The organism is Pseudomonas sp. B21-028 (assembly GCF_024749045.1).
Taxonomy (GTDB): Bacteria; Pseudomonadota; Gammaproteobacteria; order Pseudomonadales; family Pseudomonadaceae; genus Aquipseudomonas.
This window is the reverse complement of the sequence record NZ_CP087184.1, coordinates 2,578,861-2,809,546: the sequence shown is the minus strand read 5'-3', so window position 1 is coordinate 2,809,546 and position 230,686 is coordinate 2,578,861. Positions and strand designations below refer to the sequence as shown.

Sequence of the window (230,686 nt, the reverse complement as noted above, 5' to 3'; positions counted from 1 at the left end):
ACAACGGGGTCAAACCGGACTCCCGCGTGGCGATCTGCGTCGAACGCGGGCCTGAAATGATCGTCGGTCTGCTCGCGATCCTGAAAGCCGGGGGCGCCTATGTGCCGCTGGATCCGGCTTACCCTGCGGAACGAATTGCCTACATGCTTGAAGACAGTGCTCCGGCGGCGGTGTTGGCCCAGGACGCTACGGTCGAGCTGTTGGCCGATGCTGCGAGGGTGGTGATCAATCTCGATAATGAGCAGTGGCAGGACGAATCCGTCCTGAATCCGCTGGTGCCTGAGCTGACTTCTGCGCATCTGGCGTATGTGATCTACACCTCGGGTTCGACTGGTTTGCCGAAAGGCGTGATGATCGAGCACCGCAACACGGTGAATTTCCTGACCTGGGCTCATCGCACCTTTGACGCTCAAACTTTATCGAAAACCCTGTTCTCGACTTCGCTGAACTTCGACCTCGCGGTTTACGAGTGCTTCGCGCCGCTGACTTCAGGCGGCAGCATTGAAGTGGTCGCTAATGTGCTGGAACTGCAAGACGGCGAGCACGACGTCACCCTGATCAACACCGTGCCGTCGGCGCTCAAGGCGTTGCTGGAATCTGGTGGGTTGGGTGAAGGTGTCGACACGGTCAACGTGGCCGGTGAAGCTTTGAAGCGCAGCTTGGTGGAAACGCTGTTCGAGCAGACTTCGGTCAAGCGCCTGTGCAATCTCTACGGTCCCTCGGAAACCACCACTTATTCGAGTTGGGTCTCGATGGCCCGCGAAGACGGCTTTGCCGCGCACATCGGCAAGCCGGTGGCGAACACCCAGTTCTATCTGCTGGATGAACATAAACAACCCGTGCCGTTGGGCGTACCGGGGGAACTCTACATCGGTGGTGCCGGGGTTGCTCGCGGCTATTTGAACCGTGATGACCTGACGGCTGAACGCTTCCTCAAGGATCCGTTCAGCAGCGCTGCAAACGCCCGGATGTACAAGACCGGCGACCTGGGCCGCTGGCTGGCCGATGGCAATATCGAGTTCCTGGGACGAAACGACGATCAGGTCAAGATCCGTGGCTTCCGCATCGAACTGGGGGAGATCGAAGCCAAGCTTGCCCAGGCTTCCAACATCAAGGAAACCGTGGTCCTGGCCCGTGAAGACGTACCGGGTGACAAGCGTCTGGTGGCGTACTTCACCGCTGATGCCAAAGAAGTAAACCTCGACGGATTGCGCGAGCATTTGCTGGCCTGGATGCCCAGTCACATGGTCCCCGCCGCTTACGTTCAGCTCGACGCCCTGCCGCTGACGCCTAACGGCAAATTGGACCGCAAGGCCCTGCCGGCACCGGATCTTTCGTCAGTGATCAGTCGCGAATACGAAGCCCCCGTCGGTGAAACCGAAACAGTTCTGGCGCAGATCTGGACCGACCTGCTCCAGGTCGAGCGTGTGGGACGTCAAGACCATTTCTTCGAACTGGGTGGGCATTCGCTGCTGGCCGTGAAGTTGATCGAGCGTATGCGCCAGATCGGCCTGAGTGCCGACGTGCGCGTGCTGTTCAGCCAGCCGACTTTGACGGCCCTGGCCGCGGCCGTGGGCGGCGGCACGGAGATCGTGGTACCGACCAATCTGATCCCCGAGCACTGCGAACGCATCACCCCGGACATGCTGCCGCTGGTGAATCTGGACCAGGACGCCATAGACCGTATCGTCTCCAACGTGCCGGGCGGTGTCGGTAACGTGCAGGACATCTACGCCCTGGCACCGTTGCAGGAAGGCATTCTTTACCACCACCTTGCCGCTGAACGGGGCGATCCCTATGTCCTGAAATCGGTGTTTGCCTTGCAGGATCAAGCGTATCTGGAGGCTTTCAGCCAGGCGCTGCAACAGCTGATCCAGCGCCATGACATTCTTCGTACCGCCCTGCTCTGGGAGGGCCTGGAGGAACCTGTTCAGGTGGTTTGGCGCCAAGCCGCCCTGAGCGTGGAAACCCTCGACCTTGACCCGATGCAGGGCGATATTTCCCTGCAATTGCAGCAACGCCATGACCCTCGGCACTCTCGCCTGGACCTGACCCAAGCACCGTTGATGCGGCTGATCAGCGCCTACGATGCCGCCCACCAGCGCATCGTCTCACTGCTGCTGTGCCATCACCTGGTGCTCGACCACACGGCCCTGCAAGTGATGCGCGACGAAATGCAGGCCCTTATGTCGGGCAAAGGCAAGGAGCTGCCGGCCTCGGTGCCGTACCGCAACTACGTGGCCCAGGCCCGCCTGGGCGTCAGCCGCGAAGACCATGAAGCCTTCTTCCGCGACATGCTCGGCGACATCGACGAGCCCACCCTGCCCTTCGACCTGCACGATGTACAGGGCGACGGCGGTGAGATCGAAGAGGTGCATCAACGCGTCGATTCCGAACTGGCCCGACGTCTGCGCTATCAGGCTCGCAGCCTGGGGGTCAGTGCAGCCAGCCTCTGCCACCTGGCCTGGGCCCAGGTGCTGGGCAAGGTCACCGGCCAGGATACCGTTGTCTTCGGCACCGTATTGATGGGGCGCATGCAAGGCGGTGACGGTGCCGACCGTGCCTTGGGCATGTTCATCAATACCCTGCCGCTGCGGGTCGACCTGGGCAGCCAGGGTGTCCGCAACGGCGTGCAGGCAACCCACGCTCGCCTGACCGCGCTGCTCGGGCATGAACATGCGTCCCTGGTACTGGCTCAGCGTTGCAGCGGTGTATCGGGCGAACTGCCGCTGTTCAGCGCCTTGCTCAACTACCGACACAGTGGCAGCGAAACCCCGAATCCGGAAACCGATGCCGTATGGAGCGGCATTCAAACCCTGGGCGGGGAGGAGCGCAGCAACTATCCATTGACGTTGAACGTGGACGACCTGGGCGAGGACTTCATGCTCAACGTCCAAGCCGTGGTCGACATCGGCGCGCAACGTGTCTGCGACTACGTACAGACAGCGCTGGAGAGTCTGATCACGGCCCTGGAAGACGCACCGTCATCCGCGCTCAACGCCTTGCCGATCCTGCCGGCGGCGGAGCGCGAGCAGCTGCTGGTGGCGTTCAACGCCACCGCACTGGATTACCCGCAGGAACAGACCCTCCATGGGTTGTTCGAAGCGCAGGTCGAGCACGCCCCGGAAGCGGTTGCGGTGGTGCATGGCGACGTCCGCCTGAGCTACCGTGAGCTGAACCAGCGCGCTAACCAGCTGGCGCATCACTTGCGTGACAGCGGGGTCAAACCGGACTCCCGCGTGGCGATCTGCGTCGAACGCGGGCCCGAAATGATCATCGGTCTGCTCGCCATTCTGAAGGCGGGTGCCGGCTACGTGCCGCTCGATCCGGCCTACCCCGCCGAGCGCCTGGCGTTTCTGTTGGACGACAGCGAACCGGTGGCCGTGTTGGTTCAAGAAGCCACCCGTGAGCGGTTGGCGGACGCGTCGGTACCAATCATCAACCTCGACGACGCGATGCTGCAGCGGTATCCCGTCCTCAATCCACAGGTGCCGGAGCTGACCCCGGCGCACCTGGCCTACGTGATTTATACCTCCGGTTCCACCGGCCTGCCCAAGGGCGTGCAAGTCGAACACCGTAACGTGGCACGCCTGTTTTCAGCCACCCAGGCGTGGTTCGACTTCAACCCGACCGATGTCTGGGCATTGTTCCATTCCTTCGCCTTCGATTTCTCGGTCTGGGAAATATGGGGCGCTCTGGTCCACGGCGGACAATTGTTGATCGTGCCGCAGCCAGTCACCCGTTCGCCACAGGCTTGCTACACCCTGATCTGCGATGCCGGTGTCACAGTGCTCAATCAGACCCCAAGTGCGTTCCGCCAACTGATCGCCGCGCAAGGCGAGAGCCAGCAGGCGCATTCGCTGCGCCAGGTGATTTTCGGCGGCGAAGCCCTGGACCCCGGGATGCTCAAGCCGTGGTACGCAAAACCGGCCAACGCCGCCACGCAACTGGTCAACATGTATGGCATTACCGAAACCACGGTGCACGTGACCTATTACCCCTTGCAGGCCGAGGATGCGCAGCAGACGGGTATCAGTCCGATTGGTGTGCGCATTCCGGATTTGCAGACCTATGTGCTGGACGCCCAGCGCCAGCCCGTACCTATGGGCGTGGTCGGTGAGTTGTATGTCGGGGGTGCGGGCGTGGCCCGAGGCTACTTGAATCGCCCAGAGCTGAATGAAGAACGCTTTATTGCCGACCCGTTCAGCCCGAATCAGGGTGCACGGCTGTACCGAACCGGCGACCTGGTGCGCTGGTCTGCCGATGGCAGCCTCGAATATCGGGGACGTAATGACGATCAGGTGAAGATCCGTGGCTTCCGCATCGAGCTGGGCGAGATCGAGGCACAACTGGCAGCCTGTACCGGCGTGCGCGAAGCCGTGGCCGTCGCCCGCGAAGACGTGCCCGGCGACAAGCGCCTGGTGGCCTATATCATTCCGCAGGACGACACGGTCCCGAGCGCTTCGGACCTGCGTGCCCAATTGCAGCAGAACCTGGCCGAGCACATGCTGCCCGGCGCCTTTGTCACGATCAGCGCCTGGCCATTGACCTCCAACGGAAAACTGGACCGCAAGGCCCTGCCGGTACCGGGCCTGTCGTCGGTGATCAACCGCGAATACGAAGCCCCCGTCGGTGAAACCGAAACAGCTCTGGCGCAGATCTGGACCGACCTGCTCCAGCTCGAGCGTGTGGGACGTCATGACCATTTCTTCGAATTGGGCGGTCATTCGTTGTTGGCCGTGAAGTTGATCGAGCGCATGCGCCAGATTGGTCTGAGTGCCGATGTGCGCGTGCTGTTCAGTCAGCCAACTTTGAAGGCCCTGGCCGCTGCCGTGGGTGGCGGCACGGAGATCGTGGTACCAACCAACCTGATCCCCGAGCACTGTGAACGCATCACCCCGGACATGCTGCCACTGGCGGACCTGGACCAGGACGCCATCGACCGTATCGTGTCCAAGGTGCCGGGCGGCGTGGCCAACGTGCAGGATATCTACGCCCTGGCACCGTTGCAGGAAGGCATTTTTTACCACCACCTTGCCGCTGAACGGGGCGATCCCTATGTTCTGAAATCGGTGTTTGCCCTGCAGGATCAAGCCTGTCTGGAGGCTTTCAGCCAGGCGCTGCAACAGTTGATCCAGCGCCATGACATTCTTCGCACCGCCCTGCTCTGGGAAGGCCTGGACGAACCCGTGCAAGTGGTTTGGCGCCAAGCCGCCCTGAGCATGGAAACCCTCGACCTTGATCCGATGCAGGGCGATATTTCCCTGCAATTGCAGCAACGCCATGACCCTCGGCACTCTCGACTGGACCTGACCCAAGCACCGTTGATGCGGCTGGTCAGCGCCTACGATGCCCCCCACCAGCGCATCGTCTCGCTGCTGTTGTGCCATCACCTGGTGCTCGACCACACGGCCCTGCAAGTGATGCGTGACGAAATGCAGGCCCTTATGTCGGGCAAAGGCAAGGAGCTGCCGGCCTCGGTGCCGTACCGAAACTACGTGGCCCAGGCCCGCCTGGGCGTCAGCCGCGAAGACCATGAAGCCTTCTTCCGCGACATGCTCGGCGACATCGACGAGCCCACCCTGCCCTTCGACTTGCACGATGTGCAGGGCGATGGCGGTGAGATCGAGGAAGTCCATCAACGCATTGACAGCGCCTTGAGCCGCCGCTTGCGCGTCCAGGCCCGACAGTCCGGCGTCAGCGCGGCCAGCCTGGTGCATCTGGCCTGGGCCCAGGTACTGGGCAAGATCACCGGCAAGGGCGATGTTGTCTTTGGCACCGTATTGATGGGGCGGATGCAAGGCGGCGAAGGCACCGACCGTGCCATCGGCATGTTCATCAATACTTTGCCATTGCGCGTCAACCTGGCGGCTCAAAGCGTACGCACCGGCGTCAAGAGCACGCATGGAAAACTGACTGCATTGCTGGCTCACGAACACGCATCACTGGCCCTGGCCCAGCGCTGCAGCGGCGTATCTGGCGAACTGCCGCTGTTCAGTTCCTTGCTCAACTACCGACACAATGGCAGCGAAGCCTCGAATCCGGAAGCCGATGCCGTATGGGCTGGCATTCAACCCCTGGGCGGGGAGGAACGCAGCAACTACCCGTTGACGTTGAACGTGGACGACCTGGGCGAGGACTTCATGCTCAACGCTCAGGTCGTGGTCGACATCGGCGCGCAGCGTGTCTGCAATTACATGCTGACGGCACTGGCAAGCCTGGTGGAAGCACTTGAACACTCACCCCTGGCGCCCTTGCACAGCCTGTCGATCCTGCCGGAGCAGGAGCGTCATCAGCTCATTGTCGGCTTCAACGCCACTGAAGACCTGTACCCTCAAGATGCACTCATCCACACACTCTTCGAGCAACAGGCAGAACGCCAACCTGACGCCTGCGCTGTCAGCGATCATAACGGCAAGATCCTCACTTACGCCGAACTGAACCATAAAGCCAACCAACTGGCGCACCAGTTGATCGAACAGGGCATCGGCCCGGATGATCGGGTGGCGATCTGTGTCGAACGCGGGCCCGAAATGATCATAGGTCTGCTCGCCATTCTGAAGGCGGGTGCCGGCTACGTGCCGCTCGATCCGGCCTACCCCGCCGAGCGCCTGGCGTTTCTGTTGGACGACAGCGAACCGGTGGCCGTGTTAGTTCAAGAAGCCACGCGGAAGGTGCTGATCACCGATGCGGTACCAATCATCAACCTCGACGACGCGATGCTGCAGCACTATCCCGTCCTCAATCCACAGCTGCCGGAGCTGACCCCGGCGCACCTGGCCTACGTGATCTACACCTCCGGTTCCACCGGCCTGCCCAAGGGCGTGCAAGTCGAACACCGTAACGTGGCACGCCTGTTTTCAGCCACCCAGGCGTGGTTCGATTTCAACCCGACCGATGTCTGGGCATTGTTCCATTCCTTTGCCTTCGACTTCTCGGTCTGGGAAATCTGGGGTGCTCTGGTCCATGGCGGACAGTTGTTGATCGTGCCGCAGCCAGTCACCCGTTCGCCACAGGCTTGCTATGCCCTGATCTGCGATGCCGGTGTTACGGTGCTCAATCAGACCCCAAGTGCGTTTCGCCAGTTGATCGCCGCGCAAGGCGAGAGCCAGCAGGTGCATTCGCTGCGTCAGGTGATTTTCGGCGGCGAAGCCCTGGACCCAGGGATGCTCAAGCCGTGGTACGCAAAGCCGGCCAACGCCGGCACGCAACTGGTGAACATGTATGGCATTACCGAAACCACGGTGCACGTGACCTATTACCCCTTACAGGTCGAGGATGCGCAGCAGACGGGTGTCAGCCCCATCGGTGTGCGCATCCCGGATTTGCAGACCTATGTGCTGGACGCCCAACGCCAGCCTGTGCCCATGGGCGTGGTCGGTGAGTTGTATGTCGGGGGTGCAGGCGTGGCGCGGGGGTATTTGAATCGCCCCGAACTGAATGAAGAACGCTTCATTGCTGACCCGTTCAGCGACAACAAGAGTGCACGGCTGTACCGAACCGGCGACCTGACGCGCTGGTCTGCCGATGGCAGCCTCGAATATCGGGGGCGTAATGACGATCAGGTCAAGATCCGTGGCTTCCGCATCGAACTGGGAGAGATCGAAGCCGAACTCGCCCGACACGAGGCAGTAGAAGACGCGGCAGTGATGGCCCGTGAAGACGTACCGGGTGACAAGCGTCTGGTGGCCTATTTCACCGCAGATACCGAAGTCAGCCTCGACGAACTGCGCGAACATTTGCTGGCCCGGATGCCCAGTTACATGGTGCCCGCCGCTTACGTACAGCTTGACGCTCTACCACTGACGCCTAACGGCAAGCTGGACCGCAAAGCGTTGCCGGCCCCCGACCAGTCAGCCTTGATCAGTCGCGAATACCAAGCGCCCCAAGGTAGCACCGAACAGGCCATCGCCGAGATCTGGCAAGACCTGTTGGGACTGCAACAGGTTGGCCGCCATGACCATTTCTTCGAACTGGGCGGTCACTCGCTGCTGGCCGTGAAGTTGATCGAGCGTATGCGCCAGATCGGCCTGAGTGCCGACGTGCGCGTGCTGTTCAGCCAACCAACCCTGGCGGCCCTGGCCGCGGCCGTGGGCAGTGGAAGTGAGATCAAGGTTCCGGCCAACCTGATTCCCGAGCATTGCGCACGCATTACCCCGGACATGCTGCCGCTGGCGGACCTGGACCAGGACGCCATCGACCGTATCGTGTCCAAGGTGCCGGGCGGCGTGTCCAACGTGCAGGACATCTACGCCCTGGCACCGTTGCAGCAAGGCATCTTGTACCACCACATCTCGGCGCACGAAGGCGACCCCTACGTGCTCCAGGCGCAATTCAACATCGCCGGTCCAGAGCGCCTGGACGCCTTCGTGACCGCGCTGCAAAGTGTGATCGACCGCCATGACATCCTCAGGACTGCCTTGTTCTGGGAAGGTCTGAGCGAACCGGCGCAGGTGGTGATGCGCAAGGCAGCGTTGCACCTTGAAGAAGTCATGCTCGACCCGGCCTCAGGTGCGATCGCAGAACAACTGCAGCAGCAGTTTGATCCGCGTCATTATCGCCTCGACCTGGGTCAGGCTCCGCTGATGCGCCTGGTCTACGCACAAGACGTGCTCAACCAATGCCTGGTAGCCACGCTGCTGTTCCATCACATGGCACTGGACCATACCGCCATGGAAGTGGTTCGGCACGATATGCAGGCACACTTGCTCGGCGAAACCGACGGTCTGGCCGTTCCCATGCCGTATCGCAACTACGTGGCCCAGGCACGTTTGGGAGGCAGTGACGCAGAGCACGAAGCCTTCTTCCGCGCCATGCTTGGCGACATCGACGAGCCCACCCTGCCCTTCGACCTGCACGATGTGCAGGGCAACGGCAGCGGTGTTGAAGAGGTTCATCTGCCGCTGGATGCGTCCCTGAGCAAGCGCTTGCGGACCCAGGCCCGACTGTTGGGCGTCAGCGCAGCCAGCCTGCATCATCTGGCCTGGGCCCAGGTGCTGGGCAAGGTCACCGGCAAGGATGATGTGGTCTTCGGCACCGTACTGATGGGCCGCATGAATGGCGGCGAAGGTGCTGACCGTGCCTTGGGCATGTTCATCAACACCTTGCCGCTGCGGGTCAACCTGGGACCTCACGATGTACGCTCGGGGGTCAGCCTGACTCATGCGCGGCTGACCGCCTTGCTGGGGCATGAGCATGCGTCACTGGCACTGGCCCAACGTTGCAGCAGCGTGCCCGCACCGACGCCCCTGTTCAGCGCATTGCTCAACTATCGCCATAGCGCCGTGGGATCGGTCTCCGCCGAAACCCTTGAAGCGTGGCGCGGGATCGAAACGGTGCACGCCGAAGAACGCACCAACTATCCGTTGACCTTGTCTCTGGACGACCTGGGCGAAGGGTTCGGCATCACCGTGCAAGCGGTCCACGGTATCGATGCCGGACGCGTCTGCGGCTACATGCACGCCGCAATCGAGAGCCTGATCAAGGCCCTGGAAGATGCACCGTCATCCGCGCTCAACACCTTGCCAATCCTGCCACAGCAGGAAATGCACAAGCTGCTGGTGGAATTCAACGCCACCGCACTGGATTACCCGCAGGAACAGACCCTCCATGGGTTGTTCCAAGCGCAGGTCGAACGCACGCCTGAAGCCGTCGCGGTGGTGCATGACGACGTCAGCCTGAGCTACCGCGAGCTGAACCAGCGCGCTAACCAGTTGGCGCATCACTTGCGTGGCAACGGGGTCGGGCCGGATTCTTGTGTGGCGATCTGCGTCGAACGCGGGCCTGAAATGATCGTCGGTCTGCTCGCGATCCTGAAAGCCGGCGGCGCCTATGTGCCGTTGGATCCAGCTTACCCTGCAGATCGGATTGCCTACATGCTGCGGGACAGCGCACCGGCTGCGGTCCTGGCGCAAGGCGCGACATTGGGCTTGCTGGCAGGCGTCTCGGTGCCGCTGATCGATCTGGACAGTCAGCCGCTGCAAGGTCAATCCGTCGACAATCCGCGGGTGCCGGACCTGACTTCGGCCCACCTGGCCTACGTGATCTACACCTCCGGTTCCACCGGATTGCCTAAAGGCGTGATGATCGAACACCGCAACACCGTGAACTTCCTGACCTGGGCCCATCAATCGTTCGATTCGACGGTGCTGGCAAGAACCCTGTTCTCCACCTCGCTGAACTTCGATCTGGCGGTCTACGAATGCTTCGCGCCACTGACCTCTGGCGGCAGTATCGAAGTGGTCACCAATGTGCTGGAGCTTCAGCAAAAAGACCACGATGTCACGCTGATCAATACCGTGCCGTCGGCGCTCCAGGCGCTGCTGGAGTCCGGTGGTCTGAATGAAAACGTGCACACGGTCAACGTCGCCGGTGAAGCGCTCAAGCGCAACCTGGTGGAACGTCTGTTCGAGCAGACCAGCGTCAAGCGCCTGTGCAACCTCTACGGCCCTTCGGAAACCACGACGTATTCAAGCTGGGTCTCCATGGACCGTAAAGACGGTTTCGTCGCGCACATCGGCAAGCCTGTCGCGAATACCCGGTTCTATCTGCTGGATGCGCACAAGCAACCGGTGCCGCTGGGTGTTCCGGGAGAAATCCATATCGGCGGTGCCGGCGTGGCGCGGGGTTACCTGAACCGTGACGACCTGACCGCCGAGCGTTTTCTGGATGATCCATTCAGCCAGGCTCCGGGGGCCCGGATGTACAAGACCGGCGACCTGGGCCGCTGGCTGGCTGATGGCAACATCGAGTTCCTGGGACGAAACGACGATCAGGTGAAGATCCGTGGCTTCCGTATCGAGCTGGGCGAGATCGAAGCCAAGCTCGCCCAACACGAGGCCGTGAAGGAAGCGGTGGTGATGGCCCGTGAAGACGTACCGGGCGACAAGCGTCTGGTGGCCTATTTCACTCAATCGGAAGCGGTGGGCATCGAAACCCTGCGCAATCATCTGCTAGCGCAATTGCCGGAGTACATGGTCCCGGCCGCCTACGTACAGCTCGACGCCCTGCCGCTGACGCCTAACAGCAAGCTGGATCGCAAGGCCCTGCCGGCACCGGACCTATCGTCGGTGAGCCGCCGCAACTACGCGGCACCTCAAGGTGAGGTCGAGATCGCCATCGCCCGGATCTGGCAGGAGCTACTGGGTGTTGAGCAGGTGGGTCGTCATGACCATTTCTTCGAACTGGGCGGTCACTCATTGCTGGCTGTCACCCTGATCGAGCGCATGCGCCAACAAAACATGAGTGCCGACGTGCGCGTGTTGTTCAGCCAGCCAACCCTCGCGACCCTGGCCGCTGCCGTGGGCGGCGGCACCGAGATCGTGGTGCCGGCCAACCTGATCTCCGAGCACTGTGAACGCATCACCCCGGACATGCTGCCGCTGGTGGACCTGGTCCAGGACGCCATCGACCGTATCGTGGCCAGCGTGCCGGGCGGTGTCGCTAACGTGCAGGACATCTATGCACTGGCCCCGTTGCAACAAGGCATCCTCTATCACCACATTTCGGCACAGCAGGGAGATCCCTACGTGTTGCAGGCACAGTTCCGGATAGAGGATTACCAGCGCCTGGGGGCGTTTACCGACGCACTGCAAAGTGTGATCGATCGGCATGACATCCTCAGGACCGCCGTGCTCTGGGAAAGCCTGAGTGAACCTGTACAAGTAGTCTGGCGCCATGCCGCGCTGCACCTTGAAGAGGTTCATCTGGACCCTGCGGCCGGCGCCATCACCGAGCAACTGATGCAGCGTTTCGACCCGTGTCACCATCGCCTCGACGTGACTCAAGCCCCATTGATGCGCCTGGCTTACGCACAGGACGTCCTCAATCGGCGTCTGGTGGCGGTACTGTCATTCCATCACATGGCGCTGGACCATACCGCCCTTGATGTGGTGCGGCACGAGATGCAGGCACACCTGATGGGGCGCAACGATCAGTTGACGCCGGCAGTGCCGTATCGCAACTACGTGGCGCAGGTCCGCCTGGGTGCCAGCCGGGAAAAGCACGAGGCATTTTTCACCGACATGCTGGGTGATGTTGACGAGCCGACGCTACCGTTCGGCTTGCACGATGTACAAGGTGACGGGACGCACATCGAAGAAGCGGAACAGGTCATTGCCCATGACCTGAACCGCCGGTTACGTTTGCAGGCCCGACAACTGGGCGTCAGCGCCGCCAGTCTTTATCACTTGGCATGGGCACAGGTCCTGGCCCAGGTGTCCGGCAAGGATGACGTGGTGTTCGGCACCGTGTTGATGGGTCGCCTGCAAGGCGGTGACGGCGCCGACCGCGCGCTGGGCATGTTCATCAACACTCTGCCGTTGCGGGTCGACCTGGTTGATCAAGGTGCTCACGCCGGGGTCAAGTTGACCCATGCACGGTTGACCGCCTTGCTGGAGCATGAACATGCTTCTCTGGCACTGGCCCAGCGCTGCAGTAGAGTAGCGACCTCGACACCGTTGTTCAGCGCCTTGCTTAACTACCGGCACAGCACGGCTGGTACCGCATCGGCTGAAGTGCCCGATCCCTGGCACGGTATTGACGTGCTGGGCGGGACAGAACGCACCAACTACCCCTTGACCCTGAACGTCGATGACTTGGGTGACGGCTTCAAGCTCACCGTTCTGGTCGCCGGGCAGGTGGAGGCGCATCGGGTCTGCATCTACCTGCAGACGGCGCTGGAAAACCTGGTGGAAGCACTTGAGCACTCATCCCGAGTGCCTTTGCACAGCCTGTCGATCCTGCCGGAGCAGGAGCGCAATCAGCTGATTGTCGACTTCAATGCCACCGCACTGGATTACCCGCAGGAACAGACCCTCCATGGGTTGTTCGAAGCGCAGGTCGAACGCACGCCGGAAGCCGTCGCGGTGGTGCATGACGACGCACGCCTGAGCTACCGCGAGCTGAACCGCCGCGCTAACCAGTTGGCGCATCACTTGCGTGACTGCGGGGTCGGGCCGGATGCCCGCGTGGCGATCTGTGTCGAACGCGGACCTGAAATGATCGTCGGTCTGCTCGCGATCCTGAAAGCCGGCGGCGCCTATGTGCCGTTGGATCCGGTTTACCCTGCAGAACGAATTGCCTACATGCTGCAGGACAGCGCTCCAACTGCGGTCCTGGCACAAGGCACAACATTGGGCTTGCTGGCAGGCGTTTCGGTGCCGTTGATCGATCTGGACAGTCAGTCGTTGCAGGATCAATCCGTCGTCAACCCGCTGATTCCAGACCTGACCTCGTCGCACCTGGCCTACGTGATCTACACCTCCGGTTCGACCGGCCTGCCGAAAGGCGTGATGATCGAACACCGCAACACGGTGAACTTCCTGATTTGGGCGCATCAATCGTTCGATTCATCGGTGCTGGCGAAAACCCTGTTCTCGACCTCGCTGAACTTCGACTTGGCCGTGTACGAATGCTTCGCACCGCTGACGTCGGGCGGCAGCATTGAAGTGGTCACTAATGTACTGGAACTGCAACACGGTGAGCACGACATCACCTTGATCAACACCGTGCCGTCAGCGCTCAAGGCTCTGCTGGAGTCCGGTGGGCTGGGTGATGGCGTCGATACGGTGAACGTGGCCGGTGAAGCGCTCAAGCGCAGTCTGGTGGAAACGCTGTTCGAACAGACTTCGGTCAAGCGCCTATGCAATCTCTATGGGCCTTCGGAAACCACGACCTATTCCAGTTGGGTGTCCATGGCTCGCGAGGACGGGTTTGCCGCACACATCGGTAAGCCGGTGGCGAACACCCAGTTCTATTTGCTGGATGAACATAAACAACCCGTGCCATTGGGTGTTCCAGGGGAAATCTACATCGGTGGCGCCGGGGTCGCTCGCGGTTATCTCAATCGTGATGATCTGACCGCAGAGCGTTTCCTCAAGGATCCGTTCAGTAGCGCTGCAAACGCCCGGATGTACAAGACCGGCGACCTCGGCCGCTACCTGCCGGACGGCAACATCGAATACCTCGGCCGTAACGACGATCAGGTGAAGATCCGCGGTTTCCGCATCGAGCTGGGAGAGATCGAAGTCAAGCTCGCCCAACACGAGGCGGTGAACGAAGCGGTGGTGCTGGCTCGTGAGGATGTACCGGGCGACAAACGCCTGGTCGCCTATTTCACCCAGTCAGAAGCGGTGGACATCGAGGCTCTGCGCATTCATCTGCAGGGGCAGCTACCGGAATACATGGTCCCCGTGGCCTACGTATACCTCGACGAACTGCCTCTGACCCCCAACGGCAAACTTGACCGCAAGGCCCTGCCGGTGCCGGACCTGTCGTCGGTGATCAGCCGCGAATACGAGGCACCTCAAGGTGAGGTCGAGATCGCCATTGCCAGGATCTGGCAGGAGTTGTTGGACATCGACCAGGTGGGTCGTCATGACCATTTCTTCGAACTGGGCGGCCACTCATTGCTGGCGGTCACCCTGATCGAACGCATGCGCCAGGTCGGCCTGAGTGCCGATGTGCGCGTGCTGTTCAGCCAACCAACCCTGGCGGCCCTGGCCGCGGCCGTGGGCAGTGGAAGTGAGATCGTGGTACCGACCAACCTGATCCCCGAGCACTGTGAACGCATCACCCCGGACATGCTGCCGCTGGCGGACCTGGACCAGGACGCCATCGACCGTATCGTGTCCAAGGTGCCGGGCGGCGTGGCCAACGTGCAGGATATCTACGCCTTGGCGCCACTGCAGGAGGGTATTCTTTATCACCACCTTGCCGCTGAGCGGGGCGACCCCTATGTCCTGAAATCGGTGTTTGCCTTGCAGGATCAAGCCTGTCTGGAGGCTTTCAGCCAGGCGCTGCAACAGTTGATCCAGCGCCATGACATTCTTCGCACCGCCTTGCTCTGGGAGGGTCTGGAGGAACCTGTTCAGGTGGTTTGGCACCAAGCCGCCCTGAGCATGGAAACCCTCGACCTTGACCCGATGCAGGGCGATATTTCCCTGCAATTGCAGCAACGCCATGACCCTCGGCACTCTCGACTGGACCTGACCCAAGCACCGTTGATGCGGCTGATCAGCGCCTACGATGCCCCCCACCGGCGCATCGTCTCGCTGCTGCTGTGTCATCACCTGGTGCTCGACCACACGGCCCTGCAAGTGATGCGTGACGACATGCGGGCCCTTATGTCGGGCAAAGGCAAGGAGCTGCCGGCCTCGGTGCCGTACCGCAACTACGTGGCCCAAGCCCGCCTGGGCGTCAGCCGCGAAGACCATGAAGCCTTCTTCCGCGACATGCTCGGCGACATCGACGAGCCCACCCTGCCCTTCGACCTGCACGATGTACAGGGCGATGGCGGTGAGATCGACGAGGTGCACCAGCACGTCGATACCGAACTGGCCCGACGTCTGCGCTATCAGGCTCGCAGCCTGGGGGTCAGTGCAGCCAGCCTCTGCCACCTGGCCTGGGCCCAGGTGCTGGGCAAGGTCACCGGCCAGGATACCGTTGTCTTCGGCACCGTGTTGATGGGGCGCATGCAAGGCGGTGACGGTGCCGACCGTGCCTTGGGCATGTTCATCAATACCCTGCCGCTGCGGGTCGACCTGGGCAGCCAAGGTGTCCGCAACGGCGTGCAGAAAACCCACGCCCGCCTGACCGCGCTGCTCGGACATGAACATGCGTCCCTGGTACTGGCTCAACGTTGCAGCGGCGTATCTGGCGAACTGCCGCTGTTCAGCGTCTTGCTCAACTACCGACACAGTGGCGGCGAAGCCTCGAACCCGGAAGCCAATGCCGCATGGACCGGCATTCAAACCCTGGGCGGAGAGGAGCGCAGCAATTACCCGTTGATGTTGAACGTGGACGACCTGGGCGAGGACTTCATGCTCAACGTCCAAGCCGTGGTCGACATCGACGCGCAACGCGTCTGCGCCTACATGCAGACGGCACTGACCAGCCTGGTGGAAGCCCTTGAGCATTCACCCCTGGCGCCTTTGCACAGCCTGCCGATCCTGCCGGAGCAGGAGCGCAATCAGCTGATTGTCGACTTCAACGCCACCGAGCGCTTATACCCTCAAGAAGCACTCATCCACACACTCTTCGAGCAACAGGCAGAACGCCAACCTGACGCCTGTGCCGTCAGCGATCACAACGGCAAGGTGCTCACTTACGCCGAACTGAACCATAAAGCCAACCAGCTGGCGCACCAGTTGATTGAACGGGCATCGGCCCGGATGATCGGGTGGCCGTGCGTCTGCACCGCAGCACGGACATGGTTGTCGCACTGCTGGCCATCCTGAAGGCCGGCGGCGCTTATATGCCCATCGATCCAGACCTGCCCGCTTCCCGTCAGTACTACATGCTCGATGACAGTGCTCCCGTGGCCCTGCTCACGGCGCAGGTACTGCTCGACTTCGTGGCACCATCGCATTTGCCGGTGCTGCTGCTCGACAACCACGATGCCCAACGGGCGCACTATCCAACCGGCAACCCACGGCCCACGACCCTGGGCCTTGAGCCAACCCACTTGGCCTACGTGCTCTACACCTCCGGCTCGACAGGCCTGCCGAAAGGCGTGATGAACGAACACCGTGGCGTGGTCAACCGCCTTCTTTGGGCGCAAAACCACTACGCGGTGAACGAAACCGACCGGGTCCTGCAAAAGACCCCGTATGGCTTCGACGTGTCGGTGTGGGAGTTTTTCCTGCCGCTGCTGGCCGGTGCGCAGTTGCACCTGGCGCGACCGGGTGGCCATCAGGATCCGGCCTACCTGGCTCACGTAATGCGCGAGCAACGCATTACCTTGCTGCACTTCGTGCCCTCGATGCTTGAGGTCTTCCTGGAACATGGCGACAGCCAGGGCTTCGCTGACCTGCGGCGCGTGCTGTGCAGCGGTGAGGCGTTGCCGGGCCATCTGGTTCGCCGTTTCAAGGCGCAATTGCCCGACACCGCGCTGCACAACCTGTACGGCCCGACCGAAGCGGCCGTCGATGTCACCGCATGGGACTGCTCAGGCCCCGACACGCCAGACAGTACGCCGATCGGCAAACCGATCGCCAATACCCGTCTCTACCTGCTCGATGCCTATCAACAGCCGGTCCCCTTGGGGGTGGCGGGAGAGGTTTACATCGCTGGCGTTCAAGTCGCACGGGGGTACTTGAACCTGACGCAACTGACCGCCGAGCGCTTCCTGGACGATCCATTCAGCCAAGCCCCCGGAGCCCGGATGTACAAGACCGGCGACCTGGGCCGCTACCTGCCCGATGGCAATATCGAGTTCCTGGGACGAAACGACGACCAAGTGAAGATCCGTGGCTTGCGGATCGAACTGGGCGAAATCGAAGCCAGACTCGTCCAACACGAAACGGTGAAAGAAGCCCTCGTCATGGCACGCGAAGACGTACCGGGTGACAAACGCCTGGTGGCTTATTACACGCGAGCAGTGGAAAGCGAGGTCGCGGACATCGAAACCCTGCGTGTCCATTTACAGGCGCAACTGCCGGAATACATGATCCCGGCCGCCTACGTACAGCTTGCCGCCCTACCGCTGACCCCTAATGGCAAGCTGGATCGCAAGGCCCTGCCCGCGCCGGGTCAATCGTCGTCGGTCAGCCGCGTTTACGAAGCACCGCAGCATGACGTCGAGATCGCCCTGGCTCGGATCTGGGAAGATTTATTGGGTATCGACTCAGTAGGTCGTCATGACCATTTCTTCGAACTGGGTGGGCATTCGCTGCTGGCCGTGAAATTGATCGAGCGTATGCGCCAGATCGGCCTGAGTGCCGACGTGCGTGTACTGTTCAGCCAGCCAACCCTGGCCGCCCTGGCCGGAGCCGTGGGCAGTGGCACGGAAATCGTGGTACCAGCCAACCTGATTACCCTGAACTGCGAACGCATCACTCCGGACATGCTGCCACTGGCGGACCTGGACCAGGACGCCATCGACCGTATCGTGTCCAGCGTGCCGGGCGGTGTCGGCAATGTGCAGGACATCTACGCCCTGGCCCCGTTGCAGGAGGGCATTCTGTACCACTATCTTGCTGCACAGCAGCGTGATCCCTATGTGCAACAGGCCCTGTTCGCCTTCGAGGACCGCCAGCGACTCGACGCCTTCGCGCAGGCTCTGCAAGGCGTGATCGGCCGGCATGACATTTTGCGCACGGCTGTTCTCTGGGAAGGTCTGGATGGGCCGGTACAAGTGGTCTGGCGTGAAGCGCAGCTTGTGCTGGAAGAGGTTGCCCTGGCGTCGCAGGACGATATTGCCGAGCAGCTGCGCGCCCGTTTCGATACTCGTCATTATCGCCTGGACATCACCCAGGCACCGCTGATGCGCCTGGCATTTATGCAAGATGTGGCCAATCAGCGTTGGGTGGCGATCCTGCTGTTTCACCACATTGCCCTCGACCATACGGCGTTGGAGGTGGTACAGCACGAAATGCAGGCCTACTTGCTGGGCAACACGCAGCAACTGCGCGAGGCGGTACCGTATCGCGACTATGTGGCGCAGGCACGTCTGGGGATGCGCGCTGAAGCGCACGCTGCCTTTTTCAGCGAGATGCTGGCCGACATCGATGAACCGACGCTGCCGTTCGGTCTGCACGATGTGCGGGGCGACGGGCAAGGTATCGAAGAAGCCATGCTGGCGCTGGACCCGGGTTTGAGCCAGCGTTTGCGCAGGTTGGCGCGTGAACTGGGTGTCAGTACCGCCAGCCTCTTTCATTTGGCCTGGGCGCAGGTGCTGAGCAAGGTCACCGGCAAGGACGACGTCGTGTTTGGCACGGTACTGATGGGGCGGATGCAGGGCGGCAAAGGCGCCGACCGTGCCGTCGGCATGTTCATCAATACCCTGCCCTTACGCGTCAACCTGGCGACCCAAGGCGTTCGCGCTGGGGTCCAGGCCACGCACAGGCAACTGACGGCATTGCTGGGTCACGAACATGCCTCACTGGCCCTGGCCCAACGCTGCAGCGGGGTCGCTGCGCCTGCGCCGTTGTTCAGTGCCTTGCTCAACTACCGGCACAGTTGGGCCAGCGTAGCAACCAACGAAGCCCTCCAGGCGTGGCGCGGCATCGAAACCCTCAATGGCGACCAGCGCACCAACTACCCGCTGACCCTGAACATCAACGACCAGGGCGACGGCTTTACTCTGAGTGTTCTGGTGGCAGAGCACATTGGCGCTCAACGTGTGTGCGGCTACACGCAGACAGCATTGAGCAGCCTGGCCGACGCGCTGGAACAGGCCCCACAGACTGCCCTCGACGCGCTGGAGATTCTGCCTCATATCGAGCGTCAACAACTGCTGGTGAACTTCAACGTCACACAACGTCGTTACCCCCACGACAAGACCGTCCATGGCCTGTTCGAAACGCAAGCCGAGGCTCAGCCAGACGCCGTGGCCGCAATTGACGATGACCAGGCCGTGACTTATCGCGAGCTGAATCAACGCGCCAATCGTCTCGCCCATCATCTGATTGGCCTGGGCGTACAGCCGGGCGATCGGGTGGCGATCCTGCTGGAGCGCTCCCTGGGGCTGGTGATCAGCCAATTGGCGATACTCAAGTGCGCGGCGATCTATGTACCGCTGGACGTCAACGCGCCCGCCGAACGCCTGCATTTCATGGTTCAGGACAGCCAGGCGGCTATCGTCCTGACCCACAGCACTGCAATGGACATATCCGGAGCCCGGCGTGTCGATCTTGACATCCTGGCCCTTGATGGATCGAACAGCGAGCCGCACCTGCCGCTATCTGGCGAAGCCATCGCTTACATCATGTACACCTCGGGCTCCACCGGTACGCCGAAAGGTGTGCTGGTGCCACACCGGGCGATCACCCGCCTGGTGATCAACAACGGTTACGCCGACTTCAACGCCCTGGATCGCGTGGCGTTTGCGTCCAACCCTGCGTTCGACGCCAGCACCCTGGAGGTCTGGGCTCCGTTGCTCAACGGCGGGTGCGTGGTGGTGGTCGAGCAGGATGTGCTGCTGTCGCAAGAGCGATTCTGCAACCTGCTGCGCGAACAAGCGGTCAGCATGCTGTGGATGACAGCGGGGTTGTTCCATCAATACGCCGATGGTTTGACTGAAGTATTCCAGCAGTTGCGTTACCTGATCGTGGGTGGCGATGTACTGGACCCGGCCGTGATCAGGCGCGTGCTGAAAAGCGGTGCACCCCGGCATTTGCTCAATGGCTACGGCCCAACCGAAGCCACGACCTTCACCACGACATATGAAATCACTTCTGTGAACGAGGGCAGCGTCCCGATTGGTCGACCTGTCGGCAACACTCGCGTCTATGTGCTGGACCGTCATCAGCAACCAGTAGCGGTCGGTGTGGCGGGTGAGCTGTACATCGGTGGCGATGGCGTGGCCAAGGGTTACCTGAACCAGCCTGAACTGACGGCTGAAAAATTCATCGCCGACCCGTTCAGCGACAACCAGGATGCACGTCTGTACCGCACCGGCGACCTGGTGCGCTGGTCGTCGCAGGGCACGATCGAATTCCTGGGCCGAAACGACGATCAAGTCAAGATCCGAGGTTTCCGTGTCGAACCGGGGGAAATCGAAACGCGTCTGGGGGGGCATGACAGCGTGCGTGAAGCAGCGGTGTTGGTGGTCAAAGACGACACCGGTAACCCGCAACTGGTGGGCTATTACACCCTGCAAGCAGACCAGACGGTGGATACCCAGAGCTTGCGCGCCCACTTGTCGGCGCAACTACCGGACTACATGGTTCCTGCGGCCTACGTGCAACTCGACAGGCTGCCATTGACCGCCAACGGCAAGTTGGACCGTCGTGCGCTGCCCGCACCGGATCACCGCGCGTTCAGTCGCTGCGAATACGTTGCGCCAATCGGCGAGACCGAAGAAACCCTGGCCCGCTTGTGGGCCGAGGTACTCAAGGTCGATCAGGTGGGTCGTCACGACCACTTCTTCGAACTGGGCGGTCACTCGCTGTTGGCCGTGAAGTTGATTGAGCATATGCGCCAGATCGGCCTGAGTGCCGACGTACGCGTACTGTTCAGCCAGCCAACCCTCGCGGCCCTGGCCGCTGCCGTCGGTGGCGGCACGGAAGTCCTGGTGCCAGCCAACTTGATCCCCGAGCACTGCGCACGCATCACCCCGGACATGCTGCCACTGGCGGACCTGGACCAGAACGCCATCGACCGTATCGTCTCCAGCGTCCCGGGCGGCGTGGCCAATGTGCAGGACATCTACGCCCTGGCGCCGCTGCAGGAAGGCATCCTCTATCACCATCTCATGGCCCCCGAGGATGACCCATACCGGCGAAATGTGCTGTTCAGCTTTGACAGCCGGGAACGCGTGCAACATTTTGCCGAGGCCTTGCAGGCGGTGATTGCTCGCCACGACATCTTGCGCACCAGCCTCTTCTGGGAAGGCCTGGACCAACCTGTCCAGGTGGTCTGGCGCCAGGCCGGGCTGATTGTGGAGGAGTTCCGTCTCGACCCCGCCACCCCCGATATCATCGCGCAGCTGCATAGTCATGATCGGGTGGACATTCGCCAGGCGCCAATGCTGCATATCGCCTATGCCCATGATCCACTCGCTGACCGCTGGGTAGCGCTGCTGGTGTTCCATCACCTGATCCACGATGCCACTTCGTTGCCTGTGCTTGCCCACGAGATCGACGCCTGCATGCTCGGCCAGGAACATTGCCTGCCAGCCTCGGTGCCGTACCGCAACTATGTGGCCCAGGCCCGCCTGGGCGTCAGCCGCGAAGACCATGAAGCCTTCTTCCGCGACATGCTCGGCGACATCAACGAACCCACCCTGCCCTTCGACCTGCATGATGTGCAGGGCGATGGCGGTGAGATCGAGGAAGCCCATCAACGCGTTGACAGCGCCTTGAGCCGCCGCTTGCGCGTCCAGGCCCGACAGTCCGGCGTCAGTGCGGCCAGCCTGGTGCATCTGGCCTGGGCCCAGGTGCTGGGCAAGGTCACCGGCCAGGATACCGTTGTCTTCGGCACCGTATTGATGGGGCGCATGCAAGGCGGTGACGGTGCCGACCGTGCCTTGGGCATGTTCATCAATACCTTGCCAATGCGGGTCGACCTGGGCAGCCAGGATGTCCGCAACGGCGTGCAGACAACCCACGCTCGCCTGACCGCGCTGCTCGGGCATGAACATGCGTCCCTGGTACTGGCTCAGCGTTGCAGCGGCGTCGCGGCACCGGCACCGCTGTTCAGCGCCTTGCTCAATTACCGCCACACCGACGCATCGGGTACCGCCGAGGGGCTCGGTGCCTGGATCGATATCGAGCGGTTCAAAGCCACGGAACGGACCAATTATCCGCTGGCGTTGAACGTGGACGATGAGGGCCAGGGCTTTACCTTCACCCTCACCTGCCCGGCCAATACCGGGGCGGAACGGATCGCCGGCTACGTGCAGACTGCGCTGGAAAGCCTGGTCACGGCCCTGGAAGACGCACCGTCATCCGCGCTCAACGCCTTGCCGATCCTGCCGGCGGCGGAGCGCGAGCAACTGCTGGTGGCGTTCAACGCCACCGACGCCGGGTATCCGCTGGAGCAGACCATTCACGGGTTGTTCGAGGAACAGGTGCAGCGCACGCCGGAAGCGATGGCAGTGCTGCATGGCGACGTCCGCCTGAGCTACCGTGAGCTGAACCAGCGCGCTAACCAGCTGGCGCATCACTTGCGTGACAGCGGGGTCAAACCGGACTCCCGCGTGGCGATCTGCGTCGAACGCGGGCCCGAAATGATCATCGGTCTGCTCGCCATTTTGAAGGCGGGTGCCGGCTACGTGCCGCTTGATCCGGCCTACCCCGCCGAGCGCCTGGCGCTTCTGTTGGAAGACAGCGAACCGGTGGCCGTGTTGGTTCAAGAAGCCACCCGTGAGCGGTTGGCGGACGCGTCGGTACCAATCATCAACCTCGACGACACGATGCCGCAGCAGCATTCCGTCTTCAATCCCCAGGTACCGGAGCTGACCCCAGCCCACCTGGCCTACGTGATCTACACCTCCGGCTCCACCGGCCTGCCCAAGGGCGTGCAAGTCGAACACCGCAACGTGGCACGCCTGTTTTCGGCCACCCAGGCGTGGTTCGATTTCAACCCGACCGATGTCTGGGCATTGTTCCATTCCTTCGCCTTCGACTTCTCGGTCTGGGAAATCTGGGGCGCTCTGGTCCATGGCGGACAGCTGTTGATCGTGCCGCAGACAGTCACCCGTTCACCACAGGCCTGCTACGCCCTGATCTGCGATGCCGGTGTTACGGTGCTCAACCAGACCCCTAGCGCCTTCCGCCAACTGATCGCCGCGCAAGACGAAAGCCAGCAGACGCACTCCCTGCGCCAGGTGATTTTCGGCGGCGAAGCCCTGGACCCAGGGATGCTCAAGCCGTGGTACGCAAAACCGGCCAACGCCGGCACGCAACTGGTCAACATGTATGGCATCACCGAAACCACGGTGCACGTGACCTATTATCCCTTGCAGGTCGAGGATGCGCAGCAGACGGGTGTCAGCCCCATCGGCGTACGCATTCCGGATTTGCAGACCTATGTGCTGGACGCCCGGCGCCAGCCTGTGCCCATGGGCGTGGTCGGTGAGTTGTATGTCGGGGGTGCGGGCGTGGCGCGGGGGTATTTGAATCGCCCCGAGCTGAATGAAGAACGCTTCATTGCCGACCCGTTCAGCCCGAATCAGGGTGCCCGCCTGTACCGTACCGGCGACTTGGTGCGCTGGTCTGTCGACGGTAGCCTCGAATACCGGGGGCGTAATGACGATCAGGTGAAGATCCGGGGCTTCCGCATCGAGCTGGGGGAGATCGAAGCCGAACTCGCCCGACACGAGGCAGTAGAAGAAGCGGCAGTGATGCCCCGGGAAGACGTACCGGGCGACAAGCGTCTGGTGGCCTATTTCACCGCAGATGCCGAAGTCAGCCTCGACGAGCTGCGCGAGCATTTGCTGGCCCGGATGCCCAGTTACATGGTGCCCGCCGCTTACGTCCGTCTCGCGTCTCTACCGCTGACCTCCAACGGCAAACTGGACCGCAAAGCGTTGCCGGCTCCCGACCAGTCGGCCCTGATCAGTCGCGAATACCAAGCGCCCCTAAATGGCACCGAACAGGCCATCGCCGAGATCTGGCAGGAACTGCTGGGTGTTGAGCTGGTGGGTCGTCATGACCACTTTTTCGAGCTTGGAGGGCACTCGCTGTTGGCGGTGCAGATGATATCGAGGCTGCAAAAGGTACTGGACAAGACCATCGCCCTGCGAGATTTGTTCGTGGAACCTACCGTTGCTGGATTTGCGCAAGCACTGGCGCCGCAATCGCGCACGGCTACCCGAAGTAACGTGGTACCGATCCGCCGCAACGGTAGCCAGCGCCCCTTGTTCCTGGTGCATCCGGCAGGTGGTGAAGTGCAATATGCAAGGGACTTGGCGCCCTGGCTGAATGCCGAGATACCGGTCTACGGTATTGCGGCCAATGGTTTCTTCGCTGGAGAGAAAACGCTGAACACCATACCGGACATTGCGGCCAACTACCTGACGGCTATCCGCGAAGTGCAACCGCAAGGACCTTATCGAATCGCCGGTTGGTCGGCAGGCGGTTTGATTGCCCACGAAATGGCTCATCAGGCCATCGCCCTCGGAGAAACGATAGAGTTCCTTGGCATCATCGACTCCAACATACAAGAGACAGCGCCCAATAGGCCCATCAGCGAAGCACAATTCTTGCTGGTGTTGGTGAAAGGACGGATGGAACCCGCCCTGGAAGCGTCCCTTCAAGAACTGGCCGCCACCCACGAAATCGAACCCATGCTGATATCGGTCTTGAGCAATAACCTGCTGCCGGAGTTGGGAAAGGATATCGACACCGCGCTGCTGCGAACTCACCTGGCGGTGGCCTACTCGATCTATCAAGCCATGGATACCCATGTCAGCCCGAGCACGGCGGTCAAAGTCTCGCTGTTCATCGCCCAGGACGAACCGCGCCCCGACACCACCCTGGGCTGGCGCGCCTTCCATGGTGAGCACTTACACGTCACCCTGGTACCCGGAGAACACCACACGATGATGAGAGCACCCTACGTCAGCGAGTTGGGCGAGGCGATTTCCCAGGCCTTGAAATGTAAATAATCCACGGGAAAAACTGCAGACCGCGCCAGCCTTCGCTCCGGCGCGGCATTGCATCCTATCCCGTTGAACGCTCATCCCTGACCATGATGCCGCTCACTTAAGCAAGTAGATGAACCCGTGGCGAGGGGATTCATCCCCGCTGGGCTGCAAAGCAGCCCCAACACAGGCAACTCAATCCGCCTGATATACCGAGTCGCGGGGCTTTGGGGCTGCTGCGCAGCCCAGCGGGGATGAATCCCCTCGCCACAGTGGACCGGGCAAGTTTTAAGTGAATGATTACAACCCACTCCGGGAAACGTTCTCACAAGCCTTCAATCCGGCGCGGCATCGCATCCCTATCCCGTTGAACGCTCGCCCCTGACCATGATGCTGCTCACTTAAGCAAGTAGATGAACCCGTGGCGAGGGGATTCATCCCCGCTGGGCTGCAAAGCAGCCCCAACACAGGCGACTCAATCCGCCTGATATACCGAGTCGCGGGGCTTTGGGGCTGCTGCGCAGCCCAGCGGGGATGAATCCCCTCGCCACAGTGGACCGGGCAAGTTTTAAGTGAATGATTACAACACACTCCGGGAAACGTTCGCACAAGCCTTCAATCCGGCGCGGCATCGCATCCCTATCCCGTTGAACGCTCGTCCCTGACCATGATGCTGCTCACTTAAGCAAGTAGATGAACCTGTGGCGAGGGGATTCATCCCCGCTGGGCTGCAAAGCAGCCCCAACACAGGCAACTCAATCCGCCTGATATACCGAGTCGCGGGGCTTTGGGGCTGCTTCGCAGCCCAGCGGGGATGAATCCCCTCGCCACAGTGGACCGGGCAAGTTTTAAGTGAATGATTACAACCCACTCCGGGAAACGTTCGCACAAGCCTTCAATCCGACGCGGCATCGCATCCCTATCCCGTTGAACACTCATCCCTGATCATAATGCTGCTCACTTAAGCAAGTAGATGAACCTGTGGCGAGGGGATTCATCCCCGCTGGGCTGCGTAGCAGCCCCAACACAGGCAACTCAATCCGCCTGATATACCGAGTCGCGGGGCTTTGGGGCTGCTGTGCAGCCCAGCGGGGATGAATCCCCTCGCCACAGTGGACCGGGTAAGTTTTAAGTGAATGATTACAACCCACTCCGGGAAACGTTCTCACAAGCCTTCAATCCGGCGCGGCATCGCATCCATATCCCGCTGAACGCTCGCCCCTGACCATGATGCTGCTCACTTAAGCAAGTAGATGAACCCGTGGCGAGGGGATTCATCCCCGCTGGGCTGCAAAGCAGCCCCAACACAGGCAACTCAATCCGCCTGGTATACCGAGTCGCGGGGCTTTGGGGCTGCTGCGCAGCCCAGCGGGGATGAATCCCCTCGCCACAATGGATTTCCAGCTCGCGGACGTTGCCTGGCCAGTGGTAGGCCCGTCAGGTACAGACCAGACGTCGGGGACCGCTTGATGATAGATAACTTTCAGCAAATGAATTTGGTGCCGATATCCCTCTAAAGAAAACGGACAAGTATCCAGGTGCGCTCGATGAACTGGACGAGTCGTATCGGGGCAGGCAGTCACGAGTGCCCTCTACGACACTGTTCGACGTGCCATTGAACGATGCGGCCTCCCATGCACGACCTGGCGGCGGGCTCGATCTGGTCAAATGCCGCTGTCTGAGAGACGGGGCAAAGGAAATCGGTAGATGACACAAGACACCCCCGGAGTCGCATCTCATAGAAGCTCACTCGCTACGCGAGCCCTGCGTCTCGCCACATTGCGTGTCGGCCTGGTGTCGCTGAGCGCGGGGGTGATTTCCTACTATGTCAACTCCACGATGATCGAGCGGGACGTGACCGAGCAATTGCTCCTGGCTACCGAGCAGACTTTGCAACGCGAATCCTTGCCGTTCCGGGAGATCAAGGATCTGCAACGCAACTTCCTGAAGGAGTTCAAGGCAACCCTGGTTCTACCCGGCATGAAATCCAAACTGGTGGACGACTTTCAACAGATTTTCTATCGCCACGAAGACGGCTCCTATACACAGCGTCCGCTGTTGTTCGAAGGCCAGCCGTTGCCTGACGGGCGTCGCTTTGCCGGAATGTCAGCGACCTACGCACCGGACATCACGCCCGACGACGATACCCGGGCGCGGTTTGCCCTGTCTTATCTTCTGTCCTACAAATACGGCTCCAGCAGTCAGGGCCGACTTTTCAATTTTTACGGTGTGGTGCCTGAAAAAGGTTTCCCCATCTATCAAGACGCCGATATCGCCAAGGTATTCAGCTACGCGGGGCCGGATGCGCTCAAGCTCGAAACCTATGAATTCTATGAGCGCGGGTTTTCTTCACCGGGAAGCGACACGCTGTTTACGCGGATGTACTGGGATTATTCCAACAAGGCCTGGATGACGACCATCGCCACGCCCGATGTCGTCGATAGCTTCGGCAAGCACCAGATCCTGGCCTGCGTCGATGTACTGTTGGGTGACCTGATGGTGCGCACTGCCAAGCCTGCGATGCAGGGCGCGTACAGCACGCTGTTCATCGCCGACGACGAAGGCACGCTGATCTACCATCCAAGCACCATGGAGCAAGTTGAACGTAGCGCGGGCCATGCTTCCATCCGGTCCCTCAAGATGACTGAGTATTACCCGTTGATCGAGGCCGTTCCTGCGCTGGTGCCCGGGCACGCCCGGATAATCCAGACACCGGATGACATCGTCGCCGTGGGCCTCATTCCCGATACCCCCTGGGCGCTCGCGGTCCATTACCCACGGACCCTGATGACACCGGCCATTACCGATAACCTGATCATCGTGGTAGTGCTTGGGTTGCTGACTCTGCTGGTCGAGATACTGATTCTGCGCTCCATACTGCAAAAGCAGGTCGCCCTTCCGCTGTTCCGGTTGGTCCAGGCGACTCAACTGCTCGGTACGGGCAAGGAGCGCCTGCGCCCTGAGCAGCTACCGGCCCAATCGTCGGATGAAATAGGCGAGCTGGCCCGCGCCTTTGCCACCATGGCCGATAGGGTGCAGGACGCCCATGAGCACCTCCAGCTCAAGGTACGCGACAGTACCCGCCAGGCCCGTCATCTGGCTGTCCTGGCCATCGCGCGCGAACGGGCCGAAAAGCGACTGCTGGAGAGTGAGCAACGTTACCGGGACATTTTCGACAACTCCCTGGATCCGATATTTCTACTCGAGATAACAGATACAGGCTTGCGTTACATCGAGGTCAACCCTGCCTTTGAGCACGCCGTCGGGGTAGGCCGGGCCGAGCTGCTCGGAAGTATGGTCGAGCAAACGTTGCCGCCACAGGCAGTCGCCGCCGCTATCGCAAAGTTTCAACGCTGTGTCGAGAAGGACGCTCCGCTCGATGAGGAGGATGAGGTTGATTTGCCCACCGGGCGTCGGACCTTTCATACCACATTGATTCCTGTGCGCGCCGCGTGTGGGCGCCTCCAGAGAGTTGTCGGTATCGCCCGAGACATCACCGAGCGCAAGCACGCGGAACGTGTCATCCATGCCCGGGAGCAGGAATTTCGCGCGTTGGTTGAAAACACACCGGATGTGATTGCCCGCTTCGATCTGCAATGCCGGTTCCAATATGCCAACCCGGCGACGCAAGCAGTGCTTGGCCGTTCTCTGGATGTGTTGCTTGGCAAGACCCCTTGCGAAGTATCGTCTGGTTTGGAGCCGGCGAAGTATCTTCAAGACAGGCTTGAAGCGATCATTCGTGCCGACAGAGCAACCGAAGAAGAGCTGTCGCTGGATGTCCCGATCAAACAAGGCGCCCAGACGGCCTGCTATCAGGTTCGCCTGGTGCCTGAACGTGATAAACATGGCGTACTCGTCACTGTTCTCGCTGTCGGGCGTGACGTCAGTGCCATGCGCGCGACAGAGGAACGACTCAAACAGTCCCACGCGCAACTGCGTCAACTGTCCAGCTATCGCGAGACCACGCGAGAGGAGGAGCGCAAGCGCATTGCCAGGGAAATTCACGATGAACTTGGGCAGCAACTCACGGCCCTGCGCATGGGTGTTTCGTTGCTACGCCTGCAATTCGGCAACGAGCAGCCGCAGTTGGTGGAACGAGTCCAAACGCTAATGAACCGAATCGACGACATCATTCAGGTCGTACGCAACGTTGCGACCAGCCTGCGTCCTTCTGCGCTGGACATGGGACTGACTTCGGCGCTCGAATGGCTCGTCTCCGAGTTTTCACGCAACACGGGCATTCACTGTCAGCTCAGTGCTTCGGATGTTCGATTGGAGCTGGATGACGAACGCGCCACCGCGGTTTTCCGAGTGATTCAGGAGTCTTTGACCAATGTCGCTCGTCATGCGCAAGCGAGCCGGGTGGATCTCCACCTGCAAAACAACGTCGAATGCCTCCTGATCGAGGTGAGAGACAACGGCATGGGCTTCGATCCGGATCGACTGTCCAAGCGCACGCTTGGAATACTGGGCATGCGCGAGCGAGGACACATGCTCGGTGGAACGCTCACTATCGACAGTGCGCCCGGACAGGGGGTATGTGTACGTGTGAACATTCCCTTTAGAACGGCCTCGGAGATTCTGTAACGGCTGTCCTGTTTGGAACAGTCATGGGAATGTAGCCGCATGTCCCTGGAGCCGACGCTGGCACAAACGATATCCCTCCCGTCACCGCTCGGCCTGTCCAGCATCCATAATTCGACGCGCCTCGAAGTGACAGCCCTGTCGAGAACATAATCTCGAGGGCCAACACGGAGGAATGGCGATGAAACACACCCGTTTTTTTGGAAAAACCGTACTGGCCTGCACGTTCATCTTGGCGATGATCGGTTGGGGAGTCGGCTTTTATGGACCGCCGATCTATATGCAGGCGGTCATGGAGCGCACAGGCTGGCCCATCGCCCAGGTGTCGACGGCCGTCACCCTGCACTTTCTCAGCGGCACGATCATCATCGCCAACTTGCCTAGGTTCTACGCCCGCTTCGGCATTCCAACCATCATCCTGCTGGGCAGCATTGTCCTGGGTATCGGCGTGAATATCTGGGCCCAGGCCAGCCAGCTATGGGTGCTGTATGCCGGTGCCGTGTGCTCGGGTGTCGGCTGGGTGACCTTGGGGGCGGCAGCCGTCAATACCCTCATCGCGCCGTGGTACGTCAAGGAAAGACCCAAGGCCCTGGGCAAGGCCTACAACGGCGCAAGCATGGGCGGCGTGGTCTTTTCGCCGCTGTGGGTATGGCTGATCGAGGGTTTTGGCTTCGCCACGGCGGCGCTGCTGATCAGCCTCGCGGCCGTGCTGATCATCGGGACCTTCGCCTTTCTGGTGTTCAACAAGAGCCCGCGAAGCCTGGGACAGCATCCTGACGATGCCGACCAACCCGACCCCGTGATACCTGCCACCGGCGCCGCGCCGTGGACCGCCATGCAGACGCTCAAGGTGGCAAATTTCCGCACACTGGCAACTGGCATGTCCCTGGGACTGTTCGCCCAGATCGGCCTGATTGCGCACCTATACTCGATCCTGGCGGGACGCATGGGAGCCCACGACGCCTCGCTTGCCATGGGCCTGGCCACCGCCAGTGCCATGGGTGGACGCTACATCGCCGCGCGCCTGATGACCCAAGGCATCAACCGCAGGCTGCTGGCCTGCCTCGGTTATGCCATCCAGATGGTTGGGACTCTGATGCTCCTCGGCCTGGACCGGCACCCGTCCGTGGCCTGGACGGCGATGGTGCTGATCGGCTCGGGCATCGGCAACGCTACTTCCTTGCCGCCGCTGATCGCACAGACCGAGTTCAGCCGTGAACACACCGCCAGGGTCATCGCGCTGATGGTCGCGATCAGCCAGGGCTCCTACGCCTTCGCCCCTGCGTTCTTCGGCCTCGTGCGCGCTGCCTTCAGCCATCCGAATCAAGCCATCGCCGCCGTCGTGACCGCCGTCGTCGCCGTGCAGGCGCTCGCCATCCTGTCGTTCTACCGAGGCGCATCCGCTCGCCCCATCAGGGTCAGACCAGTCGAACACCGCCATCAACGTTGAGCACGGCACCGTTCATGAACGTGTTGGTCATCAAGAACACCGTTGCAGCACCGGCTTCCTCCGGTGTGCCAAGGCGATGCAACGGCAAAGCCTGTTCCAGGACGGCCACGTAGGCGTCGCGGCCTTCGCCCAATGCCTTGCTGAAGATCGGGGTGTCGATCGGGCCGGGTGACAGGGTGTTCACCCGAATCGGCGCCAACTCCAGGGCCAGGCCACGGGCCAGCGACTCCATGGCGGCCGATGCCGCCCCGATGACGGCAGTGCCATGGGCATTGGGTCGATCAGCGAGCGCACCCGAGATGAAGGTGATCGATCCTGCCTTGGATAACCTGTCACCCAGGGTACGGATCGTGTTGATGGACGCCCAGATACGCTCGTCGAACGCCCGGCGCAGATGATCGACGTCAGCGGTCAGGATGGTTCCGGTGACGAACGTACCGGCGAGCAGCACCAGGTGATCGACCACAGGAATGTCCGCCAATGCAGCTTCGACCGCCTCACGGCGGGTCACGTCGGCCGCGCGCCATCCATCCAGGTCGTGTTCCTTCGCCGCCTGCTCGGCACGGGCCGCATTCGAGCCGATGACCACGACCTTGGCGCCGGCCGCCTTCGCCTGTATCGCGGCGGCCAGGCCGATGCCCGACGTACCGCCGAAGAGGACGACCGTACGGCCCGTGAGATTGGATGCAAGGACAGGGGTGATGGTCATATCGAGTCTCCAGTGAGCGCCAGGATGGCGTGTGATGGAGCAAGCGTAAGGTCGTGAGCGAGGATTGATAATTGGGGCGGAAGTCGCTTTACTAGTGCCATGAAGGCACAAATTGGTTTAGACCGTCTTACCGGGCTTATCGCATTCGCGCGCGCCGCTTCCCTGGGCAGCTATACCGCTGCGGCGCGGGCGCTCTCGGTGTCCCCCTCCGCCGTCAGCAAGAGCGTGCAGCGGCTCGAGGAGCACTTCGGACTGATGTTGTTCACCCGCACGACGCGCTCCCTGACCCTCACGCCGGAAGGACGGGATCTTTACGAACGGGCGTTGCGAATCCTGCGAGAGGTCGAAGAAATCGACCAGGCCGCCGTCGCGTCCCGCGCCGAGCCTTCTGGTGTCTTGAAAGTCACGGCGTCCCTCCCCATCGGCGTGAACATCCTGGCGCCTGCGTTGCCCAGGTTCCGTGAGCAATACCCCAAACTGGCAATCGACCTGCGGCTCGGCGATCAGTATTCCGACATCATCGAGCAAGGAATCGACGTCGCCATTCGCGTGGGGAACCTCACCGATTCACGCCTGGTTTCGCGCCCCCTGGGACCTCATCGAATCGGCGCGTTTGCCTCGCCCCGGTACCTCCAACGCAAAGGCATGCCGACAACCGCTGAAGAACTTGCGGAACACGAGTGCGTGAACTTTCGCTACCAGAGTACCGGGCAAAGTCTGCGCTGGCCCTTTCAGGCCGGCGACAAACAACTTGAGTGGAATCCCGACGCTGCATTCACCGTGGATGTCAGCGACGCGGTCGCGGCCATCATGGCGGCCGGAGGAGGCATCGGTATCACGCCGCACTACGTGGCTGCGCCCTATGTGCGCCGCGGAGAACTGATTCCAATCCTCCCCCAGTTCACCGCGGAACGCTTCTCCATCACCGCCTTGTGGCCGGAAAGCCGTCGCGGTAGCCCTAACGTGAAAGCCTTCATTGCCTTTCTGCTTGAGCTGTTTCCCGCAACGCCGGCGTGGGATGAGGTGGTGAATGAAGCGGCCGCAGCAAGACAGGGTTGACCGGTCGGTGGGTGAACAACCCCACCGATCCCGCTAGCCTCTCAAGAGGCCTGTATCACCCCAGGCGCATCGACACTTCAATGTCATCCGCAAAAGGCACTGAGAGGTAACCACTCTGCGGCGAACGCACGTAAGCCAGGTATCCAGGGCAGTAATCGGTGTTGTCCGCCACCACCAGGGCGCCTGGGCGCAGGTGCTTTTCAACCAGGCCCAACACGTCGCCGTAGAGCGCCTTGGCGCCATCGAGCAGGAGCAGGTCGACCGCCTCCGGGAGGTTGGTGGCCAGGGTAACCAGTGCATCGCCTTCGCGGATGTCCACCAGGTCGTCGACCCCGCCTTCAACGAAGTGGCGACGCGCCAGGGCGACTTTCGAGGGTTCGAATTCACTGCCGATCAGCACACCGCCGCCATTGTCCCGCAGCGCCGCCGCCAGGTGCAGGGTAGACAAGCCGAACGAAGTGCCGAATTCGACGATGGCCCTGGCCTTTGCGCTGCGTGCAAGCATGTACAGCAGCTTGCCGGTGTCGCGGGAGACCGGCAGCCACAAGTCCTTGAGCATCCCGTAGAGTTCGAGGTATTCGGTCTTGCTGCGCATCAGGCGCTCGCGTTCTTCGCTTGGCACCGTGTCCAGCACCGGGCTGGTGGCCGCGCTGGCCTGGGTGTAGAGGCGTTCGATCAGGGTTGCCAGGGGTTTTGTGGTCAAGGTGATCATGATTGTTTCCGTCGGTAGAGGATCAAAATGCGATTGATTCGTCGCATTTAAATGATGCGAGTGATTCGCCCCATTCGCTATTCGCGTTTCCCCAAGACGCCCAAGCCGCCCATGCTCCAGCGCCAGAGCGCCCGTATTGCCTCACGCAAGCAGCCGCTGCGGGCACGCCGCACTGAGTGGGTGGGGGTTGTTCTTGAAACCACTGTTCAGGTTTTGGCCGACAACGCTGTGTGTCAAACAGACACTCTCCACCGATGCAGCCCCCCTTCAGAGACCAATCCATCACATAGCGTACAATGATCGTTTGGTGCAGCATTCCACCGCTTCACCCTTCGCCTGGTCGAGGCGAACATCCGATGTGTGCGGCGTCAGGTCGTCGCTTTATCAAGAGAAGTCCCATGACAACGCCATCACAGTTGAATAAAACCGCCTCGCACCTGGAGTTCGGCGTCGTCGGGATTGGCGCGTCCGCGGGCGGTTTGCAGGCGATTAAGCTGTTCTTCGAGAACATGCCACAGGAAACCGGCATGGCCTTCGTGATTGTCCTGCACCTGTCGCCTGATCATCAAAGCATTGCCGACCAAATCATCCAGCAATCGACCAGGATGCCGGTTGTGCAGGTCACGCAGACCGTGCCCATTGAAAAGAACCACGTTTATGTCATTTCGCCAGCGCAGCAATTGGCGATGAACGACGGCTACCTGAATATCAGTCCCGCGATTTCCACCCTCGATCGGCACTGCGCCATTGACCTGTTCTTCCGCGACCTCGCCGACGTTCACCGCGAGCGAGCCTTTTGTGTGGTGCTGTCGGGCAGCGGCTCGGACGGCGCCGTGGGGCTGTCACGGATCAAGGAACAGGGTGGCGTTACCCTGGCTCAGTCGCCGGAAGACGCCGAGTTCGACGGTATGCCTCGCGCCGCCATCGATACGCGCATGGTCGACCTGGTGCTGCCGGTGGTGGACATGCCACAGAAAATCCTCGAACTGTGGCGTAATTCTCAAGCGATCACGCTCCCCATCGCCAATGATCCTGAGCTGAAGAGCCTGGCACCCGCCACAGAGCAGGAAGCGGTCATCGCCGAGCAACGTCTGCACGACATCCTGACCCATCTGCGCACCAGCACCGGTCATGATTTCAAGCACTATAAGCGCGCTACGGTGCTGCGTCGGATCGAACGGCGGATGCAAGTCACCGCCCAACCCGACCTGGCGGCCTACCTCCAGTATCTGCAAAGCAACCCGGAGGAGCCGAAGGCACTGCTGGGCGACATGCTGATTGGCGTCACCAACTTTTTTCGCGACCGTGAGGCCTTCGAAGCGCTGGAACGCGACGTGCTGCCGCAATTGGTCGCGGCCTTGAACACGCCGCGCCCGGAACATGAGGAGCTGCGCGTCTGGTCGGCGGGCTGTTCCACCGGAGAGGAAGTCTACAGCCTGGCGATGCTGCTCGATGATCAGTTGCAGATCAAAGGCAGCAAAGCCCAGTTGCAGCTGTTCGCCACCGATATCGACGAGCGCGCAATCAGCCTGGGGCGGGCGGGTCGTTATTCCCAGGCCATTGTCACCGACGTGCCACCGACACGCCTGCGCCAGTACTTCGTGAAGGAGGACGATCACTATCGAATTCGCAAGGAAATCCGTGAGAAGGTGCTGTTTGCCAAGCACAGCTTGCTGGCGGACCCACCGTTCTCGCAGATCGACCTGATTGTCTGCCGCAACTTGCTGATCTATCTGGATCGGGAAGTGCAGCGCGAAATCCTGCAGATGTTCCACTTCGCGCTTCGCCCCGGTGGCTTCCTCTTTCTCGGTTCTTCCGAGAGCGCCGATGCCTGCCACGAGTTGTTCACCCCGGTGGACAAGCGCAACCGGATTTTCCGTGCCAAGAGCGGAAGCCCGAACAGCCGGCGCATCCCCACCATGCCCCGGGGTGGCTACATCCGCAGCAGCAGCCACGGCAACACGCTTCCCGAGTTGAAGAACCACGTGCAGCCCAAGCTATCGTTCGCGGACATCCACCGGCGCGCCATCGAGCGCGCCGCGCCACCGAGCATGATCGTCGACACCAATGCCGACATCCTGCACATGAGTGAAGGCGCCGGACGCTTCCTGCGGCACGTCGGCGGCGAATTGTCGCGTAACTTGCTGACATTGATCCTGCCGGTGCTGCGCCTGGAAATCCGGACCACCTTGTTCCAGGTGCAGCAGAGCGGCCTGGCGGTCAAGTCTCGGGATGTGTCGATCAAGCGGGAAGATCGGCTGCTACGGATCGATATGATCGTCCAGCCCTACAAGGACGAGCAGTCAGAGAGCGATTACCTGTTGGTGATCTTCGAGGAAAGTGACATTGACTCCGCAGAAGCGGCCATGGCCCAGGTGCAGACTGAAAGCCAGGTGTTATCCAATCTCGAACGCGAACTGCAACGCACCAAGCTGCACCTGCAGGATACGATCGAGCAGTCGGAGGTCTCCAACGAAGAACTCAAGGCCTCCAACGAGGAAATGCAGGCCATCAACGAAGAACTGCGTTCGGCCACCGAAGAGCTGGAGACCAGCAAGGAGGAGTTGCAGTCGATCAATGAGGAATTGCTGACGGTCAATTTCGAGCTCAAGACCAAAGTAGAAGAAACCGACAAGGTCAACGACTACCTGACCAACCTGATCGCCTCGACCGACATCGCCACGGTGTTTGTCGACCGGAGCATGCGTATCCGCTGGTTCACGCCCCGCGCCACGGAGATCTTCAACATGCTGCCGGTGGACACCGGCCGGTCACTGCTCGACATCACCCATCGCCTGGACTACGCCGACCTGGCCGACGATGCGGCGCAAGTGTTCGAGACCCTGAACATGATCGAGCGCGAAGTCAGCAGCAACAGTGACAAGCGCTGGTATATCGCCCGGTTGCTGCCCTATCGCTCCAGCGAAGACCATATCGACGGCACGGTACTGACCTTCATCGACATCACCACCCGCCGCGCCGCCGAAGAGGAGCTGCGCCTGGGCGAAGAGCGCATGCGCCTGGTAGCGGAAAGTACCCATGACTACGCGATCATCATCCTAGACGAAGAAGGCGTGATCACCCACTGGAACAAAGGCGCCGAGCTGATTTTCGGCTACAGGAAAGCGGAAGCCGAGGGCGCTTCCTACGAGTTCATTTTCTCCGAAGACGATCGCGCCAAAGGTGCGCCAGAAGCTGAGTTGAGGACCGCCCGTGCCCACGGTCGCGCAGAAGATGAGCGCTGGCACAAGCGCAAGGACGGTAGCCTTTTCTATTGCAGCGGCGAGGTCACCCTGCTCAGCGGTGACCACCTGCAAGGCTACGTGAAAATCGCCCGCGACTTGACGGGGCACCAGCAGGAACACGAGAAACAGACCCAGGAACTGAAACAATCGCGCAACACCATTTCCCTGAAGGACGAGTTCTTTGCGGTCATGTCCCATGAGCTCAAGCATCCGCTGAACCTGATCCAGCTCAACGCCGAAATGCTGCGTCGTTTACCGATCACCCGCACCTCCAGCTCGGCGGCCAAAGCCGTGGAGACCATTCGCGATGCGGTCAACAGCCAGGCCCGTATCATCGATGACCTGCTGGACGTCGCCCGTGTACGCACCGGAAAACTCAAGCTGCAACCGACCCGGATCGACCTGGTCGAGGTCCTGCGGGACATCTACACCGTGGTGGTCAACGAACAACACCAGACCCAGGTCGACCTGCAACTGCCAGACGCACCGCTGATCGTCCACGCCGACCCGACCCGGGTTGACCAGATTATCTGGAACCTGGTCAATAACGCGCTGAAATTCACCCCACCCACGGGACATATTCAACTGATCGCCCGTCGCCAGGATCAGATGGCGCGGATCGATATCAAGGACACCGGCGCCGGTATTGCCGTGGAAAACCTCGAACACGTCTTTGACATGTTCGGCCAGGCGGAAAAGCAACAGGTCCACCATCAGCGCGAAGGCCTGGGCATCGGGCTGTCCCTGGTGCGACAGCTGACCGAGGCGCAGCACGGCACCGTCCAGGTGACATCCGCAGGGCTCGGCGCCGGCTGCACCTTCAGCATCTGCCTGCCCCTGGCCGCCCCGGAGAGCAAAACCGTTCCGATAGCGGCGGTTGAATCAGCATCAGGCAAACTCGATGGTTTGAACATCCTGTTGGTGGATGATTCGCCGCAAGTGCTGGAAACCATGAAGATGCTGCTGGAGATGGAAGATGCCCAGGTCCTGGCCTTCGACCAGCCGCTGGAGGCACTGAAGGCGGCGGAATCCCAGCGTTTCGACCTGATCATTTCCGACCTCGGCATGCCGGTCATGAACGGCCATCAACTGATCAGTGCATTGCGCCAGCTACCGCTGGCGAAAAACGTACCGGCCATCGCCCTCACCGGCTACGGCACCCATGACGATATTCAGAAGTCCCACGCGGCGGGGTTCGATCAACACCTCGGCAAGCCGGTGTCCTATGACGCCCTGATCGAGACCATCGAGACGTTGCGGCGTTCGTGATTCGGGTACGGTCATGGCCTCGCGTTGATGGAGTCCATGACCCGAGTGTCGGACACAGGTATCGTGTTCAACGCGGACAAGGTGGGAGCGAGCCTGCTCGCGATGGCGGCGGCACATTCAATCTCCATTCAAGCTGACCCACCGCTATCGCGAGCAGGCTCGCTCCCACAAGGGATTGGCGCAGTTTCGGACGCTGAATCATGCCCATCCCTCAAGTCGCAACGTAGCACGCACCAGGCGTTGCTCTTCGCTTTCGATTTCCTTGAGGTTGTCGCAGATGCTCTGGATATGCGCAACGGCGGCCTTGCGCGCCTGCTCGGGAAGCCGTCCGGTCACGGCGTTATAGAGCCGTGCATGCTGGCGATCGATTTGACGCTTCTGCGGTTCACGGTGATAGAGGTTGTTGACCGAGGCGAACACTGTGGTGAGCAGCAGGTCCGTCAGCGAGCGCAAGGTCTGCACCAGTACCGGGTTATGCGATGCCTCGCAGATTGCCAGGTGAAACGCATGATCGAGCCGGGCGTGTTCGCTGGGCTCCAACGAGCGTGCATGGGCATCGAGCAACGCTTCGTAGCTGCGGGCGATCAAGACAAAATCGGCCTCCGTGCCGCGCAGGGCCGCCAACCGTGCGGACTCGCCTTCGAGCAGGCTGCGGACCTCGAACAGATCGTAAAGCGTGCGGGGTTGTGAGCTGAACAGGTGCATCAACGGTGAGGCGGCGCCATTGCCCGACAGGTCGGCGACAAACGAGCCCTTGCCCTGCTCGGTCTTGATGATCCCGCGGGCGTGCAGCAGCTTCAGCCCCTCGCGCAGCGCCGTGCGTGAAACACCGAGTTTTTCCGTCAGCCGACGCTCCGACGGCAACAACTGCCCGGTTTTGAGTACACCGTCCACGATCAGGCGCTCGATGCGCTCGCACACCACATCGGCCACTTGCAGGTTGCGACGGTTCTGGGTGTCGGCCATTGAAACCTCCAACTGGTATGACCAGCCAAGCCATGCGCCTCAAGCATGCTTACCGATCATCCCAATTCATTGTTTTTAGAAGGATTATTAAGAGCTTCAGAAAAACAGCCCGTTACAAACTGGTTCGACCACCTCAACAATGCGTAGACAGTAGATCGCCTCGGACCAATGATGCAAGTCAGCTGCATGGGAAACCTGACCTCAAATAAAAACAACCGAGTGTCGCCGGCCAACTATGAACATTCTCTACGATGAACGCGTTGATGGTGTCCTGCCTGCCGTGGATAAAGCCACGCTGCTGCAAGCCTTGCAGGCGCGATTACCGGAGCTCGAGATCCTGCACCAGCGCGAAGAACTCATGCCCTACGAGTGCGATGGGCTTTCCGCCTATCGAACCACCCCCCTGCTGGTGGTGCTGCCCCGTCATCTCGACGAGGTCCAGGGCGTGCTGGCGCTGTGTCACGAACTGCAAGTGCCTGTTGTCGCCCGGGGGGCCGGGACTGGTTTGTCCGGCGGTGCGCTGCCGCTGGAGAAGGGTGTGCTGCTGGTGATGGCGCGCTTCAACAACATTTTGCAGATCGACCCGGCCGCCCGCACCGCACGGGTCCAGCCCGGGGTGCGCAACCTGGCGATCTCCCAGGCGGCCGCGCCGTTTGGCTTGTACTACGCGCCGGATCCGTCCTCGCAAATCGCCTGCTCCATCGGCGGCAACGTTGCGGAAAATGCCGGCGGCGTGCATTGCCTCAAATATGGTCTGACCGTGCACAACCTGCTCAAGGTCGACATCCTCACCGTCGAAGGCGAGCACCTGACCCTGGGCAGCAATGCGCTCGATTCACCGGGCCTGGACCTGCTGGCATTGTTCACCGGCTCCGAGGGTATGCTCGGGGTGATTACCGAAGTCACGGTCAAGCTGCTTCCCAAACCCCAGACCGCGAAGGTGTTGCTGGCGGCGTTCGACTCGGTCGAAAAGGCCGGCCGCGCGGTGGGTGACATCATCGCGGCGGGCATCATTCCCGGCGGTTTGGAGATGATGGACAACCTGGCCATCCGCGCCGCCGAAGACTTCATCCACGCCGGTTACCCGGTGGAGGCCGAGGCCATTCTGTTGTGTGAGCTCGATGGTGTGGAAGCCGACGTCCATGATGACTGCGACCGGGTGCGCCAGGTGCTGGAGCAGGCCGGCGCCACCGAAGTGCGCCAGGCCCGTGACGAGGCCGAACGCGTGCGGTTCTGGGCCGGGCGCAAGAATGCGTTTCCTGCGGTGGGCCGCCTCTCGCCGGACTATTACTGCATGGACGGGACCATCCCGCGCCGGGAGTTGCCCGGCGTGTTGCAGGCCATCGCCGCCTTGTCGGCCGAGTACGGCCTGCGGGTCGCCAACGTATTCCATGCCGGCGACGGCAACATGCACCCGCTGATCCTGTTCGATGCCAACCAACCGGGCGAACTCGATCGCGCCGAAGCCCTGGGGGGCAAGATCCTCGAGCTGTGCGTGAAAGTCGGCGGCAGCATCACCGGTGAACACGGGGTGGGCCGCGAGAAAATCAATCAGATGTGCGCGCAATTCAACAGCGACGAATTGACCGTGTTCCATGCCGTCAAAGCCGCCTTCGATCCGAGCGGCCTGCTCAACCCCGGCAAGAACATTCCGACGCTGCACCGCTGCGCCGAGTTTGGCGCCATGCACGTGCACCTGGGGCAGTTGCCCTTCCCTGAACTGGAGCGCTTCTGATGAACAGCGCACTCGATAGGGACGCTGGCGACGCATTGCTCGAACAGGTCAACCAGGCCCTGAAGAACGCCACGCCGCTGTGGATCCACGGTGGTAACAGCAAAGCCTTCCTGGGTCGTTCAGTCACCGGCGAGCGCCTCGACACCCGCGCCCACCGGGGCATCGTCAGCTACGACCCGACGGAACTGGTGGTGACCGTGCGTTGCGGTACGCCCCTGCAGGAACTGTCCGATGTGCTGAGCGCCTCGCAGCAGATGCTGCCTTGCGAACCGCCCTCCTTCGGCGACGCGACGGTGGGCGGCATGATTGCCAGCGGACTCTCCGGCCCGCGCCGCCCGTGGGTAGGTTCCGTACGGGACTTCGTCCTCGGTGCGCGGGTCATCACCGGCCAGGGCAAGCGCCTGCGCTTCGGTGGCGAAGTCATGAAGAATGTTGCCGGTTACGACCTGTCGCGCCTGATGGCCGGTAGCTTCGGCACCCTTGGGCTGATCACCGACGTGTCGCTCAAAGTCCTGCCCAAACCTCGGCAAGCCTTGAGCATCAGCCTGGAAATGGACAGCGATCGCGCCTTGCTGCGCCTGGCGGAATGGGGCCAACAGCCGCTGCCGATCAGTGCTGCCTGCCACGATGGTCAACGCCTGCATCTGCGGCTCGAAGGTGGCGAAGGTTCGGTGGCGGCGGCCCACGATCGACTGGGCGGTGAAATGCTGGACGCTTCGTATTGGGAGGATCTCAACGAACATCGCTTGAGTTTCTTCGACGAGAACCTGCCGCTGTGGCGCCTGTCCGTGCCGCACAACACACCGTGGCTGCCCTTGCCCGGCAGGCAACTGATCGACTGGGGCGGGGCCCAGCGCTGGCTCAAGTCCGGCGCCGAAGCCGCGTTCATTCGCCGGATCGTCGCAGGCGTCGGCGGCCATGTGACCTGTTACAGCCATGGTCTGATCGACAGCCCGTTCCAACCGCTGCCCGACGCACTGATGCGTTACCACCGGAACCTGAAGCAACGACTCGACCCACAGGGCATCTTCAACCCCGGTCGCCTCTACGCGGAGCTTTGAACCATGCAGACCACCTTGAGTGAAGAGGCCCGCCAACTGCCCCGCGCCGAAGAAGCCGAAAGCATCCTGCGCACCTGCGTGCACTGTGGCTTCTGCAACGCCACCTGCCCGACCTACCAATTGCTCGGCGACGAACTGGATGGCCCGCGGGGGCGCATCTACCTGATCAAGCAAGTACTTGAAGGCAACCCGGCCACGGCGAAGACCCAGCAGCATCTGGATCGATGCCTGTCGTGCCGCAATTGCGAAACCACCTGCCCTTCGGGGGTTGACTACCACAACTTGCTGGACATTGGCCGCGCCGTGGTCGATGCGACGGTCGAACGGCCTCTCGGCCAGCGCCTGTTGCGCGAAGGGTTGCGGGCGGTCGTGCCCAACCCGGGCGTGTTCAAGGGACTGCTCCGCGGCGGCCGGATGTTTCGCCCGTGGTTGCCCGACACCCTGCGCGGCAAGGTGCCTCGCCAGGTGCCTGCCGCCAAACCGCGACCGGTGACCCGCCATGCCCGACAGGTGCTCATGCTCGAAGGTTGCGTGCAACCGAGCCTGTCGCCCAATACCAACGCGGCCGCCGCCCGGGTCCTGGATCGATTGGGGATCAGCGTGACGCCCGTTGTCGAAGCCGGCTGCTGCGGCGCCGTGGACTATCACCTGGACGCCCAGGCGGTGGGCCTGGAACGTGCGCGTCGCAACATTGATGCGTGGTGGCCGGGCATCGAAAGCGGTGCCGAAGCCATCGTGCAGACCGCCAGCGGTTGCGGCGCGTTCATCAAGGACTACGGGCACTTGCTGGGCAGCGACCCGGCCTACGCCGAGAAGGCAAAAAAGGTCAGCGCCCTGGCCAAGGACCTGGTTGAAGTGCTGCGCGAAGAACCGCTGGAAAAACTGAGCATCCATAGCGACCAGCGCCTGGCCTTCCACTGCCCCTGCACCTTGCAGCACGCGCAGAAATTGGGCGGTGCCGTTGAGGCGGTGCTGACGAAACTGGGCTTCAACCTCACGCCGGTACCCGACGGCCACCTGTGCTGCGGCTCGGCGGGCACCTATTCGATCACCCAACCCGAACTGTCCCGACAACTGCGCGACAACAGACTCAACGCCCTGGAAAGCGGGCGTCCCGACGTGATTGTCACCGCCAATATCGGCTGCCAGTCCCATCTCGACGGTGCGGGCCGGACCCCGGTCCGGCACTGGATCGAGTGGGTCGAAGCCGCATTGCCTTAACCGTCCCCTGGAGTCGCCCATGAGAAGCAAAGCCGTACTCGGCCAGAACGAAGTCAGCCAGATCCTCTCGGCCGCCCGCGATGAAGCGATCAGCAACCAGTGGGCCGTCGCCATCGTGGTGGTCGATGATGGCGGTCACCCACTGGCCCTGGAACGCCTCGATGGCTGCGCGCCCATCGGGGCCTACATCGCCACTGAAAAAGCCCGCACATCGGCCCTCGGCCGGCGCGATTCAAAAGGTTATGAAGAGATGGTCAACGGTGGACGCCAGGCCTTCCTGTCCGCGCCGCTGCTGACGTCCCTGGAGGGTGGCGTGCCGATCATTGTCGACGGCCAGGTGATTGGCGCCGTGGGCGTGTCCGGGGTCAAGGCCGAGCAGGACGCGCAAGTCGCCAGAGCCGGCGCGCATTGCCTGAACTGAAGTGGGCGGTCTGCGCTCGTTGGAAACCCGAGTGATGGAGAGATCCCAGTGACTGATTTCGTCAACTGCCAAGGCCTGAAGGTGGGCCCCGTTCTGCAACGCTTCGTTGATTACGACGTGCTGCCCGGAACCGGCCTGGCCCCGCAAGCGTTCTGGACCGGCTTCGCCGCACTGGTGCATGAACTGGCACCGATCAACCGCGCACTACTGGCTATTGGCCGAGGGAGACGTTGCAGCAATCGAGCAGGAGCCTTGGTTGCCTTGTTATATTAAAGTGCGTGCCCAATAGGCGCCGCCCGCCGACACGCGCGAAGGGCAGCTTAGGCCGAAGGCTGAAGATCTAAAAGCCCTGAATCGGCCAATCGAAGGATAGATTAGATAAACGTACCCCTCGCTTAGGTCTCCATTGCATGCATTTGATCTGCGAAGTTGAAGAAATTTTTGAAGTCAATGGTGTCGGTTGCGTGATTTGCCCTGGCATCCCTCATGACTTTCCGCACCCGGTACGTTCGAGCGTGGCACTCGTTATTGAAACACCGACGGGGGGCAGAATCGAAACCACCTTACAAAATCTGATGTGTATTCGTGGAGGCAGGCAACGTCTGCACGATCCGTTTACCGTAGCGGATGACATTCAGAAGACAGATATACCTTTGGGCAGCCTCGTTTTTCTTCTTCACAACTCCGAAACCTGAGAAGCAAAACAGGGGACAGATTCATAGTTTCCGCTGCCTCGGTAAATAAATTCGTCCTCTTTACCTCGCCTAATTTCGTAGTCACTCGATGACTGCTTTTGGTCGAAAGTGGTAATTCATAAGCGACTGATTTCGGCCACGTGACTATGCTACCAAGCCGGCCTTCAGAAAAAGCTGGCAGAGTTTGGTCGGGAGAATGGCACCACCATCAAAGCCGCCATTGTTCATTCCTAGACCGGCGTTCACAAATACAAGCAGAACAGACTCATCCATTTCGACCGCATCTTCGATTTTCGCCCTGGAAAATTTGCCTATTTTGTCGATGTCAAAGGACGGAATGCGCTCAAGAGCAAATAAGATGCGGCTAAGCTCTTCAAACGAAATGTCTTCACTGGCATAAGCCGCAAAACATTTTGCTGCCAGCTCCGGCTTTTTCACGCTCTCCATCCTTTCCAGGATTTCGATTATCGTCTCACCTACTCTCCCAGCGAATTTGTCGTTTTCTCCAAGCTTGCGCAGCATCTCGTTTCGCTTGCTTTCTGAAATTTCGGAAAGCTGGCTAAGAAAACGGAGAAGCTTGCCGCCAAAAACGTGATCCCTGATAGACAATGTCGCGCTGAAGATACCCGCTATGCTGCTGACGACCGGGATTGATTTGGCAGCATCAGAGGCGAGCAAGGCATCTATCCCGAGCTCGACATATTCCTTGGCTGCGTCTCCTATGGAGCCGGAGCGTATTACTTTCGCGAGTTCTGCACCACGTGGTGAATCGTTCTTGTCCATGAGTTTCCCCCTGTTTTTTGTGTTTTCTTCCGACATCAATACACTCTTGGAGTGAGTCGTACACTATTTGAACGTCTGCTTGTGGCCCAGAGTGTGTAAAAACGCACTGATGCACTGTCGGCGCGCAGCGCTGACGGTTGTTAGCTGAGTAATTGCTCACAACAAGTCCTGCGGATCATCACGAGGGTCTGGGAGCCCCTCGCGCCGCTTCTACCTTGCTGGGTGGCCAAAATACAGACCTCTTCAGGCCGACAGCGCCTTCATTAAACTGCTGGTACCGAGAATTTTCATTGCTCGTTTCAAGTTGTAGGCGAGGACATTCAAGCTCATCTCCGCACTTACTCCGTTCAGCTTTCGTGTCAGGAAATGTGTGGCGCCCATCCATTGTTTGAGTGTCCCGAAGGGATGCTCGACCGTACGCTTGCGGACTCGCATCATGTCCGGCGCGTTGCTCAGCCTGTTCTGCATTTCCTCCAATACGGCTTCATGCTCCCATCGCCGAACTCGCCATTGCTTGCTCGGTGTGCACTTCGATTTCAGCACGCATCCCTGGCAATTAGAACTCCAGTAACGGTGCAGCGTCAGGCCTTTTTCAACGCTGGAAAAGCGCCAGATCAACGCCTCTCCAGCGGGACAAATGTATTCGCTTTTTGCCGCGTCATAGATGAAGGCATCGTTATTGAAACGCCCGTCAGCCTTGGCTCCAGAGGTCATCGGCTTGGGCACATAGGCGGTGATGCCTGCATCGTGACAAGCCAGGATTTGTTCGCTTTTGAAGTAACCTCGGTCAGCCACTACCGACAACGTATCTGACGCCATCGCCTCGCGGGCCTGCTTGGCCATCGAGCTGAGTAGATCGCGGTCGGAACCGACGTTGGTTACCTCATGCGCAACGATCAAATGGTGCTGGGTATCGACCGCTGTCTGCACGTTGTAACCGACGATTCCAGTGCCGCGCGTCATCATGGAACGGGCGTCTGGATCGGTCAGTGAGACCTGTTTATCCGGTGATTCGTTGAGCTGAGTTTCAATGACCTGCAACTCTTTCATCTGAGCTTTGAGTTTGTCGATTTTCTCTTGCAGACGAGCAGCCTTGGGCTGAGCGACCGAGGGTTCTTGCCGATCGGTTTCGTCGAGCGCAGTCAGGTACCGATTGATACTTGATTCAATTTCTTCCATCCGCCGTTTCAGCTTGGCGCTGGTGAAATTGCGGTCGCGGTTATTGACGGCCTTGAATTTACTGCCGTCGATGGCGACCAGATTTTCTTCGAACAGTCCTAGCTGCTGGCACAGCACCACGAACTGGCGGCAGACACCTCGGATGGCCTTGCTGTTGTCTTTTCGGAAGTTGGCGATGGTCTTGAAATCGGGCATCAAACGTCCAGTCAGCCACATCAGCTCGACGTTGCGTTGGGCTTCTCGTTCAAGACGCCGACTCGATGGAATGCGGTTCAGATAGCCGTAGATGTAGATTTTCAGCAGGATCGCGGGATGGTAAGCCGGCCGGCCAGTATCAGCCGGTATGGCGCCTTCGAAACCCAGTTTGACCAGGTCGAGTTCGTCGACAAAGGCGTCGACTACGCGCACCGGATTGGCATCCGTGACGTAATCGTCGAGGCTCGCGGGAAGGAAGGTTTCTTGGCCTCGATGTTCACCTTGGATAAAGCGCTTCATGGGCGATCCCTGCGATGAAACCCTCAGAAATCATAGCAGGGCTAGAGCGGTGTTCTGTTCAGATATTGATGCGTTTTTCAACCGCCTGTAGTTGCCTTACCGGGTCCCAACCACTCGGCGACGCTTGAGCTTTGCTCCACCAAAGCATTCCTTTAGAGATCCATAATTTCCGCAAATCAGCATGAGCAGATGTTGCGTCATCATAGCCAAACTGCGTACCGCAGGACGGGCACATGCCAAAAGAAGAGCAGCCAACCTCATCGTATGGAGGCTCTTCAAGCCCGGGGTATCCACAAACCGGACAAAGATATGAAACGTTGCTTGCAATCATCCAACCCCCAGATTTCTAGCATCTAGCCCACGTTGTCGGCGTACCTGCTGATTTCCGAAATCTTATACTGAATCTGAGCAACTGATGTCTGACCTGGGCTGAGTAGGAAAAAACACTAGAGTAGAAGCCGCTAACAAGCGGTTTTGACACACTCTGGGCCGATTGCTGCCAATCGCATGGCCCAAAGCTGACAAGAGAGCACGCGGTCGCGGTAAGGCATCGACTTTTCAGTCTTCGACGTCGACCAGCCACGTTTTTTGAAGGACCACTGGCGACCATCAAGCAACTTTGGCAGGAAGCTCAGATCCACCGCCTGAGCTGGTTACGCGAGCGTCATCGAGACGAGGTGGTCTCAGCACGACCAACGACCTCACGACCGAACGATCAGGAGAGCTGCTGGATTACGTTCAGGCCATTCGTGCTCGGCCGGTTGCGCCCGATTTCCCCCATTCCACGACCATCGACCTGTGCCACCGTGACGGGTGGCTGGCAAGACTCAATCAACAAGGGGGTGTCCCTGGTTCTAATGACGGTAGGCATCGCGTCCTACAACATACACACCCCGTAACACCGAGCCCTAGTCCCGAGGCTACGTCGCCTTGCGCCTTTGCCTACAACTAAGCCAGAATCCGCCCGCTTGTGCGCCATGGGCCCGGGTTCTATTGTCTCCGAGTCGCTGAAAATCAGCGATCGGGTTTAGCAGCCCAGAACCTTTGACGCACAGTGCCACACATATGCCGGCAGGCTCAGTGCCCGCTCATTATGTAATGGTGGTTGTGCGCGGGAGACCTTCGGGTCTGCCGGTTAAGAGGTCCGGTCTGCTAACCCGCGTACAGCCGCCACCCTTTTTCGTTTAGCAGCGAGACAAGGCGGCTCCACTACCTCTTAGAGTCACAACTATGTTCAAAGTAACTCCCAAGCCTCCGCAAGCAGACCCCAGCGCCAACGGCCTCGATCCAAAGAAAGTCCAAGAGGCGACCGATCGGGCGCTGGATTTCTATCTGAACCCGAAAGAAACCGACGCCAAAACCGACCCACCACCGGGTCAGCTCTTCACCGTCATCGACGGCATCGACACCGAAAGTCTGCTCGCCAACCTCAGCGAGAGCCTGGCCTCGGCCAACGCCATGATCAACGACCTGGCGTTCGACCTTGAGGGGTCGCGGCGGCATGTTGCGCTGGGTATTCAGCAAGTCATCGAGTTGAGCGAGCTGTTGGCAAATCGGGCGTTGGATAACGTCGATCCGCGCTAGCACCCAGCCTGTAATGTAAGCCCGAGTCGGATCTTGTAGCCCCCCAGCCTACAGAGCCGCCGACTCGCCCAACCGGCACGGGCGAAGCAGCCTGTGCAGAGTCCTTTCAAACACTGCACAGGCAACCTATGGCCGACTATCTTCATGGTGTGCGGGTCATCGAACTCAACGACAATACCTATCCATGGCATAAGCACAGTCATATCCCGAACAGACCCCGAGGGAATCCGGTTTCATCAGTAAAACCCAGCGCCGCAAACGAGCAGCCAGGCAACGTGGGTTTAACGTCGATGACATCCGCCACCTGATGGATCCATTTCGAGTTGACGCCGATGTTTTTGACCAGATACCAGAGTACCGCGATCAGACCATAAAGACGGCTCGTCGCATTCGAGTCGAGGCCGAGCCCCTGGAAGTAGGGATCGTTTGGCACAGTGGGTACAGGATTGGCTGAAACCTGGTTCCAGATGCGGCTATGGTGCGCACACCGGTTGCGTAGGATGCTGATCTCCTGAAGCCATTCTTTAAGAATTCTTGCGTGAGTGAGGCCAAACCGTTTGCAGATTCTGTTCCGATGGCCATCTTTGAGTATCTCGTAGTACTTGGATGCTATTCCAAAGTCCCATGCTTCGACGATCACCCAAAAGGGCATTGCTTTACGCTGCTGTCGATGCCACTCGATACTGTCCTCGCGGCTACGAGCAATTTGCTCTTCTTGACGCTTTGACCAGTCGTTCCAAATGTTGCGCGGCTTACCCTGTTTGGTTGTGAAGTTCCTGGTTTGCGAAGGATTGATATAGCGGATGTCTTGATAGGCCAGCGGGTCGTGAAAACCCACCTCGTGAGCGATTGCCGAGCGTAGGTGCACCTCAACGCGCTCAATGGCATCCAGCATCAGTTGGCGCAATTTTTTGTCGAACAGATAGAGTTCAATAACGGAATCGAAATGGGTGCCTGGGGTAAACGCGTTTTGACGTCGTGGTTTTTTACCAGCGGCGCACAGCACCACGTCCCCCCTGGCATTACGAAGGAATTCACGGCACGGATACCAGAATCCGCTCAAGCGGTAGTAGCCAATCTGACTGAGTTTACGTTTGGCGCGGGGCACATCGAGGATCTGCATACCACGACTGGTGAGCAGAGTGCACAGATCGCTATAGGATCGAAACGGCTTTGGCGGAGCTAATGGCTGCGACATCCTTTGTCCAGAAAAAAGAAGGCCCGAACATAGTGCTGGACTGAGCCAGCACCAGAGGTTCGGGCGCTATTGGGTTAAGTATCTGCGCCCATCACCGCGGCGTCAATGCGGCGTGTGCTCCTCTGGACCGTCATGGTTTCGCCCCGTACAGGGCCAGCCCGGATTTGGGCGTAACGCTCATCACCACGCCCTTGATGCCGCCTTGCCCATCACCGTGAAATGATGCGCAGCCCAGACGTGTGCCGGTCGGTATCACGTATGAACGCTGCGTCTTCGGCAGACTCATCGGGTACCAATCCCGGTCGCTGAATTTTCAGCCACCTGAGGAAAATATCCCGGTGAAGAACTGGCCATCAAGGCAGTTACGATTAAAAAACACCGTAAAGGGCTCCTCCTACGCAACTATCGGAGCTTGCCTACAACCCCGGAAAAGGACATCCATTTTATCCGGCGGGTCGAGTCCTCTAGCCATACACTTCCGTAACACCGAGCCCTAGTCCCGAGGCTACGTCGCCTTGCGCCTTTGCCTACAACTAAGCCAGAATCCGCCCGATTGTGTGCCCCGGGCCGTACCGGTAGCTTGGTTTCCGTCACTGCTCATCAGTGATCGGGTTTAGCGACCCGAACCGTAGGCACATAAGCGTCCATGCTTCGTTGCGGGATCTAACTGCAATTACGTTATGGCGGCTGTATGTAGGAGACCTTCGGGTCTACCGGGTGCCTATGTCCGGTTCGCTAACCTGCGTGCAGTCGCCACCATTCTGTTTAGCGACAGGTCTTGGCGGCTCCCATTCCCCATAGGAGCGTCATCATGTTCAAAGTAACTCCCAACCCTCCGCAAACAGACCCCAGCACCAACGGCCTCGATCCAAAGAAAGTCCAAGAGGCCACCGATCGGGCGCTGGATTTCTATCTGAACCCGAAAGACACCGATGCCAAAACCGCCCCACCACCGGGTCAGCTCTTCACCGTCATCGACGGCATCGACACTGAAAGTCTGCTCGCCAACCTCAGCGAAAGCCTGGCCTCGGCCAACGCCATGATCAACGACCTGGCGTTCGACCTTGAGGGGTCGCGGCGGCATGTTGCGCTGGGTATTCAGCAAGTCATCGAGTTGAGCGAGCTATTGGCAAATCGGGCGTTGGATAACGTCGATCCGCGCTAGCACCCAGCCTGTAACGTGAGGCCGAGTCGGACCTTGTAACCCTTCTGCCTACAGAGCCGCCGATTCAGCACGAACGAGGTGGCCTGTGCATGTTCTTCAAACACAGCGCAGGCAACCCATGGCCGATTATCTTCACGGTGTGCGGGTCGTCGAACTCAACGACGACCCGGCGCGGCTCGAAGGCTGCAAACGTAAACGCCGCACCTTCGAAACCCTGCTCCATTCGCAGAGGCGCTCCACCCTTCGCGATTCAGAACTTATAAGTAATGGAAGTACCGAAACCACTGGCGCTGTTCTTGTACTTGGAGCTGTAGGCGCCCCGGCTGGCTGAAGCGTCGTTGACCTTCACACTCTCTTCCCACAGGTAGGAGTAAGCGAGGTCGACGGTGACATTGTCCACGGGCGTCCACCCGGCACCCAAGCTGACCACTGTGCGGTCACCTGTTGGAATACGTGGCGAACGGTTGGTGTTGTTGGTGGGGGACTGATCCACCGAAAAACCAGTGCGCAGCACCCATTGCTTATTGAGCTGGTACGAAGCGCCAATCGCGTGCGCCCAGGTGTCGTGCCAGTTCTCTTCTTCAGTGACACTGCTCAACGTGCCGCTCAGCGCCGGAGGCAATCCGCTGTTCTCAATGGTGATGTCTTTGAAGCGGCTCCAACGTGTCCAGGTGCTGCCCAGGTACAGGGTCCAATCGTCATTGAGTTGATGGGTCACTGAGAAGTCCACGGACTCGGGCGTGTCCACGTCTAGCGAAGCATCGTAACTTTCGCCGCTGACTCCCAGCAGGGAAAAGACACCTCCGGTGACTTTGGTCTTGGCATTATCCAGGTGATAACTGACCTTGGAATGGTAGGTGACGCCCACCCGGGTGCTGTCCGTGGCCTGCACCAGAATACCGGCGTTGAAACCCAGGGCGGTATCGTCGCCCTTGCTGGTGAGTTTGCCGTCATTGGTACCGGGACTGAAGGGGTTCAGGACCATTGCCGACAACTCACCGCTGATGCGGTTGATCGTCGGACCAAAACCGATCGAAACCTTGTCATTGAAGGCGTAGCTGACCGTCGGTTGGAAGGTCAGCGTCTTGACCTCGCTTTTGTTCGTGAAGTAACGACCGGCGAACCCACTGCCATAGTCCGTTATCAGGCCGAACGGCGCATAGAAGCCGACACCGAACGCCCAATGCTCATCGATGGGATTGACGTAATAACCCATGGGCACCGTAACCACGGGCACCATGTCGCCGTCTTGCTGGCCGCCGAACGTGCTGCGCGTCTGGCTGATGTCTGATTTGGCGAACAGCGTTGCAGCACCCACGCTGACTTGTTCTCTCTTCAAACGAGACATGCCCGCCGGGTTACCGAAAACGGTGCTCGCGTCATCGGCGGAAGAGGAACGACCGGCAAAACCGGTGCCCATCCCACTGATGCTTTGTTCATTGAGCGCAAAGCCGCTGGCGAACAGTTGCGAAGAGGCCAGAGCGACAGCAAGGCCAAGCGGAGTCTTGAAGATCATTTTTTTCATTATTGGATCTCTAGGGTGGTCGCAGATAGGTGTTGCAGGGAAAACAGGGGCCTCGGCTCTTTTGGCCTCAAGCAAAAATCGCCACGGTCTGGCGCGCCCAAAGCACGCGCAGACCACGGCGGGTTGCGGGTCGATGGGAATCGATACTCACGACGAAAACCTACGCAGACATTCCCCTCGCGATCACGACGCCGACTCCCAGCGACGGAACAGGACGCTGGCATTGACGCCGCCGAAGCCAAATCCATTCGAGAGCGCATAGGTGATCGTTGCCTTGCGTGCCGCCAGGCCCACCAGGTCGAGACCGTCAGCGGCCTCGTCGGGATTGAGGAGATTCAACGTCGGGGGAATGATCTGGTCCCGCAAAGCCAGCACCGTGAAGAGCGCTTCAATGCCCCCCGCCGCTCCCAGCAAATGCCCCGTGGCCGACTTGGTCGAGCTGATCGCCACGCCTGAGTGGCCGCCGAACACGGACCTGATTGCCGCCAGTTCGCCCTTGTCGCCGACCTGCGTCGAAGTCGCATGGGCGTTGATGTGCTGTACCTCGCCAGCACTGACACCCGCCTGGCGCAACGCTTGCTCCATGGCGCGCCGGGCCCCACTCCCATCTTCCGGCCCTGCGGTCAGGTGATAGGCATCCGCGCTGGTGCCGTAGCCCACCAGCTCCGCCAGCGGCGTCGCGCCACGGGCGAGTGCGTGCTCCAGCGACTCGATCACCAGCAAACCTGCACCTTCGGCCATGACAAACCCGTCGCGCTCGCGATCGAACGGACGCGATGCCTCCTGCGGTCGGTCAGCGAACCCGGTGGACAGCGCGCGGGCGGCAGCGAAGCAACCGAGCGTCACCCGATCGATCGCCGCTTCGGTGCCGCCGCAAATGGCGATATCGGCCTCACCGCTCCTGATCAGTCGCGCCGCATCGCCAATCGCTTGTACGCCGGCGGCACAGGCCGTCACCGGTGCGCCGAGCGGGCCCTTGAAACCGTTCAGGATAGAGACATGACCCGCGGCCATGTTGGCGAGAAATGCCGGCGCGGTGAACGGCGATAACCTGCGTGGCCCACGGGCATCCGTGGTCCGTACGGCTTCGGCAATCGCACCGAAACCGCCGACCCCGGAAGCGATGATGGTCGCGGTCCGCTGTTGTTGCGCTTCATCCGTGGGATGCCAGCCTGCCTGTTCCAGCGCTTCATGGGCGGCCATGAGCGCGAATTCGATGAAGCGGTCCATCTTCTTGCGCTCTTTGGGCGCAATGATTCGCTCGGGCGCATAACCGGCGACGGGATCTTCTTCCAGGGTCGGCACTTGCCCCGCCACTGCGACGCCCGTGCCCTCACCGATTTCATCTGGCAGTCTGCGGATACCCGAATGGCCTTCCAGCAACCTGCGCCAGACCTCTTCCATGCCGCATCCCAGGGGGCCGACAATACCGCCGCCTGTGACTACGATTCGCGTTTGATCATTGGAATTCATCATGAAACCCTCTTGATTCTGAGTCGACGTTCAGTTGGCTGCCAATGCTTCGGTTCTTGCTGCTTTTTCGGGACGGATCTTGAACCAGATGGCATACATTGCCGGCAGGAACACCAGCGTCATGACCGTTCCACCGAACGTCCCGCCGATCAGTGTGTAAGCCAGGGTTCCCCAGAACACCGAATGAGTCAGCGGGATAAAGGCCAGGATGGCGGCCATTGCCGTGAGCAGTACTGGCCTGGCGCGTTGCACCGTCGCCTCTACAACCGCATGGAATGGATCGAGTCCTTCTTTCTGGTTGTGGTCGATTTGCCCGATCAGGATCAGCGTGTTGCGCATCAGGATGCCCGACAGCGCGATCAGGCCCACCAGGGCGTTGATGCCAAACGGCTGATGGAAGATCAGCAGGGTCGGTACCACACCAATCAATCCCAGCGGCGCGGTGAGGAACACCATCACCATCGCCGACATTGAGCGGACCTGCAGAATGATGATCAGCAGCGTCAGGGCGATCATGATCGGGAACAGTGGCAACATCGCCCTTGAGGCTTTTCCCGACTCTTCGATCGAACCGGCCTGTTCGATGCGGTATCCGGCCGGCAGCGTGCTGATGATCGGCTGCAGCTCGTCCAGGATTTTCGTGGAAACATCCGGCGGCTGCAGATCCTCGGCAATGTCTCCGCGTACCGTGATGGTGGGTGTACGGTCACGACGGCGCAGAATCGGATCTTCCATGCGCACCTCGACGCTGCCAATCTGCGACAGCGGAACACGTTGTCCGGCCGCGCCCACCAGCGTGAAGCCCTGGATTTTTGCCGGATCGAGGCGGATATCCCCCGCTGCGCGCCCCACCACTTGCACGGAACGAATGTCTTCACGCACAAACGTGATCGGGATCCCCGACAGCAGGAACTGCAATTGCTGGCCGACCGCACTGGACGTCAGCCCAACCGCCTGCAAGCGGTTCTGGTCCAATGAGAAATGCAGTGTCGGTATGCGTGTGTCCCAGTCGGTGTTGACGGTCCTCATCAGGGGACTTGCGCGCATGACAGCCTCGACCCGGCCGGCAATCTCACGCAACCTGGCGGGATCCGGGCCCATCACCCGGTAAGCGACAGGAAAGGGTGAATACGGACCGAACACCAGTTGGGTAACCCGCACACGGGCTTCAGGCGCAAGTCCATCAGCCACCGCCTGGCGAAGACGGTGCTTGAGGGTTTCGCGCTCCTCCTGGCTGCCTGTCAGCACTACCATCTTGGCGAACGACGGATCGGGTAGCTCCGGCGCCATCGCCAGGTAGAAACGCGGTGAACCCTGTCCGATATAGGAGGTGACGATTTTCGCTTCGTCCTGCTTTTGCAGCCAGGCTTCAATGCTGGCCGTCGTCGCGCTGGTCTGTTCGATAGAGGTGCCGTAAGGCATCTGCACTTCGATCAGTACTTCGGGACGATCAGAGGCGGGGAAAAACTGCTTCTTGACCAGGCCCATGCCGAGGATGGCTATGACAAAAAAGCCAATCACCGCTCCGGCCACCAGCCATTTGCGAGCGATGACCCGTGTCAGCAACCGGCGAAAACGATTGTAGTGAGGTGTGTCATAGATGGCCGCGTGGCCACCCTCGACTTTCTTGACGTGCGGCAACAGCTTCACACCCAGATAAGGCGTGAACACCACCGCGACCACCCAGGAGGCGATCAGGGCAATGCCGACGATCCAGAACATATTGCTGGTGTACTCGCCCGCGGTTGAATGCGCGAAGCCGTTGGGCATGAAGCCGACGGCCGTCACCAGCGTACCGGCGAGCATGGGGGCGGCGGTATGGCTCCAGGCATAGGCCGAGGCCTTGATCCGGTCGTAACCCTCCTCCATTTTGACCATCATCATTTCGATGGCGATGATGGCGTCGTCCACCAGCAGGCCCAACGCCAGGATCAGTGACCCAAGGGTGATGCGGTCGAAGTTCTTGCCGGTGGCGGCCATCACCATGAACACCACAGCGAGGGTCAACGGCACAGCCGCGGCCACCACTACACCCACATGCCAGCCCATGCTGAGGAAGCAGACCAGCATCACCACCAGCAGCGCGACGAAGAACTTGATCATGAACTCGTCGACGGCCGAACTGATATTCACCGACTGATCGGTGACCTTGGTGAACGTCATGCCCAGCGGCATGCCTTCGTTGATACTGGCCGTCTCGGCATCCAGCGCCTTGCCCAGATCCAGGCCGTTCCAGCCTTCTCGCATCACGACACCCAGCAACAGGGCAGGCTCGCCTTTGTTGCGGACCAGGAAAGTCGCCGGGTCTTCGTAGCCACGTTCCACCGTTGCAACATCCGAGAGCTTCAGCGCCCGCCCCTGCACCACAATCGGCGTATCGCGAATTTTCTCGAGCTTGTCGAACGCGCCATCCAGGCGCACGAATACCTGCGGTCCCTTGGTGTCGATCGAGCCGGCGGGCGTCAGCACGTTCTGACTGTTCAGCGCGGCAAAAATATCCTGGGGGGAAAGCCCAAGGGTCGCCAGCCGATCATGGGAGAACGACACGAAGATGCGCTCGGACTGCTCGCCGATGATGTTGACCTTTTTCACGCCCGGCACATGCAGGAGGCGCTGGCGCAACGACTCGGCATCGCGTGCGAGCAAGCGCTGCGGCTCGCCCTCGGCCTTCAATGCAAACAGCGCAAAGGTCACGTCCGAGAACTCATCGTTGACCATCGGTCCGATGACACCGGCCGGCAGGGTCTTCGCTTCATCCGCGATTTTCTTGCGGGCCTGGTAGAACTCTTCCTGTACTTCTGCAGGCGGCGTGGTGTCCAGCAGCGACACCATGGTGAACGCCAACCCAGGCCGCGTGTAGGTTTCAGTGCGGTCGTACCACTTCAATTCCTGCAAGCGCTTTTCCAGCGGCTCGGCGACCTGGTCCTGCATCTCCTGCGCGGTAGCCCCCGGCCAGGCAGAGATGATCGTCATCTGCTTGACGGTGAAGGGAGGATCCTCCGCACGCCCCAAACCGAAGAACGCCAGGACACCGGCAACCGTAATCAGAACGATCAGGAAAAGTGTGATCGATCGCTCATGAACCGCAAGCGCCGAGAGATTGAAACGCCCCTCGCTCATGGCTGGTTCCCCTTGGCGACAACCTGTTCCTGTTGCGCCACCCGAACCTCATCGCCGTCGTGTAGCAAATGCGCGCCCAATGCCACGATCTGTTCGCCCTGCTTGAGGTTGCCAACGACCGTGGCCGTGTCATCGCCCAGACCGAGGACCTGAACCGGACGCCACGAGACTTTCGCCGGCTCGCCGGAAATCGCCCATACACCCGGGCCTTTACCCGCGTCGAAAACAGCCGCGACAGGCACTCGCAGCGCCTGCCCCGGCAACTTGTCCTGGGCGATATTGAGTGTGACGGTGGAACCGAGCGGCGCGTTGGCCAGCGCGCCTCCCAGCACGTACCTGGCCTCGAAGGTGCGCGTTACCGGATCGGCGGCATCGGAAAGCAGCCGCAGCTTCGCAACAGTGGTTGCCTTGTCGTTGCCGTACAACGTCGCCTGGGCCACTGAGCCCACGACCGGGCGCAGCGTTTCGGGCAGATTCACGCTGGCTTCGCGTTGACCGGCGCGTGCCAGCTTGACCACCAGCTGTCCCGCACTGACGACCTGGCCAGGTTCGGCCAGGGTGTCCATCACGACGCCATCGGCGTCGGCCAGCAGGGTCGCATAGCCCATGGCATTGCTGGCCACATCGGCCTGCGCCTGCGCAGCGCTGAGCTGTGCCTTTGCCGTGTCAGCCGCGGCCTTTGCCTGGTCGTATGCAGAGGCCGAGATCGCCCCCGCCGTCACCAGTTCCCGATTACGAGCCTCGTCATCCGCCGTCTGCTTGGCTTGCGCCCGGGCAGCGGCCACGGCCTGTTGCTGCGCACGCGCCTGCAGGCCAAGGTCGACCGGGTCCAGGCGCATGAGTGGCTGACCACGCTTGACCGTCTGGCCGGCATCCACCAGACGCTCCTGTACTTTCCCCGACACTCGAAAGCCGAGATCGCTCTGGACCCGAGCGACCACAACGCCAGTGAACGAACGGGCGATGTCGACCGAGTCCTCGACGCCAGCGACCCTTACCAGAGGGGGCTGGGTGCGTGCGTCGACGGCGGTCGATGAATTACCGCACGCCGCCAGGACGAGAGGCATTAAGCAGACGGCAACAGGTTTTAGCCGAAGCATGATTCTCTACTCAATTTACAGAACAGGAACGCATCTTCGGTCTAGTGACCAATAATGTCAATAGTCACAAATATCAGGATGAATGGGTTGATAAACTCCGCAACAACAGCGTCGACAGAAGCGCTGCGGCCGATGACGCCGTGTCGAGGTTGTATTGCAATTGCACGGGATTGGCATAAGGCCTCATGACCAGATAGATCGCCTGGACGGCTTCATCCAATGGGGTTTTTCTCTCGAATTCCCCCGACTCACGCCCCTCCAGGAGGATTTGTTGGATCAGCTGGCGCAAGCGTTCGTCATGCGCCTGCGCGGGAAGCCACTGCTCGCGAGCGGCAGTGGCGGCAATGTCGTAGAGCTTGCGATCATGAAAGAACAAGTCGCTGCCCGCCTCCGCCAACGCCCGGAACAGACGCTCCAGCTTCTCAGAAGCCGTCGGCGCATCCGCGATCGCTGAATCCATAATCCCCATGAGCATGACGAGACGATTCGTACAGATCACCTCTCCGATTGCCTGCTTGGAATCGAAAAATTTATAGATATAGGCCTTGGAGAAGCCAATGGCCTTGGCGATGTCAGACACGGTCGTCTTTTCATATCCATAGTGGCCAAAGTGCAGGGTGGCGGCCTCCACGACTTGATCACGGACACTATGGTCTGACGGCCCACGTATCTGGGGTGCATGTATGTGTCTGGTCATTTTTCCAGCTTAGCCCCCGGAACCTGGATTGACAACGAGTGACCAATTGGTAATATGGTCACGCATTGTATTGGCTAAATCAGGAGTCGCCATGCCTTCCCTCCGTACGCTTGCTCTGCTTGTGAACTCCGGCCTGATGGCGGGATGCGCGGTGGGCCCTGACTATCAGCGTCCGGACGCTCCGCTGGCGGACCGTTATCAGGCTCAATCCGCCGTTCAACAAAGAACGGCAGCCCGCCCGGCGAACTTTGCCGGCTGGTGGGAAGGCTTCGGTGATCCTTTGCTGAGTGACTTCATCGCCAAGGCGCTTGCGCAGAATCTCGACCTGGCCCAAGCGTCCGCACGGGTCACCCAGGCACGTGCGGGACTTGGCGCGGCGACCGCAGCCCTGTTGCCGTCGGGCAACGTCAGCGGACAAGCCGCACGCGCTTATCAGTCAGTCGAAACGCCACTGGGCCAAGTGCTCAACTCGACGCCTGGCTATGATCGCCATGGCAATCTCTATGAACTGAACCTCGGCGCAAGCTGGGAGGTGGATGTGTTCGGCGGCCTGCGTCGAGGCCGCGAGGCGGAGCTGGCTGAATACCAGGCGTCCGAAGCAGGTTTCACCGCAACGCGCCTGGCCGTCGCCGCGCAGACAGCGGATATCTATATCACCCTGCGCGGCTTACAGGCCCGACTGGTCATTGCCAATCGACAGGTCAAAACGCAACAGGACTTGCTGGAGAAAGTACAGCTGCTCCACAGCAAAGGACTTGCCGCCGAATTTCAGGTTCGCCAGACCGAGGGGGCGCTTGCCCAGGTTCAAGCGACAGTGCCGGTCCTCAACACCGGTCTGGATGCGGCAATGAACGCACTGGACGTCATCCTCGGCACCCCGCCCGGCACCCACCGAGCTCAATTGACCGCGTCGGGGGCGATTCCTCAGGCGCCACAGATTACCTCGGCTGGAACGCCGGCCGATCTGCTGCGCCGCCGGCCGGACCTCATCGTGGCCGAGCGTAGACTGGCGGCATCCAATGCACGCATCGGGGTGGCGATCAGCGAGTACTATCCAAAGTTTTCACTCAGCGCCTTGATTGGCAGCGCGACAGCCGTTTCCAGCGGCAACCTGTTCTCCAGTGGGGCCAGCCAGGCCTCGGGGATCCTGGGGTTGCGCTGGAGGCTTTTCGATTTCGGCCGTATCAACGCGCAGATCGACCAGGCGAAAGGACAGGAAGCCGAAGCGCTGGCTGCCTATCGCCAGTCAGTGCTGAGAGCCACCGAAGACGTCGAGAACGCATTTTCCGCGCTGGTCAATCGCGAGGCACAGGCATCGGCGTTGACCGGAGGTGAAATCGCCTTGACCAGTGCCCGGCAGTCGTCCTTCATCGCCTACCAGAAAGGCTCGGCCAGCCTGATCGATGTGCTGCACGCCGATGAAACAATGTTGCAGGCCTCCGACGCCAGGGCTCAGGCCCAGACAGAGTCGGCACGCGCAGCAGTCGCGGCGTTCCGGGCGCTCGGTGGCGGTTGGCAGCCTGTTGAAACCCAACCCGTGGCTACACGCTGATTGCATGTCCCTGCAAATGAGACCGTCATGGCTAAGCACGGTCTCAAGCGGCACAACCAGAACCTGGCTACGCCTGGGTTTTCACCAACCAATCCTTCCCTACGGTCGTCACTGCTCGCAGGCATGCGTTCAACTCAGGCCAAATGTTTTTCTCAAGCTGGAGTCGACAGGGCCCGCCGGCATGAAACGGCGCAGTTTGCGCAGAAGAGAGGCCTCGCCTTTAGGCGTGCGGCGCATTTTCCACGCGCCCAAGGCAGCCTCGACAATCGTCGCCGCCACACCATCGGGGCCTGGTGCGCCCTGGACACTTTTAATGATCGCGCGAGTCACTGTATCGCGGTCTTTTTCATAGGCCGGAATTCTGCCAGTCGTTTGCGGCGCATTGAGATCCAGGTTGGTCCTGGTGAATGACGGCTCGACCAACACCACGCGGACGCCAAACTTGCGCACCTCATGATCCAGCGTCTCGGACATCCCCTCTATAGCGTGCTTGGATGCCGAGTAGAGGCCCATGTACGGCGCAGGAAGAAAACCCAGTACCGAGCTGACGTTGACGATTCTTCCCGAACGCTGCTCACGCATATGCGGCAGTACCGCTTGTGCCGTACGCAGGGCACCCCACACGTTGGTATCGAACAACGATTGGGCTTCGGCGATCGAGGTTTCTTCTACCGAGCCTACCAACGATCCGCCCGCGTTATTGATCAGCACATCAATGCGCTTGGCCTGAACGATCACCGTCTCGATTGCGCGCTGAACAGAAGCGTCGTCGCGAACGTCCATCTCGACAAGTTCGACACCTGGCAACGGGGCCGATTGGGTAATGCTGCGTACGCTGCCAAACACCTGGCAACCTTGCCTGACAAACAATTGCGCAGTGGCGCGTCCAATGCCCGATGACACACCGGTGACAAGGACAACTTTAGCGTTCGACATAGCGGTTCCTCTGGTAGGGATTATCGAGAGACACACTCTCTACCGAGTAACCAATTTAGTCAATGGTCACAATCCATGATGACGATTCCTCGCAGGGGAACACGGCGTTTATCCTGCTTTTATCAAATGGACGCGAAATATGTCGTGATGGGACGCGGCAGCAAGAGTCACTGGCCGCTACTCAAGGCATGAGGCTACGCAGGATCAGATTGGCGATGCTCGTGGACGCGTCTTCGACGCCATCGAGGCTGTATTGCAACAGCAGCGGGTTGATGTACGGGCGCAACGCCAGATAGATTGCATTGACCGTTTCATCCAGGGGGGTCTTGCGTTCGAACTCACCCAGCTCACGCCCATCAGAAACGATCTGCCGCACGAATGCCTGAATGCTGGCTTCGTAGAACTGGGCGCAAGGCCAGCTCTCTGACGCCGCGGATGCCGCAAGGTCATAGAGCTTTCGGTCGTTGAAGAACAGGCTGACACCGGTGACGACCGCGGTCTTCACCAAGCGGCGAAAGCGCTCGGTAGGGGTGATGGACTCTACGCTGACAGCTTCATCCACCGCCGCGACGATCGTCTCCAGGCAATTGCTGCAAATGGCTTCGCCGATCGCCTGTTTCGAATCGAAGAACTTGTAGATGTAGGCCTTGGAAAAACCAATGGCCTTGGCCAGATCCGAGACCGTGGTTTTGCCATAGCCATAGCGACTGAAATGCTCATTCGCCGCTGCGACAATCTGGGCTCGGATTTCATGGTCGACAGGACCACGGACATTGCGCGAAGGGAAAGATGATTGATTCATGGCGCCAGCTTACCTGTCCCCCCATGGGGTGACAAGCAATGACCAAAATACAATTCAGTCACAAAACTGCGCCTTCATATACGGTTCTCATGACCCCGGATTGAAGGAACCCCCCAGGCGTGCTCAGGCCATTCTATGGCTGGCCAGCGCGGAGGCCTCCTTTGTTACCGGTACATTCCTCGACGTGGCTGAGGGAAATGAGCGGTTGGCCAGAACACGGTGGGAACGGCAGTTGTCTGCGCTCCGCATAAATTCAGGACGCACCGGTACCGAATGATCGGCTTCGCCCGCCATTCTTGAGAATCGACGGGTTGATCCCGAATTGCTTACGAAACGCCGTGGCGAAATGACTGGCATTGGCATAACCCAAGTCCGAGGCGATACGCATCACTGACTCATTACCGGTCAATAACCGGTTGCGGGCCTGGGTCATGCGCGCCTGCTGGAACACGCCATAGACACTGTTCAAGAACAATTGACGGAACCCCCGGGTCAGTTTGGGTTGACTCATCCCCGCTTCCCGGGCCAGCTCCGACAGGCTGGGGGCTTTGCCCAAGTCTTCGAGCAAGCGGTCTCGCGCCCGTACCAGACGTCGACGGTCGGTGTGGCTGATGCGACAGGTACAGCCCACATCCCTGCGCGCCTCCAGAAACAGGCTGACCAAGGTCACGCTCTGCCCGTACAGCCAAAGGCTGCTGCGAGCTGGCAAAGCGGACGCATTGGAGCCCTGCTCCATCGCGCTGCCAAGCATATGCGCCGTCGCACTCATTTCGACGCTGCGATGACCTTCGAGAAAACAGTGGTCGCAGTTCAGCGCCTTGTGCAACGTCGGATCGATCTCCAGCTCCCACTGCGACAACAGCTCGGGACGAATCATGACAGTGACGTTATCGATCTCACCGTGCTGGTGATAAAAGCCGTGATGGCAGCGACCGAAACTGATATTGCCCGAGCCTTCGTCGATGGCGTAGCGCCGCTGGCGGCGTCCGTCATGAAAACTACAGGTCGCCTTGCCCTTGAGCACGTTGGTAAAGCTGAAATGAATGCGCTCGCTATCATCGTGCAGAGGCATTTCCATCGGCTGTTCGAACGTGCTTTGCCAGCGCACGACGTCCAGCCCCTCCTGCAACATCACTCGGATCACGCGGCATTGAGTGCCCGGACCGAACTCGTCCCCGAACCCATTTGCGGTAATGCGCGAGATCGGCATTGAGTCCCTTGCCCCCTCATAAACGGCTGACATCTTGAATCTCCTTGATGACCGGATCCGGTTCGAATCAGATCACATTGGGGTGGTTACACGCAATTGATAATCACTATCATTTGTTCGGATGCAGTTGCTCCGCCAGACGGCCGTTGCCACCCCGCAACGCGCGATAAACGAGAATTCCTCAGTCAAGGTTCCATCATGTCCACTCGGCATCATCCGACGGCGATCCGTCGAACCTCCAACAAGCGTTATACTATAACAACAATGATCGGTTGGACATTGGCCAATCCGGTGTTCGCCGCCACCAGTGAGCCCATGCAGCTGCCGGCCTCGATGGTGACTGCCCGGATGGAGCAGGAAGATCCCAAGGAAGTGCCCATCAGCCTGAATGTCATCGAGGGCGAACAACTGCGGACCCAGCGTCTCGACACGCTGGAAAGCGCGCTGCGCAATACGTCCGGCGTCAGTGTCAATTCATCCGGCGGCCCGAATGATTTCAATGTGATGATCCGGGGCGTCGGGTCGCTGTACCAGATGTCGATGGACGACAGTTCGGTGGCCTTCAACGTCGACGGTGCGCCGGTTTCATCCCGCAGCCTGGGTTTCGAAACCCTAGACATCGACCGCATCGAAGTGCTCAAGGGACCGCAAGGCACGCTGTCCGGTGCCATTGGCCAGGCCGGCGCGGTCAACATCACCACCCGCCAACCGACGCGAGAATTGGCAGGCTATGTGCGCGCTGAAGTCGGTCAACAAGGCCAGTTCCTCACTGAAGGTGCGGTGGGCGGTCCCATCAGTGAACAGCTCAGCGGCCGCCTGGCGGTACGCCGCGCCGGCTACGACAGCTGGATCGACAATGAGCAGACCAACCGCCCCATCACCAGGCCGCGCAACGAAGCCTACCGGGCCAGCGTGCTCTGGGACCTCAACGATGACACCCAGGCGCTGTTCAGTGCCGAGCGGCAACAAACCGAACGTGCCGCCAACGTTCTGATGTTGCGTCCATACGGCAGCGACCCCGAGCTGGACTTGACCTCCGGTTTGTTTGATGACAACTACAAGACCACCGAGCGCTACGCGATCAAGGTCGATCATGACTTCGCAAACAGCCGACTGACCTCCACCACGGCCACCTCCATCGTCGACTTCGAAGGCCTGGTTGCCTACGACAGCAAGCTGATGGGCGCGCTCTATGGCACCCCGAGCGAATACTGGGCGGTGGATAAATCTTTCGAACGCAGCTGGAGCCAGGACTTGCACCTGGGTTCATTGCCCGACGCCGATGTATTCTGGGTCACGGGCCTGACTGCCAGCCGCAACGAGCGCAGCTACGACACCCCACGCGATACCTACGGCACTTCCAGCGCCAAGCTGCGGGACTTCACGACCAACACCTACGCCGGTTACGGCGAGATTACCTTCCCGCTGACTGAACGTTTGAAATTGACCACCGGCTACCGCCATTCCTGGGACCGCAAGACCTACAATGGCCAATACTTTACCGGGGCCAGTGCCATCGAGGATTCGCGCAAGCTGACGGACAATTACGGCACCGGCCGCGTGGCCCTGAGTTACGCCGTGACCTCGCAAACCAATCTCTACGTGCAACTGGCCCGAGGCTACAAGTCCGGTGGTTTCAACGACTATGCCGCGCAAACCACTGACAGCGTGCCCTACAAGGCCGCGTCCAGCAGAACCGTCGAACTGGGCTTCAAAAGCGAAGCCGATGACCGCAGTCGCAGTCTCAACGGCGCATTGTTCTATACCCGCGTCCACGATGATCACTTGTTGGGCTACAACGCCGCGACCTTCGCCACCAATGCCTTCAACGCCGACACCCGTACCCGTGGCGCCGAACTGGAAGGCACCTGGCACTTCGACGAGACGCTGACGTTGTCCGCCAGCGTCACCTACCTGGATGCGAAGATCACCAGCTCGGTCAGTGGCATTCAGGCAGGCGATGTCGCAGCCGGTAACAGCACCCCGGATGTACCGCGCTGGAGCGGCAACTTCAGCGCCACCTGGAAACACCCGTTGGGCAGCGTCGCCAGCCTGGGGGATACCACCCTCAACACCAGCCTCAATTACCGTCTGGTGGGGGAACGGGCCGCCGACCCGCAGAACCATTTCAACCTGGACAACTACGAGAAGCTCGACCTGCGCACGGGCCTGGAAGGCAAGTTCGGCGAAATCTACGCCTTTGCCGACAACCTGCTGAACCAGACCTACGACACCTACGGTTTCTACAGTGCCCCAGTTGCCTACGGTGCACCGGCACGACGCCGCACCCTGGGCGTCGGCTACACCTATCAATTCTGAGCTTCGCAGGGGGCAGCTTGACCCTGCCCTCTCCTAGCGTCTTCAGAATGAATAGCTGTACCCCACTCCCGCCGACCGGCCTCTGCCGGGCATCCCGGTCAGCACCTGATCAGTGGAATACGAGCCATACAGGTCATAGCGCGCATCCAGCAAGTTATCGCCCCACAGGTACACCTCAGAATCACCGCTCTGCAGACCCAGATGCAGATCAAGCTTGGCGTAGCCTTTGAGGTCATAGTGGTTCTGGGCGTCAGCCGGGCGATTTTTCTGCACCCTATAGTTGAGCAACGTATTGAGCCGCGGCGCCGGCAACCCCAGGAACTCACCTATCTCCTTCTGCCAGGCAACGCTGAAATTCCCACTCCATAATGGGACATCCGGTACCCGACTGCCGGCGGCCACATCACCACCGGACACACCCGGCGCATCGGACGTCACCACCGCATTGGTGTAGCTCACCGCGCTGCCCAGGGTCAGCTCGTCGGTCACGTGCCAGGTGCTCGACAACTCGGCGCCCTTGCTGCGCGTGTCGGCATTCACCGCGCTGACGGCCAGGGTGTTGAAGTCGTACCCCAGCAAATGGTCATCCTGGACGCGGGTGATGAACAACGCCCCTTCCAGGTTGAAGCCCCCCTCGTCACTTTCATGCTTGAAGCCCACCTCGGCGGCGTTCACCTTGGCCGCCTTGTACGCTTCACTGTCTTTGACTGACGTGGCGTAATCGTTGAAACCGGCGGATTTATAGCCCCGCGACAGAACCGCGTACAGGTTGGTCTGCGGCGTCAGCGCATAGGACAGCGCCACCCGTCCGGTGCTGTAGTTGTCCCGCAGGCTGCGGTTGTCGCCGACCTGGCTACCCGCGCTGGAATAATTCGCGCCATAGGTCTTGCGATCCCAAGTGTGGCGCAGGCCGGTGGTGAGTTTCCAATCTTCGGCAATCGGAAAAGTGATCTCTCCATAGCCGGCATAACTGTTGGTGCTGAAGTCGCGCCGCTGCTGTGCGCCGTTGGTAAAGTTGTCGGAATCGAAACTGCGTTCGGACCGCGATAGGTTGACGCCGGTCACCCAGAACACCTCGTCATCTGCCAGCGAGCCCAGGCGCAGGTCCTGGCTCCACACCTGCTCGCGGGCCGAGTCTTCGATCAGGTATTCGAACGGGGTGCCGTACAGCTCGCGGGTAATGTTGCGATCGTAGCCCTTGACCGCGTTGAAGTCGGTGCTGGTATACGCACTGATGGAGGTGATCCGCGCCTGCGCCAGGTCGTGGTTGAGTTCAAGGGAATAGCGCTCGTTGGTCTTGCGGTTGTCATCGAACACCCCAGGGGTGTAATCCAGGGTCGGGCGATCGCCAAAGGGCCGGAGCATCTCCAGGCCAGCGTATTGGTCGGCACGTTGGCGTTCGGCGGTCAGCAGCCCGGTGGTGTCCTGGTCGTTGTCCCAAAGCAGGCTGCCCCGCCAGGCAAGGTCCCGAGGCCTGGTCATCGGGTCGCCGTCCTGTTGATCATCGACCCAATTGTCAAAACCGCTGCGCCTCACCGCGATGCGCCCGGCCAGAGTGGCTGTCAATGGACCTCCCACCGCGCCCTCGGTCATGAACTGGCCCTGATTGCCGACTTCGCCGCGTACGTAACCTTCCACCTCGCGAGTGGGTTTGCGGGTGGTGACGTTGATCGCCCCCGCCTCGCTGTTACGTCCGAACAACGTGCCTTGGGGTCCCTTGAGGACTTCGACTTGCTGTACGTCCAGGGTCGCCATCGCGGCATTGCGCACCGACATCGGCACACCGTCGACATTCAGCACCACGGAACCGTCGTCCATGCTCATCTGGTTGAGAGAACCGACACCACGGATACGCACGTTGGCATCGTTGGCGCCGCCCCAGGAGTTGACATCCACCCCTGGCGTGGCACGCAGCGCGTCTTCAAGGGATCGCAGCCGACGCGTTTCCAGTGCTTGCCCATCGATCACCGAAAGGCCAAAGGGAATGTCCAAGGCACTTTCCTGAGTGAGCCGGGCGCTGACGGTCAGCGGCGCCAACTCGATGGTTTGCGGCGCTACAGTGGCCGGCTGGTAGTCTGTGGCATAAGCGGTGCACATTTGGCTGGACAGGGTCAGAGCCATGGTTTGAGTCAGTACATTGACCTGCCAGCCGACGGGACGACGTAACGGCTTGAGAGAAGATTCAGGCGGCATGAGACAGTTCCAGGAATAAGGGATGGATAGAATTCATTGCGGCTTCCCCCAGCGCTCGAGCGCTCCGGTGACCGCTTGATCGGAAGGCGGGCCCAGCAGGCCGCGTATCGCAGAGGGCCATCCCTGGCCGGCTCGGATCCCGGCGGTCAACGCCGTCAGCTGTTCGGGGCTCTGGCCGGCCACCCATTCCAGGCTGACCAAGGGCGCATAAGACGCCGCCCAGCTCTGTTCACGGGCCTCGGCCAGGGTGCCGATGGGCTCACCGTCGCCACCCAATGCCCGGGTCAAGTCTTCGGCCTTGAGCTTGACCAGCGTCGACCGGGCTTGCGGACCATCGACGTCACCCACGCATAGCAAGCCGATGGCTCCGGCGATGCCCTGGCTGAGCAACAGGTAGCCCGGCGCCTGGCGCAGGTCACTTGCATCGATCAACACTTGGCGCGCCAGCAGCTCGGCGATATGGCTGCGCCGCGTCCAACGTCCGACGCCCGTCTCTGCCACATCCCAATCGGGCGTCTGCCCCAGCAGCAGATGACCATTGCTCAAGCGACTCGGGCCCATGCCGGTCGGCCACTGACTCACCTGGTCGACCTTGGGGCAGCTGCCCAGGCGCCTTGCCACACAAGCGGCCATGGCATCCAGGTCTTCGCGCACCTCGCCAGCGGTGTGCAAACGGCCAGCATCTGTCAGCACCTGCATGCCCCGAAGGGCTTGCACGGACGCTTTCGTTGTCCACGTATAGGCAAAGTCCAGGGGACCCTGGCTGCTGGCACTGATGGACTGAGTGTCGGTCTCGATCAGCCAGTGCCAGGTGCCCGCAGGAGCCATGGCGTACGCCGCAACGGCCGAACCGGCTGGCAGCATCGGCGCCTCGGACGATAACCCGGCTTCGCTGCGTTGTACCGGTGCCCGCAACCCGCGTTCACTGTCGACGCCCAGGCGTGGCATGACTCGGCGTGCCTCCAGCCAGACACCGTGGGGGCCTAGCCAGAAGCCTTCGCCTTCGCCAGGCCATCCGATGGCGTCCAGGGTCCAGTTCAGCTCCACGCTGCAGCCAGCCACCGCACACTCGTTCAACGGCACTCGCAGGTGATCCGTTGCCTGTTCAAAGGTCACCGGACGGCCCATGACACTGACGGTGGTGACCTGTGTGCCGGGAGGCAATTCTGCATCCAGATGCCCCTTGGCAGCGGTCACCCCGTCCAGGGCCCAATGCCCCTCGATCCGTCGGTTCGAACGATCGACCCTCAATCGCAGACGGCCGCCCGCTACCTGCCAGGCTCCGGCGCCGGCCAGCCAGCGCTGTTCCCAGGCCGCGCGCTCGGCACGCGCCTGCACGGCGGACTGGTAATCGCCACGCTCCACCAACTGACGGTGCAACATCACGCCGCTGCCGAGCATGCCTGTGGCCCCCAACGCCAGCAGGACTCCGGGCACCCCCATCAGGTGTTGACGCATATCCATCAAACGCCGCCGTTGCGGCCCGCGAGGCAAGAACAATGCAGCGATCGCCACCATCACCAGGCATCCGGCCAGTTTCCAGCTCGCCAAGGTCGTGAGAAAGGGCAACCAGGGCGCCCAGCCCGTGAGGCCAGACAGGGCCACATGGCCGGGGATCGCCATTTCATACGGCGGATAGCTGACCAGGCCGAGCTCGTGGTTGAGCACCAGGAAAAACGTCAGCAGCATCGAAGTGGCGTACGCCAGGCCGGCGCGACGAATCAGTGCATGAACCAGCACCGTCAACATCGCCAACTCCAAGAGGGGCGGCGCGAAGACCAACCCCTGATAGATCAGCACAAAACCCGGCGCCATGCTGCCAGGCGCGGTGATGGCGCTGATCAGCAGGCTGGCCAGGCCGGGCACCAGGGCCAGCATCAACGTGGTGATTGTTACGCAGGCCGCACGCCCCAGCAGGCGCAACCACACCGGTGCGGGGGTCGCCTGCAACATCGCATCCAGCCCTTCCACGTCATCACGCCGGCTCACCAGCCCCACCAGCGCCGCGATGATGAACGCAATCACCAGGAACAAGGCACTGGACAGCAGCGGCAGGATCAGATCCGCACGGGGCACCATCGCTCCCCGGGCATGCCAGACCACGTGAACAAAGCCACTGAGCATCCCCATTACCAGCAACAAGCCAAGCGCCACCCACCAGATCTTGCGGGCGGCTATCTGCCGCAATTGCCAGCGGGTCTCACGCCACAAAGCCACCGACCAATGAGAGGCTGCTAACGCCCCCGGCAAACGAACGGTGGGGGCCAGACGCATTGGCGGTTCCGCCAGCAACGCACCGCCGCGACGCCCCATCAGACCCTGACGACTGATTCGGGCCAGCACCCCGGCGAGCAGCAGCAACGGCACTGCGCACCACAGGCCCCTGTTGAGCCAGAATCCCGGTGTCAATGCCAGTAAGGACTGGGATTTTTGAGCAGCGGTCCAGGTTTCCACCTGGGCCTGGGCAAAGGTGAACAACGACGGATCGAGGCTCGCGGCCAACAGCGGGTTGATATGCCCACCCTTGAGCACCACCACGGCGAACATCCACAACAGCATCAATACCGTGGCCAGGCCAAAGGGCGCGGCCAGGCCTCGACTGCGCAAGGCCAGCAGGTAATACAGGGCACCGATACCGGTGCTCACCGGCAACAGCAAGGCCACCCAGGCAAAACCCAGGGCCGGCCACGCCGGCGCCCCGATGCTCGCCATCGGCACCCAACCCAGCCAGCCCAGTACAGGGCTGACCAGAAACCCGACAATCAACGAACTGGCAAGCAACCCGCCGACCACGGCAGCGCCGATGAACCGGCCCCATAACAGGGTCGGTAATGACAGCGGCAAGGCCAGCAGGACCTCCTCCAGTTGCGCCTTGCGATCCCTGAGCGCCGGCTGGGCAAAGACCCAGGCCCAGGCAAAAAACAGGAAGAACATGCACCCGCACGACATCAGGTAGATCAGGCTCGGCGCATTGCGGGCGATGTCGCTGGCGCCCATTTTCTGTACGTAATCCGCGTTGGTCAGCGACATCAGCAGATAGCCGGTCAGACCGAGAAACACCAGCAAAGGGATGCCGCTGCGCAGCCCGGCGCGCACTTCCACCCAGGCCTCGCGCATCAGCAGAGCGAACGTACTCATGCGTCGAGCGCCTCACCGGCCTGGGCCAGGGCCAGGTAATAGATGTCTTCCAGGCGCGGCGCCCGGGGCGTGAAACGCGGGTCGACAGGGCGTTCGCCATGCACGATGACACGACTGCCGTCAGGGCTGGCCGCCACATGCAGCGCCTCGGGCAAGGTTTCGCCTCGGCCAAACGAAGCCTCCCACAGCCGACCCTGCTCGGCCGCGAGCAGATCCGCCGGACGGCCTTCGACAATGATCCGCCCGCCGGCCAGTACCGCCAAGCGGCTGCACAGGTTCTCGACGTCCTCGACGATATGGGTCGACAGCAAGACAATGGACTGGGCGGCGACATCCGCCAGCACCCGATGAAAGCGATTGCGCTCCGCCGGGTCCAATCCCGCCGTGGGTTCGTCGACAATCAATAGCCGCGGCGAACCCACCAGGGCCATGGCGATTCCGAACCGGCGCAACATGCCGCCTGAATACGTGGCCACGGCTCGGTGCGCTGCTTCTTGCAGGTTGACCTTGTCCAGCAGAGCCTCGACTTCCTCCCGACGCTGGCGTGCCTGGGTACGGCCCTTCAGCCAGGCAAAACGATCCAGCAGATCCCGCGCGCTGACGCCCGGATACGCGCCCAACTGCTGCGGCAGATAGCCCAGGCGTCGACGCAGATGATTGGAGTCGGTCAGCACGTCCACGCCATCCAGGTGAATACTGCCGGCGTCCGGCTGCTGCAGGGTCGCCAGTGTGCGCATCAGGCTGCTCTTGCCGGCCCCGTTGGGGCCCAGCAACCCATACATCCCGGGACCGACCCTCAGGTCCACACCGTCCAGCGCCTGGACACCATTGCTGTAGCGCTTGCGTAACCCGCGCACTTGTAAACCCGAATCGACTGGCATCTGCAACTCCGTGGACGGCGCGCCAGTACCGGGATCGCGGGGTGAGCCGAGTCTGACCGGACGACGCTTATGTGGGAGGGGAAACCTGCGCCCTGGAAAGCGCAGCGAGCGACGGTAGTCAGGCCGTCGATCGGGCTCTACCCGATTCAAGTCATTTTCCAACCGTATCGCGCCGCTCTCTGCCGCCCGCCCCCGCGCCGGCATTGTTCAAGCATGCAGGGGGTAAATGGATCCGGGGCTAAAACGATTCGATCCGGGTAGTCGCGAAAATGAGAATGACTAGCATCTCGGCCATGCACTTGCTGCCCCCACGCCTGGGCCAACCCCGGCCCGGACAATAGCTATGAGAAGACGTTGAGCCATGGCCACTCCCAGCACCTCAACCGCAACACTGCTACGTCAGTCCCTGTCCCAGGCCCTGGGCCTGCCCGCTGAACAGATCCCGCTCGAAGCCAACCTGATCGAATGGGGGCTGGATTCGGTCACGCTGATCCGCCTGGCCGGTCAATGGCAACGCCAGGGCCTGCCGGCGCGTTTCGCCGACCTGGTCGCCGATCCCCGGCTGTCCGCATGGTTGGCCAGGCTCGACACCGCCCAGCCGGAATCCATCGACGACACTCCGCCCGGCGTGGACGAACACCTGCCCTTCGAACTGGCACCGATGCAGCACGCTTATTGGATCGGTCGCGCTCCCGGTCAACAGTTGGGCGACGTGGCCGCGCACTTCTATAACGAATTCGATGGCAACGACGTCGATCCGGTCCGGTTGCAAGCCGCCGTTCGCGCACTGTTTGAACGTCACGCCATGCTGCGTGCCCAGTTCGGCGAAGATGGCCGCCAGCAGATCCTCGCGCAGAGCCCCTGGCCAGGCCTCAAGGTCCATGACCTGCGCCAGACCGATGTCGAACAGGCGCAACAACGGCTGCTGGCCTTGCGCGCGGAACTGTCCCACCGCCGGTTGGCCGTCGAGCAGGGCGAGGTGCTGGACATCCAATTGTCGCTGCTGCCCGATGCCCTGCGCCCAGCTGGTACCCGCTTGCACCTGAACCTCGACATGCTCGCCGCCGACGCCCTGAGCCTGCGCACCTTGCTGGGCGACCTGGTGCTTTTGTATCGCCAGCAACCCTTGCCACCGCTCGACTACAGCTTTGCTCGCTACCTGGCCCAGCGTCGCCAGGAACATGCACAGCCTGAGCAGCGAGCGCGCCATCAACAGGACCGCGACTACTGGCTGCAACGCCTGGAACAGCTTCCCGGCGCCCCGCGCCTGCCGATCAAGGCTCACTGCAGCGACGATTGCCAGGTAAGGCGTCGTCACCATTGGCTGTCGCCTTCGCAGCGCCAGGCCTTCGAACGTCATGCCCGGGAAAATACCCTGACCCCCGCCATGGCCCTGGCAGCCGTATTCTGCGAAGCCCTGGGCGCCTGGTGCGAAACGCCCGAACTGTTGCTGAACCTGCCGCTGTTCAACCGTGCCCCCCTGCATGCCGATGTCGACCGTCTGGTGGGCGACTTCACTTCATCGATCCTGCTGGCCTGGGATGGTACGCAAGCCGGTACTTTTGCCGTGCGGGCCCGGGCCCTGCAACAGCGCTTTCATGAAGATGCCGCCCACAGCGCGTTTTCCGGCCTGGAAGTGCTGCGCGAGCTGTCCCGACAACAGGGCGAACCCGTCCTGGCGCCCGTGGTGTACACCAGTGCCCTGGGCCTGGGGGAACTGTTCGCCGAAGGCGTGCAGGACAGTTTCGGCCGACCGGCCTGGATCATCTCCCAGGGCCCGCAAGTGTGGCTCGACGCGCAGGTCACCGAGCTGGACGGCGGCATACTGGTCAACCTCGACGCCCGGGAAGGGCTATTCGCCGATGGTGTACTGGATGGTTTGTTCGACGCCTACACCGGGCTGCTGCAACGTCTTTGCGTTGAGCCTTCGGCCTGGCAGCAGTTGCCCCCGGCGCTGACGCCGCCCAGCCATCTCGCCGTGCGACAACAGTCACAAGGCCGGCCCGCGCCCCTGCCGGTGAAACGCCTGCACGATGACTTTTTCCAACTGGCCCAAACGGCTCCCGAGGCGCCCGCCTTGCTTTATGGCAACCAGGCCATGAGCTACGGCACCCTGGCCGAGCGTGCCCTGCAACTGGCGGGCTATCTCGAGCGCCAGGGGGTCAAGCGGGGGGACGTCGTCGCCATCCAGCTGCCCAAAGGACCGGAACAGGTCATCGCGGTATTGGGCGTCCTGGCGTGCAGCGCCACGTACCTGCCCATCGGCTTCGATCAACCCCCGGCCCGTCGGCAGAAGATCGTCGACTCGTCCGACGCCCGGTTGCTGCTCAGCGCATTGCCCGATGATGGCGAAGCCCTGCGCGCACCGCGCCCCGGTAAAATCAGTGACCTGGCCTACATCCTCTACACCTCCGGCTCCACGGGGGAGCCAAAAGGCGTGGAAATCAGCCATCTCGCGGCGGCCAATACCCTGCAAGACCTGCAGCGACGCTTGGACCTGAACCCCCATGATCGGATCCTCGCGCTGTCGGCGCTGGAGTTCGACTTGTCAGTATTCGACCTGTTTGCGGCCCTCTCCACGGGCGCCGCGGTGATCTGCGTCGAATCCCAGGCCCAGCGCGATGCCGAACGCTGGCGCGAACTGGCGTTGCAGCACCGCGCCAGCGTGCTCAATTGCGTGCCGGCGCTGTTGGACATGCTGCTCAGTTGTGCACCCAGCCACGCCGCCGACCTGCCCCTGCGCGCCGTGCTATTGGGTGGCGACAAAGTGGCCCCGGACCTGGCGCCGCGGCTGTGGGCCCAGGCCCCGGGCTGTCGCTTCATGGCCCTGGGCGGCGCCACCGAAACCGCCATCCACTCGACGCTCTACGAAGTGGTGCCCGGCCAGCCGCTGCACTGGCACTGCCTGCCATATGGCAAGCCCCTGGATAACGTCAGCCTGCGGATTGTCGACCGTCATGGCCACGACTGCCCGGATTGGGTCGCTGGCGAACTCTGGATCGGTGGCGCCGGTGTTGCCCTGGGCTACCGTGGCGACCCGCTGCGCACCGCCGAGCGTTTCGTCGAGTATCAAGGCCTGCGCTGGTACCGTACCGGCGACAGCGCACGCTACCATCCGGACGGCAACGTCGAATTCCTCGGACGCAGCGACTTCCAGCTCAAGCTGCGAGGCTATCGCATCGAAGCCGGGGAAATCGAGAACGCGCTGGTGGCCTGGCCTGGGATCGAGCAAGCCACGGTTATGCTCGACGGCCAACGCCTGGCGGCCGTGGTGCGCTTGCATGACGGCCCTGCGGAGCCGGCCTCCGTCGATCTGCCAGGCTTGCCGGGGCACCTGGCCGAGCGTCTGCCCGCCTATATGATTCCGGAGCGGATACTGGGTTGCGCGCAATGGCCCTTGACGGCCAATGGCAAGGTCGACCGCAAAGCCTTGCTCGAGTGGCTGGCCGCGCAAGATCCGAGTCCCCGCCGTGACCTGTCGCCCCCCTGCGGTCCCATTGAACGACAGGTGGCGCGGGCTTGGCAGGCCTTGCTGGGCTGCGGTGAGGTCTGTCGGGAACACAACTTCTTTTCCCTGGGCGGCGACTCCCTGAGCGCTACCCGCCTGGTGCGCCTGCTGGCCGAACAAGGCCTGGGGGGCGCCCGGGTGGCAGAGATCTTCGCCAACCCGGTGCTGGCCCGGTTCTGCGCCAGCCTGCATCAAGATGCCGAGGCCGTGACCCGGCGCAACATCGTGGCGGACCTGTCGCAGCGCTACGAACCCTTCCCCACGACCGAAGTGCAGCAGGCCTATTGGTTGGGCCGCGACCCAAGCCTGGTACTGGGAGGCGTGAGTTGCCACTTCTACCGCGAGTATGAGGTCGAGGACCTGGACCTGCCCCGCCTGCAATGTGCACTGGAGCGGCTGATCGAGCGCCATGAAATGCTTCGCGCCGTGTTCGACCGGCACGGCCAGGCACGCATCCTCGAAGAAGTGCCGAGGTTCACAATCGGCCAGGCCTACAGCCGCCTTGACGAGCTGCGCGAGCACTGTGCCCACCGGGTATTCGATCCGGCACAGTGGCCGTTGTTCGACGTGCAGGCCCTGGTCCATGGCCGGCATACACGCTTGGCCATCAGCCTGGACAACCTGATCCTCGATGCCCTGAGCATCCTGAGTCTCTACGCCGAACTCGACGCCTTGTACCGCGACCCGACGCTGCAACTGGCGCCGCTGCAACTGTCGTTTCGCGACTACCAACTGCAATCCGCCCCGGAGCCGGCCGAACTGGAAGCGGCACAACGTTTCTGGCAGGAACGCTTGCCCGAACTGCCGCCGCACCCGCAACTGCCGCTCGCAGTCGACCCAGCCAGCCTTGGTCGTCCCCGTTTCGAACGCCTGCAAGGACAGATCGATGCCCAGGCTTGGGGAGCGATACTGACCAAGGCCCAGCAGCATGGCCTGACAGCCTCGGCCGTGCTGCTCTGCGCCTTCGCCGAAACGCTCAGTCGCTGGAGCGCCCGTCCGGATCTGAGCCTGAACCTGACGCTGTTCGACCGCCGCCCGCTGCATCCTCAAATCGATCAGGTGATGGGCGACTTCACCTCCCTGACCCTGCTTGGCTACACCCCTCGAACGGGCGAGCGTTGGCTCGACCGGGCGCGCCGTACCCAACAGACCCTGGGCGAAGCCCTGGAGCATCGCAGCCTGGGCTCCGTGGGCCTGCTGCGCCAACTGGCCCGGGGCAACGGCGAGCAACAAGCGAGCATGCCAGTGGTATTCACCAGCGCCCTGGGCGTGCCCGACGGCACCGCCGCGCCACAGGACGGCCCCTTTGCCCATCAGGTGTTCGGCCTGACCCAGACACCGCAGGTGTGGCTCGACCATCAGGTGGTGGAAGCCGATGGCGGCATCGCGCTGAACTGGGACCGGGTGGTTGGCCTGTTTCCCGAAGGCATGGTCGAAGCCATGTTCGATGCCTACCTGTACAGCTTGAACTGGCTGGCCGAACAACCATGGGACAGTGCGCCACCGGACCTGCTGCCGCTGGCCCAGGCTGAGCGAAGGGCGCGGATCAACGCGCCGGGCGCCGGCGTACCTGGCGACCCGACCCTGCATCAGGGCTTCTTCCAGCAGGCCCGCCAGGCGCCACGGAATACTGCCCTGCTGTGGGACGAGGACGGCACGCTGAGTTATGGCGAACTGGCCGACCGCGCCCTGCGGATTGCCCGCAGTCTGGTGGACGCTGGCGTCATGCCCGGAGATTTGGTGGGAGTGTCCCTGGTCAAGGGCGCGCATCAGGTCGCCAGTGTCCTGGGCGTCCTGGCGGCGGGCGCGGCCTACTTGCCGATAGGGGTCGATCAACCGTTGCAACGCTGCCAGCGCATCGTGCAACAGGCCGGGGTGATGCTGATAATCGCCGAACACGACCCGCTGCTGCCGGAGGTCAGGTATCTCAAGCCCGCCCGGGCGCTGGAAGCCGAACCGCTTCCGGCCCCGCTACCGGTAGCGCCCGACGCCCTGGCCTATGTGATCTATACCTCAGGCTCCACCGGCCAACCCAAGGGCGTGGAAATCACCCACCGGGCAGCGATGAACACCGTGGCCGACATCAATCGTCGCTACGGCGTCCAGGCAACGGATCGTGGCCTGGCCTTGTCGGCGCTGGACTTCGATCTCTCGGTATACGACCTGTTCGGCCTGCTGTCGGTGGGGGCCGCCCTGGTGTTGATCGACGAACATCAACGCCGTGATGCGCGAGCCTGGCTCAAGGCGCTCCAGCACCATGGCGTAACCCTGTGGAACAGCGTGCCGGCCTTGCTCGACATGCTGCTCGAAGCCAACGTCCATGACCGCCGGCCGCTGGCGCTGCGGGTGGCCTTGCTGTCGGGGGACTGGATCGGACTCGACCTCCCCGCCCGCCTGGCACAACAGGCGCCGGCATGCCGTTTCATCGCCCTGGGCGGCGCTACCGAGGCGGCCATCTGGTCCAACCATTTCGAAGTGCGCGAGGCCTTGCCCGGCTGGCGCTCGATTCCCTACGGCCTGCCCCTGGGCAACCAGGCCTATCGGGTGGTTGATGTCCTGGGCCGGGATTGCCCGGACTGGGTCACGGGGGAGCTGTGGATCGGCGGCGCAGGGGTTGCACGCGGGTATCGCCACGCGCCGCAGCTCAGTGCCGAACGCTTTGTCGATGGCTGGTACCGCACCGGCGACCTGGGGCGTTATCACCCCGATGGCCTGCTGGAATTCCTGGGCCGCGCAGACAGCCAGGTCAAGATCCGCGGACACCGCATCGAGCTGGGGGAGATCGAAGCCGCCCTGGTCCGCCATCCCGCCGTCAGCATGGCCGTGGCGTTGGTCACGGGGCAGAACCGGTTGATGGCTGCCGTCACGGCCACCGTCCCCGCGCAGGCACTGGCGGCACACCTCGAACAATGCCTGCCAGCCTACATGCGCCCGGAACAACTGCAGGTGCTGGATCGCCTGCCCTTGAGCAGCAATGGCAAGGTCGATCGCCGCGCCCTGCTGGCCGCCCTGGAGGCCATCGCCCAGCCAACCCCGGACCTGGACGAGCAGCCCCTGAGCGAAGGCGAACAGCTGATCGCCGAGCTCTGGCAACAGCTACTCAACGTGCCCAGCGTATCGCGCCACGACAACTTTTTCCGTCTGGGCGGCGACAGCCTGTTGGCCACGCGCTTCCTCGAAATGCTGCGCACCCGCCTCGGCGTGGAAATCCCCATGGGCCAGTTGTTCGGTGCCGCCACATTGCTGGAAGTGGCGCAAACCCTCGAATGCCAACCCAACCCAGACACCGTTGAAGAAGGCGTCATCTGATGCCTTCAGGACCTCGCTATTTTCCAGGAGCCGTACCCATGCCCGCCGCCAAACTGTTAAGCGAACTCAAGTCCCTGGGCGTCGAACTCTGGCCCCAGGACGGACAATTGAAATTCCGCGCGCCCCAAGGCCTGCTCGATGCCACCCGCCTGGAGCAATTGCGCACCCACAAGCAACAGATCCTGGAGCTGCTGCACACCCAGGAACGCGCCCAGGTCGTCGCCGATGCAGGCAGCCGCCACGTGCCCTTCCCTCTGACCGACGTGCAAAATGCCTATTTGCTGGGCCGCCAATCATCTTTCGGCTACGGCAATGTCGCTTGTCACGGTTACCTGGAACTGAGCTGGCCGCGGCTTGACCCGCAGCGGGTGGAGCAGGCCTGGAACCGCCTGATCGCCCGCCACGACATGCTCCGCGCGGTGATCGCCAGCGAAGGCTCGCAACGGGTGCTGGCCGATGTTCCTCCCTACCGGGTGGCGGTGCAGGATTTGCGAGCCGCCACCGACGATGCGCGGCAACAGACCGTACGGCAGATCCGTCAGGCCATGGAGCAGAAGCTCTACCCCACCGAGCAATGGCCCCTGTTCGAGCTGCGCCTGAGTCGCAGCGACAGCGGTGACACCCTGCATTTCTCCATGGACTCGCTGATCGCCGACTGGGCCAGCGCGCAATTGCTGTTCAACGAACTGGAGCAACTGCTGCAAGACCCCGACACGCCTTTGCCGCCGCTGGACATCAGCTTTCGTGACTACCTGCTGGCCGAGCGCCGGTTGCTGGAAGGAAGTCGCCACCAGCGCGACCGTGCGTATTGGCTGAACCGGGTCGACGAATTGCCCGCCGCGCCACAATTGCCCGCGCCCCTGGCGACCGAGGACAGCACCACACCGTGTTTCCGCCGACACCGGGCGCGGCTCGACCGTCAGCAATGGACAGCTTTAAAAAGTGCCGCCAGCGACCACGGCCTGACGCCTTCGATCGTGGTACTCGCCGCCTACGTCGGCGTCCTGCAGCGCTGGAGCCAACAACCGGCTTTCAGCCTCAACCTGACCCTGCTCAACCGCCTGCCCCTGCACCCGCAGGTCGACCGGCTGGTGGGGGATTTCACCTCAGTCAGCCTGTTGCAGGTCAATGACCCGACCGGCCTGGATTTCACGGCGCAGGCGCGCCAGTTGGGAAGCCAACTGTTCGCCGACCTCGAACATCGGCTGTTCTCCGGGATTCAAGTGATGCGCGAAATCGGCCGTCGGCGTGGCCGGGAAGCGGCGGCCATGCCGGTGGTCTTCACCAGTGCCATTGGCCTGGCCATCGAGCTGCCCGCCGCCAGCCAGCGCCAAGTGGGCCATGGCATTACCCAGACCCCGCAAGTCACGCTGGACTGCCAAGTGATGGATGACAGCCACGGCCTGCACATTCATTGGGACGTGCGCCAGGGTGTGTTCCCCGACGGTTTGATCGACGACATGCTGCTGGCGTTCTCGACAGAGCTGCAACACCTGGCCAGCGATCCCGCCGCCTGGATACATCCGGTGCAGGTGCCCCTGCCGGCCTGGCAACAGCGCGAGCGCCTGGCGGCCAATGCCACGGCCGCGCCTATTCCCGAAGGTCGATTGCACGACAACCTGCTGGTCATGGCACGACAACGTCCAGACGCACTCGCCGTGATCGATGCCGAAGGGAGCCTGACTTACGCCGAGCTCGCCCGCCGCGCACTGGACGTCGCGGCCACCCTGCGCGAAGCCGGCTGCCGTTCGCAAGAACCGGTGGCGATTCTCATGCCCAAGGGCGCCGGGCAGGTGGTAGCGGCCTACGGTGTGTTGCTGGCGGGCGCCGCCTACCTGCCACTCGACAGCAGCGCCCCGGCCGCCCGCCGCGACCGGGTGTTGGCCAACGCCCAGGTGCGTCATGTGCTGGGCCTGTCCCATGCGCTGCCCCACACCGGGTTGCCCGAAGCGCTGCGCTGGCACTCGGTGGACCGGCTTCCACCCGCGGCGGCCACCTTCGAACCGGTCACCGGCAACCCCGACGACCTCGCCTACGTGATCTACACCTCAGGTTCCACCGGCGACCCCAAGGGGGTGATGATCAGTCACCGCGCGGCACTCAATACCGTGCAAGACATCAATCGACGCTTCCAGGTCGGCGCCGGCGACCGGGCACTGGGCCTGGCACAGCTGAGTTTCGACCTGTCGGTGTATGACCTGTTCGGTCCCCTGGCTGTCGGCGGCACCCTGGTATTGCCCGACCCGGCACGCGGTGCCGACCCGTCCCACTGGGCCGAACAGGTGCAGCGTCACCAAGTGACCCTGTGGAACTCCGTTCCCGCGCAACTGCACATGCTCGCCCACTACCTGCAAGCCGAGCCCCGGCCACTGGACAGCTTGCGTCTGGCCCTGCTGTCCGGCGACTGGATCCCGCTCAACCTGCCGCCACAACTGGGCCGGTTGCTTCCCGACCTGGCGCTGGTGAGCCTGGGTGGGGCCACGGAGGCGTCGATCTGGTCCAACGTGCATCCTATCGGCGCCATCGATCCGGCCTGGCGCAGCATTCCCTATGGCTTGCCCCTGGCCAACCAGGGTTTCCGCGTGCTCGACAGCCAGTGGCGCGATGTCCCGACCTGGGTACCGGGCGACCTGTACATCACGGGCATGGGCCTGGCTCTCGGCTACCTGGGCGACCAGGTCCTGAGCGACCAGCGTTTCTTCGCTCATCCACTCGACGGTCAGCGCCTGTATCGCACCGGCGATCGGGGCCGCTACCTGCCGGGGGGCGAGCTTGAATTCCTCGGTCGTGAAGACGGCCAGGTGAAAATTCGTGGGCATCGGATCGAGCTGGGGGAAATCGACGCGGCAATGCTCGCCCTTCCGGGAGTCGACAGCGCTGTCAGCCTGGTGGCGGGTGACGCCCAGGGAGAGCGTAGCCTGATAGCCTTCGTCACGGCGGCGCAAGGCGGCGAGTCCCGGCCAGTGGACGACACAGCCTTGCTCAAGGCAGTGAACCGCTACGCGGACAGCCAGGCCGGCACCTTCGAGGCCGAGCAGGTGCGCCAATACCAGTCCGATCTCGGCACGGCGGCATTGAGCGCCATGCTGGAGGTGATGCTCAAGGCCGGATTGTTCAGCGCCGATCAGGCTGAAGCCGATGCATCGACGATTCTTCAGGCCTTGCAGGTGGATCCGCGTCATCATTGGCTGCTGCGCCGCTGGCTGGGCGCCTTGTGTGACGCCGGGTGGCTGCAACAGGATCAATCGCGCTATCGCCTGTCGACCACGCCGGTGGAACCGGTGCTGGTATGGGGGCGTGTCGAACAGGCCGTTGCCGCGGGACTCTGCAGCCAGGCGCTGCTCGACTACCAGCTCGAGCATGTCCGTCAGTTGCCGCAACTGCTCAAGGGCGAAATCAATCCGTTCGACCTGCTGTTCCCCCGTGGCCAGCAGGATCTGGCGCTGCAGCTGTACGGCGGCGATGCCATCTCGCGCTACAACAACCACAGCATCGCGGCGCTGATCAATCGCCTGGCCACTCATTTCGACGGTGACGGCCCCCTGCGCATCCTGGAGATCGGTGCCGGTACCGGCGCCACCAGCGCACCGGTGATCGGGCTGCTCGACGGGCTGGACGTGGATTACCTGTTCACCGACATCACCGCGTTTTTCCTGCCGGCGGCGCGGCAGCGCTTCGCCAGACAACCCTGGGTCCGTTATGGATTGCTGGACATCGACCAGCCGATTCGCCCCCAGGGACTGGCCAGCAACAGCGTCGATATCGTCTTGTGCGCGGGCATGCTCAACAGCGTCAAGGACATCGACAAGGCCTTGGGCCAGATCATCGAATTGCTGAGTCCCGGCGGCTGGCTGGTGTTCAGCGAACCCACCGGCGAGTGGCCGCCGATCCTGTTGACCCAGGGCTTCATGATGACACCGGTGGGCAACGACCACGATCACGGCCACAGCGGCCTGAGTAGCGCGCAAACCTGGCAGGCACGGGTCAAGGCGCATGGCGGACAATGCCCGCTTGCCCTGCCCCAGGCCGATCATCCACTGGCCAACCTCGGCATGCAGGTCTTCGCCGCGCGCTTCAAGGGCGGTATGCAGCGCCTGAGTGTCGATGGCCTGCGCCGTACCCTGGCGCAACGCCTGCCGGAATACATGCTGCCGGCGCACCTGCAGGTGCTCGACCGGTTGCCATTGACCGCCAACGGCAAGGTCGACCGCAAGACCCTGGCCCAATGGCGCCCGACCGACGATGCCCTGTCCAACGGCGCCGATGACGAAGTCCCGACAGATCCGATGACCGCCGAACTGTGTCGGCTCTGGGCCGACGCCCTGGGGTTGGCGCGGATTGGCGCCGAGGACAATTTCTACGAGAAGGGCGCCGACTCGCTGATCCTGGCTCGGGTGGCGGGCCAACTGCGCGAGCAACTGCCCCAGGCTCAAGGCCTCGCCTACGACACCCTGCTACGTCAGATGTTCAACGAACCCAACGTCGCGGCGCTGGTGCGCCTGCTCGACCATGGCGAAGCGGCGTCCACCGCCACGAGCAACCCCGGCCAGTCCCAACGCTCGACCACCAGCAACGCCCTGGTCGTGCCGTTCGGTGGTGGCGACACGGGCCCGATACGGGTGATGTTCCATGCCGCCCTGGGCACCCTGGACTACTTCCAGCACCTGGGCCGCTCCCTGGCCGCGCAGCAGGCCGGCCCGGTGATCGGGTTTGCCGTGGCCGATACCGCGCAATACCTGGCGCTGGAACCCAAGCAACTGATCGAGCGCGTGGCCCAGGATTACACCGAACGCCTCATCGCCGACGGGCACCAGCGCTTTCAGCTGATCGGCTATTGCCTGGGTGGCCTGCTCGCCACAGAAGTTGCCCGACGCTTGCTCGAGCGCGGCCTCGAGGTGGTGGACCTGAGCCTGATCGACAGCATTCCGATGTTCATCGATACCGACGAAGAGCTGGCTTATGAGGCGATCTTCGTGCCCAACCTCAACCTCGATCCGGTGAAGACCGTGTTCGGCGAACACATCGAGGATTACGACGTGTACCGCGCCATCGAACTGCTGATGGCCCGTGACAATCGTCGTGTCCCCGCCGGCGCCATGGCGACCCTGGGCGGCGACCCGGGGTTGGAGGCGTTGGCGCTGGCCGTGCAGAAGCAGTCGGCCCGCAGCCAGGAAGAACGCCTGGCCGAATACGCGCGCCAGGCCGCCGGTCAGGCCGGGGTGCCCATCGGCCCCGAGCTGGTCCCGACCCTGTTCCGCGTATGCCGCCACAGCATGCGAGCGGCGCGGTTCGACCCAGCACCGTTCCTCGGCAACATGACCTACCTGCGTTGCCTGGAACAGCAGTCGTTCGGCATCACCGGCGGCGTCGGCCATCTGGCCGCGCCGTTCTGGGAGGACGCGTGCCTGGGGCAGTTCACCTTGATCGACGTGCCGGGCAACCACTTCAGCGTGATCGAACCACCCCACGTGCACACCGTTACCGCGCACCTGCTTGAGGCCCTACGGAAAAACTCATGACTAGTGCGCTGGAAACTCTCAAACGCCCGGTCAAGCGCCTGATCCGCCTCGGTGTACTGTTTGCCGCTGTCGGCGCGCTGGTCAACCTGGTGCCCTTTATCGGGCTGACCGAGCTGAGCCGGCTGCTGCTGGCGGGTACGACCGACAGCCAGGCGCTATGGCGCTGGGCGACGCTGGTGGTGCTGGCGCTGAGCCTGGGCTGGATGGCCAGCGGCGTGGCCCTTTGGCTGACCCACCTGGCGGATCACCGGTTGCAGGCCAGCCTGCGGGAGGCCATGGTCCGCAAACTGGGGCGCGTGCCTCTGGGCTGGTACACCGACACGACCTCCGGTGCCGTGCGCAAGATGGTGCAGGACGACCTGGAGGATCTGCACCACCTGGTCGCTCACCATGCCGTGGAGCAGACCGCCGCCATCGTCACGCCCCTGGCCGGGCTGATGTGGCTGGCCTGCCTGAACTGGCGTCTGGCGCTGCTGGCGGTGCTGACCCTGCCGATCTATGCGCTGGCGTACACCCTGATGATGCGCGGTTTCGGCGACAAGATGCAGTTGCTGGACAAGAGCATGACCCGGGTCAGCGCCGCCATCGTGGAATTCGTGCATGGCATCGCCGTGGTCAAGGCATTCGGCCGGGTCGGCCAGGCCCATCGCAGCTATCGACAGGCCGTCGACCAGTTCAGCGAGCAGTACGCTGGCTGGGTGCGTCCGTTGCTGCGCCTGGAAGCCTTTTCCTCCATGGCCCTGAGCGTGCCGGTGATTCTGCTGGTCAGCCTGGCGGTGGGCAGCCTGCTGCTGGAGCGAGGCTGGATCACGCCATTGCAGTTGTTCGCCGAAACCTTGGTGGCGGTGGTGATTCCGCAGTCGCTGCTGGTCATCAACCAGAGCCTCACCGCCCAACGCACCGCCATGGCCGCTGCCGGGCGGATCGAAGCCCTGCTCAACGTGCCCGAGCTCCCTGCGCCCGGGGTCTGCGCTCAGCCCGAAGGCAGCGACGTGACCTTCGAGCACGTTCAGTTCGGCTACGACCCCGCCCACCGGATTCTCGACGACATCTCGCTGCATTGCCCCGCCGGGACGGTCACGGCCCTGGTCGGGGCTTCCGGCGCCGGCAAATCGACCCTGGCCAAGCTGGTGCCGCGCTTTCACGACGTCGATGCCGGCCGCGTACTCGTGGGGGGTGTCGATGTGCGCCAGATCGAGCCGAGCCAGCTGTACCGACACGTTGGGTTCGTGCTGCAGGATGCCCAGCTCGTCCACGCAACGGTGGCCGACAACCTGCGCCTGGGTCGTCCCCAGGCCAGCGAAGAAGCCCTGCATGCCGCGGCCCGGTCGGCACAGATCCATCAACGCATCCTGGCCCTGCCCCGTGGCTATCAGTCGGTCATCGGTGAGGATGCGATGTTTTCCGGCGGTGAAGCGCAACGGCTGTCCATCGCCCGCACCCTGCTGGCCGACACACCGGTGCTGATCCTCGACGAAGCGACCGCCCACGCCGACCCCGAGTCCGAAGCGCTGATCCAGGACGCCCTGTCGGCCGTGGCCCAGGGCCGCACGGTGCTGGTGATTGCCCATCGTCTGGCAAGCATCAGTGGGGCCGACCGGATTGTCGTCCTCGACCAGGGCCGGGTCCTGGAAAGCGGCCACCATGAACACCTGCTGCAGGCCAATGGCGCCTATGCCCGACTGTGGCGCGCCAGCACCGAGACCACCGCCCCCGACCTGGAGATGTCCCTGTGATCCGTAGCCTCGTCACCTTACTGGGCCCGGCCCACGCCGCACGCCTGTACCGCTATCTGGTCTGGCTCGTGACCAGCGCCGTGCTGCAAGGCCTGGCCGTGGCGCTGCTGGTGCCGATCCTGCATGCGCTGTTCGTCGCGGACCTGCCCACTGCCTTGGCCTGGCTGGCGGGCCTGGCGGTCATGGCGGCCCTGGCCTGCTTCGCCCATTACCATCAGGCAATGAAGGGTTTTGCCCTGGCGCTGGTGGTGCTGACCACCCTGCATGATCGTCTCGGTCAGCACCTGGCGCGCCTGCCCCTGGGCTGGTTCAATTCGGAAAAAGTCGGCCGTCTGTCCCGCAGCGCCACCAGCGGCACCTTGATGGTCACCGGACTGTTTGCCCATTACCTGGGGCCGGTGGTGTCCGGCGTGGTCGTGCCGGCCACGGTGGCACTGACCCTGTTTGTCTTCGACTGGCGCCTTGGCCTGACGGCGGTGCTTTGCGCGCCGCTCATCTACATCACGCATCACTGGTCGGCCACCGCTATCGGCAACAACGACGAGCGCGTGGAGGCCGCCGCCACCCTGGCCGGTAACCGGGTCGTGGAGTTCGCTCGCTACCAGCAGGTGCTGCGGGCCTTTGGCCGGACCCAGAATGGATACGAACCGTTGCAGGCGGCCAATCGCATGCAGCAGCAGGCCGGCGGTTCGATGCTGTCCCAAACGTTTCCCCGGTTGCTGGCCGGTGGCTTGAGCGTGCAGATGGCGTTCGCGCTGCTGGTAGGCGTCGGCATTACCCTGGCAGTGCGTGGTGAGCTCGACCCGCTCCAGTTGGTGGCGCTGCTGGCCCTGGCGGCCAGGTTCGTCGGCCCGCTCGCCGAAGCCGCGGCCCGTAGCGGCTTGCTGCGCATGGCCGGCAACGACCTGCGGCAACTGGTGGATATCCTGCGGGAGTCGCCATTGCCGGAACCGGCCGCCAGCCAACCCCTGGTGGCCCACGGCAGCCTGGCCTTCGACCGGGTGAGCTTCGCCTACCCCGGCGGCCCGTCGGTTCTACAAGACCTGAGCTTTCACGTACCGGCCCGTTCGATGACCGCCATTGTCGGAGCTTCGGGTTCGGGCAAGACCACCGTGACCCGGTTGCTGATGCGCTTCTTCGATGTCACCGGCGGCAGCGTCAAGGTCGGTGGCGTGGATGTGCGCGAACTGTCCAACGAAGCGTTGATGGCCCAGATGGCGCTGGTGATGCAGGACGTCTACCTGTTCGACGACAGCCTCGAGGCCAACATCCGCGTAGGCAACCCGGACGCCAGCGCCCCGCAAATGGCGCACGCGGCCCGCCTGGCCGGTGTCGACGAAATTGTCGCGCGCCTGCCTCAGGGCTGGGCGACCCCGGTGGGTGAAGGTGGCGCGGCATTGTCCGGTGGCGAACGCCAGCGCGTGTCCCTGGCCAGGGCGCTGCTCAAGCGCGCGCCCATCGTCGTGCTCGACGAGGCGACCGCCGCCCTCGATCCACAGAACGAAGCCTATGTACAGACGGCCATTCGCACCCTGATGCACAGCTCGACGGTGCTGGTGATCGCTCATCGCTTACCCACCATCATGGCCGCCGATCAGATCCTGGTCCTGGATGAGGGGCGCCTGGTGGAGTCCGGCACCCATCGCCAGTTGCTGGATGCAAACGGTCGCTATGCCGGGTTCTGGCGCGATCGTCAGCGCGCCGGCGGCTGGCGGCTTAAGCCGCAGGTCCAACCATGCTGACCGCCGTGTTGGGCGCCAGTGGCGACGTCGGGTTGGCCAGCGTTCAAGCGCTGCTGGGCCTGGGCCTGGATACGTTGCGCCTGGGCGGCCGCGACGCCGCCAAGGGTGCCCGTTGCCTGGCAACCCTCCAGCAGCGATGGCCCGCCGCGCGCCTGCAATGGATGACGGTGGACTTCAACGATAGCCAGGCCATGACGCGGTTCACCGATGGCAGCGACGTGCTGCTCAATTGCGCCGGGCCATCCTGGCAGATGGGCGATCGGTGCGCGAAAGCGGCTCTGGTGGCCGACGCCCATTACGTCGATGCCGCCGGTGACCTCAGCCTCGACCCAGCGCCCTGGCGGACGCGTTGCGCCGTGCTCGGGGCCGGCCTGCAACCCGGTCTCACGGGCCTGTTGCCACGCTGGCTGGCCAAACGCGGGTTCACCCGCGTCCAATGCCTGCACAGCTACTTCGGGCTGCGGGATCAGTTCACCCTGGTGGCCGCCGATGACTTCCTGCAAGGCGCGATGGACGGTTCCAGTGAACCGCTGGCGGCGTGGCACAACGGACGACGCAGCCGAGCCCTGACCCGGCGCCGGGATGTGGTCATGCCAGGTTTCCCCGGCCTGGTGCAATTGCTGCCTTATCTCAATCGGGAAGGCGAGTGCCTGGCCAGGGATCTGCATCTGGAAACCGGCCAGTGGTTCAACGTGATCAACGAGGGCTACGTGCTCAAGGCGCTCGACCTCGCCCACGGGCTTCCCCGCGCCGAAGCGGCCCGGCGGCTACGGCAAGCCAGTCTGTTGGACCTCAGCGGCCAGGCCCCCTTCGTCACTCTGCTGCTGCAGCTCGACGGCTGGCGCGACGACCAGGCGACCACCCGCAGTGTGATGCTCGGCGGCTCGGGCAACGCCGCGCTGACCGGTGCGATGGCGGCCGCCACGGTGATCAGCGTGGCGCACGGCGAGATCGGCCCTGGCTGCCATTACGCCGCCGAAGCGCTGCCGCCCGTCATCAGTTTCGAACGCTTGCAATGCACCGGGGCCATCAGCGCCCTGAACGTGGTGCACGCCCCAATCGAACATTTGCTCCGTGCCGAGGAAGGCAGCCTATGAACACCGCGCTCGTGGAACTCGAACACCTGAGCCTGGGGGTCATGGCCCAGGTGCTGCTGGATGCCCAGGCCCTGCCGTTGCAGGCCAGGCGCGGTCACGCAGACGTCAACCAGGCCCTGGGTACCGCACCACGCCACGCATGGATTGTACGGCGCTGGCTGGCTGCGTTGTCCCGCGCCGGTCTGCTCGTTCAAGATGGCGAGGACCTGGCCTGGCACGGCACCCCGCCCCGAGCGGCGCTTGGCGAACTGCCACGGCTGTATGCCGCCCTCGGTTTTCCCGCCTGCATGGCTCCCCTGCACACAACGGTGATCGCCAACCTGCCCGGGCTGCTGCGCGATGAAATGGCCCTGGCGCCCTTGTTGTTCCAGGCTGCGGAACCGGTGGCGGTGCTAGGCGCCTATCAGCGCAACCATTTCACGGCGGCGATCAATGAAGCGTTGGCCGCACGGGTCTGCGAGGTCCGTGCCAGCGGTGGTGCGTTGCGAATACTGGAGCTCGGAGGCGGCGCCGGTTGCACCACGGACGCGGTATTGAAAGCGCTGGATGGCCAAGCGGCGGAGTATCGCTTCACGGACATCAGTCCGTTGTTCACTGTCGCTGCCCAGCGCCGGTTCCGGCTGGAACCGGGGATGACATTCGCCCTCCTCGACCTGGACCACCCTTTCGACGAACAAGGCATCGACGCCCACCGTTTCGATCTGGTGATCGCCGGCAACGTGTTGCACAACGCCCGGGATCTGCCCGGCAGCCTGACAAACATCCGGGCCTGCCTGCGGGACGGTGGGTCCTTGCTGTTCAGTGAATCCATCGCCGACAACCCGGCCATGCTGACCTTCATGCACCTGTTGCTGTCACCCGCTGCCCATGCGCCGCCACGCCCGACGGATGAGGTGTTTATCAGCCAGGAACAATGGCGAGGCGCCTTGAATGCCAGCGGTTTCGACTGGCTTCCGGCATGGCCCGCCGATCACCACCCCGTTGCAGCCGCCGGGCAACGCCTGTTTCACGCCGTAGGAACATCACGATGAAGCTGAAAATCGACACCTTGCTGGTCGACCTTCCCGACGATCAGGACCTCTGGCTGCTGCCGCCCTTCACCGACCTGGGCAATCACGCCCTGGCTCCGGCACGCCTGTTGGCCGTGCTGGAACGCCAACAGCCCCGGACCGTGCTGATGGCCGTCGAACAGCTCGAGCGATTGCTGGATTTCCCGGCACTGCCCTTGAGCGACCTGAGCCATCTGGAACAGTTGGTCTTTGTCACGCCCGCCGCAAAACCCGAGCATGGCTCGCTCGCCCGTCGAGCCTCGGCCCAGTTGGACTGCATCGTCCTGGGCTACACCCGGCAACGGGGTCAATGGCGGGACCTGCACAGCGTGGAGGTCGACAACGGACATCTGCGCCAACGCGCCCTCGACCATCACGCCGTCAGCGCCGTCGCGCTCCATGGCCAGACGCTGTTTGCGGTGCCACATCCCCCAGCAACGACACACGTGGTGGAGGATCACCTGGAGGCCACCGAAAAGGCCCTCGACCGGCACTTTGAAGCCCAACGGTTGACCGAGGCCGTGCGCCTGAGCAATGAGCTGGGCCAGGCCGCCCTGTTATCGATGCTTAACGGGCTGGACAGTTGCGGTCTGCTACCCATGCCCCTGGGCGATGTCGATCATGTCCTGGCCAGGGCCGGTATCGCTCCGGGCCATCGACCGTTGATCGTGCGCTGGCTCGACGTGCTCAAGCAGCAGGCCCTGTTGCGCAGCGACGCCACGCACCTGCATCCGACGCGCGACGCCAGTGCCTGGAGCCAGGAAACCCTGGACGGCATCTGGACGCGATTGGCCCGGGACTGGGTCTTCAACACCGGAGGCAGCGCAACCCTCGACTATGCCCGGGACAACGCTCGTCAACTGCGCGCGTTGATGCGCGGCGAATGCGCGGCCGTGCACCTGCTGTTTCCCGAGGGGCGTACCGAGCGTGCGGCGGCGCTGTACCGGGAAAGCCTTGCCGCGCAGTACCAGCATCGAGCCGTTGCACAGTGGGTGGGCGCCTGGGCCAGGCGCCAACCCACTGACGTGCCGTTGCGGATCCTTGAGGTGGGCGCCGGCACCGGCTCCACCACCCAGGCCGTATTACCGGCGTTGACCCATGCCTCGGTGGATTACCTGTGCACCGACGTCTCCCGCTACTTCAGCGAACAGGCCACCGAACGCTTGAAGAACTGGCCGTGGGTCCGCCACGGATTGTTCGACATCGACCGCCCGGCCTTGGCCCAGGGCTATCGCAGCCAGACCTGGGACCTGATCGTCGCCGGTGGTGTACTCAATGCCGCTCGCGACACAGAGCGCTCCCTCGCGACCCTGCTGGCGCTGCTCAAACCCGGTGGCTGGCTGGTGTTCAGCGAGCCGACGCAAGAGGAGTTCTGGGTCATGGCGTCCCAGGCTTTCATGCTCAACCAGGCCAGCGACGAGCGTCAGCTCAGCAGCAGCACCTTCCTCGACCTGGCGCAATGGCAAGCCGTGTTGAACCGGACCGGGTTCCTGGGCAACCGCAGCCTGCCCGCCGCCGGGCATCCACTGGCCAGCCTGGGTCACCGGGTGTTCGTCGCACAAGTGCCGGAACAACGCCTGAACCGCGAAGCGCTGGCGGCCCACCTCGAATACCCCGCCCAGGACATCGAACTCCCCGACCGTTTGCCCGACAGCGAATCGCTGACCCTCTGGACCCAACATTGTGCTGCCAAGGACCTGACATGATATTGCCCCTGCATGGAACCCACTCCCTCCGCGGCCTGCCGGTGATCCATCCATGAACCGGCTCGATGGACGTAAACGGGTGATCGTCGCCGGTACCGCGTTCGGCCGGATCTACCTGCAAGCCCTGGCCCGCGCCCAGGACCGCTATGAACTGGCGGGCATTCTGTCCCGGGGTAACGCGTACTCCCGGGCCTGCGCCCGACATTACGGCGTAGCCCTCTATGAAGATGCTGACCAGGTACCCGATGACATCGACATCGCCTGTGTAGTAGTACGTTCCGGGGCCACCGGGGGCGCGGGCTGCGAGCTGGCCCAAAGCCTGTTGCGCCGGGGCATCCACGTGTTGCAGGAACACCCGGTGCACTATCGGGAAATCGCCACGTGCATGCAGGCCGCGCGTCAGGGGCAGGCAGCGTATGCAGTCAATACGTTGTACCCGAACATCCTGGCGATCCGCCGATTCCTCGCCGTGGCCCAGTACCTGCGCGAACAGCAGGGATTGGTCTACATCGACGCCAGCTGTAACAGCCAGGTGGCGTATCCGTTGCTGGATATCCTCGGGCGCCTGGCGGGCGGCCTGCGGCCCTGGACGTTCGCGGCGCCGGCGGCCCCGGTCGGCGCACAGCCCTTCACCCGGCTGAACGCCAGCTTCAACGGAGTGCCCATCAGCCTGCGCATCCAGAACCAGGTGCACCCCCATGACCCGGACAACCATTCCTTCCTCCTGCACCGGATCGAAGTGGGTTGCGAAGCCGGCGTACTCAGCCTGGGCGACACCCACGGGCCGCTGCTGTGGAACCCACGCCTGCATGCACCACGAGACAGCACCGACCGGCTGATCATGGCCGGCCCCGGCAGCGAACGGCTGGCCGGACCGCCAATGACAATCCTCGATGGGCAGGTGCCAGGCAGCTATCACCAGGTGTTCAACCAGGTCTGGCCCGATGCGGTGATCGTCGGCCTCGATGCGCTGTGCAGCGATATCGAGCAACCCTCGCGACGCCCGCTTAGCGGCATGTGGGCTACCGAAGTGTCGATGGCCTGGCGCGAGATGAACACTGTCATCGGCATGCCCGAACTGATCCAGCCACCGATCCCTCGCGCCTTGCCCCTGGCCGAACTCCAGGCCTGCGTCGACGCCGTGCAACCTCCTCGCGGTGACGACACCGCCCAACTGTTGGGAGCCTTGTCCTTTTGAACGCTCAGTCTCCTTCGACCTGCAGCCACGTGCTGATCTGGGTCCGTGACTTGCACCAGGCGGTGACGAATTTCCGCGCCGCCGGATTCCAGGTCGACTACGCCACCGCCCAGGCCCGTGCGCAACACGCACATATCTGGTTCAGCCAGGGGCCGATCATCGAACTGCTGACAACGCCGCGCCACGCCTGGCTGTTCAAATGGCCGATCGACTGCCTGGCCGGCCGGGGCTCGGGGCGCCGTATGCTGCGTTGGGCCTCCAGTGGCGAAGGCTTTTGCGACCTGGCGCTGCTGTGCGACGACCAGGCCCTGGTGCCCAGGCTCAAGGGCCTGACGGCCTGCGGCGTGCAAATGGGCCGCACGGTGAACTGGCGTCGCACGTGTGAAAACGGCAGCCATACCCGTTTTCGTTTTGTGTACCCGCGTCACGATCACTTGCCATTCCTAGTGACGCCCTATCGCCCCAACCAGCATCCCGCGCAGAGGGTCCACCCCAATGGGGCCACGGGCCTGGCCTCGATTCACCTCGGCGTACACCCCGCCGATCACACCGCCATCAACCTGTTGGCCGGCGACGATCCGTTGTTGCGCATCCAGCCTGCCGAACAAACCGGCATACAAGCGGTTGAGATCGCCGGCCTCGCTCATCCACTGAATCTGCACGGCGCCCGCTTGCTGGGCTGCCCCGCCGCCCAAGGAGAATCCCATGCTTGAAGGATGCATCGACTGGCCCGAAGACTTCATCCGCCGCTATCGCGACCGCGGCTACTGGCAAGGCATGCCCCTGGGGCACCTGCTGCGACAGCAAGCGGAGCTGATCCCGGACAAGGAAGCGTTGGTGGACGGGCGCCGGCGCTGGAGCTACGCCGAACTCGACCGACGCGCCGACCAGCTCGCGGCGGGCCTGGCCGGGATGGGCATCGTTGCCGGTGAGCGGGTCCTGGTGCAGTTGCCCAATATCGCCGAGTTCTTCAGCCTGACATTCGCCCTGCTACGCCTGGGGGCCATTCCGGTATTCGCCTTGCCGGCGCACCGGGAACACGAACTGCTGCACCTGGCGCAATTGAGCGAGGCGGTCGCCTACGTCATTGTCGACCAACACCTGGGGTTTGATTACCGGCCACTGGCGCGCACCTTGCGCCAGCAGGCGCGTAGCCTGCGGCATGTCTGGGTAGTGGGCGCGGCGCAGGAGTTCGTCGCCCTGGACGATTGCATCGCCGTCCCGCGCCTGCTGCCTGCGCCGAGTGCTCGGGAGGTCGCGGTGCTGTTGTTGTCCGGCGGCACCACCGGCCTGCCGAAGCTGATTCCGCGCACCCACGACGACTATGCCTGCAATGCCCGGCTGGCTGCCCGCGCCTGTGGCTTCGATGACCAGACCCGCTACCTGGCGGCGCTGCCCGTGGCCCACAACTTCCCCCTGGCCTCTCCTGGCGCGCTGGGTGTGTTCAGCGTTGGCGGGACACTGGTGCTCTCACCGGAGCCCAGCCCGGATACAGCGTTCGAATTGATCGAACGCGAGCGGATCACCCATACCGCATTGATTCCGCCACTGGTGTTGCTGTGGCTGGAAATGGCGCAGTGGACCGCCAGCGACTTGAGCAGCCTGCAATGGCTACAGGTCGGCGGTGCCCGGCTCAAGGCCGAGATCGCCGCGCGCATTCGCCCGATGCTGGGTTGCGGTCTGCAACAGGTCTACGGAATGGCCGAAGGTTTGTTGTGCTTTACACCGCTGGACGATCCGCAAGACCGAGTCTTCCAGACTCAGGGTGTACCGATGACCGCCGACGATGAGATCCGCATCGTCGATGCCGATGACGTGCCGGTGGCCCCCGGTGAAATCGGCGAATTGCTGGTGCGCGGCCCCTACACCATCCGCGGCTACTACAACGCCGCCGAACAGAACTTGCGGGCCTTCACCGCCGACGGTTTCTACCGCAGCGGCGACCTGGTGCGACGCCTGCCCCAAGGCCACTTGATTGTCGAAGGGCGGACCAAGGACGTGATCAATCGGGGCGGCGAGAAAATCCCGGTAGAGGAAATCGAGAACCTGCTGCTGGGCCATCCGCAGATTCGCGATGTCGCCCTGGTGGCGCTGAGCGATGAACTGTTGGGCGAGCGCAGTTGCGCCTGTGTGCTGGTGCGGGACGAAGCCATCGAACTGGGTTCGGTCAACGCCTGGCTGCGAGCGCGCGGCCTGGCCGCCTTCAAGCTGCCGGATCGCTTGCAGGTCCTGAGCGAGTTCCCGCTGACCCGCCTGGGCAAAGTCAATCGCAAGGCCCTGGCCGAGCAGGTCATGGCGTCATGAGTGGCGAAGCCGATCTGTGGCTGCGCGCCCTTCGCCAGGGCACCCAGGCCAGGGTACGCCTGGTCTGCCTGCCGCATGCCGGTGGCAGCGCGAGCTTCTTTCGCCCCTGGCTGGCGCACCTGCCCGGCGATATAGACCTGTTGGCGGTGCAGTATCCCGGCCGTGAAGAGCGCTTCAAGGAGCCGCACATCACCTGTCTCAGTGCCCTGGCCGACGCTGTCGCTCAAGCGCTGATGGCGCTGCCCGCCAGGCCATCGCTGCTGTTCGGCCACAGCATGGGCGCGGCCATCGCCTATGAAGTGGCCCTGCGCCTGGAAACCGCCGGGCGCCGCGCCGCCCATGTCTTCGTATCGGCGCACCCACCGCCCCACCGGCAACCCGCCAGCGACCTGCACCGACAGGACGACGCCACGCTGATCGCCGACATCCTGCGCCAGGACGCGGATGCCGCCGGCCTGTGGGCCGATCCACAACTGCGCACGCTGTTCCTGCCCACCTTGCGCAGCGACTACCAAGCCATCGAAACCTGGCGCCCCAAGCGGCTGCAACCGCTGGCGTCACCCATCGACGTGTTGCTGGCAGAGGGTGACGAGGAAGTCAGTCTCGGGCAGGCGCAGGCCTGGGCGGACCTGACCTGCCACACGCCGAATATCCGCCTGTTCGACGGCGACCATTTCTATCTCAAGCAACAGCCGCGACACGTCATCAGCCACCTGTTGCAACGCTTCGCCCACCATCATGGAGCTTCGGCATGAAAACCCCGGAAAACTGCAGCGGCCTGGAAGACATCCGCCAGGCCATCGATACCCTTGACCAACGGATCGTCGACGCGTTGGGCTTGCGCATGCGGTACGTCAAGGCGGCTTCGGCCTTCAAGCCCGACCAGGCCAGTATCGCAGCTCCAGAGCGTGTCGCAGCGATGTTGCCCCAGCGCCGTCAATGGGCAGAAAACGTCGGGCTGGACGGCGAGTTCGTTGAAGGTTTGTTCAACCAGGTCATTCACTGGTACATCGCCGAACAAACTGCGTATTGGCTGCAGAAAAAGAGCAAGGTCCTATGAAAACGCCAGATTTCTCCAGCCTGGTTGCGTTGTTCCAGGAGGCTCGACGACTGGCGGAAATGAATCAGCGGCCAATCGTGGCGGTGAGTTCCAGCCCAGCGCCGACGCTGGATCCCTTGCGGCTCTATACGGCTCATCGCCAAGGCTTTTTCTGGTGTTCACGACAGCCGGACCTGACGCTGTTCGGCCTCGGTTGCGAGTGGCAAGCCGAGGCCTCGGGGAGCCAACGCATGGTCGAGATCAACCGGCAATGGACGACGCTCTGTGCCGACGCATTGATCGAAGGGCCGAACCCACCGCTGCTCCTCGGCGGCATGCGCTTCGATGAGCAACAGCCCACCGCGCCGCACTGGACCGCGTTCGCCGATGCCAGTTTTCACCTCGCTCACTGGCTGGTGAGCGAAGATGCCGGAGGTCGTTGGCTGCGCTGTCAACGGCGGGTCGAACCCGGCAGCGATCCCGTCGCGCTGGCACATGACAGTCTGGCCGCATACCAACAACTGGTCCGAGCCCTGCCCTCCCTTGTATCGACACCCGGGGTGATCGAACGCAATGCACTCCCGGCATCGCAGTGGCAGGCCAAGGTCGACAACGCCTTGCACGCCATCGATGGCGGCGAGCTGAGTAAAGTCGTATTGGCCCGGCATGTTGAATACCAGCTGGATGCGGCCTTCGACAGCGGTGCCGTGATGCTCAGGCTGCATGAGCAGCGCAGTCAATCGCATCTGTTCGCGGTGCACCGCGGCGACAGTTGTTTCATGGGGGCGACTCCGGAAAGGCTGCTCAGTAGCCAGGACGGCTGCCTGAGCACCCATGCACTGGCCGGTAGCACTCGCCGGGGGCTCACGCCCGATGAGGATCAAGCCTTAGGCGAGCGTCTGTTGGCAGACAAAAAGGAACGACTCGAACACCACCTGGTAGTACAAACCATCGCCCAAGGGTTAAACGCGCTAGTCACCGACCTGCAAGCCGCAGCCCACCCATGCCTGCTCAAATTGCCCACCGTGCAACACTTGAGCACGCCAATGAAGGCCCGGCTCAAAGAAGAGTACAGCCTGTTGGATGGCATCCAGGCCCTGCATCCCACCCCAGCCGTGGGAGGGTTGCCGAGGACGACAGCCTTGGACTTCATCCGCCGCAACGAAGGTTTCGACCGAGGCTGGTACGCAGCTCCCGTGGGTTGGCTGGACTCACAGGGTAATGGCGACTTCCTGGTGGCCCTGCGCTCCGCACTGCTCACCCCCAAACATTGTCACTTGTTCGCTGGCTGCGGAATCGTCCAAGGGTCCAGATCATCCGACGAGTACCAGGAAACCGAAATCAAGCTAGCCAGCATCGGGCGGGCGCTGCGACTCGCGAAGTGATGCGAGGTTTGTGACGACGCCTGTGGAGGCAAAAAAAAGCGAACCGATGAAGGCTCGCCAAAGAGGAAGACGTTTTCTTGATCGGAAAATTGAGTGAGGCGCACATCAATAGCGATGAACTGCTGGATCACCGCTGCGTTGGTTCGGATGCTCTGTTGTCAGTTTGACCGGACCCGATATCAGCGTGAAATGGACTGATGATCAAAACGTCCAGGCCAGCAGCAACTGGGCATACACGTTCCTCTGTGCTCCTCCCAACTGACTGCCGTTTTCCTCGGCACTGCGTTCGGGCTTGTACATCCCTACCAGGGGCAAGAGTGCCCAATGCGCGTCGATTGCCCATTCGGCGTAGAGGTCCAGCTCTCTGCCGTCCCGGTTGCCCAACCGGGTATCGAGTGTGTCAAAGCTATAGAGCAAGGCGCCGATATTCAGCGTATCGCTCACGGCAGCCTTGATGCCGATATGTTGCACGGCCACATTACTGTTGAAAGGGCCCGCATAATTGCCGGCCACCTCACCCTGGAACCAGGTACCCAATGCACGGCCGTTGCCGTAGAACAGCGGGTCGTAGCCTTCGGAAAATCGACTGTACCGGTAGTTGATGACGGGTTTTGCGGGGAGTTCGGCAAAGCTCCAGCCGGCTTCCATGTACCAGGCACTTTCATCCCCGGACGCTTTGTCTTCCCAGGCATGCTCGCCAGCAAGAAACAAGTTGGAAACACCCGCGTTACCCTGGGCCCTCAGGCTGGAGAGCTTCATACCCCGACGCTCGGGGTACAACTGCTCAGCCAGCCTGTCATCGGTATCGATAACCTTGATATGGGTCAGCCCGACCGTACCGGGGTCGCTCACATGCTCCAGGGTTGTGACCGCCAACTCGGGCTTGGCCTGCGCTGGATTATCCGACTTGAGCCACATCAGATCCCCACGCCAGCCTCGATCACCGCCCCAACGCACGATGGCTGTCTGGTCGAATGCTTTGCGACCGGTCAGGTAATACGCCCCGCCCCGATTGACTTCGCCATCCAGCAAGCCTTTTCCAAGGTTCAGCGCATCGCCGGACATCAGGAAACCGTCACCGATCACGACAGTCTGGCGTCCAAGGGACAGATCGAGGCCATCCTGGCCAAGCAACGGAAACAACGCCGCTGACTTCCAACCCAGATAGGCGTTTTCAAGCTTGGTGGTGCGTTCGTCGCCGAGGGTCCAGCCTGCTGCATCGCCATCGCCGAACGTGGCGGAACTGACCCAGTCGAGCCCGCCATAAAGCTGGCCGTAATTGTGGGTCGAATGCTTGAAATCCATCCCGTACTGCAAAACGGCTTCCTGCCAGTCGCTGCCGCCCGGTTTCCTGACGCCGGTTTGCCCGTAACTTTCGTCGCTATGGAATACCCCCACAGCGCCTTGCAGCTTGGCGTTGATCTGTGAGTCCGCGCTTTGGTACAGCGTTGCAGCTCCTGCCCAGGGAGACAGTACCCACAACAGGGACAGAGATGCCTTGAGTTGTTGTTTTCGCATCTGGTCGATCGCTCGCAAAAGTTGGAAGCGGCCCGCATGCGGGCCGAGAATCACGCCGGGATTTCACCCTCGGCATACATGTCAGCCACTATTCGCCATCCCTTGCCGGTCAGTTCCCAGACAAACAGACTCTTCATCAGGAACGGTTCACCATCGAACACCTGGACGGTCCAGGTGACCCAGGTGTAGGCCGCGAGCTCTCCCAGGGCGTGCAGCCGATCAATGCGGATCTGGACGCTCTCGGAGCCTGAAACAAGCCCTCGCAGCAGCTCGGTCAATGCCTCGTTACCGGTGTAGAGCGCGTCGGTTCCGGCACCGGTGATTTCGGTCGCATCGGTGTACAGCTCGTGCGTGATGCCCTCGGCGTCATCACGCCGCCATAGGTCTTCGAGCAGGTCCAGGCGCAATCGCAGCGCCGAATTCAAGGCAGCAGTCGTCATTGTCGAGTCCTTTTCAAGGTCGATTGGGTAGAGAAAGGCCCTTGAGGGGCCAGGGAAACAGGCCGTGCTTTAGCGTCGGCCGTTGGTGTAGCCGGCCAACTGGTGGCTGACCTTGCCCAGGGTGCAGATCAGGTTGCGCCAGTTGTCCTTGCCGACAATACGTGTGCGTGGAATCGCGCTCATGACATCCCAGTGCCTCGATCCCTGAGTCATGCCATCAGCCACCACCTGGCTGACCACATGGCTGGGGGTGACGCCAAAGCCGGAATAGCCCTGGACGAAGTAGGCATTGGGACGCCCCGCAAGCGTGCCGATCTGTGGAAACAGATTGGCCGTGCACTCCATGGGTCCACCCCAGGCAAGGTCGATCTTTACTTGCTCCAGATAAGGAAACACCTTGAGCATCAACCCGCGGTTCCAGGCCTTCAGGTCATTGGGGATGTATTCCAGCACCCGGGTCGCCGACCCGAACAGCAAGCGATTCTCGTTGGTCACCCGGTAATATTCGATCACCGGGCGAATATCGCTGAAGGCCCCCCGGATAGGGCTGATTTGCTCGATCACCGAGGTCGGCAAAGGCTCTGTCACCAGTTGAAAGGCATAGGTGCTGATCATGGTCTTGTGCAGCTGCGGTTCCAGGCGATCCAGGAAAGCACCACAAGACCAGAGGATCTTCCTGGCCCGGACCGAACCCTTGGCGGTACGCACGGTAATGGTGTCGCCGTAGGTCACCTCCAGCACCGGGGTGTTCTCGTATATTTTCCCACCCAGCCCAACCAACGCCTTGGCCGAACCCAGCAGCATGTTCAGCGAGTGGATGTGACCGTTGCCCATGTGCTTGAGAGCGCAGCTGTAGACGTCCGAACCCACGATATCCCTGACCGCCCTACCTTCCAGATATTCGATATCCTGATTCGGGCTCAGTTGCTTGAACTCCTTCTCCCAGGTCCGCAGCAGCTTGCCTTGGCGCTTGTTGAAACCCAGGTAGCCGTAACCGTGGCGAAAATCCGCATCGATAGCGTATTTCTCGATACGTGACTTGATGATCGTCGCACCCAGGTCGCTGATTTCAAAGATGGCTTGAAGTCCGGACTCACCGACGTCTTTGCGGATTTTTTCCAGGTCGTGACCGATACCGGCCATGACATGCCCACCGTTACGCCCGGAACCACCGAACCCCAGGTAACGGGCCTCCAGCAGCACGATGTCGGTCACTCCCCGCTCCGCCAGTTCCAGCGCGGTGTTCACGCCAGAGAATCCTCCGCCGATGACTAGCACTTCTGCTTCCAGGTCCTGCTCCAGGTCTGGAAACTTGAGGTCATACTTGCGCGTGGCGGTGTAATAGGTCGTAGGATTTTCAACGGACAGCATGAGCCTTCACCTTATTGTTATGCGGGCGATCATTGTGAAACGACGTTGCGATTGGCAGCGCGATCCTGCAGTTGGCGAATGGCATAGAGCACCAGGGACAGCAGCAAGATGCCGATTCCGCTGAGCACCTCCTTCAGCCCGCCATAACCGGCCAATTCCGCCGAGGCCGTTCCGACCAACACCACTGCGCCGGTGAAGAGGGTCAGTAGCCAGGCAATAGGCACCCAGCCCTTGCCCAATCTGACCGGGCGAGGCATCTCGGGCGCATCCCGACGCAAGAGCAGGAACCCCGAGAGCGCGAAGAAAATAGCGACCAGATAGCCAATGTTGGCGGTTACCAGCATGGCCAGCGGAGAAGACAGCAGGAAGATCATGCCCAGATTCAGCACGACGGCCACGGTCATGCACCGCCCAGGCACCTGATGTTTGTTGAGCACGCCCAGCTGACGAACAGTCAGGCCCTCCAGCGCCATGCCGTAGAGCGCCCGTGAACCGTCCGCCAAGGCCGCGTTCAGCCCCATGAACAACCCCACCAGCAGCGTGGCGACGAAGAAGCTGCTATAGCCAGTACCCAGCATCGCGTTGAACGCATCAATGTAGAAGCCACTGGGATTGCTCATCGCGGCCTCGCTGTCGACCATGCCACCCAGGCCGAATGCGACCGCAGCGAAGACGGCAACGGTATAGCCACCCGAGGTGAGCAGGGCCAGACGCATGTCACGTTGGCTGCGATATTCGGGGCCGAAGGCCGCGCACATCTCGGTGCCGTAGGCGCTCCAACTGACCAGGAACAACCAGACCATGGCCGTGCGCAGACCACCCCAACCAAAATCCCCAGGCTCGACCAGCGCATTGCGAAAGTGCTCGAAACTCCAGCTATCTCCCAACAGCGGAGCCACTGCCAACACCAGAATCGGGATCAACAGCAGCAAGCCCATGTATTTGGAGGCGCTGGCGGCCATATGGACGCCCAGTCGATTGAACTGCCAGAAGATCAACAACAGGCCGGCGCCTATCAGCTGAGGCAATCCCACAGTAAGAGGCCCGGCAGAGAATGACCAATCCTGCCCGGCGAACCATTGCGCCTGGATCAGCGAGCCCGCACTGACACTGACGATCGACAGCACGGCTGACCAGCCCAGCCAGTAGCCGAATGAGGCCAAGGGGCCGACAAGCTTGCAGCGCTGGCGCCAGCCTTCGGTGGCGATCATTGCGATGCCGCCCGGCTTGTCGGGAAACATCGACGAGACTTCGAGAAAAATCCAGTTCTGACAGGCGCCGATGGCCGCCGAGCCCACCCACAGTAGTAGCGCGTACACAGGCCCCAGCACGCCCAGTGCGAAACCGAAGGAGGCGAAAATTGAGCCGGAGACGGCCATTGATAACGCGAAGGCATCTGTCCAGCGCAAGGTCTTTTGCAGATGCTGATTGTTATTGTTGTTGTCCACGAAAGGACTCCGCACGTTTGAGTGTTGAGCCTTCATTAAACGCCTGTCGCCGGCCAACCGGCCATGACCCAGAATGCAAGCAGATGGTCATGAGCGCCACCGCTGGTCCAAGACAGATTGAAATTTAGTTAATATGTTATGAATATCGAAGTTCGTTGCCCCATCCAGAATAATAACGCCAGCGTGACTGGCAAGAGGTAGCCGATGAATACCGCCTGTCACCCGACCAATCTGTTCCTGGGTCACCAAGGCTTCGAGGCCTGGCATGGAGACCTCTCGGCCAACTGCGGGACATTTCATGTAGAGCCGCCCCTGCAAAGCGGTATCGAAGAGTTCCGCGGTGCCGTAACCCCCGTGGATGATGAACACAGCTTGGTCAAAGGCGCGCGGATCATCAGCAATTGCCGCCAGGTACATCGATCACAGCGCGACATTCGCCAGGACGACAAGGATTTTTTCTTCCTGGTCATGCAGCTGGATGGGCAGGCGATCGCCTGCCAGCCCGGTACGCAAACCGTCCTGCGCCGTGGTGACCTGGTACTGCTGGATGTAAGCCAGCCCTGCGACTTTCGATTCGAGGGCTGGAGCGACCAGGTTTCGGTGATCCTGCCACGTAAATCCGTGCTCCAGCGCTTCCGGGAACATCAGTTGCAGATCAACCATCGTATCGACGCAGCGTCGCCGATAGGACGCATGAGCGGCCTGCTGTTGCAACAACTGATCGGCAATCCCGGCATGTCAGAACCAGAGACCCGGGCAACGCTGGAGGCGATCATCACCCTGCTGCGTCCAGCCATAGGCAATGCCGGCGGCCAACCCACCTCACCCCGGGCCGACACCGCTACATTGCTCAAGGCCAAGGCCCTCATCGACCGCCATCTGATGCAAGAGAACCTGACGCCCGAGTACCTTGCCTCGATGCTGGGGGTTTCGCTACGCAACCTGCATCGCACATTTTCACAAGGTGATATGACGGTGAGCCGCTACATCCTCGAACGACGCCTGCAGCATTGCGCAGAGCAGATCAAGCAAAGCGATACCAAGATCATGAGCATCGCTTTATCGAGCGGCTTCAAGGATTTCAGTCATTTCTCCCGAGCGTTCAAACGGCATTTTGGCTCATCTCCCAGTGATTATCGTCACCAGCCATACGCTTAGCCTCCATTGCTGTCATGTCCTGACAATTGGCGAGCATGAAGCTCAACAACAACGTTTCCTTGAGCGGAAAGTTGAGTGAGGCGCACATCAATAGCGATGAACTGCTGGATCACCGCTGCGTTCGTTCGGATGTGATTGCTCAAACGCTCCGTTGTCAGTTTTCCAGCGCCGGCAATGGCCATCGGCAACATCAACTGATCCGCCAGGCGATTGCCAACCGCTGTGTTTGACTGGGCCCACGCCGTGAACTCGTCTATCGCCACGTCAGCGACTTGCTCTGCGCGTACGCGCTCTTGCCCAATGCTCGCGAACACCTCGGTAACGCCGGCTCTGGTGGCAGTGATCGATACCACATTGCCGGGGCCCGCCTGGTCACCCAGATCAGTAACCGACAGGTCGCGTCGTTCAATCTTCAACCTTGCCGAGAGTCGATCGAGTTCGCGATTCCCGATCGAGACAGGAATGCCCGAAACCAGCGCTTCAGCCGAAACGATGGTGACGGGTTCCCGCTCGCCGTCCAGCACCAATGGTTCAAGCGTCGATGGTCGAATGGTCGCTTCGATCACGCCACCTCCGCAGGGGACAAAACCATGACGCAGCAGCGACAATTCCAGCTGTGCCCCCATACGCCGTATCAATGGCAGCCACGCCTGTTCTATGAAATCGAAAGGCGGAGCCGCCGGATTATGAGTTCCGCCGGTAATCCGGACGGTACTCGGTCCCGTTGCCTGCAACAGCGCCGGCAACAGGGTCTGCAATACCAGTATCGTGCTGCCCGCCGTGCCGATCGCGAATGAATAATCCCCTGCCTTTACGGTCCCGGGACGGAATTCGATAGCGGTCGAATTGAGTTCCGCTCCAAGGATTCTAGCGCCGCAAATCTCAGCCGCCGCTCGTACTGCGGTCAGGTGCTGGCGCAACAGACCGGGACGGGAGCGCTTGCCGCGTATACCTGTCATCCGGAATGCCCGGCCGGTGATCATGGAAAGGCTGAGGGCAGTACGAAGCACCTGCCCTCCTCCGTCGGTGCCGTCGATGAGAATCAGATCCTGGCCCATCCACTCACCCCTTCACGCATACGACTTGGCGCAAGGTATGGACCACTTCAACCAGATCGCGCTGGGCCGCCATGACCGCATCAATGTCCTTGTAGGCCATCGGGATCTCGTCGATGACCGCCGCATCCTTCCGGCACTCGACATGGGCGGTCGCCCGCACCTGGTCCTCAACGGTAAACACCGCCTTCGCCTTGGTACGGCTCATCACCCGACCCGCACCGTGTGAACAACTGCAAAAGGCTTCCTCGTTCCCCAGGCCTCGCACGATGAAACTCTTTGCGCCCATCGACCCGGGAATAATCCCCATCTGCCCCTTCTGCGCAGAGACGGCGCCTTTACGGGTGAGAAGAATATCCTCCCCAAAGTAGGTGCCCCGCTCCACGTAGTTGTGGTGACAGTCGACGGCGATCAGCCGCGACTCAAAGGGCTTGGTGATGACCGACCGCACGGCGTCCAGCACTGCCAACATCATGACCGCGCGGTTCTGCTTGGCGAAATCCTGGGCCCACTCGACAGCCTCAACGTAGTCATCGAAGCTGGACGTTCCTTCCCGCAGGTAGGCCAGGTCCCGGTCAGGCAGGTTCACCATATGCTTGCGCATTTCCTCACGGGCCTTCTCGATGAAATAGCTACCGATCGCGTTGCCTACGCCGCGGGAACCGGTGTGCAACATCACCCATACATGGTCGGCTTCGTCCAGGCACACCTCGACGAAGTGGTTGCCTGTGCCCAGAGTCCCGAGGTGTTTGTGGTTGTTGGACTTTTCAAGGCTGGGGTGCTTTTGGGTAATGAGGTCGAAACGCCCCTCAAGCGCCGACCAGGCCTGGTCGACAATCGCCGGTGCGGTTTCCCAGGCCCCTTTGTCCCGGCCGCTACGCCCCGAGGTGCGCCCGTGCGGGACAGCCTTCTCGATTGCAGAGCGCAGGCCGAACAGATGATCGGGAAGGTCGCTGGCGCGCAGCGAGGTGCGGACCGCCGACATCCCGCAACCGAGGTCGACCCCGACGGCAGCGGGAATGACCGCACCCTTGGTGGGAATCACGCTCCCGATCGTCGAGCCCTTTCCCAAATGAACGTCGGGCATGACCGCCATGTGCTTGAACACGAACGGCATCTGCGCAGTGTTCATCAGTTGCTGCCTGGCCTCTGGCTCAACCGGGACACCCCGGGTCCACATCTTGATGGGCTTGCCGTTTTCGACTTCAAGCAGCTCGAAGGTTTGAGTGGTCATTGTTTTTTCGCTCCTGTGATTTCTGTTTGGGAGCTCTATAGCGAGCGGCATGCCAATTCTACGGTTGGCGGGTCATATTTTTACTATCCAATTGATATTAAATGACTTTAAGCGTAATGCCGTTAGTCCTCACAGGTCGGCACTGTTCACTGACAGGCCGAAAAACTATACTCAATTATCGTTCGCTATCTTTTGAGATATTCAGCAATGCAGGACAAAAAGACAGTCGCCATCGGGATTCTTGGGTCAAAGCTCGACCGCGTCGGCAAGGGGGAGCAGCGCTGGAACAAATGGCGCCCTACCCTTTCGCTGTGCCAGCAGCCCGACCTGGTGATCGATCGCCTGGAACTGATTCACGGCGAAGCGCGCTGGGACATCGATCTCGCTCTGAAAATAGCGGCTGATATCGCCCAAGTCTCGCCGGAGACCGAGGTTCGCCTGCATACCATGGCGATGCGAAACCCCTGGGACTTCGAAGAGGTCTACGCCGCACTGCATGACTTCGCGGCTGACTACCCGTTTGATACGGAGGATGAGGATTATCTCGTTCACATCACGACGGGCACCCATGTCCAGCAAATCGTCTGGTTCCTGCTGGCCGAGTCCCGGCACATCCCTGCCAGGCTGATCCAGACGCAGCCAACTGGCTTGCGGGATGCTGATGCGGGCCCGTCTGGCAAACACGTCATCACCGACCTCGATCTCCAGCGCTACGACCAGATCGCCAAGCGATTCCAAGCCGAGCGCCTGGAAGGCACCGAACTGCTCAAGTCCGGTATTGCGACCCGCAACGCGGCGTTCAACCGGACGATAGAACAGCTCGAACGGGTCGCCGTGCGATCCCGGGCACCGATCCTGATCAGCGGCCCTACCGGGGCAGGCAAGTCCTTTCTCGCGCGGCAGATCTACGAGCTGAAACGGGGTCGTCATCAGGTCGAAGGTCCGTTCGTCGAGGTGAACTGCGCCACGTTGCGCGGCGATACCGCCATGTCGACGTTGTTCGGACATACGAAAGGCGCCTTCACCGGCGCCCAACAGGCGCGCGACGGCTTGCTGCGCTCGGCCCACAAGGGCGTCCTGTTCCTCGACGAGATCGGAGAACTGCCGCTCGACGAGCAAGCGATGCTCCTGAAAGCGATCGAGGAAAAGAAGTTCTTGCCGATGGGCTCCGACAAGCAGGTCGAGTCTGACTTCACGCTGATCGCGGGCACCAATCGGGACCTGCACGCGCGCGTTGTTGAAGGTCTGTTCCGCGAAGACCTGCTGGCCAGGATCAACATCTGGACTTTTGTGCTACCCGGACTGGCCAATCGGAGCGAGGACATCGAGCCAAACATCGATTTCGAATTGCAGCGCCATGCCCGGGATAACGGCCATATGGTTCGCTTCAACACCGAAGCCCGGCGTCGATACCTGGCATTCGCCACCGCCAGGGATGCCGCCTGGCCAGGCAACTTCCGGCAACTCTCTGCGTCGATCACTCGCATGGCCACACTGGCCGACAGCGGCCGCATCGACATGACGCTGGTGGAGGACGAGCTGGAACGACTGCGCGCGGATTGGCGGATACCGACCGCCTTGGCCCCATTGTCCGAACACTTGGCAAAAGCCGGCCTTGAGATCGACCTGTTTGATCGCCTTCAACTGGAATCGGTCCTGAAGGTCTGCAGCACAGCGGCAAGCCAGGCGGATGCCGGTCGCAAACTCTTTTCACAGAGCCGATCAGCCAAGGCATCAAGCAACGATTCCGATCGAATTCGAAAGTATCTGGCGCGATTCAATATCACCTGGAGCCAAGTCCCTGGGCTACTGGCACATCGTCATGGGGGAAGTTGATACGTCACTCTTTTTTCGACGCCGCATGGATGCCTGGTGCCTTCAAAGGAAGGCCCTGATCGTAGCGCAACGTTTCAGGCTTAGATCCCTGCCCGCAATTCACGTGGCGACAGACCATAGTGTGAGCGAAAGCGCACCGCAAAACGTGAGGCCGAGGCGTAACCGCAGGCCGCGGCAATTTCTCCAATAGGGCGAGACGTTGTTTGCAGTCCTTGCAACGCCGTCGCCAGTCGAACGCTCTCCAGGATATTCCTGAAACTGTCTCCCTCATTCGCCAGCTGGCGACGCAACGTCGACTCACCCAGGTTCAGGCGTTGTGCAATGCCCGCGACCGTCCAGTCTTTCTCCGGGCTGCCCATCACGATCTGCTGCACACGTTCGCGAATTGGATCGTTGCGCCCCATCAGCAGAGGTCCGACCTGGCCACCAAGGCACAGACTCAGAAGAACCGCTTCCCCATAGAGAGCACGTAATGCCTCCGGGGAGTTCGCATGGATAGAGGCCAACAATTGATCCCACGCCTGTGTGGTATGCCTGTCCGGAGGGACGCATAGATCAGTCTTTAGTGCACCATGACGACTCGTGATCTGCTGGCTATACCGGGCGCTGAAGTTACGCAGTATCGAGACGGGAAAGGTTACCGCATCGGCAATGTAGTGACCGTGAAGTCCGGGAAAGTTCGAGAAACCCAGCTCGCGTCCGGCCGGCATCAGAATCAGATGTTGCGGCCCGGCGCGCATCTCCCGATCATCCCATTGCAACAGTTTTTCCCCTTGCCTCACTCGACACAAGGTGGTCACGAACACCGACACCCTTGGCAAGGTCAGCGGCTGTCGCGCCCGGATGACGCACGCATCGATAATGTTTTCCCGGTGCTGTATGCCGTCACAAGGGCGCATCGTTCTTAACGTCCGTAAGTTGGAGTAATGGTCGCTTTGGCAAGGGCGTTGGCATTGAGCATGTAGCCAACCAAGGCACCACTGGCCTCACTGTCGAGTGGTAGCTTATCTACTTTCAATGCCCATACGGTGAATTGATATCGATGGGGTTTATCTCCTACAGGTGGGCAAGCCCCACCAAATCCCGGCCGGCCATAATCGGTTCGCCCTTGTACTGCACCTGCAGGCAGGTTCGCTCCCACTCCTCTTGGCAAGCTATTGGTAGAAGTCGGCAGGTTAACCACCGTCCAATGCCACCAACCGCTACCGGTCGGTGCATCGGGATCATAGACCGTGATCGCATAGCTTCTGGTACCTGCGGGAGCGTTTGCCCAGGAAAGCTCAGGAGAAGTGTTGCCACCTTCGCAGCCGAAACCTTGGAATACCTCGCGCTTGGTCAGCGGGCGGTTGTCAGCAATATCCTGGCTGGTGAGCGAGAAGTCGGCGGCATATCCACTGAATGCTACTGCCATGGAAAGTGCAGGCAGGACTGATCTGATGTTCATCGCGGCTCCATCTGAGTTTTAGAATGAAGCTCGAGTCTAGGTTGAACAAAGCGTGGCTACTGTGCCGAAACGCTCGATAAGAGTGCCGAAATGCTCTTCTTCACCGGCACCAGTTTCGGTTATGCGACTTTCTGTTCTGCTCACTTTCTTGATGAGACATGACAATAGGACCTAGGATCGCAAAGGCAAGAACAGACATGAAGAGGAGAATCAGCCCCATGAGCCCGAACCTTGCCGATCTTTATAGCGACTACATCGCCTGCCTGAATGCACAGGACTGGGAAAACCTAGGCCATTTTGTGCACCCGGATGTGGTTCACAACGCAAGGCCATTAGGGTTGCACGGCTATCGAAGCATGCTGGAAGCAGATTATCGCGCTATCCCCGACTTGCGCTTTGCAATTGCACTCCTGGTGGTCGATCCACCCAAGTTGGCAGCTCGCCTGGCCTTCAATTGCACGCCGGCAGGGGAATTCCTGGGCCTTGCGGTGAATGGGGCACCCATCTCCTTCGCCGAAAATGTCTTCTACGCGTTCGAGGACGGCAGGATCCGCGAGGTCTGGTCGGTCATCGATAAGGGAGCGATCGAAGCTCAGCTCCGATCAGCGTAGCATCAGCTCTTCACCCAGGCCCTGGTGCAATCCCATCAGGCTCGCAGCAGTTCTGATGGTCGTGATCAGCCAGCGCTACTCGTCGACATTCTTCATATGAAAAATCGTGTACGGCAGGATCAGCGTATCGGCGACGAAACTGAACGGCAGGTCAATGACCGCAAACGGAGCCAGGGCACTCATGGCCCCAGCGTTGTCGTCCGTCGCGCCTTTGATGATCTCCATATCGACAGTAACGCCGCAGTAAGGATGGAGGCCGCACATGTGCCCATAGCTGGAGCTTTCGTTGACAGTCGCGCACCCTGTCAGCAGCGCCATGGTCAAAACCGTTAGCATCAACCGCATGATGTACCCTCACCCTGGAAGGGCGAGACTCTAGCACTGAAACCGGCCCACTCCTCCCTGTTGTTACGGAAGATTTTGCAGCCCAGGTTCCTGCGGCAGGTGAGACCTCCATGTTCCAGCGCCAGTACAGACAGCCGTGCCAATAGCCATTGCGCCCTTGGTCGAGAAGACGTCCGGAAGCTTGACCAGCCACTCGCCTTTTGCGCGGGCCTTCTGAGAAAATCCGCCGTGATGGGTCTGGCTCAGCCCCTAAGCTCCGAATCAAGGCATGCCTTACCCAACGCGAACTGAAACTTCTCTACCAGCAGATCAATCTCTGCAGCCTGGATTGTTAACGGCGGCAAGAACCGTACGACAGCCCCGTGGCGCCCACCCAGTTCAATAATGACGCCCTCTCGCAGGCATTGCTGTTGAATGGCCTTTGCCATCACGCCGTCGGCCGGTGCCACGCGCGCGCCTTGAGCTGCCGTCGAGACGACTTCGACACCCACCATCAGGCCACGTCCGCGAACCTGCCCGATGCACGGGTAATCACGCTGAATCTGCCGAAGCTGAGTCATCAAGCGCTCGCCCATGGCCTCGGCGTGGGACGCGAGGCCTTGTTCCTGGATATAGCGCAATGTTGCCGTACCCGCGGCCATGGCCATCTGGTTGCCGCGGAAAGTACCTGCGTGGGCCCCCGGTTTCCAGAGGTCCAAGGCTTCACGGTAAACCATGACCGACAACGGAAGACCACCGCCGATGGCTTTGGAGAGGACCAGGATGTCGGGTTCGATCCCGGCATGTTCAAACGCGAACATGCGTCCGGTACGGCCTAATCCGGTCTGGACTTCATCGATGATCAACGCGACACCATGCTGCTGGGTCAGCTTGCGCACCCCTTGAAGCCAGCGAGCCGGCGCTGGAATCACGCCGCCTTCCCCTTGTACCACCTCCACCACAACCGCAGCGGGTGGAAGGACTCCGGATTCGGGGTCCGTCAACAATTGCTCGATGTAACTCAGCCCTACATCGATACTCGCCTCGCCGCCAATATTGAATGGGCAGCGGTAGTCATAGGGATAGGGCAACACTTGCACGTCGGCCATCAGCGAGCCGGGCAATTGCTTGGGCCCCAGATTGCCCATCAGGCTCAATGCACCTTGGGTCATACCGTGATAACCACCGGAGAAGCAGAAGATGCCCTTGCGACCCGTCGCGATCTTCGCGAGCTTGAGGGCCGCTTCAATCCCGTCAGCCCCCGTCGGCCCACAGAATTGAATGCGTGCTTGCGCAGCGAACGCCGGCGGCAATGCCGCGAACAGGGCCTCGACAAACGCATCCTTGACGGGGGTGGTCAGGTCGAGTGTGTGTAAGGGCAAGCCGGAATCGAGCGTTGCTCGCATTGCATCGATGGTCACCGGATGGTTGTGACCGAGCGCCAGCGTTCCGGCCCCGGCCAGACAATCCATGAACACCTGGCCGCGCGTGTCGAGCACATAGAGTCCATGGGCTTCTTTAAGGGCCAACGGAATACGTCTTGGATAAGAGCGGGCATTGGATTCGCGAACGGCCTGGCGTTCAAGCAGGTCGTCCGGCTTGAACTCACGCGGTGGCTGCTGGCGGAAATGTTCGAGGGTAAAAATCGAGCCGGAGTCAGTCCAGCGGTGAAGACTTTCCATACGAATGTCCTTATAGGCGAGCGTTCAGCGCTGTGGGGTGGCTTGCAGGGCCATACGCAAACTGAGCGGACGCATGTCCGTCCATTGCTCCTCGATCCAGGCCAGGCATTGCGCCTTGTTGCCTTGCTGGCCGGCCGCACGCCAGCCCTCGGGTAGCGCCTTGTAATCCGGCCAGATCGAATACTGCTCCTCGTGATTGACCACCACGATAAAACCGCTTTCAGCATTGTCCCAACTCATTCCCAGTTCCTTGTATGAGGGTTATCCAGTGAAACCTGACGACTGCGAGAGCGGATGATTCTGGCAGCCAAAAAACAATAATGCGAATGTTAATAAATATTATTAACAACTGTCAGTAGTATCGGATAGTATTTCTCGCCTCAAGAAAACGCACTGCAAAGTGGCGTTTTGACACATGACCGAATAGAAGGAGCAAGCGCATGGGACGGGAAGTCGAGCACGCAACAGGGTTATCCGTGCGCCCACTTCTGGTGCACAAAACGTTGCCACTGCTGGTTGAACCGCTCGAGCGCACACGCCCGTGCCTGGGCGAGCTTCACGCGTTGGTTGAGGATCAATTGCACAAGGCCGGCGCCCTGCTTCTGCGCGGGTTCGACGTTCTCGGGGAACATGCCTTTCAAGATCTGGCTCGCGGTTTTGGCCATGAGTTACTCAATTACGAATTCGGCTCGACACCTCGTAAAGCGATCAAGCAAGGTGTCTACACTTCTACCGAATACCCCGCCCATCAAACCATCCCCCTGCACAATGAGCAGTCCTACACCCTGCAATGGCCTCTGAAGATCTGGTTCCATTGCGTCCAGCCCAGTGTCGAGGGTGGCGAAACACCTATTGCCGACAGTCGTCGCATCTTCCAGCAGCTCGATCCCGCCTTACGCCAGCGCTTCAGTGATAAACGCCTGATGTACGTGCGCAATTATGGCAACGGCCTGGACTTGTCCTGGGAGCAGGCCTTCAACACTGAGGACCCTGCGGTGGCCGAGGCCTACTGCCGGGCCAATCGCATTGCATTCGAATGGAAAGACGATGGCGAACTGCGCACCCGCCAGATATGCCAGGCCGTTGCCCGTCATCCGAAAACCCAGGCGTGGGTCTGGTTCAACCAGGCGCACTTGTTCCACGTCTCCAATCTTGCGCCGGCGATTCGTGAAAGCCTCATGGCGGTTGTCGATGATGACCCGCTCGATCTGCCCCGCAATGTCTATTACGGCGACGGTACTGAGCTGGAAGAAAGTGCACTGGAGGAAATTCGTGGGGTGTTGGCCGAAAACAGCGTTTATTTCCCTTGGGAAAAAGGCGACGTCCTGATGCTCGACAACATGCTGGTCGCCCATGGGCGCGCCAGCTTCAAAGGGCCCCGACAAGTGATCGTCGCCATGGCCGAACCTGCCCAGGAGCAAAACTGACATGACGTCCACCCCCTTACACCTGGCCAGTCCCGGTCAGCAGGCTCTATGGCAGTTTCACCAACTCAACCCGGCCAGTCATGCCTACAACATGGTTGCCGCTCGCGAGCTGCGGGCGGACCTGGACGCCGCAACACTGTGCGCGGCCTTCACACGCGTCGTCGAACACTGCGAAACGTTGCATTGCGGCTATCGGGAAGTGGATGGGCAACTGTGGATGTTGCGTCCCGAACAGATCCGGGTCAGTGCAACCTGGGAGCACCTCGACGACCTCGATGCGGCAGGGGTCAAGGCGTGGATCGAGCATCATGCCGACCAGCCGTTCGACCTCGCATCGGCAAACATCTGTCGCTTGCGGCTGCTGCGCAATCAAGGTCGACTTTATTTATGCATGGCGGCGCACCACATCAGCGGCGACTTCCTGAGCGTTGAATGGATGCTCAAGCTGACCTTCGCCGCCTACCATGCCCAAGTCACTGGCGAACCGCTGGTCTTGCCAGAACCAGGCCTGTATTTCGAATGGTTGAACGATCACCGTGAGTTGCTGGAAGACAGCAAGCTCGCGTCCTTGGCCAGTTACTGGCAGGCGCAACTCAGCGGGTTCCCTGCAGCCCTGGAGTTGACACCGGACCGCCCTCGCCCGCGCACCCCAGACTACGAAGGCGACGAATTCGAATTACTGCTCAGTAAGTCCCAGAGCAGCCATCTGCGAACAATGGCCGATACTCACAATGTCAGCCTGTTTGTGTTACTGGCCGGGCTGTTTCAGGTGTTCATGCATCGCTGCAGCGATCAGGACGACTTCCTGATCGGTACGCCGACCATGGACCGGCACAAAGCCAAATACAAAAACCTGATGGGCTTTACGCTCAACAGCCTGCCGCTACGCGCCCGTTTCGAGCACAACCCGACCCTGACCGATTGTTTGCGCGACATCGCGCAGCAAATGCGTGAAGGCTTGCGTCATCGCCGTTATCCAGCGGTGCGTATGCAGGAAGACGTCGGCAACGGCCCGTTGTTTCGCTGCATGCTGACGTACATGCCCAGCCGTCGCGACGAGCAGTTCGGCGAATACAGCGTGCAAGAGCATCTGTTCACCCAACGCGGCGCGGCCAATGACCTCAATCTGCGCTGGCAGGACGACGGTGTCCAATTGCTGGCGCAATGGCGCTATCGCACCGATCTGTTCGACGTGCAGCGTATCACCCGTCTGGCCGAAGATTTCGTCTGGTTTGCCGGCGAGGCTCAGCAGATGCCCGAGGCGCGGGTCAGCGACCTGCCGGCCTGTCCGCCCTCAACAGCATCGCGCTGTCTGGGGTTGAACAGCCAGCCTGCCTTTGCAACCGCTGTCGAAGCGTTCGAACACCAGGTTCGCACGCATTGTGATCGAACCGCCCTGAGCGATGCCAACGGCTCGCTCACTTACGCCCAGCTCGACCAAGCGGCCGAAGCATTGGCACAACAGCTGCGTAGCGCCGGAACAGGCCCAGGCCAAATCGTCGCCTTGGTCCTGCCCCGGGGCCGCACACTGATGACGGCCATGCTGGCCAGCTGGAAACTGGGCGCGGCGTATCTGTGTCTGGACCCGGCATTGCCTGAGTCACGACGTCAGCAGTTGCTCGATAACAGCGCTGCCAGCGTACTGATCGGCCCCGATCAAACCGTGCGCTGCCTGGCCCAAGGCACAGGCGTCGCACCCATGAATGCCGCGCCTGCCCACCCTCAACAACTGGCCTACCTGATTTACACCTCAGGCTCCACAGGCACGCCAAAAGCCGTGCGCGTGACCCAGGGCAACCTGATTCACTACGTCGACGGGGTGATGCAAAGTCTGGCACTGAGCGAAGACGCCAGCCTGACAGCCTTGGCCAGCGTGGCCGCGGACCTGGGCTACACCGCCTGGTTTGGCGCGCTGTTGACCGGACGAACCCTGCGCCTGATCGATGAGCAACTGGCCGCTGACCCCGAAGAGTTGGCGCAAAGCCTGGCCGCCGCGCCAGTTGATTGCCTGAAGATCGTACCTTCGCACCTCAACGCCCTGCTCGCGGTCGCCGACCCACAGCGCCTGCTACCGCGCCAATGCCTGGTGCTGGGCGGCGAAGGCCTGGACCTGACGCTGGTAAAGCGCCTCCAAGCGTTGTCGCCGGGCTGCCGGATCGTCAACCACTACGGCCCCACGGAAACCACCGTCGGTTGCCTGACCCAACCAGTGAACGAGTCCGACGATACCTTTTCAGGTTTTGCGCCGATTGGCGCGCCACTGGCCAATGTCAACGTTCACGTGCTCGATCGCTACCTGGACCCGATGCCACTGGGCTGCGCCGGCGAGCTCTATATCGGTGGCGCGGGTGTTGCCGATGGTTACCTGGGGCAACCCGGTCTCACCGCCGAGCGGTTCATCCCCAATCCGCTCAGTGGTTCGGGTCAACGCCTTTATCGCACCGGTGACCGCGCGCGACTGCTGCCTTCAGGCGTCGTAGAGTTCCTTGGACGTATTGATGATCAAGTGAAGATCCGTGGCTTTCGCGTTGAGCCAGGGGAAATCGAAGCATGCCTCAGGGCCTGTGATGGCGTGCGCGAGGCGGTCGTGGTGGCCCGGACATTGGGCGACAACGATGCCACAAAACTGATCGCCTACTTGGTGCCGGACACCGGGATGGATCGCGAACAGTTGCGCCGGCAACTGGTGGCGCAATTGCCTGAGCCGATGTTACCGAGCCTGTATGTCGAACTGGCCGAACTGCCACGCCTGGCAAACGGTAAAGTCGATCGACACAACCTGCCCACCCCGGAGCAGAGTCAGCGACAAAACACCCTGGACATCGGCCCCCGCGATCCGGTCGAGGCGTTGTTGATGGAACTGTGGTGCGCCCTGCTCGGCAAGTCCTCGCTGTCGATCCACGATGACTTCTTCGCCTTGGGCGGCGACTCGATCCTGGCCCTGCAATTGATCGCTGGCGCGCGCAAGGCACAACTCAAGTTCACCCCCAGACATTTCTTCGCGCACCCCACCATTGCCCAACTGGCTGCCACGCTGGATTCACCCCTCAAGCAGTTGGAAGCGCAATTAACTGCCCTGTGGCGTGACGTCCTGCAATGCACCGACCTTGGCCGCGAGGATGATTTCTTCGCCGTTGGCGGGGACTCGATCATTGCCCTGCAGTTGATTGCAAAGGCACGCAAGCAAGGCCTGCGATTCAGTCCAAAAGAGCTTTTCGCCCACCCGCGCATCGAAGCGCTGGCCAGCCTGCTCAGTCGCCGCGAACCGGCGGTGGCACCTGCGGCGCCTCAAGCACCGGCAAATCCACCGGCGGTTTTCTCCCTTAGCTCTATCGAACGCGAGGCGCTCGACGCCCTGGCCGGTACCGAACTGGAGGATGCCTATCCGCTTTCGCCGCTGCAAAAAGGGCTGTTGTTCCACAGCCTGCTGGAGGGCGGCAATGGCGTTTATGTCAACCAGCTGCAAGCCGAATTGCAAGGCCCGCTGGAGCCTGCGCGATATCTGGCCGCGTGGCGCGATACCTTCGCCGCGCATCCATTGATGCGCACCGGGATCCTCTGGCAGGGCCTGGAGGAACCCCTGCAAGGGATCTATCGCGACCTGCACTTGCCGGTACAACTACTGGACTGGAGCACACTCGATGAGACCCAACGCCAGCAAGCCATGGCCGATTACTGCCAGGCTGACCGTGCGCTGGGTTTCGATCCGCAGCGCCCGCCCTTGCAACGCATCGCGCTGATCCACCTCGACGAGCAACGTACATGGCTGGTCTGGAGCCGCCATCACCTGATCGCCGATGGCTGGAGTTCGGTGATGTTGATGGAAGAGATACTTGCCCGTTACAACGGCATTGCGGTCAACACCCGGCCACCCTACCGCGACTATATCGACTGGCTCGCTGCGCAACCGCAAGCCCAGAGCCAGAACTACTGGCAGCAGCGCCTGGCAAGCTTCGAAGGCGCAGGGTCCCTGCCCGTCCTGAACGCTACGGAAAGCGCGGCAACGGCGGTTTACTACACCCGCAATCTGCAACTGAGCGAAGCGCAAACCACAGCGTTGAACAACCTCGGGAAAAACACCCGAGTCACCCTCAACACGCTGGTACAGGCAGCCTGGGGTTTGCTGCTGGCGCGTTATAACAACCAGCCTGACGTCATGTTCGGTGTCACCAGCAGCGGGCGGCCGGGTGACCTGCCAGATGCCGGGCAGATGCTCGGCGTCTTCATCAACACACTGCCGTTGCGTTTGCAGGTTGACTCCGGGTTGACCTTGGGCGACTACCTGCATCAGGTCCAGGCAATCAGCGTCGCAATGCGCGAACATGAGCAAACGCCGCTGGCCGAAATCCTCCAGCAGCACTCACGAGGCGCCGGACTGTTCGACACGCTGCTGGTATTCCAGAATCTGCCGGCCCTCAGTGAGCGGCAACTGCAATCCGGTGAACTGACGCTCAAGGTCATGGATAACCTTGAGCAGACCAGCTACGGCCTTACGGTCGAAGCCCTGCCCGGACGCCGCCTGGAGGTGCTTTTCAGCGCCGACAACCGACGCATGCCGGTCGAATCGCTACAGACACTGATCGATCATTTGCACCGGCTCCTGATCGCCATGGATACCGCGCCCGACACCCGTCTCGAACAGCTGTCGATCATGACCGCCGACGAACGCGCGCACCTGCTTGACTGGGGAACCCATCGGGCCGATTACAGCCTCGAAGACAGTTGGGAGCAACGGGTGGCCGCCCAGGTGGCCGCCCACCCTCAGCGATTGGTCGCACGTTGTGCCGATCAGTCCCTGACGTATGCCCAACTCTGGCAACGCTCGGAAGTCATGGCCCGTGGTCTCCAGGCATTGGGTGCGCAACCCGACCAGCCGATCGCCTTGCTCGCCGACCGGGGCATCGACTGGTTATGCCTGATGGTCGCGACCTTGCGCGCAGGCTGTGCCTGGCTGGCGCTGGAACCCTCTCAACCCCCGGCGCGCTGGCAACAGGTGCTGGCGCGGCTTGAGCAGCCGATGGTGATCTGCACACCCGAGTACGCAGAGCGCCTGGCTTCGGTCTATCAGGGCAAACACGCCCTGCCGCACGACCTGGTGGAAATGAGTACCGTTGGACGTCTGCCGCAACAACCGGCACGTCAGGATCAACTGGCCTACGTGCTGTTCACCTCCGGCTCCACCGGTCAGCCCAAGGGCGTGATGGTCACTCGCGCCGGCATGCTCAACAATATGTTGGCCAAGCTGGAACCGCTGGGTCTGAACCAGAACGATGTGATCGCCCAGACCGCACCGGCCTGTTTTGATATTTCTGTCTGGCAAGCCCTCACCGCACCGCTGTTCGGCGCTTGCGTGGAGATCATCAGTGACAGCGTCGTACGTGATCCCCAGGCACTGCTCCAGGTCCTGCGCACGCGCCACGTCAGCCTGTTTGAGCCGGTACCGGCGTTGTTACAGGCGATGCTGGAAAGCCAGGCCGACCAGCCGGTGTCATTGCCGGATCTGCGCTGGGTGCTGCCCACCGGTGAAGCGCTGCCGGTGGCAACCACCCAGCAATGGTTCAGCCATTACCCACACATTCCATTGATGAACGCCTATGGTCCAGCCGAGTGTTCGGATGACGTGGCCTTCCAGCCATTGCGCAATGCGCCCGATCAGGGCACCAGTGTGGCGATCGGCCGGCCCACCGCCAATGCCGAACTGTACGTTCTGGGCCACGACCTTCAACCGCTGCCCAAAGGCGTGGTCGGCGAACTGGCCATCGGCGGCATCGGCGTCAGTCGCGGCTATTTGGCGGACCCCTCGCGCACCGCCGCCAGCTTCATTCCCAACCCGTTCGGCAAGGCAGGCAGTCGTCTTTACCTGAGCGGCGATCTGGCGCGCTGGGGTGACGACGGCGTGTTGCAGTATTTCGGACGCAAGGATTTCCAGCTCAAACTGCGAGGCTTCCGCATCGAACCGGGAGAAATCGAAGCGCATCTGGAGCGTCACCCAGACATCCTTCGCGCCATGGTGAGCCTGCAACGATTGGGCAGCAGCGAGATGCTGGTGGGCTATTGGCAGGGTCGTCACGGGCACGCACTCACTGATGCCGCGCTGGCCCAGTTCGTCCGCGACGGTTTACCCGCTTACATGGTGCCCTCCCTGTGGGTGCAGATGGACAGCTGGCCACAGAACGCCAACGGCAAAATCGATCGCAAGGCCCTGCCGCCCCCCACACTGGACAGCATCGAGGTCGATCCCCCGAGCAGCGCCAACGAACACTTGCTGGCCGAACTATGGGCGGCGCTGCTGCCGCCCCAGACACTGGGACGCAACAGTCATTTCTTTGAAGCCGGTGGGCACTCACTCCTGGCTACCCGCCTGATCGCCCGCATTCGCCAACGTTGTGGCCTGGAGCTGGCGCTGCGCAGTGTTTTCGACGCGCCGTTGCTGTGGCAACAGGCGCAGTGCCTGGACGTCCTGTCGGCACAACCGGTCAACGCCGCCGCCAGCGCGCCAGTGTTGCGCCCCGTCGAGCGCCAGATGCACATGCCTCTGTCCCTGAGCCAACATCGTCTGTGGATGATCGATCGCCTGCACGGGCCATCAGCGGCCTACAACATGGCCGCCACCCTCAGCCTGCAAGGTGCGCTGGACATGAACGTCCTGCGCGCTACTTTCAATGCCCTGCTAAATCGTCATGAGGTCCTGCGGACGGCCTATTCGGACATCGACGGCGAACCGGTGTCCTTGATCGCGACGCACCTTGGAATGGACGTGCCACTGCGCGATGTCTCGCATCTCGATGCCGGGCAGCGCCCGGCCGTGGCCGATCAGGAAAGCCTGGACAATCTGCGACGCCCCTTCGACCTGGCACAGGCGCCCTTAATCCGCGCGCGGGTACTCAAGCTCGACGAGCATCAGCACCTGTTGTTCCTGGGCTTGCATCATATGGTCGCTGACGGCTGGTCGGTCGGCGTACTGATCAATGAGCTCAGTCATGTCTATACCGCGCTCCAGGCCGGCAAAGCCCCGCAACTGGCTTCATTGCCGGTGCAATACGCAGACTATGCGCACTGGCAGCGTGAGTGCCTGCAAGGTCCAAGCCTCGATAACGAAGTGACCTTCTGGCAGGAACAGCTACGCGGTGCACCACACGTACTCGCGCTACCCACAGATTGGCCGCGCCCGGCCCAGGCCGATGCACGGGGCGCAGCCAAAGCCCTGGAAATACCCGCGCCACTGCTGGCACGCCTCGATGCACTGGCCCTGGCTGAAGGGGTCACCCTGTATATGGTCCTGCTCAGCACCTTCGAATTGCTGCTGCATCACTTGACTGGCAACGATGAGCTGTTACTGGGCACTGACGTCGCCGGTCGCGACGACGCCAGCCTTGAAGGTTTGATCGGCTTCTTCGTCAACGTCCTGCCGCTGCGCTCGCGTCGAATGAGCAACGAGCGCTTCAGCGATTTCCTGGGCCGTACCCGCGACACCTGCCTGCAAGCCTTCGAGCATCAGGCGCTGCCGTTCGATCGTATTGTCGAAGCTTTGCAAGTGCCCCGCGAACGCAGCCGCAACCCCTTGGTGCAAGCCCTGTTCGTCCTGCAGAACACGCCCCAGGCTGAATTTTCCATCCCCGGTCTGGAAGTGCACCAGCAACCCCCGGCGGAACGCACCAGCAAGTTCGACATGGCGCTGTTCCTTGAGCGCCAGGGCGATGTCATGCGCGGCGACTGGGTCTACGCCCGCGCACTGTTCAAGGGCGAACGTATCGAGACCTTGATCCGTGCCTGGCTGAGTCTGCTGCAACAAGTCGTCGAGCAGCCCCTTGCCCCCCTCACTCATTTCACCATTACATTGCCCTCTGTGGAGTCATCTGCCTTGGCTAATTCGCCCTCGCCATCGAGCAAACTCGACAAGTTGAAAAAGATGCCGGCCCGCGCCACAACGCCCAAGCCGCTGATCCGGACCGCCGCGCTGCTGCCGGGACGGGAATTCCCCTTGATGATCGAACCCTGTGTGCCGGACCTGGATCCGGTGGGATGGGCGCAAAGCTCCCGGGACCTGATCGATACGCTGCTGTGCCAGCACGCCGGCCTGCTGTTTCGCGGCTTTGCCCTGGACGACGCCAAGGCCTTCGAAGCCTTCGCCGAGGCCATCCATCCCGGTCTGTTCGGTGGCTATGGCGACCTGCCGAAGAAGGAAGGTGGACGTAATATCTACCGTTCCACGCCTTATCCCGAGCGGGAGATGATCCTGTTCCACAACGAGAGCTCGCACCTGCCCCGCTCTCCACGCAAACAATGGTTCTTCTGTGAACAACCTTCGCCTGTGGGTGGTGCGACGCCCATCGTTGACTGTCGCGAATTGTTCCGTCGCTTGCCGACAGCCCTGGCCGAAAGGTTCGAAAGCAAAGGGTTGCTTTATGTGCGTACGTTCACCGAGCGCCTTGATGTCAACTGGCGGGAATTCTTCAAGACCGAAGATCGCGACGAGGTTGAGGCCCAGTGCCGGTCCAGCGGTACCGAGTTCCACTGGCTGGCCAATGATGAGCTGCAAACCCGCACCCGTTGCCCGGCGGTGATCCACCACCCGCTGAGTGGCGAGCGCAGCTTCTTCAATCAGATTCAACTGCACCACACCTTTTGCCTGGACCCTCAGGTACGCGAAGACTTGCTGCGAATGGTCGGTCAGGAACGTATGCCGCGCCAGGTGTATTTCGGTGATGGCAGCCCCATCGACCACGAAACGATGTCGCTGATAGGTCGGCTCTACGAAGAATGCGCGGTGCGTTTCGACTGGCAACAGGGCGATGTGATCATGCTCGATAACTTGCTGGCCGCTCACGCCCGTGACCCCTTTGAGGGGCCGCGAAAAATTGTCGTCGCCATGGGGGATCTGCATGAGCCGGCTCGCCTGGCCAATTACAACAACGCAATGGAACTGCAGGATTGAGCCCTACCATGAGCAATAACCAGGAAGCGAACCACGATCTGCCCCTCAGTGCGGAGCAGTCCGTCGCCTTGCAAAGCAACCGCCCGTCCGTGCATCTGGGCATGACCCTTGAAGGCCCGCTGCACCCAGGGCAGCTGCATGAAACGTTGCTGCAAGTGATCGAGCGCCATACCAGCCTGCGCACGGCGCTGCGTCCTTCGAGCCTGTATCGAAGCCTGCGCCAGCACGTCGTGGCGCCTGCGCTGCAATGGCACGTTCTGGAGGCTGGTTTGTCCGACACCGAGCAGCAACAGCAAAGCGCTGCGCTGCTTGAAGCGCCGTTTGCCATTGAAAGCGGTTGCCTGGTTCGCGGCATCTTGCGTCAGTTGGCACCGGCCCAATGGCGCCTGGACCTGCTGGTCGCTGCCTGTGCCTGCGACCGGCTCAGCCTGCAAAATCTGTTCAGTGAATTGGCCGAACTCTACGCACGCCCCGCTACCGTGCAGGAGGAAGCGTTCCAGTACTCGCAGTACGTGGAATGGCGCAACGACCTTGATGCCGATGACGAAGCCCTGAATGGTCGCGCCTACTGGGCCGCGCTGAAACTTGCGGACACGCCACCGATGCACCTGGGGTCGCGTCACGAGCCGATGGGGCAGCGTAGCCTCCCGATGGTGAGTCAACGCCTGCCCGTCGAATTGCATCACGCGCTGCAGCAACTCGCCGATCAATGCCAGCAACCGCTGGGGACCGTGCTGCAAGCGGCGTGGTGGTTACTGTTGGCACGTGTTGGCGGGCATTCGGTGTACACCGCCGGCTGGCAACAAGATTGCCGCGTCGACTACGACACCCTGGCCAACGGAATCGGTGTCTATGAAAAAATCCTGCCGCTGGTGCTCAAACCCGACCTGAACGGCACGTTCGACCAGTGGCTGCAAAGCCTGGCCAGTCAACTCAACGAACACACTCAACAACAGGAATACTGGAGCGTCGCCGACCCGGCCCATACCCGCCATCGCAAAGTCGGTTTCAACCTGGCAAGCCACTGCCAGGACATCGACAACGCAGGCCTGCGCTGGCATGTCGATACGCTGCCCGGTGTCGACTCATGCTTCGAGCTGGCGCTGCAAGTCGTGCTGGATGAGCACGGTCCGGGGCTGACAGTCAGCGTCCAGGCGCCCGGCGCGCACTATGGCGACGAAGCGCTGCAATGCTTGTTGGAGCAATACAGCTGCCTGCTACGTGCCTTGCCCGAAGGGCTGAACACCCGCGCCATGCTCGAGTTGCCGCTGAGCAACGCCGAGCATCGGGCCCGCCAACTCCAGTTGTGCGGCCCCAGCCGCGACTTCGGTTCCCGGACACTGCCTCAGCGACTGCTCCACTGGGCGCACAACACGCCGGATGCACCGGCCTTGCAGGTCGACAGCCAAACCTTGAGCTATCGACAACTGCACGAACAAGTCGAGCAGTTGGCCGGCGCCTTGTGCGCACGAGGTATTGGCCGTGAGTCGAAAGTGGCCTTGCTGCTGCCACGCTCGGCGGACTTGCTGCTGGGTCTGTTCGCGGTGCTGCGAGCCGGTGCTGCCTACATCCCTCTGGACCCGACCTGGCCGGCCGCTCGCCTGGAAAAAATCCTCGGCGATGCGCAGCCGCAACTGCTCATCGGCTCTGCCCAGGGAGTGAGCATCTGCGAACTGCAAGATTCGGCGATTGTCGCTGTGCCTTCGACAGATAACATCTCGCTCAACGACGCGGCTTATCTGCTCTATACCTCTGGCACCAGCGGTGAACCCAAGGGCGTGATCATCGAACACGGTCATTTGCTCAACTACACCGCGGCGGTCAGCGAAGCACTGGACCTGGCCCATTGCAAACGCTTCGCGCTGATTTCCTCGGTGGCTGCGGACCTGGGCAATACCACGCTGTACGGCGCGCTATGGAACGGTGCCTGCATGGTGCTGGCCAGTGACGAAGCCAGCCGCGATGCCAGCGCATTCGCGCGTTATGTTCGCGATCAACGTATCGACTGCCTGAAAATCGTTCCGTCACACCTGGCGGCTCTGCTCGAAGACCAGGCCAGTGTCTTGCCGGATGTCGTGATATTGGGTGGCGAACCTTGCCCGGGCTCACTGCGCCAACGCATCCAGCAAGTGGCCCCCAATAGCCGGGTACACAATCACTACGGCCCGACCGAAACCACGGTCGGCGTACTGTTCAGTCTCAGCCAGGAGTTCGAAAGCACTGCACCGCTGGCCCTGGAACAGGCACTGGCAAACACCCGCGCCTATGTCCTCGAGCAGACCCCGGCAGGTCTGCAACCCGCGCCGCTGGGTGCCCTGGGTGAGGTGTATCTGGGTGGCGCGCAAGTCAGCCGTGGTTATCTGAATCGAGCGTCTGATGCGTTTATCGACGATCCATTCAACCCCGGCCAACGCCTGTATCGCACGGGAGACCTGGCACGGCTGTCGCCCAACGGGCGCTTGCACCTGGCGGGCCGCAGCGACCAGCAGATCAAGGTTCGCGGCTTTCGCGTCGAACCCGGTGAATTGGAGGCGGCCCTCCTGAAGCTGGCCGGCGTCAGTCAGGCAGTGGTGCATTTCACGGGCGGCAAGTTACTGGCCTACGCCGTCAGCAACCGTGAAAGCGCTGACTTGCTCGCCGAGTTGCGCACGTCGTTGCCCGACTACCTGACCCCTTCGCAAGTGCTGCGCGTGCAGGCGTTGCCGCGCCTGGCCAACGGTAAGGTCAATTACGCCGCACTGCCCACACCCGATAGCCTGACTGAGCGCCGAGTCGAGCTCGCGCCAAGGGATGCGCTCGAAGCCCTGCTGGCAGATCTTTACCAGGAACTGCTGGAGCGCGACAGCCTGAGCATCACCGACAGCCTGTTCGATCTGGGCGGCCATTCCTTGATGGTCATCAAACTCTGCACGCGCCTGCGCAGCCTGTTGCAACTGGAAGTACCGCCGGGGCTGGTGTTCGACAACCCGAGCATCGCGACATTGGCGCAGGCGTTGCGCACCCAGGAAAGCCATCCGGGGCGACTGCTGAAAATCGCCGAGCTGCGCCGCACCCTGGCCGCGATGTCGCCCGAGGAACGCGCCGCCTTGCAGGCACGCGCCAAGTCCGCCAGCCCTTCTGTCTGATGACCCCAGGACGCAATCACGCTATGGAAATCAACCCGAATCAACTGGCAGAACGCATCGCCAGGCTCACGCCCCACAAACGCGAAGCGTTTGCCGCGGCACTGGCGGCACAAGGCATACAACTCAATCGCTTGCCGATTGTCCCGTCTCCTGACGAGGGGCCGCGCCCGCTGTCCTGGGCCCAGCAGCGCCTGTGGTTTCTCCACCGTCTCGACCCCGACAGCAGCGCCTACAACATGCCAGCCGCATTGCGCTTGCGTGGTGCACTCAACTTCGGCGCCTTGCAACACGGCTTCGATCAACTGGTGGCACGGCATGGGATTTTGCGCAGCACGTTTCACGAAGCCGAGGGCAAGGCGCATCAGATCATTCACGAGCAGTTGCCATTGGCGCTGCCGCTGATCGATCTTTCAGATGAACCCGACAGCGATCGCGAATCACGCCTGCAACACCTGATCGATAGCGAAACCAACCGCACCTTCGACCTGCAACAGGCGCCACTGCGCTGCCTGCTGGTAAAACTCGGCGACGACGAGCATGTGCTGATCCTGACCGCACAACATATCGTCGCTGACGGCTGGTCCCTGGGGATCCTGGTCAAGGAACTGAGCGCGTTCTACAGCGCCGCCCTGGAAGGCATTGAGGCGCAACTGCCCGCGTTGCCGGTCCAATATGCCGACTATGCGTTGTGGCAACAGACCTGCCTGAGTGACAGCGCACTGGCTTCGGAACTGAACTATTGGCGCGAACATCTGGCGGGGGAACAACCCCTGCTGGAACTGCCGACCGACCGTCCTCGCCAGAAACATTCAAGCGGTCGTGGCGCCCGCCATTATCTCAGCGTCGACCCGACATTGACCGAAGGTTTGCGAGAGCTTGCGAAAGCGCGCGGCACCACATTGTTCACGGTTTTGTTGAGCGCCTTCAACGTTCTGCTGTATCGCCTAAGCGGCCAGACCGACCTGCGTGTCGGCGTGCCAGTGGCCAACCGCACACGTGTGGAAACCGAAGGGTTGATCGGCTGCTTCATCAACACCCTGGTCATGCGCTGCGAACTCAACGGCCGACGCACCTTCAATGAGGTGATGGACGACGTCAACAACGTGCGACGCAGTGCCCTGGAACATCAGCAGCTGCCCTTCGAGCGACTGGTCCAGGCACTCGAACCTGAACGCCATCTTTCCCACCCCCCCTTGTTTCAGGTGATGTTCAACCTGCTCGACGATCACGCGCCGCGTCGCCTGCAACTGCCAGGACTTGAGATCGAGGAAATCGAACGCCAGCAGATGACCGCGCAACTGGACCTGGTGCTCAACGTGTCGGAGCGCAGCGACCGGCTTGAGGTGTGCTTCACCTACAATGGCGATCTATTCGAACATGACAGCATCGTCAACCATGGTCGGGCTTACAGCGCCCTTTTGCAGGGCTTGGTACAGGCTCCCGACGGCATGATCGGTCATCTGCCGATACGCGATGCCGAAGCCGAGCAGCGTCTGTTGGCTCAGTGCCAGGCTTCATTGCCGCTTTCGCCACTGCCCGAAATGGTCCATCTGCGACTGGCGGCGCAAGCGTCGAAAACCCCGGACAGCCTGGCGCTGATCCACGATGACCAGACTTGGACCTACGCCGAACTGCAACGTCGGGCTGACCATATTGCCCAACATCTGCTGGCGCTCGACCTGCCACCGGAAGCGCGCATCGGGCTGTGCCTGCCCCGGGGGCTGGACATCATCGCGGCAGTGTTCGGCACATTGAAAGCAGGGCTTGCCTTTGTGCCGCTGGACCCACAATTTCCAGCCGAACGCCTGGCTCACATGATCGACGATGCCGACATTCGCCTGGTGTTGGTCGACGCGTCCACAGCGCCGGCGGTCAAGCCTTATCAACGGCCGTGCCTGGACGTCCGCGCACTCCCGCCAATGCCTGGACTTCAACCCGTCATGGCGGGCCGGACCGTGCATCGCGAACAACTGGCCTATGTCATCTACACCTCCGGCTCCACGGGCAAGCCCAAGGGCGTCGCGGTCACTCACCGTTCCCTGGCCGGTTATACCGAAGTCGCTCGCACCTATTACGGTGTCAGCGCCGAAGATCGGGTGTTGCAGTTCTCCACGTTCAACTTCGATGGTTTCGTCGATCAGCTGTTTCCTCCACTGGTATGCGGCGCCAGCCTGGTCGTGCGCGGCCCCGAGTTATGGGACAGCCGCGAATTCCTCGCCCGACTGTATCGCCATGGCATCACCGTGGCAGCCTGCCTGACCACCGCCTATTGGTACCAACTGGCCCAGGATTTCGCCCTGGATCCGGCCACCGCCTACGGTACCCTGCGTCTGGTCAGCGTCGGTGGCGAAGCCATGCCTCCCGAAGGGCTCAACGCCTGGCGCAAGGCCGGGCTGAGTCATGTCCGGCTGCTGAACATCTACGGCCCCACGGAGATCACCGTGGTGTCGAGTATTCAGGACTGCACCGAACTGCTGGCCAGTGAACACTTGCCACTGCAAATGCCGATCGGCGCCCCCTTGCACGGCCGCGCCTATTACCTGCTCGACCGCGATGACAACCTCGCGCCTGCCGGTGTGCCCGGGGAGCTGTGCATTGGCGGCTCATTGTTGTCCCGCGGTTATCACGACGTTCCGGGGCTGACTGCCGAACGCTTCTGCCCCGACCCGTTCGGCCCGCCGGGCAGCCGCCTGTACCGCACCGGTGATCGGGTGCGGCGCTTGCCCAACGGCACCTACGAATACCTCGGCCGGATCGACCAACAGGTCAAGCTGCGGGGCTTTCGTATTGAATTGGGCGAGATCGAATCACGCTTGCAGAGTCATCCAGAGGTACGCCAGGCCTTGGTGATCGTGCGTGAGGACCGGCCTGGCGATCGTCGCCTGGTCGCCTATGTGGTTTACCAGGCAGAACCCTTGGCACCCACCGCCTTGCGCGAACACATTGCCGAACACTTGCCTGACTACATGGTGCCGTCCGCCTTCGTCTCCCTTGAGCACATACCGTTGACCCCGGGTGGCAAGCTCAACAGAGCGGCGCTGCCGGCCCCCGATTATTCGCTGCAAGCCACACAGGTGCGAGGGCCCGATACCCCGCAGGAGAAGCAGTTGCTGATGCTCTGGCAAGAAGTACTCGGGCTGGAATCCATAGACCTGCACGACAACTTTTTCGCCCTGGGTGGGCACTCGTTGCTGGCCGCTCAACTGGTCACGCGAATTCGCCTGACGCTGAACATCGAACTGCCCCTGCGGGCGCTTTTCGAAGCACCGACCATCGCGCAACTGGCGCTTGCGCTGTCCAGGGCCGAGGCCAGCAGCGAGCAACCAATAGGGCCCGCCCCTGTCCCGTCTCATGGCCGGCAGTTGCTGTCCCATGCACAACAGGGAATGTGGCTGGTGCAGGCCATGCAACCCGAGAGCGCGGCGTACCACATTCCCAGCGCGGCGCGCTTGCGCGGTCACCTGGAGATCGACGCGTTGCATCAGGCATTCCGGGGGTTGGTGCAGCGCCATGAAGCATTGCGCAGCAGCTTCCACGAACGGGACGCGGAACTCTTCGTTCAAGTGCAGGCAGATATCGATCTGCCGATGCCATTGCATGACCTCAGTGCCCTGCCTGTCGAAGCATCCGAAAACGCGGCACGACGGTTGTTAATCGACCTGGCGACACGCCCTATCGATCTGCGCCAGGCTCCGTTGCTGCGTTTGCATGTGATCAAGCTGCGGGACAATGAGCACCTGCTGTTGCTGGTGCTGCACCATATCGTTTCCGACGGTTGGTCCATGGGCCTGCTGGTGAGCGAATTGACTCACCTCTATCGCACCGCCCTGAGTGGTGAAACTCCAACGCTGGCGCCATTGCCCATCCAGTACTGCGACTATGCAGCCTGGCAACAGCGATACCTGGATGAGCCGATGCTTGAGCGTCAGCTTGGCTACTGGAAGCAGGCGCTTGGCGAACCTCAGCCGCCGCTGGACCTGCTCAGTGACAGGCCGCGCCCGGCGGCCATGAGCGGACAAGGTGCACGCTGGTCGTTCCAGATTGGCGAGCCCACCACCCAAGCCCTGAAACAGCTTTGCCTGACCAACGGGGCGACCTTGTTCATCGGCTTGCTGGGGGCTTTGCAGGTGTGCCTGTATGCCCAAAGCGGTCGCCAGTATCCGGTGATCGGCACCGACGTAGCCAACCGCAACCGCGCGGAAACCGAAGGGCTTATCGGCTTTTTCATCAATCAGTTGGCCCTGCGTGGCGATCTGACCGGCAACCCGACGTTCAGCGGGCTGATCCAGCGCCTGCGCCCCCAGGTACTGGACGCCTTCAAACATCAGGAGTTGCCTTTCAACAAGCTGGTTGAAGCGCTCAACCCGCCGCGCAGCCTCGCTTACAACCCGTTGTTCCAGGTCAAGCTGGTGCTGCAGAACCAACCGGCAAGCGTGCTGCAAATGCCGGGGCTGGAAGTTCTGCCCGAGCGCATCGAGCACGGCCAGTCACAACTGGACCTGCACCTCACCGTGGAAGAAGACCGGGGCGCCCTGGCCTGCACCCTCAAATACAGCACCGACTTGTTCGACGCGACAACGGCCGAGGCTTTCGCCAATGCCTTCAGCACGCTGCTGGAGCACGTCGTCACGGACCCGGAGCGACTGATCGACGACCTCGCCCAGGACCTGAAACGGCAAACACATGAACAACGCATGAAGCATCTGAGCGCACGCAACGAGCAGAGCCTGGCACGGTTGGGCAGCGCACGTCGGCGTACTCGATTTACCACTGACTCTATGGAGGGATAAGACATGAATGGTCCCGCGACACCTACCTTGGGCGGCATGCGCCGCAAGCCGATTCGCCTGGATGAAGACGCACTGGTCACATTCAAGCCGCTCAATGACGGTCAGAACTACACATTGCTGTGCGAACCCGCCAGCCCCGGTGTCAACCTGATCGCCTGGGCGCAGCGGCAACGGGAACTGATCGAGCGCAAACTCCTGGAACACGGCGCATTGCTGTTTCGTAATTTCCAGGTCGACAATGCCACGGCCTTCGACCAATGCATCAGCTCGTTGTCGGGCGGTGCGCTGGAGTACAAATTCAGGGCCTCGCCGAGGACGCAGGTCGATCCACGCCTGAACATCTACACCTCCACCGACTACCCGCAAGACCAGCGCATTTTCCCGCACAATGAACACTCTTACTCACCGGTGTTCCCGTTGAAGATTTTCCTGTGGTGCGACGTCGCCCCGCAATGGCGTGGTGAAACGCCGATCGGCGATACCCGCGCCATTACCCGTGGCATCGATCCGCAGGTACGCGAACGCTTCGCCCGCCTGGGCATCATGTACGTGCGCAACTACGGAGACGGCTTTGGCCTGCCCTGGCAAACCGTGTTTCAGACCGAGGACCGGGCGCAGGTCGAGGCCTACTGCGCCAGTGTCGGCATCCAGACGCAATGGAAAGACAACAATCGCCTGCGCACGCGCCAGGTCGGCCCGGCGTTGGTCCGTCATCCGCGCACCGACGAAATCCTCTGGTTCAACCATGCCACGTTTTTCCACGTCAGCACGCTGCCGGCCAGCGTCGGTAACGCACTGCAGGCTGACTTCGCCGATGCCGACGATCTTCCGCAGAACACTTTTTATGGCGACGGCAGCCCGATCGAGCCCGAGGTGCTGGAGCATCTGCGCGCCGTGTACCTGCAAAACATGATCGAGTTCAGTTGGCAACGCGGCGATGTGTTGTTGCTCGACAACATGCTCTCGGTGCATGCGCGCAACGAATACAACGGCCCCAGACGCATCCTGGTCTCCATGGCCGAAGCACTGAACAGCACAGACGTGGCGCTCAAGCCCTGAACCGCTCGCCCGTTCGACGTCCCTGACTTGCCCCTTATTTTTCAAGGCCTCAATCCTATGTCCAGCAATGCCTTAGAGGGTTTTCGCCCCGCCCTGCAACAAAACCTGTACTGGTCGCGCGCCACTGATCGCAGCGCTGTCCTGTTCCTGACCCTGGCCTTGCCTGACGCTATCGACAGCGCACGCCTGCGCTCGGCCCTGGAGCAAGTGCTGGAGCGCCACGAAATTCTGCGCACCCGTCTGGTGGCCGCGCCCGGCATGGAATTGCCGGTGCAGGTGATCGCCGAACACATCGACATTGACTGGCAGGAAATCACTGCGCCCGAGTCTTCTGTCGGCGACTTGAAACCGGCACTGCGTGACGTCTTGAGCCAGGCCACGCCACCGGTCCTGGCCATTGCCCTGCTGCCATCCACCCTGCTGGTCGCGCTGCCTGCCGCTAATGCTGACGTCACCACACTGGAACGCCTGCTGTTGGAGTGGCAAGCGCTTTATCTGGGCAGTGAGCTGGCGGAAGACGCCGTCCAGTTTGCCGACTTCGCCGAGTGGCAGTTCGAATACACCAGCGGCAGCGACAGCGACGCCGGGCGCGCCTTCTGGCAGCGCCAACAGGCGCCGGAACTGCTAACGGTACTGCATCCGTTCCAGCGCGCCACGACCTCTGGCGAACGGCAAATGACCCAGGTCGAACAGACTCTGGACGCGGACTTTCAAGACCGACTCAGCAGCGCCCTCGCCGGCCTTGATACCCCGGCGCAGAATCTGTTCGGCGTGTGCTGGGCGGTGCTGCTCAGACGTCATCTGGGTCAGCCTCAGGTTCTGCTCGGCTGGGAACATCAAGGCCGCAACAGCGCCACGGCAACGGCGATGGGCCCCTACGTCAAGCGCCTGCCGCTGCTGCTGACCTTCGACGACAATCAGTCGCTGGCCGGCCTGCTCGGTGAGTTTTCCTCGTTGTTGACCGAGGCCAACACCTGGCAAGAATCGTGGCCCGCTCAATCGGTAGAAACGCCGTTCGGCTTTCGCTTGCGCAAACCCGCGCCCTCGGCCTGGACGGTACAGGCACTGGAAGGCGAAGAATGCCCGCACGCACTGCTGCTGGACGTCACCGAACACGCGCAAGGGTTTGATTTTCGCCTGCACTTCGACGCCTCGGCGCTGGACATCGACGCCGCCCGTTTGTTGCTCGATCAGTACCTGACCCTGTGCGTGCAGGCCAGCGCTGCCAGTTCGCAACCGTTGAGCGATGCCAACGGTATCAGTCGTGCTCATCAGGATTGGCTGGCGGCCTTGAACCAGACCGCTACGCAGATGGCGGCCCCGACCTTGTTGCACCATCTGTTCGAGCAACAGGTCGACGCACAACCTGACGCCATCGCCGTTACACACGGTGATGTTCACCTGAGTTATCAAACGCTGGAGCGCCAGGCCAACCAGGTGGCACATCAACTGCGCCAAGCGGGCTTGACGGCCGGGCAGCCGGTGGGGTTGTTCATCGAGCGTTGCAGTGAAGCCCTCGTCGGCATCCTGGGCATTCTCAAAGCGGGCGGCGCTTACTTGCCACTGGACCCGACGTATCCCGCCGAACGCCTGAGCGACATGCTCGAGCAGACCGCGGCGCCACTGCTGCTGAGCCTGACTCGCCTGAAAACGCGCTTGCCCAGGGGCAACTACGAAATGGTGTGGCTCGACCTGCCGGGTAGCGACAGCGCCTTCGATCAGCGTCCCGACCCCATCAATGATGCCGACACCTTGGCCTACCTGATTTTCACCTCGGGCTCCACGGGGCGCCCGAAAGGGGTCATGGTGACTCATCGCAATGCCGTGCATTCGACATCGGCGCGCCAGCTGGCCTACGAAGAGCCCCTGGAGTCTTTCCTGCTGGTGTCCGGATTGGCGTTCGACAGTTCGGTGGCTGGTCTTTTCTGGACCCTTGGCCGTGGCGGTCGACTGTGCCTGCCGCAGGACGACCAGGTACAGGATGCATTGGCCTTGGGCCGCTTGATCGCAACCCAGCGCATCAGCCACACTTTGATGTTGCCATCGCTCTACGCCCAGGTACTGGAGCAGGCAGCCGACCAGTTAGGCAGCCTGCGCTGCGCCATCGTCGCCGGCGAAGCCTGTCCGGCCGCCCTCGCCCGATATCATCGCGAGCAATGCAAGCACGCCCAGCTATACAACGAGTACGGTCCGACCGAAGGCACCGTATGGTGCAGTTACTATCGCGCCCGGGGCGACGAACACGGTGTGCTGCCGATCGGCAAGGCCATCGCCAATATGCAGGTGTTCGTACTCGACGAGCAGATGCGCCCGGTGGCGGCCGGCGTGGCAGGTGAAATCTACCTCAGTGGCGCAGGCATTACCCAGGGCTATCTGGGACGACCTGACCTGACCGCCGAGCGCTTCTTGAGCAACCCGCTCGATCCCCAAGGTAGCAGTTGGTATCGCAGCGGCGATATCGGCAGGGTCAATCCCCATGGCGACATCGAGTTCCTCGGACGTGTCGACGACCAGGTGAAAATTCGCGGCTTCCGGATTGAACTGGGGGAAATCGAAGCCCTCCTGCTGAGCCATCCCGGGATCCGGGAAGCCGTCGTCATCGCCCGCCCGAACGAAGTGGGCGATACGGAGCTGGTCGCTTATTTGGTGGCGCGCGAGGTATGCCCTGGCGCCACCGCGTTGCGCGAGTACCTGGGCACGCAATTGCCGGACTACATGCTGCCAAACGCCTATGTGATGCTGTCGGCATTTCCCTTGACCCCTAACGGCAAGCTGGACCGCAAGGCATTACCGGCCCCCGCTCGCGATCGCCAGCTCAGCTACCGGGCGCCACGCAACGAACGCGAGCAATTGCTGGCCGCACTGTGGACGCAAGTGCTGGGGGTGGAGCGTGTCGGCCTGGACGATAACTTTTTCGAACTGGGCGGCCATTCCCTGACCGCGACCCGACTGGTGTCGCGACTGCGCAGCAGCCTGGGGCTGGAAGTGCCGGTACGTGCCCTCTTCCAGCATCCGACGTTGGGTGAATTCATTGACCAGGCGCTGCCAAAGGCCGATGCCTCGACGTTGCCGCCCATCACGGCCCAACACCGCCAGCCTTCAACGGCGATGTCGTACGCCCAGGAACGGCTCTGGCTGTTCGATCGCCTGCACCCGGGAAGTACCACTTACAACGTGCCCGAATCGGTGCGCCTGCACGGCGACCTGGACGTGTTGGCACTGGAGCGCAGTTTTGCGCTACTGCTGCAACGCCATGATGCTCTGCGCACCACTTTCACACTGGAAAACAATCAACCGGTGCAGCGCATCAGCGTAGCGCAGGGTTTCACGCTGCCATTGATTGACCTGAGTCATCTGGGCGAAAGTGATCGGCATCAACACCTGCACTCCGAACTCCGGGCCCAGGCCGCCCACCCGTTCGATCTGGCGCAGGGGCCTTTGATCCGCGCAGGCCTGGTTCGGCTGTCTGCCCAGGAGCATGTACTTTGGCTGACCTTGCACCACATCGTCTTCGATGGCTGGTCGATGCGTGTGTTCACCCGTGAATTGACCCAGCTCTACACCGCATTGAGCAAAGGACAGCCTTCGCCCTTGACCGGGCAAACCTTGCAGTACGCGGACTTCGCCCAATGGCAACGCCGTGAACTCAATCACGACGTGCTCAAGCCACAACTGGATTTCTGGCTGCAACACCTGGGCACCGACCGAACACTCTTGCAACTGCCTTGCATGTTGCCGCGTCCGGCGCTGCCCAGTCATCGGGGTGCTGAATACACTTTCGAACTGGGCCTGGAGATCACGCAAGCACTGCACGCCTACAGCCGGGAACAGGGCGCGACCCTGTTCATGACGCTGCTGGCCGTGTTCAACGTGCTGCTGGCCGGCCATAGCGCGCAGCAGGCCATACGGATCGGCATTCCTATCGCCAATCGCCATCGCCAGGAGCTGGAGGGCTTGATCGGTTTCTTCGTCAATACCCTGGCCTTGCGTACGGACCTGGCGGGCAACCCGGGATTCGACAATGTCCTCAAACAGGTCCGGGACAACCTGCTGACGGCTCACGCCAATCAGGACCTACCGTTCGAACAACTGCTGCAAGCACTGCCCAGTGCTCAACAACACAGCGCGCCGTTGGTCCAGGTAATGTTCGATCTGCATCGCGAACGCATTCTTACCTCCTCCGAGTTTGGCGATTTGAGGATCGAGCCGGTCAGGGAAGACAATGGCAAGCGCAGTACCCTCTTTGACCTGATGCTGGACATCAGCGAGCGTGAGCAAGGGCTGATCGCGACGTTCACCTACAGCACCGATCTGTTCGAGCACGACAGCATCGTGGCGTTGAGCGAAGATTTCCGCGCCTTGCTCGATACCGTCCTGGGCCAGACATCGCCGTCCTTCGAAACGCTATTGCAGCAGCTAAAACCGATGAACCGGCCACAGGTCGAGCCTCTGGCGGACGCCCGAACGCAGGTTTTCGACGCCTTGCAGGAGGTGCTTGAACACACCGATCTGGACGAGCAGGCAAACTTCTTCGAAGCCGGTGGCAGCTCGCTCAAGGCAGTGTTGTTGTGCGCTCGGCTACAGGAACTGTGGGGCACAAACATCCCCGCTCACCTGGTGTTCCTGAACCCGATACTGGCTGATCTGGCCAATATCTTGAGCCGTTACGCCAAAGCGGTGGCTGGCTGAATAGCAGGCCCCGGGGATGACCCGGGGCCTGCCAACTTGCGCAAGGCCTCAAGCCCTGAACAAGCGCCCCAACCCGCGTAGCCACGAACCACGCCAGCACAGCAGCAGCGTCACGACCATGCTGCAAGGCACCAGCGCCAAAAACCAGAAGACAGTGCCCATGGCGACACCCATAACGGCCTGGCTCAACACCAACCCCAGGGTCAACGCCAGTAGCGCAGCCCAGCGCAATGCTCGGGGTCCGGGGAATGGTTCACCCACCATGACCTTGCGCCAATGAACGATCTGACTCAGCGCTAGCGTGCCAAGCCCCACCCCCTGCAAGATCAACACCATCAGGCTCGACAATCCATCAGCCATTCTTCACCTCACCGAGCGCAACCACTACGCCGGCGCGACTACGCAAACGCCAGCCAATGCTTGCCGCAAGCAGCGCAACCGCTAATAACGTCAGGTCCACCCCCGCCACTGCCGTGAAGCCCTGCTTGATGGCTTGCCATGGATGATCACCGGTGCTCCAGGCATTGGAGATCACCGCCAGCACCGCCAACACACTGATCGCCAGACAGTGCATAGCCCACGGCGCACGCCGTTGCGGCGAGCGCCAGACAGCCTGCGCGGCATGCGCGATCGCCAACAGCCAGGCTCCGTAGAACACCTGAATTTCCCAATCGGCTCGCGCGCTCAGTTCGACCGGCAGCCAGCGATTGGCGACAAGCATGGCCAAGGTGGCCAGCGGCATCCCGGTGATCAGTGCGCTGGTAAACAGCGTCATCGACGCCACGCCCCACTGCCCATTGGCGCTTTGCAGGCGGCGCTTCTCCAGCCAGTACAGCAGACCGCTGCCCAGCATCACGCAACCACTCAAACCGGCGAGAAAATACAAGGCGCGCAACCATGGCTGCTGAAAGTGTGTGACATGCAAACCCGCCAGAAACTTGAAGGTCCCGGCGGCGGCAGGCAATCGAGATTCGTGCAGCAGGCTGGCGCTGGCACCGTCGAAATACAAGGTCTGCTCATCCTTGCTTAGACGGTCACCGGCAGAGCGACTGATCTCAACGTAGGCATTGGCGTCCCCCGGGTGCCAGACCCTGACGAACGTAGGCTCGCCGTTACCCCAGCGCAATCGGGCTTGCTCCATCATCTGATCGAGCGACGCCAGAAGCCCCGACTTGCCTGAAGCTTCCCGGCGATACGCCGCGCTGGCTTCGGCACCGAACTGATCGGCCTGCTGCTGATACACCGCCAGGACGCTGGCAGGCAAATACAGCGGGAACAGAATCAGCAAGCCGGTCAGCATGATGACGAAATGAAAAGGCAGGGCGAAAACCCCCGTGAGGTTATGAAGGTCCAGTAGGCGCCTTGGCGACTTGTCGACGCGCAAGGTAAACAGATCCTGGAACAGTCGGGCATGGATGCAAACGCCGACAATCAACGCCATCAACCCCAACATGGCCGCCAGACCGAGCAAGCGGGCACCGGCGCTCCAGGTGGTTATGTTCAAGGTGTAATGTAGTCGATAGAAAAAATCACCGCCGCGACTGCCGGCTTCAGGCAAGACCTGATCACCCGTCGGAGCGAGAAATCGACTGTAGCCATCGCCCTCAAGGGACCAGGCTTGAAAACGCAGCAGCGGTCGACGCGCATCGGGCAATTCGACGTACCACTGCATGAGCGGTTTGCCCTCGCTCAAGCTCGCGACATGAGGCACCACGCGCCGGTCCAGGGATATCGGCGCATCGGTAGGCGCCAGACGGGTTTGCGGCAGCATCCAGCTGTCCAGCTCACGGTCATACACTGCCAGGCTGCCCATGAAAAAAGCAATCAATAACAGCCCGGAAAAACCGACCCCGATGAACCGGTGCAGCCACAGCATGGACTGACGAGCACTGTCGAACATCAGGTTCCTCCCACCAGATAATGAACCATCCCGAGCAACAGCATCGATGCGCCAGCCACCAGCACGCCATTGCGCCTTGCGCGTCGGGCGCAGAATAACCAGAGCACCAACAACGGGTAGATCACAAAACCCGCCATCGTACTGATCAGCACCGCTTCACTTCGCTGCAGGCCCAGCTGCAACAGACTCAGCCCCGACAGAGTCGTCAGTGCCCAGATGAACAGATAGCCGATCAACAAAGCCAGTACCAGCCACACCGCTCGCTGTCGATCCAGCGGCTTTTTGTTCTGTTTTACAGATCGATGCCTCACCCACCCTCCTTGACCACTCATGTAACTGCCCGATAACGACAAAAGCCCGGTATACCGAAGTATGCCGAGCTTGTTTCAGGCCGTCCCGATCAGAACTTGGCGCGCAATGTCATGGACACAGCCCGAGGGTCACCGTAGATGTTCCCGTCCTGGAAGGTGTTGATACGCTGGAAATACTTCTTGTCGGCCAGGTTGGTACCAAGCAGGTCAGCCGACAGGTTCGGCGTGATCTGATACCCGATACCGGCATCGTACAAGGCATAACCACCCTGACGCAGTTTGGTGCCGTTCATGTCGATCGAAGGCACATCCAGTTTGTTGAAGGTTTCGCTGACGACACTGACACCGCCCTGCACGCTCCATTTTTCCAGCTCGCCTGGCAACTTGTAGAGCGTCCAGACGCGCAACATGTTTTTCGGCAGGTAAGTCTGCAGCTGTTCGTTGGGGCTGTCATAGCGTTTGTAGGTGTGGGTGAAATTGGCGGTCAGGAACCAGTCCGGCGTCAACTGCCCACTCAATTCAGCTTCGAAACCACGGGTTCTGGCCTTGCCGCTGGCGACCATGGCCCGGGAATTCGGGTCGTTCATATCCGGCACCGCACGGTTCTTTTCTTCGATCTGGAACGCCGCCAGCGACGCGTTCAAAGCACCGTCGAGGAACTCACCCTTGATGCCCAGCTCGTACTGCTCGCCCTCAAGCGGCTTGATGATGTTGTTGTTGATGTCCAGGTTGCTGATGGGCTGCGGCTGGAACACCCCGGCGTAGTTGCCGTACAGCGAGTAGGTGTCGTTGAGTTCATAGATCAAGCCATAAAACGGCGTGAACTTTTGCGAAACGCTATCACCGACCTTTTCCGACGGCGAACCTGCAGTGGGTTGATGCTGGCTGCGGTGCATATCGAGCCAGGTCACCCGCCCGCCAAGCACCAGCGTCAATGGGTCCGCAAGGCTCAGGCGCACGTTGCCATAGACCGCTTTGGAGCGGGTGTTGGCCACGCTGGTCGGCAGTTTGTCCGAATCAGGGAACGCGGGAAATGGGAAATCCACCTGCGGATCATTGAGGTCGACATCGCCCAGGAAGTCGGAGAAGTAACCACCGTTCGAAGCAAACTCGGAGCGCGAATAGTTGGCGCCTACCAGCAGTTTGTGTTCACGACCGAGGAAGTTGAAGGGCCCATCGAGGTACAGGTCCGCCTCGTCCTGCTTTTCCCGATAATCGAACATGATCGAGTTCATCGACACTAGATTATCGGCAGGGTCGATCCCTCCGCCATTGCGGGCATAAGCCTGGGTCAGGTCGTAGTTGTTGTCGGCGTGACGCAAGGCCAGTTTGGTTTTCCAGCCGTCACCCAACTGGTGTTCGACTTCGGTGAACACCGCGGTGCTCCAGAAGTAATCGCGGTTCCAGTCCGCGCCGTAGAAATTCTTGCGCGAAACATCCGGCAGCGACATGGCGGCTTCACCGGCGGCATTGGTGTAGCGATAGGCAGGCAGGGAGCGCTGGGCGCCTTGGATATCGGTGTTCTGATTGCTTGCACCGATGGTCCAGACGGTGTCTGGCGTCAGGTCAATGTCAACGACGCCATAGATCTGGTTCGACTCGCGTTTACCGCCACCGTCGTAGTAGAAACCTTGCTTGCGATCGCTGAGCACAAGGCGTCCACGCACGTTGCCGCTGTCGGTCAACGGGCCAGTGACGTCGATCATGCCCCGATAGTCGTCCCAGGACCCGGCACTGATTTCAGCGGATACCGCCGCCTCGGTCAATGGGCGTTTGCGCACCAGATTGATACTGCCGCCAGGGCCGCCGGCGCCAGTCAGGCTGCCGGACGGCCCCTTGAGCACTTCGACGCGGTCATATATCGCCAGATCGGGCGAAAGGAAAATCCGGTTGTCCATGGTGGTCGGCGTGCCGTCCAGCTGCAACGAGGTGATCTCGAAGCCACGGGAGAAAAAACTCAAGCGGCTGGCGTCGATACGCTGCACGGTGACACCGCCGACCTTGCCCAGGGCATCCTCGAGGGTATACAGGTTCTGCTTCTGGATGCGTTCCTGGCCGATCACGTTGATGGTCTGCGGCACTTCGCGAAAACGCAACGGTACTTTGGTCCCCACCGACACGGTGGGCGCTTCGGTCTGCATACCCACAATCGACTGCTCGGGCAGCGTCATGGTGCTCGTCGTTTCGGTTGGCGCCTGCCTGGCTTCGTTCTCTTCTGCCCATGCCGACGGCGTGAGCAACATGCCCCCGCTCACTATTGGCACCAACAGCAGATTCCCCATCTTGGCCGTTGGCCGACCTTTACCCCGTTGTTGCATGCCGCTCGCTCCTATGTGCGTCCCCTGCTGGGGCCATCATTTTTTTGATTGTTGTGGTGCAAAACCACTGCTCGCCAAGAAACAATGCAGAGACAGCCGTTCAAACAGGAATGCAATGCTCCTGCCCGGAAAGCTGTCCGACATCTGCCCCGGCATGATTGAACGGATACAGCTGACCGCCATCACATTTGAGGACCCGATCAGCGATGGAGAAGTAACGATCGTCATGACTGATCGCGATGATGGTTTTCCCCTGAGCCTTCAGTTCAGGCAGCAGCTCTTGATAGAAAAACCCACGGAAACCGGGATCCTGGTCAGCGGCCCACTCATCAAGCAAAAGGATCGGCCGTTCCTCCACCAACGCCACCAGCAGCGCCAGTCGCTTGCGCTGTCCTTGGGACAAGCGAGTGGTGGAAAGGCCACCTTGTTTGTCGATCGTGACCTTGCGTTCCATACGTAAACGCTCAAGCCATGCCTGGGCCAGGTTCATGTCGAAGTCACCGTTTGGACCGACCAGGCGCTCGAACAGATAGAAGCTGGAAAACACCGTGGAGAAATGTGCGCGGTACCAGTCCCGCAACTCAGGGGTGATTTCCACGCCTTGCAGCCGCAGGGTCCCGGTGCTGGGCTCATACAGCCCGGTCAACAATTTGGCCAGGGTCGACTTGCCGCTGCCGTTACCCCCGACGATGAACAGGATCTCGCCCTTCGCGACAATCAGGTCTACGGGTCCCAGACGGAATCCGTACTCGTCGCCAGCATGGGGGTAGTCATAGCCCAGCCCCTGCAGTTCGAGCATTGGCTGCCGGACATGCGGCTGACCGGTCCGGGTCGAGAACTCGGTACGGTAATCGGCAAAGGCCAGGGTCTCGATCTTGGCCAGCGAGACATTGCCCGCCACCAGGGTCGGCAGGCTGCCGATCAGGTCATTCAGTGGCATGCGCAAAAACATCAGCACCAGGACAAACGCGGCGATGATGCCATTGCTCAGACCTAACCAGGCTCCGGCAGCAAATAATCCACCGGCCAGTGCAAGGATCAGGGTCACCGTCCAGTTCAGGCTCAAGGTCCAGTAACGATCGGCGTGCACTTCATTGCGCCGTGCATATTCCGCGGCAGGTTGCAGATCCAGTGCATAGAAACGCTCCTTGCGCCGGGCATTGAGTGCCAGTTCGAAGCGCCCCTCGATCGCGCCCTGATAGGCGGCGTACAAGCGGTCGTCGGTTTCCCGTACGTGCTTCATCAACTGGCGCATCTTGGTGAACCAGCCATGGGCCAACCAGGTTCCCAGGCTCAAGCCGACGACGCAAATCAACAACAGTTGCCAGGACAGCCAGGCCATGTACAGGCAGCCGCCGAACATCAGGACGGTGTTGTAGAACACGAATGGCAGGCGGTTGAAGGCCTGCCCGATACTTTCGATGTCCTTGCTCAAGGTCGCATACAAACTGGCTTCGCCGATTTTCTCCAATTGTTCGATGGAGGTGTCCAGCAAGCGCTTGACCATTTGCAAGCGCAACTCGTAAACCACTCGATGGCCCAGCGCGGTCAACAAGGCCTGAGAACCGAAACCGCAGGCAAACAGCAGCACCAGCAAGCCAAGAAACTTCGCGGCCAGCAGCGTATTCATGATGGCGGCGCCTGAAATCAGGCGATTGATCTCATTGAGCAGTCCAATGCCGGCAGCGGCGCTGACCAGGCTGGCCAGCAGGCCCAGACTCAACAACGTACGGTGACGCTTGAGCAGAGATAAGAACAGGGTCATGCAAATTCCTCGCAGGCTGCACACGCGTGGGGCGGATCGAATGGTTTATTCGAAGGCCAGCAACAGATTTTCAATAGCGGTCAGTTCATCAACCTCAGGTGTACCGCAGGCTTGCTCGATCAACGCGGCCATATCACTGAGCACCGGGTGAGCGAACAACTGTGCCAGTGCGACCTCACAACCAAACTGGTGCCTGATCCGTGCCTGAATCCTGACCAGTTGCAGCGATTGGGCGCCCAATCGGAACAGATCGGCATCGGATGCAATGGGCCAGACCCCGAGCACTTCTTTCCAGATTTCGGCGAGGCTTGTCTGCCACTGCCCTACGGGCTCCTCGCCCGCCTCCCCTGCACTCCAGAGGGGCTCCGGCAGCGCCTTGCGATCGACCTTGCCGTTGGCATTGAGTGGCAGCTTCGCCAGAACGACAAACGCCCCCGGGACCATGTAGGCCGGTAGCCGTTCACGCAGTCGCTGCCCAACGGCAGCGCTGTCCACCTCGGTGATATCACCGCACAGATACGCCACCAGAACGTCCTGATCGCCGGTGCCGCGTCGCAACACCACCACCGCCTGAGCCACGCCAGGCAACGCGGACAATGCCGCCTCGATCTCACCTGGCTCGATGCGAAAGCCGCGCAGCTTGACCTGAAAATCGCTGCGCCCCAGGAACTCCAGGCAACCGTCACTGCGATAACGCGCACGATCACCGGTCCTGTACAGCCGACTGCCTGCCTGGACGCCCGGCGCATGAGGCTGCACAAATGGATTGGGGATAAATGACGCGGCGGTCAATTCAGGCCGATCGGCATACCCTCGGGCGACACCACTGCCGCCGATGTATAGATCACCTGCAACGCCAACCGGCTGGGGCTCGAGGAACTCATCCAGGACATACAGGCGATTGTTGGCCAAGGGCTGGCCGATGGGGATAACAGCACTGTCCACCTGTTCTACCGCATGCACCGCCGACCATACTGTGGTTTCCGTGGGACCATAGACATTCAGCAGCCTGACCTGGCGCGCCAGCAGGCGTTCGGCCAGTTCTGACCCCAGTGCTTCGCCACCGCAGAGCACTCGAAGCCCTTTCCAGGCGAGTGAATCGTGATCGACCAGCATTTGCCAGGTGGCAGGTGTCGCCTGCATGACACTGATGGCGTGACGCTCGAGCAAGTCGATCAATGCCCGTGGGTCCAGGCTGGCTTCACGACTGGCCAACACCACCGTCGCGCCCTGAATCAGCGGCAGGAACAGCTCCAGCCCGGCGATATCAAAGCCCAGGGTGGTCACCGCCAAGAGCCGATCGGCGTCGCTCAGTTGCACATGTTCCTGGATGCCCAGCAGAAAATTGATAAACGCCTGGCGTTCAATGTCGACGCCCTTGGGTCGTCCCGTAGAGCCAGAGGTGTAAAGGGTATAGGCCAGTTGACGTGGATGAGTGGCCAGCGCCAGGTTGGTATCGGGCAGCGCGGGTAAGGCATCGGCCAGCGTTTCGAGGGTGGCCACCCGCGCGGAGGAACCGACGACACCCCGCAGAGCCTCACGGGTCAGCACCAGGCCCGGTCGGGCTTGCTCGATGATATCGGCATTGCGTGCCGCTGGTTGTCCGGGGTCGATTGGCAGATAGGCGCCGCCGCTTTTCTGAATGGCAAGCAATGTCACGAGCAAATCAGCTTCGCGATCCAGGCAAACGCCTACCCGTTGATCCCCGACAACACCGGCAGCTCTGAGCCAATGGGCCAGTCGATTGGCACGGGCGTTGAGCACTGCGTAGCTCAACTGTTGCTCGCCGCTGATCAACGCGCAGCGATCAGGATCGGCACTGACCTGACGCTCGAACAAGCCCAGCATGTCCTGATTCGGTAGCAGGGCTCGCTCAGTCCGGTTCCAGGTATCCAGCTGCTGCAAGCGCTGAACCTCATCAAGCATCGGCAGATGCCAGACCGGCACATCTGGTTGGGTCAACAAACCATTCAGGAGGTGACGATAAAGTCCGGCGAGACGCTCGGCGGTGGCAGGCGAGAACAGGTCCAGGTTGTATTCCAGCTCGCAATACACCCCGTCTGGTCGAACCGCTACGTCCAAGGTGAGATCGAATTTGGCACTGTCTTGTGTCGGCAATACACGCTCGACCTCAAGCCCGGGTAACGCAAGGTTGACTGCCGCCCCCGTACTCAAGTTGAACATCGCCTGGAACAGCGGTGTGCGGCTGACGTCACGCTCGATCGCGAGATGCTCTAGCAGCAACTCAAACGGCAGTTCGGCGTGCTGCAGTGCAGACAGCGACTCACCGCGCAAACGACGGCAAAGCGCACGGCCCGTCAGTTGCGGGTCCAGCTGAACGCGATAAACCAGCGTATTTACGAAAAAGCCCAGCAACTCTTCCAGCTCTTCACGGCTGCGCCCGCCGTGGGGAACGCCCACGGCAAATGTCTGTTGGCCGCTATAGCGCGCCAACAGCAGCTGCCAGGCCGCCAGGAGGATGACAAAAGGGGTCGATGCATAATCGCGACAGAACGCGTGGATCCGGGCGGACTGTACATCGTCCAGTGCGAACCGAAGCCGTTGTCCGCGCTGACTTTGCTGCGCGGGGCGCGGAAAATCGGTGGGCAATTCCAACACCGGTACCGACGCGCCGAGATAGTTTTTCCAGTACTCAAGATCAGCCTGCACCACGTCAGTGTGCAAGCGACGACGCTGCCAAACCGCGTAGTCCACATATTGCACGGGCAATGGGGGCAGCGTCGGGGCTTCACCTCGGATGGCTTGGCTGTACGCCGTTGCCAGGTCGCGCACGAGTATCGGATTGGACCAGGCATCAGTCACGATGTGATGCATTTTCAAGAGAAGAGCGTGGCTGAATTCGTCGTAGCGAATCAGCTTGACCTCGAGCAGGGGCGCCTGGGAAAGAATAAACGCCGACTGATCCTCAATCGCCAGCAACGACGCCAGATGCTCATGCCGTGAGGCGCGATCGACTCCAGGCACCTCACGCTCCTGCATGACGAACACCACATCCTCCAGCAGCTCTTGCCGAGGCTCGCCATCGACTTCGATAAATCGTGTGCGCAATACCCCATGTCGCTTGATCAGCGCCTCGAATGCCAGACGCAACGCAGAGATATTCAAGGTACCCGCGAACAGAAAAGCACGGGACAGGTTGTAAGCCGTGGCATTCGGTTCCAGGCGTTGCAGGAACCAGAGACGCTGCTGAGCGAAGGAAAGGACTTGTGGCCCACCACCTGACTGCCTTTGGAGGCTGTCTGGCAGCTGTAATTCGTCATCCTGGAGCAAGGCAAGCAAAGCATCATCAAAGTCTTTCATCGGCGCTTCTATATCCTTATACGGTCCGACCGGCACAAAGGGGAATGAATACTAGGTGCCAATGATAATTAATGTCAATTGCAGCGAGCGGATTTAATGCTCATTTGCAGCTCAGATAAGTAAACCCTGGTGACAGGCATTACGCTCCTGCTGCCGATGGACACGCGGATCGATGCCCTTAGACCATGCCCGCGCAACATCACGCAGAGCACGAGCATCTCCTAAGCTAAAATTCAGGGTAGGTACCGAGAGAAATACGGGGTTGCTTATCCGCTCAGGAAAAGCGGAAGTGCCAGCTCTTGGCGCCTTTCGTATTCACGAAAAGGGCGAGGCCGTTGTAGTCAGGGAGGGGGTAGACCTTGGCACGGGGTTTGGCGTTTCGGACTCAGGTATCGGTGAGAGTCGGGCCGAAGCCTCTCTTTTCAACGCCGAACGTAAATGTCACGCACAAAAAAACGCCACTCATTGAGTGGCGCTTTTTTTAATCTTGGAGCGGGAAACGAGACTCGCATCTGGTGTCCGACTCATTGAAATTTAAGGGGTTTCCGTTATTCCTGAAGCAGGAAAGGACTTGATTCTGGACTTGTTTTCGGTGGGTATCAAGAGGAAGGAAGGCGGGACTCCGGGCTGTGCCATTACCTACTACCACTAGCCAATCGGGCGGGAAGCGTCCGGTCTGGAAAGTTAGGCGATGGTTACAAAGTGACGTGCGTTGCCCGTGTCGACTGCAGGATCATCTCTCTACGAGCGAACATACACCAATCGAGCCAATGCTGCCTTTGCAGATTCACTCGGCAGAAAAAGCAGCATAACGAGTAAAAAGAGAGGTAAAACTTTTCGAGAGCTTGCTGCTTGAACTCATCGCAAAACCGCTGCTACCATGCGATGGCGCCCCGGCAGGCGTATGACTCCCGTCTTCAAAGCTGGTAACGGCACTGCTTTGCTAAACGACTGACTATGAATTCAATCGGTCTGTTGTAGCGGAGACGGGTGACGCTGCGTGATAGGCCGGGAGATATTCATGGTTACCCTCGCTACCCCTCCGTCCACTGTCGACGGCATCAAGCGCTTGGCAAAGGCTCTCAAGCGCGAATTTAATATCACTCACCACCAAGCCCTCGATGAGGCTGCTCGCAAAGCAGGCTTCCAGAACTTCTTGCACGCCAAACGTGCGATTACCACGATTGCGGCTCAAAACTACATCGCCTATGTAACGGCGTACTGGGATGACGTCAGCTCCGAGGTTCGATCCTCCGGTCGTTACACAGTAGAGGTTCGCCTCACGCGCCCCCTTTCCGAGTTGCTTATCGACGGCCTTCAGGTTGGCGGCGCCTATTTGAGTAGATTCAAGCTTGAGGCGCCAGATCATCTCGAAATGCGTACCGATGCTAGCAGCCAGGTCAGTGCGATGCAGTATCTGGATCAAGCTAGTTTTACTCTGCTCTTCATGAACTCGACCGGGCTGGTGAGAGTTTTCCGGAATGGGAACGTTAAGGTCATGAATGACCTGGATAGGGTGCCCAAAGCCGATCACATGACCGGCTGGGAGGATCCACAATCGGGCGATTGGTTACTGCTAGATGAGCCCTACATTTCGCCTATGCCGGGATTCAGGAAGGAGTGGCTGCAGGAGCACGGGCTGTATCAAGTGGCGCCAAGATGGCCGGGACTCTACTACCCGGGCCAAGCCGTCCCATACCTGATTTCACCTAGTCAGGAGCTACTCGCGAAGGTACAGGCCCAGGTCGAGGGACTTCCGGACAGTGCTTACCCCAAGGGGACGCCTCAAGGAATGGCGTACGACTCCAAGTTTATTAGCCCAGCCCGCATCGCCTCCGGAAAACAAAGTAGATCGCGCACAATGCCGTTCACCGGTGTCAGAAACGGAGCGATCGCGTACGGCGGAGCGCCTGGGGTTCGTTCTAGGTGGCGCCCCGCGCGGGGCATGTCACTTGAGAAGCACACAACTATTGGGCCCATCCTACGTAAGCTCTGCAATAGTTCTATGCGTACTGCCGGCGTAACTGCCAAGGTTCACGAAAAATTAAACCAGGTGCGATCGCGCCTAGAGGACTGGGCTTTCATGGAGCATCCCGGCGGCATTACGGCAGAGGTCGACGCCAAGCTCTACTACGGACGAGCGATTGATGGATATACCACTCCGCAAGACACTCTCAAGGCCATCGAGACTGTCCGAGACTTGCTCCTTAAAGGTTATGAGGAGTGCAAGCCAAGAGCTCAGATGCTTGCAAAGATTGAGGCCGCTGCCGCGGACCTTCAGAAAAAGGTAAGTCGTTAGGCGTTGGCTGCTCCCGCATGGCCTGCCTTGCTTTGGGGCAGGCCATGGTTTGTCGTAAGAACTGCAAAACAAACCCAGCATTCGTCTCACGGCTATCGACTGCACCAGATTTGACATGCATGCCATGTAGACATGATCGACAGAAAACAATCATGTCCCAAAGCGTGGTGTAGCTCATCGTGGCTCTCAAAACCTTTCGTTGAGAATACGGCATCGCGGACGTCGCCCGGCCTGCTGTTTGGGTCCGGTCGTCACGTCCTGCTCATAGCAGAGAATGAGCGTCGCCTGATTGCTGCCATCTAGGAAAACCATAAATCCAGAGGATCTATTCGGTCATTGCCTCAGTTTTTCCCCGCGATGACGACGACCCCAATCCGGTCTGCCAGATCTAGCACCGTGTCGAATGCATTCGAATCCTCGGTCAAGCTGCGTGACGCCCCCTGCGAATGGAGCGCACCTTCAGGAATCCGGTCACCAAAGAGCACCACCGCACGTGCCGAATCATCTTGTCGGGACACCCATGACAGCCCTTGCACATCCGGATATTGACGGTGGATCGCCTCTGCCCATTTGCGCGTTGCGGGGTATTGATCCTTCTCAGTGTCGATCAATTGCTTGCGAGTGACGCCCAATTTACGCAGTGGGACACTGGACAGATCAACCAGTTGCAGCGGCTGGCTAACCTGGACGACAGAGTGCACCTGCCCAGCTAGCTTACTTTTGTCAAAGCTCTTGAAGCCAGCCGTGTGGGGAACGTCGTGGAAAATGGTTTCCATCAAGGCGCACTCAACTGTTGTGCCGCCATACAAAGTAGGAATCGCCTGCCCCTGATCGTCCTGGATTGGGCTGAAGCGTGCATTGCCGTGCACACCGGGATTGAATTGATCCGGCTGATATTTATCCTGATGCACACGATGGAACACGTCGCCTTTAGCAAGAACCGTGAACGTCACGCGCAGCGTAGCCGCGGGAACCGGGGTGATGGACGCCGCCAAATCGGTGGCCGGTGTAGCCATGTTATCGCTGGACTCGGTACGCTGCTTAGCCATGGACAATGCCCTGGATCTCATCCAGTGCGGCAGCAATCACCCGATCAGGCGCCGATGCCAGCAGGTCCTGGGGCCTTTTACCACCCAGAAAGCTGTTATCTGACCGGAACCAGTAAGCCAGACCCCAGCCGTCCTTGTGGCCACCGAAAGCCTCAATGACTTTGGCTAACGCCTTGAACGGCCGATAGCCCGCGTCCGGATCCAAGCCGTAACCCGGGAAATAGTCGACCCCACCATGATTGATAGCGAAGATCTGACCTTGCTTTTTCCATTTGTTGGGCTGGGCACTCGGGTTTCGGGTACTCAACTGGGCCACCTGCGCGATATCTGCGGAGGTCAACCAGTCACCGCTCTCCAGCACTGCTTTGCGGGCCTGTACCAGCATCGCCGCTTCCTTGAGCAGACGAGGCGAAGGTGGCTTACGCGTCACAAACACCTCGGCCAGGCGCTCCAGTGCCTTCGGGTCCTGACGCTCCTGCAGCACCTCATACATCGAGGAGGCCACATGGGCAAAGTTTTCCGCCAACGCTTCAAATACTCCGAGCTTGATACGATCGAAAGACACGACCAGCACTCGATCCGCATGTGAGCGGCTCAAGCTAGCCCGCGCCTCCTTGGGCGTACCCACTAAGGTGGAGACGCCCGACTGCTCTGTAACGCTCATGGAAAATTTCCTCACCAGTTATCTACGCTATCCAATCCTAGCATATCTCAGATAACCCTAGCTCTGACCTAACAATAAGCACTCTCTCAATACAACTTTTCGTAGCAGCGCACTGGCAAATGCGCGCATTGAGCAATACCCTGCCCGTACCGACCCAACGTTACGAGCTGAAACATGTCAGGGATTGCCATATTTGAAAGCCCACGTTGGCTACGAGATCTTCTCCGCTTCCTGCCGCTGAAGAGCCAATTCGTCCTGTCCGGCAACATCCGCGACCTGCAGGCCAGTGAAGTGGCGCCCGGCACGGTGACTGCGCAGAGCTTCAACCAAACCCTCTGTAATGCCCTGCTCGATGCTGGCTACACCCAGGTCATCGCCTGGGATCCCGTGTCCGGTTTCCGGGCAGTCGACAAACCCGGCTCCGCCCCTGAAGCCGGCCAGACGTTGCTGCAGGAACTTGGCCTGACTCCGGTCAATGGCGCAGCACCCGCAGGTGTCGATCTGCTGGGCGCCACCCTGTCACGGCTGGTGGGTCGTGCTGGCGAACCTATCGCGCTGATCATCGATTTCGCCTCACGCCTGGTGGTTCGCAACGACTCCCTCAGCGCTGCTGAACACCAGCTCTTCACGCAGGCCCTGGTGCAATCCCATCAGGCTCGCAGCCGTCCGGCCACACAGCTGCGTAAACCGTTCTTCAATACCCTGCTATGGCTGGTGGAAAAAGAAGGTGATTTGCCCGACTGGTTGCTGGTCGACAACCCGCGCCTGCGCCACATTCCCGTGTCCAAACCCGATCAATTGTCCCGCCGTGCATTGGCACCGGCGTTGCTCAAAGGGCTCAGTGGCAGCCAGGGCGCCAGCGAAGTGGTAATGCATCAGGCTGTGGAAGCTTTCGTCCAGAACACCGAGGGATTGCTGCTGCTCGATCTCAGCGCCATTGCGCAACTGGCGCGGGTCGAGGGTGTAGCCATGGAGCAGATTGCCGATGCGGTGCGTCGCTACAAAATCGGTGTCACTGAGGATCCGTGGCTGAAGATCGACCGTCAGCGTATCCGGCATGCGGACGCGCTCGTCCACCAGCGGGTCAAAGGCCAGGAGCATGCGGTGACGCACATGCTCGACATCGTCAAGCGTGCGATGACGGGCGTCGGCGCCAGTCGCAAGGGCAACCGTCCACGGGGCGTAGCCTTTCTCGCGGGACCGACCGGCGTAGGCAAGACCGAACTCGCCAAAACGATTACCAGCCTGCTATTCGGCGACGAAAGTGCATATATTCGCTTCGACATGTCGGAGTTCAGCGCCGAGCATGCCGATCAACGCCTTATCGGCGCACCGCCCGGCTACGTCGGTTATGACGTCGGCGGTGAGCTGACCAATGCTATTCGCGAGAAGCCGTTCAGCGTGGTGTTATTCGATGAAATTGAAAAAGCTCATCCACGGATTCTCGACAAGTTCCTGCAAATCCTCGACGACGGAGTGCTGACTTCAGGCCGCGGTGATCGGGTGTATTTTTCGGAGGCCCTGATCGTGTTCACTTCCAACCTGGGGATCTATCGCCAGGGTGACAATGGCGAACGCGTTGCCAACGTCCTGCCGGGCGAAGCCTTCGAGCATGTCCAGGACAAGGTGCACAGCGAGATCGACCGGTATTTCAAGCTGGTGCTCAATCGTCCGGAAATCCTCAATCGAATCGGCGAAAACATCATCGTCTTCGACTTCATTCGCGAAGGCGTTGCAGTGCAGATCTTCGAACAAATGGTCAACGCCACCTTCGACGACCTGCAGGGACAGAACCTGTTTATCGAATTGGCCCCCCAGGCACGCCAGACACTGCATAGCCTCTGTCTGCAGGACCTGTCCAACGGTGGCCGGGGCATCCGCAACCAGTTAGAGGCACGCCTGCTCAACCCCCTGTCGCGGGCACTGTTCGATCAGGACGCGCAACCGGGCGAGCACTTCACGATCACCGAGTTGGACATCACCGGACTGAAGATGGAACGTCGCTGAACATGGACCTTAGCCTGTCGCGCATGCATTTTCCGGTCACTACCCTCGGCCCGGGGCGACGTATTGGCATCTGGTTCCAGGGCTGCAGCATCCGCTGTCCAGGCTGCATCTCTGCCGACACCTGGGGCCCCGGGCACCGACGCTTGTCGCTGGAGCAACTGCTTGAACAGATAACCCCCTGGCTGCATGAGGCCGAAGGAATCACCATTTCCGGAGGGGAACCGTTTGACCAGTTCGACGCCCTGCGATCACTGCTCGAAGGCCTACGTCGGCTCAGCGAACTCGACATCCTGGTCTACAGTGGCTACTCCCTGGAGCAACTCAACGAGCCGTTGCTCCAGACCAAGGGCTTGATAGATGCCTTGATCAGCGACCCCTATATCGAAGCGCTCAGCCAGACCATGGCCTTGCGCGGCAGTGACAATCAACGTCTGAGCCTGCTCACGCCACTGGGCCGGGCACGCCTGGGTTATTACGAACGCCTGCTCGAACCCACCGACAAGGCGCTCGATTTGATGTTTGACGAAAGTGGCAGCGTCTGGATGGCCGGCATCCCACGACGTGACGATCTATTGCGCTTACGCGATCTGCTGCATGAACAAGGCCATCATTTACAGATCAGCGCACACGCGTCGCGACGCCGCTGAGTGGAGCACACCCCATGATACGTTTCTGCCCTAACTGCAAAACCGAGCGCGCCCTCCAGGAAATGTTCTGCGAAGGGCTCATTCAGGAACAACCCTGCGGCTGGGACCTCGCTGGCGAACCCATTCGTACCGCCGGCTGGCGGCCGCAAGCCGTCTTCACTGAGGAAACCCTCCCGCCAGTCAGTCCGGCTCAGGGGAGTGTCCCTGACCTGCTCTGCGAAAACGGTCACCCGATGGTCGATGGCGACCTGATGTGCCTTGAATGTGGCAGCTCACTTGCGCAAGCAACGTCCTACGACGCCCAACCAGACAGCAGCGAACCAGAGGGCATCGCCCAGACCCTGATCGATGGTTGGCGGCTGATTCGTCAGATCAGCAGTACCGACGGCGTGCGAGAACGATACCTCGCCAAGCACGAGGAAACCGCGCAACAAGCGGTCCTGACCCTGTATCGACCCGGCGCCGAACCGGACCCGGCGATCTATGATGTGATCCGTCGACTGCCACGCGAGCACGTCCCCGAAATCATTGCCACCGGCCGCTGGGATGACCGGGCCTACGAGGTCATCGAAGAACTCACCGGCGGGACCCTGGCAGACCTCGGCAGCGTGATCCGCGACAGCGACAGCGTGCACCATGTGGTCAACGAACTCGGCCAGGCGCTGCATGCGTTCAACGAGGCAGGCCTGCGCCATCGTGACCTGCGCCCGGCCAGCCTGCTGGTACGTTCCCGCGAACCGCTGGACCTGGTGATCAGCGGCTTCGGTTCGGCACGCCTGTCCGAGTTCGACCTGGACATCGTATCGCCACTGGAAACCAGCCGCTACATGGCGCCCGAAGCCATCGCAGGCGGCGTTGCGGCTGCCTCGGACTGGTGGAGCCTGGGCATGATCCTGCTCGAGCAACTGACCCAGGGCGCCTGCTTCGATGGCATCAATGCCAATGCATTTCTTATTCACGTGCTGGCCAACGGAGTACCGATCCCCGACGACCTCGACCCGCGCCTGCACCTGCTGCTGCGAGGTTTGCTGGCACGCGACCGTCATCAGCGCTGGCAATGGCCGCAGGTCGAAGGCTGGCTCAACGGCGTTGCGGTCGAGGCACCGGCCTCTTCCGTCCAGCAAACGGACGAAGGTGAAGGCGCGACCCTACTGCTGGGCGAGCGCCGCTTCCACAAGCCCGGCGTATTCGCCCTGGCGGCTGCCCAGGCGGATAACTGGCAACAGGCCCTGGACCATTTGCTGCGCGGTGTGATCGTGACGTGGGCCGAGCAGGTCGGTCTCGCCCCTTCTCTGGTCGCCGGCTTGCGCCAGGTCGTTCAGCACGAAGGGATTGAGGACGACTTCCGTCTGATGCTGGCCTTGAGAATCCTCAATCCGGAAATCCCGTTGATTCATCGTGGCGACATCGTCACACCAGGATGGCTACTGGAGCACCCACTGGAAGGCTATCGCCTGATCAGCGGATCGGTCCCGGACCTGCTTGAGCAATTGCAGACCGACAACTGGCTGTCGCGTCTCAAATCCCGCGCCGAAAACGTACGTCAGCGTGCCCTGCACCAACACATCGAGTTGGTTGAAGAGCAACTGCGGATATTCCTGCTATCGACCTCGCGCGCCAAGCTGTCCACGCAATGGCAAGAGCGCCAACGCCTGTTTCCAGACACCGACCATCCGGGGCTGAGCTCACTGTCGGAGCGCCGGGTGATCGCCGAAGAAGACCTGATTGTGCTGCTCAGCGCGGCGATCAGTCAGTTCCGTTCGGGGGCCTCGATTGTAGAGGCCGCCGCCGAGTTGGCCAGGACTGCCGATGTCGGTTGGTTCGACTCCGAAGGGGCGACCCAACTGCTATTCCATTCGCGGCTTGAGCTGTACCGCAGTGTCGATGAACGCATCCAAGGCTTTGCCCGGTGTGGCGTGCCGGCAGTGGACGAGTGGGCCGAGCAGTTCCGCCTGGAGCGACGTATGCCGTTGGCCCAGGCACTGGTGTTGCTCGCCATTCCGTCCAGTCATTGGCTGGAACCACAGAAACAGCAGTACGTCTCACAGATCCTCGACTTCTTCGAGAAGAAGGTGGTGACCGCAGTGATGCGCGGACCACTGGTGCGTATGAGCATCGGCAAGAGCACCGCACGGATCGACGTCAACGAACTGAACAGCGCGCGCAGCCCGGCCGCGGCTTTGCTCGATCACCTGTTGCAACGTAATGCCCGGGCAGTGAACCTCGACCCAGAGAGTTTTCAGCTCAACGGCCAGCTGGAATCGCGCCTGCATGCCTTGTACCGGCAAAGCGCGCTGTACAAACGCGACACCGGCATCGACGGCCTGTACCTGGGCTTCCCGTTCCTGCTCAATCGCGACCCTCGCGGCACCACGCGTACGCGGATCATCCCGCTCCTACTGTGGCCCGTGAAACTGCTGCTGGAGCTGGGTTCCCGTGGTCACGCCGCCTTGGCGTTCGACAGTGAGCGTGAGGAAGTGCGGCTCAACCCCGCGTTGGAAAGCGTGCTCGGCGCCGAAACCTGCAAACGTTGGCGCAAGACCGCCGATGAACTGCTGGGCCGCTCGTCAATTCGGGCGGCGGATGTGATGGACGCCTTCGGCATGCTCGCCACCATTCGCTCTCGCGCCCTTGGCAACCTGCCCGCCAGCACCGTGGAGATCGCGCCCTACCAAGACGAGCTGGACTGCGCGGCGGTGCTGTTTCACGTGACCTTCATGGGGCAAGCCATCGGTGAAGACCTGCGCCAACTGAAAACCCTGTCGCCCGCCGGTACCGGCCTGGAAACGGCGTTGCGCCTCAAGACTGCCGACGAAACCGCGCACGAGGCACCGCCAGGCGAGCTGCAACGTTACTTCACCGTGGCCAGCGATCCCTCCCAGGAAGCGGCCGTGATCCAGGCCCGACAAAGCCCGGGACTGCTGGTCGAGGGGCCGCCCGGAACCGGCAAGAGCCAGACCATCGTCAACATGGTCGCCGACGCCATAGGCCGCCAACGCAGCTTGCTTATCGTCTGCCAGAAACATGCGGCGCTTGAGGTCGTGTACAAACGCCTGGTCGCCGAAGGCCTTGGTCAACGCATCGTCATGCTCAATGACGTCAACCGCGACCGCGAGCCCGTCATCCGCAATATTCGCGAACAACTGGAAAGCCTGTTCACGAACGGCAGCCAGGCGCAGGGCTGGCAGCGCCAGCGCGAACAAGTCGCGGCCCGCATCGAGGCCTTGGAGGGCGAGCTCGACCGCTTCCACCAGAGCCTGCATCGCCTGGATGAAAATACCGGCCTCAGCTATCGCAGGCTGCTCGGCGAGTTGATTGAATTGGAATCCGGCCCGGCCCCGCTCGCGTTCCCGGCCCTGCGCCAACGCCTGGCCTCCCTGGACCTCGCTAGCCTGACCCGTTTGGAGGAAAGCTGCGCCCCTCTGATTCGCCTGTGGTTGCCCGCACGCTACGAAGGCAGTCCATTGGCCCAGTTACAGTCGTTCGCCGCCGACCGGGCGACCTTGCAGGCTTTCACCGACAATCTGCACAGTTTCACCCAAGCCGAACACAACCGTCAGGCCACGCTGCAAGCACACCCTGCCAGCTTCGAAATCGACGACCCGGTGCCGTACCGTAACTGGATAGCGGCCCATGTCGCAGCCCTGCTCGACCTGAAGCAAGAGCAACGTCTGCGCCTTGCGCGGTGGCTACCGCTTTTCCGCAGCCGCGAAGCGGGCCAACCTCCACGGGGAGAGTCGATTCTCGGTGAACTACAGCAACTGGATCAGCAACTCGGCCAACTGGATCAGGACCACTACGCCCCCGCCTTGTCACCGGCCCTCTGCCTGCTCGAAAACAAGGCCCTCAGGCATCTGGATCAAGACTGCACCAAGGTCATGGCAGCCCGGTCCTGGTTGGCGAACATCAACCCGATGCATCTGTTGCGGCGCAACCGACTGCGCAACTTCCTTCAGGGCCAGGGGGAAAGCCGTGTTATTGAAGCACTACCCACCCTGCAGGCAGCCATCCGCCTTGAAAGCCAGTGGCGACCATTGCGCGCCGAGTTGAGTATGCTGCACCAGGCGTTGGAACTGGAAGCTGTGAGTCAGCAAGCCTGCCTGGAATTGATCAGCTTCGCGAAGAGCGACATCCGCCACCTGCTGGAAATCCAGGCGCTGGCCATGGCGTTGGCGCAATCGCCTCGCGCCCGGCAGGCCGACGAGGCCGCCCTCGCCGGCGACAAACAACATCTCGAGGCGCTGCTCAGCGATCTCGATGCTTCGCTGATGCGCCATGGCGTTCGCCAATCCAGCCTCGAGCAACTCAAGGTACTCGGCGACTGGCTGGGCGAAGAACTGGTGCAGCAGCTGCAGCATGCCATCGAGCACAATCTGAGTAATCAACTGTCTCTTGATCGGCTGCATGAAGCGCTGCCCTTCCTGGCCGCCTACCAGGCATTCCGCGGGCGCGCTGCTCAGTTGACAGCAGCCGACCTGGAGCTGCTCGCATTGCTGCGCCAACGCCAGGAACAGTTGGACAACATCGCGCCCGAGCAGCTTGAAGCCGCGGTGCGGCGCCTGCTCAACCGCGAAGCTCGACTGGGTTGGAAACACCGCGTCGAGCAAACCAATCCCGAACTGCTGTTCAGCCAGGACGAAGCCCGTGCCAAAGTCGCCAGCCTCGCGCAAGCCGATGCGCAGATGCGGCTGCTCAACCGCGAGCTGCTGGCCAAAGCCATCAACCTTGATCACCTGGGTAATCGCAAACAATGGGAGGATGTCACTCGTCTGACTGGCAAACGCTCACGACGCCTGCGCGAATTCATTGAACTGGGCAGTCACTTAGGCCTGATGAGCCTACGCCCGGTGTGGTTGATGAACCCGGACGTCGCCAGCCGTGTGCTGCCGCTCAAGGCAGGCCTGTTCGATACCGTTATCTACGACGAAGCCTCACAGATGCCGGTTGAGTTCGCCCTGCCGACCCTGTTCCGCGGCCAGGTCACTGTGGTCAGCGGCGATGAGAAGCAAATGCCGCCGACGGCATTCTTTTCCAGTCGCATCGAAAGCGACGAAGCCGAAGTGTTTGATGGCGACGAACCTGATGAAGACGCGGATGAGGAACAACGCGAAGCGTTCGAAGACACTTGGAATCGTCGCGAGATCAAGGATTGCCCCGACCTGCTGCAACTAGCGCGCAACGCCCTGCCCAGCACGACATTGCAGATCCACTACCGCTCGGCCTACCGTGAACTGATCGGCTTTTCCAACGCCTCGTTCTATGGCAATCGCCTGAACGTTCCGGTCCGACACCCGCAAGCGAGCATCCAGCGCATCAAGCCGCTGGAGCTGATTCAGGTCGGTGGGCTGTATCAAAACCAGAGCAACGCCCAGGAAGCCGAACGGGTCGTCGAGTACCTGAACGAATTGTGGCAGGAGCCCTACGACCATCGACCCTCGGTGGGTGTCGTCACCTTCAACCGCAAGCAGGCCGACCTCATCGAGGAGCACTTGGAGCAGCGGGCAGAGCAGGATGAACTGTTCCGCGCCGCCTACACCCAGGAGCGCGAGCGCAGCGAAGACGGCGAGGACATGTCGGTGTTCGTCAAGAACGTGGAGAACGTGCAGGGGGATGAACGCGACATCATCGTCTTCTCCTCCACCTTCGGTCGCAACAGCCAAGGCACATTCCGCCGCAGCTTCGGTGTACTGGGGCAGACGGGTGGCGAACGACGCCTGAACGTGGCGGTGACCCGCGCCCGGCGCAAGGTGGTGATGATCACGTCGATGCCGATCGCCGACATCTCCGACATGCTCAACACGCACCGTGCCCCCAACAGCCCGCGAGACTATCTGCAAGGCTATCTGGAATATGCTCGCGCGCTCTCCTCGGGCGAGTTCAGCAGCAGTACCAAGTTGCTGGAGCGCCTGCAGACCGACCGCAGCAGCCAGCATCGTGAGCAAGGTCAGCAACGCGACGGCTTTGTCAGGCTGGTCGGTGAATTCATTCATTCCCTGGGATGGCAGGCCGCTCCCGCCAGTGAAGGCGACGCTTTCGGTCTCGACTTCGCCATCGAGAATCCAGGCACGGGCCTTTACGCAATCGGCATCGAGTGCGATGCGCCTTGCCATAATCTGCTGGAACGTGCCCGCGCCCGAGAAATTTGGCGCCCATCCGTGCTGCACCGCGCCATCCCGCACATCCATCGTGTGTCGTCGCAAGCTTGGTATCACAGCGGCGACAGCGAACGCTCACGGCTGCGTGAAGCAATCGAACACGCCATGCAAGCCGAGCAGCCGCTGCAACCCAGCCCTACTTCAGTTGATACGGAAATCTGCCAATGAGTGGTCCCAAGGTCGTTCGCATTGTTACCCGCGAAGAAATCATCGCCATTTGTGAAGGCCACCTGCAACGCCTGGAACGCGCCGTGGACCGCTGGCAGACACAGGCCACAAGGCTTGGCGAACTCAGTGAACAGGAGCGCTCCGCCTTCTTGGAGCGACACACTCGCCTTCGCGCTCTGCTGGCAGAAGACCGATTGGCAGAACTGCAGAAGGCCGTTCCAGTGGAGATCGAGCACCTACACCGTGACTTGGAGGACCGCGAAGAGCGCGCGATCATTCGCGCTGCCGAACGACGCCAACGCGACCGACGCGTCCAGGAAAACGCAGAAACCCTGCTTGACGCTTTGCAAGCCAACCCCGAAAGCGTCGATCAGGCCTTGCTGGAATCCCTCTCCCGATTGGCCAGCGGTGCCAGTCGTGAAGATGCCGAACGTCTGCTGGCCGAGGGTTTCGGCCACTTGAGCAAGGCAAACGAGGAGCCAACCCTAAGCGATACCCAACGCGCCCTCGCGCAGCAACTCAAGCTCGACGAACCCGAGCTTTCCCTGCGCGAATGGATTGCGGCCCGGGAGCCGGATGCAACGCGCGACGTACGGTTGCTACGCATTGACCGCCACATCGTGGAGCTGCAACTGCTGCAAGGCGCTGAGTGTGCCGCGCCGTTCCTCCTGGCACTGGAACGCGCTGAAACGGAAGCCGATGCCAAGCGGCGCAACCTGCTGCTCGACAGCCTAGTACTCGACCTCGCCGCTGCCACGCGAAACTTCCAGAGACAGCGCGAGTGTCTCGAACAAATGCAGGATCTGGCCAGCGAAGTCAAAACCTACACAGGCATCGAACACGCGACCTTGCTCGGTCATATTGGCGCTTGTACAACCGACACCGAGCTCTCGGTAATGACCGGACTGATCGAGCAGTGTAAAACGCTTATCGCTTCCCACTTACAGGACCAGGCCGCCCTCGCCCGCCGCGAAGCCGTGCTCGGCGGGTTGGCCAGCCTCGGCTACGAAGTGCGCGAAGGCATGGCGACTGCCTGGGCAGAAACCGGCAAGGTCGTGCTGCGCAAGGCCGCTACCCCCGGCTACGGAGTGGAAGTGGGTGGAAAAGCCGACAATGGCCGCATGCAGGTTCGCGCCATAGCCCTCAGCAGCGATCGCGACAAGGCGCGGGATCGCGATATTGAAACCATCTGGTGCGGCGAATTCCAGCGGCTGCAAGCCTTATTGAAAGACAAGGGCAGCGAGTTACTCATCGAGCGTGCGCTTTCGGTAGGTGAGGTTCCACTTAAAGAAACGAATATTTCCGAGTCGGGCGTAGAAACAATTGCTGGTCAACAGAATGCATTTCTTAAATGAACCGCTGAGGCTCACCCCACCGCAAGCCATTGCCAACACACTCCGCCGCCAGAAATCATGGTGCCCGTGTGAGGCATGCTTTCGCACCGCGGACCTGCCGCCGATGATCCGGGCTGCCCGCATCATCGGCGATTGACTTTATTGCCCGTTTTTAACCCGACTCCAAACACGCGTGCGCAGCCGGTCGGTCTCCAGCGGCATCGCTTCCAGCACAAAGAGTTTCTTCATCACGCTTTCAGGCGGGTACACCATCGGGTCGTTGAGAATGGCCTTGTCGACCATGCCTTCAGCGGCAGCATTGCCGTTGGCATAGTGCACGTGGTTGCTGATGTCAGCCATGACGTTGGGGTCCAGCAGGTAATTCAGAAACGCGTAACCGGCAGCTTCATTCGGAGAATCGGCGGGCATGGCGACCATGTCGAACCACATGGGTGAGCCTTCCTTGGGGATGGCGTAGGCAATCTGCTGGCCGTTCCCGGCCTCATTGGCTCTTGCGACCGCCTGCATCACGTCGCCAGAAAACCCCACGACCAGACACACATCACCCGTTGCAAGATCGCTGGTGTACTTGGAGTTGTGGAAGTAACTCACATAGGGGCGCACTTTGAGTAGCAGGGCCTGGGCCTTCTCGTAGTCAGCCTTGTCCTTGCTGTGATGCCCAAGCCCCAGGTAGTTCAAGGCGATGGGAAGGATCTCGGGACCGTTGTCGAGCATGGCTACGCCGCATCGGGCGAGTTTTTTCATGTTCTCGGGCTTGAACACGATGTCCCATGAGTCTATTGGTATATCGCCCAAGACTGCCTTGACCTTGGCTACGTTGTAGCCAATGCCGGTGCTGCCCCACAGGTAGGGAAAACCGTATCGGTTGCCCGGATCGTTGGCCTCCAGAACTTTCATCAGCGTCGGGTTGAGGTTCTGCCAGTTCGGCAGTTTGCTGCGGTCCAGCGGTTTCAGCGCACCGGCCTTGATCTGCCGGGCCATGAAGTGGTTAGAGGGAAACACCACGTCATACCCGGAACGGCCGGCCATCAGTTTGGCGTCGAGGACCTCGTTGCTGTCGTACACGTCATACTGAGTCGGGTGCCCAGTATGAGTGGTAAAGTTTTGCAGGGTATCGGGGGCGATGTAGCTGCTCCAGTTGTAGATCCTGACGGAGTCTGCCGCCTGAGCGGTAGACGCGATCAACAGTAGCGGAACGATCGATTTCAACATACGAGACCTCAACCTTTGTTCTAAGCGTTATGGATGAAGGCAGTTCAGAAAATCAGCACGTAGCTTTTGCGAACGGTTTCTTGTATGTCCCAGACTCCCGTCGTGTTCGCAGGCAACATCAACGCATCACCGGCCTGGATGTGGAGGGCCTCACCGCCGTCCGGGGTGAAGGTGCAACGCCCCTGAATGAAATGGCAGAACTCCTGTTGCACAATCTGGCGCCGCCAGCGTCCGGGGGTGCATTCCCACACGCCAGCCTCGACGCCGTCATCGCGCTCAACGCTTGTCGTGGCGACCTGTGAAATCGGCTCGCCCAGCGGCATGCCGACAGCGCCCGACTCCCCGAGAGACAAGCATGGGGTGTCGCGAAAATGATCGATCTTCATGCGAACGGCTCCTTGGACTTCATCAGACGTTCCATGCAACCAGCCAGGCCCTCAGCCATCTGGCGGCGCCAGCGCGGCGCATGGAGGTTGGCCAATATCCGATCTTCATGAACAAAGCTCTGGATAATGGCGTTGTAACCCAGCCAGCGCAGGGGCTCTGGCTCCCAGCGTGGCAACGAGGCCAGCGGACGGTCGCCCAACACCCAAGGCTGGCGGGTCAGTTCGTTGTCCTGACCGAGAATCAGCGCCGCCACCGTGCGCCCCCCCAGGTTGCTGGCGCCTACGCCTTCGCCGCCATAGCCACCGACGAGTGCGATTTTCTGCCGGCGGTCGGCCAGCATGTGCGGGTGAAAATGCCGGGCGACACCCAGGTTGCCGCCCCAGGCGTGAGTCAGGCGAACATTGCGCAAAACCGGGAATAGTTCGCTAAACAAGTACTGGCGCAACTCACGTTCGGCCTGACTGAGGTTGAAGTCACTGCGCAGGCGACCTCCAAAACGATAGCCACCGCGGGCACCAAATACCAAGCGGTCATCGCGGCTGCGCTGACCGTAGGTGACTTGTCGACTGTTTTCGCTGAAGGCCTGGCCACGGCTGAGTCCGATTTCGGCCCATACATCGGCCGGGAGCGGCTCAGTTGCAACGATCAGGCTCTGGGCGGCCAGTTGATATTTGTTTAACGGGGGCAAGGCACTGGCATATCCCTCGACGGCCGGGACCACCCACTCGGCGCTCACGCGACCGTGCTCGGTTCGAACTTGGCCTGCCGTCCAGTCGAGCACAGCGCTTTGCTCGAAAATGCGCACACCCATGCGTTCCACGACTTCGGCTAGCCCCCGTACCAACCGGGCAGGTTGAAGGGTCGCGCAGTGAGGTGAATACAAGGCGCCGTATGCCTGGGCCACATTCAATTGTTCGCGCAAGGCCTGAGGGCTCAGCCAGCGATAATCGTCTTCCCCCAGGCCTTGCGCACGGGCGGCAGCGAGTTGTTCGCGCAGGCGCCGTTCTTGCTCGGGATACCGCGCCGCGCAGTACAGCACTCCGCCTTTACGCAGTTCGCAATCGATGCTTTCGACGTGGCACACCCGCGCCACTTCATCGGGAATTCCGTGCAGCAGTTGATATCCAGCATGACGCTGCGCGGCCGGCAAGGGCCCCAGGAGTCGGTCTTCGCCGAGCAGATTACCCATCAACCAGCCGCCATTGCGGCCGGAGGCGCCGAAACCGGCAATCTGTGCTTCAACTATGACGATGTCCAGGTGCGGTGCTTGCTGCTTGAGGTAATAGGCCGTCCAAAGACCGCTGTAGCCGGCACCGATGATCACCACATCGGCTTGCAGATCCTGATGCAACGCCGGACGCGGCGTCAGCGCCTCGTCGACTTGCTCCATCCACAAACTCACACCACCCCAACCAGCCATCACCTGCTCCGTCGTTTGATTGCCGACAGAGCTTAATGCGCAGCGAAGGGGCCTGTGTTATCTGCGGGTACGCGCGCAATTGGCCTTCAACCAGGCTTTAGGTGTGCAGCCGGTATGGCTACGGAAAGCCTTGTAGAACGCCGAGGTGGAATTGAATCCGGCAGCCACTGCGAGGGCATCGATGGGTGCGTTTTCGTCGTAACTGGCGAGGCGTTCAAGGAGGTAGGCCAAGCGAGCCTGAGTCACGTAGCGATAGAAGCTTTGCCCGAGCACTTGATTCAATAAGTAAGACAACTGATTACGGCTGTACCCGGTGGCGCTGGCGATCCGAGCAAGATCCAGGTCAGGGTCCAGGAATGGCTGTTGGCGGGTAAAGTAATCGGCCAAGTCTCGCGCCATGAAACTCAACTGGCGCGCCGAGAGCCCTAGCTTACTGATGGCGGGGGCGCGACGCCCGGCGTGCGGCTCGCCGTCGCGCACGAGTGACGCGTATTCGTTGACACGCAGGATCTGACCCTCACATACGGTGATCGCTTCGCTGGTGCGAAAAACCACCCGCTCGCCACTGCCCTTCAGAGCGGTCTGGTACTGGATGAATGCCGTGCAGCCGTCAGCGCGGATGCGGTCATTGTGCTCAAGATATTCATCGGGATGGCGCGGCAACGTGCCGGTGATGTAGGCGCGCAGCTCGGTCAGGCCCATGCTGCGGTTCTGGAAAAAATCGTTGTACTGCACATGCGGGTGATAGAGCGCGAGTATCGCCTCCAGGTCGCGGTGCTTCCAGGCCATGTGATAGCGCAGCACCACCTCGAGGGTGAGCTTTGTCTGTTCGGCGGTATCTGACGGGACGAGGAGCATGGGTTGACGGGCCTTATGACTGGGCGGCACCAGTCTAGTCCTTGAGTGGTTGAGCGAACAAACTCAGGCACGCCCAGGCGCACATGATTGAGAGAGCGGAGCCTCTAGCTGCCTGTGGCTCTGCCATGCTTGCCACCCAGCACCAACGCAACGCCGCCCAGTACAGCAATGGATGCCAACACCATCCTTACGCTCAGGCTTTCCCCCAGAAAAACGATGCCCGCCAGCGAAGCCAGGATGGGCACGCTTAGCTGCACCGTCGCGGCTTGAAACGCTGCAAGATAACGCACCGCGACGTACCAGACCGCGTAGCCAACGCCCGACGCCAGCGCGCCGGAAAGAACCGCATAAAATATCCCCAGCAGATCCCAACGCAGCTCTGAGAGAAACGGCAAACTTGCAACCAAGACCAGGGGAATCGAGCGCAGAAAATTGCCGGCTGTGGTTGTCAGCGGATCGGCGACAGTTTTGCCAAGCAGTGAATAGATCCCCCATGCCACCCCCGATAACAGCATCGTGAGTGCGCTAACGGGGTCAGGTGCTGCGGCACCTGGAAGCAGCAGACTGACCAAGCCAGCAATCGCCAGCACAAACCCAACGACTGCCAACGTGTGCATCCGCTCGCCTTTGAACATGCCGTACAGAACCATGCTCAGCTGAACCGCGCCAAACAGCAGCAATGCCCCCGTCCCGGTCTCCAAATGACGGTACGCGAAGGAAAAAGCGAAGACGTAAACGAACAAGGCAGCGGCCCCCTGCCAACTGCCTTTGCCTATGGTTGAGGTCCGCCTCAAGGCACACAACAGCCATAACACCAAGGCCCCGCTGGCCAGCCGGACAACGCTGAAACTCGCAGCATCAATGTCGGTGTGCTTAAGCGCCAGGCGGCACAGCAAGGAGTTCGCGGCAAAGGCGAGCATGGCGAAACAGATCATCGCGATCAATCTTGCCGAGGCTGACGAGCTGGACGCCTTCGTTACGGGGTTGCTTATTGTCATGGTCGATCCCAATGCCTAGGCAGGCTCTCAGAACTCTTGACGCCACCGCGCCCTTAAAAACACGTTAAACGCCTCTGTACCGATCGGTCAATACAACTATCTTCCTGCAACCATGGGATGAGCTTCGCCCGTCTGTATCCTTCACCGCGCACGCATGGGTATGATTGGCGCTCAACCGGTTGGAATTGACCCATGGGAAAAAAGAACGCCGTCGTCGCTGCCGAATCTGCTGAAACAAGCACTAAGGAGCGGATACTGAAGATCGCTGCGCAGCTGTTCTCGACGCGCGGGTTTCACGCAACCGGCATGGCTGAGTTGGAAAAAGCCACTGGCCTGGCTCGAGGCGCGCTGTATTACCACATCGGCAGCAAGGAAGAATTGCTGTTCGAAATCACCAGCCGGTATTTGCGAGTGCTCATCGCAGAAGGTACGCCCCTGTACGAGAGCGACCAGCCTGCAGAAGATAAATTTCGCCAATTCTCGGCCATCGTGATGCGCACTATTGTCACCCACCTGGCTGAAATGACGGTGTGTTTTCGAGAAGTGTATTCGGTCATTGGCGAGCGCCAGACTGAATTGCTCGACCTGCACCGGCAGTATGAAAAGCTCTGGTCGAATATCCTCAAGGCTGGCGTGAGCGAGGGGACCTTCCGCACATCGGACTCGTTAGCCGTGAAGGCTATTCTTGGTATCCACCACTACAGCTACTTGTGGATCAAGCCCGGAGGCCCGCGCTCTCCGGAATCCATCGCGACGTTCTTTTGCGACACCCTCCTGCCCGGACTGAAGGTTGAGCCGCGCCCGGCTTGACTGTCATCAGCGGCGCTTCAAGTGCGCCGCTTTCCTCGCTCCCCTCATTCACGTGCCATCACCGATGGTCGTCCTTGCGACTGGACCACGCGCGTTTTTCGTTCTAGGCTTACCTACAGACCGACCGATCGGTCTATAGACTCGCCGTTGGGTCCAGCCCGACAAAGGAATCAGAGGGAACAACAATGACAAAAAAATCCATGGTCCCCGCCAAGCAAGACATGCCTCAAACATCTTTGGCTCGCAGGGATTTCTTGATTCAAAGCGGGGCCGTTATCGGTACTGCTGCCTTTGCTCTGGGCGATAGCGACCTGGTCAACGCAGAGACGACCAACGTCGCCCCTCTTGATCCGAACCTGCCCCTTGAAGTCCCGCAATGGACCAGTAGCCTTGGCACCCCCACGGCAAGCCCTTATGGCAAACCTTCAACGTTCGAAACCAAAGCGGTCAGAAATCTATATCCCGGCCTGAAGGACACGATGTCCGCCTACAGCACCTCGCCACTTCAGGAACTGGACGGCATCATTACCCCGAACGGTCTGTTCTATGAGCGCCATCATGCGGGTGTCCCGCAAATCGATCCGGCGGAACACCGGTTGGTAATTCACGGCCTCACCGAAAACGCCTTGATCTTTACCGTGGACGAGATACGCCAGTTCCCCGCCGTGTCACGAGTGCACTTCATGGAGTGTTCGGGCAATCCATCGTTTCTACCTCCGTGGGGCAAAACCGCCGCCGAGGTCAGTGGCCTGGTGAGTTGCGCTGAATGGACGGGCGTTCCCCTGAAGACCCTGCTGGATGAAGCCGGGCTCAAGCCCCAAGCCAAGTGGATCATTGCCGAAGGGGCGGACGGCGCCGCAATGACGCGCAGCATTCCCATCGAGAAATGCCTGGACGATGTGATGGTGGTCTACAGCCAGAACGGCGAGCGTCTAAGGCCGGAACAGGGCTATCCGCTGCGCCTGTTTGTCCCCGGCTACGAGGGCAATACCCACATCAAATGGCTGCGCCGACTGCATGTCACCGATGCGCCCGCCTACAGCCGGGAAGAAACCGCCAAATACACCGACTTGATGGCCAACGGCAAAGCTCGGAAATTTTCCTTTGTCATGGAATGCAAATCGCTGGTGACCTACCCTTCCGGCACCCAGAAACTGACGCGCAAAGGCCTGCATGAGATGCGTGGCATTGCCTGGAGCGGCCACGGAAAAATCACCCGTGTCGATGTCTCCGTCGACGGCGGCAATACCTGGACGCAAGCCAGGCTACAGGAGCCCATTCTGACCAAGGCGCTGACTGTCTTCAGGGCGCCTTTCGAATGGAACGGCCAGGAATTGATGATCATGAGCCGCGCCATCGACGAGACCGGCTATGTTCAGCCGATGCTAGAACAGTTGATTGATGAACGTGGCAAGGTCTCTTTCTACCACAACAATTCGGTGCAACCGTGGCGTGTTTCCAGCAATGGGGAGGTGACCAATGGACGGGCTTAAAGGTGGATCGTTTCTCATCGGTTTGCTGTGCGCCTGTGCGCTGACCCATGCCTCGGCACAATCCCAGTACGGTTTGGGCACCAAGGCTACCGAAGCGCAGATCGCCAGTTGGAACATCGACGTGGCACCCGACGGCAAGGCGTTGCCTCCAGGGCGCGCAACGGTGGCTGATGGGGAAAAGGTCTACATGAGCAGCTGCGTCAGCTGTCATGGCGTGAAGCTCGAAGGTGGCATCGGCCCCGCGTTGGCGGGGGGCGCAGGAACGCTGACGACTGACAAACCGCTCAAGACAGTCGGCAGCTATTGGCCCTATGCAACGACGCTTTTCGACTACATCCGAAGAGCCATGCCCTTCCAGGCGCCACAGTCATTGTCCAACGAACAAGTCTATGCGGTGACCGGCTACATCCTGCACATGAACAAACTGCTGGACGCCAACGCGACCGTGGATGCATCGACCTTGGCGGATGTAAAGATGCCGAATCGAGACGGTTTTTATACCGACGACAGACCGGACAGCAAGGCGGTTGCCTGTATGTCGAACTGTTTAAAAGCTCACTGACGGATCAAAAAATGTAAAATCCGCTCGCCGATAAACCGTTCCTTCTCAACGAGCTTTGCTGATGAAGCTGGCCAGCCGCGAAAAATCGATGATTGCCTGGGTGCTGTACTTCAGCATCCTGTTCGGTTCGTTGCTGTGTGCGATGGGCCATGGACAAATGGCCGGCTTGCGATTGAGCGGTTTGGACGGCGGACTGTTTTGCTCTACTGACGGCGGGGCAATATTCGAGGGCCTGCAGGATGTGCCCGCCCCTTCGCTGCCCGTCGTCGCTGATTGCGTCATTGCGAGCCTGTTCGGTGCGATCCTGCTGGCGGCGTTTTTCGGGCTGCTCGCCCTGCTTGCCGGCGAGCCAGCCAAGCCCTTGCCCGCACAACCGACCCGTTGCCAACCCAGGCAGCGATGGCCCTTGATCAATCCTCGCGCCTCCCCCGCCCTGCTTCCCGCGCTCTGACATCTTCACCACCCGCCGCTGCATCAAGCGCGGCGGGGTGTGTGCTCATCGAATTAAGCCAGGAAGCTCTTCATGTTTCGCTTGACCACTTTAGCGCTGCTCGCGGGCAGCACCTGCGCGTGGGCGCAAGACACTGCCCTGAACTTACCCACCAGTTACATCAATGCCTCGGCCGACCAGCCGAAACCGGCCACCCGCCTGGACCTGGATACCCCCATCGAAAGCGGCTCGCGCCTGAATCTCAGTGCCCGGGAAAATCCCGCCTCTGTAAGCGTGGCCGATCGCAAGACGATAGAACGTATCGGCGCACGCAACTTTCAAGACGCGGCGAACGCTCTGCCTGGGGTTAACGCTTCTGCGCCACCCGGCTGGGGCGGCTATGTATCGTACCGCGGCTTCAACGGCGCCCAGATCAGCCAGTTGTTCAACGGCATCAATCTGCAATACGGCGGCGCAGCACGTCCGGTCGGCGCCTGGATTTATGACCGGGTGGAATTGCTCGGCGGCCCGTCCTCGTTCCTCAACGGCAGCGGTGCCGTGGGTGGCAGCCTGAACGTGATCACCAAACTTGCCAACCGCGAGGAAGATACCTTCGAAGGCCGGATGAGCTACGGTCGCTACGACACCTGGGAAACCGCGGTCGGCTTCAATAAAGCGCTCAACAGCGGCGATGGCCCGCGCCACTATGCGCGCCTCGACTATAGCCGCACCAGCAGCAACGGCTACATAGATCGCCAGGAGAACGGTGCGGGCAACCTGGCCTTCTCGCTGCTCAGCGACATCAACGACCGACTCTCCCATACGCTGGCGATCGAATACCTGGAAGAGAAGGAAGACAGTCCCTACTGGGGCACGCCGGTACTGCAACCGCTGACCGGCAAGCTGCAGATCGACAAGCACAACCGCTTCAACAACTACAACGTCGAGGACGGTCGCTACGAGCAGCGCACCCGCTGGATACGCTCGATCACGGACTACCAGTTGGACGACAATACCCAGTTGCGCAATACCTTCTACCACTACGATGGCCAGCGCGATTACCGCAACCTTGAGGTCTACCGCTACAACAGCGACAACAGCGCCATCGCCCGCTCCGGCGGTTACCGCCAGCGGCACGACCAGGAGGTCAACGGTGACCGCTTCGAGCTGACTCACCAGGCTCAACTGTTCGGCCTGGCCAGCGATTGGGCGCTGGGCGTGGATTACAACACCAACCAGCAAACCAATTACCCGTTGTCCAAAGGCGCCTTCGACACCATCGATCCAGATGGCTTCGAGCCGGGCCACTTCCTGGACATTCCGGGGATGGATGCACCGCGCACTAAAGGTCGCAGCACGTGGACCGATACCTCGTCGGCGTTCGTCGAGAACCGCACGCGCCTGACCGAGCAACTGGCGCTGATCACTGCGCTGCGCTATGACCATATCGACTTCGAGATCGTCGATCATGCGGCGCAGGCCAGGCTCGACAAGCGTTGGGATGCAATCACGGGACGCCTGGGCCTGGTGTACGACCTAACGTCGAATGTCAGCCTTTATACCCAATACAGTACCTCGGCCGAGCCGCCGGGAGGGACGCTTACCAGCGCCTCCATTGCCCAGGTGAGCAACTTCGACTTGAGCACCGGTCGCCAATTCGAGGTGGGCAGCAAGTTCGATTTTCTTGACGGTCGCGGCTCGGCCACCGCCGCGGCCTACCGCATCGTGCGCAAAAACATCTCCGTCCCCTCCTCGACGGTGCCCAACACCACCGAACAAGCGGGTCAACAAACCTCCACCGGCATAGAGCTGGCCGCTTCATTCAAGATCACGCCCAAGCTATTGGCGGCCGGTAACTTCAGTTGGGTAAGGGCTGAGTACGACGAGTTCAATGAAACCATCGCCGGTGTTGTGTTCTCGCGCAAAGGCAAGAATCCGGTGAACATTCCCGACCGCGTAGCCAATCTCTGGCTGACCTATGACGTGGCTCCTGACTGGCAGCTCGGGGCCGACGTGCGCTATGTGTCGTCGGTCTACGCTAACACCGCCAATACGACCTGGGTGCCCTCGTACACTGTCTATGGTTTGTCCATGACCCACGATCTGGACAAACACGTACAGGTCAGCGCGCGCCTGCGCAACCTGACCGACGAGGTCTATGCCCGTTTCATCCACCAGAGCAACACCCAGTATTACGTGGGCGAGCCGCGCAGTCTGGAAGTCGCTGTGCAGTGGAAGTACTGACGACCCCGAACGGAATGCAGCACACGGTCTGGCGACCTGACAGGTCTAATCATGATTCGGAGCGCAGGCCTTCCCGCGTTGATCAGCCTGTTTGAATGGCCCGCTGGACGGGACCGCCAGGGACGGCGGCTTTCACTGTTTTTTCTCTGGGCTCAACGCTCATGGGGCTTACCCTCTAATCGGCAATTGAGCGTCCATTGTTCGTACGGACTAAAACTTGAAGCGCCCGACCAATCCTTGAAGCTGGCCAGAAATGGCCGTCATTCGCCCCGATCCGGCATGGGCTGAATGCGCGAACTCCTCTACCATCTGCGCATCGGCGTGGATCTGTGCGATGTGCCGATTGATCTCCTCCGCCACTTGATGCTGCTCCTCTGCCGCCGTGGCGATCTGGGTGTTCTGGTCGCGAATCGAGTCCACTGAAGCGCGGATCTTGTCGAAGCTGTCGCGGGCCCGCTGGATCCGCTGCACGCTAGCCTGGGACGCTTGCAGGCTGCCTTGCATCTGCTGGGTGACTTCCTGGGTGCGGCGAGCGAGGTTACCCAGTAGGCTGTCTATTTCGCCGGTAGAGTCGGAGGTGCGACGAGCCAAGGCGCGAACTTCATCCGCGACCACTGCAAAGCCACGCCCTTGATCACCCGCACGGGCGGCTTCGATGGCGGCGTTGAGCGCCAGCAAGTTGGTCTGCTCGGCAATCGAGCGAATGGTGTCGAGAATCGCATTGATGTTATTGCTGTCTTGCTCGAGCAGATGCATGGTCTGGGTCGATACCTGCAGCTCCTCACTGAGCTTGAGCACGCTGCCGGTGGCTTCGCTGATTTGCTTCTGGCCATCGTGCACGTCGCGGTAGCCTTCATCAGCACTCGACGCCGCGGCACTGCAGGAACGTGCGACCTCATTGGCAGTGGCGAGCATTTCATTGAAAGCGGTGCTTACCAATTCCACCGCCTCACGTTGGCGGCCGGCAGCCAGGTTCATGTTATTGGCGACTTCGTTGGTGTCAGCGGCAGCGACTTGCAGATCGGACGACGCATTGCCAATACGCTTCACCAACTGAGCGATCATGCTTAGAAACTGATTGAACCAACCGGCCAGGTTGGCAGTTTCGTCCTTGCCCCGTACTTGGAGTTGACGTGTAAGGTCACCTTCACCTTCGGCAATCTCTTGCAACCCATCAGCCACGCCACGAATCGGGCGCACGATCACGCTGGCAAAACCAGCACCAACGATGGCGAACACCACGGCCAATGCAACAGCGATGGCTGCAATCAACCAGGTCAGGCTCATGGCGTCGGCCATCACTTCATCACGCTTGATCAGGCCAATAAAACGCCAACCCAGGCCATCGGAACTCAGGACGTTGACCATGTATGGCACACCATCGATCTCGACTTGAGTCACCCCATCAGCGCTTTTGGCCAATTCGGCATAGCCGGGTCCTAGCTCACCTAACGGCTTGAAATTGTTTTTGGCATTTGCGGGATCGACCAAGACATTGCCATTGGCCTCGACCAACATCAGGTAACCACTCTTGCCCAACTTGATGGCTTTGACCAATTCAGTCAGTTGCTTGAGCGATACGTCCACGCCAACGACGCCCACCGGGGCACCGCTCGCGTCATTGATCGTGCGGACCGTACTGACCAGCACCATGTCATCGGGTGCCCAGTAATACGCGCCCGTCCTTACGGTTGAGCCTCGTGCGGCTTCCATGGCAGCCTTGTACCAAGGTCGCACCCGTGGGTCGTAGCTGGCCATTGTCTGGTCATCGGGCCAACCTGCAAAACCTCCGTCATTGAGTCCAAGGGAAATGGAAGCCGTGGTTGGGTGGGTTTCTGCGAAACTGTCGAATACCACCTGGATCTGTCGATCGACCTTCGTCAGAGGCGTTTTCGGGGCGTCAGCGGCCGTATAGTTCTTCAATCCCTGAACGTTGGCGATCCGAGGGTCTTTGGCAAGGTATTCGACGTTTTGGCGGATGCTGTCGAAAAACTGCCGCATCCCGCGGTCAATCTGCCTGATTTCGCGGCCACTGCTATCCAGGAAACTGGCTTGCGCTGCGCTACGCAAGTTCAGTACGACAACCATTGCGACCAATATGACTGGCGCGCAGGCGATAGCGGCAAACGCCCACGTGAGTTTCTGTTTGATGTTCATGAGTATTCCTGGGCAGGCAGATGGAACGTGGGCGCCCATGGGTAAAAGCGCCCGCGGCGAGTGCTGTAAACGTTGCTCACACGACGTGGAAACGAGACAATTCGGTCGTCATTTTTCTTTCAGATAATGCCTGCCCTCCTCTCAAGAGGAGGGACGAGAAGGCCGACGCATCGTCAATTCAGAAACGCCCAGGAGCGAAGGGTGCCGGCTCGACCACTGGTGTTTCTCCCATCATTAATTCCGCAAGCAGCCGGCCACTGACCGGACCTAGCGTAAAACCTTGATGAGCATGGCCGAAGTTGAACCAGAGCCCCTTATGCGACGGCGCGGCACCAATGACCGGTTTCATATCAACGGTACAAGGTCGCGCACCGCTCCATGGCGTCCGCTCAACCTGAGATCCCAATGCCAAGAGTTGTCGGGCCGCGCTTTCGGCCTTCCCTAGCTGCACTGGGGTCAGAGGCGCATCGAGACGGGCGAATTCGGCCCCCGTAGATAGACGCACACCACGCTTCATCGGCGCCAACATGTAGCCTTGCTCGGTATCAAGCACCGGGCGACTCAAGTTTGCCCCGTCGGCGAAATGGGCGTGATAACCACGCTTGATAAACAACGGGATGCGGTAACCCATGGGCCTCAGCAACTCTTGGGCCCAAGGACCAAGCGCCACGACGACCTGTGATGCTTCGACCGGCCCGGACTCGGTGGAGACTCGCCAGCCAGCTCCCGCTTGGCGCAATGAACGGGCATCGCCGCGTTCAAACTGTCCGCCCTCACGCAAGAAGAGCTCGGCATAGCGTTGCACCAGCTCTCCCGGATCAACACAGGTCCAAGGTTGAAGCCAGTGAATCCCCCCAACGAGAGCTTCACCCAAAGCGGGTTCTGCGAGCCTGAGCCCGGCGCCGTCCAACGCTTGCGACAATACACCGTGCGCACTCACACGCTGGGCGCTCTCCATCGCCTTTTCATATTTTTCCGGGGTTCGAAAAGCTTGAATCCAACCTTTGTGCACGATCAGGTGTTGGGCCTCGCTTTGCTCGATCAACTCGGAGTGCTCGCTGATTGAATGCTCGACCAAGGTCCGAAAGGCGTCCGCAATAGCTCGGTAATGCCTTGGCGCTGAGTTGGCCCAATACCTGGTCAGCGTAGGCATGTACTCCGGCATCGCACGCAGATGATAGTTGACGCCGATATCGCGCTTGGTCACCACTCTCATCAGGCTCGCCAGGTCCCTTGGGAACCCGTACGGTTCAACGGCCTCGCGCTGGATGATCCCGGCATTACCGTATGACGTCTCGCGCCCGGGCGGCCCCTTGTCTACCAAGGTCACCGCACAGCCCCGGCGTTGCAGATGCAGGGCCGTGCTTATACCGACGATGCCGGCGCCCAGTACTACTACTTGTTTGTCGTTCACGCTGCCTCCAACTCAAGCACGCTGCTGCGCGATGACACTGATTTCAACCAACGCATCCACCACGAGGCCGGCACAGACGGTAGCGCGAACAGGCAAATTGGCCGTGAAAAACGAAGCATAAATCCGGTTGAACTCGGCGAAGTTACTCCGCTCGGTCAAGTACACCGTGACGCTCACCACGTCATCCAACGACAGTGACTCAGCTTCCAGTGTTTGAGCAATGCGCATCAAGGTCAGGCGCGTTTGTGCCTCGATACCCTCCGGGAAGCTGCCATCCTCATTGAACGGCAGTTCACCGGATAAAAACACTAGGCCTTGGCTGTGGCGGACTTTTGAAAAGGGCAAATTGCTAACCGTCATGGGGGACTCTCTCTAAGCGGATTATGAAAGCGCCTATAGCAGACGCCACTTTTAGCCATCGACTCGACCGAGCGTGTCACAGCAGATCGGAAATCGATCTACAAGCCTGATCGACGGCTCTGTATATACAGGATTAAGCACTTACCGTGCCTGTTAGACAAGGATCCGTTCAGACCCCTGATCCGAAGTGGATCGAGCACTGCTTCTGTCCAAAATACTGTCCGCAGAAAGCCTTACCATGCGCTTCCTTTCGACTCATCAATGAGACCCCGGAAACACTCCGATGCAACCTTCAGTTACACCTGAACAAATATTCATGTGAGCACCCCCTGGCCTGGAAGGTGTTTACGAGCAGCGATCAACAGAAAAGATAAGGCTTGGCCTGAACATTGCGTTACCTATATATACAGGATCATACAGCAACACTTCCTTGTGGCCCTGCACCTAAGAGGTAATCAATGAAAAAACTGCACCCGATGACTGCCGCGACTACCGAAGGGATGAGCCCCGCAGGCCGGATCGCCGAATTGGCGACACTCTTCCACTACAGCCTCCCGCACGAAATCCGTCAAAGCGCTGAACAGCCGAGCCCGCAGCGTCCCCTGCGGAACCATCCAGATCGCAATACCTTCCAGCAAAATTCCCGAGAGGTTAGCCTTGTATGAACGCCAACGACCTGACCCTGCTTGCTCGCGCTGAAGTACGCGAATTGGCCAGTTACAACGCCGGCCTCGCCTCTGATGCAGTGCGCAAACGCTTCGGTCTGACACGCGTCGCTAAATTGGGCAGCAATGAAAACCCAATGGGCACCGCCCCCGCTGTCAACGCCGCGACCACCCAAGCCTGTCATGAGATTGCGCTGTACCCCGACTCTGGCTGCCAGGCACTGCGCTCCGCACTCTCGGAAAAACTTGATGTTCCGGAAGATCGCTTCGTGTTCGGCAACGGTTCTGAGGATTTGCTGAGTGTCATCAGTCGAGTGTTTCTGGACCATGATGATGAAGTGGTTACCGTGGTGCCCTCATTCGGTTTGCATTTCATTTTTCCAGTGGCAGCCGGCGCTCGGGTAATCGGTGTTCCCATGACCGACCAAGGCACTTTTGACGTGGCGGCGATGATTTCCGCCCTTACACCGCATACCCATGTGCTGATGTTTTCCTGCCCCTCCAATCCGGTTGGCTGCACCTTGAGCGCAATCGAATTGAAGCAATTGCTCGATGCATTACCTCCCAAATGCTTGCTGGTGTTTGACGAAGCCTATTACGAATACGCTCAATGGGAGCCTGAGTACCCAGACTGCCTCGGCTTGATCCAGGCCAGCGGCAAGCCGTTTATCCTGCTTCGAACCTTCTCCAAGGCCTATTCATTGGCAGGTTTACGCATCGGCTATGGCATCGTCAGCGACCCGCTACTGGCCGATTTGATCAATCGCCTGCGCACCCCCTTCAATGTCAACCGAGTGGCCCAAGCCGCTGCGGTCGCCGCGCTGGCCGATGAAAATCATCTGAATGCCGGCCTCTCCCACGTCGCCAGCGAACGCCGACGACTGGAGATCGCACTGCAAGAGCAAGGCATCACAACTGCCCCCTCCATGGCTAACTTCCTCTTTTTCAGCACCCCTTATCCTGCCGAAGTCATCAACCAGGCATTGCTGCGCGAAGGGGTCATCATCAAGCCTTGGCGCGAAGCGGGATATACTCAGTACTTGCGGGTATCTATAGGAAGCTGTGAGGATAACGATCTTTTCCTCCATTCCTTGGCAAGAGTCCTTGCCGCACAAGAGACACGGACCGACTGATGATCAAAAATGCACCACAAGCGCTCTACCGACGCGCGAAGGATTTTGTGCTGGACCAACTTCGAGCGGGCGTTTGGAAACCTGGCGACCTGATCTATTCAGAGAACCAGTTGGTGCAAGAGCTGGGCATCTCGCGCATGACCGTCAATCGAGCCCTGCGCGAGCTGACCGAAGAAGGTCTATTGGTGCGGATTTCAGGTGTTGGAACATTCGTAGCCGAAAGCAAGCCGCAATCGAACCTGTTGCGCATCACCAACATCGCTGACGAGATTCTCGCTCGGGGTCATAGTTACGGCTGTCGCGTCCTGCACCTGGGACGCGAATCCGCATCGATGTCAGTCGCTTCCGCCCTGGGCCTGCCCACGGGCTCTTCGGTTTTTCATCTGGTTTGTGCGCACAGCGAAGAAGACGTGCCAGTGCAGCTTGAGGATCGTTACGTCAATCCCGAGCTGGTGCCAGAGTTCCTGAAACAAAAATTCGGCGAACACCTGCAACCGGCCAAATACCTTTTGCAAGTCATCAAGCCCGACGAAATGGAACATATCGTAGAGGCCTGCCACCCCAGCGCAGAGGAGAGCAAACATCTGCAAATCGATGCAACCGAACCTTGCCTGGCCCTCATACGCCGGACTTGGAGCCAAAACAAAATTGTCACCTTTGTGCGGCTCGTCCACCCCTCCTCCCGCTATCGACTGGGTAGTCGCTTACCCATGAATGCAGCGCACAGAGACGTCTGACTCTTCGACACATCTGCCGTAAAACTTGACCAGCGCCGCTTCCAAAGGGCGTCGGTCGCTTTCTGATTCATACATCACAATAGACCCAGGCCCTACGCCCGTAGTGACCGGAAAAAACGAAACTGATCACCCCCTCCCCTCAGCGTTTCCAGCCCTTTTTCCACCCATACACATCCGAGCAGATAAATGGCTGCTTGATTGGCTATGCCTGTATGTACAAGTATGTATTTACGCGGTAAAGTCGATCCGTCACCTCGACACGCTTAAACGAAAAAATGGGCTCTGTGTACCACTCCCATAGCGACACACACGAGCTCCGTACCGCATCCGTGCGCTCAAGCGCTCTTTGGTCCTTAGGAATAAAAACAATGAAAAAATCTATTTTGACCCTCTCTGTACTGGCGTTGTGTGTGGCTGGCAGCTTTGCCTCGGCCAAGGAGTACAAGGAGTTGCGGTTCGGCGTTGACCCCTCTTATGCCCCCTTCGAGTCCAAAGCTGCCGACGGTAGCCTGGTGGGCTTCGATATCGACTTAGGCAATGCGATTTGTGCTGAATTGAAAGTGAAGTGCAAATGGGTCGAGAGTGATTTTGACGGCATGATTCCCGGCCTGAAAGCCAACAAATTCGACGGCGTGATCTCCGCCATGACCGTGACATCCTCGCGCGAAAAGGTCATCGATTTCTCCGATGAGCTGTTCTCCGTTCCCACCTCCTTCGTTTTCAAGAAAGGCTCTGGGCTGACCGAAGATATCAAGACGCTCGTCGGCAAGACGGTTGGTTATGAGCAAGGCACCACCGAGGAAGCTTATGCCAAGGCCGTACTGAACAAAGCCGGGGTCAAAACCCAAGCCTATGCCAACCAGGATCAGGTCTATTCGGACTTGGTGACTGGCCGTCTCGATGCCTCGATCCAGAATATGTTGCAAGCCGAAATGGGCTTCTTGAAGTCGCCGCAAGGGGCGAATTTTGAGGTAAGTAAAGCAGTCGAGCATGAACTGTTGCCCGCGAAAACCGCGGTAGGTCTCGCCCAAGGCAACGCCGACCTCAAGGCCCTGCTAAACAAAGGCATCAAGGCACTGCATGAGGATGGCAGCTATGTAGCCATTCAGAAAAAACACTTTGGTGATCAGAATATCTACAGCGGTAAATAACACGCTGCGCCCATTTTCGGATGGGCGTTTTTCTTGATTGACGAAGGGCTGTCCAATGCTAGAAAACCTATTGCAGACTCTAGGCTTCAGCCTAAAGGGTTTCGGCCCGCTGTTGCTGCAAGGCTCCTGGATGACTGTCAAATTGTCCGCACTGTGCTTGTTGCTGAGCGTGGGCCTGGGATTGATCGGTGCCAGCGCGAAACTCTCGAAGTCAGCCTTGCTACGCATCCCTGCGCAAGCCTACACCACGCTTATCCGCGGCGTGCCCGACCTGGTCTTGATGCTGCTGATCTTCTATAGCCTTCAGACGTGGCTGACGAATCTGACCGATGCCTTTGGCTGGGAATATATCGAAATCAATCCGTTCAGCGCAGGGGTCATCACCCTGGGCTTCATCTACGGTGCGTATTTCACCGAAACCTTCCGCGGAGCGATTCTCGCCGTTCCAAAGGGGCAATTAGAAGCAGCCACGGCCTATGGCCTGACCCGCGCCCAACGATTCCGCCTGGTGCTTTTCCCGCAAATGATGCGCTTTGCATTACCGGGCATTGGCAACAACTGGATGGTGATCCTGAAAGCGACCGCACTGGTCTCGATCATTGGTCTGGCTGACTTGGTCAAGGTTGCCCAGGATGCAGGAAAGAGTTCCTATCAACTGTTCTTCTTCTTGGTCCTTGCAGCGTTGATCTATTTGGTTATCACCACCGCATCAAACTATGTCTTGCGCAGGCTGGAAAGTTTTTACGCCGCAGGAACTCGGGAGGCCGTGCGATGATCGAGCTATTGCAAGAATATTGGAAACCCTTCCTGTACCACGATGGTTATCACATCACGGGCTTGGCGATGACACTATGGCTGCTCAGTGCCTCGCTCTTCTTCGGCTTCTTGATGGCGGTCCCGCTGTCGATTGCCAGGGTATCAAGCAACCTTTTCGTGCGCTGGCCCGTGCAGTTCTATACCTATTTGTTCCGTGGCACGCCTCTGTATATACAGCTATTGATCTGCTACACCGGCATCTACAGCCTCGCTGCGGTGCGCTCCCAACCGCTGCTTGATGCATTCTTTCGCGATGCATTGAACTGCACCATCCTGGCCTTTGCCTTGAACACTTGCGCCTACACCACGGAGATCTTCTCCGGGGCGATTCGCAACATGAATCATGGTGAAGTCGAAGCAGCAAAGGCCTTTGGGCTTCGAGGATGGAAGCTTTACACCTACATCATCATGCCGTCTGCATTGCGTCGCTCACTGCCGAACTACAGCAACGAAGTGATACTGATGCTGCATTCCACCACGGTCGCTTTCACCGCCACGGTACCGGACATCCTCAAGGTTGCCAGAGATGCCAATTCAGCAACATTTCTGACCTTCCAATCGTTCGGCATCGCCGCAGCGATTTACCTCACTATCACTTTCTCTCTGGTCGGTCTGTTCCGTCTGGCTGAGCGCCGTTGGCTGTCGTTCCTCGGCCCAGCTCATTAATTCAGGGTGCTTGAATATGTACAAACTGACCGTAGAAAACCTGCATAAAAGTTATGGCGACCACGAAGTCCTCAAGGGTGTTTCACTGAACGCAAAGGCCGGCGACGTCATTAGCCTGATCGGTGCCAGCGGGTCGGGCAAAAGCACCTTTTTGCGCTGTATCAATTTTCTGGAAATCCCTAGCAACGGCGCCATGAGTCTCGACAATCAGCCGATACGCATGATCCATGACCACCACGGCATGCGCGTTGCAAACGCAGATGAACTGCAGCGACTGCGCACGCGACTGGCGATGGTATTCCAGCATTTCAATCTGTGGAGCCACATGACCGTGCTCGACAACATCACAATGGCCCCTCGCCGAGTGTTGGGGGTCAGCAAGAAGGATGCAGAGGAGCTGGCTCGGCGTTACCTGGACAAGGTTGGTTTACCATCGCGAGTTGCCGATCAATACCCGGCCTTTCTCTCGGGCGGCCAGCAGCAGCGCGTCGCGATAGCCCGGGCGCTGGCCATGGAACCGGAAATCATGCTGTTCGACGAACCGACGTCTGCCCTGGACCCTGAACTAGTAGGAGAAGTGCTGAAGGTCATTCAGGGCCTCGCCGAAGAAGGCCGAACCATGATCATGGTGACGCACGAAATGAGCTTCGCTCGTAAGGTATCGAACCAGGTGTTGTTCTTGCACCAAGGGCTCGTAGAAGAGCAAGGACCGCCTGAGGAAGTGCTGGGGAACCCCAAGAGCGAGCGTTTGCAGCAATTTCTCAGCGGCAATCTGAAATAACCGAAGTGCCTTAAGCCGGCTGGTCGCTTACCGCGCCTGAAAAATGTTCTCAGGCGCGATTGAGGCCGAAATGGTTCGCCGTTCTGTTGACTAGAAGAGCCCCGTGCGAGAGCAATCCCAGCGCCTTGCTATGGCTCAGCTCATGATCCCTGGCTGAAACTGTCACAGCGCGCCCAGTGCGCAAAGCTTGATGGCAAAACCTGCATCAATGCCATTCGAACGAAAAAACTAATCACGTGAAGATATTCATGCCGACAACAATAGCGGTCAAAAATCTGCTTGATTAAGCTTGTATATACATGATTATATTTACTCGCCAGATGTAGCGAAAACCAACAATAAGCTGCAAGTCATTTCGAGAGGATTACCGGTGAGCAAACCACTCCATTTCCGCAATATCGAAATCCGCGCCCCTCGCGGTAACACGCTGACCGCCAAGAGCTGGCTGACCGAAGCGCCGCTGCGGATGTTGATGAACAACCTCGATCCGGAAGTGGCCGAGAACCCCAAGGAGTTGGTGGTCTACGGTGGCATCGGCCGCGCGGCGCGCAACTGGGAGTGCTACGACAAGATCGTCGAAAGCCTCACCAACCTGAACGACGACGAAACCCTGCTGGTGCAATCCGGCAAGCCGGTGGGCGTGTTCAAGACCCACAGCAACGCCCCGCGCGTCCTGATCGCCAACTCCAACCTGGTGCCGCACTGGGCCAGTTGGGAACACTTCAACGAACTCGACGCCAAGGGCCTGGCCATGTACGGCCAGATGACCGCCGGCAGCTGGATCTACATCGGCAGCCAGGGCATCGTCCAGGGCACGTATGAAACCTTCGTCGAGGCTGGTCGCCAGCATTACGATTCCAACCTCAAGGGCCGTTGGGTGCTGACCGCCGGCCTGGGCGGCATGGGTGGCGCGCAACCACTGGCCGCGACCCTGGCCGGTGCGTGCTCGCTGAACATCGAGTGCCAGCAGGTGAGCATCGATTTCCGCCTGAAAACCCGCTACGTCGACGAGCAGGCCAAAGACCTCGACGACGCCCTGGCGCGCATCGAGAAATACACCGCTGAAGGCAAGGCGATTTCCATCGCGCTGTGTGGGAACGCGGCGGAAATCCTGCCGGAAATGGTCCGTCGTGGTGTGCGTCCGGACATGGTCACCGACCAGACCAGCGCCCACGACCCCCTCAACGGCTATCTGCCGGCCGGCTGGACCTGGGACGAATACCGTGCCCGCGCCAAGACCGAGCCCGCCGCCGTGGTGAAGGCCGCCAAGCAATCGATGGCCGTGCACGTCAAAGCCATGCTGGCCTTCCAGAAAATGGGCGTGCCGACCTTCGACTACGGCAACAACATCCGCCAGATGGCCCAGGAAGAAGGCGTCGAGAATGCCTTCGACTTCCCGGGTTTCGTCCCGGCCTACATCCGTCCGCTGTTTTGCCGCGGCATCGGCCCGTTCCGCTGGGCGGCGCTGTCCGGTGACCCGCAGGACATCTACAAGACCGACGCCAAGGTCAAGGAACTGATCCCCGACGACGCCCACCTGCACAACTGGCTGGACATGGCCCGCGAGCGCATCAGCTTCCAGGGCTTGCCGGCACGGATCTGCTGGGTTGGCCTGGGCCAGCGCGCCAAGTTGGGCCTGGCGTTCAACGAGATGGTGCGCAGCGGTGAGTTGTCGGCGCCGATCGTCATCGGTCGCGACCACCTCGATTCCGGCTCCGTGGCCAGCCCCAACCGTGAAACCGAGTCCATGCAGGACGGCTCCGACGCCGTTTCCGACTGGCCGCTGCTCAATGCCCTGCTCAACACCGCCAGTGGCGCGACCTGGGTGTCGCTGCACCACGGTGGCGGCGTCGGCATGGGCTTTTCCCAGCACTCGGGCATGGTGATCGTCTGCGACGGTACTGACGAAGCGGCCGAACGGATTGCCCGTGTACTGCACAACGACCCGGCGACCGGCGTGATGCGCCATGCCGATGCCGGTTACCAGATCGCCATTGATTGCGCGAATGAGCAAGGCTTGAACCTGCCAATGATCACTCTTGTTAAAGGAGCCAAAGCATGAAAACACTTAACGTTATCCCAGGCCAATTGAGCCTTGCCCAACTGCGTGCCGTTTACCAGCACCCAGTAAAAATCACCCTCGACCACAGTGCCTCTGCGCAAATTGAAGCCAGTGTCGCTTGCGTGGAGCAGATCCTCGCCGAGAATCGCACCGCCTACGGTATCAATACCGGTTTCGGCCTGCTGGCCTCGACCCGTATCGCCAGTGAAGATCTGGAAAATCTGCAACGTTCGCTAGTACTGTCCCACGCCGCTGGTGTGGGTGAGCCGATCAGCGATGCGCTGGTGCGGTTGATCATGGTGCTCAAGGTCAATAGCCTCAGCCGTGGTTTCTCCGGCATACGCCGCGTGGTGATCGATGCTCTGATAGCATTGATCAACGCCGAGGTGTATCCGCATATTCCGTTAAAAGGTTCGGTCGGCGCATCTGGTGACTTGGCACCTTTGGCGCACATGTCCCTCGTGCTGCTGGGAGAAGGCAAAGCCCGTCATAAGGGCGAATGGCTGGAAGCCACCGAAGCACTGAAGGTGGCCGGTTTGGCGCCGTTGACGCTGGCTGCCAAAGAGGGTTTGGCGTTGCTCAACGGTACCCAGGTGTCCACTGCTTATGCTCTGCGCGGTTTGTTCGAGGGCGAAGACCTGTTTGCAGGCGCCTTGGCCATCGGTGCGTTGACGGTCGAAGCTGTCTTGGGCTCCCGCTCGCCGTTTGACGCACGTATCCATGCCGCTCGCGGCCAGAAGGCCCAGATTGATACAGCTACTGCTTATCGCGACCTGCTGGGCCAAAGCAGTGAGGTCGCCGATTCGCACAAAGACTGCGGCAAGGTCCAAGATCCCTACTCTCTACGCTGCCAACCTCAAGTCATGGGCGCATGCCTGACCCAGCTCCGTCAGGCCGCGGAAGTATTAGTCGTCGAAGCGAATGCCGTATCCGATAACCCACTGGTCTTTGCCGTTGAAGGTGACGTGATCTCTGGCGGCAACTTCCACGCCGAGCCAGTGGCCATGGCCGCAGACAATATGGCATTGGCCATTGCTGAAATCGGCTCGCTGAGCGAGCGCCGCATTTCGTTGATGATGGACAAACACATGTCACAACTGCCGCCGTTCCTGGTAGCCAATGGCGGCGTGAACTCGGGCTTCATGATTTCTCAGGTGACAGCAGCAGCGCTGGCCAGCGAGAACAAGGCGCTGGCTCACCCCCATTCCGTAGACAGCCTGCCCACATCCGCAAATCAGGAAGATCACGTATCGATGGCACCCGCGGCCGGCAAACGGTTGTGGGAAATGGCTGAAAACACCCGTGGAATCCTGGCTGTGGAGTGGCTAGCGGCCTGCCAAGGCCTGGACTTGCGTGACGGCTTGAAGACGTCGCCCAAGTTGGAACTGGCCCGGAACAGTCTGCGAAGCAAAGTGGCCTATTACGAGAAGGACCGTTTCTTCGCGCCGGATATCAATGCAGCCAGTGAGTTATTGGCTTCCGGCTGCTTGAACGACTTGGTATTGAATAAGTTGTTGCCCAGCATCTGATAGATGATATCCGCCATGAACAAATGATGACTGCGTTAGGCACAGCGTTTTATGGCTGTGCCTAACGCGCGTAGGCGATCGCCTCGAAATACTGACACTCAAATCCACCGGGCCATCACAAGGATGACCGCTGGAAGTGCTAATCCTGCCAGCATGGTCTGGCAAGCGATGATCCCAGCCATAAGGGGGGCGTCTCCCCCTAATTGCCTTGCCATGATGTAGGAGGATGAGGCTGTGGGCAGTGCCTGGAATAGAAGTGCTGCAACCGCGGCCTTTCCTTCAAGTTCGAACAGGTGGCACGCCCAAAGCGTAACCAGTGGCATGATTAGAAACTTGGTCAGCGACGAGTAACCCACCGGGCGAAACCATTGCCTTATGCTTCCGAACTCAAGCGCAGCACCAACGCAGAGCAATCCGAGCGGCAGTGACGCTTGTCCCAAGGCCTTGAGCATCGGCTCAATACCGACAGGCAGTCCCCAGCCCGAGACCTGGACCAATCCGCCGGCGAAGCACGCGAGTATCAGTGGGTTCAATGCCAACTGCTTGAGGACTTTGCTAAATGGCATCCTGCCGGCTGATCCGTACTTCGCGAACACCATTACGCACAGCATGTTCACACTGGGCACTATGGCCGCGTTCGCGACCGCTGCCAGGGCTATACCCTGCACACCGAACAAGCCCGCGGCTGCCGACACGCCTACGTAGTTATTGAAACGTATCCCACCCTGAAAAACCGAAGTGAACGCAGCATCGTCCATGGTGATCAGCGACTTCGCGCCCAACAACATTAGCGATACCACCACAGTCGAGAACACGAGTACCGAAACCATGCTTTGAAAGGGCACGCCATCAAGGTTGGCGGTCGCCAGTCCGTGAAAGAAAAGTGAAGGCAGCAACACGTAGTACGCCAAGCGCTCTGCCTGTGCCCAAAAAGTATCCGTCAGAAAATGACGACGCTTGAGCCACGCGCCCAGCATGATCAGTAGTGCGATGGGCAACAAGGCAGTCAACAAGGAAAGGGTCATACGCGTGCCTTGGTTTTTTGTGCCGACGGTTCACATCCCACAATCAGTCGGCTCATCAGCGGCATGTCTACGGCAGGTCCAGTAATCATGGTGCCCTCAAGAACTCACTTGTACGAGGACCACGATAAGAGGTCGGACTCCAAAATAAAAACGTTTTAAACTTCAGCAATCAACAAGTATTACTCATGGTTTATCGTGCAAGACATGCGCTTTCACCGCGTTCGCCAGGGCTGCCGCCAGTCGCCCAAGGGGACGATCTTCGCGCTCCAGCAATACCACGCGCCTGGTTTTTTGAGGGATGCCGAAAGGCCCAACGGCCAGTGTTTTCAAGCTTGCGACTTGATGTCCAGAGAGCGGAATGATGGATACGCCCAGCCCGCTTGAGACCATCTGGATAATCGCATCCTGGCTATCCAGTTCCATGCTGGTCTGCACGCGCAGCCGCATAGCGCGAAGCTCTCGCTCAATGGTACGACCTGCCCAGGCGCGACGATCAAATCGAATGAACGGCTGGCTTTTGAGTAGAAGCTTCAAGTCCTCATGCGCATGGGACGCCGGCGCGATGATCCAGAACCCTTCCTCGTAAAGTACCGTGCTTGCCAGGCCATAAGGGTGTGGCTTCACCGGCTCCGTGGTGATCGCAACGTCAAGCTCGCCCGCCTCCATGCGCGAGGCCAACTCAGCGGACATTCCCGACGCAACAGTGATGCGCAGGTGAGGATGCTCAGCACGCATTGCCAACAACGCGAGGGGCAAGACGCTCGCCAGCGCTGTATGAATGGCACCGATTCTGAGCCTGCCGCGCAACTCAGTGTCGCCTCCAATCTCGGAGGAGATCCCGTCGTATAAGGCTAGAATTTCTCGCGCGTGCTCAACGGCAATATGGCCTGCATCCGTCAGCACCGGCAACCGTCGTGAGCGGTCAAACAGGAGCGTATTGAAATCCTCCTCCAATGACCGAACATGAAGGCTGACCGCTGATTGGGTCAGGTGCACGGCGTCCGCTGCCCGAACAAAAGAACCGTATTGGGCAATGGCAAGCAGTGTTCGAAGCGCGCGTAATGACATGGCCATTCATCCTGCAAATTGATGGCCGAGCTTACCAGTTGGGCAGGCGCATGGTTTGGATGAAGCCTCGTTCCTGCCTGGTGATAGTCGCGCGCTTTATACCGGAGTGACCGTGGATTTCTAAGAGCGATAATGACTGAAGCTTTGCGGTTTCAGTCATTTAGCTAGACAGTCCGGCAGTCTGCTCACTGTCGCTCGTCTTTCGGACCGGGCTCATGTCACGACAAAACATTCGCCTGTACTCAGACGGCGAGGTGCCGAGCTGAACGCCGAATTGTTGCCTCAAGGATAAGGGGGTGCCAAACCCTGCTTCACCCGCCACACACTCAATGGGCAGGTCAGTCGTTTCCAACAGTTCCTGCGCCCTGACAACGCGCTGGGCATTCAACCATTTAGAGACGGTGCTGCCGGTAGCCTCCCTGAAGCGCCGAGTGAAAGTGCGCCGACTCATCTTTGCCCTGTCCGCCAGGACGTCGAGCGTCAGGTCACTGGACAGATTCATCCGAGCCCATTCCAGTACGTCAGACAAATGCGTCTCTCTAGATAGGTGCGGCACAGGATATTCTATGTATTGAGCCTGCCCCCCCTGCCTATGTGGCGGTGTGACCAGCATTTTCGCGGTGCGATTCGCGGCCTCGGCTCCAAGTCGTTCGCGAACCAAATGAAGGCAACAATCAATTGCCGCCACGGTTCCTGCTGACGTCACGATATTCTCAGCGCTGACATAAAGCACTTCTGGCCTGAAACGAACATTTGGGAAGCGTCGCGCAAACTCGTCTCGAGCAGTCCAATGCGTGGTCGCTTCTTTGCCATCAAGTAGCCCGGCATCTCCAAGCACGAATGCGCCTAGACACAACCCAACGATGAGCTTTCCTTCGGAATTGGCGAGTTGAAGCGCTTTCACAAGTTCGGCAGATGCACAAACCGCTTGATCCCCCCACGCAGGGATGATGATCAGGTCAGATGCCGCCATCAACTCCAGGCCCTGAGTGACCTCTAAACCGAGGCCTTGATCGCTTGCCACCATTCCCGGCGTCTCTGCGCAGTATTTGATCTCGTAATGAGGCTCGCCAGGCGCGGACTGAGTTGCCCCCAACACCATCCCGGGTACAGAAAGATGGAACAGGCTTACGCCATCAAAAGCCAAGACAGCAACACGTATGGAATGCATCAGGTAGCCTCGGTTTGACCCAATGGGCTTGTCGTTACGCTCGCAGGTATCTGGGCGCGCGCCCTCGGTTAAATGCTTGGCAGAGGCTGAATTGAGCTGTCGCCTCCCCCTCTTTCCGTTCTGGAAACGAAAAACTGATTGGCCCGATTATATCGAAATATGTCATTCAGGCCACTGTCAGCCTTGAAAGCATTCAGCAAGAATGCAGCCTTGAGGTACCAACTGGAGACTGAATTCATGAGTTTTAAAACGCTTCGCTTTGCACTAAGCATGGCTTGCGCAGCCGCGACCACGTCGGCATTCGCGGGCACAAATGCCCCAACGGCACCTGACGCGTCCCCTAAAATGGATCTACAGCAAGTTCGTAACGCGACGGCCAAAATCACCTACGGTGAAACGACATTCCTGATCGATCCGATGCTCGCCAAAAAGGGCGCTTACCCAGGATTTGAAAATACCTACCGCAGTAACCTTCGAAATCCATTGGTTGATCTGACCGAGTCACCTTCTGAGGTTATCGCCGGCGTCGACGCAGTGATCGTCACTCACACGCACCTTGATCACTGGGACGACGCCGCGCAAAAAGCCCTACCTAAAGACATCCCTTTATTCACTCAACATGAGGACGATGCGAAGCTGATTCGTTCACAAGGCTTCAAGAATGTGCGCGTCCTGGAAGGCGACGCTGAATTCGGCGGCGTCAGAATTACGAAAACCGGTGGTCAACATGGCACAGATGAAATGTATGCCGTGCCAGCCCTGGCAAAGCCGTTAGGTGAAGCCATGGGGGTGGTCTTTCAAGCGCCAGGCTACAAGACCCTTTACCTTGCCGGTGACACGGTCTGGCGTAAAGAGGTAGACCAGACCATTGAGAAGTATCACCCCGAAGTGATCGTACTGAATGCAGGCAAGGCAATGATGACCGGATATGAGGGGTCAATCATCATGGGTGAGGAAGATGTCCTACGCGCCGCTCAGGCTGCGAAATACGCGAAGATCGTCGCCGTACACATGGATGCAATCAATCACATGTCCCTGACTCGTGAAGAACTGCGCACCTATGTCAAGAAGCACGGTATTGAGAACCGTGTAGCGATTCCGGAAGACGGCGCTTCACTGGAGTTCTGATTTATTGGGCCCCAGTTGACGCTGGTTTACCGACGCAAACAGCTCGACTCAAGAAAATGTCATCACGTTGTTTCCTTACGGGAAACTGATTTCAAGCAGCAGTTGGATGCCCTTGATTCCGGGTGTCGACTAGACTCTAGGGCCCTTCGGGGCCCTTGATTTCAATTGTTTCCCAATAGCCGAGGGGGGGCGTAAACCCCTACGGTAGATTTCGACTTACCGGGTCAAAGCGCTCAACGATCGGCATAATCGACTTCGAGAGGATCTTAATGCCGCAAAATCCAGAACAATTTAAAGGGATCAATACCAATCATGAAAGACGCCACCATCGCACTGCACCATGGCTTCACGTCGGACCCGACCACCAAGGCTGTCGCAGTGCCTATCTATCAGAATGTTGCCTTCGAATTCGATAACGCCCAACACGGCGCCGACCTGTTCAACCTGGACGTGCCGGGCAACATTTACACCAGAATCATGAACCCCACCAATGATGTGCTGGAACAAAGGATGGCCGCCCTCGAAGGCGGCGTGGCAGGGCTGGCCGTATCGGCCGGCAGCGCGGCAATCCATTATGCGATCCAAACGTTAACCCGCGCAGGTGACAATATCGTCACCACTCCACAGCTCTATGGCGGCACCTACACTCTCTTCGCACACCTGTTGCCAAGCTTTGGCGTGGAGGTGCGTTTTGCCCGAGATGACTCTGCCGAGGCTATCGCCGAACTGATCGACGACAACACCAAGCTGGTGTACTGCGAAAGCATCGGCAACCCGGCGGGTAACATCATTGATCTCGAAGCCTTGGCTGAAGCTGCTCACACCCGCGGCGTACCGCTGATGGTCGATAACACGGTGGCTACGCCTATCCTGTGCAAGCCGATTCAGTTTGGGGCCGATATCGTTGTGCATTCCGTGACCAAGTACGTCGGCGGACACGGCAATTCCCTGGGCGGTGTGATCATCGACAGCGGCAACTTCCCATGGACTCAATACCCGGAAAAATTTCCCAGTCTCAACCAGCCCGAGCCGGCGTACCATGATGTGATTTATACCGAGAAGTTCGGGCCCGCCGCCTTCATCGCGCGCGCACGCACAGTGCCATTGCGCAACACCGGCGCAGCACTGGCACCCATGAACGCGTTCCTGCTGCTGCAAGGCCTGGAAACGCTCGCGCTGCGCATGGAGCGTCACACCGACAACGCCCTGAAAGTTGCGCAATTCCTGCAGAGCCATGCTGAAGTGGAATGGGTCAGCTACGCCGGCCTCCCGGACCATCCTCATCACGCACTGGCACAAAAATACATGCAGGGTAAACCGTCGGCGATCCTATCGTTTGGTTTGAAGGGCGGCTATGACGCAGGCGTGCGCTTCTATGATGCTCTGCAAATCTTCAAGCGACTGGTCAACATCGGTGACGCCAAGTCTCTCGCCTGCCATCCGGCTTCCACCACCCATCGGCAAATGAACCAGCAGGAACAAGCAAAGGCTGGCGTGAAGCCCGAAATGATTCGTCTGTCGGTAGGAATTGAGGCGATTGAGGACCTGATCGCTGATTTGCACCAAGCCCTGGGGCCAACTCAACGTCGAGGCTAGTCGTCGCCGCGACGATACGCGTTCCTGAGTATCACGAAGGCATCCGAAAAAATCCGGCTCGAGCGGCCTGACGCTTACGGCCGGATCCGGGTTTCAACTGCGACCTCGGGTGACAAAGCAATCGAGTGCGGAAATTCGGGAGCATAGCCAGGAAAGTCGTACTAACCAGGCTGGAAGATCAGGCGACGGGAACAGTCATGTACTCAATTATTGATGAAAAGACCGCCCTGGCCGCTACCGCTCTATCATTGGTGCGTGATGGACGGGTCGGATTGGACGCCACGATTCTTGATCAATCTTCACGTTGCGCCAAGCACTTCGACATGAGGCAGGGCTCGCAGATCATGATGAACATGCGGATTATCACGCTGCCGTTGCTAACGATGAGGCGCCATGGACAGTAGGCGAACTGATGCAGCGCCTTGATGGTGCTCGGCTTCAATATAGCCCAGGAACCGGATGGCGTTAGCACTCACTAACGGTTCCATATTCGATACTGCTCCCGATCTACTCTAGCGCCGCATCTACAACACGAAGATAGGAGTCTATTCCCTCAATTACCGTCTGCAGCTTCTGCCTAAGCACTGGTAGCTCCGAAGCTGTTAGCGCATGAGGCCTCCCAGCCATCCTAAGAAAAGCTGCCAACGCCAGGTCAGAATGCTTCACCAAGGCCACTAAGTGCATCCCACTGGGGCCGTTGCTCCCAGCCATCCAGTTCTTCACCGTTTTCTCATTTGCATTGGTCCACCTCATCAGTGTTTTCGTCGCCTGGTGCGTTCCTCCGAGCTCCATATGCAGGGCCCTGGCAATGCCTGCTGCGTACTGCCGTTGAGCCAGAAAAGAATTGCCCGTTTTCGAGAACATTTTTCCCTCCCCGGTCTTCTACCTTAATTAGAGCCACTTTTTACAAAACGAAGTCACTGTTCACGCCTACCTGCTTGCTTCAGCGGCGACTAAACAGATCGAGGACTTGCCGATGCAAAGTCTCATTGGCGCGTACAACACTAGCAGTGCTTCAAGCACCGCCCTAGCGGCGGCGTATGTGCGCATGTCCACGGAGCATCAGCAATATTCGACCGAGAATCAGCTCGATACGATCCGCGTTTACGCAGCGACTCACGCTCTGGAAATAAACAAGATATACACCGATGCGGGTAAAAGCGGCTTGCGCTTAGAAGGCCGAGACGCGCTCAAGCAACTTTTCTATGACGTGGAGAAAGGGTTAGCCGATTATTCGACCGTTCTTGTCTATGACGTCAGCCGCTGGGGTCGCTTTCAAGATCCCGATGTGAGCGCCAGTTACGAGGTGCGCTGCCGCCAGGCTGGAGTATCCGTCCAGTACTGCGCAGAGCAGTTTACTAACGACGGTTCACCTGTATCTAACATTCTCAAAAGCGTGAAGCGCATGATGGCAGGCGAATACAGCCGAGAATTGTCGGTTAAGGTCTTTGCCGGCCAATCCCGGCTCATTGAGCTAGGGTATCGCCAAGGCGGCGCGGCGGGTTTCGGATTGAGGCGGCAGCTGGTCGATGGGCACGGCGCAGCCAAGAACGAACTAGCGATTGGGGAGCATAAAAGCATCCAAACTGACCGTGTCATTTTAGTGCCTGGGCCTCCCGCTGAAATTGAGATTGTGCATCACATTTATCGGCTTTTTGTCGAGGAAGGAAGGAACGAACGCGAAATCGCAAACTGGCTGAACTCTCAAGGGATTCTCAATGATCGAGGCAGATTATGGTCGAGAGGCACGGTGCATCAGGTTCTGATCAATGAAAAGTATGTTGGCAATAACGTGTGGAATCACACCTCATTCAAATTGAAGGAAACACATAAGCAGAACCCGCCTGAGGAGTGGGTCAGAGCGGATGAAGCGTTTCGTCCCATCGTCAGCCTCATCCTATTCAAAGGTGCTCAATCGATCATCCAAACGCGCTCCTATCGCATGCCCGATGAGGAAATGCTGCAGGCACTGAAGGCAATCTATCAACGTATTGGATATCTGTCAGGCCTAGTTATAGACGAGTCAGAAGGATGTCCCTCAAGTAGCGCATATCTCCAAAGGTTTGGGAGCTTGCTTCGGTGCTATTCGCTAATCGGATACTCACCAGCACGCGACTACAAATACATCGAAGCCAACAAACGTCTTAGGCAAATGCACCCGCTGCTCCTTCAAAAAACGACTCAGAAAATTGTCGAAATGGGCGGTAGCGTTTCGGTAGATCCGAGCACTGACCTCATCTTGGTTAACAAAGAAATATTAATATCGCTGGTGCTGAGTCGCTGCCAAGTGTTACCGAGTGGCAGCAAGAGGTGGAGCATCCGCTTCGAACATGGTTTGAGCCCCGACTTAACAATCGCGGTTCGCATCAAGGAAGGAGAAGAAGCCGCCTTGGATTACTACATTCTGCCAACAATCGATGTTGGCTTCCCTCGGCTGCGTCTTGCTGAAAGAAATCAGGCCAACCTCGAAATTTACCGGTTCGACACCTTGGATATCCTTTCGGAGCTCTCACGCCGCAGTGATTCTAGGAGGGTTGCATGACTGCTATCGAGACCCATCGCCGAGCCCTGATGCACGTTGCCGAAGAAACGACAATTCAGCTTGTGCCAATTGAGGAGATTCGGGTGCTCAATCCACGAGCGCGAAACAAGCAGGTCTTCGCCAGGCTTGTTGAAAACATCTCCGCGTTAGGTCTGAAACGCCCGATTACCGTGGCACCTACCACGAGCGGCACCGAGCCCTATGAAATCGTTTGTGGCCAAGGTCGCTTCGAAGCATTGCAAGCTCTTGGCGAGAGAAAAATTCCGTGCATCGTGGTGAGCGCCAATGAAGCGGATCGGTACCTGATCGGGTTAGTTGAAAACCTGGCACGACGAAAACACACCAACCGAGAGCTTTTGATGTCAATCCAGATGCTGTCAGAGCGTGGGTATACCTGCCAGCAGATAGCCGAAAAAACCTGCTTGGATTCAGGCTACATCCAAGGAATTCTAGTGCTACTGCGGCAGGGAGAAGAACGACTAATCGCTGCGGTGGAGAAAGGTTGGTTATCAATAAAATTGGCGGTGGAGATTGCTCGCTCCAAGGATGTCGATCTGCAGCAGGCAATGATCGACGCCTACGAGAGCGGCGTACTCAAAGGCGAACAGTTGATGAGGGTGCGCCGCCTGGTTGATAGACGTAAAACTTTTGGCAAACGATACGGGCAACAAGCGCCTCGCACGGAAAAACCTACGCCTCAGAAGCTACTCAGCGCTTATCAGAACGAAGTCCGACGCCAGAAGGTGATGATTAAAAAGTCAGACATCAACGAACAGCGGCTGCTGATTATCGTCACCGCAATGCGCAAATTGCTCGCCGATGACTACTTCAAGACGCTACTTCGCAACGAAGATATTCCGGATATGCCCAAACCACTCGCTGACCGAATATTTGGGGTGACGCCGTGATGACAGAGGTCAAGCAGGCATTCGAGCATCGAGTTATTGCGGTTCCTTTAGATCGCATACTGCCCTCACGTAGGGTCGATCAACTGATACCAGGCAGTAAAAAGTACGCCAGCATCTTGAGCTCGATTAGGGAACTGGGAGTCGTTGAGCCGTTGGTGGTTCATCCCAAACCCCTCATCGCAGGGGGAGTAGCTTCATACTTGCTTCTGGACGGGCACTTTCGCTTAGAGGCGCTCAAGGCATTGGGGGCCATTGAGGCACTGTGCTTGATCTCCACTGATGATGAAGCCTTCACCTATAACCGCCAGATCAACCGACTGACACCGATTCAAGAGCATAAGATGATCCTATCTGCTCTGAAGAAAGGCATCGGCGCATCTCGAATTGCAGCTGTACTCGGGATCAATGTTGATCAAGTCCACGATAGAGAAAACTTACTCAAAGGAATAGCGCCTGAAGTGGCGGAGATGTTGAAGGTTCGCATGGTATCGCAGGACGTATTTCGCTCGCTGCGGCAAATGAAACCCATCCGCCAAATCGAAACGGTTGAAATGATGATTTCAGCGAACTGTTTTACTCGAAACTATGCGCGAATGGTCTTGGCAGCATCTCGTCCGGAGATGCTGATTGAGACGAGAAAAAAGCCGAGTGAAGTCAGTGCCGTCGACATTGCGCGCATGGAACGGGAGATGGAGAATCTTCAGCATGATTACAAGCAAGTCGAGGACACCCTGGGCGAGACAATGCTGGTTTTGGTTGTGACTAAAGGTTATCTAGTCCGCCTCTTGCGCAACGAAGCCATCGCAGGCTACGTCACTCGTTATTACTCTGAACTGCTGGAGGAGCTGATGTCTATCATGGAAGCGGTGACATCTGACGCCAGGCAGCTTGAACGGGAGTAGCGCTTGCCTGCCACGCTGTTCTCTTTCATGGAGGAACCACGATGTGGTATGAAATCTGCTCCTTTCCCGACTGTTCAAAATCAATCAAAACCAAATGGCGTTGAAGCCGCAATCATGGAGCTGACGCAATGGGGTGAGCAGCGCGGAGCATCAGAGATGACCGGCAATTGCACCCGATTAGCGCTGTTGCTTTTGGGGGTAAGACGGCCCTCTACGGCCGGCAGCTATTGGCCGATTCTGTTGGAAAAGTCGGCCTTGGTATCCATGGCAGAAAAGTACGCATCTGAGATTGAAATCCTTACTTTTGGCTAAAGCTTCCGGGCTCAGATTTCACGTAGCAGCGTGCAAAAATGGCGTTTTCCCCGGTCAATTTTCCAGGCAGTTTGAACGGAGCGACTTTTTCAACACTATCGGCCGATTGCTGCCACTAATCTCAGCAAGTACTTTCTCGGCCTACCGCGCTTTGGTTTCCGTCCCTTCCGCTGCTACGCTCTTGAGTCCTCGATTGGAGTCGAAACAATGCCCACCGAATATTCACTTTCTGATGTGCTCGAGCGGCTGTACCAAAATCAGCTCGCCTTGGAGGCCGCGGTGATGGAGCTGACCTTGAAGGTAGAAGACCAAGGTGCAGCGGAGATTGGTGCCAACGTCCGAGGTGCACTTCACACCATCGGAGAAAATGCCGGACACATCAAGCAGGGCTTGGCTAAGCTGAGAGCCCAGGGTCACTGATTTGACGGCCCATGCGATGGCGAGCTTGGCGACTATCTTTCGCGCAAAGCACAAAGACTGACATGACGAATATGCAGATTTCCCGCGCGCTGCGCGGCGAAATCGTGAAGATACGGGCGCTCTCAACCTCCCATTATGAAAGGTGGCGCACCTTGATAATCCTGCCCGAAGCTACCTTATGCTTGGGCTTGGCCATCCGAATAACCGTGTGCGGACCATCGGCCGTTGTTTCAACGAGCATGCCATTCCTGATTTCCATCACACTGAGTCCGGCTGCCAGCGTATTGATATAGGCCGCCTTAATCGCGCCTTTCGCCATGGCTGGAATTTTCTCTTCCAGCCGGCTCACCAGTTCATCATTTAACATCTGGTTGACGTCCATAACGAGCTCCGCATTTAGGCCAGCGCGGAACCAGCCATCATTGTTGCTGCGCTCCGTGGCAAGCCCCCCTTCCTTGGGAGGTAGGCGAGACGTGTCTGGCCGTCGGCACCACGTAAAACTTGTACGGAAATCACCATTAATGCCCCCATAAAAAACTCGCCGTCTTCGGCAAGATCTAATGACTGAGGAATGGCAATTCCAGCCTCAGAGAGCGGCTTTCAGGGGCGACTGTTCGGTCATTTTGATTCAGCTTTTTCCCGCGATGATAACGACCCCAATCCGCTCTGCCAGATTGAGCACCGTGTCGAACACAGTCGAGTCGCCGGTCAAGCTGCGTGACGCCCCCTGCGGATGAAGTGCGCCGTCAGGAATCCGGTCACCAAAGAGCACCACCGCACGTGCCGAATCATCCTGTCGCGACACCCAAGACAGCCCTTGCGCATCTGGATACTGACGGTGGATTGCCTCGGCCCATTTGCGCGTCGCAGGATATTGATCTTTCTCAGTGTCGATCAATTGTTTGCGCGTGATGCCCAGTTTCCGCAGTGGCACGCTGGACAGATCAACCAGGTGCAGCGGTTGGCTAACCTGGACGGCAGAATGCACCTGTCCAGTCAGCTTGCCTTTGTCGAAGCTCTTAAACCCAGCCGTATGGGGAACGTCGTGGAAGACGGTCTCCATCAAGGCGCAATCGACTGTCGTGCCGCCATACAAGGTGGGAATCGCCCGCCCCTGATCATCCTGGATCGGGCTGAAACGTGCGTTGCCGTGCACACCAGGATTGAATTGATCAGGCTGATACTTATCCTGGTGCACACGGTGAAGCACATCGCCTTTGGCGATCACGGTGAAAGTGACGTGCAACGTAGCCGCAGGCACTGGGGTAACGGACGCCGCAAAATCCGTGGGAGGCGTCGCCCTACCCTCACTGGACTCGGTACGCTGCTTAGCCATGGACAATGCCTTGGATTTCATCCTGTGCGGCAGCAATCACCCGATCAGGCGCCGATGCCAACAGGTCCTGAGGTCTTTTGCCTCCTAGAAAACTATTATCGGAGCGGAACCAGTAAGCCATACCCCAGCCGTCCTTGTGGGCACCAAAAGCCTGAATGACTTTGGCGAGTGCCTTGAGCGGCCGATAGCCCGCGTCTGGATCCAAGCCGTAACCAGGAAAATAGTCGACCCCACCGTGACTGATGGCAAAGATCTGCCCCTGCTTTTTCCATTTGTTGGGCTGGGCACTCGGGTTGCGGGTACTCAACTGGGCCACCTGGGCGATGTCCGCGGCGCTCAGCCAGTCACCGCTTTCCAAGACTGCTTTGCGGGCTTGGACCAGCATTGCCGCTTCCTTGAGCAGGCGAGGCGAAGGCGGCTTACGTGTCACAAACACCTCGGCCAGTCGCTCGAGCGACTTAGGGTCCTGACGCTCCTGCAGCACCTCATACATCGAGGAGGCCACGTTGGCGAAGTTTTCCGCCAACGCCTCAAATACACTGAGGTTGACCTGATCGAAAGACACGACCAATACTCGGTCCGCATGCGAGCGGCTTAAGCTAGCCCGAGCCTCCTTAGGCGTACCGACCAAGGTGGAGACGCCCGACTGCTCTGTAACGCTCATGGAAATCTCCTCACTAGTTATCTACGCTATCTAATCGTAGCATAGTCTGGATAACCCCAGCTCCAGCCTAAGCTCCATTCATCTGGATGCATAGGTAGGTTTGAGGGGAGCACGCCATGTCGTCGATCAGCACGGTGACTCTGGGACGAAAAGCCTAAGGATACGATCTTGGCTTTCAGGCGTGGCGAGCGAGCTGAAGACCAGCAATGGTGGACCGAGAGTTGGCATAACCCAGTTCAGCACTGCTTGAATTCCCGGGCGGTCCCGCTCTTCCCCCTAAGGGCCAAAGAGCTGCATCACATCAACCTAAGAAGGTGTTCTCACGGCCAACAGTTTGGCATTGCGCTCAAGGCACCGCTGATCGCGGGGATCGATACCCTTCGCGACCAGCGCCCTGGCGATATCACGCAGAGCTCGAGCATCGCGTAGGCCTTTTCAGGATAAGTACCGAGCGAAATACGAGGCTCTTTGCCCGCCCAAGAAAAACGGAAGTACCAGCTCTTGGTGCCCTTCGTATTCACGAAAGGCGCGAGGCCATCAAAATCAGGAAGGGTGAAGTTTTTGGCGCGAGGCTTGGCGTGTCGGACCGCCGCAATGGCAAGGACCATCGTATTAACTCCACTCGTAAATTCGCAGCCTGCTCAGAAGCTTTCGCCAGTAGCAAATTCTCGCCACTGCCGGTGAGCATCTGGCTGCTGGATTAACTGATCATCTGCTTGTTCAGATTGCTTTGATAAGATTCATGCCGACGATCAGGCCCAGCAGGCAGAGCCCGGATAAAAGCACGAGCTTCAGGCAAATAGACATGGCATCGAACATGGGACTGCCTCATGGATGAACAATATTTTTTGTCAGTCAGATAAGTGCTTTCACCTACTCGGCGTTGGCACTACGCGCAGCCTGCAAAAGCAAGACTGCGCGATTGTGCGTTTCAGCATTCGTGTGGGCGGCCGCAGAGACGGCGCTACATTTCGGTCAGTGCTTGACCATCACGTGGCGAATCACGGTGTAATCCTCCAAGCCGTACATCGACATGTCTTTGCCGTAGCCGGACTGCTTTACACCACCGTGTGGCATCTCGCTCATCAGCATGAAATGGGTATTGACCCAAGTGCAGCCGTACTGCAGGCGTGCTGCAAGTCGGTGAGCTCGCCCTACATCAGAGGTCCACACCGATGATGCCAGGCCATAATCAGAGTCGTTTGCCCAAGACAGTGCCTGCGCCTCGTCTTCAAATTCGGTCACGGAAACCACCGGGCCAAAAATCTCCCGGCGCACCACTTCGTCGTCTTGCCTCGCGCCGGCAAGTACCGTGGGTTCGAAGAAGTATCCGGGACCTTCTACGCGTTTCCCTCCCGTCACGACTTCTATGTGTGGCAGTAACCGTGCTCGATCCACGAAGCCGACAACACGGTCCAAGTGCTGTTGGGTGATCAGCGGCCCCATCTCAGTCTCAGGATCATCCTGAAGACCAAACTTGATACTTGATACGGCGATGCCGAGCTTTTCAACGAGGCGAGCGTAAATGCCTTTTTGCACATAGATCCGGCAGGCTGCGGTGCAATCCTGGCCAGCGTTATAGAAACCGAAATTACGTATGCCCTCTACAGCCGCATCGATGTCTGCGTCCTCGAAAATGATCACGGGGGCTTTGCCTCCCAATTCCATATGCATACGCTTAACGGTGTCAGCGGTACCGGCGATGATATGACTGCCGGTGGCCACTGACCCCGTCAGTGAGACCATCCGCACTTTCTCGTGGGTAGTAAGCGGCTTGCCTACACTGGGCCCTCGTCCGAACACAACATTGACCACGCCTGCTGGGAAAACCGTGGCCATTAACGAGCCTAACTTAAGCGCCGTCAGCGGTGTCTGTTCGGAAGGCTTGAGGACAACGGTATTACCGGCCGCCAGGGCGGGAGCCAGTTTCCACGCGGCCATCATCAGTGGATAGTTCCAAGGCGCAATCGAGGCGACGACGCCCACCGGGTCGCGACGGATCATCGAAGTATGGCCTGGCAAATACTCGCCCGCCGCCGAGCCTTGCAGGCACCGGCTCGCACCCGCGAAAAAACGAAATACATCAGAGACGCCAGGCAGTTCGTCGCCCAAGGTGGCCGCGTAAGGTTTGCCACAATTATTCGATTCCAGCCGGGCCAGTTCTACGGCATGGCTATCGATGAGGTCAGCCAGTTTGAGCAACAACAGCGAGCGATCCTTTGGCGTGGTCTGGGACCAGCTCTCGAAGGCGGCGTCAGCGGCTTGCACTGCGCAATCAACCTGCGCAGGCGTAGCCTCGGCAATGTCCACTAGCGCGATCCCCAGAGAAGGGTTCATTACCGCGAGCCGCTCGCCTTCGCCTGCGACCAATTCGCCGTTGATGAGCATTTTAATGTGCATAGGCGTCTCCAATGAGTGCAGGCGCCAGATGCCTGCACTCAGAAAGAATTTAGATTTAACGGACAATAAGTTGCTGACTAAGCCAGCCGTCCAGTTGGGGAGTCACGGCAGGTTTGCGTATCGGCCACATCGTTTTTCATGCAGCCTTAAAGTCACAGTGTGGCTCTATACGGGTATATCCAACGATTGCTTGCCTTTCAGAATCCACGCGACGATGCCGCCGAGCACAAGCCATGCGACACCGACCAGCTGGGCATTCGAGTTCGCGCTGAACAGCGCGTAGCAGAGGACGGCCGCGCCCAGCGTGGGGGAAACGAGATGCTTGAAGAAGGAGCGATCAGTCTTGCCCCTGAAGAAGGCGATGACAGAAGCATGCAACATCACATACGCACACAATGCGCCGAATGTGACCATCGTTACGATGGTTTCAATCTGGTCTTTGCCGACAATGGCAATGACCAGCGAGAGCGCGGCGACCAGGTATAACGCGGTCGTTGGTGCTTCATTTTTATTAAGTTTGGCGAGCACATGAGGCAGCTTTTTATCGCGAGCCATGCAGTAGATGACTTTCGTGGTGGTGGCCTGGGAAATAAGCGCGTTAGCCAGCAAGGCTATCAACGCATTCGTCAACGTGATGACCGGCAGGAACCACGTACCCACCACTTGGGTGCTGACCGTGTAGAAGGCAACGTCCGCGGCACCGTTCTGGAATGTCGAGCCCAGGGGCACGAACACAGACGCCAGGTAGACCTGCACAACGAACAGCACGGTCACGATCACGAGTAACAGCATGGTGGCGCGCGATACGGTTTTACCGCCGCCTTCGGCTTCCTCGTTCAACGTTGAAACCGCGTCAAAACCGATAAAGCTCAAGGCGGCGATCGGCACGGCGCCAAACACGGCGGACAGGCTGAATTGCGACGGGTTGTAGAAAGGCGCCAGCAGTTGCTCCTTGGAGACCGCGCCTTCGGCGATGAGGCCCACCGCAAAGAAGACGAAAATCGAGAGAACAACCAACTGGATGACCAGCAGCACCTTCCCCACATTCACGTTAACGGTGATACCGAACAGGTTCACGATCATAGGCACCGCGACAAAAATCCCGAGCCAAACCACCTTGTCGACACTGGGAAACAAGGGTTGCAAGGCCGCCGCGCCGAGAATCGCCAGCAGTGCTGGAAGCAACAGGTAATCCAGCAGGATGGCCCATCCCGCCATGAAGCCGAATGTGACATTGGTGCCCTTTGTCACATAGGAATAGACCGATCCCGAAAGAGGAATTCGTTTCGCCATTTCGCTGTAACTGATCGCACTGAACACCATCGCAATGGCGGCCAGCGTATAGGTCAGCGCGGTCAGTCCATTGGACGTGTTATGAATCGCTCCAAAGACAGAGACAGGAGCAATCGGAACGAAGTAAAGCAACCCGTAGACAAGGACGTCCGTCAGCGAAAGTTTCTTGCTGAGTTGACCATTATCACTGGGTACGACCAAGGTATCGCTCATTTTTTGTTGCCCCTTGACGATTGGCCCGGATCTTCACCCGGACATTGTTTAGATACGGTTGCCGCGTGTCGCCAGCGCTTGCTGTGGAACCGCGCACCGCTTTTGTTATTTGCACATCTAGACTGGACAGGGCCTATTCATCAAACACCAGGATGGGCCTTTTGGCGTTCGATGGATTCAGTTTAGGGGCCTCTGTTACGGTCGACTATCGAACCAGCGAACCGTGCTTTTCGTGTGAGTGCACGACGCCTTTATTGCTATGAACTTGTCGCGCCCAAGGAGCAGCCGCTAGCGGCTGCCACTTGGTCGATCAAGGTATGGACCGCTGCCTGGTCCGCTCCCCGAGTCCAAGCATTGGCCGGGCTCGGCGTTCATGCTTCTGAATGGACCGTCAATTGCAATCGATGACGACGTCCAACGCTTCAGGGTGCAGGAACCGCTTGAGCACATTGCCGGTGAGCCGCGCGACATTGTTGTCGTAATGGTTGTGGGAAAGTGAACCGGTGTAGGCAATCGATCCCACCGAGAATACGCCGCCTCCTCCTGGCAACGGACACAGAACGATGTCCGCACGCACACGGGACTGCTCGGTCCCTCCAATGCCAGGGATTGATTCATAGACGTCTTCGGAGGCGAGAAGGTAGGCATCCGACAACGGCCCGGATGTCGCCAGGACAAGCGCACCCGGCGGGGTCCCTAATGACGGATCGTATCGGTCGATCTCCGCCCCGGCGGCACCACCGCCCATGAGTCCAAAGTCGCCAATGCGCTCATCGCTGCCAATCCCTTCAAACGCAAAAGCGGCGAGTGGATCGTGGCTGTCGGTGAGGCGTTCGTAATACGTGCAGCGGTCGAAACCTTGCGCGGCGAACCCAACGCCTAGCAATCGCTGCGGCGCCTTACCCTTGTTGCGCCATAGACCGGCCATTTCACCGGAGGTCTGGTGGCGGCGATCGCCAAACGGCGACTCGTGGGGGCGTGTACCCGCGTCTGACCTGCGCAACTCCATGACATGCCGCTCTTCCGGATCAAATGAAACGGTCGCGAAAAAACCGTTTCCGCCCAGGTACATCAAGCGTCCGCCGTTCCCGGTGAAAGCCTCGATCGCGTTGAGCTCGTTGCGTGTCACATATTCTGGATGACTGCCAGTAATTAGAACCTTGTAGTCCTTGAGCAGGTCGACGCCTTCGCGATCTAGGTCTTCATCCGTCAGCGCGTCGAATTCGCAGCCGATTGTGTCGAGCCAATGAACGATGCAGAGATCAGCAGGAAGCCCCCATACGCCCTCTGCCTGGAACCAGGCGCGGTGTTTGGGGTTGAGCGTCAGGATGGGGCGCCGAGTGCTGCCGAAGACGACGCCAGAGCCATCGTTATGGATTTCATAACAGGAACGGCCAAATTCAGGATGGTTCTGAAGCGTCAGATCTTGCCGATCAATGATCGGTGTCCGACTGACGATAATTTCCGCGCCATTGGCTTCAAAGGCTATTCGGTCGTTGGCGTACGCCAGATAAGTCGCCGTAGAGAAAAGCACCGCCACTTCGCGCTTCTGACGTCCCGGCCTGACGAAAAACGGGATGTATTGTTCAACGCCTGCACTGCACAGTTTCGCGGCGTATACACCACTCGCGAGATCATCTGGGACCTGAATCTTGAACGCCGTTGGCCACTGGGCGTCGGTGATGTCATCGTCGTGAAAATGGATCGCATCAAACTCGTCAGGTGCCCGCCGAAAGTCGTCGCTCAAACCCTTAAACCTATGGCCCGCCACTCCCCGTGTCGGCGCGTTGAAGCAGCGTCCATGCAAACCATTTCCGGACACGTCTACAACATCGCTGAGCAACAGGCCATCGTCACGAAGGCTCTTGCCAAAGTGCCAGACGGCCAGTTCGGCAACAACCGCATCGCCGAGAGAGGGACGCAGAATGCGGATTCCACCAATTTTTCCGTTGTAGGCGGCATTCGCCAGCCATCGACCGTCTTGCTGACAGGCCAGCGCCCCGATCCTGAAGGGGGCCTGGCTTTCAGTCAGTCTCGCGCCGAACGGGACAGTACGTGATTCTGCGCGCAAGGCACTGGCGCTCGCTGAGAGACGGTTCATGATGTTGTCGATTGGTGTCTGCTCCAGGCAGACCATCCCGGTATCCGATTTGACACTGACTATGACGCGATACCACTGGTGTGCAATAAGTGGCGTTGCCAATGAAACTTTCTTTGTCTCACCATCAGCCACCCATATAAACGTTGGACGCCCTTCCTCCAGAACAAGGGCGTAGCCAGAACAACTGGCCACGGACCAGTTTCCCAAAATTGCCTGTAGGCCCGAATCACTCTCAAATGAGTTCTGCGTTACGTGGTAGGCCCCGAAGTTGCCCGAGCGCGTGCCTTGCGGCAGTGTCGGATAGACATGGGCTTCAATAACCAAACCGTTAGGAGATCGTAGAAGTCCTTGCGTGTCGGTGATTTCCACATAAGAGCCCGGCTGGCACACATGCTGGATACCCTCGTAGCTTCCTTCGAACGACGAGTCAACAGGCGTCTCAAGGAAACCGGGGCCCGACTCCCCCGTAAACCCGTGTCGAAGCTTTACAAGCGAGGCGTCATATCGCGCGACCCCTTCGCAACTTACCTTGAAAGAAAGACTTTCACCCGGCGACACAGAGAATCCGTCGCTATAGCCGAAAATTTGCTGACTGATCTGGTTCATTCTCATTTCATCCGTTATCCGACTGAGAATCCGTTTCGCGCGACTCGGCAGCGAAAAGGGCTCGGCATCGAAGCGAAAAAACGTGACGCAATGCGTCGTCGTAAGTCAGGAAAATGCCTGGACTTCGAACGAAGTTGCCTGGCTCTCCAATCACAATGTTCCCGACGCCCCATGGCCCGTCGATACCCAGCGAAATGACAATCGCCTTGCCGGCTATAGACGCCCCGCCTAGCCCACGCACGACCCTTCGAGTCTTGTCATCGTGTGGCCCGAGCGGAGACCGTTCGTAGGCGCCGATCACGCCAGAGTCGCAGTCGTCACGCAGGCGCTCAAAAAACCGAGCGTGGAACAAAGCGGCCAATTCAGCTTCGCGATCTGAGGAGGTACGCATGGTCATTCCCTCAGTGCGGTAGTTATTGTTGTGTTCATACTTTTCTCTTGCTTGTCAGTCGATTGCGCAGATATCCAAAAATGCGCCTGGCCGCGTTGCGGAGCGCTGGCCGGAGGAGATACGCTGCCCCCCTGTACCGGTAGCGATATCGTCCGATGGACCGCGCCCCGCGATCTATCGCATGAGAGAACCAAGATTTTCGTCAGCGTGCACGGTGCGCAGAGTAGGTGCACGAGTCTGGTCTTTGCTCGCAACCGGCTCACCTACAGAGCAACGGCTCATGGCATACCTTTGCTTCCGCACCATTGGTCCGCTTTAACTGGACTTATGCATCCACCGGTTATTATCGAAATATGACACGGCGCTTCCGATGGCTGACTAGGCTGACTAGGCTTGCCTGGAAGTCATGGCATAGGGCTTGCTTGAGCTTCTAAGGCAGTGATTTTTTCAGGAGGGCGTGTGGATTCGTTACATTTGATAACCCGGTTCTCGACGGGCGAGGTTCATCCACAAAGACGTCTTGCTGCCTGGCAGGATTTCATGAGCGATGTCTACTACCCGATAGACGTGGCGGCCTACAACCCTGCATCGTTCTGCGGAGTCATTGAATCCACCCAGATCGGCGCGGTCGGAATTACTCGCTTTGCCGCTGATGCGCAACGGGCTGTGCGCCGCAAAGTACATGCCGGACGCGATGATTCGGATTTTTTCGCGCTAGTCATGCCGACCATGCAAACTGAGCAGTTCACACACCTGGGTCGATTTGGAGACGTTGCGCCAGGCCAGGTCTCTGTCTTCAATTCCGCAGAAACCTATCAGTTGGATATCCCCAACGGCACGAGAAACGTCACAGTAAAAATACCGGCCGACCAATTCAGGGCGATGTGTCCGAAAATTGATGCGCGTTGTGGCCGCGTCGACGTCGCCAATTCGCGTTTCGTGCCACTGCTAACGCAATTCGCGTTGCAAGCATTGGAAAACGCCTCCTGCCTTTCCCCCGAGCATGTCAGAAGCTTGGAGAGAGGATTGCTGGAATTGGCTTTCTTGATGATGGATGTACCGGAGACCGATGCAGCGGGGGATTCACGAACGGTCATCGATCACTTCTTTCACCGTGTCATGGCGTATATCGCGGCAAACTTTCACGACCCGGATCTTGCACCTGAGCGAGCAGCTCAAGCTCACCGCGTTTCCATCCGCTATGTCCACAAGATTTTCCAGGCTCACGATACGACGTTCGGGCGAGAACTTCGTCTTGCTCGGCTCAGGCACGCTCAAAAGCTTCTGCGCGAGAATGCGCTGCACAAGGCTCGGCCCGCGACCATCGCGGAAGTGGCCTACAACTGTGGTTTTTCCAGCCAGGCGCTTTTTTCCGTCCGGTTCAAGGAAGCTTTTGGATACTCACCTCGAGACGAAAAAAGCCATTAGTGCCACGCTAGCTCCCTTCAAATGGAAGGCACTCATCGAGAAGTGCCTGTTTTGGCGCCTTCTGCGCCATGCCCTCTATGTTTCGTCGCATTAGGGTGAAGCGATTGGCTGCGTCAGCGCATGTGAAGGCGCACGTCCCCATGATTGCTCAGGCAATACGATATTGAACTGAGTATTGACTCTGGCTTTCATAAACCGGGGCTTGGAGAAACTGCGGCCGCGTCAGCCTGCTATATGGGCCCTCTCCTCGGTGATTTCTGATTGTCCTCACCTAGTTCCGCCACGGCTGATGTATGTTATCAGGGAAGTAGTGGAACGGGGATGACTCCGAAAGAGAGCGGAGAATCCTCTGAACGCCTCTTGGGAGATAGAGCAATGAGAGAGTGCCCCGAAGCGTGTGGGTATCCCGGCAGATCATGTGCTGATGGTGATAGGCGATGGGTTCGTTCTTTTGAGCGTCTTCATCCTATGTGAATGAAGACGTGCTGTACGGTTTTCTGAGCGCCAAGCATCGCTAAAAACTAATTTTACCAAGCGTCGAATTGATGTACTAAATAATGTACTTAAAAATCGTGGCTATTGATGCATCAGAATGGACTTTACTGGAACGAAAAAAGAGGCCGAAGCCTCTTTTTGTGCTTTGTACATACTTCAATGGAAGCCTATAGAAAAATAATTGGAGCGGGAAACGAGACCCGTATCTGGTGTCCGACCCATTGAAATGTAAGGGGTTTCTTTTCTTGCCAGGGCAGGAAAAGACTTGATTCTGGACTTGTTTTTTGAGGGTATCAAGGCACATCGCCGCTCAGTTAATCGTCATGGCAGCGGCGAACCCGATATCAGCAATGGGCAGACGTTGGGCGGAGTTAAGATCGAGGATTGGAGGGATATTTCTGGGTCACCGTCCAAGGCCTTAGGGCCAAGGACGGTGAAGATTTCAACGACCCGGTTTCCGGCGGATCATAAAACTGCTCCGCTTAAGTGACCAGCATTACGACGATGCGGCGCATTTTGTTTGGACAGCCCAATCTTGGGTGAGTGCCACACTCAAACCGTATCTGCTCCAGCGTCATCAAACAGTTGCTTGTCGAGATTCAAGACCTTGCCCATCACCTCTTGAGGACTCCCCTTACCCTCAACGGTATGGGTCTTGTAGTTGAAATCGAGTGCTATCCAACCCTGCAACTTTGCCTCATAACTATTTGGGTACTGTGCCTGCTCAATAGCGGGCAACTCCTTATAGTGTTCAAGAGCTGCAGTAAAGAATTTCGTCAGCTTTCCGGTTTCATTATATTCAGCGATCGAATTGGCAACAATCTTTTGGCGCCAGGCATATTCCTGATCTGACGATTCACTCCACGCCGCGCGACGCTCGTTAGTCGTAAAACTTCCACTGTCATCATAGATAATCAATGAGAGCTGATCGCTCGACATGCCCGCAAATGGATTTTTGCCACTGCCATTGACAAACTGCGTTGCATTGGCCGCACGAGCCAATAACACAGGATCCTGAGTGTCAGGCACCTCAGCATCATTAGCTTTTTTGTTGATAAAATAACCATCACCGGAAATCTTGCTCAAAAGCTCATTCGCTTTCGCGCCAAGCTCTTTCCTGCTCATACTCGAATCTCTAGCCGTTGCACGGGCGGCACTCTCACTCAACTGTAGAGAGAGTGAAGAAAGGCGACTGGTATCCTTATGACTACCAATACCAGCGCTTTCAGTTGCCACCTGAGTTTTCGTCAGCGATTCATTTTGGCTCGCCGCCACATTGGAAACCTGCGAACCAGAAAACGCATTTGAATTAATTGAACCGACCAAGATAATGTCCTCCCTGTTATCAGCCATTCCTGAAAACGTGGCTAGTAAGTTTATTATCGGCAGCACTCAAAAAAACTGTAGTGCTTCACGATGAATGGACGAACAAAACCGGCGCAGGCCCAGCGGCATGGGCAGCCTTTGCGCAAGCAGCCAAACCGCCAGGCCCGGCTTGGGCCTTACTTCATGGTAAATTCAACAGACCAGGCGTAGGTGGAGATATTGGTCGAAGTTACTTTCGCCGTACACACTGCGCCACCGCTAGGTGTTGCCGTATTGTTCCATTTTGGAATAGTCGAGCCTCCTGAGCCGACTGTCCCAACATAGGTTGCCAGGAACGTGCAAGTCTTCCCGCCAATGGTGTAGCGCAGGTTCGCATAGTTGGCAATAGGCGAAAGATTGCTCTGAACAGTATAGGTATCAGCACCACCCGCCTTGACAGTAGTCACTGGCTTCGGGACCGAATTTACATTAGTCGTGGCTTCATTATTTGTAATAATCGTGTACGTAGCATCGGCGGTTCCAAGATTTTTGAAAGTAACAGCTACTGGAGGACCTGCCAGCGCTGAACCTGCCGCCAACATACCAACAGTCAGCACCGACAAAACAGATTTCGACATCTTCATGCACTTATTCCTTTTGGTTTAAATTCCATACATACATTTTCATGGCGCAGCGAAACCCCTCCACACCACAACAACTCGGTAAAAAGCAAAAACTCGCACATTATAGAAACATGAAAGTCCAGACACACCCTTTCCACCGAAGAAGATCAGCTTTGCCATCTAGACAATGAGAGAAATAATGCGTAAGGCGCATGACGTGCTCTTGCATCCCGCAAACACGACAAATCCTAGTGACACACACTATGACATCCCTATCAACAGCAGGACTGTATCATAAACTTTATATTTGCAAACACTAACCCCAGCAATTTTGTTAAAATAACGAGGATCTCAACTCAACATATCCCGGCGCCAGATCTTCTACCTCAATACCACCAGGCATGGCCCGCCCTGTCTTTACGACCACCTGATTTGCTCTCTCAGACAAGGTAGGGCGATAAGTCACAATCGATTGCCCATGGCTGTCGCTAGACAGTGCCTCAAGCGGCACCACCAGACCACGATCACGGTGATAGGTGACAATTTGCAGCCTCGCACTCATACCAAGTCGCAATCGCTGCAGTTGCTCGCTCGCGATACCTTGAATAGAGGCGATCACCTCATAAAATGCGCCACCAGACGTGGCCTGCGCATCGATCCCCTGTACACCGACGCTCTCAATCTGACCATGCAGCACCATGCCACCGAAACCATCACCGGTAATTTCCACCGGCAGCCCCGCACGGAGTTGGTGAACATCGCTTTCCTCGACCCGTGCAACAACCTGCACCTGCTCGATATTGATCAACTCGAACAAGGGAACGCCTTGGCCGACACGCTGGCCTTTTTGTACAAACGGCAGATTAGCACCACTTCCCTGAGGCGTACGAGAACGGATCACCACGCCCGCGAACGGTGCGAGCACTTCTCGCTGTGCCTGCTGCTCAAGTAGCGATTGATAACGTGACTGGGCGTTGGCCCATTGCATCTGGACTATCCGAAGGTGTTCTTCTCCACCTTTCTTCAGGACTTCGCCGAGTTCCGACTGGGCAGCGGACAGATCCAGACGTTGCGACCTGACCTGCTGCTCGACTGCCTCCAGCTCCATCCGCGGTACAATCCCCTGGTCCAGAAGAACTTTGGTTTCTGCCAATCGGCGCTCGTTATCTGCCAAGGTGGACTGGACGCTGTAAACCGTCCGTTTTGCCCGAGCAACATCCTGCCCCTGAGACCAGCTCTCGACTTCCAACACATTGCGCCTGGCGATCAACTGCTCGGCCAAGGCAGAACGCAACTGGATATCCAGTTGCGTCGTATCAAGGCTAAGCAAGCGTTGTCCACGCTCAACACGTTGACCTTCTTTTACCGCAACGTCCGCGACAAGCCCCTCGAAAGGTGACGACATGGTTTGTTGCATCGCAGCCTCAATACGTCCGACAAGCCCCAGTCGATTTTCCAAAGGTTGATAGTCCACCTTGAGCCAACTGGCCGCCGCGACCTGCTCTTGAGGAAGCCGAGATATTGCAACCACCACCGCAACGACCGCCAGCGCCATACAAGCCGCCATTAGGAGCAAACGTACGTTGCGCCGACAAGCCAATCCGATTCCTTTAATCATTAAGGGCAATATCCCAGCTCGACAATGTGGTACCCAATGCCTGATCCAGCAGCGTTCTTGCATTCAAGTAAGCTATGAGTGCATCAAGGCTCGTATTTTGTGCGTTACGAAAATCTGTCTCATAACTGATGACTTGAAAATTGCTGGAGCGACCGACCTGTAACTTCTGTCGTTCGATATCAAGCTTTCGGCGCGATAGATCCCGCGCACGCAATGAAATTTCATACTGGCGCCAGCGCGTGCCTACCGTGCGAACCGCGTTCGTGACATCTCGCTCAAGCGTCTGTCGAGCCTCGACTGCCTCAATCCCCTGGTTCTCCAGATTCACCTGAGCACGAACCACCTCCTGTCGACGGTTAAGATCGCCAATCGGAATCTCAACCTGAAGCCCCGCATAGCCCTCCCAGCGACGATCCGAACGCTGCCCCTCTCTATCAGGGTAACGGTCACTGACCTGGCTTGCTCCGCCGACCAATGAGACATCCCATAGCTGGTTATTGCGGGCGACCGCCAGGTTGATGCTGGCTTGTTCATGTGCGATCAACTGCCCAAGGTAAGCAGGCTGCTGCTCCAACGCAGTATCCAGCGCCTGCATTCGACTGAGCTGAACAGGCGTCGCATCCATTGTTTCTACCGCCTGAATACGCGACTCCAGTCCTAATGCCAAAAGCTGAAGCAACTCCAGGCGATAGGCATCCAATTGGTTTTGGGCCTCTTGAACACCCAGCTCCTGAGTGGCGTAGTCGGCCTCGGTTTGCACAATCTCAAATTCAGCCATACGGCCGGCAGTAATCATGGCTCTGTTGACGTCAAGTAACTGCTGTGAACGGCTTAATGCCTCTGTCGCGATACGCAACTGCTCTTGCGCGCGAAGTACGTCCCGGTAAGACGTGATGATTTGCGTGACGGTTTGAGCCACCGCCGCTTTCAAGGCAAGACGGTTCGTCAGCTCGGAAAGCCTTGCTGAACGCATCGGCGCTGTCGTGACCTCCACTCCAGCCCCCCGAAGCAAGGGCTGTATGAGCGTAAACGTCGCACCATCGCTGCGGGTACGCCCGTCATTATTGCTATCGGTCAACTGATTGGCCCAAGAGAGACTTAGCCGTGTACCGAACTCCCCCAACAGAGTGGTCGTTGGCGACAACTGCCGATAGCGTGAACCATCGCTTTCACTGCGCTCACCCCGATAGTCACCCCTCAATACCAACTTGGGTGTGAACAGGTCCTCTGCGACGCGCAAATCGAACTTCTGCGCAACACGCTCAAGGTAGGCACTCCGGATGGAGCGGTTGCTTCGCAACCCCAGATAGACAGCATCGGCCAACGTCAGATTGATCGTTTCAGCCCGCAACGACACTGCGACACCTGGCATCGATGCCTGAGACGGCGTGAGCGCGGCGAACACCGTCGACGCAGATAGCGTCCACAGCAGCCCCAGCAAGATCGAAAATCGGTTGTGCTCAATCATCTCGCAAGGCCTGAACCGGTTGCAGGCGAGACGCGGTCACGGCGGGATAGAGGCCGAAGAATAGGCCGATCAACAAGGAGCTTCCCACTCCCAGCGGCAGAGATTCAATGGCCAAGGTAAATCGCCACCCTGAAAACCATACGAACAAAAAAGCTGAAAGCAGTCCGACGGCCGCCCCGACCAGTGAGCCCGTCACTGACAAACAAGCCGCCTCCAGAAGAAACAACATCCGAATGTCGCGTGCCCGGGCACCGAGTGCCATTCGCACGCCAATCTCGCGACGACGCTCAGAGACATTCATGAGCATCACATTCATCACGCCGGCCCCTCCGACCAGGAGGGAAATCCCCCCAAGACCGGCCAGCAGATAGGAGAATGTGTTGGATTGATGTGTAAGGCTGTCGATCAGCTGTTGTGGCACCAGAACCTCAATGTCATGCCCCTTGAGCACCCCTTCCAGATAAGTACGTAAGTCCTGTGCACTTTCCGTGATCACTGCACCATTGCGCACCTTGGCAATCACACTGCTGAGTTGTGGAGACGGCTGGAGCCGCCTCATGCTCTCTATCGGTATAAACAACGCTTCATCTACCTGAATCGGGATCAAGGGGTTCGGAGCCTGAGGTCGTGCAATACCGATCACTTCAAACAGATACCCTTCGATCTGAAGCTGCATACCCGCGACCAGCGGCCTGCCCGGTCCACCGACTCCCAACTCATGAGCAACCTTGGCCCCCGCGACGATGTAGGTGGCCTGTTGATCGAAATCGGAAATAAAGCGCCCTTGAGCCAGTTTGAGATCCAGAGTTTCGGCCAATCCTCCGGTCGTTCCCAAAACGACCGCGTCGACCGTTCGCCCTGCGTAACGAACTTGACCAGAATGAAATGTCGTTGGGGCCACTTGAGCGATGGCAGGGAGCTTTTTCAGGAGCGAGCGAGTATCAAGCGTGGGCGGCAGCGCTCGACTGTTGAGCGGCGAGAATGGAAACGACGCCACAATGGTCTCAGCCCCCATCCCCTTGAAAGCTGTCATCGCTTCATTCGCGGCGTTCTGACCGATGTTCAGCAGCGCAACAATCGCCGCGCAGCCAACTGCGATGCCCAGCATCGCCAACCACGATCGCCGCCCCAAGAGGCGCAGACTGTCCAGGGACTCAATCAGTGTTTGCAGAAGGCCCGGACCTTGACGATGAAGCGAACCTTCAAGCATCCGTCATCGCTCGCCTGTTCGCAGTTTCTTTCAAAATCCCATCCTGCACCTGCAAACAGCGCTCAAGGCGTTCGGCCAACTGCGCATCGTGGGTCACCATGACTAATGTCACCGCTCTCTCATCGTTGAGACCGAGCAGCAGATCTATCACGTCATGGGCCGTTGAGCGATCCAGGTTACCCGTTGGCTCGTCGGCAAGAATCAAGGAAGGACTGCCCACTAACGCTCGCGCAATCGCAACACGCTGGCGCTGTCCACCGGATAGGTCGGCGGGCCGATGATGAGCTCGATCACCCAACCCGATACGCGCTATCTGGATCCTCGCGCATTCACGCGCTTCGCTGCGCGTAAAGCCCCGGTAGAAAAGAGGCAGGGCAACGTTGTCGAGCGCAGTCAGGCGGGGAAGCAGATTGAAACTCTGGAACACGAAACCGATCTCACGGTTGCGTAGATGAGCGCGCTCGTCAGCCGTCGCCTCGATCATGTTACGGCCAGCGAACCAGAACTGGCCGGATGCCGGACGGTCAAGGAGTCCCAGGATGTTCAGCAGTGTGCTTTTGCCGGACCCGGATGTACCGAGAATCGCGCACGTTTGCCCACGTCGAATACTGAGCGTCACATCGCGCAGAACGGGCATATCTTGCCCTGCCATAGGATAAGACTGGCAGACATCGTTCATGGCGATGAGCGTATGTGTCGACTGTGGCTCCATGCCTGACCTCTTTACTCCATTGATCTGGCCGTCTAGCCAGAAGCTTCGCGAAACGACAGGGGATGCGCTTCTTGAGGCGAGAGTATTTACCACAGAAATCGGAAAGAAGGAAAAAGCATCTCAACGGCACTGGCGCAGCGCGCACTCGCATACCTCAAACCATCTATCCACTCGTCAGTGCGCTCAATCAATGTGCAAATCTTTTCGCTGCGTGATGATCACTCCACTCGCCGCACACATTACAGGCAGACCAAGTGCATCCCGAAATGCGACCAATTGCGGGCGCACTGCAAACCTCAGTGCTTCGCATACCTTGCCTTGGGATGATTGAACGACGCCTGTGATACACCGCTTGTAGGAAAAGGTATCTTCACTGCCATCCACGCGGACGAGCCAGATCCCCTTACCCGCCCCCAATGCATTTCTTTCAATCCTGAAGTGGTCAATTCCGACGCCAACTTTTCTGTCCGCGTCCGGGTGCATCGCAAGTAACAGGTGCAGTTTCTTGACTGCAAGCTTGTTGGTGATCACACCGACTGATGCTTTTTGTAGATAGTCCTTGAGCCGATCCAAAAGCTCTTTTTCTGATTTGTACTCGAATGGCCCCAGCCAGAACATTCAGAAGCCTCCCTACCTCATCAGTAAACTCAAAGCCGCAACCGCAGGGCAACGCCTCCAAGACCCACCAGAATATCTGCAGCTATAAATGAAACCTTAGGCCAACGTCTTGCAGCACTTGTCAAACTGCGAGTACCACATTTTTCCCCGAATATTGTTTAGGCGAATTCAAAGCCCAGCGCAGTGAGCACTTCTGCTTGCACAGGTTTGAGCCTTTTCACCGCCCAGATGAGCACGTGGTGCGACCGTGAACTCGCCATATACGCAGACCTGGCCGCCTCAGATGTTGGATCTTCCAGCCATTGGTGTCCACCACCCGGACGCGAGGAAACCACCACGGTTGCACACGTCGCTGAGCTCAAGTTAAAACTCTGGTCCACTTCGCCATATCAATCAGATTGAGAATGCACTGGCCACAACGGACACCAGATGGCGCGGCCCTCGTCGGCAATGTTTGAGCGACCGTACGATTAGGCGGATTCTATGGATAATCCATCCAGCCAAGCCTGATTTATCCAACGCATATGGGCGCCTATGCTGAAACTCCTTCCACCCGTGCAGGAGATTTACCATGGCAGACCATTCCATCAAGGGCAAGGTAGTACTGATCGCTGGCGGAGCCAAAAACCTTGGCGGCCTGATCGCCCGCGACCTAGCCGCGCAAGGCGCCAAGGCCATCGCCATTCATTACAACAGCGTTTCTTCCAAGGCCGATGCCGATGCGACCGTCGCGGCCATTCAGGCCAGCGGTGCGCAAGCCGTCGCGTTGCAGGCTGATCTCACCACAGCGGGTGCCGTCGAGAAGCTATTTGCCGATACCATCAGCGCTGTAGGCAAGCCGGACATCGCTATCAACACCGTCGGCAAGGTGCTCAAGAAACCCATGGCCGAGATAACTGAGGCCGAATACGACGAGATGACGGCGGTCAATTCCAAGACAGCCTTCTTCTTCCTCAAGGAAGCCGGCAAGGTGAACGACAACGGCAAGATCTGCACCGTCGTACCTCGCTGCTGGGCGCGTTCACGCCGTTCTACGCCGCCTATGCCGGCACCAAGGCACCGGTCGAGCACTACACCCGCGCAGCGTCCAAGGAGTTGGGTGCGCGGGGCATCTCAGTGACTGCGGTCGGCCCCGGCCCGATGGACACGCCGTTCTTCTACCCGGCCGAAGGCGCCGATGCCGTGGCGTACCACAAGACGGCTGCCGCGCTCTCGTCGTCCAGCAAAACCGGCCTGACCGACATTGAGGATGTGGTGCCCTTCATTCGCCACCTGGTGAGCGACGGTTGGTGGATCACCGGCCAGACGATTCTCATCAATGGCGGCTACACCACCAAGTAAGGCACTCGGCCTATTCCTCGTCTCACCGGAAGCTCGCTGGATGACGGGCGTCACCAGGTTCATCAATGGCGGAATTATTTCGCCGATCGATTGACGGGTTGAGGGAGAAGGCGCCCGGATTGAAGCCCATCAACGGACGAGGAAAATCGAAATGCATGTGCTGATGGTAATAGGCGGTGGGTTGGTTCTTTTGGGCGTCTTCGTCCTGTTCGGCTGGCTCTGGGGCGCGAGCGCCTTAGGCATGGCGCTGGCGGCAAAGGTATTCGTGCCGGTGTGGCTGCTGGTGGCGGGCGTGAACATGTGGGTGGGCGTCAACCATGCAGGCTACAGCGCGCGCGAGGAGTTTCCAATCCTGCTGCTGGTCTTTGCGCTGCCTGCCATCGCGGCCGCTATTGCGGCCTGGCAGTTGGCACGCAGCTGACTTTGAGGAACCTAACATGTCGATCGAAGGCAGTGCGGGTGACCTGACCAAGGTCGTAATCTTGCTGGGTGCGGCGGTGCTGGCCGTGCCGCTGTTCAAGCGTCTGGGCCTGGGTTCGGTGCTGGGCTATCTGGCAGCGGGGCTGGCGATCGGCCCGTTCGGGCTGGGGCTTTTCAGCGATCCGCAAACCATCCTGCACACCGCCGAACTCGGGGTCGTGATGTTCCTTTTCGTCATCGGCTTAGAGATGCGGCCCTCCCATCTATGGAGCATGCGGCGCGACATCTTCGGCCTGGGCAGTTTGCAGATCCTGGTCTGCGGCCTGCTGCTGACCGGAGTAGGCGTGGCTTTCGGTTTCTCGCTAGCGGTGTCCTTCGTCAGCGGCATGGGCTTTGTGCTCACCTCCACCGCGATCGTCATGCAACTGCTGGGCGAACGCGGCGACATCGCGGCCCCGCGTGGTCAGAAGATAGTGGCCATCCTGCTGTTCGAGGACCTGTTGATCGTGCCGCTATTGGCGCTGGTGGCGTTCATCGCCCCCATTGATCCATCCGCGCCGGCGGCCGGATCACGCTGGATTGGCATCGCCGTCGCGGCCGGCGCGCTGGCGGCACTGGTTGGGGCAGGCATCTGGCTGCTCAACCCGTTATTTCGCATCCTGGCCAACGCCAAAGCCCGCGAGGTGATGACCGCAGCCGCCCTGCTCGTGGTACTGGGCGCGGCACTGCTCATGCAACTGGGTGGTCTGTCCATGGCCATGGGGGCCTTTCTGGCTGGCGTGCTGCTGTCCGAATCGACGTTTCGCCACCAACTCGAGGCCGACATCGAACCCTTCCGCGGCTTGCTGCTGGGCCTGTTCTTCCTTGGCGTGGGCATGTCACTGGACCTGGCCGCGGTGGGGCGCAACTGGCCCATCATCGTGGCTGGCGTGCTCGCAATGATGCTGATCAAGGGCGCGTGCATCTACGGCGTGGCACGGCTGGCGAAAAGTTCCCACGCCGACGCCCTGGACCGCGCCGTGCTGATGGCCCAGGGCGGCGAGTTCGCGTTTGTGCTCTTCGCTGCCGCGCTGGCCAACCGCGTGATCGATCCGACAGTCAACGCCAACATGACGGCCATTATCGTGCTGTCCATGGCGCTGACCCCGATGGCGGTGATCGCACACCGGCGATGGGGGCCGAGGACAGGGGTTTCCATGGAAGGCGCGCAGGCGCCCGACGCACTGGCCGGCAGCGTGCTCATCGTCGGTTTCGGTCGCTTCGGCCAGATCGCGAGCCAGCATGTATTGGCGCTGGGGGCCGACATTTCCATCATCGACAATGACCCCCAAGTGGCGCGGGACGCCAGTGACTTCGGCTTCAAGGTGTACTACGGCGACGGCACGCGCGCCGATGTACTGCATGCCGCCGGCGCGCACCATGCCCGGGCCATCCTGGTGTGCGTGGACGATGCGCGGGCCGCCACGCGGATCGTCGAACAGGCCAAGGCGGCGTTCCCCCATGCCCGGGTGCTTGCCCGCGCTCACGACCGCGAACACGCCATCGAACTGATCAAGGTCGATGTGGACTACCAGGTCCGCGTCACCTTCGAATCGGCCATGGCTTTTGGCCGCGAAGCCTCGATGGCGCTCGGCGCGACGCCCGAGACGTCCGAAGCACTCGCGGCCCAGGTGCGCCGCACGGACGCCGAGCGCCTGGCCATGGAGGTTTCGGGCGGCATCTATGCCGGCAAATCCCTGATTCAGGGCAATGCGCAACCGAAGGGCTGATGCGATGGCGATAATCCCTTCTCGACACCCGGCGATGCCGCTGAATACCGGCGAACGCGCGACCGACGTGGTCCAATTCTGGCGGGAAGTCGGCGCAGAGCGATGGTTTGACAAGGACCCGGCCTTGGATCAGCACTTTCGCGAACGCTTTCTGGACCTGCACCTGGCGGCGGCCCGACGCGAGGTCGACCACTGGATCGGTGAACCGGAAGCTGCGCTGGCGCTGATGATCCTGCTCGACCAATTCCCGCGAAATGCTTTCCGCGGCACTGGCCACATGTACGCGACCGACCCACTGGCGCGGCACTTCGCACGCATCGCGCATTCGCAACGGTACATGGACGCGGTTGATCCGGAACTGCGTTTGTTCTTCTGCCTGCCCTTTGCGCATTCGGAAGACATCGCCGACCAGGACGTGTCCGTGGCACTCAACACCCGGCTGGGGCCGACCGCCCGCTCCCATGCCGAGGGCCATCGCGACATCATCCGCCGTTTCGGCCGTTTTCCGCACCGCAATCCGCTACTGTTGCGCCAGACCACGATGGCGGAGCAAATCTTTCTGGATCAGGGAGGGTTCGCGGGGTGATCATCCTACCGTCCCACGGATGCCGATTCCGCGTCCGGGATTGGTACCGCTCCCAAGGTTGAATGCAGACATGGACAAACTCGATCAGTACCGCGTCTTCGTGCGCGTAGCCGAAATGGGCAGTTTCATCAAAGCCGCCCATGCGCTGGAATTGCCTCGCGCCAGCGTTTCTGCCGCGATCCAACAACTGGAGGAAAAGATCGGCGCCCGCCTGCTGAACCGCACGACGCGCCAGGTCCACCTGACCGCTGATGGCACACAATTGCTCGAACGCTTGCGTCCATTGCTGGCGGACGCCGAGGATGTCGAGCAATTGTTCCAGAGCAGCCAGCGGCAAGTGGCTGGTCAGCTCAGGATCGATGCACCCAGTCGCATTGCGCGACGCCTCATCGCGCCGGCGTTGCCGGGCCTGCTGCGTCGCTATCCGCGGCTGCAGTTGGCACTCGGCTCTACCGATCGCGCCATCGACCTGGTGCAGGAAGGCGTTGACTGCGCGGTACGCGTGGGGACCCTGCAGGACAGCAGCCTGGCGGTGCGACCACTAGGGGCTATCGCCTTGATCAACTGCGCCAGCAAAGCCTACTTGCATGAACACGGCGTGCCGGAGCAGCCGGGGGACCTTGCCGCCGGGCACTGGGCGGTTGGCTACGCCTCTCCCACCACAGGGCGGGAGTTACCCTGGGAACATCCTCCTGCCGACGGGCAGGAGCAGACCAGTAACGTGCCTAGTCGGGTCGTCGTCAACAATGCCGAGAGCTACATTGCCTGTTGCCGTGCCGGGCTCGGCCTGATCCAGATACCCCGCTTCGACGTGAAGCACCTGTTGGACAGTGGGGAACTGATCGAGGTCATGCCCGCGTTTCGTGCCGCCGCCATGTCGGTTTCCTTGCTGTATCCGCACCGGCGCCAGAGAACGCGTCGGCTCGGGGCATTCATCGAGTGGTTCGAGGACCTGATGAGGCCGCACCTCGAACCGTGATGCGCGTTCGCACTCCAGGCACTGGATCGCGATTTTGATCCGGTGGGCGAGAACATCGATATCGGTTTCACGGCTGGCAGTGAAGGACAGGCCCCCCGCTGATTCAGGTCCGAGCGAGAACGCTGGAACGCTGGCCACTCAATACGCAAAACCATACCCCAGTTCACTCTCCATCCACTCCAGGAAACGCCGGACGCGCGGGAAGCTGGAGTGGGCTTTGGGGAACACCAGGTGGTGAGCAGCCACCGGCGCACTGAGGGTTTCTGGCGCCACTTCGATCAGGCTGCCGGACGCCAGGTACTTCTTCGCGAGCAAGGTGCTTTCCAAGGCAAAACCCAGTCCATGACTGGCGGCTTCCAGAGACATATACGAGCGGTCGAAGCTCAATGCATAAGGCTTTTCCGGACGCGCCAAGCCATGCTGCGCGAACCATTGCGGCCATTTGAGCAGGGTGGCCTCGGAAAGCACCAGGTCGCGATCCAACAGATCGGACGCACGGCGGATCGGGCATTGCGCGAGTAATTTCGGCGAAGCGAGCACCGCAAACGTTTCGTTTTGGACGGTGCGAACTTCATAACTTGGCCAGTTGGCAGTGCCGTGACGGATGTCCACGTCGATCTTGTCCCGACTGAAATGCAGCGACTCGTAGGAGCACGACAGATTGATCTGAATATCAGGATTGGAAGCGCGAAACGCTTCCAGCCTGGGCATTAGCCACAACAATCCGAAGCTCGGCGCCGAGTGCAACCGCAAACAGTCCAGGCTCACATCGCTGGCCGCACGCTCGGTGGCAACGGCCAGGCTGTGGAGCAACCCGGAGACCTCCTTGAGGTACTGCTCTCCCACCGGAGTGAGCGTCACGCCGCGGGCGGCACGAACGAACAGTTGCCGACCAATCATCCCTTCAAGTTTCGCCAGTTGGTGACTGACCGCAGAAGGCGTCAGGTCCAGCACTTCCGCTGCCCGGGCGACGTTGCTAAACCGGGCCGTTTGTTCAAACGCCTGAATTGCTTTCAGCGGTGGGAGTATCAAAGGGGCATCGACATCGGTACGCATGGCAGGTCGCTCCGTAAAAAATCCCATGATTGTTGAGCTTTTTCACCCAAGCTGCCAGCCATGAACGAATGAGTGCTGAATTTTTTTCAGCACTGAATGATTTTTAGACCATTGCTCAGCCAGGGAGCAGAGAAGAAGCTGAGTTATCGGTTTTTTTCGAACCGACCCAATAAAAACAATTCGAGGGAATCCTCCATGCTTCTTCAAGGCAAAGTCGCAATCATCACCGGCGCCGCATCGGCCCGTGGCATTGGCCGCGCCACCGCTACGACATTCGCGCAGCACGGTGCCCGCGTGGTGATTCTGGACCTGGATGAATCTGCCGCACGCGATGCCGCCAATGCCCTGGGCGAAGGTCATCTCGGCCTGGCGGCCAACGTCGCTGATCAAGTCCAGGTGCAGCGGGCCGTCGCCCAAGTCATCGAGCATTTCGGACGCATCGACATTCTCGTCAACAACGCCGGTATCACCCAACCGCTCAAGACCCTCGATATCCGTCCGTCCGATTACGACAAGGTACTGGACGTCAGCCTGCGCGGCACCCTGCTCATGTCGCAGGCAGTGATCCCGCTGATGCGCGAGCAACAGGGTGGCAGCATCGTCTGCATGTCGTCGGTGTCCGCCCAACGCGGCGGCGGCATCTTTGGTGGCCCCCATTACAGCGCCGCCAAGGCCGGGGTGCTGGGCCTGGCCAAGGCGATGGCCCGCGAACTGGGTCCGGATAAGGTACGCGTCAACTCCATCGCTCCCGGTCTGATCCACACCGATATCACCGGCGGCCTGATGCAGGACGAACGTCGGCACGCAATCATCGACGGCATCCCGTTGGGCCGCCTGGGTGAAGCCCAGGACGTCGCCAACGCCGCCCTGTTCCTGGCCAGCGACTTATCCTCGTATCTGACTGGCATCACCTTGGATGTGAACGGCGGCATGCTGATTCACTGATGCACCTGGGCGGGCCGGCGCGGCCCGTGCGGTTCTGGATCGACGATGCAGCTGGGCCCCGTGGCCTGGCGGTCAATAAAAACAAGAGATCAGACCATCATGACAACTCTGTCGCTCGAAGCGGTTTCGACCGTGCGCTCCAATGCCTATCGGAAAACGGCCTGGCGGCTGATGCCTTTCCTGATGCTGTGCTATTTGTGCGCCTATCTGGATCGGGTCAACGTCGGTTTCGCCAAGCTGCAAATGATGAACGACCTGGCGCTCAGCGAAACCGTCTACGGGCTCGGCGCGGGCATGTTTTTCATCGGCTATTTCCTCTGCGAAGTCCCCAGCAACGTCATCTTGCACAAGGTCGGCGCTCGCGTCTGGATCGCGCGGATCATGATCACCTGGGGCATCATTTCCGCGCTGTTCGCCTTCGTCGAAACTGCCTGGCAGTTCTATGCCCTGCGTTTTTTGCTCGGGGTCGCCGAAGCAGGACTGGCCCCCGGATTGCTGCTTTATCTCACCTACTGGTTCCCGTCCTATCGGCGTGCGCGCATGACCGTGCTCTGGTTCATCGCCATCCCCTTGTCGGGCATGGTGGGCGGCCCGCTCTCCGGTTGGATCATGAACCATTTCGCCGGCGTGCACGGCTGGGCCGGATGGCAGTGGATGTTCGTGCTCGAAGCCATTCCCACCGTTGTCGTCGGGCTGCTGGTGCTGAGTTATCTCAAGGACGGCGTGCATCAGGCCCATTGGCTGGACGATGAAGAGAAGGCCCTGGTCAGCCGTGAACTGGCCGAGGACAACCAGCAGAAGGTCACCCATGCCTCGGTGGGCGAGTTCGTCCGTGACCGCCGCCTGTGGCTGCTGGCCGGGATTTATTTCTGCGTGGTCATGGGCCAGTACGCCATCACCTTCTGGCTGCCGACACTGGTGCGCAACGCCGGGGTTTCCGATCCGCTGCACATCGGTTTCCTGACCAGCCTGCCCTACCTCTGCGCCATCGCAGCCATGTTGTTGATCGGCCGCAGCGGCGACAAGCATCGCGAGCGGCGCTGGCACCTGATCGCACCGATGATCGCCGGTGCCATCGGGCTGACGCTCGCCGCGCTGCTGGGGGGCAACATCCTGCTGTCCATCCTGAGCCTGTGCCTGGCGGCGTCCGGCATCCTCTCTGCTTCCTCGATGTTCTGGATGCTGCCAACGACCTTGCTCGGCGGGGTATCCGCCGCCGCAGGCATCGCGGCGGTCAACAGCTTCGCCAACCTTGCCGGCTTCTGCTCGCCCTACCTGATTGGCTGGATCACCACGCAGACCGGTTCCAGCGCCATCGGCATGTACCTGATCACCGGCGTACTGCTGGGCGGCGCCTTGCTGGTGCTGCGCATTCCCGCCGCCCTGGTCAATCGTTAAGTCACCGGAGTTCCACCATGACTCGCTCGCTTTCATCTGCTTCATCCACGTCCCTGGCCGACCGCGCCCATAACATCCGTCGCCACGCACTGCGCATGGGACAGGTGCAGGGCCAAGGCTACGTCGGCCAGGCCCTGGGCGCCGCTGACCTGCTTGCCGTCGCTTACTTCCACGCCATGAACTATCGGCCCGAAGATCCTGAGTGGGAGGAGCGCGACCGCTTCTACCTTTCCATCGGCCACTACGCGATTGCCTTGTATGCCGCCTTGATCGAGGCCGAAATCATTCCGCTCGACGAGCTGGAAACCTATGGCGCGGACGACAGCCGGCTACCCATGTCGGGAATGGCTACCTACACGCCAGGCATGGAAATCACCGGGGGTTCCCTCGGCCAGGGCCTGGGCATCGCCGTAGGTGCCTGCCTGGGCCTGAAGCGCAAAGGCTCGCCCGCCTTCGTCTACAACCTGCTCTCGGATGGTGAATTGAACGAAGGTTCGACCTGGGAAGCCGTAATGTCGGCGTCGCACTGGAAGCTCGACAACCTGATCGCCATCGTCGACGTCAACAACCAACAGGCCGATGGCTACTCCAGCGAAATCCTCTCGTTCGAGCCCATTGTCGATCGCTGGCAAGCCTTCGGCTGGTTCACCCAGCGCGTCGATGGCAATGATCTGGATGCGCTGGTCGCCGCCTTCGACGCCGCGCGCAACCATTCCGCCGGCCAACCACGGGTCATCATCTGCGACACCCGCATGGGCAAGGGCGTGCCGTTTTTGGAAAACCGTGAAAAGACCCATTTCATCCGCGTGGAAGAACACGAATGGGACCAGGCGCTGAGCTACCTTGAAGAAGGAAAAAACCAATGAGTAACGCCGCCAACACGCCAACCTCAACGGGCGAACCCGCGAAAAAGCGCCTCACCACCTCGGCGATGATCGCCTCGATTGCCGCCGAAGGACAGGCGACGAAAACAGCACCATTCGGCCATGCGCTGGCCGCATTGGCGGACCAGCGCCCGGACATCGTCGGCCTGTCCGCCGACCTGTCCAAATACACCGACTTGCACATCTTCGCCAAGGCCCATCCGGATCGTTTCTACCAGATGGGCATGGCCGAGCAGTTGCTGATGAGCGCCGCGGCGGGCATGGCCCGGGAAGGTTTCGTGCCGTTTGCCACGACCTACGCGGTGTTCGCTTCCCGTCGGGCCTACGACTTCATTTGCATGGCGATCGCCGAGGAAAACCTCAACGTCAAGATTGTCTGTGGCTTGCCAGGCCTCACCACCGGTTACGGTCCGAGCCACCAGGCTACGGACGACCTGGCGATCTTCCGCGCCATGCCCAACCTGATGATCGTCGACCCCTGTGACGCGTTGGAAATCGAGCAGGCCGTACCGGCCATCGCCGCCCACCAAGGCCCGGTCTACATGCGTTTGCTGCGCGGTAACGTGCCCTTGGTGCTGGACGAATATGGCTACACGTTCGAGATCGGCAAGGCCAAGACCCTGCGTACCGGCAATGATGTCCTGATCATTTCCACCGGGTTGATGACGATGCGTGCCTTGGAAGCCGCCAAGCAACTGCAGGCCGACGGCGTCGATGTCGCGGTCCTGCACATGCCGACCATCAAGCCGCTGGACGAACACACCCTGCTCGCCGAGGCCAGAAAGCCAGGGCGACTGGTGGTGACCGCGGAAAATAGCTCCATCATCGGCGGGCTGGGCGAAGCGGTTGCCGGGGTCCTGCTGCGCAATGGCGTGACCCCGACATTCAGGCAAATCGCGTTGCCAGACGCCTTCCTCGACGCGGGTGCGCTGCCGACGCTGCATGATCGCTACGGCATTTCCACCCAGGCCGTTTGCGCGCAAATCAAAGCCTGGCTGTAACGGCGAAACACAGGGCACCAGGCAAAAGGTGCCCTGCCGGCACGACGCAAAGAGGAGCGTAATTTTGAAGCCAGATGAACTGCTCGATCCTGCACGCCAGGACCTTGTGGCCTCGGGCGCGGAGCAATGGTCGCTGAGCACGCTGCCGGCCATCCGCTCCCGAGTACATTCAACCTTCAAATCCGGGCACAGCGCGCGGTGCGAGGTGTGCTGGATCACAGGCACCGATGCCAAACGCCTGCGCTTGTGTCTCTACAGACCGAAAGAACGCCCGCAAAACACGGTCCTGCCTGCGATCCTGTACATACATGGCGGAGGTTTTGTACTTGGGAAACCCGAGATGGCAGACGACTGCCTGGCCGACTTGGCCGAGGAGTTGGGCGCGATCATCGTTGCGGTGGATTATCGTCTGGCGCCCGAACATCCTTTTCCAGCGCCCCTCGAGGGCTGTTACAGCGCCCTCGCCTGGCTGTTTGCAAACTACCACGACCTGGGCCTGGATCCCCCGCGCGTCGTGGTCATGGGTCATAGCGCCGGCGGCGGGCTTGCCGCCGCATTGGCCATCATGGCCCGCGACAGAGGCCAATACCCTCTCGCCGGCCAAGTGCTGATCTACCCCATGCTCGACCACCGCACAGGCTCGGTGCAATCGCCCTACCCGAGCCGGGACACTGGCACGTTCAGCTGGTTGCCGGCGCCCAATCAGTTCTGCTGGGATTGCCTTCGCGGTGACTACACCCTGGACGATGATCGTGTCGGTCTGTTTTCACCGGCCCTGCAACCCGACCTGCGCAACCTGCCCCCTGCCTTCATCTCGGTCGGTTCACAGGATCTGTTCCTCGAAGAGGACGTTGATTACGCAATGAGGTTATCTCGCGCAGGGGTGGCCATGGCACTTCACGTCTATCCTGGCGCACCGCACATGTTCGACCAGGTTGCAGGACCCATCACGGATCAATCGGCGCTCGACATCGTCCGCGCGTTGAAAGAGTTCCTGAGAGGAATGAACAGGGAACCTAGCATGTAAACCCTCGTCGAAACCTATTGTTCCAGGAGCTGAAAATTCACGTTCCAGCGTCTATGGTAGATACTTGCAACCGCAGCCATCTCTAAGAACAAGATCGCCGTGAAAGCCGTTTCGGTTTCACCGCTGATGGAGCCTTTCATGCCCCTGCACAGCACGCAGATGATCCCCAGCGAACTCGCGGCGTTCGTCAACGACCACTTCTCCGGGCGCGGCCTCAGGCCCGACGAGGTCATTGCGCAGTCCTGGTACCGCAGCGTCGTGGAGCACCGGCTCGATCCGGGCGCGGCGAGCCGCAAGAATATCCTAAGTGCCGAGGAAATCCGTCGTCATCAGGAACAGCATCAGCAATACCTGTCCATCGCCAGCCAAGGTGTCAGCGGCCTGGCCCAGCGGGTGGTGCCCGCCGGTTTTGCCGTGTTGCTGAGCGACGAACGCGGCATCACCCTGGATGCCCGGCTACCTAGCCAGAACGACGCCTACACCCAATCAGGGCTGGTGGTGGGCGCGCGGTGGGACGAGTCCGTGGTCGGCACCAACGGCATCGGCACGACCCTGGCGGCGGCGCAGCCGCTGATCATTCATCGTGAGGAGCACTTCCTGGCGTCCAATTTCCGCCTGAGCTGCTCGGTGGCGCCGATCTTCGACGCCCAAGGTCTGTTGCGCGGTTGCCTGAATGCGACCTGCATGAACAGCAACGGCCCGCGGGAAAGCCAGTACCTCACGCTGCAATTGGTGCTCATGTACGCGCGCCTGATCGAGAACGCAGACTTTCGCCAGAGCTACCGCGACCGCCTGACCTTGTCCCTCAAACCGATCGATGAGATCGCCGACCTGGCGAACGAGCAATTGCTCGCCCTGGATGAAAGCGGCCGCGTCATCGGCGCCAACCGCGCCGCGTTTGTCGCCCTGGCGTTGGCCGACAAGCCAACATTGCTCGGCGCGCCCATCGACAGCCTGCTGCCGACCACGGTGGACGAACTGCTCCAACTCACCAACGGCGGCGCCCAGGGCGTGCGCCTGCGGGGTCGTCAGGACGAAGCCTTGCTGGACGTCGGCCTGCGCATTCCTTCCGAACGGCACCGCCCGCTCCCCGTCGCCCGTCCCGCCCTCCAGGCTCACCCGGACCTGCAGCAACTCGCCGGCCAAGATGCCCGCCTGCAACAGAACGTGCGGCGCGTGCGCAAGGTGATCGACAAAGGCATCCCAATCCTGATCACCGGCGAGACCGGCACCGGCAAGGAAGCCTTTGCCCGTGCCATTCACCATGGCAGCAGTCGTCGCGCCGGGCCTTTCGTTGCGTTGAACTGCGCGGCGATCCCCGAGACGTTGATCGAGAGCGAACTGTTTGGCTATCGCGCCGGCAGCTTCACCGGTGCCAACCGAAAAGGCATGAAAGGCAAGCTGGAACTGGCGAACGGCGGCACGCTGTTCCTCGATGAAATCGGCGACATGCCCGCCCACCTGCAAACCCGCTTGCTGCGGGTGCTGGCGGAGCGCGAGATCTCGCCACTGGGGGCCGAGTCGCCGGTGACGCTGGATGTCCAAGTGATCTCGGCTACCCACCAGGACCTGCACAACATGATCGGCGAGAAGCGCTTTCGCGAAGACCTATTCTACCGCCTCGCCGGCATGAACCTCGCGCTGCCGGCGTTGCGCGAACGCAGTGACCGAGCCGAGCTGATCGACAAGCTGCTCGCCGCCCAAGCCGGTGCCCGCGGGTTGCGGCTGGACATCCATGCCCGCCAATGCCTGTTCGACTATCCATGGCCTGGCAACATTCGCCAGCTGCTCAATAGCCTGCGTTACGCGGTGGCCCTGGCCGAAGACGGCGTGATTGATCTGGACTGCCTGCCCTGCGAATTGCTCGCACCGCAGAGGCTGCCACTGCCTACCGGCGCGACGCCGCAGGCCGGCAACCTGGAAAAACAACTGGGCGGCGAAGAGTCCCGCCGCCTGCTGGGCACGTTGCGCCGGCATCGCTGGAACATCAGCGCCGCCGCGACGGACCTGGGCATCTCGCGCTCGACGCTGTATCGCAAGATGAAAAAACACGGCGTCGTCGCGCCCAACGACCAGCCCTGACACCGGATCCGCGCCAATCGGCATAGGGGACGGCCTTTCACGGGCCATTCCCCTGCCACACCACCCGGCATGCGGGTCCGCACCGGGCGGTTCGAGAGATTGAGGTCAGGAGAGGCGCGGTAAACCCATTCTGTCGAACCACGCTATATCGAGTACTCGGTTGAGTTCAAAGCGGCTGTTGCGCCACCAACAGCGGGAGTTTCCCGCCACTTTGCGTGCAGCAGCCTCACTTGCTCCCAACTTGCGTAACTCCCGATAGATCGTTGAACTGCGCCGCCACTGCTTGAGCTGGATCGCTCGGAGTCGATGTCGCATCCATTCGTCCAGCTCTCGCCAGAATTCGAGGGGTTTGCGACAAGCCAAAATAAGCCTTCCAACCCAGCAGGTAGGGCCTCAATCGATCGACAACCTGCTGCAAGCTGCGGCCACCTGAACGCCGGGTAAGCCAGCGGATACGTTGCTTGAACTGCTTACGCGCCTTGACCGCTACCGATCTCTTGACGCCTTTGGGGGACGCCCAAAAGGCATAGCCTAGAAACTTGCGACCAAACGCGCTCGCCACGGCACTCTTGCTCTCGTTGACACTCAAGTGCAGCTTTTCATACAGACGCTTCAGCAGGACCATCACTCGCTGCCCAGCCTTCTTGCTGCGAACGTACACATTCGCGTCATCGGCATAACGCACGAAACAATGGCCCCGACGTTCAAGCTCTCGATCCACTTCGTCCAGCAGCACATTCGCCAACAACGGCGACAGCGGGCCGCCTTGCGGCGCCCCCTGGCGACTTCTCTCGACCACGCCATTAATCAGCGTTCCCGCATCCAGATACGCGCGAACCAGCCGGATAACTGCCGGGTCCACAATCCGTTTGCGTAAACGACCTATCAGAATGTCGTGGTCGACCCGGTCGAAGAACTTCTCCAGATCAACATCCACTACCACCTTGCGCCCCGAAGACACATGTTGCTGAGCCGACAGGATGGCGTCCTGCGCACTGCGCCCCGGACGAAAGCCGTAGCTGTGTTCACTGAAGGTTGGGTCGAGCAGTGGTTGCAAGACTTGCAGCAACGCTTGTTGGATCAGCCGGTCGGTGACCGTTGGGATACCCAACTCGCGTTCGCCGCCGTCAGGCTTGGGAATGACCACGCGTCGTACCGGACTGGGCCGGTAGACGCCTGAAAGAAGCTGTTCGCAGATCGCAGGCCATCGGCTTTGCAAATGTTCGGCGGTCTGTTCAATATCCAGACCGTCAAATCCCGCAGCCCCTTTGTTGGCCTTGACCCGTTTCCAGGCCCGTTTCAGGTTTGCTCTCGCAAAGGCCCGTTCCAGCAGCCCTTGCCCTGCGTTGTCGGTTTCATTTTGCGGGCAATTGACCTCGTCGCTGATGGGGCTTCTCACGGCTTCACCGCTCGCGTCCTCACATCCGCCCCACGTTTGGCAGGCTTCTGACTTCCGGTCTTTCGCATCAACATGGCCTATAACGCTTTCTCTCGTTCGGCCCTTCGTCAAAAAAAAAAAGACTACTACGGCCTCTGCTGACTTCTCGCTCCGGTTTGCACCGTCGCCCTTTCAGGCACAAGGCGAGATCTCCCCAGGTAAGAACGCAATCCTTCACCACACAACCGCCGGATTTACGCAGCCTGATCCTTGACCACAAGAACTTCGCGGTTTTATGCCCGCTCGCCCTGATCGGCCTCGCCTTTTATCCGGTTCTTGTACATCGGCTCATGGCTTCGATCCACGCTTCCTCCCCACACTCGGTCGCCCTCATGCAGTTGCGCTTCACTTCGTTCGCTGTGGTCAGCTTACGGCGGGACTTTCACCCACAAGATTGCGCCCATGCTGGGCGCACATAAAAATGCCGACACCCTCACGGGTGCCGGCATTTCTCCGGGCATGGGTCAACGATCAGATCTGAATGTAAACCACGTGGGTGTGCGTGTATTCATACAAACCATGCTTGCCGTCCGCGCCGCCAATGCCGGACTTGCGCGCCCCGGCATGGAAGCCCTGCATCGCTTCGAAGTTCTCGCGATTGATGTAGGTTTCGCCGAAATCCAGTTCATGGCTGGCCCGCATGGCCGCGCTCAGGCTGCGGGTGTAGATCGATGAAGTCAGGCCGTATTCGCTGTCGTTGGCCAGGGCGATCGCTTCGTCCAGGTCTTCGACGATTTGGATCGGCAACACCGGGCCGAAGATCTCCTGGCGCATGATCGCCATGTCGCTGCCACAGCCGGCCAAAACGGTCGGCTGGTAATGGAAACCCTGGCCCTTGTCGGCCCCGGCGCCGCCAGTCACCACCTCAGCGCCCTGCCCCGTGGCGGTCCTGACCATCTGCGCGACCTTGTCCAGCGCCGCCTGGTTGATCAGCGGCCCCATGTCCAGGTCGTCCTCGGCCAGCGGGTCGCCGTACCGGGTCGCGGCCATCGACGCGGCTATCTGCTCGATGAACTGATCGGCGACCTTGCGTTCGACGTACACCCGCTCGGCGCAGTTGCAGACTTGCCCGGTGTTGATCACACGCGACGCGGTGACGGCCTTGACCGCCAGTTCCAGGTCGGCGTCCGCGAGCACGATAGCCGGCGCCTTGCCCCCCAGTTCCAGATTGAGTTTAGTGATGTTCGGCGCCGCCGCGGCCATGATCCGCGAGCCGGTGCCGACGCTGCCGGTGAAGCTGATCAAATCGATGCCGGCATGACTCGTCAGCTGATGCCCCACCGTCGCCCCTGTGCCGCTGACCACGTTGAACACCCCGGTAGGCAGGTCGGTCTCGGCCACCAGGCGGGCAAACTCGAAGCAGTTGATCGGGGTTTCTTCGCTGGGCTTGATCACGATGGTGTTGCCGGTCACCAAGGCCGGCGCCATTTTGCGAGCGATCAGGAAGAACGGGAAGTTCCACGGCAAGATGCCGGCTACCACACCCAGAGGTTTGCGCAGCAGGAAGATGCTTTCGCCGGCGCGGTCGCTGGTCAGCACCTCGCCTTCAAGACGCCGTGCCCACTCGGCCATGTAATCCAGGTAATCGGCCGTGAAGTTGACCTCCACCCGCGCCAGCCCCAGCACCTTGCCTTGCTCGGCGGTGATGATGTGGGCGAGTCGTTCGGCGTTGTCGCGCACTTTGCTGGCAATCTTGCGCAGGTAGCCGGCGCGCTCGATGGCCGGCCGCGCTGCCCAGCCTTTCTGCGCCTTGCGCGCCGCGGCGATAGCCGCTTCAACGTGCTCGCCGCTGGCTTCGGGCACCCGCGCCAGCAGTCGGTCGTTGGCCGGGTTGCGCACTTCGATGCGGGGATCGCCGGGAACGAAGGCGTTGGCGATGAAGTTCTGATACTCGATGATTTCGGTCATGTGCTTGCTCTCGCGGACAGTGTCGAAAACGCTGCAGAGGCGGCCCCGCCCCTGCAGCGCGGGCGTTCATTTGGCGCTGAAGGTTTTCCAGACGCCGCCTTCCTGCTGCAGGTCGTGGGCGCGCTTGATCAGGTATTGATGGATCTGCTCCACCTGTTCCGGCGTGAAGGCGTCGGCGAAGGACGGCATGCCATCCGGCACTCGACCGCCGTAGAGAATGCCGAGGAACATCTGGTGTTTTTCCGGCGTCAGCTTGCGCAGGTCCGGCAGCACGCCGCCGCTGACTGCATGAATGCCGTGGCATTGGGAGCAATAGCCGTCGTAGAGCTTGGCGCCGGCGTCCACTGCGGCCAGGTCGCCGGTCAGGGGCGGCGGTTTCGGGGTGTCGGCGAGCGGTGCCGGCTCGTTGAGTTTCGCCGTGCCGCCCAGCTTGTAGGTCAACACCTGGGAGAACGGCCGGACCCCGGCGCGCAAGGACAAGGCACCGGCAAAGGTCGAGAAGGCGCCGCCCCATCCGGCCATGAACGTCACGTACTGCTCACCGTCCACGCTGTAGGTAATCGGCGCCGCCATCACACCGCTGGCCGCCGGCTGCTCCCAGAGTTTCTTGCCACTGTCGGCGGCATAAGCGATCACCCGGCCGTCGGCGCTGCCCTCGAACACCAGGTTGCCGGCGGTGCTCAAGGTGCCGCCGTTGAAGATCGTCACATAGGGCACTTCCCAGGCCGGTTGCTGCTTGACCGGGTCCCAGGCGATCAGCTTGCCCGACCAGCCCTTGGCCATTTCCAACAGCCCATCGGCGTCCTCCGGCATCATCCCGGTGCGCAGGCCCAGTTGGTACATGCTCTTGAACGGGTTGCGCTTCGGCGCCTCGGGAATGTGCTCGTAGTAGGCGGACATGATGTGCGCCGGGATATACACCAGGCCGGTGTTCGGGTTGTAGGACATCGGCTGCCAGTCATGGGCGCCCCAGAACGCGGGCGTGACCAATTTGCGCTTGCCATCCTTCCAGTACGCGGCGTTCTCGTCATCGACGATGGGCCGCCCGGTCTTCATGTCCATGCCTTTGGTCCAGCTTTGCGGCACGATGCCCTTGGCCGACAGCAGCTCACCCGTGGCTCGGTCAATCACGTAGAAGAACCCGTTCTTCGGCGCCTGCATCAGTACCTTGCGCGGTTTTCCATTGATTGGCAGTTCCGCAAGGATCATG

At 60.2% G+C, this 230,686-nt stretch carries 138 protein-coding genes and 9 pseudogenes (2 of these 147 running past the window's edge); 79 read left to right on the top strand and 68 right to left on the bottom strand.

All coding sequences use genetic code 11. The annotated features are described in order from the left end of the window. The 4 genes from LOY35_RS12425 to LOY35_RS12410 all read left to right on the top strand — a co-directional run. A protein-coding gene (locus LOY35_RS12425; protein WP_309475907.1) for a non-ribosomal peptide synthase/polyketide synthase crosses the window boundary here: on the top strand, positions 1–16,238 show its 3' portion. It extends 5,146 nt beyond the left edge of the window; the window shows 16,238 of its 21,384 coding nt (coding positions 5,147–21,384); its start codon lies off the left edge, out of view; its stop codon occupies positions 16,236–16,238. Then, positions 16,181–25,054, top strand: coding sequence for a non-ribosomal peptide synthetase (locus LOY35_RS28405; RefSeq protein ID WP_309475906.1), 8,874 nt, complete (start codon positions 16,181–16,183; stop codon positions 25,052–25,054). Before LOY35_RS12425 ends, LOY35_RS28405 begins: the two co-directional genes overlap by 58 nt. Before the next feature lie 1,683 nt (positions 25,055–26,737). Beyond that, positions 26,738–29,617, top strand: coding sequence for a PAS domain-containing protein (locus tag LOY35_RS12415; RefSeq protein WP_258632860.1), 2,880 nt, complete (start codon positions 26,738–26,740; stop codon positions 29,615–29,617). A 178-nt stretch (positions 29,618–29,795) separates the two neighbouring features. Further along, positions 29,796–31,064 (top strand): MFS transporter, encoded by a 1,269-nt coding sequence (locus LOY35_RS12410; protein ID WP_258632859.1) that lies wholly within the window; start codon positions 29,796–29,798, stop codon positions 31,062–31,064. Here LOY35_RS12410 and LOY35_RS12405 read toward each other — a convergent pair. After that, a complete protein-coding gene (locus LOY35_RS12405) occupies positions 31,033–31,773 on the bottom strand; it encodes an SDR family oxidoreductase (RefSeq protein WP_258632858.1) in 741 nt (246 codons plus the stop codon). The genes LOY35_RS12410 and LOY35_RS12405 overlap by 32 nt on opposite strands. A 99-nt stretch (positions 31,774–31,872) precedes the next feature. Between LOY35_RS12405 and LOY35_RS12400 the strand changes: the two genes are divergently transcribed. Then, complete coding sequence (locus LOY35_RS12400) at positions 31,873–32,832, top strand: LysR family transcriptional regulator (RefSeq protein WP_258632857.1); 960 nt, start codon at positions 31,873–31,875, stop codon at positions 32,830–32,832. A gap of 55 nt (positions 32,833–32,887) precedes the next feature. Here LOY35_RS12400 and LOY35_RS12395 read toward each other — a convergent pair whose 3' ends face one another. Continuing rightward, the gene (locus tag LOY35_RS12395; protein WP_258632855.1) at positions 32,888–33,544 is read right to left on the bottom strand and encodes an O-methyltransferase; all 657 of its coding nucleotides are present in this window, start codon (positions 33,542–33,544) and stop codon (positions 32,888–32,890) included. Between the two features lie 398 nt (positions 33,545–33,942). Between LOY35_RS12395 and LOY35_RS12390 the strand changes: the two genes are divergently transcribed. Then, on the top strand, positions 33,943–38,058 hold the full coding sequence (locus tag LOY35_RS12390; RefSeq protein ID WP_258632853.1) for a CheR family methyltransferase: 4,116 nt from the start codon (positions 33,943–33,945) through the stop codon (positions 38,056–38,058). A 198-nt stretch (positions 38,059–38,256) separates the two neighbouring features. Here the strand turns inward: LOY35_RS12390 and glcC are convergent, their stop codons facing one another. Further along, on the bottom strand, positions 38,257–39,024 hold the full coding sequence (gene glcC, locus LOY35_RS12385; RefSeq protein WP_258632851.1) for a transcriptional regulator GlcC: 768 nt from the start codon (positions 39,022–39,024) through the stop codon (positions 38,257–38,259). Positions 39,025–39,259: 235 nt separating this feature from the next. Between glcC and glcD the strand changes: the two genes are divergently transcribed. From glcD to LOY35_RS12355, 6 genes and pseudogenes are all read left to right on the top strand, one after another. Next, on the top strand, positions 39,260–40,759 hold the full coding sequence (glcD, locus tag LOY35_RS12380; RefSeq protein WP_258632849.1) for a glycolate oxidase subunit GlcD: 1,500 nt from the start codon (positions 39,260–39,262) through the stop codon (positions 40,757–40,759). Continuing rightward, on the top strand, positions 40,759–41,820 hold the full coding sequence (glcE, locus tag LOY35_RS12375; protein WP_258632847.1) for a glycolate oxidase subunit GlcE: 1,062 nt from the start codon (positions 40,759–40,761) through the stop codon (positions 41,818–41,820). Before glcD ends, glcE begins: the two co-directional genes overlap by 1 nt. A 3-nt stretch (positions 41,821–41,823) precedes the next feature. After that, on the top strand, positions 41,824–43,041 hold the full coding sequence (glcF, locus tag LOY35_RS12370; RefSeq protein ID WP_258632846.1) for a glycolate oxidase subunit GlcF: 1,218 nt from the start codon (positions 41,824–41,826) through the stop codon (positions 43,039–43,041). A 19-nt stretch (positions 43,042–43,060) separates the two neighbouring features. Next, on the top strand, positions 43,061–43,462 hold the full coding sequence (locus LOY35_RS12365; protein ID WP_258632845.1) for a heme-binding protein: 402 nt from the start codon (positions 43,061–43,063) through the stop codon (positions 43,460–43,462). Positions 43,463–43,510: 48 nt separating this feature from the next. After that, positions 43,511–43,675 (top strand): annotated as a pseudogene (locus LOY35_RS12360) (hypothetical protein); the annotation flags it as partial. Positions 43,676–43,872: 197 nt separating this feature from the next. Beyond that, positions 43,873–44,157, top strand: coding sequence for a hypothetical protein (locus LOY35_RS12355; RefSeq protein ID WP_258632841.1), 285 nt, complete (start codon positions 43,873–43,875; stop codon positions 44,155–44,157). 144 nt (positions 44,158–44,301) lie between these two features. On the opposite strand, the gene LOY35_RS12350 is transcribed toward LOY35_RS12355, so the two are convergent. Together LOY35_RS12350 and LOY35_RS12345 are read right to left on the bottom strand one after the other, a co-directional pair. Further along, the gene (locus LOY35_RS12350; RefSeq protein WP_258632839.1) at positions 44,302–44,940 is read right to left on the bottom strand and encodes a hypothetical protein; all 639 of its coding nucleotides are present in this window, start codon (positions 44,938–44,940) and stop codon (positions 44,302–44,304) included. Positions 44,941–45,183: 243 nt separating this feature from the next. After that, positions 45,184–46,614, bottom strand: a complete 1,431-nt coding sequence (locus LOY35_RS12345) for an IS1182 family transposase (RefSeq protein ID WP_258632838.1) — start codon at positions 46,612–46,614, stop codon at positions 45,184–45,186. Positions 46,615–47,844: 1,230 nt separating this feature from the next. Between LOY35_RS12345 and LOY35_RS12340 the strand changes: the two genes are divergently transcribed. Continuing rightward, on the top strand, positions 47,845–48,198 hold the full coding sequence (locus tag LOY35_RS12340; protein WP_258632836.1) for a DUF6124 family protein: 354 nt from the start codon (positions 47,845–47,847) through the stop codon (positions 48,196–48,198). A 199-nt stretch (positions 48,199–48,397) separates the two neighbouring features. Here LOY35_RS12340 and LOY35_RS12335 read toward each other — a convergent pair whose 3' ends face one another. Then, positions 48,398–49,321, bottom strand: coding sequence for an Abi family protein (locus LOY35_RS12335; RefSeq protein WP_258632834.1), 924 nt, complete (start codon positions 49,319–49,321; stop codon positions 48,398–48,400). Positions 49,322–49,526: 205 nt separating this feature from the next. Further along, positions 49,527–49,682 (bottom strand): hypothetical protein, encoded by a 156-nt coding sequence (locus tag LOY35_RS12330; protein WP_258632832.1) that lies wholly within the window; start codon positions 49,680–49,682, stop codon positions 49,527–49,529. 525 nt (positions 49,683–50,207) lie between these two features. Here LOY35_RS12330 and LOY35_RS12325 point away from each other — a divergent pair. Then, positions 50,208–50,561, top strand: a complete 354-nt coding sequence (locus LOY35_RS12325) for a DUF6124 family protein (protein WP_258632831.1) — start codon at positions 50,208–50,210, stop codon at positions 50,559–50,561. Positions 50,562–50,811: 250 nt separating this feature from the next. Here the strand turns inward: LOY35_RS12325 and LOY35_RS12320 are convergent, their stop codons facing one another. From LOY35_RS12320 to LOY35_RS12300, 5 genes are all read right to left on the bottom strand, one after another. Then, positions 50,812–52,086: an OmpP1/FadL family transporter gene (locus tag LOY35_RS12320; protein ID WP_258632829.1), complete on the bottom strand. Its 1,275-nt coding sequence runs from the start codon at positions 52,084–52,086 to the stop codon at positions 50,812–50,814. Positions 52,087–52,269: 183 nt separating this feature from the next. Then, positions 52,270–53,562 carry a beta-ketoacyl-ACP synthase II gene (gene fabF, locus LOY35_RS12315; RefSeq protein ID WP_258632827.1) on the bottom strand — a complete coding sequence of 431 codons (1,293 nt, stop codon included), beginning with the start codon at positions 53,560–53,562 and terminating at the stop codon, positions 52,270–52,272. A gap of 27 nt (positions 53,563–53,589) precedes the next feature. After that, entirely contained in the window at positions 53,590–56,679 is a 3,090-nt protein-coding gene (locus LOY35_RS12310; protein WP_258632825.1) for an efflux RND transporter permease subunit, read from the bottom strand. Next, entirely contained in the window at positions 56,676–57,779 is a 1,104-nt protein-coding gene (locus tag LOY35_RS12305; protein WP_258632824.1) for an efflux RND transporter periplasmic adaptor subunit, read from the bottom strand. Before LOY35_RS12305 ends, LOY35_RS12310 begins: the two co-directional genes overlap by 4 nt. 73 nt (positions 57,780–57,852) lie before the next feature. Then, on the bottom strand, positions 57,853–58,476 hold the full coding sequence (locus tag LOY35_RS12300; protein ID WP_258632823.1) for a TetR/AcrR family transcriptional regulator: 624 nt from the start codon (positions 58,474–58,476) through the stop codon (positions 57,853–57,855). A 91-nt stretch (positions 58,477–58,567) separates the two neighbouring features. Here LOY35_RS12300 and LOY35_RS12295 point away from each other — a divergent pair, with 91 nt between their 5' ends. Next, on the top strand, positions 58,568–60,028 hold the full coding sequence (locus LOY35_RS12295; RefSeq protein WP_258632822.1) for an efflux transporter outer membrane subunit: 1,461 nt from the start codon (positions 58,568–58,570) through the stop codon (positions 60,026–60,028). A 129-nt stretch (positions 60,029–60,157) separates the two neighbouring features. On the opposite strand, the gene LOY35_RS12290 is transcribed toward LOY35_RS12295, so the two are convergent. Both LOY35_RS12290 and LOY35_RS12285 read right to left on the bottom strand, forming a co-directional pair. After that, positions 60,158–60,964, bottom strand: a complete 807-nt coding sequence (locus tag LOY35_RS12290) for an oxidoreductase (RefSeq protein ID WP_258632821.1) — start codon at positions 60,962–60,964, stop codon at positions 60,158–60,160. Between the two features lie 181 nt (positions 60,965–61,145). Beyond that, entirely contained in the window at positions 61,146–61,766 is a 621-nt protein-coding gene (locus LOY35_RS12285) for a TetR/AcrR family transcriptional regulator (protein ID WP_258632819.1), read from the bottom strand. A gap of 118 nt (positions 61,767–61,884) precedes the next feature. Between LOY35_RS12285 and LOY35_RS28555 the strand changes: the two are divergent. After that, positions 61,885–61,962: pseudogene (locus LOY35_RS28555) on the top strand (NAD(P)-dependent oxidoreductase); the annotation flags it as partial. Between the two features lie 57 nt (positions 61,963–62,019). On the opposite strand, the gene LOY35_RS12280 reads toward LOY35_RS28555, so the two are convergent. Continuing rightward, on the bottom strand, positions 62,020–63,009 hold the full coding sequence (locus LOY35_RS12280) for a helix-turn-helix transcriptional regulator (protein ID WP_258632817.1): 990 nt from the start codon (positions 63,007–63,009) through the stop codon (positions 62,020–62,022). A 165-nt stretch (positions 63,010–63,174) separates the two neighbouring features. Here LOY35_RS12280 and LOY35_RS12275 point away from each other — a divergent pair, with 165 nt between their 5' ends. After that, positions 63,175–65,295, top strand: coding sequence for a TonB-dependent receptor (locus tag LOY35_RS12275; RefSeq protein ID WP_258632815.1), 2,121 nt, complete (start codon positions 63,175–63,177; stop codon positions 65,293–65,295). 42 nt (positions 65,296–65,337) lie between these two features. Here the strand turns inward: LOY35_RS12275 and LOY35_RS12270 are convergent, their stop codons facing one another. Genes LOY35_RS12270 through LOY35_RS12260 form a run of 3 tightly spaced genes read right to left on the bottom strand, consistent with a single transcriptional unit; the run spans position 65,338 to position 71,507 of the window. Next, entirely contained in the window at positions 65,338–67,488 is a 2,151-nt protein-coding gene (locus tag LOY35_RS12270; RefSeq protein WP_258632813.1) for a TonB-dependent receptor, read from the bottom strand. A 33-nt stretch (positions 67,489–67,521) separates the two neighbouring features. Further along, positions 67,522–70,626: an ABC transporter permease gene (locus LOY35_RS12265; RefSeq protein WP_258632812.1), complete on the bottom strand. Its 3,105-nt coding sequence runs from the start codon at positions 70,624–70,626 to the stop codon at positions 67,522–67,524. Next, complete coding sequence (locus LOY35_RS12260; protein ID WP_258632810.1) at positions 70,623–71,507, bottom strand: ABC transporter ATP-binding protein; 885 nt, start codon at positions 71,505–71,507, stop codon at positions 70,623–70,625. The genes LOY35_RS12265 and LOY35_RS12260 overlap by 4 nt, the downstream gene beginning before the upstream one ends. Before the next feature lie 361 nt (positions 71,508–71,868). On the opposite strand from LOY35_RS12260, the gene LOY35_RS12255 reads away from it, so the two are divergent. The 13 genes from LOY35_RS12255 to LOY35_RS12195 are packed head-to-tail and all read left to right on the top strand — an operon-like array spanning position 71,869 to position 97,099. Further along, entirely contained in the window at positions 71,869–78,324 is a 6,456-nt protein-coding gene (locus tag LOY35_RS12255; RefSeq protein ID WP_258632808.1) for a non-ribosomal peptide synthetase, read from the top strand. A gap of 38 nt (positions 78,325–78,362) precedes the next feature. After that, positions 78,363–83,843 carry a non-ribosomal peptide synthetase gene (locus LOY35_RS12250; protein WP_258632806.1) on the top strand — a complete coding sequence of 1,827 codons (5,481 nt, stop codon included), beginning with the start codon at positions 78,363–78,365 and terminating at the stop codon, positions 83,841–83,843. After that, positions 83,840–85,579: an ABC transporter ATP-binding protein gene (locus LOY35_RS12245; protein ID WP_258632805.1), complete on the top strand. Its 1,740-nt coding sequence runs from the start codon at positions 83,840–83,842 to the stop codon at positions 85,577–85,579. Before LOY35_RS12250 ends, LOY35_RS12245 begins: the two co-directional genes overlap by 4 nt. Next, entirely contained in the window at positions 85,576–87,321 is a 1,746-nt protein-coding gene (locus LOY35_RS12240; protein WP_258632803.1) for an ABC transporter ATP-binding protein, read from the top strand. Before LOY35_RS12245 ends, LOY35_RS12240 begins: the two co-directional genes overlap by 4 nt. After that, positions 87,315–88,418, top strand: a complete 1,104-nt coding sequence (locus tag LOY35_RS12235; protein WP_258632802.1) for a saccharopine dehydrogenase — start codon at positions 87,315–87,317, stop codon at positions 88,416–88,418. The genes LOY35_RS12240 and LOY35_RS12235 overlap by 7 nt, the downstream gene beginning before the upstream one ends. Then, complete coding sequence (locus tag LOY35_RS12230; RefSeq protein ID WP_258632801.1) at positions 88,415–89,449, top strand: class I SAM-dependent methyltransferase; 1,035 nt, start codon at positions 88,415–88,417, stop codon at positions 89,447–89,449. Before LOY35_RS12235 ends, LOY35_RS12230 begins: the two co-directional genes overlap by 4 nt. Next, complete coding sequence (locus LOY35_RS12225) at positions 89,446–91,173, top strand: class I SAM-dependent methyltransferase (RefSeq protein ID WP_258632799.1); 1,728 nt, start codon at positions 89,446–89,448, stop codon at positions 91,171–91,173. Before LOY35_RS12230 ends, LOY35_RS12225 begins: the two co-directional genes overlap by 4 nt. Positions 91,174–91,225: 52 nt before the next feature. Next, positions 91,226–92,371 carry a Gfo/Idh/MocA family oxidoreductase gene (locus LOY35_RS12220; protein WP_258632797.1) on the top strand — a complete coding sequence of 382 codons (1,146 nt, stop codon included), beginning with the start codon at positions 91,226–91,228 and terminating at the stop codon, positions 92,369–92,371. After that, complete coding sequence (locus tag LOY35_RS12215) at positions 92,368–93,084, top strand: VOC family protein (protein WP_258632795.1); 717 nt, start codon at positions 92,368–92,370, stop codon at positions 93,082–93,084. The genes LOY35_RS12220 and LOY35_RS12215 overlap by 4 nt, the downstream gene beginning before the upstream one ends. Next, positions 93,077–94,675, top strand: a complete 1,599-nt coding sequence (locus tag LOY35_RS12210) for a (2,3-dihydroxybenzoyl)adenylate synthase (RefSeq protein WP_258632793.1) — start codon at positions 93,077–93,079, stop codon at positions 94,673–94,675. The genes LOY35_RS12215 and LOY35_RS12210 overlap by 8 nt, the downstream gene beginning before the upstream one ends. Next, the gene (locus LOY35_RS12205; RefSeq protein WP_258632791.1) at positions 94,672–95,430 is read left to right on the top strand and encodes a thioesterase II family protein; all 759 of its coding nucleotides are present in this window, start codon (positions 94,672–94,674) and stop codon (positions 95,428–95,430) included. Before LOY35_RS12210 ends, LOY35_RS12205 begins: the two co-directional genes overlap by 4 nt. After that, positions 95,427–95,735, top strand: coding sequence for an isochorismate lyase (locus tag LOY35_RS12200; protein ID WP_258632789.1), 309 nt, complete (start codon positions 95,427–95,429; stop codon positions 95,733–95,735). The genes LOY35_RS12205 and LOY35_RS12200 overlap by 4 nt, the downstream gene beginning before the upstream one ends. Continuing rightward, on the top strand, positions 95,732–97,099 hold the full coding sequence (locus tag LOY35_RS12195) for an isochorismate synthase (protein WP_258632787.1): 1,368 nt from the start codon (positions 95,732–95,734) through the stop codon (positions 97,097–97,099). Before LOY35_RS12200 ends, LOY35_RS12195 begins: the two co-directional genes overlap by 4 nt. Before the next feature lie 201 nt (positions 97,100–97,300). Here the strand turns inward: LOY35_RS12195 and LOY35_RS12190 are convergent, their stop codons facing one another. The 4 genes from LOY35_RS12190 to LOY35_RS12175 all read right to left on the bottom strand — a co-directional run bounded on the left by LOY35_RS12190 (position 97,301) and on the right by LOY35_RS12175 (position 101,876). Beyond that, entirely contained in the window at positions 97,301–98,617 is a 1,317-nt protein-coding gene (locus LOY35_RS12190) for an alginate export family protein (RefSeq protein ID WP_258632786.1), read from the bottom strand. Positions 98,618–98,667: 50 nt separating this feature from the next. Beyond that, positions 98,668–99,057, bottom strand: a complete 390-nt coding sequence (locus LOY35_RS12185) for a nuclear transport factor 2 family protein (protein WP_258632785.1) — start codon at positions 99,055–99,057, stop codon at positions 98,668–98,670. A 69-nt stretch (positions 99,058–99,126) separates the two neighbouring features. Continuing rightward, complete coding sequence (locus tag LOY35_RS12180) at positions 99,127–100,428, bottom strand: FAD-binding oxidoreductase (protein ID WP_258632783.1); 1,302 nt, start codon at positions 100,426–100,428, stop codon at positions 99,127–99,129. A gap of 29 nt (positions 100,429–100,457) precedes the next feature. Further along, on the bottom strand, positions 100,458–101,876 hold the full coding sequence (locus LOY35_RS12175) for an APC family permease (RefSeq protein WP_258632781.1): 1,419 nt from the start codon (positions 101,874–101,876) through the stop codon (positions 100,458–100,460). 204 nt (positions 101,877–102,080) lie between these two features. Here LOY35_RS12175 and feaR point away from each other — a divergent pair, with 204 nt between their 5' ends. Then, on the top strand, positions 102,081–103,034 hold the full coding sequence (gene feaR / locus LOY35_RS12170) for a transcriptional regulator FeaR (protein WP_258632779.1): 954 nt from the start codon (positions 102,081–102,083) through the stop codon (positions 103,032–103,034). Here feaR and rtcA read toward each other — a convergent pair. Next, entirely contained in the window at positions 103,031–104,092 is a 1,062-nt protein-coding gene (gene rtcA / locus LOY35_RS12165) for an RNA 3'-terminal phosphate cyclase (protein ID WP_258632778.1), read from the bottom strand. The genes feaR and rtcA overlap by 4 nt on opposite strands. 4 nt (positions 104,093–104,096) lie before the next feature. Further along, entirely contained in the window at positions 104,097–105,323 is a 1,227-nt protein-coding gene (locus tag LOY35_RS12160) for an RtcB family protein (RefSeq protein ID WP_258632776.1), read from the bottom strand. Positions 105,324–105,530: 207 nt separating this feature from the next. Between LOY35_RS12160 and rtcR the strand changes: the two genes are divergently transcribed. Then, the gene (gene rtcR, locus LOY35_RS12155) at positions 105,531–107,159 is read left to right on the top strand and encodes an RNA repair transcriptional activator RtcR (protein WP_258632774.1); all 1,629 of its coding nucleotides are present in this window, start codon (positions 105,531–105,533) and stop codon (positions 107,157–107,159) included. Positions 107,160–107,239: 80 nt separating this feature from the next. Here the strand turns inward: rtcR and LOY35_RS12150 are convergent, their stop codons facing one another. Continuing rightward, complete coding sequence (locus tag LOY35_RS12150; protein ID WP_258632773.1) at positions 107,240–108,058, bottom strand: helix-turn-helix transcriptional regulator; 819 nt, start codon at positions 108,056–108,058, stop codon at positions 107,240–107,242. A gap of 5 nt (positions 108,059–108,063) precedes the next feature. After that, positions 108,064–108,603, bottom strand: coding sequence for a kinase inhibitor (locus LOY35_RS12145; RefSeq protein WP_258632771.1), 540 nt, complete (start codon positions 108,601–108,603; stop codon positions 108,064–108,066). 218 nt (positions 108,604–108,821) lie between these two features. Between LOY35_RS12145 and LOY35_RS12140 the strand changes: the two genes are divergently transcribed. After that, complete coding sequence (locus LOY35_RS12140) at positions 108,822–109,214, top strand: ester cyclase (RefSeq protein WP_258632770.1); 393 nt, start codon at positions 108,822–108,824, stop codon at positions 109,212–109,214. Positions 109,215–109,289: 75 nt separating this feature from the next. Here the strand turns inward: LOY35_RS12140 and LOY35_RS12135 are convergent, their stop codons facing one another. The 3 genes from LOY35_RS12135 to LOY35_RS12125 form a co-directional block, all read right to left on the bottom strand. Beyond that, complete coding sequence (locus LOY35_RS12135) at positions 109,290–109,532, bottom strand: YceK/YidQ family lipoprotein (protein ID WP_258632768.1); 243 nt, start codon at positions 109,530–109,532, stop codon at positions 109,290–109,292. Positions 109,533–109,801: 269 nt separating this feature from the next. Then, positions 109,802–111,220 carry a diaminobutyrate--2-oxoglutarate transaminase gene (locus LOY35_RS12130; protein WP_258632766.1) on the bottom strand — a complete coding sequence of 473 codons (1,419 nt, stop codon included), beginning with the start codon at positions 111,218–111,220 and terminating at the stop codon, positions 109,802–109,804. Between the two features lie 24 nt (positions 111,221–111,244). Further along, complete coding sequence (locus tag LOY35_RS12125; protein ID WP_007895672.1) at positions 111,245–111,460, bottom strand: MbtH family NRPS accessory protein; 216 nt, start codon at positions 111,458–111,460, stop codon at positions 111,245–111,247. Between the two features lie 200 nt (positions 111,461–111,660). On the opposite strand from LOY35_RS12125, the gene LOY35_RS12120 reads away from it, so the two are divergent. The 6 genes from LOY35_RS12120 to LOY35_RS12095 are packed head-to-tail and all read left to right on the top strand — an operon-like array spanning position 111,661 to position 135,245. Further along, positions 111,661–112,647 (top strand): TauD/TfdA family dioxygenase, encoded by a 987-nt coding sequence (locus LOY35_RS12120; protein ID WP_258632763.1) that lies wholly within the window; start codon positions 111,661–111,663, stop codon positions 112,645–112,647. A gap of 1 nt (position 112,648) precedes the next feature. Next, a complete protein-coding gene (locus tag LOY35_RS12115) occupies positions 112,649–121,582 on the top strand; it encodes a non-ribosomal peptide synthetase (RefSeq protein WP_258632761.1) in 8,934 nt (2,977 codons plus the stop codon). Between the two features lie 8 nt (positions 121,583–121,590). Beyond that, positions 121,591–124,707, top strand: a complete 3,117-nt coding sequence (locus LOY35_RS12110) for an amino acid adenylation domain-containing protein (protein ID WP_258632759.1) — start codon at positions 121,591–121,593, stop codon at positions 124,705–124,707. A 23-nt stretch (positions 124,708–124,730) separates the two neighbouring features. Further along, positions 124,731–129,497 (top strand): non-ribosomal peptide synthetase, encoded by a 4,767-nt coding sequence (locus tag LOY35_RS12105; RefSeq protein ID WP_258632758.1) that lies wholly within the window; start codon positions 124,731–124,733, stop codon positions 129,495–129,497. A 3-nt stretch (positions 129,498–129,500) separates the two neighbouring features. Beyond that, the gene (locus tag LOY35_RS12100; protein ID WP_258632756.1) at positions 129,501–130,556 is read left to right on the top strand and encodes a TauD/TfdA family dioxygenase; all 1,056 of its coding nucleotides are present in this window, start codon (positions 129,501–129,503) and stop codon (positions 130,554–130,556) included. A 57-nt stretch (positions 130,557–130,613) separates the two neighbouring features. Continuing rightward, a complete protein-coding gene (locus tag LOY35_RS12095; protein WP_258632754.1) occupies positions 130,614–135,245 on the top strand; it encodes a non-ribosomal peptide synthetase in 4,632 nt (1,543 codons plus the stop codon). A gap of 48 nt (positions 135,246–135,293) precedes the next feature. Here the strand turns inward: LOY35_RS12095 and LOY35_RS12090 are convergent, their stop codons facing one another. The 6 genes from LOY35_RS12090 to LOY35_RS12065 form a co-directional block, all read right to left on the bottom strand. Further along, positions 135,294–135,605, bottom strand: coding sequence for a DUF3325 family protein (locus LOY35_RS12090; RefSeq protein WP_258632752.1), 312 nt, complete (start codon positions 135,603–135,605; stop codon positions 135,294–135,296). Next, on the bottom strand, positions 135,598–137,145 hold the full coding sequence (locus LOY35_RS12085; protein WP_258632749.1) for a PepSY domain-containing protein: 1,548 nt from the start codon (positions 137,143–137,145) through the stop codon (positions 135,598–135,600). Before LOY35_RS12085 ends, LOY35_RS12090 begins: the two co-directional genes overlap by 8 nt. Continuing rightward, positions 137,145–137,456 (bottom strand): hypothetical protein, encoded by a 312-nt coding sequence (locus LOY35_RS12080; protein WP_123494993.1) that lies wholly within the window; start codon positions 137,454–137,456, stop codon positions 137,145–137,147. The genes LOY35_RS12085 and LOY35_RS12080 overlap by 1 nt, the downstream gene beginning before the upstream one ends. Positions 137,457–137,545: 89 nt before the next feature. Beyond that, the gene (locus tag LOY35_RS12075; RefSeq protein WP_258632746.1) at positions 137,546–139,774 is read right to left on the bottom strand and encodes a TonB-dependent siderophore receptor; all 2,229 of its coding nucleotides are present in this window, start codon (positions 139,772–139,774) and stop codon (positions 137,546–137,548) included. A 100-nt stretch (positions 139,775–139,874) separates the two neighbouring features. Further along, positions 139,875–141,539 (bottom strand): cyclic peptide export ABC transporter, encoded by a 1,665-nt coding sequence (locus LOY35_RS12070; protein WP_258632744.1) that lies wholly within the window; start codon positions 141,537–141,539, stop codon positions 139,875–139,877. 45 nt (positions 141,540–141,584) lie between these two features. Continuing rightward, entirely contained in the window at positions 141,585–144,860 is a 3,276-nt protein-coding gene (locus LOY35_RS12065) for an amino acid adenylation domain-containing protein (protein WP_258632743.1), read from the bottom strand. Positions 144,861–145,881: 1,021 nt separating this feature from the next. Here LOY35_RS12065 and LOY35_RS12055 point away from each other — a divergent pair. After that, the gene (locus LOY35_RS12055) at positions 145,882–147,159 is read left to right on the top strand and encodes a DUF5623 domain-containing protein (protein WP_258632741.1); all 1,278 of its coding nucleotides are present in this window, start codon (positions 145,882–145,884) and stop codon (positions 147,157–147,159) included. A 341-nt stretch (positions 147,160–147,500) separates the two neighbouring features. Here the strand turns inward: LOY35_RS12055 and LOY35_RS12050 are convergent, their stop codons facing one another. Together LOY35_RS12050 and LOY35_RS12045 are read right to left on the bottom strand one after the other, a co-directional pair. Further along, complete coding sequence (locus LOY35_RS12050) at positions 147,501–148,208, bottom strand: RES family NAD+ phosphorylase (RefSeq protein ID WP_258632739.1); 708 nt, start codon at positions 148,206–148,208, stop codon at positions 147,501–147,503. After that, on the bottom strand, positions 148,201–148,872 hold the full coding sequence (locus LOY35_RS12045) for a hypothetical protein (protein ID WP_258632737.1): 672 nt from the start codon (positions 148,870–148,872) through the stop codon (positions 148,201–148,203). The genes LOY35_RS12050 and LOY35_RS12045 overlap by 8 nt, the downstream gene beginning before the upstream one ends. Positions 148,873–149,046: 174 nt before the next feature. Between LOY35_RS12045 and LOY35_RS12040 the strand changes: the two genes are divergently transcribed. The 4 genes from LOY35_RS12040 to LOY35_RS12025 are packed head-to-tail and all read left to right on the top strand — an operon-like array spanning position 149,047 to position 159,204. Further along, complete coding sequence (locus LOY35_RS12040) at positions 149,047–150,879, top strand: AAA family ATPase (protein ID WP_258632735.1); 1,833 nt, start codon at positions 149,047–149,049, stop codon at positions 150,877–150,879. A 2-nt stretch (positions 150,880–150,881) separates the two neighbouring features. Then, positions 150,882–151,526 (top strand): 4Fe-4S single cluster domain-containing protein, encoded by a 645-nt coding sequence (locus tag LOY35_RS12035; protein ID WP_258632733.1) that lies wholly within the window; start codon positions 150,882–150,884, stop codon positions 151,524–151,526. A 14-nt stretch (positions 151,527–151,540) separates the two neighbouring features. Further along, a complete protein-coding gene (locus LOY35_RS12030) occupies positions 151,541–157,849 on the top strand; it encodes an AAA domain-containing protein (protein ID WP_258632731.1) in 6,309 nt (2,102 codons plus the stop codon). Continuing rightward, the gene (locus LOY35_RS12025; protein ID WP_258632729.1) at positions 157,846–159,204 is read left to right on the top strand and encodes a hypothetical protein; all 1,359 of its coding nucleotides are present in this window, start codon (positions 157,846–157,848) and stop codon (positions 159,202–159,204) included. The genes LOY35_RS12030 and LOY35_RS12025 overlap by 4 nt, the downstream gene beginning before the upstream one ends. A gap of 138 nt (positions 159,205–159,342) precedes the next feature. On the opposite strand, the gene LOY35_RS12020 is transcribed toward LOY35_RS12025, so the two are convergent. The 5 genes from LOY35_RS12020 to LOY35_RS12000 all read right to left on the bottom strand — a co-directional run bounded on the left by LOY35_RS12020 (position 159,343) and on the right by LOY35_RS12000 (position 164,079). Beyond that, positions 159,343–160,416, bottom strand: a complete 1,074-nt coding sequence (locus LOY35_RS12020; RefSeq protein ID WP_258632728.1) for a polyamine ABC transporter substrate-binding protein — start codon at positions 160,414–160,416, stop codon at positions 159,343–159,345. 44 nt (positions 160,417–160,460) lie between these two features. Beyond that, on the bottom strand, positions 160,461–160,802 hold the full coding sequence (locus LOY35_RS12015) for a cupin domain-containing protein (RefSeq protein WP_258632726.1): 342 nt from the start codon (positions 160,800–160,802) through the stop codon (positions 160,461–160,463). Then, the gene (locus LOY35_RS12010) at positions 160,799–162,223 is read right to left on the bottom strand and encodes an FAD-binding oxidoreductase (RefSeq protein WP_258632724.1); all 1,425 of its coding nucleotides are present in this window, start codon (positions 162,221–162,223) and stop codon (positions 160,799–160,801) included. Before LOY35_RS12010 ends, LOY35_RS12015 begins: the two co-directional genes overlap by 4 nt. 57 nt (positions 162,224–162,280) lie before the next feature. Beyond that, positions 162,281–163,081 (bottom strand): AraC family transcriptional regulator, encoded by an 801-nt coding sequence (locus LOY35_RS12005; RefSeq protein WP_258633575.1) that lies wholly within the window; start codon positions 163,079–163,081, stop codon positions 162,281–162,283. Positions 163,082–163,185: 104 nt separating this feature from the next. After that, positions 163,186–164,079, bottom strand: coding sequence for a DMT family transporter (locus LOY35_RS12000; RefSeq protein ID WP_258632722.1), 894 nt, complete (start codon positions 164,077–164,079; stop codon positions 163,186–163,188). Between the two features lie 192 nt (positions 164,080–164,271). Here LOY35_RS12000 and LOY35_RS11995 point away from each other — a divergent pair, with 192 nt between their 5' ends. The 5 genes from LOY35_RS11995 (at position 164,272) to LOY35_RS11975 (ending at position 169,618) form a co-directional block, all read left to right on the top strand. Beyond that, on the top strand, positions 164,272–164,889 hold the full coding sequence (locus LOY35_RS11995) for a TetR/AcrR family transcriptional regulator (protein WP_258632721.1): 618 nt from the start codon (positions 164,272–164,274) through the stop codon (positions 164,887–164,889). 185 nt (positions 164,890–165,074) lie between these two features. Then, positions 165,075–166,382, top strand: a complete 1,308-nt coding sequence (soxC, locus tag LOY35_RS11990) for a sulfite dehydrogenase (protein ID WP_258632719.1) — start codon at positions 165,075–165,077, stop codon at positions 166,380–166,382. Next, entirely contained in the window at positions 166,369–166,944 is a 576-nt protein-coding gene (locus tag LOY35_RS11985; protein WP_052239506.1) for a c-type cytochrome, read from the top strand. The genes soxC and LOY35_RS11985 overlap by 14 nt, the downstream gene beginning before the upstream one ends. 61 nt (positions 166,945–167,005) lie before the next feature. Beyond that, on the top strand, positions 167,006–167,395 hold the full coding sequence (locus LOY35_RS11980) for a DUF2946 family protein (RefSeq protein WP_258632716.1): 390 nt from the start codon (positions 167,006–167,008) through the stop codon (positions 167,393–167,395). Between the two features lie 72 nt (positions 167,396–167,467). Further along, the gene (locus LOY35_RS11975) at positions 167,468–169,618 is read left to right on the top strand and encodes a TonB-dependent siderophore receptor (RefSeq protein WP_258632714.1); all 2,151 of its coding nucleotides are present in this window, start codon (positions 167,468–167,470) and stop codon (positions 169,616–169,618) included. 210 nt (positions 169,619–169,828) lie between these two features. Here the strand turns inward: LOY35_RS11975 and LOY35_RS28550 are convergent, their stop codons facing one another. From LOY35_RS28550 to LOY35_RS11960, 4 genes and pseudogenes are all read right to left on the bottom strand, one after another. Next, positions 169,829–170,596 carry a methyl-accepting chemotaxis protein gene (locus LOY35_RS28550; RefSeq protein WP_377589069.1) on the bottom strand — a complete coding sequence of 256 codons (768 nt, stop codon included), beginning with the start codon at positions 170,594–170,596 and terminating at the stop codon, positions 169,829–169,831. Between the two features lie 96 nt (positions 170,597–170,692). Beyond that, positions 170,693–171,706: pseudogene (locus LOY35_RS28545) on the bottom strand (cache domain-containing protein); the annotation flags it as partial. 247 nt (positions 171,707–171,953) lie between these two features. Continuing rightward, on the bottom strand, positions 171,954–173,189 hold the full coding sequence (locus LOY35_RS11965) for an FAD-binding oxidoreductase (RefSeq protein ID WP_258632710.1): 1,236 nt from the start codon (positions 173,187–173,189) through the stop codon (positions 171,954–171,956). Between the two features lie 12 nt (positions 173,190–173,201). Continuing rightward, positions 173,202–173,549 carry a RidA family protein gene (locus LOY35_RS11960; protein ID WP_025214425.1) on the bottom strand — a complete coding sequence of 116 codons (348 nt, stop codon included), beginning with the start codon at positions 173,547–173,549 and terminating at the stop codon, positions 173,202–173,204. Positions 173,550–174,007: 458 nt separating this feature from the next. Here LOY35_RS11960 and LOY35_RS11955 point away from each other — a divergent pair, with 458 nt between their 5' ends. From LOY35_RS11955 to hutH, 9 genes are all read left to right on the top strand, one after another. Continuing rightward, positions 174,008–174,214, top strand: coding sequence for a hypothetical protein (locus LOY35_RS11955; RefSeq protein ID WP_095962583.1), 207 nt, complete (start codon positions 174,008–174,010; stop codon positions 174,212–174,214). Next, a complete protein-coding gene (locus LOY35_RS11950; protein WP_258632707.1) occupies positions 174,211–175,347 on the top strand; it encodes an aminotransferase class I/II-fold pyridoxal phosphate-dependent enzyme in 1,137 nt (378 codons plus the stop codon). Before LOY35_RS11955 ends, LOY35_RS11950 begins: the two co-directional genes overlap by 4 nt. Next, the gene (hutC, locus tag LOY35_RS11945) at positions 175,347–176,084 is read left to right on the top strand and encodes a histidine utilization repressor (protein ID WP_039011359.1); all 738 of its coding nucleotides are present in this window, start codon (positions 175,347–175,349) and stop codon (positions 176,082–176,084) included. Before LOY35_RS11950 ends, hutC begins: the two co-directional genes overlap by 1 nt. Positions 176,085–176,452: 368 nt before the next feature. Next, positions 176,453–177,235 carry a transporter substrate-binding domain-containing protein gene (locus tag LOY35_RS11940; protein WP_043042098.1) on the top strand — a complete coding sequence of 261 codons (783 nt, stop codon included), beginning with the start codon at positions 176,453–176,455 and terminating at the stop codon, positions 177,233–177,235. Positions 177,236–177,290: 55 nt separating this feature from the next. Then, complete coding sequence (locus LOY35_RS11935; protein WP_025214430.1) at positions 177,291–178,010, top strand: ABC transporter permease; 720 nt, start codon at positions 177,291–177,293, stop codon at positions 178,008–178,010. After that, positions 178,007–178,717, top strand: a complete 711-nt coding sequence (locus tag LOY35_RS11930; RefSeq protein ID WP_053121601.1) for an ABC transporter permease — start codon at positions 178,007–178,009, stop codon at positions 178,715–178,717. The genes LOY35_RS11935 and LOY35_RS11930 overlap by 4 nt, the downstream gene beginning before the upstream one ends. 16 nt (positions 178,718–178,733) lie before the next feature. Then, the gene (locus LOY35_RS11925) at positions 178,734–179,498 is read left to right on the top strand and encodes an ABC transporter ATP-binding protein (protein ID WP_025214432.1); all 765 of its coding nucleotides are present in this window, start codon (positions 178,734–178,736) and stop codon (positions 179,496–179,498) included. 370 nt (positions 179,499–179,868) lie between these two features. Next, positions 179,869–181,560: a urocanate hydratase gene (gene hutU, locus LOY35_RS11920; RefSeq protein WP_258632702.1), complete on the top strand. Its 1,692-nt coding sequence runs from the start codon at positions 179,869–179,871 to the stop codon at positions 181,558–181,560. After that, a complete protein-coding gene (gene hutH, locus LOY35_RS11915) occupies positions 181,557–183,089 on the top strand; it encodes a histidine ammonia-lyase (RefSeq protein WP_030141447.1) in 1,533 nt (510 codons plus the stop codon). The genes hutU and hutH overlap by 4 nt, the downstream gene beginning before the upstream one ends. A gap of 98 nt (positions 183,090–183,187) precedes the next feature. Here hutH and LOY35_RS11910 read toward each other — a convergent pair whose 3' ends face one another. The 3 genes from LOY35_RS11910 to LOY35_RS11900 form a co-directional block, all read right to left on the bottom strand. Beyond that, a complete protein-coding gene (locus tag LOY35_RS11910) occupies positions 183,188–184,114 on the bottom strand; it encodes an AEC family transporter (protein WP_258632700.1) in 927 nt (308 codons plus the stop codon). Between the two features lie 183 nt (positions 184,115–184,297). Then, positions 184,298–185,182, bottom strand: a complete 885-nt coding sequence (locus tag LOY35_RS11905; RefSeq protein WP_258632698.1) for a LysR substrate-binding domain-containing protein — start codon at positions 185,180–185,182, stop codon at positions 184,298–184,300. 160 nt (positions 185,183–185,342) lie between these two features. Further along, complete coding sequence (locus tag LOY35_RS11900; RefSeq protein WP_033864582.1) at positions 185,343–186,353, bottom strand: GlxA family transcriptional regulator; 1,011 nt, start codon at positions 186,351–186,353, stop codon at positions 185,343–185,345. 237 nt (positions 186,354–186,590) lie between these two features. Between LOY35_RS11900 and LOY35_RS11895 the strand changes: the two genes are divergently transcribed. The 8 genes and pseudogenes from LOY35_RS11895 to LOY35_RS11860 all read left to right on the top strand — a co-directional run bounded on the left by LOY35_RS11895 (position 186,591) and on the right by LOY35_RS11860 (position 194,161). Further along, complete coding sequence (locus tag LOY35_RS11895) at positions 186,591–187,481, top strand: MBL fold metallo-hydrolase (protein WP_258632697.1); 891 nt, start codon at positions 186,591–186,593, stop codon at positions 187,479–187,481. A gap of 312 nt (positions 187,482–187,793) precedes the next feature. Beyond that, positions 187,794–189,077, top strand: coding sequence for an O-acetylhomoserine aminocarboxypropyltransferase/cysteine synthase family protein (locus LOY35_RS11890; protein WP_159285551.1), 1,284 nt, complete (start codon positions 187,794–187,796; stop codon positions 189,075–189,077). 197 nt (positions 189,078–189,274) lie between these two features. After that, positions 189,275–189,543, top strand: a pseudogene (locus tag LOY35_RS11885) (serine hydrolase); the annotation flags it as partial. Between the two features lie 510 nt (positions 189,544–190,053). Then, on the top strand, positions 190,054–191,619 hold the full coding sequence (locus LOY35_RS11880; protein WP_258632694.1) for a recombinase family protein: 1,566 nt from the start codon (positions 190,054–190,056) through the stop codon (positions 191,617–191,619). Beyond that, entirely contained in the window at positions 191,616–192,527 is a 912-nt protein-coding gene (locus tag LOY35_RS11875; protein WP_043042090.1) for a ParB/RepB/Spo0J family partition protein, read from the top strand. The genes LOY35_RS11880 and LOY35_RS11875 overlap by 4 nt, the downstream gene beginning before the upstream one ends. Further along, on the top strand, positions 192,527–193,429 hold the full coding sequence (locus LOY35_RS11870; RefSeq protein ID WP_043042089.1) for a plasmid partitioning protein RepB C-terminal domain-containing protein: 903 nt from the start codon (positions 192,527–192,529) through the stop codon (positions 193,427–193,429). The genes LOY35_RS11875 and LOY35_RS11870 overlap by 1 nt, the downstream gene beginning before the upstream one ends. A gap of 3 nt (positions 193,430–193,432) precedes the next feature. Continuing rightward, positions 193,433–193,741, top strand: coding sequence for a hypothetical protein (locus LOY35_RS11865; RefSeq protein WP_258632691.1), 309 nt, complete (start codon positions 193,433–193,435; stop codon positions 193,739–193,741). Positions 193,742–193,948: 207 nt separating this feature from the next. Then, positions 193,949–194,161, top strand: a complete 213-nt coding sequence (locus LOY35_RS11860; protein ID WP_043042088.1) for a hypothetical protein — start codon at positions 193,949–193,951, stop codon at positions 194,159–194,161. Between the two features lie 133 nt (positions 194,162–194,294). Here LOY35_RS11860 and LOY35_RS11855 read toward each other — a convergent pair whose 3' ends face one another. From LOY35_RS11855 to LOY35_RS11820, 8 genes and pseudogenes are all read right to left on the bottom strand, one after another. Further along, on the bottom strand, positions 194,295–194,543 hold the full coding sequence (locus LOY35_RS11855) for a hypothetical protein (protein WP_258632689.1): 249 nt from the start codon (positions 194,541–194,543) through the stop codon (positions 194,295–194,297). A gap of 246 nt (positions 194,544–194,789) precedes the next feature. Then, entirely contained in the window at positions 194,790–195,497 is a 708-nt protein-coding gene (locus LOY35_RS11850; protein WP_258632688.1) for an RES family NAD+ phosphorylase, read from the bottom strand. Continuing rightward, a complete protein-coding gene (locus LOY35_RS11845) occupies positions 195,490–196,161 on the bottom strand; it encodes a hypothetical protein (protein WP_258632687.1) in 672 nt (223 codons plus the stop codon). Before LOY35_RS11845 ends, LOY35_RS11850 begins: the two co-directional genes overlap by 8 nt. Positions 196,162–196,503: 342 nt before the next feature. Further along, positions 196,504–196,769 (bottom strand): annotated as a pseudogene (locus LOY35_RS11840) (Arm DNA-binding domain-containing protein); the annotation flags it as partial. A gap of 14 nt (positions 196,770–196,783) precedes the next feature. Further along, positions 196,784–196,980: pseudogene (locus LOY35_RS11835) on the bottom strand (hypothetical protein); the annotation flags it as partial. A 156-nt stretch (positions 196,981–197,136) separates the two neighbouring features. Next, the gene (locus LOY35_RS11830; RefSeq protein WP_258632685.1) at positions 197,137–198,561 is read right to left on the bottom strand and encodes a gamma-aminobutyraldehyde dehydrogenase; all 1,425 of its coding nucleotides are present in this window, start codon (positions 198,559–198,561) and stop codon (positions 197,137–197,139) included. Positions 198,562–198,726: 165 nt separating this feature from the next. Continuing rightward, positions 198,727–200,067: an APC family permease gene (locus tag LOY35_RS11825; RefSeq protein ID WP_258632684.1), complete on the bottom strand. Its 1,341-nt coding sequence runs from the start codon at positions 200,065–200,067 to the stop codon at positions 198,727–198,729. 391 nt (positions 200,068–200,458) lie between these two features. Continuing rightward, entirely contained in the window at positions 200,459–202,774 is a 2,316-nt protein-coding gene (locus LOY35_RS11820) for a N,N-dimethylformamidase beta subunit family domain-containing protein (RefSeq protein WP_258632683.1), read from the bottom strand. Positions 202,775–203,624: 850 nt separating this feature from the next. On the opposite strand from LOY35_RS11820, the gene LOY35_RS11815 reads away from it, so the two are divergent. Together LOY35_RS11815 and LOY35_RS11810 are read left to right on the top strand one after the other, a co-directional pair. Further along, entirely contained in the window at positions 203,625–204,593 is a 969-nt protein-coding gene (locus tag LOY35_RS11815) for an AraC family transcriptional regulator (protein ID WP_258632681.1), read from the top strand. A gap of 797 nt (positions 204,594–205,390) precedes the next feature. Continuing rightward, positions 205,391–205,578, top strand: a pseudogene (locus tag LOY35_RS11810) (IS4 family transposase); the annotation flags it as partial. A gap of 62 nt (positions 205,579–205,640) precedes the next feature. On the opposite strand, the gene LOY35_RS11805 reads toward LOY35_RS11810, so the two are convergent. The 7 genes from LOY35_RS11805 to LOY35_RS11775 all read right to left on the bottom strand — a co-directional run bounded on the left by LOY35_RS11805 (position 205,641) and on the right by LOY35_RS11775 (position 212,642). Then, the gene (locus LOY35_RS11805) at positions 205,641–206,441 is read right to left on the bottom strand and encodes a hypothetical protein (protein WP_258632679.1); all 801 of its coding nucleotides are present in this window, start codon (positions 206,439–206,441) and stop codon (positions 205,641–205,643) included. A gap of 149 nt (positions 206,442–206,590) precedes the next feature. Then, positions 206,591–207,037: a hypothetical protein gene (locus tag LOY35_RS11800; RefSeq protein WP_079302855.1), complete on the bottom strand. Its 447-nt coding sequence runs from the start codon at positions 207,035–207,037 to the stop codon at positions 206,591–206,593. Positions 207,038–207,350: 313 nt separating this feature from the next. Beyond that, the gene (locus LOY35_RS11795; protein ID WP_258632678.1) at positions 207,351–208,571 is read right to left on the bottom strand and encodes an efflux RND transporter periplasmic adaptor subunit; all 1,221 of its coding nucleotides are present in this window, start codon (positions 208,569–208,571) and stop codon (positions 207,351–207,353) included. Positions 208,572–208,626: 55 nt separating this feature from the next. Further along, on the bottom strand, positions 208,627–210,102 hold the full coding sequence (locus LOY35_RS11790; RefSeq protein ID WP_258632677.1) for a TolC family protein: 1,476 nt from the start codon (positions 210,100–210,102) through the stop codon (positions 208,627–208,629). Continuing rightward, entirely contained in the window at positions 210,095–211,312 is a 1,218-nt protein-coding gene (locus LOY35_RS11785; protein WP_258632675.1) for an ABC transporter permease, read from the bottom strand. The genes LOY35_RS11790 and LOY35_RS11785 overlap by 8 nt, the downstream gene beginning before the upstream one ends. Then, on the bottom strand, positions 211,305–212,024 hold the full coding sequence (locus LOY35_RS11780) for an ABC transporter ATP-binding protein (RefSeq protein WP_258632673.1): 720 nt from the start codon (positions 212,022–212,024) through the stop codon (positions 211,305–211,307). The genes LOY35_RS11785 and LOY35_RS11780 overlap by 8 nt, the downstream gene beginning before the upstream one ends. Positions 212,025–212,207: 183 nt before the next feature. Beyond that, a complete protein-coding gene (locus tag LOY35_RS11775) occupies positions 212,208–212,642 on the bottom strand; it encodes a DCL family protein (RefSeq protein ID WP_258632671.1) in 435 nt (144 codons plus the stop codon). 571 nt (positions 212,643–213,213) lie between these two features. Here LOY35_RS11775 and LOY35_RS11765 point away from each other — a divergent pair. The 5 genes and pseudogenes from LOY35_RS11765 to LOY35_RS11745 all read left to right on the top strand — a co-directional run bounded on the left by LOY35_RS11765 (position 213,214) and on the right by LOY35_RS11745 (position 217,737). Further along, positions 213,214–213,983 (top strand): annotated as a pseudogene (locus LOY35_RS11765) (SDR family oxidoreductase). A 151-nt stretch (positions 213,984–214,134) separates the two neighbouring features. Next, on the top strand, positions 214,135–214,404 hold the full coding sequence (locus tag LOY35_RS11760; RefSeq protein ID WP_258632669.1) for a hypothetical protein: 270 nt from the start codon (positions 214,135–214,137) through the stop codon (positions 214,402–214,404). A gap of 16 nt (positions 214,405–214,420) precedes the next feature. Continuing rightward, positions 214,421–216,172 carry a monovalent cation:proton antiporter-2 (CPA2) family protein gene (locus tag LOY35_RS11755; protein ID WP_258632667.1) on the top strand — a complete coding sequence of 584 codons (1,752 nt, stop codon included), beginning with the start codon at positions 214,421–214,423 and terminating at the stop codon, positions 216,170–216,172. Between the two features lie 34 nt (positions 216,173–216,206). Beyond that, positions 216,207–216,758 carry a DUF924 family protein gene (locus tag LOY35_RS11750; RefSeq protein ID WP_258632665.1) on the top strand — a complete coding sequence of 184 codons (552 nt, stop codon included), beginning with the start codon at positions 216,207–216,209 and terminating at the stop codon, positions 216,756–216,758. 70 nt (positions 216,759–216,828) lie between these two features. Beyond that, the gene (locus tag LOY35_RS11745) at positions 216,829–217,737 is read left to right on the top strand and encodes a LysR family transcriptional regulator (protein ID WP_258632663.1); all 909 of its coding nucleotides are present in this window, start codon (positions 216,829–216,831) and stop codon (positions 217,735–217,737) included. A 138-nt stretch (positions 217,738–217,875) separates the two neighbouring features. Here the strand turns inward: LOY35_RS11745 and LOY35_RS11740 are convergent, their stop codons facing one another. Beyond that, a complete protein-coding gene (locus LOY35_RS11740) occupies positions 217,876–218,793 on the bottom strand; it encodes a LysR substrate-binding domain-containing protein (RefSeq protein ID WP_258632661.1) in 918 nt (305 codons plus the stop codon). A 195-nt stretch (positions 218,794–218,988) separates the two neighbouring features. On the opposite strand from LOY35_RS11740, the gene LOY35_RS11735 reads away from it, so the two are divergent. The 6 genes from LOY35_RS11735 (at position 218,989) to LOY35_RS11710 (ending at position 226,130) form a co-directional block, all read left to right on the top strand. Beyond that, positions 218,989–219,738, top strand: a complete 750-nt coding sequence (locus LOY35_RS11735; RefSeq protein ID WP_258632659.1) for an SDR family NAD(P)-dependent oxidoreductase — start codon at positions 218,989–218,991, stop codon at positions 219,736–219,738. Between the two features lie 99 nt (positions 219,739–219,837). Then, positions 219,838–221,136 (top strand): MFS transporter, encoded by a 1,299-nt coding sequence (locus tag LOY35_RS11730; protein WP_030141715.1) that lies wholly within the window; start codon positions 219,838–219,840, stop codon positions 221,134–221,136. A 17-nt stretch (positions 221,137–221,153) separates the two neighbouring features. After that, positions 221,154–222,002 (top strand): transketolase, encoded by an 849-nt coding sequence (locus LOY35_RS11725; protein ID WP_258632657.1) that lies wholly within the window; start codon positions 221,154–221,156, stop codon positions 222,000–222,002. After that, positions 221,999–223,021, top strand: coding sequence for a transketolase family protein (locus LOY35_RS11720; protein ID WP_258632655.1), 1,023 nt, complete (start codon positions 221,999–222,001; stop codon positions 223,019–223,021). The genes LOY35_RS11725 and LOY35_RS11720 overlap by 4 nt, the downstream gene beginning before the upstream one ends. Positions 223,022–223,085: 64 nt before the next feature. Then, a complete protein-coding gene (locus LOY35_RS11715) occupies positions 223,086–224,048 on the top strand; it encodes an alpha/beta hydrolase (protein ID WP_258632653.1) in 963 nt (320 codons plus the stop codon). A 138-nt stretch (positions 224,049–224,186) separates the two neighbouring features. Beyond that, positions 224,187–226,130, top strand: coding sequence for a sigma-54-dependent Fis family transcriptional regulator (locus tag LOY35_RS11710; RefSeq protein ID WP_258632651.1), 1,944 nt, complete (start codon positions 224,187–224,189; stop codon positions 226,128–226,130). A 105-nt stretch (positions 226,131–226,235) separates the two neighbouring features. Here the strand turns inward: LOY35_RS11710 and ltrA are convergent. From ltrA to LOY35_RS11695, 3 genes and pseudogenes are all read right to left on the bottom strand, one after another. Further along, positions 226,236–227,529 (bottom strand): annotated as a pseudogene (gene ltrA / locus LOY35_RS11705) (group II intron reverse transcriptase/maturase). Positions 227,530–228,039: 510 nt separating this feature from the next. Beyond that, positions 228,040–229,476 carry an aldehyde dehydrogenase gene (gene aldA, locus LOY35_RS11700; protein WP_258632649.1) on the bottom strand — a complete coding sequence of 479 codons (1,437 nt, stop codon included), beginning with the start codon at positions 229,474–229,476 and terminating at the stop codon, positions 228,040–228,042. A 66-nt stretch (positions 229,477–229,542) separates the two neighbouring features. Further along, positions 229,543–230,686, bottom strand: partial view of a PQQ-dependent dehydrogenase, methanol/ethanol family gene (locus tag LOY35_RS11695; protein ID WP_258632647.1) — the 3' portion only. 1,034 nt of this gene lie beyond the right edge of the window; 1,144 of the gene's 2,178 nt are visible here — the last part of the coding sequence; the start codon falls outside the window, past its right edge; its stop codon occupies positions 229,543–229,545.

Bases quoted from the DNA above. Each gene is read 5' to 3' on its own strand.
- LOY35_RS12270 (WP_258632813.1), bottom strand. From the start codon at position 67,488: ATGCCGCCTGAATCTTCTCTCAAGCCGTTACGTCGTCCCGTCGGCTGG.
- LOY35_RS12340 (WP_258632836.1), top strand. From the start codon at position 47,845: ATGTTCAAAGTAACTCCCAAGCCTCCGCAAGCAGACCCCAGCGCCAAC.
- LOY35_RS28550 (WP_377589069.1), bottom strand. From the start codon at position 170,596: ATGAACCTGGCTGCCGGCCGCCAACGTGAGGCGGTGGAATTGGTAAGC.
- LOY35_RS12410 (WP_258632859.1), top strand. From the start codon at position 29,796: ATGAAACACACCCGTTTTTTTGGAAAAACCGTACTGGCCTGCACGTTC.
- LOY35_RS11760 (WP_258632669.1), top strand. From the start codon at position 214,135: ATGCATGTGCTGATGGTAATAGGCGGTGGGTTGGTTCTTTTGGGCGTC.
- glcE (WP_258632847.1), top strand. From the start codon at position 40,759: ATGAACAGCGCACTCGATAGGGACGCTGGCGACGCATTGCTCGAACAG.
- LOY35_RS11750 (WP_258632665.1), top strand. From the start codon at position 216,207: ATGCCGCTGAATACCGGCGAACGCGCGACCGACGTGGTCCAATTCTGG.
- LOY35_RS12040 (WP_258632735.1), top strand. From the start codon at position 149,047: ATGTCAGGGATTGCCATATTTGAAAGCCCACGTTGGCTACGAGATCTT.
- soxC (WP_258632719.1), top strand. From the start codon at position 165,075: ATGACAAAAAAATCCATGGTCCCCGCCAAGCAAGACATGCCTCAAACA.
- glcD (WP_258632849.1), top strand. From the start codon at position 39,260: ATGAACATTCTCTACGATGAACGCGTTGATGGTGTCCTGCCTGCCGTG.
- LOY35_RS12045 (WP_258632737.1), bottom strand. From the start codon at position 148,872: ATGAGCGTTACAGAGCAGTCGGGCGTCTCCACCTTAGTGGGTACGCCC.
- LOY35_RS11710 (WP_258632651.1), top strand. From the start codon at position 224,187: ATGCCCCTGCACAGCACGCAGATGATCCCCAGCGAACTCGCGGCGTTC.
- LOY35_RS11780 (WP_258632673.1), bottom strand. From the start codon at position 212,024: ATGGAGCCACAGTCGACACATACGCTCATCGCCATGAACGATGTCTGC.
- LOY35_RS11720 (WP_258632655.1), top strand. From the start codon at position 221,999: ATGAGTAACGCCGCCAACACGCCAACCTCAACGGGCGAACCCGCGAAA.
- LOY35_RS12365 (WP_258632845.1), top strand. From the start codon at position 43,061: ATGAGAAGCAAAGCCGTACTCGGCCAGAACGAAGTCAGCCAGATCCTC.
- LOY35_RS12000 (WP_258632722.1), bottom strand. From the start codon at position 164,079: ATGACAATAAGCAACCCCGTAACGAAGGCGTCCAGCTCGTCAGCCTCG.
- feaR (WP_258632779.1), top strand. From the start codon at position 102,081: ATGAATACCGCCTGTCACCCGACCAATCTGTTCCTGGGTCACCAAGGC.
- LOY35_RS12305 (WP_258632824.1), bottom strand. From the start codon at position 57,779: ATGCTTCGGCTAAAACCTGTTGCCGTCTGCTTAATGCCTCTCGTCCTG.
- LOY35_RS12245 (WP_258632805.1), top strand. From the start codon at position 83,840: ATGACTAGTGCGCTGGAAACTCTCAAACGCCCGGTCAAGCGCCTGATC.
- LOY35_RS12310 (WP_258632825.1), bottom strand. From the start codon at position 56,679: ATGAGCGAGGGGCGTTTCAATCTCTCGGCGCTTGCGGTTCATGAGCGA.
- LOY35_RS12265 (WP_258632812.1), bottom strand. From the start codon at position 70,626: ATGAGTACGTTCGCTCTGCTGATGCGCGAGGCCTGGGTGGAAGTGCGC.
- LOY35_RS12205 (WP_258632791.1), top strand. From the start codon at position 94,672: ATGAGTGGCGAAGCCGATCTGTGGCTGCGCGCCCTTCGCCAGGGCACC.
- aldA (WP_258632649.1), bottom strand. From the start codon at position 229,476: ATGACCGAAATCATCGAGTATCAGAACTTCATCGCCAACGCCTTCGTT.
- LOY35_RS11895 (WP_258632697.1), top strand. From the start codon at position 186,591: ATGAGTTTTAAAACGCTTCGCTTTGCACTAAGCATGGCTTGCGCAGCC.
- LOY35_RS11830 (WP_258632685.1), bottom strand. From the start codon at position 198,561: ATGCACATTAAAATGCTCATCAACGGCGAATTGGTCGCAGGCGAAGGC.
- LOY35_RS12075 (WP_258632746.1), bottom strand. From the start codon at position 139,774: ATGCAACAACGGGGTAAAGGTCGGCCAACGGCCAAGATGGGGAATCTG.
- LOY35_RS12055 (WP_258632741.1), top strand. From the start codon at position 145,882: ATGGTTACCCTCGCTACCCCTCCGTCCACTGTCGACGGCATCAAGCGC.
- LOY35_RS12115 (WP_258632761.1), top strand. From the start codon at position 112,649: ATGACGTCCACCCCCTTACACCTGGCCAGTCCCGGTCAGCAGGCTCTA.
- LOY35_RS12250 (WP_258632806.1), top strand. From the start codon at position 78,363: ATGCCCGCCGCCAAACTGTTAAGCGAACTCAAGTCCCTGGGCGTCGAA.
- LOY35_RS12015 (WP_258632726.1), bottom strand. From the start codon at position 160,802: ATGAAGATCGATCATTTTCGCGACACCCCATGCTTGTCTCTCGGGGAG.
- LOY35_RS11870 (WP_043042089.1), top strand. From the start codon at position 192,527: ATGACAGAGGTCAAGCAGGCATTCGAGCATCGAGTTATTGCGGTTCCT.
- LOY35_RS12285 (WP_258632819.1), bottom strand. From the start codon at position 61,766: ATGAATCAATCATCTTTCCCTTCGCGCAATGTCCGTGGTCCTGTCGAC.
- LOY35_RS11775 (WP_258632671.1), bottom strand. From the start codon at position 212,642: ATGTTCTGGCTGGGGCCATTCGAGTACAAATCAGAAAAAGAGCTTTTG.
- LOY35_RS12355 (WP_258632841.1), top strand. From the start codon at position 43,873: ATGCATTTGATCTGCGAAGTTGAAGAAATTTTTGAAGTCAATGGTGTC.
- LOY35_RS12325 (WP_258632831.1), top strand. From the start codon at position 50,208: ATGTTCAAAGTAACTCCCAACCCTCCGCAAACAGACCCCAGCACCAAC.
- LOY35_RS12225 (WP_258632799.1), top strand. From the start codon at position 89,446: ATGAAGCTGAAAATCGACACCTTGCTGGTCGACCTTCCCGACGATCAG.
- LOY35_RS11820 (WP_258632683.1), bottom strand. From the start codon at position 202,774: ATGAACCAGATCAGTCAGCAAATTTTCGGCTATAGCGACGGATTCTCT.
- LOY35_RS12400 (WP_258632857.1), top strand. From the start codon at position 31,873: ATGAAGGCACAAATTGGTTTAGACCGTCTTACCGGGCTTATCGCATTC.
- LOY35_RS12345 (WP_258632838.1), bottom strand. From the start codon at position 46,614: ATGAAGCGCTTTATCCAAGGTGAACATCGAGGCCAAGAAACCTTCCTT.
- LOY35_RS12030 (WP_258632731.1), top strand. From the start codon at position 151,541: ATGATACGTTTCTGCCCTAACTGCAAAACCGAGCGCGCCCTCCAGGAA.
- LOY35_RS12275 (WP_258632815.1), top strand. From the start codon at position 63,175: ATGTCCACTCGGCATCATCCGACGGCGATCCGTCGAACCTCCAACAAG.
- LOY35_RS12070 (WP_258632744.1), bottom strand. From the start codon at position 141,539: ATGACCCTGTTCTTATCTCTGCTCAAGCGTCACCGTACGTTGTTGAGT.
- LOY35_RS12145 (WP_258632771.1), bottom strand. From the start codon at position 108,603: ATGAACATCAGATCAGTCCTGCCTGCACTTTCCATGGCAGTAGCATTC.
- LOY35_RS12110 (WP_258632759.1), top strand. From the start codon at position 121,591: ATGAGCAATAACCAGGAAGCGAACCACGATCTGCCCCTCAGTGCGGAG.
- LOY35_RS12065 (WP_258632743.1), bottom strand. From the start codon at position 144,860: ATGAAAGACTTTGATGATGCTTTGCTTGCCTTGCTCCAGGATGACGAA.
- LOY35_RS11845 (WP_258632687.1), bottom strand. From the start codon at position 196,161: ATGAGCGTTACAGAGCAGTCGGGCGTCTCCACCTTGGTCGGTACGCCT.
- glcF (WP_258632846.1), top strand. From the start codon at position 41,824: ATGCAGACCACCTTGAGTGAAGAGGCCCGCCAACTGCCCCGCGCCGAA.
- LOY35_RS12035 (WP_258632733.1), top strand. From the start codon at position 150,882: ATGGACCTTAGCCTGTCGCGCATGCATTTTCCGGTCACTACCCTCGGC.
- LOY35_RS12350 (WP_258632839.1), bottom strand. From the start codon at position 44,940: ATGGACAAGAACGATTCACCACGTGGTGCAGAACTCGCGAAAGTAATA.
- LOY35_RS12330 (WP_258632832.1), bottom strand. From the start codon at position 49,682: ATGAGTCTGCCGAAGACGCAGCGTTCATACGTGATACCGACCGGCACA.
- LOY35_RS12150 (WP_258632773.1), bottom strand. From the start codon at position 108,058: ATGCGCCCTTGTGACGGCATACAGCACCGGGAAAACATTATCGATGCG.
- LOY35_RS11985 (WP_052239506.1), top strand. From the start codon at position 166,369: ATGGACGGGCTTAAAGGTGGATCGTTTCTCATCGGTTTGCTGTGCGCC.
- LOY35_RS12135 (WP_258632768.1), bottom strand. From the start codon at position 109,532: ATGGCGCTGCTGACAGGGTGCGCGACTGTCAACGAAAGCTCCAGCTAT.
- LOY35_RS12415 (WP_258632860.1), top strand. From the start codon at position 26,738: ATGACACAAGACACCCCCGGAGTCGCATCTCATAGAAGCTCACTCGCT.
- LOY35_RS12120 (WP_258632763.1), top strand. From the start codon at position 111,661: ATGGGACGGGAAGTCGAGCACGCAACAGGGTTATCCGTGCGCCCACTT.
- LOY35_RS11785 (WP_258632675.1), bottom strand. From the start codon at position 211,312: ATGCTTGAAGGTTCGCTTCATCGTCAAGGTCCGGGCCTTCTGCAAACA.
- LOY35_RS11880 (WP_258632694.1), top strand. From the start codon at position 190,054: ATGCAAAGTCTCATTGGCGCGTACAACACTAGCAGTGCTTCAAGCACC.
- LOY35_RS12160 (WP_258632776.1), bottom strand. From the start codon at position 105,323: ATGACCACTCAAACCTTCGAGCTGCTTGAAGTCGAAAACGGCAAGCCC.
- LOY35_RS12390 (WP_258632853.1), top strand. From the start codon at position 33,943: ATGACAACGCCATCACAGTTGAATAAAACCGCCTCGCACCTGGAGTTC.
- LOY35_RS11975 (WP_258632714.1), top strand. From the start codon at position 167,468: ATGTTTCGCTTGACCACTTTAGCGCTGCTCGCGGGCAGCACCTGCGCG.
- LOY35_RS12335 (WP_258632834.1), bottom strand. From the start codon at position 49,321: ATGCAGATCCTCGATGTGCCCCGCGCCAAACGTAAACTCAGTCAGATT.
- hutC (WP_039011359.1), top strand. From the start codon at position 175,347: ATGATCAAAAATGCACCACAAGCGCTCTACCGACGCGCGAAGGATTTT.
- LOY35_RS11955 (WP_095962583.1), top strand. From the start codon at position 174,008: ATGAAAAAACTGCACCCGATGACTGCCGCGACTACCGAAGGGATGAGC.
- LOY35_RS11980 (WP_258632716.1), top strand. From the start codon at position 167,006: ATGAAGCTGGCCAGCCGCGAAAAATCGATGATTGCCTGGGTGCTGTAC.
- LOY35_RS12140 (WP_258632770.1), top strand. From the start codon at position 108,822: ATGAGCCCGAACCTTGCCGATCTTTATAGCGACTACATCGCCTGCCTG.
- LOY35_RS12200 (WP_258632789.1), top strand. From the start codon at position 95,427: ATGAAAACCCCGGAAAACTGCAGCGGCCTGGAAGACATCCGCCAGGCC.
- LOY35_RS12185 (WP_258632785.1), bottom strand. From the start codon at position 99,057: ATGACGACTGCTGCCTTGAATTCGGCGCTGCGATTGCGCCTGGACCTG.
- LOY35_RS12195 (WP_258632787.1), top strand. From the start codon at position 95,732: ATGAAAACGCCAGATTTCTCCAGCCTGGTTGCGTTGTTCCAGGAGGCT.
- LOY35_RS12010 (WP_258632724.1), bottom strand. From the start codon at position 162,223: ATGGCTGGTTGGGGTGGTGTGAGTTTGTGGATGGAGCAAGTCGACGAG.
- LOY35_RS11805 (WP_258632679.1), bottom strand. From the start codon at position 206,441: ATGGCTGATAACAGGGAGGACATTATCTTGGTCGGTTCAATTAATTCA.
- LOY35_RS11795 (WP_258632678.1), bottom strand. From the start codon at position 208,571: ATGGCGCTGGCGGTCGTTGCGGTGGTGGTTGCAATATCTCGGCTTCCT.
- LOY35_RS12230 (WP_258632801.1), top strand. From the start codon at position 88,415: ATGAACACCGCGCTCGTGGAACTCGAACACCTGAGCCTGGGGGTCATG.
- LOY35_RS11860 (WP_043042088.1), top strand. From the start codon at position 193,949: ATGCCCACCGAATATTCACTTTCTGATGTGCTCGAGCGGCTGTACCAA.
- LOY35_RS12005 (WP_258633575.1), bottom strand. From the start codon at position 163,081: ATGCTCCTCGTCCCGTCAGATACCGCCGAACAGACAAAGCTCACCCTC.
- LOY35_RS12180 (WP_258632783.1), bottom strand. From the start codon at position 100,428: ATGCTGTCCGTTGAAAATCCTACGACCTATTACACCGCCACGCGCAAG.
- glcC (WP_258632851.1), bottom strand. From the start codon at position 39,024: ATGGCCGACACCCAGAACCGTCGCAACCTGCAAGTGGCCGATGTGGTG.
- LOY35_RS11875 (WP_043042090.1), top strand. From the start codon at position 191,616: ATGACTGCTATCGAGACCCATCGCCGAGCCCTGATGCACGTTGCCGAA.
- LOY35_RS12050 (WP_258632739.1), bottom strand. From the start codon at position 148,208: ATGGCTAAGCAGCGTACCGAGTCCAGCGATAACATGGCTACACCGGCC.
- LOY35_RS11735 (WP_258632659.1), top strand. From the start codon at position 218,989: ATGCTTCTTCAAGGCAAAGTCGCAATCATCACCGGCGCCGCATCGGCC.
- LOY35_RS11825 (WP_258632684.1), bottom strand. From the start codon at position 200,067: ATGAGCGATACCTTGGTCGTACCCAGTGATAATGGTCAACTCAGCAAG.
- LOY35_RS12320 (WP_258632829.1), bottom strand. From the start codon at position 52,086: ATGAAAAAAATGATCTTCAAGACTCCGCTTGGCCTTGCTGTCGCTCTG.
- LOY35_RS12090 (WP_258632752.1), bottom strand. From the start codon at position 135,605: ATGGCTGATGGATTGTCGAGCCTGATGGTGTTGATCTTGCAGGGGGTG.
- LOY35_RS12405 (WP_258632858.1), bottom strand. From the start codon at position 31,773: ATGACCATCACCCCTGTCCTTGCATCCAATCTCACGGGCCGTACGGTC.
- LOY35_RS11995 (WP_258632721.1), top strand. From the start codon at position 164,272: ATGGGAAAAAAGAACGCCGTCGTCGCTGCCGAATCTGCTGAAACAAGC.
- rtcR (WP_258632774.1), top strand. From the start codon at position 105,531: ATGCAGGACAAAAAGACAGTCGCCATCGGGATTCTTGGGTCAAAGCTC.
- LOY35_RS11910 (WP_258632700.1), bottom strand. From the start codon at position 184,114: ATGACCCTTTCCTTGTTGACTGCCTTGTTGCCCATCGCACTACTGATC.
- LOY35_RS12300 (WP_258632823.1), bottom strand. From the start codon at position 58,476: ATGACCAGACACATACATGCACCCCAGATACGTGGGCCGTCAGACCAT.
- LOY35_RS12255 (WP_258632808.1), top strand. From the start codon at position 71,869: ATGGCCACTCCCAGCACCTCAACCGCAACACTGCTACGTCAGTCCCTG.
- LOY35_RS11900 (WP_033864582.1), bottom strand. From the start codon at position 186,353: ATGCATTCCATACGTGTTGCTGTCTTGGCTTTTGATGGCGTAAGCCTG.
- LOY35_RS11800 (WP_079302855.1), bottom strand. From the start codon at position 207,037: ATGAAGATGTCGAAATCTGTTTTGTCGGTGCTGACTGTTGGTATGTTG.
- LOY35_RS11940 (WP_043042098.1), top strand. From the start codon at position 176,453: ATGAAAAAATCTATTTTGACCCTCTCTGTACTGGCGTTGTGTGTGGCT.
- LOY35_RS11925 (WP_025214432.1), top strand. From the start codon at position 178,734: ATGTACAAACTGACCGTAGAAAACCTGCATAAAAGTTATGGCGACCAC.
- LOY35_RS12395 (WP_258632855.1), bottom strand. From the start codon at position 33,544: ATGATCACCTTGACCACAAAACCCCTGGCAACCCTGATCGAACGCCTC.
- LOY35_RS11855 (WP_258632689.1), bottom strand. From the start codon at position 194,543: ATGGACGTCAACCAGATGTTAAATGATGAACTGGTGAGCCGGCTGGAA.
- LOY35_RS12125 (WP_007895672.1), bottom strand. From the start codon at position 111,460: ATGAGTTGGGACAATGCTGAAAGCGGTTTTATCGTGGTGGTCAATCAC.
- LOY35_RS12100 (WP_258632756.1), top strand. From the start codon at position 129,501: ATGAATGGTCCCGCGACACCTACCTTGGGCGGCATGCGCCGCAAGCCG.
- LOY35_RS11905 (WP_258632698.1), bottom strand. From the start codon at position 185,182: ATGTCATTACGCGCGCTTCGAACACTGCTTGCCATTGCCCAATACGGT.
- fabF (WP_258632827.1), bottom strand. From the start codon at position 53,562: ATGATGAATTCCAATGATCAAACGCGAATCGTAGTCACAGGCGGCGGT.
- LOY35_RS11725 (WP_258632657.1), top strand. From the start codon at position 221,154: ATGACTCGCTCGCTTTCATCTGCTTCATCCACGTCCCTGGCCGACCGC.
- LOY35_RS11960 (WP_025214425.1), bottom strand. From the start codon at position 173,549: ATGACGGTTAGCAATTTGCCCTTTTCAAAAGTCCGCCACAGCCAAGGC.
- LOY35_RS12095 (WP_258632754.1), top strand. From the start codon at position 130,614: ATGTCCAGCAATGCCTTAGAGGGTTTTCGCCCCGCCCTGCAACAAAAC.
- LOY35_RS11950 (WP_258632707.1), top strand. From the start codon at position 174,211: ATGAACGCCAACGACCTGACCCTGCTTGCTCGCGCTGAAGTACGCGAA.
- LOY35_RS12085 (WP_258632749.1), bottom strand. From the start codon at position 137,145: ATGTTCGACAGTGCTCGTCAGTCCATGCTGTGGCTGCACCGGTTCATC.
- LOY35_RS11730 (WP_030141715.1), top strand. From the start codon at position 219,838: ATGACAACTCTGTCGCTCGAAGCGGTTTCGACCGTGCGCTCCAATGCC.
- LOY35_RS11935 (WP_025214430.1), top strand. From the start codon at position 177,291: ATGCTAGAAAACCTATTGCAGACTCTAGGCTTCAGCCTAAAGGGTTTC.
- LOY35_RS11745 (WP_258632663.1), top strand. From the start codon at position 216,829: ATGGACAAACTCGATCAGTACCGCGTCTTCGTGCGCGTAGCCGAAATG.
- LOY35_RS11740 (WP_258632661.1), bottom strand. From the start codon at position 218,793: ATGCGTACCGATGTCGATGCCCCTTTGATACTCCCACCGCTGAAAGCA.
- LOY35_RS12280 (WP_258632817.1), bottom strand. From the start codon at position 63,009: ATGTCAGCCGTTTATGAGGGGGCAAGGGACTCAATGCCGATCTCGCGC.
- LOY35_RS12290 (WP_258632821.1), bottom strand. From the start codon at position 60,964: ATGTCGAACGCTAAAGTTGTCCTTGTCACCGGTGTGTCATCGGGCATT.
- LOY35_RS12220 (WP_258632797.1), top strand. From the start codon at position 91,226: ATGAACCGGCTCGATGGACGTAAACGGGTGATCGTCGCCGGTACCGCG.
- LOY35_RS11755 (WP_258632667.1), top strand. From the start codon at position 214,421: ATGTCGATCGAAGGCAGTGCGGGTGACCTGACCAAGGTCGTAATCTTG.
- hutH (WP_030141447.1), top strand. From the start codon at position 181,557: ATGAAAACACTTAACGTTATCCCAGGCCAATTGAGCCTTGCCCAACTG.
- LOY35_RS12025 (WP_258632729.1), top strand. From the start codon at position 157,846: ATGAGTGGTCCCAAGGTCGTTCGCATTGTTACCCGCGAAGAAATCATC.
- LOY35_RS12295 (WP_258632822.1), top strand. From the start codon at position 58,568: ATGCCTTCCCTCCGTACGCTTGCTCTGCTTGTGAACTCCGGCCTGATG.
- LOY35_RS12130 (WP_258632766.1), bottom strand. From the start codon at position 111,220: ATGGAAAGTCTTCACCGCTGGACTGACTCCGGCTCGATTTTTACCCTC.
- LOY35_RS12105 (WP_258632758.1), top strand. From the start codon at position 124,731: ATGGAAATCAACCCGAATCAACTGGCAGAACGCATCGCCAGGCTCACG.
- LOY35_RS12020 (WP_258632728.1), bottom strand. From the start codon at position 160,416: ATGTTGAAATCGATCGTTCCGCTACTGTTGATCGCGTCTACCGCTCAG.
- LOY35_RS12190 (WP_258632786.1), bottom strand. From the start codon at position 98,617: ATGCGAAAACAACAACTCAAGGCATCTCTGTCCCTGTTGTGGGTACTG.
- LOY35_RS11890 (WP_159285551.1), top strand. From the start codon at position 187,794: ATGAAAGACGCCACCATCGCACTGCACCATGGCTTCACGTCGGACCCG.
- rtcA (WP_258632778.1), bottom strand. From the start codon at position 104,092: ATGGGCCAGGATCTGATTCTCATCGACGGCACCGACGGAGGAGGGCAG.
- LOY35_RS11930 (WP_053121601.1), top strand. From the start codon at position 178,007: ATGATCGAGCTATTGCAAGAATATTGGAAACCCTTCCTGTACCACGAT.
- LOY35_RS12210 (WP_258632793.1), top strand. From the start codon at position 93,077: ATGCTTGAAGGATGCATCGACTGGCCCGAAGACTTCATCCGCCGCTAT.
- LOY35_RS12260 (WP_258632810.1), bottom strand. From the start codon at position 71,507: ATGCCAGTCGATTCGGGTTTACAAGTGCGCGGGTTACGCAAGCGCTAC.
- LOY35_RS11790 (WP_258632677.1), bottom strand. From the start codon at position 210,102: ATGATTGAGCACAACCGATTTTCGATCTTGCTGGGGCTGCTGTGGACG.
- LOY35_RS11850 (WP_258632688.1), bottom strand. From the start codon at position 195,497: ATGGCTAAGCAGCGTACCGAGTCCAGTGAGGGTAGGGCGACGCCTCCC.
- LOY35_RS12235 (WP_258632802.1), top strand. From the start codon at position 87,315: ATGCTGACCGCCGTGTTGGGCGCCAGTGGCGACGTCGGGTTGGCCAGC.